Genomic DNA, 230686 nt, shown 5'->3' on the forward strand with positions numbered 1-230686 from the left:
GGTAACGCAAGAAAGTCTTGCATGACCTTAGGCTATCTTTTTAAGTAATAGAGGTAACGCAAGAACGTCATGCACATCCTTTTCTCGCCTTATAATTTTTAACAGAAAAGCAAAAATGTGTTTGTATTACATGGTTTTATTTCTGGTGAAACTGTTAGTGAATACCTTTATAACATTGATTTAAGAATGATGATGTGTGTTGAAGCCAATTTTCATTATCGAAGATGGCTTTATTTTTGGTTAGTAAAAAAAATTAAAGGATTTTTTCCCGCTTAAAGAGAAAGTGTATCCAGAACCAAATATATTAAAGGTGTTTATGGAGGATATCTTATGGAAAAAATCGCTTTCGTCACAGGAGCAGATCGTGGGTTAGGCTTTTCGTTAACACGCTGGCTGTTAGAGAATGAGTACAGAGTATTTGCAGGACGATATAACAAGGAGTGGAATCTTTTAGATGAATTAAAAACAGAATATCCTGAAAAAATTGAGTTGGTTACATTGGATGTTGGTAATGATGAAAGTGTAAAAGCAGCTGCAGTTTTTATAGAGGAACGGACGTCTTATCTAGATGTAATTATTAATAATGCAGGTATTATTGATCAGGCAAAAGATGCAACGATATTGGAGGAACAAGATTTCGAGGTTATGAAGCAATTGTTTAATGTAAATTCACTTGGTGCGCTGAGAGTTGTTAATCAACTTGTGGATTTATTGTTAAAAGGGAATACAAAACTAGTCGTAAATATTTCTTCCGAGGCAGGAAGTATTGCAAAAAACCATAGAACGAATTGGTATGGTTATTGCATGTCAAAGGCAGCGTTGAATATGCAGTCTGCTATTTTACATAAGCATTTGGTGTCTTTAGGTGGCCAAGTATTAGTATTTCATCCGGGCTGGATGCAAACGTATATGGAAGGCTTTTTTTATAAGGAAGCTACTTATCCACCAGAAGTTGCGGCGGATAAAATAATGAAACTCGTTCAAGATCATAAACGATTTATGGCGGAAGAGCCCGCATTTATTGATCTTGAAGGAGAAGTTTGGCCATGGTAAGAAGAATTCAATTGTAAAATATAGTAAACTAATAATATATAACAAAATAAATTTATGATTTTCTAGAAAAAGAATGGGAGCGAATACATTTGGAGAAACAGCTGAATGTCGGTTTAATTGGGTATGGATTTGCAGGAAGAGCTTTTCACGCACCTGTTATCACTTCAGTACCAGGATTAAATTTAAGAAAAGTTGTGGAAAGACGCAGTGATTTTTCTAAAAAACGATATCCGTGGGTTGAAATAGTTCGCTCTGCGGATGATCTATATAGGGATCCAGAAATTGATTTAGTCGTCGTAACGACTCCAAGTACAAATCATGTTGAATTTGTGCGTGATGCTCTTAACGCCGATAAGCATGTCGTCGTAGAAAAGCCATTTACTGCTACGGCTGAAGAAGCAGATGAATTGATTGAACTTGCTAAAGAAAAAAATAAGGTTTTAAGTGTATTTCACAATCGTCGCTGGGATGGTGACTTCATGACCATTCGTGAAATCCTTCAAAATGGATTAATTGGTGAAGTGAAGGAATGCGAATTCCATTGGGATAGTTTTAATCCCATCGCAGCATCCACTAATTGGAGGGAAAAATCTGGTCTAGGTACTGGAGTATTGTATGATTTGGGAGTTCACTTAATTGATCAAGCAGTTTGTCTTTTTGGTATCCCAAACATGATTTCTGCTGATGTTCATATTCAACGTGAAGGCGCTGCCGCACATGATTATTTCGATTTGACCCTTTTCTATGATCGTCATCTGAAAGTTTCGTTGAAATCGTCAAGAATGGTCCGCACGAGAGGCCCACGATATACCCTGCATGGAGATAAAGGATCATTTATTAAATACGGATTAGATCCCCAAGAACAGGCATTAATTGACGGACATACACCAGCGAATAGTAGAGATTGGGGAAAAGAACCCGAGGAATTATGGGGATCCATTGATACGACAGTAGGTGGATTGAATGTTAAAGGTACTATAGAAACAATTCCTGGTGCCTATCAGGATTACTATCAAAATATTTATGAGCATATTACGGGAGTATCCGATCTTGTTGTTAAACCAGAGGAAGCACGAATGAATATTCGTCTAATAGAGCTTGCACTTGAAAGCCATAAGGAAGGTAAAGTAATACCAATACGCTTATAAAAAAAACAAAGTGAGTTGAGAGATATGTTTCCATTTAAAATAGCACTTAACACTTCAACATTATTTCCTTTTAAGCTCAATGTCATCCAGCAAATTGAGATAGCTGCGGAAGCAGGATATGAGGGGATCGAGCTCTGGATGAAAGATATCGAAGCTTATATTGCGAGTGGTGGAACGGTTCAAGATATTAAGTCTGCCTTAGAGAAAGCGAATATAGAATTTATTAACGCGATTGCATTTTTTAAATGGGCTGACGTGGACATTGATACTAGAAAAGCAGCTTTTGAACAGGCTGAAAAGGAAATGCAACTTCTAGAGTCATTAGGATGTAAATACATAGCTGCTCCTCCATTTGGTGATGTTGAAGAGACTAGTCTAGATGAGATGGCAAGTTATTTTGTACATTTAGTACAAATCGGACGGCAAGTTGGAGTCGAGCCGATTCTTGAATTTTGGGGAAAGGCTAAAAAGCTTTCAACATTGGATGAAGCCCGTTACGTATTAGATCAGAGCAATGTTTCTAATGGCAAAATGTTATTAGATCCATTTCATATGTATGTTGGTGGTAGTGATTTTACTGGACTGGAAAACTTAAAAGGAGATCAAATCGGCGTTTTTCATATTAATGATTGTCCAAGTCATCCTGTGAAAGAGGAACTAACTGATCAGGATCGCGTTTTTCCAGGAGAAGGAGATTCGCCTACTAGCGAAATTGCAAAAATATTAAATAATATACAATATGATGGATACTTGTCCTTGGAATTATTCATCGAGGATTTTCAAGGAAAAACAGTTGCTGAAGTTGCCAAGTATGGTCTAAATTCTGTAAGAAATTCTTACTCGGTCATGGAATAAAGTAATAAGGCGGCATTATTTTTTTGCTATGTCGCCTTTTGAATTAATTATCAAAACGAGGAGGATTAGACGATTGAAGAAATGGTTAATAATTGGAATTCCCCTCATTTTAGTCCTTGTAGGTTCCGCTATTTATATAACAAAATTTTATCCTGGAAAAGAAGTTAAAGTTGTGAAAGAACACTCAACGAGTAATGAAGAACAGCCGGTAGCTGAAGTTGATGTGGAAGTGGATGAAAATGAAAACATAGCATTAACAAATGAAGCGATTAAAGAAACGCACGATAGATTAAACAGTCTTGTTGGATGGGGAAAAGCTGAAAAATTCAGCTTTAAATCTAATAAGGAGAAATTAGATTCTTTATATAATGACATTGAATTAATTATTATTTATGCAAAAACAGACACAGTGAAATCCGATATGCAAAATGCTTTAGATGCACTTGAAAAGGCAATGAAAAATGAAGATATTAATGGTTTGATTGTCGTTCATCGCATTGTTCATGATTTAGATGGATATTTAAATGATAACCCGTTAGATGGAAAAGTGTGGGGATACACTGAGACTGTGAGTGGTAATGCAAAGAAGGCGTTAAAATATATTCAATGATACTTATAAAATAAGATGAGCTTTTTTCGATATTTTTCTGTTATAGATTGGAATAGAGAGAGAAGCTCATGATGAGGTCCTTTCTTTTTTGTAGTACGAGTTTAATCGAGTGGAAATCAATCGAGACTTATTTTCATAATTTCGTCTCGATTGCGCATGAATCTGGATATTACAATTGCTTTTTACGTAGTTCTGTCTCGAACGAGCATGAATCGAGACAAAACTTTTATCTTTTGCATCATTCAGTCTCGATTGCCTGGGAACGCGATAGTTATTAGTGCAATATCGTATAAGTATGTATTGGGTGAGTTTTACACAAATTTGCTCAAATAGCACCTACACCACTCCAGACCTTTTTCTATTTACCGGAACTCGTAACATTCGACAAAAAATTGAACATTTTGTTACATACGTTGCATTTGTGTCATGGTTTTTATATAATGAAAAAGTTCCTAATTGATGCGGGTGTAGTTTAGTGGTAAAACTACAGCCTTCCAAGCTGTTGTCGTGGGTTCGATTCCCATCACCCGCTCCATACATACCAAGCGCAGTGACTTGTTCTTAAATTGAACGGGGTGCTGCGTTTTTTACTGTAATCTTTCCTTCACCTCCATTGATTTGAATGAACATTTCAGATAAGGAAGCGAGGAGTTTTTTTGCTGAATCGTCATTAATTGAAGATGGTAAGTAAACGATTTGAACGGCATTCGTTGTATTATTTGTTACAGCAGTTCGGGTTGAATCTACGAAAGGACTTCCAAAAGGACCTTCGTTATCAGAGGAAATAAGCAAATTTTCAAGCTGATTTTGTCTTCCGTTTAGACCTTCATACATTTCATCTTTTTGTCCAATGCGAAGTACGATATCCCCAAATATTTTATCCTTATCGTAGATGCCGATCGGAACTCTATATTTTAATGAAAAAAAGTTATTTATATCAGCAGCCGAGTTCATACTAGGAAGAAATTGTTGTTTCTTTACTCGTCTATACAATGCTTCCGCTGAGTGTCTATAGCGATTCGGGTCTTTACCAAGTCGTTTGAAAATCGTGCGCCATTCTTTTATTTCTTCATAGTCATTGATGTTCAAATCTTCTAGATCAAAAAATAAAGATTCTTGGAATAATTGTAGTCTTCCTTTTAACATTTGCGGAGATTCTTCTACTATGATGTTCTCATAATCGATAATACCAATTTTTAATTCAGGCAATGCAACACATAATTGTGAGTCTAAATGAATTTCCAACCTTTCCACCTCCAAAAAGCATTAAAAATAGTTTACCATAGAAATATCCATAAAATCTTAATCGGCAAATCGTCGTTTATATAAAATAAATGCTCTTTTAAAGTTGTATGTTGATTAACTCTCCATCCACTCGCATTCAGAGGGCATAACCAACTCTCTCGCAGGGGTTAACCTTGACCCGTTAATCAACACAATAGCTAAATCAACGATTATCTTAAACTAAGCCAAAAATAAAAAGAAAGGAGGAACTATAGTGGATTATCGTCAACTGAAGAAAGATATAATTGCATATAGTAAAAGCATCGGCATTGATAAAATTGGATTTGCTAGTTCCGATCCTTTTATTGAGATGAAAAATTTACTGATTCGACAACAAGAGCTCGGATATCAATCCGGTTTTGAAGAAAAAGATATTGATAAGCGAACGGATCCGAGTCTTATTTTTGATGGTCCGCGTTCTATTATAGCTATTGCTCTTGCATACCCATCAAGAATGAAAGATGCACCGATAGGCAAGAAAGGTGAAAGAAGGGGAATCTTTTGCCGCGCCTCATGGGGGATCGATTACCACATTTTAGTTCGTGAAAAGCTTGAACAATTAGCTTCATATATCGATAGTAGGATTCCGGATGCACGATATAAATTGATGGTGGATACAGGGGAGTTAGTGGATCGAGCGGTTGCTGAACGAGCTGGTATTGGTTGGAGTGGAAAAAACTGTTCCATTATTACTCCAGAATTTGGATCGTATGTATATCTTGGGGAAATGATTACGAATCTTCCTTTTGAACCGGATGAACCTTTACACGACCAATGTGGAGAATGTAGATTGTGTATCGATGTTTGTCCAACAGGAGCGCTCGTCCAACCCGGTCAGTTAAATGCGCAGAAATGTATCGCTTTTCAAACCCAAACAAAAGGATTATTGGCAGATGAGTTTAGGGATAAACTTGGTAATCGTATTTATGGTTGTGATACATGCCAGACGATTTGCCCGAAAAATAAAGGAATGGATTATCATGTCCATCCTGAAATGGAGCCGAGTCCTGAGATTGCCAAACCGCTACTACAACCGCTTCTTTCCATATCAAATCGAGATTTTAAAGAACAGTTTGGGGGAATTTCAGGTTCATGGCGCGGTAAGAAACCAATCCAACGAAATGCTATTGTTGCTCTGGCTCATTTTAAAGAAAAGTCAGCAGTAAAAGAATTAATTGAAGTCATGAAGGAAGATATTCGCCCTGTTATGAGGGGAACAGCCGCATGGGCATTAGGAAAAGTTGGAGGATCAGAAGCGAAAGAAGCATTGTTGGAAGCTGAAAAAGAAGAACAGGATGAAGAAGTATTGCAGGAAATTAAAAAAGGTCTAGATTTTTTTACTATTAAAGATGAAGTGTAATGACTTCATCTTTTTTTATACTTTTAACCGACTTCTCACGCATATATATCGGTGAGGAGGTGCGTCTCTTGAAAAAGCAATTGGCTGCAAAACTGGAGGAACGTTCTGAACAGTTTGTTCAGAGGAGAAAAATAGAAGATGAAAAAATCGTAAAGAAACAACAATTAATGCAGAAAAGAAAAGCCGAAATTGTAAAAGTAATGGCAACTGGAAAAATTGAATCGAGGGAGAGAACCGATGATCACGAACAAATATATTATCATGTGCATTTAAAATATTTTATTCGTCAAGGTGGGCATTTCTATCTTGAAGAAGAGATTGAAAATCGAAAGGCATCGATTTTTAAAGGAGCGGTTTTCGAAGATGTAGAGATCCCAGTCAATTATCCAAAAGAGGAAGAAGAGGCCCCATTGTTGAGGGAGCGTGGCTATGAACAAAGAGCGCCTTATTATTATGATCGTTTGAGAGCAGTTCAATATGCCGAGAGATGGTGGAATGACTATAATCCAGCATATAAAAAATTTGAAGTGGATTGTACTAATTTTATATCCCAATGCCTTCATACAGGTGGTGCTCCTATGCGAGGGTACCCTAATCCTTCGAAAGGATGGTGGCATCAATATCGGAGCTGGAGCTATAGCTGGGCAGTTGCTAATTCACTCAAGAGGCATCTTCAAACATCTACAGTTGGTCTTAGGGCGCGTGAGGTAAGAGATCCAATGCAACTTAAGTTAGGGGATGTCATTTGTTATGATTTTCAAGGGGATGGGCGGTTTGATCACAACACAATCGTAACCGGTAAAGATGCAGCCGGGATGCCGCTAGTCAATGCCCACACTTATAATAGTAGAATGCGGTACTGGGCGTATGAAGATTCCTCGGCATATACACCTAATATTAAGTACAAGATGTTTACAATTGTAGATGATGCATAGGATTTTATTGTATAATGGCACGGTATAGTAAACTAAAATCAGAAGAGTTCTTTTGAATAAAAAAAGGAAAGCGCATAGAAGGAGTTCAATCTTCGTCTGATTTTTGTTTTTGCCTCCAGCGGATGCCTCGGATTTTTGAATTGGAATTTTAGTTCTGAATATGGGCGCCTTTCCGCATGGGTTATAGATTAAGGGGTGAATTTAAGTGCCAATTCATGTTGTATTATTTCAACCAGAAATTCCTGCCAATACGGGAAATATTGCAAGAACTTGTGCTGCTACCGGAACGAAGCTTCATTTAATTAGACCACTTGGATTTTCAACCGATGATAAAATGCTAAAAAGGGCTGGTCTGGATTACTGGGAGTTCGTAGATATTACGTATTATGATTCTTTAGAAGAATTTTTTGAGAAGAATCGTGAAGGTGAACATTATTTATTAACCAAATATGGTACAAAACCACATACTAGTTTTAATTATAGTGATCCAAATACACATTATTATTTTATTTTCGGGCGTGAAACGAAAGGATTACCGAAGGAGTTTATCGATGAACACAGGGAAACATGTTTGCGGATTCCTATGAATGATCATGTGCGTTCCTTAAATCTATCTAACACCGCAGCGATCCTTATTTATGAAGCTCTTCGTCAACAAGGATATCCAGATCTTCTTTGATAAATAAAAGTCCCCATTTTTGAATGGGGACTTTTCAATTTATACCTGCATTTCTTCATATGCTATATATTCTAGAGCTAAATCACAAATTTCATTTATATCTTCTTTATAAATAGTCTCCTTAAAAACATTTTTCGTTGGGTTAAGTACGCTTTCAACTAAAAATTCTCTTGGTGACTCTGATCGAAATTCTGAAAGAAGAAATTCCAAATAATTTAGTTTTGCTTCACCAATATTTTCGGATCTTAAATGGGAAACGATGATGTCTAACTGATTCATTATTTTTTCTTTAATATCATCTTTCGAGTATGAGTTTTTATTTTTCTCAAATGTTAGGCATTTATCAGAAAAAAATGGTGCTTTTTCGTTTTGATGAGCACTGAGTACTTGAATACGGTCTAAAGCAAAACGGATTGTCTTCTCAAAATCGTATTCTTTTTTTGAACCTAGCATCCTTACATGCATTGTTTGTTGTATAATTCCAAAGAAAATCACAGAATAATCCATTGAAAAGCGTATAGCATCTGTTCCAAATAATTCCGCTATTCTACTTGCAGTCCATTTGAGTTCGTTCATATGTCGATGACGCATATATGTTTTTAACTCTTCATCTTTTGAAGAAAATACAGATTCATAAAGGGCCAGTAAACTTTGCTCCCTGTTCATTTTCATCCGTACTAATACTTGTTGAATAAAAACCTCAGGATCATTTTTAGGTTTTCCAAGAGATATTTCTTGTCGTAAATAGCTCGTTTCATCTCCTACTTGATCAAGAATGGCCATTAAACATGCATTTTTTGAAGTAAAATGATTATAAAAAGTACCCTTGGCAATTCGAGCATCATCTAATATATCTTGAATTGAAGTCGTTTGAAATCCTTTTTCTATAAATAAACGATGTGCTACATCTAGTATTTGCTTTTTTCTGGGATTCATATTCTCACCTTTTTGTACCGGTAGTCTATTTTTTATATTAGCTTCAAATCAGGGTTAAATCAACTTTTTTTAAATATAATTATTTTTTTATTGATTTTTATAGACTGCGGGTATAAAATGTGAAAGGCGAGTATAAGGAAGAAAAAATACAGATATTAATTGTATGACTGGAGGAGTGAATTTTGGATATACAATCCATACAAAAAAAGCCACCTTATGGTGCGATTGGTATTCTTTTTTTGGGAGCCTTCGTATCATTTTTAACGAATACGTTGATAAATATTGCACTGCCATCAATAAAAGAAGAATTTGATATAAGCATGTCAACCGTTCAATGGTTATCAACAGGATATATGCTTATAAATGGAATTCTCATTCCTGCGAGTGCCTTTTTTATTCAAAGAATTTCCAACAGAAAATTATTAATTGCCGCACTCAGCTTATTTACGTTAGGAACTTTACTTGCAAGTGTTGCTCCGTCTTTTGGCGTTTTATTAGCTGGAAGAATGGTCCAAGCTTCAGGCTCTGCTATTATGATGCCGTTATTAATGAATGTCATGTTAACAGCTTTTCCTGTTGAAAAAAGAGGAACAGCAATGGGATTTTTTGGTCTTGTAATGATTACCGCTCCTGCTATTGGACCGACATTGTCAGGATATATTATTGAACATTACAGCTGGAGAACGTTGTTTGATGTAGTTCTGCCATTCGCTTTAATATGTTTAATCCTAGCTATTTTTAAAATGAAAAATATTACACCATTGAAAAATGTTCATCTTGATATATTGTCGCTAATATTGTCAAGTATCGCTTTCGGTAGTCTTTTATACGGCTTTAGTTCAGCTGGAGATAAAGGCTGGGGAGATCCGATCGTATATGGAACTATCTCACTTGGCTCCGTGGCATTAATTCTTTTTATTGTGCGCCAGTTGTTTATGAACGAACCAATGCTCGAGTTTCGGATTTATAAACACCGAATGTTTGCATTGTCTTCAGCTATTTCGATTGTCGTTTCTGTTTCAATGTTTTCAGGAATGATTTTAACACCAATGTATGTGCAAATAGTAAGAGGAATTTCACCAATGGATTCAGGACTTTTAATGTTGCCTGGGGCGTTAGTGATGGGAATTATGTCGCCAATCACTGGAAAGCTTTTCGATAAATATGGTGCTAAGGTTCTTGCACTTGTAGGTTTAACGATTATGATTGTCACTACGTATTTATTTACAGATTTGACATTGGAAACTTCTTATTTACATCTTATTTTGTTATATACATTCCGTATGTTTGGTATGTCTATGGTAATGATGCCAGTTATGACAAATGGAATGAACCAGCTTCCAATGCAAATGAATCCTCATGGTACTGCAATGAATAATACTCTTCAGCAAGTATCTGGGGCGATTGGAACAGCCTTTATGGTTACTCTTATGAATAAGCGAACAGAAAGTTCAGCAAAGGAATTAGCTGCTAATGCAATGGCAAAAATGGATGCAAATGCTGCTCAACCATCAGCTGAAGCTGCAGCGGAAATGAAGCAACATATTATGCATCAAGCAATGTTGGACGGAATTACACATGCATTCCTAATCTCTACTTTCATCGCATTAGTTGCCTTAATTTTAGCGTTCTTTATTAAAAGGGTTAAACCACCTGTACAATCAATGCAAGATAATAAATCAGTCGTTCAGTCCAAACGTGTAGCTACTGAATAAAACCATAAAAAAAGCACACTGAAACTGCCATCATGATGGCAGTTTCAGTGCGTTAACAACGAAAACATTATGTAGTATTTTACTCAGATTAGTTGAAACGTCAATTATGATGCGGACAAGGCAAAAAAATAATTAGATAATAAGCTAGGACCATCGAGTGGTTTTCCTTATTTGGGAAATTCGTGGACTGCCCAAAAAGAGCTAAAACATTGTTCTTCACGATGGTCATGAAAATGAGAAGATGACCAATTGGATTTGGCAAGGTCCAGTATTGGGTAGTACTTTTTTGTGAAAAAGCTCATATAAATAACCAAAAGGAGATTCGAATAATCTCCTTTTGGCTACAGTTTGAAATTACCATCATAAGTGCAATTTTTTGTTTAGACTAGTAACCACTTGCCCCTTTACCTATGATAACTCAAAACCGACTAGTTCTGTTGGATCCGTCGTGCTTCTTTATCACAAGCGCCGACCTTATTTCTTATTTACTCCCGGCTTATCTTCATAACCTGCTGTAAAGATAGCAGATAAAAATGCAATAATAACTCCGATGACCAAGATTGTTTTCATAGTATATGTAAGCCTCCTTTTAATCCTAACGCGATTATGAAATTATTATAGCCCATTTTTATTATAATGTGAATGAATCATGTTTTTTATTACCTGAAATATGACGAGTTCGTGAAGTAAGTTATGGAGCTCTTCGGGAATTAATCATCTTTAGTTGTCCATAAGCATACAATGGAATAATCATCTCTCATCAACAGGGAGGTCCTTTATGGATATTTTAAAAAAGATTGAACAATACCGTTCGCAAGAGGAAAGTTTGAAATGGGAAGGGACGTTTGCCGACTACTTGTTATTGCTTAAAGAGAAATCGTGGGTCGCCCAGTCCGCCCACTCCCGAATATATAATATGATCAAAGATGCAGGGGTCGAGGTAATAAACGATCGAAAAGTGTATCAATTCTTTTGCCATCAATTATTTGGACTTGAAGAGGCATTGGAAAAACTTGTAGAGGAATATTTTCATCCTTCTGCGAAACGCCTTGATGTCCGAAAAAGAATCCTTCTATTGATGGGACCAGTCAGTGGAGGAAAATCGACACTTGTTACGATGCTAAAACGAGGACTGGAGGCATACACGAGGACAGATGAGGGAGCGGTTTTTGCAATAAAGGGATGCCCTATGCACGAAGATCCATTACATTTGATTCCACTTCATTTACGAGATGATTTTTATGAAGAATACGGAATAAGGATCGAAGGAAATCTTTCACCATTAAATACAATGAGGCTAGAGGAAGAGTATGGTGGCCGAATAGAGGATGTACTCGTAGAGCGCGTTTTCTTTACTGAGGATAAGCGTGTAGGAATTGGAACGTTTAGCCCCTCTGATCCCAAATCCCAAGATATTGCAGATTTGACAGGTAGTATAGATTTTTCTACGATTGCGGAATATGGTTCTGAATCAGATCCAAGAGCCTATCGATTTGATGGGGAATTGAATAAGGCAAACCGAGGATTAATGGAATTCCAAGAAATGTTAAAATGTGATGAAAAATTTCTATGGCATTTGCTTTCTTTGACTCAAGAAGGAAATTTTAAAGCAGGAAGATTCGCTTTAATATCCGCGGATGAACTCATCGTTGCCCACACGAACGAAACGGAATATCGTTCTTTCATTTCCAATAAAAAGAATGAAGCTTTACATTCACGGATTATTGTTATGCCTGTTCCATATAACTTAAAAGTTTCTCAGGAAGAACGGATATATGAAAAAATGATTAAAGAAAGTGATGTCGCTGATGTCCATATTGCTCCACACACACTTAGAGTAGCAGCGATGTTTACAATTTTAACAAGGTTAAAAGATTCAAAAAGAAGTGATGTGGATTTATTAAAGAAAATGCGTCTTTACGATGGAGAAATGGTAGAAGGTTATAATGTAGCGGATGTTAATGAAATGAAAAAGGAGTTTCAAGAAGAAGGAATGAGTGGTATAGATCCGCGCTACGTCATCAATCGGATATCGTCCACTATCATTAGAAAAGGTATCACAAGCATCAATGCATTAGATGTGCTTAGATCGTTAAAAGAAGGTCTAGATCAGCATCCATCCATTACACAAGAATTGAGAGAGAAGTATTTAAATTTTATCTCACTTGCTCGAAAAGAATACGATGAAATGGCAAAAAAGGAAGTTCAAAAAGCATTTGTTTATTCATATGAAGAATCCGCTAAAACGCTTATGGATAATTATCTTGATAATGTTGAGTCTTTCTGTAATAAAACAAAGATGCGTGATCCATTAACAGGTGAAGAAATCAATCCAGATGAAAAGTTAATGAGATCAATTGAAGAGCAGATTGGCATATCGGAAAATGCGAAGAAAGCATTCAGGGAAGAAATCTTGATTCGTATTTCAGCATTAGCAAGAAAAGGAAAAAGATTTGATTACAGATCGCATGCGAGACTAAGAGAAGCGATACAGAAAAAACTATTTGCAGATCTGAAGGATGTCGTGAAGATAACTACATCCGCTAAAACTCCAGATGAGCAGCAATTAAAGAAAATAAATGAAGTAGTCGCTCGATTAATCGATGAACATGGATACAATTCCACTTCGGCCAATGATTTATTGCGATATGTAGGAAGCTTATTGAATCGTTGATATAGTATACTTGCCTTCTTAGCAGACAATTTGCTGTTGAGAAGGCTTTTAATTAGGAATGAATTGCAGGCAATACCTATCAACTTGTGAACTATATGAGTTTACCTCAAACCTTATAAGTATAATAACCAAATTCTTCTTTTTTGTTTCCCAAATTAAGTGCCTCCCGTATTACAGCTCAAATGAGTCTTTAATAGATCAATCAAAATCCTCATCATACTTCTGTCGTTGTCTAAAACGATAGCCCTTTTCTAATAAGCTTGTCCTTTTCTAAAACACTTTGTAAATTATTTTGTTTTTTTGCATATGATAGAGTAATTACAACAAGCATTCATTAGAAAAGGGCGAATGAAGATGGCAGTCGAGATAATATATGTAAAAATTCATTTTTGGTGACTAAAAAATATAAGTTTTTTTCAAAAGATTTATTTTTAAGAGGGAGGGTGTAGAGATGTCAGAGCAAGTGCATCACCAGTTCGTTGTATCACAGGAAGATTGGTCCCTCCACCGGAAAGGCCATGATGACCAACAGCGCCATCAAGAAAAAGTCCAAGAGGCAATTCGAAATAATTTGCCTGATTTAATTACAGAAGAAAGTATTATTATGTCCGATGGACGGGACGTTGTAAAAATTCCTATTAGATCTTTGGATGAGTATAAAATTCGTTATAATTATGATAAAAATAAGCATGTCGGGCAAGGAGACGGTGACAGCAAAATAGGAGATGTCGTCGCAAGAGAGGGGCCAGACCAAAAAGGTCCTGGGAAAGGTCAAGGAGCAGGGGATCAAGCCGGAGAAGATTATTACGAAGCAGAAGTCTCGATGATGGAGCTTGAGGAAGCGCTCTTTAAAGAGCTGGAACTGCCTAACCTAAAGCGAAAAGAGCTCGATACAAATCAAATTGAACATATTGAATATAATGATATTCGCAAAACTGGATTAATGGGAAATATTGATAAGAAAAGAACGATGATGTCAGCCTTTAAACGAAATGCCATGAAAGGTGAGCCCAAATTTTATCCTATATATCCAGAAGATTTAAAATTTAAAACATGGAGCGATGTACAAAAACCTGAATCAAGCGCAGTTGTACTAGCGATGATGGACACGAGTGGCTCTATGGGAATATGGGAAAAATACATGGCGCGAAGCTTCTTTTTCTGGATGACACGTTTTTTAAGAACAAAATATGAATCAGTCACAATTGAATTTATCGCCCATCATACAGAAGCTAAAGTCGTAACCGAGGAAGAATTTTTCTCGAAAGGAGAGAGTGGAGGTACGATTTGCTCCTCTGTTTATAGAAAAGCAATTGAAATAATAGGTGAAAAATATGATCCTGCACGCTACAATATTTATCCGTTTCATTTTTCTGATGGTGATAATTTAACATCAGATAATCCAAGATGCATTAAGCTCGTTAATGAACTAATGGAAATAACGAATATGTTTGGATATGGTGAAGTAAATCAATATCAGCGAAATTCCACGTTAATGTCTGCCTATAAAAATATTAAGGATGAAAAATTTTATTACTATATCTTAAAACAAAAATCAGATGTATTTCATGCTATGAAAAGTTTCTTTAAAAAAGAAGAAGAACGACAACGGGTGTAAACCGGATATATTTTCCGGTTTTTTCTTTTTTTTGGTATGTAACTCCAGCGCCCACCAACTAGAAAACTGATATGGGGGAAACTGTCAATGCCCACTTTTTATTGACCCAATGAGTAAGCATTTTTCGGCTTCTATGGTATTAAATTGGTATTGAGATTTTAGGCTAGATTATCTCCTTCTCAGCATGCTAACTATACCTAAATATTATAATTATCAGTCAAGTGCTTTCTTGACTGACAATTATAATATTTAGATAGTTTTTATAGCCGAGAAATGGATTATCGATCTTTTTTTAAGAAATAGAACACGGCAAGATGACAAAATGTAAACTGCAGTTAGCACTCTGATATTCGTTGGTTTTTCACATTTAATATTCCTTATAAAAAATATGTACTAGGTGTATATTTTAAAGAATAGTTTGTAAGCTAACTGGAAAAGACGTACAAAATTTTACTGATGATTAAGCTGGCGCCACAAGAGAGAACAATATGTGCAAAATAACGATAATTTGATAAAGTACGAGCGGTGCCTGTCACCCCTAAGGCTGTCCTCCAGTAAAGGCAGCCTTTTTACGTTATTCGAAAAAATTCGGGGAGTGATAGGCACTGTAAGAAGAATGTTGTCGTAGGAAAAAGGAACCGCCCTAAAAATCATGCTTGTAATATAAAAAGTGACAATTTTTATACAATTGTAATGAAAATTAACCAGAATATTAACATTATGCCCCTATACTCTTAAATAGGGCTCACAACAAATGGAATTGGAGGGATATTTTATAAATGATTTTAATTCCAATCGTATGTATTGTTATTTTGGTCGTCGGTTTTATAGAAACAAGGCAGCATCAAAGAAATGTTAATGCTCTCCCTATACGAATAAATGTGAATGGTATTCGAGGAAAATCAACCGTTACTAGATTAATAACGGGAATTCTTGTAGAAGAAGGGTTAAGAACGGTAGGGAAAACAACGGGTACGTCTGCCAGAATGATCTATTGGAATACGGATGAGGAAAAGCCAATCAAGCGCCGTCCAGAAGGTCCAAATATCCGTGAACAAAAAATGGTCGTCAAAGAAGCTGCTCAATTAAAGGCAGAAGCATTAGTAAGTGAGTGTATGGCCGTAAATCCAGACTACCAAATTGTCTTTCAGAAGAAAATGCTTCAAGCTAACATTGGTGTGATTGTGAATGTATTGGAAGATCATATGGATGTAATGGGGCCAACTCTAGATGAGATTGCAGAAGCATTTACTGCAACGATTCCTTATAACGGTCAACTTATCATTGCTAAGAGTCCTTATGTGGATTATTTCACAAAAATAGCCGAAAAACGGAAATCCGAAGTAATTGTCGTCGACAATGATGATGTATCAGAGGAATTCTTAAAGCAGTTTGAATATATGATATTTCCAGAAAATGCAGCATTGGCACTAGGTGTAGCTAAAGCATTGGGAATCGATAAAAAAACGGCTATGCGTGGAATGTTGAATGCGCATCCTGATCCAGGTGCAATGAGGATCCTGCCTATGGGTGAGTATGAACGCCCATCCTATTTTGTTAATGGATTTGCTGCTAATGATCCTTCTTCAACGTTGAATATTTGGAAGCGCGTTGAAGAGCTAGGTTATCCTACGGATAACCCCATTGTCGTCATGAATTGTCGTGCTGACCGTGTCGATCGTACGGAACAGTTTGCCAGAGATGTTCTCCCATATATTGAAATGGAGAAATTAATATTAATTGGTGAGACGACAGAGCCAATTAGAAAAGCGTTTGAAGCAGGTGACATACCAGCTGAGAAAGTAGTTGATCTAGAGGAGGAAGATACAGAAACAATTATAGAAGCTCTTTCTCATGATTTTACTGGCAAGGTCATCTACGGTGTGGGAAATATCCACGGTGCGGGGGAACCCTTTATAGAAAAACTACAAGAATTCAAATTGGAACAGCATGTCAGCTAGGGGGAATTAAATGTTTGGCTCAGATTTATACATATCGCTTGTACTAGGTGTCATTTTAAGTTTGATATTTGCAGAAAAAACTGGCGTAATGCCTGCAGGATTGGTCGTACCAGGATACCTTGCTCTCGTTTTTGATCAACCAGTATTTATGTTAATGATTTTTTCTATCAGTTTATTAACTTTCCTTATTGTAAATTACGGAATATCACGTATTACGATCTTATATGGAAGAAGAAAATTTGCAGCCATGTTAGTGACAGGTATCGCCTTAAAATTAATTTTCGACTTTTTTTACCCCATCCTTCCTTTTGAAATATACGAGTTTAGGGGAATTGGAGTCATTGTACCTGGACTAATTGCTAATACGATCCAGAAGCAAGGTGTCATTTTAACCTTTACATCGACATTATTACTTAGTGGTCTGACGTTCCTCATCATGTTAGGCTACTACCTTATTTAGGAGATTTTATATGGCTAGAAAACTAACTGCACAAGAGAGAATACTAAGAAAGTTAAAACGCGATAAAAAGAAAAACCTACCTTATACCATCATTACCCTAGCGATAACGATGATCTTAATGATTGTATTTTCCGTTGCCAGTGAGCCGCCGAAAATCAAGGTGAGTAATGATAAAAATACTATTTTTACTGCTACTATGGCTGGTGATGTAATGATGGGACGGAATGTTGAGTACGTAACGAATCGGTATGGTCAGGATTATTTATTTCGATATGTAAAACCATATTTGGAGTCGTCAGACTATGTTGTGAGTAATTTTGAGCATCCCGTTGTTCTACAGGATGGCTACACGAAAGCTGAAAAGTACATTCATTTAAAAACATCTAAGGAGTCCGTCGAGACATTAAAGAACCTTAATTTCAGTGCTGTCACCATTGCAAATAATCATTTAAAGGATTATGGAAAAAGAGGATTGGTAGACACGCTTAATACTTTTAAAGAAGTCGGCCTTGATGCAGTAGGTGCAGGATTGGATCTTGAGGATTCAAAAAAAATATCGTATCAAACAAAGAATAATGTTAAAGTGGCGCTCCTTGGGTTCACCGATTCTTTTACGAAAGGAGCCCGAGCGTTAGAGCTCCGGTCAGGGGTGCTAGCGGCTGATCCTGAAATATTTTTGCCACTCATTAATGAAGCGAAAATGAATGCTGATTTAGTAATCGTGAATGTCCACTGGGGCCAAGAATATGATAACGAAGCCCATCCAAGACAAAAGGAGATAGCTAAAGCCATGGTCGATGCCGGGGCTGACATTATAGTAGGTCATCATCCACATGTTCTTTCATCTGTAGAAGTGTATAAAAATAGTGTCATTTTCTATAGTTTAGGAAACTTTGTGTTTGACCAAGGTTGGACGAGAACGAGAGATAGCGCAATTGTCCAATATAAGCTTCATTCTAATGGCAAAGCAAAAATTGAAGTTACACCATTAAGAATTCGGGAAGCAACACCTAAACCCATTGGGAAATTAGGTTACTTCCATGCCCAAAAAATATTTCGCACGTTAACGAAGGATACGCCAAACAAGGACGAATGGAAAATTGAAAATGGGAAGTTGACTTATGAATTAGATCATTCAAATGTCCTAAAAGAGGTTGCGACTAGTGGAAAATAAGCTATTATTCTCCATTTTGTTCATCGTCGTGTGCGTTTTAACTTTTATGTTATTTAAGAACAATGATATTCAGCTTCAGCCAACCGATGACAATGTGAAGTTTGAAGTTGAGCCTGAGACTCCATTAGAAAGTTCCGTAGGGTATGGGGTGAGTTCTTCTCACCCACTAGCGGTGAAAGTAGGGATGGACATTCTTGAAAATGGTGGAAATGCAGTGGATGCTGCCATCGCCGTATCGTATGCCCTTGGTGTTGTTGAGCCGTATGGTTCAGGTATTGGCGGTGGAGGTGAAATGCTGATTCTGCCGGCAAGCGGGAAAAAGCCGATTCTTTATGAGTATCGTGAAAAGGTGCCGATGTCGGGTACAATCCCTAATGGATATGTTGGAATCCCTGGATTTGTTAAAGGGATGGAAGTTATTCATGATGATTTAGGTTCAGTAAAGATGGCTGATTTGATTCAGCCCTCTATTCATCTCGCCGAAAAGGGGTTTAAAGTGAATCGCCATTTGACAGAGCGCTTAGAGGGTGCTAGTAGCAGAATGCCAATCAACAACCTGACACACTTATTTCCAAATGGTGAAGCGATTAAACCAAATGAAGTATTAAAACAAACAGATTTAGCAGAAGCCTTAAAAATACTTAAAAAAAATGGGGCAGAATCCTTTTATAAAGGAAAACTCGCTAAGAAATTATTACAAGCGGTGCAGCCTTTTACCGCTTATGATTTGGAAAGTTACTCAATTGCGATATCTAGACCTGCTATCGGTAAATTTAAAGATTTTGACGTCATTTCTGCTCCCGCACCTCTTTCTGGTGCTACGTTAATTCAATCTTTACAAATGACAGAAATGCTAAATCTTGCTTCTCTTGAAGTTAATTCTGCTGATTATATTCATCTGTTAGGAGAAATATCGAAGCGAGCTTATTTTGACCGATTAAAAAATATTGCAGATCCAAGTTACTTTCAGCCTCCAGAGAACCTTACGAGTAAGGAATATACTAAAAACCTTGTAAAGGATATTTCTTTGGACAAGCTCTCTGAGAATTACCGGATCAACGACTCGGTTGCAGACGAAGAGGATTACGATAATACTACTCACTTTGTCGTCATAGATAAACAAGGAATGGTTGTGTCTACTACAAACACGCTAGGTAACTTCTTTGGTTCGGGTAAATATGTAGGAGGATTTTTCCTAAACAATCAGTTGAGCAACTTTAGTCAATCACCGAATCTACCAAATAGTCCTGCTCCAGGTAAAAGACCAAGAAGTTTTACGAGCCCGACAATCTTGAAAAATCAGGATATGATTATTGGCATTGGTACTCCAGGAGGAAAACGCATTCCTATGGTGCTTACACAAGTGATCATCCGCCATCTTTTACTAGGAGAATCAGTTCAAGAAGCGATCGATGCACCAAGGTTTTATGTTGAAGATAACGTTATATATACGGAAGAGCCTCTTTCTGAAAATATTAGTAAAGAACTACGTTCAAGAGGATATAAAGTAATAATTAAAAAATCGCCTTCCTTTTACGGAGGAGTACAAGCTCTCATTATTGATCGAAAAAAGGAAGAAATATATGGAGGCGCAGACCAGCGGAGAAGTGGTTACTGGCAAGTAGCAGAATAATAAAAGATGGAGTGAAGAAGAATGAAAAAAATAATGCAAGCAGTTATGCCTTTTGTATTCCTATTTACAGCACTATTCGCCATGTCCAATTTTAAACATAAAGAAGTCCTTACATCACTCGAGTCACAGAAAATAGTCGAGTTTTTTAAAAACAAGGGGGCTACTAGTAATCTACCAATTGAATAATCAAAAAAGGTCCTTTTGAAAAGGGCCTTTTTCTATACTTAGAAAATTAATAATATGAAACGATGTGGAGAACGATATAAAGACAGTTTTCGTCTAGCTCCAGGCGCCTTCCGCTTTTGTACATATATAATAAAAATATTCGAAATTCGAGGTTTTCGCCCATAATATGGTAAAATATTCATGTAATTACCATAAAAAGGGGAGGAAACGAGAATTTTGAAAACGAAATCCATTTTTTTGATGACTATCATGATTATTATAGTCGTTTTCAATGGAGTAAAGGAAAGTCAGGCAGCCACGGAAAATTCTTTATTAATCGAAGCAAATAAATATATAGGAGTTCCGTATTTATATGGTGGGGAAAATCCTCAAGGCTTTGATAGTTCAGGATTTGTAAAATATATATTTGGACAAACATATAATCAAGTCATGCCACGTACGGCACAAAAACAATATAGTGTGGGAACAGCGGTAGCAAGAAACTCACTTATGCCAGGGGATCTCGTTTTTTTCGGAAGTAGTGCTACTAATATCACTCACGTAGCGTTCTATCTAGGAAATGACCAGCTTATCCATGCGACAGTTTCACAAGGTGTAAGTATTACAAGCTTCGAAAAAAGTGCGTATTGGAGCGCAAATTATGTAGGTGCCAAGCGTATATCCAAATTACCTGCAGAAACGATAGATAATATTATTGTAAAAGAAGCACTAAAGTACGAAGGCTCTCCATACCTTTATGGCGGGACGACACCTAAAGGATTCGATAGCTCAGGATTTACGCAATATGTCATTAATCAAACGTTAGGATTTAAGCTTCCTCGTACTGCACAACAACAATTTGCCATGGGAACAGAGGTAGCTAGGAAGTCACTAGAGCCAGGAGATTTAGTCTTTTTTGGCAGCAGCACTAGTAATATCACACATGTCGCAATCTATAAAGGGAATGACGAGCTTATCCATGCGACAGTTTCACAAGGTGTAACGATTACGAGCTTTGAAAAAAGTGCATACTGGAGCTCTAATTTTGTTGGAGCAAAACGTATAACTGGAGCGCCAGTTATTGATGCAAATAATCCACTTGTAAAAGAAGCTCTAAAATATCAAGGAGTTCCTTATGTATTCGGAGGCGAGAATCCCGGAGAAGGATTTGATTGCTCAGCCTTTGTCCGCTATGTGCATTTAAAAGCGTTAGGAATTTACTTGCCTAGGTCTACAGACCAACAATGGCAAGTTGGTAAAAAGATAGAATTGGCAGATATTCAGCCTGGAGATGTCATTTTCTTCAGCGATACGTACAGGGATGGAATCTCTCATAATGGCATTTATATTGGTGGTAACCAGTTTATCCATGCGACAAGAGGTGATGCAGTGACCATTTCCTATTTAAGCAGTGAATATTGGCAATCTAAATTTACAGGAGTACGTAGGTTTTCCGGATTAACATTACCAAAAGAAAACCCACTTGTTGCCGAAGGAACGAAATATATCGGAGAAGTACCCTATGTAAATGGTGGAACAAATCCAGACACAGGATTTGATGTATCTGGCTTTGTTCAATATGTATTCAAACAAGCAGCAAATGTGGATATCCCACGCTGGGGAGACCAACAAATGTTAATTGGTGAAAGCGTAGAAAGAAGCGATCTGCAACCGGGTGATATCGTATTTTTTAAACTAACAACGATTAACCCAGCCATCTATATCGGCAACGACCAAGTTGTTCATGTAACGGTGTCAGACGGAGTAAGAATCACCAACATCAAAACAAATACTACTTGGAGCTCTAAATACCTTGGAGTTAAAAGGATAGTTAAATAGATTATTAGGGTGGTGCCTGGCACCACCCTAATTTTGTTCGACAATAATCATAAAGTGATAGGCACCGCGCGAATTAGTTATATCCCTGGATATCTTTCCTATTTTTCAAATCAATATTCTAATGTCTTCTATTTATAAAAGAATCAACCCCGATATCTTGGTTCTTCACGACCTTCTTCAGTAATAGCGACAGTAATTTTTTTTTGTGTACGTTTAAACCCATGTATTATATGGTATTTCATAGTAACTAGCTCTTTTTTGTATTGTAGCTCTGATTTGGTTTGGTTTTTTCATTACACATGCCAACAAAATTAATCTACTTATTTACGAGTAAGGAGCTAGTTTCGTTCATGATAGATTCTTGTCCTTCTCCCTACTGTAAGTCATCATCGACTAAAAGCCGCCACGTTCTGTGGCGACGTCGACGGACCCACATCCTGTTGGCCTGAACGTCATGGGCAAAGGGTTTCCACTTTTCTTGTTTAACGCTTTAAAGCATGTATTTTAATTTTCTGTATATTTGAAATCTTATTGACTATAGGACAAAAGCAGTGTAACATAACGATAATTATTGCCAATATTTTATGAAAATAGGCAATGAGCATAATAGATAGTTATTTTGCTAATAAGCAAAAAACTTTATTGAGGGGGAAATAGAATGAAGGGTAGCTTAAATAAGCTTGCTATTTTGCTATTCGGTGCCATGTTAATGCTTGCAGCTTGTGGTGGGACAAGCTCAAATGCACCAAAAGAAGAAGAGCAAAAGCCAAGTGGTAGTAATCAGGAAGAAAATCAAAAAGAAGAACCTGCAAAAAAATATAAAATTGGGGTTACTCAAATTGTTGAACATGATTCATTAAATGCGGCATTTGACGGATTCAAAAAGGCTTTGGAAGATGCTGGGCTAGAAGTTGAATATGATGTGCAAAATGCTCAAGGAGATCCTAATAATAATCCTACTATTGCAACAAATCTTGTAAATGCAGGAGTGGATTTGATCTTTGCTAACTCCACACCAAGTGCACAATCTGTTGCCAGCGAAACACAAGATATTCCGATTGTATTCACTTCCGTAACGGATGCAGTTGGGGCAGAATTAGTTGAATCAATGGAAAAGCCAGGTGGGAATGTTACAGGAACAATTGACAATCATCCAGATGCGATTCCAAATACGATGAAATTTCTAAAAGAACAGCTCAATGCTAAAAAAGTTGGAATGGTGTTTAACTCTGGTGAACAAAATTCAAGAGCACAAGTAGATACTGCTAAAAAAGCAGCTGAGGAACTTGGTATTAAAGTTGAAGAGGCTTCTGTTTCAACTTCAGCTGAAGTTAAACAAGCGACTGAATCATTACTTGGGAAAGTTGATTCACTTTACATCATTACAGATAATACAGTTGTATCTGCATTAGAATCTGTTGTTGATGTAGCAAACAACAATAAATTGCCATTAATGGTAGGGGAATTTGATTCAGTTAGAAATGGCGGTCTTGGCGCATATGGTTTTGAATATTTCGATATCGGTTATGAAGCTGGTCAAATGGCAGTAAAAATATTAAAAGATGGTGTAAAACCTGCTGATATACCTGCACAAGTACCACAAAACCTTAAACTCGTTATGAACAAAGAAACAGCAGAAACAATTGGATTAGAAATTAAGGACGAATGGAAAGCTGAATTAGAATAGATAGGAGATGATTCTAATATGTTTGCAGCAATGTTTGGCTCCGTAGAGCAAGGAATCATCTATGCAATTATGGCACTTGGAGTGTATCTTACATTCCGAGTGCTTGATTTTCCAGACCTAACGGTTGATGGAAGCTTTGTTACTGGTGCTAGTACCGCAGCTACTATGATTGTTTTCGGGTTTCATCCTATTATTGCAACAGCATCAGCTCTTGTAGTTGGATTCTTAGCGGGATGTATTACAGGGCTTTTGCATACAAAAGGGAAAATCAATCCATTATTATCAGGTATTTTAATGATGATTGCTTTATATTCCATTAACTTAAGAATAATGGGATTAACGACAGAAAATTCAGTAGGACGCCCTAATATTTCGTTAATGAAACTAGATACTGTCTTTACAAAGTTTCACCAATTTTGGGGATCGCTCGGTATTGATCCATTTTTAAATCAGATTTTAACAAAATTAGGGGTTAAGTTTTTACCTACTACTTGGGGTATCTTTTTCCTCATGGTTGTTGTGACTTTGTTGATTAAATTTGTTGCTGACTGGTTTTTACAAACAGAAGTGGGACTCGCCATTCGGGCAACCGGAGATAATAGAAGGATGATCCGTAGTTTTTCCGCCAATACCGATAATTTTATTATTCTTGGGTTGGGGATATCGAATGCTTTAGTTGCTTTTTCAGGAGCATTGATCGCTCAGTATTCTAAGTTCTCGGATATTGGTATGGGAATTGGAATGATCATCATTGGACTCGCTTCCGTCATTATTGGCGAAGCAATTTTCGGTACGAAAACGATTGTGAGGACAACATTGGCTGTCGTGGCTGGTGCTATTATTTACCGTATTGTTTTAGGGCTTGCACTTCGAATTGATTTGCTTGATACCGGAGATATGAAACTTATTACAGCTATTATTGTTATTTTAGCTCTAATCGTTCCGCAATTGTTTGAAAAAAGCAGAGAAAAAAAGAGAAAAGCGAAGCGTCATGCAGAGAGGTTAGCATCTCTTTCCAAACTTGAAAAAGGGGAGGGGAAGCTCAATGCTGAAGCTAGAACAGATTAATAAAATATTTAACGAAGCAACACTTGATGAAAAAATAGCACTAGATCAAATAAATCTTGAACTGAAGTCAGGTGACTTCGTTACAGTAATAGGAAGCAATGGTGCTGGAAAATCCACTTTAATGAATATGATCTCTGGAGCTCTTATTCCGGATTTCGGAAATGTACTCATTGATGAAAAAAATGTTACAAAGCTTCCGGAGTTTAAAAGATCTCAGTTTATTGGTAGGGTATTTCAGGACCCAATGGCTGGAACGGCTCCTAATATGACAATTGAAGAAAACCTTGCGATGGCTTATTCAAGAAACAAAAAAAGAGGTCTTCGAAAAGGTGTAGATAAAAAGAGACGTGAATTTTTTCGTGAATCACTGGAATCCCTTCATTTGAATCTGGAAAACCGCCTCAATGCGAAAGTAGGATTGCTTTCAGGTGGGGAAAGACAAGCGTTGTCCTTATTAATGGCTACATTTACCAAGCCTTCCATTTTGTTGTTGGATGAGCATACGGCAGCACTAGATCCATCCAGAGCGGAATTGATCACGAATTTAACGAAGCAACTTGTCGAAAAAGACAAATTGACGACGTTAATGGTCACTCACAATATGCAACAAGCACTTGATCTTGGAAATCGCCTGATTATGATGGATAAAGGTCAAATTATTTTGGAAGTTAATTCTGATAAGAAGCACGAACTGACAATCGATAAACTAATGGCAGAATTTCAGCGCATTCGTGGAGAAAAGATGACAGATGATAAAGCATTACTAACGATATAATGAAAAAGAGGCTATTCATAAATTGAATAACCTCTTTTTTAATGGAGTTTTTAAGTATAAAAGATATTCAATTTCCATATGGACTGAAATATTAGGAAAATTGAGTTGTACAAAGTAAATCTGTACTAAAATGAGAAGAAAGCAAAGTTTCAGACCGGATCATGCTTGATATAGATTAAAAGGTAGCTTTCAGTCTCTATAATTCAATTTTTATTAATGTGGTAAGAACACTAGTTGGTAAAGGAATAACACCGCAAAAATATAAACGAGTGGGTGAACAACTTTCCATTTTCCTGTCACTATTTTTAAAATAGGGTAAGAAATAAAGCCTAATGCAATTCCAGTTGCAATACTCGAAGTAAGAGGCATGCTTAAAATAATCAAAAATGCTGGAAACGCCTCATCTAACTCGCCCCATTCAATTTTCGCAATAGCTCCCATCATCAAACTTCCAACAATTATTAAAGCGGGAGAAGTAATTGCTGGTATACCAGATACCGCACTTACAAGAGGACCGAAAAAAGCTGCTATGATAAACAAGATAGAAACTGTTACAGTCGTTAGACCCGTTCTACCACCTGCTGCAACCCCCGCCGTAGATTCAACGTAGGCACTTGTAGGACTTGTACCGAACATGGATCCGACGGATGTTGCGACAGAATCAGCTAGGAGAGCTTGACGGACACGTGGCATCGTATTACCTTTCATTAATCCAGCTTGTTCCGCCACTCCAATCATAGTACCTGTTGTATCAAAAATGGTAACGAGTAAAAATGAAAAGACAACCGCATATAAACTATGTTGAACTACATCCACTATTGCCGAAATTGGATTCGCAACTAATAAGCCTTCTGGAAGTGTTGGCTTGTCTAAAATCGATTGCTCGAATGAAAGTTGTCCAGTAAAATAGGCGATAAGCCCCGTAACTATCATTCCAAGAAACAATGCTCCGGGTACTCTTAAAGCCATAAGTATTAACGTTACAGCTAGACCAATTAGAGTCAAAATCACACCAAAAGAATGAAGGTCGCCAAGTGCCACAAGATTTGATGGGTGGGCAACAATCATTCCGCTCATTCTCATCCCAATGAAAGCAATAAATAATCCAATTCCAGCGGTAATTCCGTGCTTAAGATTCTCAGGAATTGCTTCAATCAATATTTTACGAAAAGGTGTTAGAGATAAAATGATAAAAATAATGCCAGCAACAAAAACAGCTGCAAACGCAGTTTGATAACTAATATTATGAGTACCAACGACAGAGTAGGCAAAATAAGCGTTAAGCCCCATTCCAGGTGCAATCGCAATTGGATAATTAGCGGCTAATGCCATCCACAATGTGCCGATTACCGTAGCAATGATAGTAGCTGAAAATACTTGTTCAAATGGGACTCCTGCATCTTTAAGAATGATTGGATTAACTATAATAATATAGGCCATTGTTAAAAATGTCGTTAGTCCTGCTATTAATTCAGTTGGAACATTCGTATTATTTTCCTTTAATTTAAACATATGAAAACCTCCAAAAAACGAACAATTATTAATCCATTATGTATAATATTCGTTTTTAGTTAATTTAGCAAGTTATTTTTATTATTTCCTTAAAATTCTATATTAAATATACTTATTGATCGTTTTCTGTAATAGCTAAATAAATGGTGCGTAAGCTTGGAAAAAGGATATGTTTTTTATTTGAAAAATGAAAAATAAAAAGTATCCCTTCATAGCGACGGAGGGATACTTGTAAGTCTATAAATAATTAAGATAAAAATCTTTTGCGAATTTCGGTAGGTGGGAGCAAACAACTTTCATTTTTTCCAAACCATCGATAACGGTATTTGGCAAAAACATGATAAAACAAATTGCGAACCGGGGCTGGAATGAATATAAAAAGATAAAGCCATTTCAAGGGAGATTTCAATTTTTTACATATTCGCAATGCGGCCGTAGTTTTCAAATAAGCATGATCATTATCAAGTAATACGAGGCTATTTACATTTAATGGAACTCTATGCTTTTTTAACAACGATTGTCCATATTCACTTTGCAATGAAGCATATTGAAAATAACCGTCAGGATCTCGCTTAATAATAAACTGAACGCTAGAATTGCAAAAATTACACTCGCCGTCAAATAAAATAACCGTAGACATGGCCATTCCCCCTCTTACTACCTTCATTATTTACCATTTAACATAAAAAAATCAACATAAAAAACCTTCTGTTTAGGAAGGCTTATTTTGTTACATAAATAAATTTAAGATATAGTAGATAGCTGCGGCTAACAATCCAGTAATGGGGAGAGTAATAAACCAAGTTATGATCATTCTTTGTGCTGTGTCCCATTTAACGCCACGAATTCTATGAGCAGACCCAACACCTAGGATCGATGACGTGATAACATGAGTTGTACTGACAGGCAAATGAATATACGTAGCACCGAAAATAATAAGTGCAGAGCTTAAGTCGGCAGCAACTCCATTTACTGGGCGAATTTTCATAATTTTTCCGCCAACCGTTTTAATAATTTTCCAACCGCCCACGGATGTACCTAGTCCCATCGCCAAAGCACAGGAGAATTGTACCCAAAAGGGGATATCCGTAGTCGTATGATGATTACTCGCAATTAGAGCCATCGTAATAATACCCATCGATTTTTGGGCATCGTTCGTCCCGTGGGTATAAGATTGTAAAGCTGCTGTAGCGATTTGAATATACCGAAATCCTTTATTCGTTTTTGTTAAGCTCAAATTTTTAAATTCCATTTTAAATATTGTATAGATGATAAAACCTACAGCAAAAGCTATTAGCGGTGAAAAAATGAGTGCTTGGATGATTTTTAAAAAACCTGCATATTTTATTGAGCTGAGACCTGCTGCTGCGATTGCTGCTCCCGCTATAGATCCAATTAAAGCATGTGACGAACTGCTAGGAATGCCGTAATACCATGTAATTAAATTCCAAGCAATTGCAGAAATGAGTGCTGCTAAAATAACAGTTGTACCATTAGCTAATGTAAAAGGATCGACAATATCTTTCGTTATCGTTTGTGCGACCCCTGTGAACGTCAATGCACCTACAAAGTTCATCACCGCGGCCAATATAATCGCATGGCGTGGCTTTAAAGCTTTCGTAGAAACGGAAGTCGCAATAGCATTTGCCGTATCATGGAAACCATTAATGAAATCAAATGCAAGGGCGGCAATGACTATGATAATTGTGATGATAAGTATTGAATCTATTCCCATTTGATAGGACTCCCTTATGCATTTTTCATGACGATACTTTCAAGGGTATTGGCAACTCCTTGGCAGCTGTCTGTTGTTTTTTCAAGGTTTTCGTAGATCTCTTTGTATTTAATTAATCGAATAGGATCTGTTTCTACCGTGAAAAGATGCTTAATGCATTCTCTAAGTACATCGTCGCATTTGGATTCGTAATCTTTGATTTTGATAGCATGCGGACGAACTTCAGGCAATTTTTTGCTAAAAATTAACCCGATGCAAACTTCAATTTCTTCAACACATTTCTTTATGGATTCGACAAACTTATACATATATTCGTCTGCATGAACAATGGAATACATTTCAAATAAAGCGGCACAATTTTCCATTCCATCGAGTACATCGTCCATAATCATCGATAATGTAAGTAAATCTTCTCGTTCAATAGGAGTAATAAATGAATTATTTAATTCTTTAATAATCTCATGAACGTAAGTATCTCCGATTGTCTCATACTCTTTCATTTTTTCAGCAAAAATTTTAGTGTCTTCTTTATTTGTTAACTTAAAATCGGCAAAATAAATGGAGCTTTCTTTTAAGTTGGCAGCAATTTTTTCAAGTAAAATCGCAAATTTATCTTTTTTTCTTTTAAAGACCATTTTTAGCCCTCCTAGCAATAATTTAAACCTATATTATTTTATCGCAAAATATCTAAAGATAAAAGTTTTTGTCGTTTTTACCCTAAAATACTTTATAGAAAATTTTCAAAAATAGGCGGGTTATCTAAAAATGGTGCAGTGACCTGGACTTTTTTCTGTAAAAAAGGATGTATAAATTCAAGTTTACGGGCATGGAGTGCCTGCCTTGTGAATTTAGAGCTCCCACCGTAAAGTTCATCACCAGCCAGGGGGTGTCCGATAAAAGATAAATGTACTCGAATTTGATGGGTTCTCCCAGTTTCCAAGGAGCATTCAATTAATGATAACTTGTCCTTTGGAAAAGTATTAATTACTTTATAATGAGTGATAGCATGTTGACCAGTCTTTGAAACTCTTCGTCGAGTTGGATGATGGCGATCCCTACCGATAGGTTCTGTAATCTTTCCATTTTTACTCCTAATAATACCATCAGCTAGCGCCCAATATGTCCGTTTTATTTCTCTGTCTGTGAGCATTCTGTCGAGGACTACTTGACTAAAAATATTCTTTGCAAAAAGAATTGCTCCGGAAGTATTTTTATCGAGACGGTGAACATGGCGTGGATTTTGAGCGTCATATACATTTTGCAAATGATATGATACCGCATTTGCAAGAGTATTCGTTTCGCTATCATTTGGATGAGTCGCCATATCAGCTGGTTTATTCACTACTATTAAAAAGTCATCTTCGTAAAGAATATCCAATGAATAAGGGTATGGAGCAATACCTTCGCCTTCTTCGCGTAAAGAAATGAAAAGTTCATCGCCATCATTTAACGTAATGTTCCAGTTTGTGATTTTCCCATTTAATGTGATTGCCTTGTCCATTCTTAGATTGTGAATCAACTTTTTTGGAACCCTCCATTGGTTACGCAATAAATCTTCTATATTCCTTCCTTTCCATTGTTCAGGAATCGTTATTCGCATCTTAATTTTTATCCCTTCTCAAAAAAGTTTCTTGAAATTCCCAAGCTTTTCAGCCGCCATTCTATGTTATTCTAATAGAAAATATAGAAATGCAAAAGGTAGGGTCTTTAGTATGAAAGTAGTAGTAGCAGCGACTGAAAAGCAGGAGGAAAAACTGGAGGAACTAATACAATACTTCTATACTTCCATCTTCCCACAATATTTTGATGACGATGAGATATCTGAGTTTTTAAATTTAAAAATACTACAAGTACCTAAAGAAAAGGATGAACGACTATTTACGTTAGATGGTGCATTTCGTGCTATCTGTAGCATTGAGGTCATCATTTTGATTTTAGAGTCAAATATTGATAAAGATTTCTCAGATTTATTCAATAAAAATGCTGAAATTCTAATAGAATCAGGTTTATTTTTTCCTTTTTCATATAGCAATTTTACTTCTCGAAATAGAAGTGAAGCAAATGTTATCGTTAGTATGTATTCAAACGCAACAAATCAATTATTAATGTGATGGCTTGTTGATGATTATTGTTGATCATGCAACTGATTGAATAAGTGTAGAAAACAATATACGTGTTTAACATAACCAAAAAAGGCTGTCCGAAACTAATATTACCATGTAGACAGCCTTTTCAAAGCTTATTGAATAATTTTTTTGAAAAAGACTTCAAATTCCTCTTTAGTATGCAATCCTACTATTCTTGCTTCCTCTTTTCCATCTTTGAAATAGATAAGTGTAGGTGTGTATTCAATATTATATTGCTTGTATCCTTCCTTAAATTCTAAAAGATTATATTGCATTACCGATATATTCATTTCTTCTACGACATGGTTAAGAATCGGAGTAGTCTGCATGCAGAAGGAACATTCTGGGCTATAAAAGTAAATGACCACATCTTCGCCTTTTTCAAGCTTGTTATTAAGATCAGCAGGCAAAATGATATTTTGATAAAGTGGATCTTCAAGCTGTTCAATCGTCAAAGGGTGGAGGTCAGGTTTTTCATAAATATTGCCAGCAACTTTCTCGCTTTGTTGCATTTTAGTGGAGACAGATAAAGCGGCAAATAAGGCAATAATGATGACTAAAAAGATTAGAACTTTTTTCATTGTTTATTCCTCCTTGTTCGTTTTATCACAAAGATACTTGAAAGGAAAATCATGATAAACGCTGTTAATGCAAGAAAAGGAATTGTGATAAATCCAAGCCAATTTATATATTGGGTTGTACATGGTATGATACCGCAAGCGGGAGCTGTATCTGCAATAGAAGGTATTTTTTGAATCATATAAAGATATAGAGAAGCAAGCATGCCAATACCGGACAAAGCGGCTGAATATAAAGCTGCATGATAATCCTTTCTTACAGTCGCAATTCCAAGGATAAGTACGATAGGATACATAAAAATTCGAATATACCAGCATATGTCACATGGGGTATATTTACGTATTTCTGAAAAATACAAACTACCCAATAAAGCAGTAACTGAAACAGCAAATGCAAAAAACATCAAAGTCTCCCTAGCATCACTTTTATTAGCCATTTTCTCTCAACCCCCACCAGAACTGTACTATAATAATTATAGTTCTCAGAATTTATAAATGTAAAATTTCCTTCCGAAAAGTCACAAATTTGTAATTTTTACAAAAGTAAATAGTATAGTCAGAAGTAGACTAGCAAACATATTGTTTTTTTTTATACGAAAAGTCTTAATCGATTCGCCTTTTGAATACGTCGTGATTCCTTAAAATTTAGATGAAATCGAAAAATTGACTCAAAGGAAGGAACCAATCCTGTAGGCTTGTACGTCGAATGAATAGGCGCTATCGCTTTTCTATGTTTGTGCTAGGTGCTCAGGTTAAAAAACTGCTATTAAAGTAGTTAAAGGACGAACTTTCTTGTATAAAGAGCATGACCTTGTCACCCCCTATTCAGTAAGTTTCGCTTTCCTTTTCCTACTAAAGTTGTAGGGAGATTTACGCCATAATGAGAATAAAGTCTACAGCGAATTTTTTGTATACTATATAGAGAGTATCAGGAGGGATTTTAGATGCAGCGTGAAAAATATGAAAAGAACTCCCATTTACGTGTACTTAAAGAAATTGCTGAATTATTAAATGAAGGAACTGAAATTTCTCCTTTATTATCAGATGTTTTAAAGAAACTGTTAGAAGTTACGGGAGTAACCACAGGATGGATATTTTTAATCGGACCTGATGGTCGTCATACAGTTGCATCCGCAGAGCATTTACCTCTTGCGCTTTCTAAAAATAATTGTGAACCACTTAGACGAGGTGGTTGTTGGTGTATTGAAGGTTTTCGCAACGGAAGCTTGACGAAGGCTTCAAATATTATTGAATGTAGACGGCTTGAAAAAGCTTCTATATTAAATAAGGAAGAAACAGAAGGAATTGCGTTTCATGCAACGATACCCCTTACATCAGGGGATGAAGTATTCGGGTTATTAAATGTAGCAGCTCCTGAAAAGAAGGAGTTTAGTCGTGATGAGCTAGCGTTACTTGAATCGATTGCATTGCAAATTGGTTCAGCTATTAAAAGGGTACGATTAACAAAAAAAGCACAAGAAGTTGCCCTGATTGAAGAAAGAAATCGTCTCGCTCGTGATTTGCACGACTCGGTCAATCAGTTATTATTTTCCCTCACCTTAACTGCAAGAGGGGGAGTTGAGATGACAGAAGATGTAGAAACAAAACATACATTTCAACATATGCAAGAGCTTGCTCAGGAAGCTTTGACAGAAATGAGGGCATTGATATGGCAGCTTAGGCCAAGTGGCTTGGAAAAGGGGCTCATTCAAGCCATTAAAGGTTATGGAGAAATGCTAGGACTTCATGTTCATACAAAGTTATCAGGATTGCTAGCCTTACCATCTCTTGTTGAAGAAGCTTTATGGAGGATCAGTCAGGAGGCTCTAAATAATTCTAAAAGACATTCTGATCAAGAAGAAGTATTTGTATCGATAAAGGTATCGAAATGTGAAGTGCAGCTTACAATTAGTGATTTCGGATGTGGTTTTATTTATGAAAAAGAAAAAGTACTCCCTTCCTTTGGAATTGAAGGTATGAGGGAACGCGCGGAAGCTCTTAATGGCCGTTTTGTTTTAAAGAGTGAGCTTGGTGTTGGAACTAGTATAGACGTAGTATTGCCGTATTAGGGGGAGAAAAAGAATGACGGTTCAAGTGTTGATTGCGGATGATCATCATGTCGTAAGGCGGGGGCTTGTTTTTTTCCTGCAAACTCAAAAGGATATCCAAATAGTGGGAGAAGCGAAAAATGGAAAAGAAGCAGTGGAAATGGCTGTTCAATTGCATCCAGATGTTGTATTGATGGATCTTGTTATGCCCATTATGGATGGAATAGAAGCGACAGGTAAAATAAAAGAAATATGCCCTGATATAGAAATCATGATCTTAACAAGCTTTTCTGATCAAGATCATGTAATCCCTGCTATTGAAGCAGGGGCTTCTGGATATCAGCTAAAGGATATTGAGCCTGATGAACTCGCATCCGCCATTAGAAAGCTTGCTAATGGAGAAAATACACTTCATCCTAAAGCAACGAATTTATTGATGACACGTATGAACCGGAAAAATCCCGCTAACGATCGGATTGCCTCATTAACGCAAAGGGAAAGAGAAGTTCTGACAGAAATTGCGAAAGGAAAAAGCAATAAAGAGATAGGGGCACAGTTGAAAATAACCGAAAAAACAGTTAAGACACATGTTTCTAATATATTTATGAAATTACAAGTGGCAGATCGGACTCAAGCTGCTTTGTTTGCAGTGAAAAATGGATTTGTAGAGCAATAAAGCAGTTAGAAGTGAAGGAGCGAAAAGAATGGATCGAATATTAGTGATTAATGGAGGAATGCCAAAAGGCGGAAGAACTGAGCTTTTGACTCGTTATATTGCACGTAAATATGATGTTGATTATATCGATATAAGTGACGCGAACCTTCCCTTTTTAACTGGTGAAGAAGAACAGTGGCGATTGCCATCTGTCATAAATTTTAAAGAAAAAGTTCGTTTCTCATCTGGAATAATATTAATTTCACCCGAATACCATGGCGGGATGACGGGTGCTTTAAAAAATACATTAGACTTTCTGACTAGTGATGAACTTGAATATAAGCCTGTTGCATTAATTGCGACAGCAGGTGGGGGTAAAGGCGGTATTAATTGCTTAAACAATATGCGCACAGTTATGCGTGGTTTTTATGCCAATGTCATTCCGAAGCAAATTGTACTTGATCCGGAATGCTTTAACTATGATGATGCATCCCTTTGGGACGAACCGGCACAATTAGTTAATGATTTGGTAAAAGAATTACAAATGTTTATTAAAATCACATCAGAAGTAGCGTCAAAGATGTAACTCGGTATCCTATTTAGGACACCGAGTTTTTTTTCGTTGCAAAGAGCTTAAAATCAAAGGCTTTGAAGATGGTAGTCGATACTTCAGGAGCTTATGCTCTTCTATATCGATAGTACTGGATTTTCATTACTTGAATGAACTTCTGTAACACTATTTGCATGATCCAAATAGCGAAGCAATGAGTATAAATTACGCTCAATCACTGTATAATCACTAGAGAATTGATAAGCATGCAAAAAACGTTCAATCCTCTTAGAAAGCATGTTGTCTTTTGTTCTTACCATCAAAACAATCAAATTGTCCCACTCTGATCTGTGTGTGTAGTATAAAGCACGATCATAGTCTAAAATGTCCAAAATGAAACCCTCCTTTTTGGAGTTACCTTTATTATTTGCTTGAAGGAAAGATGTTAGTGGTGTAAATGTTGACATTTTGTATGAATTTTTTACATACATTGTGGATAAAAGGGGGGATTGAAAATGAATGCCGATTCAAAAGCATTAGAATATGCCATTAGTGAAATTACCGAAATTGCAAGCGGAATGGGTTTGGATTTTTACCCAATGCGTTATGAAATATGCCCTGCAGATATTATATATACATTCGGAGCTTATGGAATGCCAACCCGTTTTTCTCATTGGAGTTTTGGAAAGCAATTCTTCAAGATGAAGCTACATTATGATTTAGGGCTAAGTAAGATTTATGAGCTCGTCATAAATTCCAACCCTTGTTATGCATTTCTTCTTGATTCTAATTCCCTTATTCAAAATAAATTGATTGTCGCACACGTTCTTGCTCATTGTGATTTTTTTAAAAATAATGTTCGTTTTCGTAATACAAAGAGGGATATGGTAGAAAGCATGGCTGCAACGGCTGAACGGGTGAGACAATATGAAATTGAACATGGAAAAGAAGAAGTAGAGAGCTTTTTAGATGCCGTCCTTGCTATTGAAGAGCATCTTGATCCTTCTATATTAAGACCGTCTTTAGATTGGTCATTGGATGATGAGGAGGAATGGGAGGATGAAAACACCCCTTCAACGGAATATGATGATTTATGGTCGATAGACAATAGAATGGAAAAGAATAGAGAACGTAAAAAAAAGAAAAAGCCATTTCCTCCAAAACCAGAAAAAGACATTATGCTTTTTATCGAGCAATACAGCCGAGAGCTTTCAGATTGGCAAAGGGATATCATGACAATGATTCGAGAAGAGATGTTATATTTTTGGCCACAGCTGGAAACGAAAATTATGAACGAAGGCTGGGCATCTTATTGGCATCAACGAATTTTAAGGGAAATGGATCTTTCAAGTGACGAATCCATCGAATTTGCAAAGCTAAATGCAGGTGTTGTTCAACCATCAAAAACAAATATTAATCCATATTATCTTGGACTTAAAATATTTGAGGACATTGAGGAACGTTGGAATAATCCGGATGAAGAATTGATAAGGGATGGGGTAGAACCGAATTCAGGTCGTGAAAAAATATTCGAAGTAAGAGAAATTGAATCCGATATTTCTTTTCTACGCAATTACCTAACAAAAGATCTTGTTTTAAAAGAGGATATGTATTTATTCCAAAAGCAAGGTCGTGATTATAAAATTATCGACAAAGAATGGACCGAAGTTCGTGATCAGCTTGTGAACATGAGGGTAAACGGCGGATTCCCATATATAACGGTTAATCACGGGGATTATATGAAAAATGGGGAGCTTTATTTAAAGCATTGGTTTGAAGGTATCGAACTTGATTTAAAATATTTGGAGAAAGTACTGCCTTACATTTATCAATTATGGGGAAGAGCAGTTCACCTTGAAAGTACAGTGGAAAATAGACCAATGTTATTTAGTTTCGACGGAAGAAATATGCAAAGAAAGTTTATCTAAGACGAAGAATAATGCATACCAATTCTCAGGTGTGCATTATTCTTTTTTTGATTTTCGATAGGCGTTGATTGAAGTTTTCAACCCTGCATACACACCAACAGCTGCATTCCCATAAAAAAAGCCCATGAAAACCGCACCCCAAAAATTGTATTTATGAGCGATAAAGATAGAAAAAATAAGGCCGAGGATCGTCGCAATTGTCGGTACTAAAAAACGAGGAACCCTTAAAAAGATCTTGATTATTTGTGTAACTATTACTACTAATGGGACAGCAATGACAGCGTCCCAAAAATTTGTATGAATAATTGGAAAATGCTCCATCTACACCAACACCTTAACCGTTTTTATTAGCATTTCCTAATAAATAGAAAATGATGAATGAAAAAAAGGAGCATCATTAGACGCTCCTCCCACGGTTCGAACCTTAGTACAAGAATGCAGTACCGACGATAATAAGTAGAATGAACAGAACGACGATCAATGCAAAATTCATTCTGACGCGGTGATGATGGTGAATGTGGCTCATATTATGGCACCTCCTTAAAGGTTCTAACTTATGTTATGGAACATGTGAACAATCTGTATGGGACAACGTGTAATTTTTGAAAAAATGGCTAATGAACAATAATCTAAACCTCAGAAAAAAGTCGGATAACGCAATATAGTTACTTTATACTAGTTCATAAATAGAAGTTAGGACAATAGACTGATGTTTATTTCTGAAAAGTTAGTATAGTATGAAAAGTACACCAAGTTAATATTTTCACATTTCTAATACTTTCATTAAAAGAAATGAGGGATGTAAGGTGAGAATTTTTATTAAGGCATTTTGGATGTTTGCAGTCGTATTAATGATTAGCTTCAACATGACTACTAGTAGCGAAGCAACAGGTACCACAAAACCAAAGACAAATTTTGGGCAAATTGAAAGAATGGATGTAATTACAGATGTATTACCTGAAGGAGAAAAGGTAGTTGCTGTCGCTGTTCAGTACAAGAAGGAAATCAGTAATGACTCACTTTCCACTTTATCGTATGAAGTGAACGCGCTTCATGGCGAGAATACTGCAAAAAGAACCATTACAAAAGTTTACGCAAATACCTCTCCTGAACTTAGCTCTCAAGGAAAAGATGGAAAGTTCGTTATTATTGAGTTAAGTAAAGAGGATCCAATTGCTGGTACATTATTTTACGATTTCAGGACTGGAATTAATACAAGGCTATCCCTTGAATATACGATTACTCAAGAAAAAAATATAGAGACTGTGATTGGAAATAATGTTCCAACCACACCAAATATTATCGTAAATTCGGGTGAGATCAATTTAATCGTTGATGATTTTTCTGAAGAAGTTATTTCAGATAACAAAGGGAACTTTTTAAATTATCGTCTTTTCGAACCTGAAAATACGGAAGGAAAGCAACCTCTCGTTTTATTCTTGCATGGAGCGGGTGAAAGAGGAGTAAGTAACGATGTACAGCTTTTAGCAAATAGAGGGGCGATAAGTTGGGCAGCTCCTGATCAGCAAGCAAAAAATTCTGCTTATGTTGCAGCACCACAGGCAGCGATTGGTAACAGTTGGACTAGTCAGACTAACATGAACCTTTTATTAGATCTTATAGAAACATTAAAAAATGAATACCCTATTGATCCGGATCGAATTTATATCACTGGCATTTCAATGGGGGGTATGGGGACATGGGCACTCATACAGAGCCATCCTGAGCTATTTGCAGCTGCCATTCCTGTTTGTGGGACAGGGAATGTAAATCAGGCAAAAAATTTAGTGAATCTACCGATTTGGGTGACACATTCTGCTGATGATACAACTGTTCCAGTAAGCGGTTCAAGAAATATGATTAATGCAATTGCAGCAGCTGGCGGTAAAGTCGTTAGAGCTGAGTATGCTGGTAATTTAAGTCGAGAAGCTGCTAATGCAGCGGCTCAACAATTAGTAAATACTGCAATGGAAAATGGCAGCCACACTCTTTATTCAGAATTTATTAGAGGAACCACTCCTATTAATGGTCATTTTGCATGGGTTCCAACATATGAAAATGACGTCATGAAAAATTGGCTTTTCTCCTATGTGAGAGGGCATTAAGAAAAGCGCAAGAGCCTTACTCATGGTCGTTCCTTATTTGACCTTTGACTTATCGTAGGAAATGGCAAGAAGTTTGCTAGTCGACAAGCGCTGAACATGGACAGCAAATTTCTAAATTATTAATATAGCCTAAAAAATGCTACCCCGGATGCTTTTCCAGGGTAGCTATTTCATGAGGACTTCAACTTCACGATACATATCAAAACAACAACTCCAAAAGAAACATAGCCCGCAATTCTTACAGGATGCCTTTTGTCTTTATCAAATGATTCGAAGACCCTCGTAGTAATATCCAGAAAAAGCAAAGTGGCTATTCCAATAAAAAGCCCCATCCAAATTGATTTACCAGAATGATTGAATAAATCCAGTAGTTTTGAAATAAAAATAATCCATACGAAACCTAGCAAACCATTTAATATTGCTGAATAAACCATTAATAACCATCTCATCTTTAGCATACCTCCATACAATATCATACCATCATTTGATGAATTTCAAGCGATTCAAAACAGAATTCACGATCAAATTGGAGTATTCATTAGTTTCATCGTAAAACAATGTCGGATTCACAATCAAATTGGAAAATCAATTGATTTCGTTCGAATCGCTGCTGAAGTCACAAGTAAATTGGAAAATCCAACTATTTAATTGCGATTCATTGGGATTTCATAATAATTTTGGAATCGGTAGACAAGTTGGATAAAGAAGGAATTTATAAATTATTATAGAATATTGTTGAAAGAAAATTTTTAAGAAAGGCTGGTGAGGATTATGGAAGTTATCGATTTACATTGTGATGTTCTATATAAAATTTGGGAGAGTAAGGGCACATTAAGGTTTAAAGATTCACCTGAACTGGATACGAATAAGGAACGTATGTTAAAGGGACAGGTAAAGGTTCAATGCTTTGCTATTTTTATTCCGCCCGAACTAAAAAGTGAGGAACAATTTCAAGCTGCCCTTGACCAAATAGATTATTTTTATTCTCATGTATTGGAAAATAATCCTGACATCGTTCATATTCGAAATTGGGAAGATATTACTTATTTAAAAACAGATGAAATTGGTGCGATCCTTACACTTGAGGGTGTTGATTGTATCGGAAATGATTTGCATAAATTAAGTATATTATTTCATTTGGGAGTTCGATCTGTCGGCTTGACATGGAACTTTGCCAATCTCGCTGCAGATGGGGTTTGGGAACCACGAGGAGCTGGACTAACATCATTTGGAAAAGAGATTGTAAAATTTAATAATAAGCATAAAGTGTTTACAGACGTTTCTCATTTAAGTGAAAAAGGTTTTTGGGATGTAATGGAGATTGCTGATTTTCCAATTGCAAGTCACTCCAATTCGAAAACAATTTGTAATCATCCTAGAAACTTATCTGACGAGCAGGCAAAAACATTATTTCAAAAAGATGGATTGATCCATGTTGTCTATCATCCGCCATTTGTAACACATAATGAGACTGCTTATATTTCCGATTTGATTCGTCATATTGATCATTTTTGTTACCTTGGCGGGGTAAGGCAAATTGGATTTGGATCAGATTTTGACGGAATAGAAACACATATTGTTGATTTGGAAAATGCGTCCAAACATCAAAATTTAATAAATGAACTGCTAAAATATTATTCAGATGATCAAGTAAGAGGGTTTGCGGGAGAAAATTTTCTTCGGCATCTTCCAATGTAATTCAAAAAAAATCCAGATTTTAAAGTAAAAATCTGGATTTTTCTACTAGATAAATTGAATATAAATGGGGGAATCTGTGGACTACGTTTCCGTCTGGATCGAGCGCCTATCGTCGTACTTTCACTGCGATAAGACTAATAATCTGGTGCTACATCGATGTACAGAAGTCTCCACTTTTGATTTATTCTTTATCTTCCAGTGCTGCTTTTAGTGCAACTGCCAAGCTATTGCCAATCGTTTCCTCACTGGAATATTTTTTAAGTAATTGCCGTTCTTCTTTTTTACTGACAGCTTCTTTCCTTTGCCCCGCCTTTTCTACAAGATTACATCCGCGACATTGAAAATATGCTCCAGCTTTCCCTGAATGAATTTCCATTTTCTTATGGAATTTAGGACATCTTCAAATCGATATCTTTGGATCCTTGCGTTTCCAAAAATTACATTCTCTATTTGAACATATGAGAATTCCATGACGAGCAGTTAAAAAACAAATTGTTAAATTACACATTGAGGGCATATCTGTTTCCAATTTAGGAGTAGAATATGGAATATATCATACGTCTATTTACAATGGATCAAGCTTTATTCAAATATAGAAACAACATTTACTCCTAAAAAGTTAAATGAAATTTTTAGAGATAATAAAAGATTAAAACAAGAAGTTTAAATTCTTAAGCGAGCAATGTCTATTATGACCGCTAAATAAAAGTGTCCAAACATTTTCTCCCTAAAACTATGGTATATTAGACTGTACATAGTTGGTAAAGGAGTTCGGAAAAATGGCAAAAAGTTTAGTAATTGCTGAGAAACCTTCTGTTGCACGAGATATAGCAAATGTATTGAAGTGTACGAAAAAAGGATATGGATTTCTAGAAGGCGACAAATATATCGTTACTTGGGCGCTAGGACATTTAGTAACTTTAGCAGATCCTGAGGTATATGATATTAAATATAAAACATGGAATCTAGAAGACCTCCCCATGCTTCCAGAACGTATGAAATTAGTTATCATGAAACAAACCGGAAAGCAGTTTAATGCTGCAAAAACACAGTTAAATCGCGGTGATGTGAATGAAATAATCATAGCTACTGATGCAGGGAGAGAAGGAGAATTAGTTGCACGTTGGATAATTGAAAAAGCAAAAGTTCATAAGCCTATCAAACGTCTGTGGATTTCCTCTGTAACAGATAAAGCTATTAAAGATGGATTCAATAACTTAAAGCCTGGTAAAGCTTATGAAAACTTATATGCTTCAGCAGTAGCACGTTCGGAGGCAGACTGGTATATAGGTTTAAATGCAACTCGTGCCTTAACAACAAGATTTAATGCACAATTAAACTGTGGACGTGTGCAAACACCAACAGTTGCAATGGTTGCCGCACGTGAAGATGAAATAATGAATTTCGAACCTCAAACATATTATGGCATTGAAGCTCAAACAGATGGACTTAAATTAACGTGGCAAGATGCGAATGGGAATAGTCGTAGCTTTAATAAAGAAAAAATAGATGCAATCGTAAAATCACTTGGACGTAAAGAGGCGACTGTTGTTTCTGTTGACCGTAAAGCAAAGAAAACATTCTCACCTGCACTATATGATTTAACAGAGTTACAACGTGATGCCAACAAAATCTTTGGTTATTCAGCCAAAGAAACACTAAATATCATGCAAAAACTTTACGAGCAACATAAAGTGCTAACATATCCTCGTACAGACTCACGTTATTTATCTTCAGACATTGTTAGTACGCTTCCAGAGCGTTTAAAAGCGTGTGGGGTAAGCGAATATCGTTCACTTGCTTATAAAGTATTAGCAAAGCCAATAAAAGCAACAAAAGCCTTTGTAGATGATAATAAAGTAAGTGATCACCATGCCATCATTCCAACTGAAGGTTATGTAAATTTCTCAGCATTTACAGATAAAGAACGTAAAATATATGACCTTGTCGTAAAACGTTTCTTAGCTGTTTTATTCCCGGCTTTTGAATACGAGCAATTAACAGTTCAAGTAAAAATCGGTAATGAAAAATTCATTGCTAAAGGAAAATCAGTAATTAATGCTGGTTGGAAAGAAGTGTACGAAAACCGTTTCGATGATGAAGAATCAATGGATGATATAAAAGAGCAGTTATTACCTCGTCTTGAAAAAGATGATGTTTTAACAACAAAGTTAATCGCTCAAACATCAGGCCAAACAAAGCCTCCTGCACGATTTACAGAGGCAACTTTACTGTCGGCAATGGAAAATCCTACGAAGTACATGGAAACAAATAATAAGGAACTTCTTGATACGTTAAAATCAACTGGTGGACTTGGTACAGTTGCAACTCGTGCTGATATTATTGATAAATTATTCAATTCATTCCTTATTGAAAAACGTGGTGGAAAAGAAATCTATATCACTTCTAAAGGTCGTCAACTACTAGATTTAGTACCAGAAGAATTAAAATCGCCAGCGACGACTGCTGAGTGGGAACAAAAACTTGAGCTGATTGCTAAAGGTAAACTTAAAAAAGATGTGTTTATTAATGAAATGAAAGAACATACAAAAGAAATCGTTGCTGAAATCAAAGCAAGTGATAAAAAATACAAGCACGACAACATTTCTACAAAATCCTGCCCTGATTGTGGAAAACCAATGCTTGAAGTAAACGGTAAGAAAGGCAAAATGCTCGTCTGTCAAGATCGTGAATGTGGTCATAAAAAGAATGTCTCACGCGTAACTAACGCACGCTGCCCTCAATGTAAAAAGAAAATGGAACTACGTGGTGAAGGTAAAGGTCAAATCTTCGCTTGTAAATGTGGTTATCGTGAAAAACTATCTGCTTTTGAAGCGAGACGTAAAAAAGAAGGTAGTGGAAAAGCGGATAAGCGTAGTGTACAAAAATACATGAAGCAACAACAAAAAGAAGACGAACCAATAAATAATGCTTTAGCAGAAGCGTTGAAAGGAATAAAAATAGATTCTTAATTAAAATGAGCTGCCAGTTCTTATGAACTGCCAGCTCATTTTTTATTTTTTAAAACGAATGGCGATAAAAAAATTGTACATTTAATTTCTTATGAATCTAATCAGGTTAATATGATGTTCTAACATATATAAATCTTATTAATTCAACTGATTCCCAATAATGAACAAAAAGATTTTATTGATGCAAAGAATGACATATCTGATCAAAAGAATTTCTTCATAATTCCAAGATATTAATCTAGGGTCATAATCCTCAGGCATTTTTATATCAATTAGATGCCCAAGAGCCCATGTAACGATATATTTGGGAGCTTCAATAAAATGCTTTTGTTTATTTGTACAACCAAGAACTCGAGCTAAATCACACGCTACACTTGGCTTTTCTGCTAGAACTAGTGACTTCATAAGATGTATTACATCTTTCATACATTTAACATGGATAGATATCATTATAATGAAAAGTCATGAATGAGTAAAAAAACCATTTTTTTTATAAAACGTCCATACACATTTGCTATTTCTGAATAGACTATTGTGCAAGAGTGATTTCACTCACTTATTCCGAATCAGGAGGTGAGGCAGAATGGGCTTCGGATATGGAGGTTGCGGTTGCGGCTATGGCGGTTATGGCTATGGAGGCTATGGCTACGGAGGTTGTGGCATTGGTGCTTTCGCGTTGATCGTAGTATTGTTTATCCTTTTGATCATAGTAGGAGCAGCTTGGTTCTAAATGAAATCCTGATAAAACGCCATAATGGAGAATGGGAAAATAAGGGCGGAGGGATGCAATATTCCCTCCGCTAAATTTTAATCTTTCGTGCCTGTCCATCGATGTCGCCACAGGACGTGGCAGTTAAGGTAGACCTTCTGTATTGGCCAATGACTTGTAATAAAGGAAACACAACGGAGCTGAAAAAGCGTGCTCAAACTGGTGGGACAAGCATATATTCACTATCCCATGAAGTTGTTCTTAATAACGTCATTGGTTGGAGGGTATTTGACCTTAAGTATTCGAGCTATTAGTTAGATAGAACGGGTCGATGTGGGCTTTGTGGAAGGAAGGGACAAGAAGTATTCTTTTAATAATCGATTTAGATAGACTGGAATGATCCTTTTTTCGATTTCCACAACTTTTCGAAATTTATCATTTCCTTGTAAAGTATAAAAACCAGAAAAGTTTATTCTTCTTCTCTGGCTTTATTACTCTTATTAGCAGGTGGTAGTTTAATCGTAAATGTTGTCCACTCATCGTCAGAAGTGCAATATAATTGTCCATCATGTTTTTCTATAATTTCTTTACAAACGTATAATCCGAGTCCAGTCCCTGTTTTTTTAGTCGTAACAAAAGGTTCAAAAATACTATTTAATAATGGCTCAGGTATTTTGGGGCCAGTATTCGACGTTTCTAAAATGATGGATTGATCTTCGGTCATAAAACCTTTTATTTTTATGACCGAGGAAGTCATTTGTTCGGTTAACACATCGATTGCATTAAAAATAATATTAATTAAAACTTGTCTTATTTCTTCTATGTATCCGTTAACATATAAATGATCTTCAAGTTCCCTTTCTAATTCCACATTAGCTTCAAGGAGCCGAGGATAGATAAAGGACGCAATCTGATCGAGTAACTCATTTAATGAAAATAATGTAACCTCTTGATTAAGCACTTCTTTTCTCGATAACATCAAAAATTGAGTAATTCTAAATTTTAATTGCTCAAGTTCATTTAAGATAATATCCATATATGGAAGTTCAGGATTTTCGGAACGTAACAATTGAACAAAACCATGAATCGTCGTTAATGGATTTCTAAATTCATGAACAAAGCTTGATGTCATCTGACCTAATAGTGTTAGTCTTTCTTCGTGATTATCTTTGTTTAAATGTTTAGAATCTTCAACTTGTTGATCCTTTATTGCTGTAAAAAATTTCGTTGCGAAAAATAAAAATCGATCACTTATTTCAGATAGTTTTAAATAAACAGGGTGAATATTTTCCCAACAAGAGTCATATTGCAAAATTTCGATAAGTATTTCATTCTTGACGATGTTGGCATTATAAATAAAATAGCTGATTTTTGATGTTTCATATATCTTCAAAGATTCAGCGTTCTTAGAAGTAATTTTGTTAAAATATTGATCTAGTTCATTCTTTTCTAATGAAAAAGCACGTAGTATAACCTCAAATAAAAACTGGCCACTTAAAATAGTTTTTTCATAATCATTTTCAGTTGGTAAGATGATTTTCTTTTGCCAACGGGCAAAAATACTTTCTTTCCTTGATTCAATAAATGAAACAATATCTAATTTCAACTGATCCATCACTTCACCTCAATTATATTATACCAGTGAATTCCTAAAAATCTATCAAATGGCAAAAATGTATATATTTAGTTTATTTACCAAAACTATAAAGTTTTTAAATGAAAGAATTGTTTGTCATCTCCTTTTATTATCGTCTATTTACAGAAATAGTAAAGAATCTTTTGATTTAATATTTTTTATTCTATAATAATTCGAAAAATAGGACTTTTCCACTGAATATAAGCCGCGAAAATATACCCATATATTTAATCGAAAATCTAGTCTATAATAATAAGTATTAAATAGTGTTTTTTCTTTATTTGTCATTTATTTTACCAAAATTCAGACAAAGTCTGTGCGTTTTATTTGACTATAACATCGAGAGCCGTTTGCGCCTTACTATAGATTATTGCTTCAAAACATTAAATATGATAATGGGGTGAAGTAAATGAATGGCGAAACTGTTAAAAAGAAAATGATTCATCCGCTTGTTAGAAAATGTATGCAACATCTAGATGTCATCGAAGCGAACGACAAAACGAAACAAATAGTGTATATGTATTTAAAAGCTTTGGACGATGAAATAGATAAATTAAAAAAAGAAACCTAAATGTATAGTAAAACGTAAATAGTCTTAGAAACACCATTTCAGTCATGGTGTTATCTAAGACTTTTTTTGTGTACCCAGGTAAATATTAGTTTTTATAGGTCATTATTGAATTTTGGCTGTCACTTTCTTGACAGGCTCATCGTGATTCCTTTATCTCAGTCAAAGGCCAAACAAGGAACGTCGACAAAACCGGCACGTCCTGTGCCAAAGTCGACGGACCCACATCCTGTGGGCCTGTACGTCGATGGACAGGCGCTTGCGCTTTTCTTTGTCCAGCTTCAGCGCCTATCGACTAGCAAACTTCTTGTCCTTTTCCCTACGATAAGTCAACATCGATTCGCCTTGACAGGCTCATCGTGTTTCCTTTATCTCAGTCAAAGACCCTGAAGTTTGTACGTCGATGGACAGGCGCTTGCGCTTTTCTGAAGAAAAATCGAACTTTTTCTCAGAATTAGTCATAAAAAAACGTATATTATATAATAGTTGCAGAGCTAGAAAGTGAGGACTTTTTGATGAAATATATCATTTTAGCAAAAGAAGCGATTAAGAAATTTTGGAAAAGAGCTCACCTTAACCAAATTATTATTTTGCTTTTATCATTATCCATATTATTTGTGCTTGCTTATTTTGCTTATTTAGCGAGTGCAGCGAATGTCGAATCATTAAAACAAGGCCTTTCTCAATCTACCGTCATTTATGATAAAGATGGGGACGAGGCAAGTAAAATATCAGCTAATCGGATTGAAGGAGTATCGATTGACAAAGTTCCTGCCCATTTACAGAATGCCATCATTGCCATTGAAGATCACCGCTTCAAAGAGCATAAGGGATTTGATGTAAAAGGAATCATGAGGGCCGTTTTCCTCAATCTAAAATCAGGACGAATAAGTGCAGGGGGAAGTACGATTACTCAGCAATTAACTAAAGTCGCACTGTTATCTCCTGAACGTACATTCAAGCGGAAATTGGAGGAAGTATTTTTAGCGGTTGAAATAGAGAAGACATTTTCTAAAGATGAGATTTTAGAAATGTATATGAATCAAGTGTATTTCGGAAGCGGTGCTTGGGGAGTACAAAACGCATCAAGGAAATATTTTGGTAAAGACGTAGAAAATATAACAATAAGTGAAGCAGCGATGCTTGCAGGGATTATTAATCGGCCTACTGCATTGAGTCCTTATCAAAATTATGAAGGTGCAATTAATCGAAGAGATGTCGTGCTAGGACAAATGGAAAAGTATAACATGATCTCCGAACAGCAATATAAAGACGCGGTCGCAGAAAAAATAGTTCTTAACGATAAAGGCGGCGACCCATTAAAAGGGAAATATCCTTATTATGTAGATGCAGTCATTAATGAAGCCATTAATTTATATGGATATACTCAAGATGAACTCTTAACAAGAGGTTATAAAATATATACGGAAATGGACCAAAATCTCCAATCCTCCCTTGAAAAAGTATACCAAAATGACTCACTTTTCCCTGTAAGCAACGATGGAACATTGGCACAAAGCGGTGCAGTTTTACTTGAACCAAGTTCGGGAGGGTTAAGAGCACTCGTGGGCGGAAGAGGAGAGCATACATTTCGTGCTTATAACCGTGCTACACAATTAACAGCACAACCGGGTTCAGTAATGAAACCTTTAGCTGTTTATACACCTGCATTGGAGGCTGGTTATACTCTGCAGGCTAAGTTAAAAGATGAAGCAGATCTATCATTTGATGGTTACCAGCCAAAAAACTATAACCATCAATATCTTGGAGAAGTTCCAATGTATGAAGCAGTTGAGGAGTCATTAAATGTTCCGGCAGTATGGCTATTGAATGAGATTGGTCTTAATAAAGGAATAGATTCTGTTCAGCGATTTGGTCTTCCTCTTCAGGAAGATGATAAATATTTGAGTATGGCTCTTGGAGGAACGAAAACTGGATATTCTCCAAAACAAATGGCTGAAGCTTATGCCGTATTTGCAAACGGTGGACAAAGAGTACAAAGCCATATTATTACTAAAATAGTTGGACCTACTGGGAATGTAGAAGTAGAAGTTAAACCTAAGAAAACACGAGTTACGGACCGTAAGACAACAGAACAAATGACTTCTATGTTATTAAATGTTGTCGAATCGGGAACAGGGAGAAATGCCCAAATAAATGGGTATACGATCGCAGGTAAAACTGGATCAACCCAGCTCCCTTTTAAAGACATCACGGAAGGAACGAAGGATCAATGGTTTGTAGGGTACACTCCTAATTTAGTGGGCGCAGTATGGTTAGGATATGATATTACGGATCGCACTCATTATTTGAAAGGTAAAAGTGGAGACACAGTAGTACCTATTTTCCGTGCTATAATGAGCGGGGCACTTCCTAATGTTGAAAAAATGAGCTTTGAAACTAAATCGATAAATGAGAACTTGAAGCAGCAACAAGAGAATAAATCGTTTAAAGAAAAGTTTGATGACTTCGATGAAAAAATGACGAAAGAAGCGGAGAAGTGGAAGCAAAAGCTCGAAAAAGGAAAAGGAAATCTTAAGAAATTTGAAGAAAAACTCAAGGATATATATAGGAAATATAGACATTAAGGGGCGATTATTTGTCCCTTATTTTTTTTCATAAAAGTATCAATTTCTTGTTAGTATCTTGCTCTTACGCCTATCGACTAGCAAACATTTTGTTCTTTTCTTTTGGGTAAGTCAACTTCAATTCGCATTGCAGGCTCATTGTGTTTCCTTTATCTCAAGGCTTAAGCCGAAGAAGGAACATAAACTAAAAGCTGCCACGACCTGTGGGCCTGAACTTCAATGGGCTCGCCGCTTTTTACTTTTCTTATTAGATGAAAACTTTGAAGAATTATGAGAAAATAAGAATTGTGTAAAACGAGTATTAGGAGGATATACATAATGGAATATCGTATTGAGAGAGATACAATAGGCGAAATAAAAGTCCCTCAAGATAAGTATTGGGGTGCACAGACACAAAGAAGTAAAGAAAATTTTAAAATTGGCGACGAGAAAATGCCAATCGAGATCATTAGAGCGTTTGCGCAATTAAAGAAAGCAGCGGCTATTTCAAATAATAAGCTTGGAAAATTATCCGATGCAAAAACAGCTGCTATTACAAAAGCATGCGATGAAGTGTTAGAAGGTAAATTTAATGATCATTTTCCACTTGTTGTCTGGCAAACTGGAAGTGGCACACAATCGAACATGAACGTGAATGAAGTAGTGGCAAGACGTGGGAATGAGCTTTTAAAAGAACAAGGCTCTGAAGAAAAAATTCATCCAAACGACGATATCAATATGTCACAAAGTTCAAATGATACATTTCCAACGGCAATGCATGTAGCTGCATACGAAGATATTTACAGTCGTTTATTACCGGCACTAAGCCAATTGAAAGCAACGCTACTAAATAAAGAAGAGGCCTATATGAATATCATCAAAATTGGCCGCACACATCTGCAAGATGCTACACCGATTACTCTTGGACAAGAAATTAGCGGTTGGCGTGCAATGCTAGAAAAATGTGAAAAAATGATTAAAGAAAGTGCAGAACATTTACTGAACTTAGCGATTGGTGGAACAGCTGTAGGTACAGGAATCAATGCAGATCCTAGGTTTGGCGATATGGTGGCAGCTCAACTTGGAGAACAAACTGGTTATTCCTTTGTTTCTTCTGACAATAAATATCATGCGCTAACAAGCCATGATGAAATCGTGTATGTTCATGGTGCTTTAAAAGGACTAGCTGCTGATTTAACAAAAATAGCTAATGATGTTCGCTGGTTGGCTAGTGGTCCTAGAAGTGGAATTGGCGAAATTACGATTCCTGCTAATGAGCCTGGAAGCTCCATCATGCCTGGAAAAGTCAATCCGACACAAAGTGAGGCACTGACAATGGTGGCAGTTCAAGTGTTTGGAAATGATGGTGCAATTGGTTTTGCTGCTAGCCAAGGTAACTTTGAACTTAATGTTTACAAGCCAGTGATTATTTATAATTTCTTGCAATCTGTGCATTTACTTGCGGACGGAATGATTTCATTCGATGTTAATTGTGTAGAAGGACTTGAGCCAAATGTAGAGGTAATCGAAGAAAACGTAAACCGCTCATTAATGCTTGTAACTGCATTGAATCCATATATTGGATACGAAAAAGCGGCAGAAATTGCAAAACTAGCATTTAAAGAAGGCACAACATTAAAAGAAGCAGCTATCAAAACTGGCTATGTAACAGAAGAACAGTATGACGAATGGATTGTGCCAAGTAAAATGGTGAACCTTTAATAATCTCATAAAAAAGAAACTGCCCCCGGTATTACACCGAGGGCTTTTCCATTTTTATAAAATTGTAATGTGTTAGCGAGAAAAACCGCCAAGCTGTTGCTCAGCCATTTGCACTAAACGTTTCGTAATCTCTCCACCAACAGATCCGTTAGCACGAGAAGTTGTATCCGCGCCAAGGTTTACTCCAAACTCAGTTGCGATTTCGTATTTCATTTGATCGATTGCTTGCTGTGAACCCTGAACTAAAATTTGGTTGGAGTTGTTGTTAGCCATTTTGTGTCATCTCCTTGTTGTGAAATATAGTATTGGTTGGGCTAGCCGGAATTGCACCGGCGCACAATGTCTGTGCCAACTTTGGTTAACCCAATAGTTTAAGCGCTTTTGTATTTTGTATTATGTTTTTTTTACATTAAAATATGCGCTAACGTATCAGGGAAATTTCACCAAATATTCTAGTTGTACGTAAATGTAGTATGTTTCTTTTACACAGAAAAACCCCTACCTTTTTCAGGTAGGGGTTTGATTCATATATTTTAGCGAATTCTTTGTTCAGTAGTAATATCAAAGAAATGAGCTTTGTTCATATCAAATGCAAGATCCATTTTTTGGCCTGGCTCTACAATCGTTCTAGAGTCAATTCTAGAAACGAATTCTTGGTTTCCAACTTTTGAATAAAGCATTGTTTCAGCACCTAAAAGCTCTGCAACTTCGATAGTAACATTTATTTTAGTACCTTGTGAAGCTTCGATGAATGCTGGCTCGTCATGAATATCTTCTGGACGTACACCAAGTACGAGTTCCTTTCCAACATAACCTTGTTCACGAAGCATTTTCAATTTACCTTCTGGAACAGAGACTTTAACTTTATTCTCAAGTGTGAAGCCGTCAGCTTCTAGTTTACCATGGAAGAAGTTCATTGCAGGTGAACCAATAAAGCCACCAACAAAAATATTATCAGGATTATCATAAATTTCTTTTGGACTTCCAACTTGTTGGATAATTCCATCTTTCATAACAACGATACGGCTAGCCATTGTCATCGCTTCTGTTTGGTCATGCGTTACGTAAATAGTAGTTGTTTGTAGTCTTTGGTGAAGTTTTGCAATTTCTGCACGCATTTGTACACGAAGCTTAGCATCAAGGTTAGAAAGCGGCTCGTCCATCAAGAATACTTTTGCGTCACGAACGATCGCACGTCCAAGAGCAACACGTTGGCGCTGACCACCGGAAAGAGCTTTCGGTTTACGATCTAAGAAGTTTTCAAGACCAAGGATTTTGGCAGCTTCGTTAACACGTTGTTCAATTTCTTTTTTCGGCATTTTACGAAGTTTCAATCCGAATGCCATGTTATCATAAACACTCATATGTGGATAAAGAGCGTAGTTTTGGAATACCATCGCGATATCGCGGTCTTTTGGAGCAACATCGTTTACTCGCTTATCATCAATGTAGAAATCACCTTGTGAAATTTCTTCCAATCCAGCGATCATACGAAGTGTTGTAGATTTACCACAACCTGAAGGACCAACGAAAACGATGAATTCTTTGTCTTTAACGTGAAGGTTGAAGTCTTCAACAGCTGTAACTTTGTTGTCATACACTTTATAAATATTATCTAAACGTAGTTCTGCCATGTTATTTCCCCCTAAAAAGTATTGTTATTAATTCATAGTTTACAGAATCCGCTTTCATGAGACTATGGACAGGGTGCACAAAAAAAAGAAACGATTTTTAGGCAAGCTGCATATTATTTTTCGTCAATATGCAAACATGCTAAATAAGCAAAAAATGCCCCGTGAAATGTTTTAATGTCGATTCCTGTTTTTTCAATAAACTTATCAATACGGTATTGCAGGCTATTTCGATGCATGAATAGCTGCTTTGCTGTCAGCGTGGCATTTGACTGATTTTCAATATACGCTTTAATCGTTTCGGCTAATTCCATATCATCTTTTAATAAGGTATGTACATCAGCAAACATGATATTTTTTTCAGATTTCGGAATCATTTGATATAAGTAGAGCGGCATCAGTTTTTCTCTAGTAAAAATTCTTTCCTCCGGGTGTTCAGATTGGGACAATTCTAGCATTGATTGTTCTAGGGTAAATAACGATTTCAACGAATCGTTTGTTTCTTGAAAGCGACCGATGAAAAAATGAATTTTAAAGAAAAAATCACTCTCAAATGCTTGAATAGCGGAAAAAAGTTCTTCTTCGGTAATAGATACATTACTTTGCTCTTCTATAATAACCCCTTCGTTATTACTAAAAGGAACAATCAATACTTCATTTGAAAATAAACTTTTCACTGCTTCTTCCCATTCATCAAATTGAAATACATCACGAATATTTTTAATAGAAAAGTGAATAAATCTAATATAGTTTGTATGTGTAGTTGGAAGTGGGCCATTACTAATTAAATAATTACGCCACTCTTTGGCAAAAGTAGAAATGGTAGGCTCACTCTTAACATCATTTTCAATTGGAAATAATAAATGTAATAAAGATCTTTCTTTTTCGGAAAGATCAGATTTGGGTATACCTATATAATTTTCATCGCTTTTTAACCAAATATATCCTAGATCGTTATTTGGTTCACTAGCAGAAATAGCATTTGGATACAATTGTAATAATCGATTGAACATAATGTCGCCTCTTTATATAAAAATAAGAAAGTATAAGATTTTTACTAATCTATATTATTGAACTTTGGCTTTCTTTGTCCAGCTACAGCGCCTATCGATTAGCAAACTTCTTGTCCTTTTCCTTTGCGTAAGTCAACATCGATTCGCCTTGCAGGCTCATCGTGTTTCCTTTATCAAAGGCCAAGCAAGGAACGTCGACTAAAATAGGCACGTCCTTGTGCCATCGTCGACGGACCCACATCCTGTGGGCCTGTACGTCGATGATCAAGGCACCTCCGCTTTTATTTCATAATAGGGAAGGGCTGACATGATGCCAGCCCGCTAAATTTCTTTCGGTTCGTCTTCAGGAAAAAAATCGATGGCTTCTTCAATGTTTGTGTAATCAGATCTCATATGAACAGAGCCCCCGGACATCCCTTCATTAATCATTCTGTCCACATCAACATATAATTGGTCTCGTCCTTCATGTTGTGTATCAGGTAAAAATTGATGATCTTTTTTATCTTGACTCATTTTTCATCAGCCTCCTTTAGAATAGTTTGGAGGCAAGATGTATGGTACATTCATTTTATTGGTTGGTAAATATGTGTAATATTATTTTGTCACCGCTGATTATCATATATATGATAAATCATTAAATCATGTATTTGTTTTTCCAATGATAAAATATATTGCTCATCTGGTGATATTGATTGCCATTCAATTTTTCCGTTAGGATGATAGATCCCATTGAATTTTTGTTGTCGAAAATAAAATGAGAAAAGCCATCCAGGAAGCAGTTTTTCTTTATAAAGTGATTGAATCTGGAAATGTTGAAGCATGTAAATCACCTCATTGTTTATTTTAACAGAAAAGTGGATGGCCAATAAAGACTTTGTCAAAAAATTCACTTATTTGACTAAAAATAAGAATCCTTTTGTACACTGGAATCGTAAAAGCTATAATATGTTTTATCAATTTTATATTGCACTAACCGAGATTCATGAAAGGATGATATAGATGCAAAACGGATTGTGGTTAATTTTATTTATGGTAATCATTGGAGCAGTAATTGGTGGTTTTACCAATTTTATAGCTATTCGAATGTTGTTTCGTCCATACAAAACATTTTTTATCGGAAAATGGCAACTTCCATTTACTCCTGGGTTGATACCTAAGCGTCAAAATGAACTTGCTGCACAAATCGGAAAATTAGTTGTCGGTCATTTAGTAACTCCGGAAAGCATTCAAAAAAAGCTTTCAGAAGAAAAATTTAAACATGATACGGAAACTTGGTTCTCAGGTAAAATTAAAAGCTTTTTGGAAAAAGGATTGACGTTGGAGCAGCTTTTAGAACAATTTCATATTAAGAATCCAAGTGAAAAAATACATTCCTTTATCGATACAAAAATAGAAAAAAAATATGGAGTCTTGAAAGATAATTTTTGGCAAAAAGAAATTCAAGAGATATTACCAAATGAATGGAAAGCCAGTGTACATGGTAAAATTCCTGCAACTGCAGATCGAATCATTCAAAAAACAATTGAATACTTTTCCAGCCCTGAAGGAAAAGACAAAATAAAGACATTGATTGAAGACTTTTTGAAGGATCGTGGGAGACTTTGGAATATGATTCAAATGTTTTTTGGCAACGACTCTTTAGCCGAAAAAGTCCAACCTGAAATTATCAAATTTTTAAATAGCCCCGGAACAAAATCAATGTTAGTAAATGTTATTGAATCAGAATGGAATAAAGTGCAAAATAATCAGTTGGGTGAATTGTTGAACCAATTAGAAGATGAGAAAATACTATTTTATTTAAAAAAGTTTGTAAAGGATACAGTCCAACTAGAAAACTTCTTTAAAAGGGAAATTGCGGAACTCATTTTACCTTTTAGAGATACGATTGAAGAGTCATTTGTTCCACGCATATTGGAATCAGCGGGGATTTATTTAGCACAACGATCAGGTGAAATTATTGAAAGATTTCAAGTGGAGGATATTATTCGGGAACAAATCGAATCGTTTTCCTTGCCTCGGCTTGAGGAACTTGTCATTTCAATTGCCAAAAAAGAATTAGTCATGATCACATATTTGGGCGCGCTTCTTGGAGGAGCCATTGGCCTAATTCAAGGAATTATTGTTTTATTAACTTCGTAATATGATAATATGGCAGAAAGGAGGAATGACCTTTATGGCTACAAATTTGTTTGATTATGCCTATGATCTTGAGAAAGCTTTGCGGAACAGTAATGAGTTCATCCATTTAAAGATGATGTACACCGAGGTCGAAAATGATGAAATTGCAAAATCGATGTTTGATGCTTTTCGAAATATTCAAATGAATCTTCAGCAAAAGCAAATGGAAGGGCGAGATATTACAGAGACAGAAATAATGGAAGCCCAGGAAATTGCCAATCAGGTCCAAGGAAATGAAAAAGTGACGAGGTTGATGGAAGCTGAACAACAGTTGAGTATGTCAATAAATGAATTAAACAAAATCATTATGAAACCACTTGATGAATTATACGGTTTTATCAATCAATAAGGAAAAATATGCCGCCTTCTAATGAAGGCGGTTTTCTATTTTTATAAGTGATGTGTTCTATCCCAAAACATTTTACATAAATATAAAATAGGATTGTTATATCTTGCACGATGAGGGGGGACATCATGGTTTATAAAATGCTTGTATTAAATATTGACGGTACATTATTACAGGATAATGGCCGCATAAATAAAATGACCCGTGAAGCAATCGAATTTGCACAATCAAAAGATATAAAAGTAGTATTGGCTACTTCAAAAAATTTTTCAGCAGCAAAAAGGGTAGCGAAATCATTAAAAGTTGATAGTCATATTGTTTCACATCAAGGTGGATTTATAGCTAAGGAATTAAACAAGCCTGTTTATGTAAATAAAATTCACGAGAAACTGACGAGTGAAATAACAACATTTCTTGAATCATTTTCTTGTCAAATAAAGCTTGTTCATGAAAAATTTTCAATTGGAAATAAAGTAAAGCTGCCGGATAATATACTAGCAAAGGTTGTGTTCCAAAGAGCGAACCGCTTTACCTATTCTGAACAATACGTTGATCAACTAAGTGAAAAACTAATTGAAAATCCTGTTTCACCACCAAAAATTGAAGCCATTTTTGATAACACTGCACATGTAGCTGATGCTATAAAAGCAATGGAAGAAATGTACGATGAGGTTGTATGCATTAAAACAGATGAAAAAAAGCTCGATATTGTTGCAACAGGTGTTTCAAAATTGAATGGAGTTAAATATTTATGTGAACAATATGGTGTAAACAGACAAGAGGTTGTAGCGATTGGAGCGGGGTTCGATGATCTACCTTTAATTAAATGGGCAGGACTTGGGGTAGCTATGGGAAATGCACCTGATATCGTTCGATCGGCAGCGAATTGGAACACTAGGACGAATAATGATAATGGTGTGGCCTATATGGTAAAAGAACACTTCCGTAAACAATACAAACTAGAATTCTTGAAAAAAATAAACGTTTTAAAATAATAGTTTCTACATGAGCTCTCTTTGTGAGGGCTTTTTCTATTTGTTTTTTTAATCGTATGGGCGCTTGCTTTTCACTTGCGGCACGCGACTCTTCTGTGCTGGACACGACTGTAAGGTCGCGCCTTTGGCCCCAATCTACATTGTTTAAAAAACAACAATGAGTTTTAACAAAACCCTCTTTTTCGTATAAAGCTTGTCCTTTCTTATACATGTCTTATGATGTATAATAATAGGAACGTACATTCGATAAAAGAGGGAGGGCTATTGATGGATGGAATACGTTTTATTCATACGGCAGATTTACATTTGGATAGTCCTTTTTTAGGCTTAAAGCATTTGCCAAAAGAACTTTTTACCCTAGTTCAAGAAAGCACCTTTACTGCATTTGAAAAGGTAATTGACACAGCCATTGAAGAAGAAGTTGATTTTATTGTGATCGTTGGGGACTTGTATGACGGAGAAGACCGAAGCATAAAAGCACAAGCGAGATTACGTAAACAAATGGAAAGGCTGAAAGAAAAGGATATAAATGCTTATATTTTGCACGGGAATCACGACCATTTACAAGGAAGCTGGATAACTATAGATATGCCAGACAATGTATTTATTTTCGGTAAAGATTATGAAATGATTCCTTTCACGTCAAAACGTGGTGACAAAGTCCATTTATATGGATTTAGCTACGGAGAGCGTCATATTGTTGAAAGGAAAATTTTAGGATATCAAAAAATAGGTCATGCTGATTTTCATATCGGTCTTCTTCACGGACATTGTGAAGGTGGAAGTACCACACACCAACCTTATGCTCCATTTACGATTCAAGAAATGCTGCAAAAGGATATGGATTATTGGGCTTTAGGTCATATACATACGAGGCAAGTTTTACATGAAGCTCCATTTATTGTTTACCCTGGAAATATTCAAGGTAGACATAAAAATGAAGACGGTAGTAAAGGGTGTTATCATGTTTCTCTTTCAAAGAGTGGATTAGGCGAACTCACCTTTATTGAAACAGCCGCTATTCAATGGGAATCCGTCAATATATACTGTAATGAAAATATTACTCTTTCTGAGTTGTATAGCAAATGTATGGAAGAAATGGAATCGACGATGCAAGCTAATCAACAATCCACCATGATCGAAATTCAACTTCAAGGCCCATTATCTAATGAAATTAATCAAGCAATAGACAATGGCGAATTTTTAGAAATGCTCCAAGATGGAATTGATTTTCATGAAATATTTGTTTGGCCTTTTGCGTTACATAAGCATGTTATCGTAAGTCATAATCTTCAAGATTCTTTTATAAAAAATCTTGATATAACAGTTGAGGATATGGAGAAAGAGGGGGCGTTTGAACAATCCATTTCAAGTTTATTTTCTCACATATATGGAAGGCGATATTTAATAAACCTTGAGGAAGAAGAGAAAAAAGTCCTGTATAAAGCAGCTAAAGACTTAATCTTAGCGAGCATAGCAGCTGGTGAAGGGAGGGGAAGGGATTGAAGATAAAGAGTCTTCACATATTTGGATATGGAAAATTCATTGATTTTTATATCGATGATTTTTCTAATATGCAAATAATTTATGGTGAAAATGAAGCAGGTAAATCGACAATCATGTCTTTTATCCATAGCATCCTTTTTGGTTTCCCGTCTAGGCAACAATCCAATTTAAGATATGAACCTAAAAACCACTCTGCATATGGCGGCAGACTTACTTTAGAAACTATAGAACATGGGGATGTCATCATTGAAAGGCTGAAAGGAAAATCAGCTGGAAACGTCACTATTTTTTTGAAAAATGGAATAACTGGAGGAGAAGAACTTCTTTCTGAATTGCTTAGCGGAATGAATAGATCTTTGTATGAAAGTATTTTTTCATTTAATCTTCAAGGGATTCAAGAAGTACATAAATTAAAAGGAGACGAGATTAACCGTTATTTAGTAGCTTCTGGCACAATGGGGACGGATATATTACTAAATATAGAGCAATCATTTCAAAAAGAGCTAGATCAACTTTTTAAACCGAACGGGAGAAAACCGAAACTTAATGAAATGATTTCTTTATTGCGAGAAAACGAAAAAGATTTACAAAAGGCAAAGCAAAAAAATGACGAATATGGATCATTACTTATTAAAAGAGAAGCTACTGAGGAACAATTGATACTTCTTCAAAATGATTTACAAATATTAAATGATGAACTACAAAAAGTAAATGAATTAGTTGAAAAGTGGGAGAAAGTAAAAGAATATGACCGTATTCAACGTCATATTGTGGAAATCGGGATTGTTCATTTTCCGACTGATGGATTAAAGCGATATGAAAATACTTCTGAAAAAAGGATTGAGATTTCCAGTCGATTAAAGACTTTACAAGAAAAAATAGAAAATATTGATTATCGAATCGAGCAAAATACACCATTAACATCGTTTCAATCGATAATGGAAAGAGCAGAAAAAGTGATTATGGAGTGGCCGATATACGAGCAGCTCCAGACTGAGATCATTAGCCTAAAAAGGGAAATATTAAGTTATACAGATCAAGTGGAAAGAATATGCCGAGATATAAATTTTAAAAACGAGTCTCATTCTACAATATTCAACTTAAATCTTGGACTTGATATGAAAGGTAATATAAAAGAAACCCTACATGACCAAGTTACGTTAATGACTAAGCTAGATTCCGTTCAAATTCAAATAGATAGTACACATAGCGAAATTGAGAAGGTTGAGGCTGCGTGTGAATTAATTGAACAGAACATGTTGTCCGAAAAAGATTTTAAGAAATTGGAAAAAGAAAAGGAGAATTGGAAAAATCCTAATCAATTAGTTGAGGAAAAGAATAATCTTGAGAAGACTATTAAAAAGAATAAAAGTGACGCTAAAGGTACGAAGAAAGCATTTCTTTTTAATGCATTATTTTTGCTTGGAGCGATTGGATTTATTATATGGGCAATTCTTGCATCGGAGTGGATGATTGCTGTTTTTGCTGGATTAGTTCTTGTATATGTTTTAACAAACTTAAAAACTTTCTTAAATCGACTACATTTTACAAAATCAGATAATGTAAAGCTGCAAGCACGCCTTCAAACAATTTCAGAGATAATGATGGCCAATAGTCGAGATAATAATCCCATTCAACTTTATGATGAGCAATTAAATTATAGAAACCAGTTACAAAACTATGATCATCAATTGGATCAAAAATTAAAACATATGGATCAACTGCAAAGGCAAAAAATTGAAACATCCAACCTCATTCAAAGAAATCAGATACAGATTAATAACATAAAAGAGGAATTGGGATTATCCGTTCATTTTAATGATACTCGTCTTGATGAAGCTTTTGACTTAATAGTGGAACTCGTAAAAATAATAAAAGCTTCTCAAAAAATAGAGGAAGAATTAAATCTGAAAGTACAGAAACAGGAACAATGGATGGAGGATCTCCATGAAATTTCTCATTCTGCAGGATTGGAATTTTCGGAAACAGGAGAAGCGATATTTCGACTAAAGCAATTATTACAAGTTGAACGAGAAAAAAAGCTCGTTCAAAAAGATCTTTTTATTAAACTGAATGAGCTTAAAGAAGAAAGTGGCCAATTGCAATTAGAACTACAAGAATATAATTCCTTAAAAGATCAATTGTTTAAGATAACCGATACTAACAACGAGGAAGAATTCCGACAACAAGCAAGTCAATTCAATAAACTTGAAAAACTAAATGAACGTTTTGAGATTCTACAAGCGCAATTGGGGAATAGTTTACTGAAGCATGCAGAAGCTTATCAATCTGACATGGATTTGAAAAGAAGAAAGAATGAATTAATGAATTTAATAGATGATAAATCTTCATTATTAAATAAACTTAGAAATGAATATGCATCTCTCCGTCATGAAATACAGGTTTTAGAGGAGGGCGGGACCTATACTGAGAAGCTGCATCAGTTTTATTTACTAAAATCATCATTTAATGAGGAAGCAAAAATATGGGCTAAATATACAGTTGCCAAAACCATTTTACAAAAAACGATGGACAAGTATATAGGGGAGAGGTTCCCTATAGTTGTATCAAAAGCACAAGAATATATGGCGTTTTTAACCGATGATGAGTATAGCAGACTTTATTTTCTTGATGATGAAGGGATCGTTATTGATCGAGCTGACGGACAACGCTTCACACCCGCTGAACTCAGTCAAGGAACGAGTGAACAGTTATATACTTCATTGAGATTAGCTCTAGTACAAGTGCTTTATGAGGATTATCCATTTCCAATTATTATCGATGACGGATTTGTCAATTTCGATACACGTCGAACAGGGAAAGTACTTGGTCTAATTGAAACGATTAGTAAAACTACTCAAGTAGTATTATTTACATGCCACGAGCATATTAGAAATCGTTTTTCAGAAAGTAACGTCAAAACTTTGCCGCAAGAGCGGGATGTTTTACAAACTTTAAAGTGATAAAGACCTTACTAAACTGATATGGTATAATTTCTGTAGTATTTAACTTATTTCAACAAAAGTCCTAATTTCAATATAATGGTTGGAAGAATGATAGATAAAATTTTAATATGCAGAACTCGTTCAAATCTTCGCTGAAATAAGTTAAAGCCTCCGGTAGATGACTCAGTTTTTTTAAATGATTATCGAGGCAAACTCGATAAAAACCTGGGTGCAATCACCGAGGCGTAATTGATTGGAGAATCGGGGTGTTTTTTAATGGTAAAAGAACTATTACAACATGATGTAGGGGAACAAGTAGATTTGTTTTTACTGATTAAAAGTGTGACAAAAGGAATTGCAAGCAATGGTAAACCTTTTCTAACTGTTATCCTTCAAGACCGTTCTGGTGATATTGAAGCGAAGCTCTGGGATACGTCCGATGAAGAAGTGAAAATGTATCAGCCAGAAACCATCGTACGAGTAGCGGGAGAAGTACATAATTACCGTGGAAGGCTACAGTTAAAAATAAGGCAAATAAGACCGACAACCCATCATGATGGTGTTCGACTCTCGGATTTATTAGAAAAAGCACCTATCAGTAAAGATGAAATTTCGAGTAAAGTGACACAATATATTTTTGAAATGAAAAATCCTAATATCCAAAGGGTTACAAGACATTTATTAAAAAAACATATGGATGGATTTTTAGAATATCCGGCAGCAACAAAAAATCATCATGAGTTTGTATCTGGTTTAGGGTTCCATGTAGTTTCTATGCTGGATTTGGCCAAAGCCATATCGGAGTTATATCCATCATTAGATCGAGATTTATTATATTCAGGTATTATTCTTCATGATCTTGGAAAGGTCATTGAATTATCGGGACCTGTTTCAGCTACTTATACAGTTGAAGGAAATTTACTCGGGCATATTACGATCATCGTAAATGAAATCGGTAAGGCCGCAGAGGAACTCGGTATCCAAGGTGAAGAAGTAGTAGTCTTACAACATATTGTTTTAAGTCATCATGGCAAGCTTGAATGGGGAAGCCCGAAACAACCAATGATTAAAGAAGCGGAAATTTTACATTTAATCGATAATCTTGATGCCAAAATGAATATGCTTGATCGCTCTCTACAGCGTGTAAAACCAGGCGAATTTTCAGAAAAAATATTCCCATTGGATAACCGTTCGTTTTATAAACCAACTTTCCATTCATAATGCCTTCTATGAGGGCATTTTTTTTATTGAACGCTCATATAGTGTAGCAAGTGGACAAGCACCTGAAAGGAGCGATTATATTGTCTTTGCCAATTTGGGTATACTTTGTGATCTTAGGAATCTTTACAAGCGCATTTATGGCGATCAAAACAGCAAAAGAGGATAAGGAGATGGAAACAGAATGGATTGAGAAAGAAGGGCAAGTATACATTGACAGAATGGAAAAGGAAAAAGTACAGAGAGGCAAGGTAACCGTTTCAGAGGAATAAACAACGTGTAATTACTTATTATTTAGATAATGGAATTTCTGATGAATATTTTATTTAGACACTGTAGAGGTAAGGGTCTGTATATTCACTGGTCAGGGTCTCAAGGGGTTACTGGGGTCCTTAAGCTTCGCCGATTTCACTGGCTCAAGGTCTCAAAGGAGTAATTGAAGCCTTAGGCCAGACTGATTTTGCATCTGAACGGCCTCAATCCGGTTATTGGGGTCTTAAGCTCTGCCGATTTCACTGGCTTTGCGCCTCAAAGGAGAGTTATTGAAGCCTTAAGCAATATTGATTTAGCATCTGAACGACCTCAATCCGGTTATTGAGGTCTTAAGCTCCGCCGATTTCACTGGCTCAAGGTCTCAAAGGAGTTATTGAAGCCCTAAGCCATACTGATTTAGCATCTGAACGACCTCAATCCGGCTATTGAGGTCTTAAGCTCCGGCTCCGCCGATTTTACTGGCTCATGTCTAAAAGGAGTTATTGAAGCCTTAAGCCACACTGATTTTACATCTAAACGACCTCAATCCGGTTTTTGGGGTCTTAAGCTCCGTCGATTTCACTGGCTCAAGGTCTCAAAGAAGTTATTGAAGCCTTGAGCCTCACTGATTTTGCATCTGAACGGCCTCAATCCGGTTATTGAGGTCTTAAGTTCCGCCGATTTCACTGGCTCAAGGTCTCAAAGGAGTAATTGAAGCCTTAGGCCACACTAATTTAGCATCTGAACGGTCTCAATCCGGTTATTGAGGTCTTAAGCTCCGCCGATTTCACTGGCTCAAGGTCTCAAAGGAGTTATTGAAGCCTTAGACCAGACTAATTTTGCATCTGAACGGTCTCAATCCGGTTATTGGGGTCTTAAGCTCTGCAGATTCTACCCGCTTTAGGGTCTTAAAGGAGTGATTAAGGCTCTAAGCTCCTCCGATTTTATACTATGAGGCTCTCTATCTAGCTATTGAGTTCGAAAAAGTTGATAATTTCACATTATTGCAGATCTATCCTACTTAGTTTTCTATGCATGAAGGTCCCGAAGCAAAAAAAAAAGCTGCGCATCGCAGCTCTTTACTTTTTATCAGTATCTTTGTTTGTGTCTTCTGTTTGATCCTCAGCTTTTGGTTCTTCGTAGTTAAGAATTGGATCAAATGTTGTTTTTAAATCTTTGTCCTCAACTTTTAGGTTAGCTTTTTTAAGTTCTTCTTTCATTGTCTTTTGAACTAGTTCAGCATCAACCTTTGAAAGTTTTAAATCATACTCATACTTGTCTTTTACTTTGTCAAACGGTTCTTTTTCTTTTATATCAGTTACTTCTAAAAGATGCCATCCGAATTGTGTTTGTAAAGGTGCGCTAATTTCATCTTTTTTCAATTTGAAAGCTTCATCTTTAAAATCTTGGTCCATGCTCGGATCATCATAAGCGATGTAGCCAAGGTCTCCACCTTTTTCAGCTGTTCCATCTTCTGAATATTCCTTCGCAAGTGCCGCAAAGTCTTCACCTTTATCCAATTTTCCTTTTATCTCTTTAATCGTTTTTTCATCTTTTACGATAATATGACGTACTTTTCTTTCTGGTTTTTCATTATCGTAAAATTCTTTTACTTCTTTATCCGTTACTTTTATATCCTTTGTAGCCGCTTTTTCTTGAAGGAGATTAAATTTCACAGCTTCACGGAATTCATCCTCGTCTTTAAAACCGTTTTGAGCAAGAAGCATTGAAAACTGAGGGCCAACTTGTGCCTTTATTTCGTCCATTTTCTTATCTACATCTTTATCAGTTACTTTATATTCCTTTGAAAGGACCTTGTCCAAAACAAGCTGTTGTAAAACCTGTTCTCCTACTTTTTCTTTCATAGCCACATAAAGTTCATCTTTTGTAACATTTCCTGCTTTCGATTTCACTACTGCTTCGCCACCATTACCACCGCATGCAGTAAGACCAACGACTCCTGCAGCTAAAGTAAGGGATAATACCCATTTTTTCATTTCAGACACTCCCTATATTTATGTCAATTATTGTTGAAAGCCACAAAACATACTATATCATAAAATATCAAATAAAAAAAACTCTTTTCAGGACAATTCACCAAAAAATAGGCTTTTGATTCAACCAAGACAAATATGGAGGGCATATGCTATAGCGAAAGAGTAAAGGAGGTATCAATATGAGCTTTGGTAATTTCTCAGGTTTTGCGTTCGTTATAGTACTTTTCATATTGTTAATCATTGTAGGTGCCGCTTATATATAGATGAAAAATCTGCAATATATGGGCTAATATCCTGACACCTAACATTAATTTTGAATAGGATGAAAAGAAACGTCCTGGAGGGGGTGTAAATAGTGAGTGGAGGAATAGGATACGGAGGCGGAGCTGGTTTTGCATTAATCGTGGTATTGTTTATCTTGTTAATAATCGTAGGAGCATCATGGTTTTATTAAAATGGATGCATTAGGCTTAAAGGGCCATACAACATAAAAAGGCGGATTCCAAAGTGAATCTGCCTTTTTATCTTGATTCATCCTGCCTAGCCTCCAACGCTTATCGACAAACAAGCTTTCCTCGATAAGTTCGCATGGAGTAAGACCACCGCGTTCTGTAGCAAAAATCGACGGAATACGTCGATAATAAAGGAACTTCCGCTTTTCTATGTGTATAAAATTTCAATATATGAAGAAAACAATAAAATAGTAATTAAGATATTGATCGTACGAAATACTTTTGGTTGACGTTCTTCAGGGATTTCTCGCTGAATACAAAGCGAGTTGGTTAGATTATTAAAAATGTATAATATGAAAATAGCAAATACAACAAAGATGGAGATCAATGTTCATCCTTCCTTTCATCTCCCATATAGTAAAAGGATAGCAAATTCAGTTGAAAAAAGATAGATTAAGATTTATGATTGTCCATGATTTATTGCATAAATCTTATTCCTTTACTAATATTTCATAACCATCTTCATTCTCCTCAATCATTGCACCTTTAGGAGACGAAAGTAATGACTTTGCGTATATCATGTCAATTGAACAAAGACCGACATGATAAGCAAGCAAGATGGTTAAGTAATGAACATATTCCGGAAATAAGAACATAGCTAGTACTAATATCGAGTTAATAATAAAAAAAGGAAAAAATAACGAGGTGGCAAACCTTCTTTTTGATGTAAGGTTACGAATCGTTATATGAACAATTGGTAAAATATAAAAATAAAAATCTAAGTCAATTTTCAAATGTTTATAATGTTTGAGTAAAGGAATTACATGAAATAGTTTATGCACAGGATATAATAAAATAAAAATGCACGCAAATACAATAAAATAATTATCGTTTAACGGATTAACTGCAATAGACTGCATTAATACATAAGCAAACACAAAAACAAGCAACGTAATAAAGCTCGATATGATAAATAGACGATAGAATTCGTATTTTTTATTTACATTATATGATTTCCAACAATGCATGAATGATAACCTCCAAATAAATTTGACATCCAAGCAGATTCAACTACATACTTTACGATGAATTATGCAGAATAGCAATAGGTAATTTTCATTTTTTATATTTATATCTATTGGAGGATTATAGGAATAAACAGCGAATACACTGATAGATAGACCAATTTTATAGAGGAGTTTTGTGTATGGATAAATTACTGGCAAAAATAGAATGCCTAGAATTTCATCAAAAATTATTGCTGGGAATGATCCGATCGGAAGGACATGAATTTGACCGGTTAATTATAGAGAAAAATCTTGATGAGAAAGAAGTAAGGGAATTTTATAAATTATGTGAAGATGTGAGCAATGATATGGAAGCACAAAAAGCGGACAAATTTGTTTTTTATGCACCGCTTTTTAAAGAATTTGTTATGAAACTTAACCCTAAGTTAGAGCCGGGCGAAGTAATTCATGCTTGTTTGCAACAAAATATTTACTTCGATCTTATGAAAATACTTAAGAAAAATTTATAATTAATTTTGTTGCGAAAGTGAATATTCGGAAAAATATGTTTGCAGATACAATGTAAGATTACTTTATACGACTGTTTTCATATTACTTTTTTTCATCTTGCCATTTTCCTCAATAAATTGAGTTTCTATATTGTGAAATGATTTCTCGAAAATTTCCATGAAATCATCCCCATAAATATTACGAATAATTGCCATAAGCTCAATGATATCTGGAAACTTGCCATATAACTCTCGAAGAGGAAGTGCTCCTTGATAAACGGAGTTATTTTTTGGCTCATATGCTTCCATTAATTGTAATAACAGACTTTCTCCTTGATTTGTAAGCTTGATGTAAGTATTCCTCTTGTCGCTTTCTTTTTTTGAAAACTCTAGTAATCCACGATCTTCCAGCTTTTTGGAGAAATTGAAAGCAGTAGAAACATGCATTACCCCAAATTTAGCGACATCAGATATGGAAGCCCCATTTAAATGATAGGCAATCCATAAAATATGGTGTTCATTAATATTTAAATTGTATGGTTTAATCCAACTTTGCCAATCTTTTTCAATTGATTTCCATAGTGCTTTGCTTAATTGAGCCATTCTTTGGCTAAAAAGTAACGATTCAATTAGTGAATAATGTTTACCTTCCATTCTTTTTCCCCGCCCTGTTTTTTGTTGTGTTATCTTTTTTTATTTGGTGACTTTGTAAATATGCACGTTGATTTCCACTCTAGGCGCTTGTTATCTACAGGCGTCAAAGACTCCTCATTTCTTGACGTACTTATAATTTTTTTCTAGGTTGTATTGTCTAGCTGAAGGTGCCTTCTGCTTTTTCATTCGCAGGAGTCTCGATCGTTCCGCTCTATTCAACTTAGGAAAAATCAACAATGTGGATTAACTAAGTCCATTTTGTTGAATAATCAAAAAATTTCACTTTTTTGATTCCACGTGGTTTGTATTGAAATAAAAATAGCTTTTTAATTATTATGCCAATAAAGTAAAAATTAATAAAGATGTAAATTAACAAAAAATTTATGAGGGGTTGCCTTGCAGTGACTGGCAACCTCCTCATAATGTTAAACTGTTGCTTTTTCTTCTTGTATTTTTTGTTCTAATTGTGCAATGGTGTTTTGGATTTCACGCATTTCTTCTTGCATTGCTGTGATATTGGGCTCGATTTCTCTTTGCCATTCTTCGACGGCCATTTTTACATCGCCTGCAAGCTCTTTAATGATTTCTTTTCCTTCTTTTGAAACTTTCGCAACAGAATTTTTAATATCTATCGCATCTTCTTTTAAGTCTTGGGCAATTCTGACCCATTCGCCTTTAGATTCTTTTAGTTGATTGCGAAATTCCTTTCCAGAGCTAGGAGCAGTTAATAAAGCTGTTGCAGCGCCGACAACACTACCGAGCAAGACTCCATATGCAAGTGCTTTTGTGTTCAAAACAATCACCTCAACCATTATTTGTTATTATTTTAACCTTTTTTCCAAAAAGATAAAAATTCCAGGAATCAAGATGATGTAACAGAATACGTCCATGGTTAACAATGAATTTCTATGCCAAATGGTTAGGTTTAAAATTTTTTAGGAAAATGTCTTTCAATATAAATTTACTTTCCCCGAGGCTACTCATGTAAACACTTTTTTTCGCATAGGATGGAATAAGACAGGCGATTGAGGTGATTACATTGAAAGGAGTCTCGACTTTTTTTATAGTTATAGGATTTATTTTTTTAATAGGGATGTTTTATTATTTCTCTGCATATCAACGACCAGGAATCTTCCCTCCTAAAAGGATTTTAAAAAATCGCTCATTCTCATTAGGGGGTGCTGGACTCATATTTCTATTTATCGGTATATTAATCATTATATTGGGAAAATGAAATAGAACCTGGAGGATGTATCCAGGTTCTTAGCTTTTATTAGGCTGCGTTGGCTAAATTAGATCTTTTAAGAATCGAGCTCGCAATAGGATACAGAATGAATAGTATGATTGCGTTAATAATCATTGCAGGAACAACTCCAGATCCAAATAAAACTAAAAACGGTCCAGGCAATTCAAATAGGATTGCTGCAGATCCAAGGAATACAACCCCTGAAACAACGGTACAAAGTGCAGATAAAATAGTTACTCCAATAATATTAGGAATTCTTTTAACAATTAAAACGTATAAGCCAAAAAAGACAAATGCTGTAATTGGTTTATCTATTAAGTTAGGGATTTGCCCCATAGGGAATCCAGTTGTTAATGCTGTTAGGATTCCAGTACCAATACCCAATAGTAAAACGTTCTTCTTCTCAGGAAATAACACAATCCCTAAAAACATTAATGGTAGCGCCATGTCAGGTTTTATACCTGCTATAGGGGGCATAACAAAGTGTAGTACGGTACCGATTCCCATCAGTAGCGCTAGAATTACAAGTACTCTTGTATTCATGAATAAATCTCTCCTCTTCTAAACTATTCTCTTCTCATTTTCCTTTCCTAGACATGCACTTTTGCTGCTAGCGAAAGATTAAGAATATTGTAGCATAATAGTCCTAGAGAAAGAAGAAGTATTTTTTATAAGATCAGAAAGTATAAAATTATTTAAGGTCTATATTTTTGAACTAAGGCTTTCGTTGTCAAGGTCCATGCGCCATCGGCTCGAGCTCAAATAACCTGATCCACTAAAAGTCAAGAGCGACTTTTGTTGGATCAGGTTATTTGGTTGTCGGCGATTACGGGCGCCTTGCGCTTTTTTTGAAAATAAGATTTGTTAACCAAGCACGTTGATTTTCGTTTCATTCGCTCGCATATCGCGGACGGATCGGAGGCCTCCTCGTGCCTTCTGCTCCAAACCACTTAGTGGAAAAATTAACAATATGCTTTAGCAAGGCAAAAAAATAACTCCCACATAAGGGGAGTTATTTTGAAATATGCTTGTGAATAGATTGTGCGATGGATTGAAGATCGTCCCCGGTATAATCTGCCTGATGACTAATGTATTTTGTTCCAAATCCGTCATTTTCATCGTATCGAGGAATGAGGTGCAAATGGTAATGGAAAACAGCTTGACCAGCAAAGGCTCCATTATTATTTAATAAATTCAATCCGACAGGCTGAAATTCTTCCTGAATGGCTCGAGCAATTTCTGGCACAACCTTAAATAACTTACTTGCAGTTTCCTCTGGTAAATCGTATACATTTTCATTATGTATTTTCGGAATGACTAAAGTATGTCCTTTTGTAATTTGGCTGATATCAAGAAAAGCCAATACATCTTCATTTTCAAATACTTTTGCTGATGGTATTTCACCATTAACAATTTTACAAAAAATACAATCGCTCATTTGTTTCACCTTCCTAAGGATAATACGGATATTTTAGCATACCCCGTCCGGAAAGTGAAAACGTGCAGGATTTAATAAAAATCCTGCACGTTGAAGGGATTAGCGGGTTACTTGGAAAGGTTTCTTCTTTACATCATTTCGTTTTAATGAAATGATTTTATTAAAGAAATATCCGATTTTTCAAAGCCCAACGCAATCATCTCCCTTGTCAATAGTGTCAAGTTTGATAAGCATGGTCAATGTTCATCGTGGCTTTCCGCTTCTACTGCAGATAAGTGTCTTCGACAACCACCCCAGCTTCGCTTAGTCCCGCTCCTTCGATATTATATTGTCCATATTTTAAATCGAGAATACAGGTAAAAATAACCATAAAAGTAGTATGTCTCTCGAGTTTTCTTTTGGTACAATAATGATACTGTAGTGATTAATAAGAAAGGGCGTTTTTCATGTCTTTACTTGAAGTGAAGAATTTAACTGGTGGATATACGAAAAATCCTGTTTTAAAAGATGTATCATTTTCAGTTGATGCTGGACAAATGATCGGTTTAATTGGTTTGAATGGAGCAGGTAAAAGTACTTCGATCAAACATATAATTGGATTAATGGAAGAACGATCAGGTTCCATTACGATTAATGGATTATCATTAAAGGGACAACCTGAAGAATATCGGAAACAATTTTCGTTTGTTCCTGAAACTCCGATATTATACGAAGAGCTAACATTGGAGGAACATTTAAAATTATCTGCGATGGCATATGGACTTTCTGAAAAAGAATATGAAGAGCGTATAGATCGACTATTAAAAGAATTTCGTCTTGATAAAAAAATCAAATGGTTTCCAGCTCACTTTTCCAAAGGGATGAAACAAAAAGTCATGATTATGTGCGCGTTTTTAATCGAGCCGTCCTTATACATCATTGATGAACCTTTTGTCGGACTTGATCCTTTAGGAATTCAATCCCTACTTGATTTAATGAATAGCATGAGAGAGAAGGGGGCAGGAATTTTAATGTCCACTCATATATTGGCGACAGCAGAACGCTATTGCGACGGATTTATTATTTTACATAATGGTGAAGTTCGAGCAAAAGGGACCTTACAGGAATTGCAAAAGGAATTTTCAATGCCAAATGCTACATTAGATGATATTTATATACAGCTGACAAAGGAAGAGATGTCATGAAGCATATTTATGAGTTATGGCGGGAGAGATTTCAAACTTATTTGAAAGAGCTTCGGCGCTATCTGAAATATATGTTCAATGACCATTTGCTATTTGTACTCATTTTTGGTGGGGGAGCAGCGATTTACTATTACTCAGGGTGGGTAAAAACATTAACTTCAGGATTTCCTGTAGGAATCGTAATGGCGTTTATATTGGGGATTGTATTGACGGTAAGCCCAATCTCAACTCTTCTGAAGGAAGCAGATCTCGTATTTTTACTTCCTCTTGAGACAAAGCTCGGGCCGTATTTTAGAAAAGGGATGAGCGTAAGCTTTATTAGTCAAACATATATTATTTTACTGATTCTTGCAGCTTGTATGCCGATGTATGTTCAAGTAACGGGAAATGGTTTTCAGATGTTTTTTTACATGCTGCTCTTAGCCCTAGGCTTAAAATTATGGAATCTTATGATTCATTGGCAAATGTTAAAAATAAGAGATTCTTATGCGCAAATTTACAATTGGATCATTCGCTATATTTTTAATGCTCTTTTGTTTTATTTCTTTATTGAAAAAGCATCGTTTTGGTTTTTCGGAGTCGTTTTATTAATCATGGCTGTTTTTACAATTTATGTAAGGGAAGCTACTAAAGATAAAACGATTAAGTGGGAAATATTAATTGAAAAAGAACAGGGAAGAATGCAGGCATTTTACCAGGCAGCGAACATGTTCACAGACGTTCCACATTTAAGAGGTAGAGTGAATAGAAGGAGATGGTTGGATCCAATCTTTTCCGTGATTCCTTACGGCAGTGAACATACATATCGTTTTTTATTTTCAAGGACGCTTTTAAGAATGAGTGAATTTTCTGGATTGATAATAAGACTTTCTCTAATTTCAATTTTTATCATTCTTTTTAGTGGGAATTTCTATTTGTCCGTTATCATTTCTTTGCTTTTTCTTTATTTAACCGGATTTCAATTATTTCCGTTACTTCGCAAACATGAATTGAAGATATGGACGAGCCTATATCCGGTTGAGCAGTCTCAAAAAAGAAAAGCTTTTTTAGCACTATTATTACAAATCTTACTTGCCCAAGCGGTATTATTTGGAATTTGTGCGTTTATCAGTGCGGGGTTGCGTAATGGGATCATAGTGTTAGTAATCTCAATTATTTTTACGTTTGTATTTGCAAAACTTTATGCACCGGGTAGAGTTATGAAATTGGAGAAATATTATTAGAGGTTACGTGTATTAAAAAGCGAGTGTACAAAAAGCATGTCTTACCTTGGATAATAAATATTGGTCGAACATAAACCGGGACTAAAATCATTGATTTTAGTCCCGGTAGTTCGTAAATATAGAAAAATGTTTGCTTTTTTATGGTCTCAATTTAGCATGCATTGGGATAGAGCCAGTCGTTAATATCATTTCTGTCTCGATAAAAGTTTTATAAAGCATTCTACATTATTTAGTTGTTTTGCGCACGTAATGCTGCCAATCCTAATGTTTTTGCTGCTGCAAGCATCGCTTTTTCATTAATATCAAATTTTGGATGATGATGAGGATAGCCTTGCTCGACACCATCTGGTCTTGCTCCTGTGAAAAAGAATGTCCCTTTCACAATTTGCAAATAATAGGCAAAGTCTTCGCCGCCCATTTCTGGTTTTGTTTCTTCAATTAAAGTATTTTCAGGTACTTCTTTTGCCACATCAACAAGGAAGTCTGTTTCAGCATCGTGATTAACAACAGCTGGATATCCTCGATAATAGTTAAACTCATAATCGCAATTAGCCGCAATACAAGTACCTTTTACTATTCTCTCAATCTCTTTTTCAATCATATCTCTTACATCTTCGTTAAACGTACGAACCGTGCCTCCAAGTTTTGCTTGATCTGCTATTACGTTGAAAGCATTGTCGGATACAAAAGATCCTACGGATACAACCGCTGATTCAATTGGAGATACTCTGCGACTTACGATTTGCTGTAGGTTCATGACGAGCTGAGATCCAATTACAATTGCATCTTTCGTTTTATGAGGCTGTGCACCGTGACCTCCGTATCCTTTAATGGTAATTTCAAACCGATCTGCTGCAGCCATTATCGGTCCTTTTCGGTAACGAATATTCCCATAAGGACCATCTGCCCAAAGATGGGTACCAAAAATGACATCAACGCCATCTAAACAGCCATCTTCAATCATAGGTTTAGCACCGCCTGGAGCAAATTCTTCCGCATGTTGGTGGATCATCACATATTCTCCAGAAAGTTCTTCTTTCATTTCATTCAAAACCCTTGCCAATATTAATAACGTAGCAGTATGTCCATCATGACCGCACGCATGCATGACTCCAGGGACAAGTGATTTAAAAGTAAGACCTGTTTCTTCATGAATAGGTAAAGCATCGAAGTCTGCACGCAATGCTACAGTTTTTCCTGGTTTTCCACCTTTAATTTTAGCGACAACTCCATTGCCGCCAACACCGGTTTTCACTTCCACACCAAGACGATGGTAGTACTCTGCGATAAACGCAGCTGTTTTAACCTCTTTAAAGGAAAGTTCAGGATTTTGGTGCAAGTAGCGTCTAATTTTAACCATGTCATTATAGTAGTTCTCTAATCGTTCAAATAGTTTTTCCTTCATATCTACGCACACCCACTTAATAAATATTTTTAGGCTCGAAATAATTATATCAATTTTTCAGAAGAGTGTGCGAAGGAAATTAAAAAACCCGGAGATTACACTCGGTTTTTTTATCCTCAATCTGTATTCTTTTCTTCGGAAACAAAATAGGTTGAACTATATGCAGGCCCTGAAAATATATTAGTACCTTTTGATTGAAAATGGAGATTTTGATACATATTAGAATTTTTCCATGTACGAATATGCTCTTCGTCATTCCACATCGTCATTAGCAAGTACGTATCATTTGATAACGGACGAAGCAAACGAGCTGTAATAAATCCAGTTTCATTTTGAATTAATTTTACCTTGTCCGCCATTCCATAATCAAAAATCGGCCTGTTTTCATCTCTTACTGGAATAAAACTGCATGCAACGACACCTTCATTTGCAAAGTCGCCTACTGCTTCCATTAATTCATACTTTTTAGGTGATTGGAATACTGTTGATCCTGTTGTTTCATGCCAAAGCAAGCAACCTTCTACATTTTGCATTAAAACCATTTTTTCATTTGAATACTTTTCTTCTATTTTTTTCAAAAAATAATGAGTCCCCATCGCGATATAAACATACATACAACCACCTCATTCTCATTTAATAACGTTTATTTATTGTATTTAACCTATCATAAGTTTTACCCTTGAAACAGATTGGCAAACAGTCAGTAACAATATACATATGAAGATATAAAAAGGACAAATTTATGACAACAAGCGTAGTTGCCTATACTTTGAATAGGAAAAATACTATAGTTATATCGGATTACTTTATTTCTAATAATTTTTAGTTCATTCACTTTTATAATACAATACAGTTACTGAAACCTTGAAAGGTGGACAATCATGAAAAACATTGAAAATGATACTTTTTTGCGTGCTGCCAAAGGAGAGAAAACGGAACATGTTCCTGTTTGGTATATGAGACAAGCTGGTCGCTCTCAAGCTGAGTATCGCAAAATAAAAGAAAAATATTCACTATTTGAAATCACACACCAACCGGAACTTTGCGCGTATGTAACTAGGCTCCCTGTTGAAATGTATAACGTGGATGCAGCCATTCTCTATAAAGATATTATGACTCCACTCCCAGCAATAGGAGTCGATGTAGAAATAAAAAGTGGGATCGGTCCAGTCATTGATAACCCAATCCGTTCGATTAAAGATGTAGAAGCTTTGGGTGAAATTCACCCTGAAGAAGATATTCCATATGTTCTTGATACAATCAAAATTTTAACAGAAGAACAACTGACAGTTCCTTTAATTGGTTTTACCGGTGCACCTTTTACTCTCGCTAGTTATATGATTGAAGGTGGCCCTTCTAGAAACTATCATAAAACAAAAGCTTTCATGTATTCTGAACCAGAAGCTTGGTTTTTATTGATGGAAAAGCTAGGAGATATGGCTGTTACATATTTAAAAGCACAAATCAAAGCTGGTGCAAGTGCGGTACAGATCTTTGACTCTTGGGTAGGTGCGCTAAGTAGAGCTGATTATAAAAAATACATTAAACCAGTCATGACTAAAATATTTACTGAAATGAGAACAGAGAATGTTCCATTAATTATGCACGGTGTAGGGGCAAGTCATTTGGCCTTGGAATGGAATGACCTCCCACTTGATGTCGTTGGACTTGATTGGAGATTGCCGATTGCTGACGCTAGAAAAATAGGTGTTACAAAAGCAGTTCAAGGAAATTTAGACCCTGCTGTCTTAATCGCGAATTGGGAAACAGTTGAAGAACGTGCAAAAGAAATTATTGATCAAGGCATACAATCACCAGGGTTTATTTTTAACCTTGGACACGGAGTATTCCCAGAAGTCGATCCTGAAATGTTAAAGCGTCTCACTTCATTTATTCATGAATACAGTGCTGAAAAGTTAAAATAAAGATCATACGAAACGGAGTGAACGAAATGACAAAAAAGAAAATGGGACTTTTAGTAATGGCCTACGGAACTCCATACAGTGAGGAAGATATTGAACGATATTATACACATATTCGCCATGGGCGTCCGCCTGCGAAGGAAGCTCTCGAAGATTTGGAGAATCGATATAAAGCAATCGGCGGAATATCACCCCTTGCCAAAATTACACAACAGCAAGCTTTCGGACTTCAAGATCATTTAAATGAAATTCAAGATGAAATTGAATTTAAAGCATATATCGGTTTAAAACATATTGAGCCATTCATTGAGGATGCTGTGGAAAAAATGCATGAAGATGGAATTGAAGAGGCTGTTTCGTTAGTTTTGGCTCCTCATTTTTCAACGTTTAGTGTGAAATCATATAACGAGCGTGCGAAAGAAACAGCAGAAAAGCTTGGTGGTCCAGTTATTACATCTGTTGAAAGCTGGTACCAAGAACCTAAATTCATACAATTTTGGGCAGATGAGGTTAAAGAAGTATATCAAACTATGCCAGAGGACGAGCGAAATCAAGCTTGCTTAATAGTATCCGCTCATAGTCTTCCAGAAAAAATTCTTCAATTAGGAGATCCGTACCCTAAGCAATTAGAAGAAACAGCTGATTTAATCGCGAAAGAAGCGGGTATTACAGAATATGAAGTTGGCTGGCAAAGTGAAGGTAATACTCCTGATCCATGGCTAGGACCAGATGTACAAGATTTAACTAGAGAACTATTCGAGAAAAAAGGCTATAAAGCCTTTGTGTATATTCCTGTGGGATTCGTTTCAACACATCTTGAAGTTTTATATGATAATGATGTGGAATGTAAAGTAGTAACGGATGAAGTAGGTGCAGCATATTACCGACCAGCTATGCCTGATGCACAACCTAAATTCATTGACGCTCTTGTCTCCGTTATTTTAAAGCATCTCGGTAAAGAACAATAACTAGTAGAAGTAGGCGATTTTAACTTGAATGACAATAAAAAAAAGGTTGTTGTGATCGGTGGTGGAATAACTGGTTTAACGACAGCTTATTATTTGCAGAAAACAATTGATGAACGGGACCTTCCCATAGAAGTGACACTCCTGGAAGCAAGTCATAAATTAGGAGGCAAAATCCAAACGATTCATCAAGATGGTTTTGTCATTGAAAGAGGACCTGATTCATTTTTGGAGAGGAAAACGAGTGCCGCGGAGTTAGCTAGGGAAGTTGGATTAGGTGATGATCTCGTTAATAATACTGCTGGTAAATCGTATGTATTAGTAAAAGAACAGCTTCATCCTATGCCTCAAGGGGCTGTAATGGGAATTCCAACTAAAATAGGTCCATTTGTAACGACTGGGCTCTTTTCTGTACAAGGAAAAATGCGTGCAGCATGTGATTTCATTTTGCCTCGATCAAAAAAAGAAGGCGACCAATCTCTTGGTCAATTTTTCCGAAGAAGACTTGGTGATGAAGTAGTCGAAAATTTAATCGAACCGCTTCTATCAGGAATATACGCAGGAGATATTGACCAACTCAGCCTAATGTCAACATTTCCTCAGTTTTATAAGGTGGAGCAGGAGCATCGAAGTTTAATTCTTGGAATGAAGAAGACGACGCCGCAAGCGCCTAAAAATCGTTTAACAAGCAAGAATCAAGGCATTTTTCTTACATTAAAAAGTGGTTTGCAATCATTGGTTGATGCAATTGAGGAGAATTTAACTAATTGTACAATCATGAAAGGTGTACAAGTCACATCATTAGTAAAACAGTCTGATTTAAGCTATGAGCTGAAACTGAATAATAATGAAATCATCCAGGCAGACAGCGTTGTGATTGCATTGCCACATCTAGCGATTGCAGAGCTTTTACATGAAAAGGAATATTTAAGCAGTTTGAAACAAATGCCTGCCACAACGGTAGCAACTGTTGCTATGGCATTTGATGAAAAGGATGTTGAAAATTCTCTTAATGGTACTGGGTTTGTTGTTTCTAGAAATAGTGACTATACAATTACAGCTTGTACATGGACAAATAAAAAATGGCCACATACAACCCCAGAAGGAAAAGTACTATTGAGATGCTATGTAGGGCGAGCTGGGGAAGAGGCGGTAGTCGAACTTTCAGATGTGGAAATTGAGAAAATTGTTTTAGAAGATTTGAAGAAAACGATGGATATTGAAGCAAAGCCGTTATTCACAATTGTTACTCGCTTGGAAAAGTCAATGCCTCAATATACTGTTGGCCATAAAAACAGAATAGAAGAAATGAAGGATAAGCTTGGTGATGATATGCCTGGTGTTTTTGTGACAGGAGCTTCTTTTGATGGGATTGGAATTCCGGACTGTATCGACCAAGGAAAAAAAGCAGTACAGGATGTTCTTCAATATATAAAGTGAAGCAGCTAATTATGTTAGCTGTTTTTTTCTTGCTTTTAAAAAAGATATATGTTAAATTTTAAAGTACAAACTGACTGAAAATGTATTTTGGTCAATTATTGAAAGGAGGTATATATAATGTCTATTGATCGTAAGCGACTCATCATTGAAGCTGCTACAAAATCCTTTGCTATGTTCGGGTATAAAGCAACCTCGATGGATCAAGTTGCAAAAATAGCTAATGTTGGAAAAGGGACCATTTATACTTTTTTTACTAATAAAGAAGAATTGCTTAGTGAAATTGTCAACTCTTTAATAAAAGAAATGAAGGCAGCTGCAGAAGAAACCATTCAAGAAGAATTATCGTTTTTTGAAAACGTCAATTTAGCTATATACGAATTATTGAAATTTAGAAAACAACATCAATTAACGATAAAGCTTTTTCAAGAAGAACGGGAAATTGGTACCCCAGCGGTTAAAGAAATGATGGATAAAGTTGAATCAGCAATCGTGAATTATATTAAAGATAAAGTGGTAGAAGCGATTGAAAAAGGTGAGATTCGAAAATGCGATCCGGAAATTACAGCATTTATTATGCTGAAGATGTATATATCTTTAATTTTCGATTGGGAAAAATCTCATAAACCATTGGATAAAGAAAAAATTTCTGAGCTGTTCAAATTTTACTTATTTACGGGATTATCAAAGTAGATGATCCGTTTTTTTAAAAGGTGATTGACCAATTGAGAAAAATAGTCATAATGTTTTATTTTTACAAAGGAAGGATTTTTGTATGCGAAACACATTATTTTTTGCTGAAGTTAAACAAATATTTAAGAATAAGAAACTACTAATTCCCCTTATTGCTGTGATGCTCGTACCAATATTGTATAGTGGAATGTTCTTATGGGCGTTTTGGGATCCGTATGATCGTCTTAGCGATTTACCAGTAGCGGTCGTAAATAGTGACGAAGGAGCCGTTTTTGAGGATAAAGAATTGCAGTTGGGAAATGAACTTGTTGAAAAATTGATGGAGAGTAAGGATTTTGATTTCCAAGTTGTTGAAAGCAAACAAGCTTATAAAAACCTTGAAAATCAGAAATATTATATGCTCATTGAAATCCCTGAGCATTTTTCAGAAAATGCGACTACCCTTTTAGATGAACATCCTAAAAAGTTGGAATTAAAATATATACCTAATGAAAGCTATAATTTTTTATCTGCGCAAATCGGGGAAACAGCTATAAAAGAAATAAAATCAGCTGTATCAAAAGAAGTCGTAGCGACTTACTCAGAAACGATGTTTGATAAAATAAAAGAAATGGGCAACGGATTCGCACAAGCAAGTGACGGTGCAAAAGAATTATATGATGGAGCAGGAAAACTTAATAATGGCTCGATAACTCTGAAAGAAGGATTAGATGAACTAGCTGAAAAATCGATTGAGTTTAATAACGGTGTTTCTAAAGTGCAATCTGGAAGTGATGAGTTAGCTCAAGGAGCCGGAAATCTTGCAAATGGAATTACACAATTAAAAGAAGGACATGGAAAGCTCGTAGATGGAGCAGTTGCTGCAAATAAAGGCGTTCAGACATTATCGAGTGGAGCCAATACTTTAAATGCAGGTTTTAAAAATGCGGATAAAGCAATGGGGGACGTCATTTCCGGGGCAACTCAAATACAAGATAAAACAGGCTTTTTAGCGAATAAATTAGCTGAATTTCAAACAGGTGCCGGCGAAGTTGCAAAAGGTGCAAGTGATTTACATGCAGGAATCAAACAAATGCAAGAGCAACTCGTAAACATTGATAATCAGTTAGCCGACTTACCTTTACCTGATGAAATAAAGAAACAAATTGGAAACCAATTGAAAGCTAATCTTGAAGCAGGTATTGCAAAACTTGAGGCTGGAAGTAGTGCAGTCGAAAAAGGAACTGAAACATTACATTCTTCTTCAAAAGAAATTCAAAAAGGTGCAAGCACATTAGCTGAGAAAATGGGTGAATTAACAAAAGGGCAAAATCAATTAAAATCAGGATTGGATGAACTTTCCTCCGGTTCAGGAGAACTATTAAACGGAATTCAAGCATTAGAAGGAGGACAAAATCAATTATTAAGTGGAATTTCATTATTTGATGAAAAGTTAACAGAAGTTAGTGAAGGAGCAAATAAGCTTTCAAATGGGGCAACAACATTAAGTGGTGGAATGAAGGAATTAGCTTCAGGTTCTTCAAAACTTAGTGATGGAAGCAATCAATTAGCGGGCGGCACTAAAGACCTTGTAGATGGGATGAAAAAGCTTGAAGATGGATCCGCTGAGATGAAGGATAAGCTTTCGGACGCTGGAGATCAGGTAAAAGATATAAAAACAAACGATGACACGTACGATATGATGGGTGAACCGATTACAGTAGATAAAAAGGCACTCAATGAGGTACCAAACTATGGAACAGGATTTGCACCATACTTTTTATCATTAGGTCTTTTCGTTGGGGCATTATTGATTTCAATCGTTTTTCCTCTAATAGAGCCTGCGATTTTACCGAAGAATGGAATTAGTTGGTTTATTGGGAAATTTGGTGTACTTACAATAGTGGGAATCATCCAATCATTACTAGCTGATGCCATCATGTTATTTGGTCTCAAAATAGAAGTTGAAAGTGTACCTCTCTTTATTTTGACAACAATTGTTACAAGTCTAACATTTGTAGCACTAATCCAATTTTTAGTGACATTGTTTGGAGATCCTGGTCGCTTTATTGCTATCGTTATTCTCATTTTGCAACTGACGACAAGTGCTGGAACGTTCCCACTTGAGCTAATTCCTCAACAGCTGCAGCCGTTTAATGTATTTTTGCCGATGACCTATTCAGTTCAAGCATATAAAGCAGTCATTTCTAGTGGCGACTTCAGCTTTATGTGGCATAATATAGCTATCTTAAGTTTATTTGCCATTGGTTGTATGGTGATGACATTTGGATTCTTTCAATATAAACATAAAAGACAATTTTCTGTATTAAATAGTCACGCATAACAAAAGGATCTGAACATAAATGGGTGGCCAGTAGTCGTAAAACGACTATCCGGCCACCCATTTTATTTTCATTGTTTATTCGCAGCTTTAATATCTTTTATAATTTGTTTGAATGGAACATCCTCGTTTCCAGGATAATCTGCAATAATTTCTCCTTTTTTATTTAGGAGATAAAATCTTACACCGTGTATAACTTGGTCATCATTTTTGGGTTTCTTAATGATAGTTTTAAAGTTTTTTGGGCCGTAGTCCTCAATTTCCTTTTGTGAATATCCTGTCAAAAAATGCCAAGTTGAAAAATCTGCATCGAAGGCTTCACCATATTTTTTCAACGCATCTGGTGTATCAATTTCAGGATCGATGCTGAAAGAAACGAAGTGGATATCTTCTAATCCAGCATCTTTTACTTCTTGTTGAAGCTGGCTCATATTCGAGGTCATTGGTGGACAAACAGTCGTACAGTTAGTAAAAACAAAATCCGCTACCCATACTTTGCCTTTTAAATCATTAAGACCTAGTGGTTTACCATCTTGGTCTGTATAATTAAAATCTTTTATTGGGCTTCCGCTTTTAGGAGCCGAAGAACATGCACTTAATAAGAGAAGAATAGAACATAAAAAGACAAAAAATCGTTTTTTCATACACGAAAAAACCTCCTAAAAATCAATGCTTGCCTTCATTATATAATAATAGTTAAAGTTATTGGATAGTACAGTAGATTGTTCGGAAATTCTCCAAATATATGGCTAGAAAAGTGCAAACCACACGAAGCAGCTATCGCAGGATTTCGATCCAAGATTTTCGATAAAAGAACTAAGACGAGGTCGGAAAAGAGAAGGTGCTAAAACTGGAGTGATAAGCAAATGATCTATACACCTGGAAGCTGATATTCCCTTCTGGGCTAGAGGTTATTTGACTAAGAAACCTAGCGTGTCTGTTTACCTTAGACTTTATAAAGTAAGTAAATATAAAACGGCAGAAACTTATATACTTGCATAAGAAGTGAAAAAAGGAAGCGAAGGTCCGCTTCCTTTTAAGAATGTGCTTTTTTCACAGGCACAATAACCCGTTCCTTACTCATCATAAAAATAAATATGACCGCTAACAAAGCTGGAATAAGTGCCCACATAAAAGTGTGAGCAATTGAATTAGATAATGCATCCGTAATTTTCTCTAAAACAGGTGCTGGTATTTCTTTACGTGTTTCCGGGGATAAAAGCTCCCTGGAATCGCCAAAGCCTTTACCATTTCCCATCCCAGCAAATTCTTTAGTTAATGAATTCGTGAACAAATTTCTTTGAATAATTCCGTAAATCGTGATCCCTAGGGTCATTCCAAGAGAACGAAAGAATGTAAGGGATGACGTTGCGGCACCACGCTGGCGCATATCAAAATTATGAATAGCCGACATACTTAATGTTGAGAAATTGAAACCTACTCCATAGCCGGTAATGATCATAAATATAGTTACCACCAAACGAGATGTATCAGGGGTCAGTGTACCTAATAAAAATATACCGGTGATAAAAAAGATACCTGACAAAATCATGATATTACGATAACTCGTCTTAGTCGTTAATAATCCACCTGATTGACTGCCGAAAACAGACCCGAGCATCATCGGAGTTAAAATGAGCCCGGAATTTGTAGCAGTCCCGCCGAAAACTCCTTGAATATAGATTGGTATGTAAATCGTTGCGATAATGAAAGTTGCACCGTAAAAAAATGCAATCGCGTTACTCGTAGCGAATAGCCGTTTTCTAAACATTTGAAAAGAAATGATCGGTTCCGTTGCTTTTCTCTCAACAAATAAGAAGGTTATAAAGAATGCTGTGAATAAGCTAAATAATCCTATGATAATCAAGGAATCCCATGCATATTGATTCCCACCAAGTTCAAGAGCGAACATTAAACAAACAACTGCCCCTATGAGAGTAAAAGCTCCAAACCAATCAATTTTCTGTGACCTGTGTTCAAGTGATTCCTTATAAAAGAAAGAAATTAATAAAAACGAGATGATCCCAATTGGAATATTGATAAAAAATATCCAATGCCATCCGATATATTCTGAAATATATGCACCAAGAAGCGGACCGAAAAGACTTGACGTCCCAAAAACAGCTCCAAACAGTCCAGTCATTTTACCGCGTTTTTCAGCTGGAAAAATATCAAACACAATTGTAAAGGCAATTGGCATCAATGCGCCTCCACCTAAACCTTGTATTGCCCGATAAATACTTAGTTGTGTTATCGTATTTGCAGTTCCACACAGAATAGAACCAAATAAGAAAAAAACTAATCCAAAAATAAAAAAACGTTTGCGACCATACATATCCGATAATTTACCGAAGATAGGCGTTCCTGCCATAACAGTCACCAAATAGGCTGATGTCACCCATACAAATTTATCAAAACCACCTAAATCGGCAACAATCGTACCCATGGATGTCGCTACTATCGTATTATCCATTGCAGCCATTAAGATAGCTAACAATAACCCAGTTACGACCAAGCCTAACCTATTGTTCTTTTCTGCCATAATTTACTCCTCTCCAAATTCAATGAACTACAGTACAACTAGGTTAACACTATTGCCAAACAAAAAAAGATACTGATAATATTATAAACATATTTATATGTCTATTCATCAATATCCTTTAATTTTTTGGGTTGCTTTTTTGTACGGAAAACGCTTAAATTTACAATTAAATAGATTGACTCTTCAATTATTGCAAATGCAATGAAAGGAATAGATAGGTAGAGAATCCAGTCCCACATAAAAGCACCTTCCTTTACAAATCAAAATAAAGTAGTATATAAAATATACAAATTTTGGCAAGGTGTGTCAAAGACTTTTTTAAAAGTTAAGAAAATAATGCTTTTTTAATATATATTTTTGGATATGTGGATGGACTGAAGTTTGTTTGTCGTTGAGCAAACTGCTATTACTTTACCAATGGGGAGATGATGTTTTTGATTAGAGAATTAGAGAGTACGGAAGATATTGTATCTGCATTTCAAGTTATGAAACATTTAAGAACTCATCTTGATGAAGAGTCGTATATAGCGATAGTTCGGCAAGCGCAAGAAAAAGAGAATTACAGATTAGCAGCTTACTATGATCACAATGGAAAGATTGTTGCAGTTGTAGGATTTATGCCAATGATTACTCTGTATTATGGTCATTACATATGGGTGTGTGATTTAGTGACATCCCCTAAAGAAAGGTCAAAGGGGTATGGTGAACAGTTGTTATCCTATGTTCACGATTGGGCAAAAGCAAATGGTTACGAAAAAGTAGCATTATCTTCTGGCTTGCAACGTGAGGACGCACATCGTTTTTATGAAGAGAAAATGAAATATGACAAGGTCAGTTATGTATTTTTAAAAAATGTATAATCGTAATGAAGGAGATCAATGATGGAAAAATTACAAAATTATTATCGCAGCTTTGAAACAGAAATGGGATACAATCGCTTTGATAAAAACAGCTTTAAAGCTAATCAAACATTTCTACTATACATACATATGTTATTAACGACTGAAGTCGCGGAGGTTGCCGAGGAATTTAGGAGTATGTTTGATCTGTCAGAGAAATATCTATCTGAAGGATACACAGATATCGAAGCAATGGAAATGGCGAAAGAGTCCATTAGAGAAGATTTAGGTAAAGAATTAGCAGATTGCCTAGCTTATTTACTGAAACTTGCAAATCATTTTGAATATGATCTTGAAACAGAGTTATATTCGAAACTAGAGGAAATTAAGGCTACAAGGAAGAGATATTGAAACAAGGAGGGGAATAATTGGAGCTACTATGTGAATCTAATAGCATGAATGATTATTTAAAAGAGTCAGATGTAGTAGATTATTCTCATCCAGTTATCGTACAGACTCGAAAAGAGCTTTTTTATGAGAGTCTGACTGATATTGAGAAAGTAAAAATTGCATTTGAATATGTTCGAGATCAAATTCATCACTCTTGGGATATACAAAGTACTAAGGTAACTTGTCGAGCCTCAGAAGTACTAATTCATCGTGAAGGAATATGTTATGCCAAATCCAGTTTATTGGCGGCTTTGTTACGTGCGGAAAAGGTGCCCACTGGGTTTTGTTATCAAAGACTTATGATATTTGATAGCCCGGAAAAAGGTTATTCATTGCATGCATTTAATGGGGTGTTTTTATCGTCCTTAAACAAGTGGATTCGTCTTGATGCTCGTGGAAATAAGCCTGGTGTACAAGCAGAATTTTCTATCAATGAGGAAATTTTGGCTTTTCCTGTTAGGGAGTATCTGGATGAAATAGATTATCTTACAATATATGTTGAACCGAATCAACAAACAATCGCTGTATTGGAAAATAGTAAAAATGCCTTGAAAATGTATCAACACGATTTACCGTCATTTATTTGAGTGGCGGTATTTTTATTAGTATTTTTAGAATTTTCTTCCTAGACAAAAAATCGCTCTAAGAGTAACGATGAATCGTTCAATTTTCCCTCTTGAGACAAAAAGTTGTACAAGGAGTAATGATGAAGCATTTAAAGGTACTCTTTATAGGCAAATACTCCTTTTAAGGGTTACAATGCAAGTTCATTTTCTTACTACTCGTTATGGATTTTTGTCTCTGTAAGGTAGATGGCTTCAAAAATACTTTGTTTTAGAAAGGATGAGGTTTAATGGACATATCTTATTTTACTGATCTACCTGATAATGAAATCATGACAGGAATTTTGCAAATTCATGAGGGTATTTTTCAAGATTCTTCAATAATGGTTAAGAAAATGGAAAATAAACGAAACTTACTAATCCATGTAGCTTCCATAAATTCAAAAGTAGTTGGTTACAAAATTGGATACGAAATTTCGAATGAGAAATTCTACAGTTGGCTTGGTGGTGTAGATACAACCTTTAGAAATCTAGGAATTGCCACTAAGTTAATGGAGAAACAACACCAGTATCTGATAGATAAAGGATATAAAATAGTCCAAACGAAAACAAAAAACAAATGGAGGCAAATGCTGATTTTAAACATAAAAAATGGATTTAATATTATGGATACATATATTGATAAAAATGGCGAGATCAAAATTATACTTGAAAAAAATTTGTAGTCGAAGCCTTGTTTCTTGAAGTGTTGGAGGGGATTGTGAATGAAGATTTCTGAATTGAAATTTGAAGATCTTTCAGATGAACTAATGACGAAACTTCTATATAGTGACATAAATGACGACCTTAAAAAAGGCGATTGCATTATGGTTTTTGGGAGTAGTAAAGCAGTCCAATATAGGCTGCCAAAAGCATTACAGTTATACCATGAGGGCAGGGCAAATAAACTTTTATTTTCTGGTGGGGTAGCTTGGAATGGAAATTCATTTCCAGAAGCTATAATATTAAAAAATAAAGCTCTAGAGCTAGGAGTACCAGAAGAAGATATTTTGGTTGAAACGATTTCAACACATACGAAGGAAAATATTTTGGCCTCATTATTAGTATTAGATAGATATTTTGATTTACACAAAATAGAAAGACTCCTAATCGTAACAGCTAGTTATCACATGCGGAGAACATTTTTGACCTTAAAAACGTATATGCCAGATTGGATTGAATTTTCTCTTTGTCCGGCAGAAGACCAAAGTACAAAAAAGGATAATTGGTTTTTAAATGTACACGGGAGGAAGAGGGTTACGGAAGAGTCGCGAAAAATCATATCGTATATAAAAGAAGGTGCAATTGTTGACTGGACCCTTCCGGGAAAATTGATAATAAATGATCAGTAATCAATTTCTTCATAGTCTTTAGGTTGAGGTACTGGTTGCCCACTTTCTTGGTCAAAATAGTCATCTACTGATTGTTTGCGATCATTTTTAATATCGTTTTTCTTAGTTTTATTATGCTTTTTTTCTTTTTTCAAATGAATGCTCTCCTTTTTTTTATTTAAAAATATTATGCATTATTTAAGTGGAAAATATGTGAGAAAGTTGGGTTGGACTAGTAATCCCGAACCCGTCCAGTAAATCTGAAACTGCGGCCAGTAACATCGTGGTAAAGGCCAGTAAATCCGAACCCTGCCAGTAATTATGTCGTGACGGCCAGTAAATCCGAAACTATGGCCAGTATAATCGTAGTAACGGCCAGTAAATCTGAAACTGTAGCCAGTAACTTTGTCGTGACGGCCAGTAAATCTGAAACTATGGCCAGTAACATCGTAGTAACTGCCAACTAAATCCGAAACCGCGGTCAGTAACATCATGGTAGCAGCCAGTAAACCCGGAAACTGCAGTCGGTAATATTGTGTTCACGGACAGTACTCCAAAAACAATGGCTAGTAAGAAGGCTCAAAGGAACATTAGAATTAAGGAATGTCCTAAGATTAAATATAGAAAGAAAGACTTTATCGTCTAATTTATTTACCTGTCTGAAATTGCCCAAAATCATTGAATGTGAATGATTATGGTAAAATCATAATTGTACGATTTTATAAAACTTGAATTAACTATAGAAAGAAGGAAATTCGGTGATTGTTAAAACTGAAGAGGATTTACATGGCCTAAAGGAAATTGGAAAAATCGTTGCAATTATTCGTGACGAAATGATAAAAAAAACTAAACCAGGAATTACAACAAAAGAATTAGATGATTTTGCTGGAGAACTGTTTGAAAAATATGGTGCCATTTCTGGGCCAAAAGGAGAATATGATTTTCCTGGTTTTACTTGTATTAGCATAAATGAAGAAGTAGCTCATGGAATTCCAGGAAAACGTGTAATCAATGAAGGTGATTTAGTAAATATCGATGTATCGGGATCTAAGAATGGCTATTTTGCGGATACTGGTCTCTCAATTGTAGCAGGTGAGGGCGAACCATTATTGTATTCTCTTTGTGATGTTGCACAAAAAGCATTTGAAGCAGGTCTTGCAAAATTTAAAGTAGGATCTAAGTTAAACGGAATTGGAAAAGCCGTTAACAATACTGCCAAAGAACATGGTTTTACTGTCATCAAAAACTTGACAGGCCATGGAGTTGGTCGCTCTTTGCATGAATCCCCGAAGCATATTATGAATTACTATGAGCCGTGGGATAATGAACTCTTACAAGATGGAATGGTCATTGCCTTTGAACCGTTTATTTCTTCTAATGACGAAGAAGTATACGAAAAAGGGGATGGCTGGACTTATATTACCGTAAATCAAAGTTATGTTGCTCAAATTGAGCATACTGTCATCGTGACGAAAGAAGGACCTATTATCATTACTGAATAATGCGTAAAAACTTGAAGCTCCCAAAACGATATATAAAAATTGACAAAACAAAGCAGAAAGAGACAGGATGACGAGCTCTGATGTTGCTATGATTTATTCAAGGGAAGGGGGCTGCTATATGGCATGGGTTGAATCTTTACAAAAGGCAATTGATTATATAGAAGATCATTTGCTGGATGATATGACGATTGAGCAAATTGCACTACAGGCAAACTCATCGCAATTTCATTTCCACCGAACATTTTCGATTTTAACGGATATGACCGTTGGCGAATATATCAGACGGCGTAGGCTGACATTAGCCGCGCAAGAACTAATAAGAACAAATGAGAAGATCATTGATTTAGCCCTAAAATATGGCTATGACTCTCCCGAGGCTTTCTCAAAAGCTTTTCGAAGACAACATGGAATCAGCCCAACAGAAGCACGAAAAAAAATGGGAAAGCTGAAATCATATAACCGCTTGGTAATCCAAGTGAGTCTGAAAGGGGCAGAGCCAATGCAATACAAAATTGTAGAAAGAGAAAGTTTTCAAGTAGTGGGAGTAAAGGAAAGTTTTTCTTGTGAAAACGGTGAGAACTTAATCGGCATTCCAAAAATGTGGGAAAAAGTACATCAAGAAGGAATTGTGGACACACTGGTAAAAGTTAATGATGGGACACTAAAAGGGATATTAGGTGTTTGTGACCCATTATCGAACAGAGTGATAAATTATTGGGTTGCAACAGCATCTGAAAGTGAAGGTTCAAATGGCTTAGAGAACTTGACAATTCCTGCATCCAAATGGTCTGTATTTGAAGTTCATGGTCCTATGCCGGATGCCATGCAAAATGCGTGGAAAAAAATCGTCTCTGAATGGTTTCCGTCAAGCGGCTATGCACATGCCGGTACACCAGACTTAGAAGTTTATACAGATGACAATCCATCCAGCCCAGATTGCTATTCAGAAATATGGATTCCAGTAAAATAATATTTTTTCGGGACAGGGTATATGTACCTGTCCTGTTTTTTTATAAAAAAGGAATAGTTGAAGGTTCTAGAGAACTGTAATAGGAAGAGAAAGACGAAATTGAAAGGAGCAATAGATTTAACTTTATCACATTTAAATGATTAAAAAAGTAAAGGGAGGCATCTACACGAATGATGTTTATCGTGAACACTGAAGCAGCTATTTTTAAAGATGATCAATGGCTGATTATCGAAAGAAGCAAAAAAGAAGAGCACGCAGGAGGAATGTTATCCCTCATAGGCGGGAAAGTTGATCCTGAGGGAAATTCCTCAGATATCTTGGAACGAACAGTGAAACGTGAGATTTTTGAAGAAGTTGGAATTAAGGTCCAAGATCGTCTTCACTATGTTCATAGTACGTCCTTTGTTACAGATAAAGGGGAACACGTAGTAGATGTTGTTTTTCTAGCAGAATATGAAAGTGGTATAGCATTTGCTAAAAGTCCGGACGAAGTTGAATCCGTTATGTGGCTGACATATGATGAAATTATGGAGCATCCGAATTCCCCTCCATTTTTAAGAGAAAGTTTAGCACGTGCTGAACGACTGAATAAAGAATTTAGGTGAAATCAGTATGGATACTTTAAAAGGTACAAGGATTAAACTCCGCGAAATTGTTAATGAAGATTGGCAGGATATCCACGCATATGCATCCAATCCTAGCGTCTGCCGATTTCAACCATGGGGACCGAATACGGAAGAAGATACAAAAATCTTTTTGAATCAAATTCTTATGGATGCACAAGAAAATCCAAGAACAAGATATTATTTTGCGATTATAGAAAAAGAGAGTGATAGCTTGATTGGTTCGTGTGAATTAAATTTACGTGACAATACGAACAGAACAGGTGAAATATCCTATATCATTCATCCCGAATATTGGGGGAAGGGATATGCAACTGAAGCCGCAAAGCTATTGATTACATTAGGATTTACTGAATTTAATCTGCACCGAATTTTTGCTACATGTGATACACGAAATATTGGATCTGCAAAAGTTTTGGAAAAAACGGGTATGATGTTGGAAGGAAGAATGCGTGAAGATTTATTAATAAAAGATGGCTGGCGTGATTCTTACCTATATAGTATTCTCGAATATGAGTGGAAAGCTAGATAATATAGTACCTAGCTTTCCGTTTTGTTTAAAGATCTTTTCGCTTCCTTCTTCTAATAAGAAAGAAAATGACACCCACAATGATTAAAAGGAGAACGAATACAGGTAAATTTCCTATAAAAAATACTACTAGTGCTGAACAAGCAACTAAAATAAAGTTTGTGCTATCCACTAATTGTTTTTTCGTCTTTTCCCATGTATTTAAATCTTTATTGTCTATCCCTGGAATGACGACGCGAGTTTCAATCATATGGATTTGGATTGTGGAAAATGAAGTTTGATTTTCTAAGTATTTCATTCTTCCCACAAGAACCTCAATTTCCTCTTGAATTTTTGCTAAATCCGATGAGATTTTTAATAAATCCTCTGTCTTTTTTGCGTCAGCCATAAAGTCAAGAAGTCTTTTTTCAACAGCTTTTTTTGATTTAAGTCTAGATTCTAAATCTACATATTCCTCAGTTACATCTTGCCCTGTTACGTTTCGGCCTAATATTTCTGCAGCTTGTTTTTCAGCATCATTTATAAACGTTTGAAAATGTTTTTCGGGAATTCGAACGACAATTGTACCGCTGACCGTTTCATCGGTTTCACGATAAGTATTCGATTCAACAATATATCCACCGTATTCTTTTACTTTCTTTTCAATGTTAAGTTGTGCTTTCTCAAAGTTTTTAACTTTTGCCTGTAATTGTGCCTGATGGATGATCATTCTATCTTTGGTTATGTCGATATCCTTAACTTCTGCAGCTTTGTCCGCATTTTCTAACTCTTCATTTGGCATCTCCATGGCTACTTCATTTGAAAAATCTTCCCTGGACATTTCCATTTTTTGATCCGCTGCTAACGAAGAGCCAGATTTTCCACCACTACTTTTGCTTTCAGTTGAATTATTTGAGCTACATGCAGTCATAAAAAGACTCGTCAACAATAATATGATAAACCCTTTTTTCACAATATCCCCCTCCAGTCTGTTTAACATATTCGACGTTTAAACAAAAGATAAGTTGCACTTCAATTTTTAAAAGAAGGAAAAGAATTGTAAATCTCGAATGATATAGATTACACGCATAATATGGAGTTGGTAAAAATGTGTGGGATTTGTATCTAGACATGTTGAAAGGGATACAGAATTTCCAAAACATCGGAATCGCTTGCTGATAAGTGCTTTAAATGATTTGACCAGAATGTTTTTAGAATTCTGGAGAAGCAAGTTTTTTGCGTTTTTACACGAAACGTACCGTGCAGTTATGAGGGAAGAATAGTATTATGCTGTATCAAATTTAGATCGTCTTCGTTGGCTGATCGTATCTGGAAATGGGAGTGCGACTCGATAGTCTATATGGGGTTTGGTCTAATTTGGAAGGAAATAGGTGTCATTTCCATAAATGGCAATTACATTTTTGAAAAGTTGGGACTTCAGCAGGGATTCCAATGAAATTATGAAAACAGTAGCGAGTATTATAGCTGAATTTTTAAGGCTAAATTAGGAGCTTTGTAAGATAGTTCGGCTAAAAGAAAACGAGGAAGAATACATTAGGATCATAGAAATGGTTATGTGAATCTAAAGGGATAAACTGCCGCCTTATTTGGCGGCAAGTTTTTTAAAAAGGGGGCTATGAAATGGGATATGAACATCCTAAACATATTGTCGCTGTTTCTGCTTACGTCACTAATGAAAATGGTGAAGTGTTGTTAGTTAAAACGCATTCGAGATCCGATACATGGGAGTGTCCTGGGGGACAAGTAGAAGTCGGAGAACCATTGGATGATGCCGTTTGTAGAGAAGTATTGGAGGAAACAGGTATTGTGATTTGTCCGGTTGGGATTACGGGAATCTATTACAACGCAACAAGTCATATTTTGTCGATCGTTTTTAAGGCAGAGTATGTAAGTGGTACTATAAACATGCAGCCTGAAGAAATACAAGAAGCTATGTTTATTAAGATAAATGAATTAAATATTGAACAATACATAACACGTCCTCATATGAAATCTCGCACAATCGATGCTATGAATTCAAAGAACTTCATACCGTATGAAACATGGGAAGTCAGGCCATATCAATTGCTTGGTAGATTAGAGGAGAAATGATGATGAAAGCTAGATTTACGCTAGTAATTATTCTTTTGTTAATCCTATCATTTATTATAACGCCTCGTTCAATGGCTAGTTGGGCACATTCATTTGTTGTGTGGGAAGGATATGCTTATGTTATAAGTGATGAAATTGTTGAGGACATTGACAAAGAAATTGGTCATGTAACGAAATACTCCGATAAAGAAGGATCTTATTGGGGGAATTTTTCAAATACTTATCAAAAGGGAACGAAATACTTTTCCATATTTGGAACTAGTACAGATGAAGCAATTGCAGTTCAAACACCGGATGGTACATATGTAAAAGCAATCAGAGAAGGTGAGTATAGGAGTGAATGGCCTTTGCCCGGAGTTATTGCTTGTATTATCGTTCTGCTTGCTCTCATTTTAGGGATTATTATATTTAGGTGGAGAAGGGGATTAAACAAATGAATCTAATAGAAACGTATTGGGAGAAATTTTTAGAGGAAACGAATACACCGAACCAACCTTATACATCATGGCATTTTGAATTAAATGAAAAGCTGGCAAATGAATTATTGGAACTTGTTTTGGAAGGAAAGAAGAAAGCAACAGCGCCTTCCATTTATGATTTTGAAAATGAACCTTTACCAGAAGTGGGTGACTATAGCGTCATCACGAATTGGTCAGGAGAACCAAAGTGCATCATTCAAACGACATCCGTGCAAATTCTACCTTTCAAGGATGTAACGTTTGAGCTAGCGAGATTAGAAGGGGAAGATGAAAATTTAGAATCATGGCGTGAAGGACATATAAGGTACTACACACAAGTATGTAAAGCTACTAATCAAGAGTTCACATGGGAAATGCCTGTTGTCTTTGAACAATTTGAGCTGGTCTATAAATAAGGAGAGAGATCAATGTCTATAAGAGTAGTGGTTGGAGCGGGGGAATACAATAACAACCCGGGATGGATACATACGCAGCAAAATGATCTAAATTTATTGGATGTTTCGACTTGGAAGAAAAGATTCAATGAAAACTCAATAACGGCCATTGTAGCAGAACATGTTTGGGAACACCTTACATATGAAGAAGGAATATTGGCAGCTAAAATTTGTTATAAATACTTAAAGCCATTTGGTTATATACGATGTGCTGTACCTGATGGTTTTTTTCCAGATGAGACGTATCAAAAAATAGTTCAGGTCGGAGGACCAGGTCCTAAAGATCACCCAGCCGCAAGCCATAAAATTGTATATAACTATAAAACATTATCAGACATGTTCCAAGACGCTGGTTTTGAGGTTAAGTTATTGGAATTTCATGATGAGGACGGAACATTTCACTACAATCATTGGGACGGAGAACAAGGGATTATTTTTCGCTCCAAACACTATGATCCAAGAAATCAAGGGGAAAAACTTTTGTTTCCTTCATTGATAGTAGATGTCATAAAGCGTTAAAAAAACGGGTGTATTTTCCAGTGAAAAAATACTATTCTACATATTAATCTTCCATTATAGTAAAAAAGTACATTATTATTATTTTGGAGGAAAACAACTTGAAACGTGTACTCTCTTTGGTGATGGCTTTTACATTATTGGTCGTAGTTTTTCCGATTAAATCATTTGCACTAACTTCAAATGATATTGCACCTGTCCTTGAAGATACAGGTTTTACTGAGGATGAGCTAGAAACATTTTTATTGTTATCGAAGGATCTGTTTATTGAAGAAATTAAGTCAGTTCAGGAAGTTTATGATGCGTTGGGGGAACCCATCAACGGTACAAATCTTCAAAAATTACTTTCTGAATATAACTTTTCAAGTGAAAAAGATCTGGAAGAATTTTTGATTGAAAATGGGGAGCTTGAAAAAGGGCAAAAAGTTGAAGAAGTCTTCAAATATATTAACTACTTGGACTTCATTATTTCTTTTTATACAGATTTATCTACCCCTATCACAACAGAATCGCTTAATCAGTTTTTAAAAAATTATGATCTTACAATGGCGGATTTAAATGCGCTTCTTAAAGCGAACGATGATGCAATCGAAAACTATGAATCTATTGAAGAACTTGAATTTGCAGTAGTAACTTATATTGCTCAGCAGACGTTTGATCAATTAGGGATTACTGAAGATGAAATCATGAATTTATTTATTCATATAGCTAGCTTGCAAATTGATGAGACGAAAGTTGAGTCGCAATTGAAAAGCATCATGAGTCGTTTAGATGTATTTTCTAATTTTGACAGCGCGAAGGATTTATCGAAAGAACAAATCGTTGATATGGCTGAAATTATGAAAGAATTAATGGGCATTTTCCAGATTGATGCAAAATTTTATCTTTATAAAGGAGGACATAAGACTAAAGAACTTTCCTATGAAGATTTGATTTCACTTGAAACGACTAATGGTTCAGACCTGCTTATCGAATTGTATAACTATGATGGTGTGCTTTTGGCAGATTTGCTTTTGACTGCTGATTTATTCAATTCGGGTTTGATTGAACAGATTAAGGAAACTGAAAAAGCAATTGTGAAGCCAATTGAGAAAATGTTGCCTAAAAAACCTAAGACTGTGAAAGGCGCAAAAATGCCAAATACGGCTGGAAATTATGTTGAAGGTTCGGCAGTGGGACTTATACTTACTATTGGAGGATTGTTCTTAATCCGCAGACGATTTGTGAAGCAACCATGATATTAAGAAAATGGTTGTTGCTCTTTATGGGAATTTCAATGCTTGTGGCAGGGATATATCTTTTCGTAGTAAATGCCATGCCTTTAATGAGGACTTCTGAAAAAAAGGACCCGACAAAACCCCAAGTAGTGGAACTTCCTATTGTATTGGAAGAAAAAAAGCCGAAAAATGAACTGTATCCAATTCGTCCAGAAAAGGGTGAGGAATTTGGTACATTAATTATTCCGAAAATAGATGCCACTTTGCCAATATTTCAAGGGGCGGATGAGGATGAACTCGAAAAAGGTGTTGGACATTTCACAGGGAGTGTTTTACCCGGAGAAAAAGATAACTCAGTTCTTTCTGGCCATCGAGATACAGTTTTTCGAAAGCTTGGAAAAGTTGGGAAAGGTGATTTACTAATTGTTACCACATCTGCAGGTGAGTTCACGTATGAAGTAAGGAAGGTACGGATTGTCGATGCTGATGATCGAACGGTTATCGTCCCTAAACCGAGGGCTACACTAACAGTGACTACATGCTATCCATTTTACTACATTGGAGATGCCCCTCAACGATATGTACTAATTGCAGAATTAATTAAAAAGAATACAAAAGTATAGGAGCTGTCTGTCGATGGCTCCTTTTGGTTAAAATATTATTTTTTATTTTTATGAATAAATATCTGATTCATATCTTCAGTTAGCAGCGTTGCTCCTATTTTTTTACATAACTGCTCAGTTAATTCGATCAACTCGTCTAAAGATAAATCTGGATTTAATAAACCACTTTGATGTAAACGTAAAATGATGTCATTATTTTTTTTGTTTTGCATTTGTCAATCTCCTTTCTATACTATGAAATGCATTCGTTCATTTTCTTCCGACGGTTGTTGTGAAAGTTCAGCCAGCGCCCATAGTACCTCGACTGTAAGGCGCAATTTGATATGTGTTTCCGCTTCTTCAATTTTTGAATCGTTACATAGTTTCCACTCTCTATCAAAAAATCCGAACGATCCATCTATGTTTTGCTGGTCTAACAAAAAAATATGTGATTCGTCTAATAGAGGACCCTTTAACCGAAGTATCGCAGCTATCTTTACCAACGCTGAAACAACCGGAATGTCCCCATGGCGAGCATATGAAATGGCAATACCACCAATAATTTGTGCCCATTCTATTTGAAAATCAGTTTTATTCGGAGATGAAGAAAAGAATACATTGTTTGCAAACGATAATATTTCATTACGTCTCATATCAAGTAGTGATAATGGGAACTCATCTGGATGGTTAATTGGAATATCATTATTTCTCAACAAGTTCAACATATCATTTTTGGATAGGATTGATTCGCAAAACACAATACCAAGTTCGCGTAAATTTATTATTTCTACGTTTGCAGACTGGATATTTTCAAGCCAATTGCTAGATTTTTCAGCTACTTGTTTGATACGAGACATGATGGGTTCCTCCTACAGCAGAATTCATACGATTTAAGGTTGTAGCACAATAAAAGAGACCAACAAGTGTTGTATGATAACAGTTTTGAAACTCCTCCTCGGAATAAGGCTCATAATTTATAACTTGAGGAGTCCTCATGCTAGGAAGTGCCCCATTGTTCCGCCACACTTTATGAAATGCTTTTTGGGCTCCGTTCAACAATAGAGTATTCGTATAACCTATATTATTTAAATTGATAAGTAATTCTCCCATCAGGTCCCAATGCCCAATTCTCCAATAATGAATTAATAGAGACTCTACTAACTGTATTGAACGATCGAAATGTAATTTAGAGATTGGTGCAGGACGATTTCCCATATCCGTTAAATAAAATATCGTATGTGTAATTGAATAAGCGGAGTCTACGTCTATACAAAATGAGTTTTGACTACGAGCCATCACAGTATCCATATACAGCTTCTCCCAATCTGGCTCTTTCTCAAGCCAACCGGATTTCCAATATGTATAAACTAAATCAAATGCCCGATATGGGACAACCTCAATTGATTTAAAATACCCCCAACGTTCAATCATTTCTAAAGTTTGTTCATAATACTCGTTACGATACCCACCAGATCTTAGCTTAAGATAAGGAAACACAAAGGGGAAAGAGGAAATTGGTCGTTTACGAGCCATCTGGGCAAATACTGGATGCTCTAAATGAAAGCGCAGAAAATCAAACCATTTCGGAAGTATATTTTCCGTTAATGGGTGGTCCCAATGCTTTAAGTGTATATAAAGAAAACATAACTCAGAAAATGATTTAACATCCCATTCATCAAGATCTCCGCTTCTCACTGGAGAAAACCGATGTAAATTTCGATCAATCCATTCCAAGCTATTTTTCATTAAATTCATAATGACTTCTTGTTCATGGGAAAATGAGTTTCCTGGTTTGGAGAAATTCATTTTGCGCATCCCCTTTTAAAGAGTGAAAAGGGAGAATTCTCTCTTTTCACTCATTGATTTATTTTCTAAAATGAATTACTTTTCTATAGGTCGGACTACATTTCCAAGCTCAAGTTCTTCAGGCATACTTCCTCTTAATACAAAATCTTTCGTTATCAATTCCCAAGCAGCGTTAAGACCGCCCGGATTAAGGGCATGATTGGAAGAAATATTTACAAGTTGTTCCAGTGTAGCATTCGGATTTAAAACTCCGCTCTTTTTAATTGTTGCCAATAGTGGATTTTGCTCATTTGTCGGACCTGGCAAAGAAATATCATCCTTTCTAATTTTCCGTTAGTTGACGAATTGCCTCGTTAGAAAATTACTTATCTATAGGTCGGACTACATGTCCAAGCTCAAGTTCTTCAGGCATACTTCCTTTGTAAACAAAATCTTTAGTTACTAGTTCCCAAGCAGCATTAAGACCACCCGGATTAATAGCATGATTGGCAGAAATATTAACCAATTGTTCTAGTGTAGCATTCGGATTTAAAACCCCGCTCTTTTTAATTGTTGCCAATAGTGGGTTTTGCTCATTTGTTGGACCTGGCATTGAATTCACCCCTTTTTGGTATTTTTGATGAAACTAACTAAAGAGTATGTATTACGAAAAACGGTTAGAACAAGCTGTTGCTTTTTGTATAAAAAATAGGACCATAGTAATCAGTTAAGAAATATTACTCTTTGAAGAAGGGTTTTTATCATTGGCAATGGAATGATAAACAATAAACCTTAAAAGTAGGTGAATACTATTTGCCAATTAAAAACAAAGATAATCCCTCTTTCGATAGAAACACTTCCTGATGCTAGCTATCTAGTTGTGCACTATATGTACTCTAATCAATGGACTGAAAAAAATAGAGAAGAATGTTTATACAATCTAAAGAAGTTATTGCAATTCAAAAATGCAAACTTTTTAATGGTGAAAAGTGGTGATTCCCCTGCTGGATTCATTACTCTGAACTGGGGGTTTTCAACAACGAAAGGAAAACCAATATTACTTATACAGGATCTTTTTGTTATGCCGAGCTTCAGAAGAAAAGGGATTGCTAAGATGTTAATCAACGAATCTATTCTTTTGGCGAATGAAAAAGATGCAAATCGTTTGCAGCTAAATACAGGCACAAGTAATAATAATGCCCGATCATTGTATCGGTCGATGGGATTTGAGTGGTTTTCGGATAAAGAAATTTATATGTTGTTTTTATAGGGGTGATGAAATGACTCAAGCAAAAGATTATTATGAAAATTCAACAGATAAGGATAGTATCCGTAGTATTTATCGAACTGGACAAAATCTTGAATGGAAGTATGATGTGATGAACAAATATGCCATTCATGAACAGTCTTTTGAAGAATGGGCTATCAAGAAACTTCAATTGGTAGGCAATGAAAAAATTTTAGATGTTGGTGCTGGGAACGGAAGATTTTCTCTCCCTATCGCAGCTAAGCTAAAAAATAATGGTGGATTTATAATGGCAGGTGATCTATCTACTGGAGTATTGGAAGAATCTTATATAATCGCAAATAAAGATGATTTGCCAATGGTTCATTTGAGATTAGATGCTGAAGATCTTCCATTTTTATCTAATGAGTTTGATGTAGTAATGGCGAATCATATGCTCTACCATGTTAGTAATATTTCCAATACATTAACAGAGATCCGAAGAGTATTAAAAAGTAGAGGGATATTTCTTGCCACGACTAATAGTGAAAAAGGGATGCCTGAACTATTTTCTTTGCATCTACAAACGATGCGTGAATTAGGGATCGGCTTTGACCATAGCAAAAATCATTTAACATTCTCCATGGAGAATGGTGAACATATGTTAAGGAGCTTTTTTAATAAAGTTGATAAGCATAGTTTTGATGCTGGCTTTGAAGTAGATGATCCAGAACCAGTTTTACAATATTACATGGCGACCCAGTTGTATCAAGGGCCATTTAATGATGAAAGTATTAATTCTGATATTAGAAAACTAATTCAATCGACTTTTTATCATTTTACTGAAAAAGCTTTGAGGCTAGCTGGAGGAAAATTAAGAATATCAAAACCAGTTTGTGCATTTATCTGCCAGTACGATTGAAAGGAGCCCGTACTTTGAGTGAATGGAAAGAGTTGAATGATGAATCAAAATCAAGATGGAATGAAAATGCGGAATTTTGGGACGATTATATGGGAGATGAAAGCAACCAATTTCACCGTGAAATCATTAGACCTCATACAGAAAATTTATTGGATGTAAAAACGGGTCAAAGGATCTTGGATATTGCTTGTGGGAATGGAAATTTTTCAAGAAGACTTGTAGATTTAGGAGCAAATGTTGTTGCTGTCGATTATAGCTCTAAAATGATTGAACGAGCTAAACTACGTTCGGTAAGTAAAATTAATCAATTACAATATAAAGTTTGCGATGTAACAAACGAAGAATCATTACTAGAACTTGGTATACAAACATTCGATAGCGCTGTTGCCAATATGGCATTAATCGATATTGCTGATATTCAGCCTCTAATGAGAGCTTTAAAAATATTACTTAAAGAGAATGGTATCTTTGTTTTTTCCGTAACGCATCCTTGCTTTCAATCTCCAAATATGAGAAATGTACATGAAATAGAAGATAATAATAGTAACGTACAATCAAAGACTAGCATTCAGATATTCAACTATCTTACTCCACAACCATATAAGGCGATCGGTATTAAAGGACAACCAACCTCACATTATATGTTTCATCGGTCATTATCCTATTATTTAAATCTTGCGTTTCAACATCATTTTGTCCTTGACGGAATAATAGAACCAAGCTTCCGAAAAGAACTTGAAACAAATCAGTTTGATTGGTTTGAAATTCCACCGGTAATTATTTTACGTTTAAGAAAACAACGGCTTGAATGAAAGGAGTGTAAAATTTGGGTTCTAGAGTGATGCATCTCATTATTACAAATGAAATAGCTAAAAAAATATCAATCATGGATAAAGATTTATTTTTATTAGGAGGGATAGCGCCTGATGCTGTAACTCCGAAAGAAATATCTCATTTTTTCACTGGGGATTTACAAGATTTTTCAAGAAGTATTGATTATGAAACATTTTTACATAAATATAGCTTATATCATCCGTCAAGTTATATTTTAGGCTATTATAGTCATTTAATAGCAGACGATTTATGGTTAAAAGGATTTTTTATACCTTGGTTGAAAAATAGAATTGAACATAATCAAAATATGGTTAATCTATATCATAATGATTTTAGATTACTAAATGGTAAATTATTGCATTATTACGGAGTTGATGAAGAAATAATAGATTGGAAGAAAAGTGATTCTGTCATTGATCTTGAAGAAGTGACAAAACAAAATGTAATAGAATTATTACCCTTGATTGCTGAAGATATGGACTATCATGATAATGTGCTTAATCAACAGTTAAATGTGTTTTCCTTTGAGCAAATAGTTGGCTATATTGAAACTTCCGTTGAAAAATCGATCATGCTTATCCATTCAAAGTTATCAGAAAGTATTAAGCAAATGTAGGTTTTTTCCCCAACTAAAAGGAAAATTGAAACTAATATTTCAATTAATACGTACTTCATTTATAAAGTTGAAAGGGTGATTCCTACATGAACAATATTATAGACAACTATATTCAAATATTCGAACAGCTGAGAAAGGAAATGAAATGGAAAGTATCTGACAAAAAGATTTTAATGATGATTGCTTCCCTTTATGCGATGAACAAAAAGGATTTTCAAATTGAAAGGTTTTTAAAAATTGCCGATGAAATTAAAGATCGTTCAGGATATTTTTCGTATATGAGATCTGAATCAAGATATACAGCAGCTGCAATCCTTGATGTAAATTATGATGACCCAGAAACTAAAGTTTCTTCATTATTTGAGATTTACGAGGATATGATTAAAGAAAAATTTAGTAGGGGTATTTTTACTTATATTGCGGCTTCAGTATTGTTGAAGATAACGGTTGACTTGGATTATCACTCGCTTATCGTTAAAGGAAAAGAGACTTATAATGCCATGAAGAAAGAACATCCTTTCCTAACTTCATCTGAGGATTATCCGCTTGCAGTTTTACTTGCTTCGGAAAATAGGGAAAATGTTATTCAACGTAGTGAGTACTTTTATGATCAACTCAATCAGAATGGATTTTATAAAGGGAATAATTTACAATTCATAAGTCACATTCTTTCATTGAACAATGAAGAGTCAGAGAAAGATTTATTAAACAGGACAGTATATGTCTTTGATTCCTTTAAGGAAAAAGGGATAAAGCCAAAAGCAACGTATTATCCGACAATGGGTATGCTAGCTTTGTTGCCTAATGAAGAGTTAGATATGGAAATCATTACGGATGTTTATGATCGGTTTAATCAAGAAAAACATTTCAAATGGCAAAAAGATATTAACCTCATCCTTGCTGTGAGTTTCTATGTAAAAGATAAGTTGAAACAACCGAATTTGACTGAAACAAGTCTATATACGACGATGGAAACGATATTGCAGGCTCAACAAGCTGCAATGGCAGGATCCGTAGCAGCTGCAGCAGCGGCCTCTAGTAATCATTAAAAAATATTATTGAAAAGGATTGTGAACTTGATGTATGAATTAAAAACAAAAGAAACGGATAACAGTGTTATCGAGTTTATTGAAAATGTGGATAATCCAAAAAAACGTGAAGATGCTTATAAGTTATTAGACATTTTTACGGAAACGACAGGATATAAGGCGAAAATGTGGGGGCCCAGTATTATTGGATTTGGCTCCTATCACTATAAGTATGAAACGGGACATGAGGGGGATGCACCTCTAGTCGGTTTTTCACCTCGAAAAGCAAAAACCAGTTTATATTTTGCCACAGGTGATCCTCAAAGAGAGGAATTATTAAAGGATTTTGGAAAACACACCTCAGGAAAAGCATGTGTGTATATTAACAAAGTAGCAGATATCGATGTAGAGGTGTTAAAAGGTTTAATTAACCAATCCGTAACATTCTTACAAGAAAGGTATCCAAGCTAATATTGGAACTAATCATTTTAGAGGTGTAAAGTGTGATAGTTAAAGGGTTAAATCATTTATTATTTTCGGTTTCCAATTTGGAGGCATCGATTATATTCTATCAAAATGTTTTTGATGCAAAGCTCCTTGTTAAGGGGAGAAGTACGGCTTATTTTGATCTGAATGGGATTTGGCTAGCTCTAAATGAAGAGAAAGATATTTCTCGTAGTGAAATAAAACAATCATACACTCATATTGCTTTTTCAATAGAAGAGTCTGATTTCGATTGCGTATATGAAAAACTGACACTTTTACGAGTAAATATTCTCCAAGGCCGAACAAGAGATGAAAAGGATAAAAAATCTATATACTTTACTGACCCGGATGGACATAAGTTTGAGTTTCATACAGGTACATTGGAAGAACGTTTGAATTATTATAAACAAGATAAAGATCATATGGAATTTTTTAGTTAGCTAGGAGGCATCAATATGTCAGTAGACTTTTATTGTGATGAGGTGTTAAGCGGGAAAACATCTGTTAGAAAAGTAATGGAAACTGAAAATGTACTTGCCTTCTATCATACAAAACCATTTTATCGTGTCCATATTGTGGCAATTCCCAAAAAACATATTCCATCCTTATTATCTCTTGAAGAAAGTGATAATGAGTTATTTCTAGAACTTTTTTCTGTCATAAAACAGGTAGCTTCCAAAGTTAATTCAGAAAATAGGGCTTGTAAAGTCATCACTAACTTGGGGGATTATCAGGAATCTAAGCATCTTCATTGGCATATCGTATCGGGAGATCCTATTAGATAGTTAATCAATTTAGGAGGGAAAGATGACATTTTATAAAAAAGATATCACTTTTGATGAACTTGATTCATGTGCAAATTTATATACATACGTATTTAACCAAGCTCCCTGGTTTGATCAATGGACGTTAGAAAGTGCAAAGGAACGTTTGCTGGATATTATTCAACATCGTCAATATTGGGGTGTTGGCTTATTTGATCATGATAATCAACTAATAGGATTTTTAATGGGAATCTCTGAAACTTGGTGGGATGGTAAACATTTTCAAGTAATTGAAATGTGCGTGAAAACAGAAGAACAGGGAAAAGGAGTAGGTTCTAACTTATTGTCTACTCTTGAAGATTACTGCAAGGAGAACGGAATAAAGCGTTTGTATCTGTTGACTGGTGAAGGAGGACAAGCTGAGGCTTTTTATGTAAAAAATGGTTTTTACATCAACCCAAGAATGATCATGATGTCAAAAGTGTTAGGAGAATAAGAATGGATACTAAGTCAGCAGTTACAATGCGTTTAGGAGAAATGTCATTTCAATTAAAAGAAACACATGATTTTAATTGGCTTCAACATATGGGAAATGTATTTGCTGTTTTTGATCAGCAAGACTCAGGTAATCTATGTTTTGGTATTGAAAAAGATGGTCTAAAAAAATTTGTGAAATACGCTGGTGCTAAAACAATGGATTATGAAGGAGATCCCAAAGAGGCAATCGATAGGTTAAAAAAATCGGTGGAGATTTATGAAGAATTGGCTCATCCGCATCTTGTTAATTTGGAGAGACATTTTCAAGTTGATCAAGGATATGTGTTAGTTTTCGAATGGTTTCCAGGAGAATGTCTCCATTCACACTGGTCATTTCCCCCTCCTGCAAAATATGAAGATCCAGAGTCGCCATTTTATCGGTTTAAACACCTTCCTTTGCCATTTAAATTAGATTCCTTACAAATAATATATGAGTTGCACGTGTATGCTGAAAGGAAACATTTTGTTGCTGTCGATTTTTATGATGGAAGTATAATGCATGATTTTCATAATAATGCCACGAAGATTTGTGATATAGATTTATATAAGAAAAAGCCTTTTACGAACACAATGGGGAGACTTTGGGGTTCTACAAGATTTATGTCACCGGAAGAATTTGAACTTGGTGCGGTAATAGATGAGAGAACGAATGTTTTTAACATGGGAGCGGTTGCTTTTTGTTTAGTAGGTGGTGAATTAGATCGTTCTTTTGAAAAATGGGAAGCAAGTAAAGAACTGTATGAAGTAGCTTCATGTGCGGTTGAAAAGGATCGAAATAAGAGATTTGGATCGGTGGAAGAATTTTTACATGCTTGGAATAAGGCTTTAAAGAGATAAGGAGCGTCAATGATGTTATTTCAAAATGATAAATTAGTAGTGCGACCTTTAACATTTGAAGACCATCTTTTATTGGCAAAATGGCTATCAGATCCAATTGTTCTTAAGTACTACGAAGGTCGCGATAATCCTTTTAGTGAGGAAAGGGTATTAGAGAAGTTTTATGGAGAAAATGATGAAACTCAACGTTGTATCATTGAATATGAAGAAGTTCCAATTGGTTATATTCAATATTATCAATTAGAAGATGAAGATAAAAAGGAGTACGGATATTTTGATACAGTGATAATGTATGGCATGGATCAATTTATTGGTGAACCAGATTATTGGAACCGTGGCATTGGTCAACTTCTAGTCCGTTCAATGGTACAGTTTTTGGTTGAGGCAAAACAAGCTGAAAAGATTGTAATGGATCCGCAAACGTGGAATGAGAGAGCGATTCATTGCTACGAAAAATGTGGGTTTAAGAAAATGCAACTTCTGCCAAAACATGAACTCCATGAAGGTGAATATCGAGATTGCTGGTTGATTGAATTTAATCCATATTAAGTGGAGGATAAGCTTATAGATGGATTAGCGTCTTAGTATTATATCGATAAAAGAATATGAAATGAAAAAAAGCCCCTTATGATCATTTAATGATCATAAGGGGTTCGTCTTTCAATAGATTGAAAGTATACATTTTTAGTGGCTTTTGTTTATTTAATAGTACGTTATCTAGCTTTCGGCAAGCAAACATAATGTCCGTTAAATTCAGGAAACGACCTAGGAACGTGGGCCTGTAAGTTGTTGTTACATTAGTACTTTTACAAACTATTTGATCTCGCTGCATTTTTCACACTTTGTACCATAGCATTCATGCTGTTCAGTGATTTTTTCACCGCATTCAGTACATTTTTTTGCGGGAAGGTTTTTAAAAAATTCAATGACGTTTTCAAGCACGTTTTTCACTCTCCTTGATGTTTGTTACAGTACTGAAAAATATTATATTTATTGTATTATAACAGTTTTGATAGTGTCAATCTTTTTGTTATACAAGAAAAAATAAAGTATAGTAATATTAGTTGGATTAAAGGAGTTGTGTATATGGAGATAACAGTGATAGGCCATTGGGGTGGATATCCGAAAGCTGGAGAAGCGAGTTCAGGATATTTGTTGACGCACAACGGATTTAAGCTTCTTATCGATTGTGGCAGTGCTGTATTATCACAGCTGCAAATGTACATAAAACCAGAAGAATTAGATGCTGTTATTATTTCGCATTACCATGCTGACCATATTGCAGATATAGGTGTTCTTCATCATGCACTGTTAATTAGTAAATATGTAAGTGGTTATAACCGCAACTTGCCTATTTATGGTCATTCAAACGATCAGGAGAGTTTTACTGCTTTAACGTACAAAGATATTACCTCGGGAATTGCATACAACAAAGATGTTGATCTACATATTGGACCATTCCAAATTGAATTTTTACAAACGAAACATCCTGTTGCATGTTTCGCTATGAGAATAACATGTGAAGGAAAAACGCTCGTTTATACGGCAGATACATCGTATTTTGAAGAATTGGTGGAGTTTTCAAAGAACGCTGACGTATTGCTCGCAGAGTCAAATTTTTATAAGGGAATGGATGGAGCATCTGCTGGTCATATGACGAGTGAAGAAGCCGGTAAACTTGCTCATAAGGCGAATGTGGAAAAATTAGTACTTACCCATTTACCGCACTTTGGTGAATTAAACCAACTTACAGAAGAAGCAGCAGAGAATTTCAAAGGAAAAATAGTCTTGGCATCTAAAGGATTGAACATGTCCCTTTAGTGCCAGTCCCTTTGGGGACAGGTTTAAAGGGGACTGTCCCCCAAAAAAATGAGGAGGAAAAGTGATGAAGTTTATTGATAATCAAGGGATTACGGATCCACGAATTAATTTGGCGATAGAAGAATATGCATTGAAGAATTTGGATGTAAATGAATCATATTTATTATTTTATATTAATGAGCCTTCGATTATTATTGGTAAAAATCAAAATACAGTTGAGGAAATTAATACTGAATACGTAGAGAATAATGGTATTCATGTCGTTCGTAGGCTATCTGGTGGCGGTGCAGTTTATCATGATTTAGGAAATTTGAATTTCAGCTTTATTACGAAAGATGAAGGAAATAGTTTCCTAAACTTTAAAAAGTTTACCGAGCCAGTTGTTAAAGCATTAAATAAATTAGGTGTTCATGCAGAGTTAAAAGGACGTAACGATATTCTCGTTGGAGAAAGAAAAATTTCAGGAAATGCGCAGTTCTCTACTAGGGGGAGAATGTTCAGCCATGGTACTTTAATGTTTGATTCTGAAATAGAGAATGTTGTATCTGCATTAAAAGTTCGTAAAGACAAAATAGAATCAAAAGGGATAAAATCCATCCGTAGCAGGGTTGCCAATATTTCTGAGTTTTTAGATGGAAAAATGACGATAGAACAATTTAAAGAGGAATTACTTCGATCCATTTTTGAGGGTGTGGACCCAATTCCGGAATATAAACTTACAGAAGATGATTGGAAACAAATTCATGAAATATCAAAGGTTCACTATGCAAATTGGGATTGGAATTATGGAAGATCACCTCATTTCAACATTCAGCATTCACATCGTTTCCCTGTTGGGCTTATTGAATTCCGACTTGATGTTGATAAGGGGCAGATTCAAGAATGTAAGATCTTTGGAGACTTCTTTGGTGTTGGCGATGTAAAAGACATTGAAAATATCCTGACAGGTGTCCGTTACGAAAGATCGGAAATCGCTAAAGCATTAGAAGAAGTGGATATTAAACATTATTTTGGTAATGTTGAAAAAGAAGATATTATTAATTTAATTTACTAATTGGGTTAAAGGATGGGAAAGTCAATTTATAGACAACTCCATCCTTTTTGCATTCCTATTGGACTATATGCGTATATATTTTAAAAAATACGCTTTTAAGTGAGGGAATAACTTGGATACTTTAAAGTTAGATATTAACCAATACATTGCTGTAGTCACATTATATCGTCCAGAATCATTGAATGCGTTAAATTATGATATGCTAGTAGAATTATCTTCTATAGTTGATTTTTTAAAAAACTCTCCTGAATCTCGATTGGTAATCTTTCGCGGAGAAGGAGAAAGAGCTTTTAGCGTGGGAGCTGACTTAAAAGAGCGGAAAAAACTTACAGAACAAGAAGTTCTGCGATATGTAAATAAAATAGGAGAAGTATTTTTGGCTATTGAAAACCTTCCGCAACCGACAATTGCCACAATCAATGGCTATGCTTTTGGAGGGGGATTGGAATTAGCTTTGGCTTGTGACTTTCGATTTGCTAGTAGTCATGCAATGCTCGGGCTAACTGAAACAAGCCTCGCCATTATTCCAGGAGCCGGAGGAACACAACGTCTGCCACGATTAATAGGCGAAACGAAAGCGTTAGAATTGATCTTAACTGCAAAAAAAATGACCGCTTTTGAAGCGGAAGCATATGGAATCGTATTAAAAACGATTGAGAAAGAACGATTCATGGAAGAAGTAATAGCTTTTGCAAAAAAAATTTTAGAAAATGGTCCAATAGCTGTCCAACAAGCAAAATATGCGATCAAAGCGGGTATGAAGACAGATCTTCGCTCGGGGTTAGAAATTGAGAGAATGGCCTATGAAGCTACAATCCCTACAGAAGATCGAAAAGAAGCTTTAAAGGCTTTTTCGGAAAAAAGAAAACCGATTTTTAAAGGCAAATAACATGTAATAAATATTAATGTCTTTTCAATCGGACATCGACAGCGATATTCGCATGCTTGCTGTCCTTTTAAAGGCCTCAAAATGGACAGTAAATGCAGGCATCCTAAGAACGCTGTCCCTTTGAACATTTTAAACGGACAAAAAATACATTTTGCGTGTAGTTACATGTATTTTGAAAGCTTTAATCGGACAGTAAAAGAGGTAATTATTTGGTCATAGGCACAGTGAAAACTCAAAATCAGGCACAAATGTGATTTTTCAATGAGCAAGTCCAATCGAATGCATCAATTAGATATGACAATCAACTTTCACTCAAAATGTATCATTTTTAACAAGATCAAGGATCATGAATCTCCTATTCTTGCCGAAAGTATGAATCTTTCTTATAATTGTAAAAATAATCATAGTAATTAAGGGGGATTTAGAGGATGGAAGCTTCGGTGCCAAAAGTGAAATATACAGAATTTCGCCGAGGGCTTCAAGAAGGGATGAGCATCGCGATTGGTTACACTCCCATTGCATTGACGTTTGGCTTGCTCGCAAAAACAACTGGACTGACATTATTTGAAACAGTCTTTATGAGTTTGGTTTTATATGCGGGAGCATCTCAATATATTGCGCTTAACATGTTTGCGCTCGGAACGGGTGCTGCAGAAATGATCTTAACTACTTTTATTGTAAATATAAGACATTTCCTTATGTCTGCCGCACTCAATGAAAAAGTGGAAGAAGAAGTCCCTTGGAAAAAAGCTGTTTATGCCTTTGGTGTGACGGATGAAACATTCTCTGTTGCTGCCACAAAAACTGAAACAGTTAGGACTGGCTATTTATTTGGCCTCAATTTAATAGCATATATGAGTTGGGTTATTTTCTCAGGTGTAGGTTTTGGAATAGGTGCTGGCCTTCCTCAAGTCTTACAAGAAAGCATGGCTATTGCTCTTTACTCAATGTTTATCGGTTTATTAGTGCCTTCGTTGAAAAAAAGTGTTAAAGTAGCTTGTCTTGCGCTCCTTGCTGCAGTTTTTAACAGTATTTTCGTTTTTTCTGAAATGATGAGTAAAGGCTGGGCAATTGTAGTCGCGACCCTTTTATCTGCTATTTTAGTGGAAACGGTAGAAACCATGAAAAGAAGGGGGCGTGGTGAAGGATGAGCAGTTCGATTATCGTTTTAACGATTATCGGAATGGGTTTAGTCACATATATTCCAAGGATGGTCCCTTTTGTTATGTTTAGGGGGAAGGAGCTACCACCCTTTATACAAGGAGTTTTAAAAAATGTTCCGTACGCGACTCTCGGTGCTTTAATATTCCCTGCTGTTTTCTTTATTCAGGAAGGCGATATTTTATTTGGTGTCGTTGGAATGGCTGCTGCTTTTTTGATAGCATTTTTAGGTGCAAATGTAATTGCAGTCGTTCTTGGATCTATCGCAATACTTAGTGCTTATTCTTGGTTTTTTTAGATTATAAGAGCAAATAATATGCCGCTTGATTAATTCAAGGGGCGTTTACTTATTTTATCTATTTTCAGAAAAAACAAATTTTAATCCCAAATTAAGCCTGTCTAGAAAGAAAGTCTTAGAAGAGTGAATGCTATAATAGTTACTAACAAAATATATGGTATTCATCATAAAAAATAAGTAATACAAGAATAAGAAAAAAATCATTCAATTAGTTCTAATTAAAGATTTTTTTCTTACATATAATAAAAGATGGACAGGGGGGATATTTCATTGATTAGGAAATGGGCAATGCGAGCGATTATCGCCTATCTATTATTTGGTATCGCCATATTTTTGTATTTATTTTATTGGGCTGATACTTCTATACCTGAGGCGTTAAAAGGGACAAGCGCTGATCCAGCTACTTTTTTAAATGGAAGAGAGCTCGAATTAAGTGAAGAGTACTCCAGAATCCGTAATTTAATGTTTTTTTTAGCAACACCATATGAGTGGCTATTTTATTATTTAGTATTAATTTTGGGTCTCTCAGCAATTTTTGAAAATTCAGCGAAGCACATTTCAAAATTTTTCGTAGTACGGAATGCCATTTACTTATTTTGGTTGTCCTTCGCATCATTGGTTGTCATGTTTCCATTGAGTTTTTTATCATATACGATTTCGAAATCGTATAATATTTCGACACAAGTTTTCTCGGCGTGGATGAAAGATAAATTGATTGATTTTTGGGTACAATACGCAACCATGCTTGTTGTAGTAACCGTCTTATATGCATTAATGAGGAAATTTAAAAGGCGTTGGTGGCTAGCAGCATGGGTAGTTTCAATTCCATTTTCGATTATTATGATGTTCATCCAACCGGTCGTAATTGATCCCCTATACAATGATTTTTACCCATTAAAAGATAAGCAGCTGGAAGCCAAAATATTAGCTATTGCAAAAGAAGCTAATATTCCGGCTAATCATGTGTATGAAGTGGATATGTCGACGAAAACAAATTCATTGAATGCATATGTTACAGGGGTCGGCTCAAATTCACGAATAGTATTATGGGATACAACTTTAGAAAGGCTTTCAGATGATGAAATACTTTTTATTATGGCGCACGAAATGGGGCATTACGTAGAAAAACATATTTATAAAGGAATAGCTGGATACTTGCTTCTTTCCTTTGTAGGTTTGTGGCTGACAGCAAAATTGCTGGATAAGTGGATATCAAAAAGAGGAAAGGACTGGAAGGTAGAGAAATTAACCAATATCGGATCGCTACCAGCATTTCTTTTAATTACATCCATCCTTTTATTTGTAGCGAGTCCTCTCACAAATTGGGTTTCACGATACCAAGAAACGAGAGCCGATACGTATGCTATAAAAATGACACATGATAAAGAAGCAGGAATTAAAACTTTTCAAAGCCTGACAAAATCAGGATTAAGTCAAGTGAATCCTCCTCTTTTAGTGAAAATATTCCGTTATGAACATCCAACCATGCTGGAAAGAATAAATAGGATTGAAGACTATAAAATTGATGATACTTCTAGTGAAGATTAGAAATGTGTAATGCCTCTGAAGAGAGGAAGGAAGGGAAATCGCATTCGCAACAACTTTCTGACTCACAGCGGTTATCGACAAAGTAAATGCTATGTAATCCTGTTTAATGATCAGATTATTGACCTTAAGAGGCCAGGGACAACTCTAAGTGGGCATCTTGTAGGATGAGGACAAGAAGTTTTCCAGTTCATAAGCGAAACTAGATAATTCAATCTAGGTTAGAACAAAAAAATCCCCCTTTAATTGAAGGGGGATTTAACATTCTACTGGCCCAAAAGCTCAACTAATTCTTTCGAGAGTTTTGTAAAAGTTTTTTTATCGTGTAGATCAAGCGCACGGTCAATTTCCTCGCGAAGCTGTTTCTCACGTCTTTGCAATAGGAGACCGTTTAGGAAAAAATCTGCATACCATTCCATAGCTTCTGTTTCATTTTTATTCTGGGTCATCGTATACTCTTTAAGCAATTCTTGATAAGATTTCCTCTTTTCCATCGATGATCACCCCTGAAACTTTTTTTAATTATACACGGAATGGGCGGAAAAATCAACAGAAGAGTGTTAATTTTCAGATGAGTAATTCAAGTGTAAATATACAAAAAATGTATATATTATTTTCTGATTTTTTTAAAAAGTAGTGACATTTTAACTATATTATGATATGGTAATATTGTCACAATTTAGAGAGAGGAGTAGAAAAATGTTAAAGCAAGAAATATTAAAGGAAGAGTATGAAATCAATCCTTATACGATGATGATTAAACCGTATTTTAAGGATAGTAAATTTTACTCGGAGATTATTGAAGAGGACGAACGTTTAATAATTCCGGAAAAACCACTAGATATTGTTAAGCGAAGCTGTGAGTATTTCGGCTCATCTTTCGATGGCTCGTGTAATATGGTAATACTAAAAATTCATACACTTATATAAAATCTATGTTATCAATAGTTAGTCTTTTATCCATGTAACTAAAGTGTATTTCTTCAACTATTGAATTTACTAAATTTTTCTTTTCCGCTCCTTCTAAGAAATACCAGTTCTTCCTTATCTCCATTAACACTTGCATAATCTCTTCCTTGTTAATTTTTTCGTTTTCAGTATTATTTATTGTGGATTTAATTAGTTTTTTAATTTTCTCCTCTTCCTTATTTGCTTCGTTCATACGTTCTTTAAAATCTTGATAAGTCATGATTTCATCTGACCACGCATACTGCCAATTCTTTTTTCGGCGTTCTACCTTTTCTAATTCCTTTTCTAGCGCCCTGATATCAACTTCGTGGGTATTGTTTAATATTTTTACGCATTTCTCTGAGGCTTGCCTAAATGATTCTTCGTAATCAAACTGTTCGATATTATCTAGAAATGCCTCTTCTAGCTTTGTCTCTGAGACTGTCTTTGAACCAATACATTGACCAGTTCTTTTTCTACCGCATCTGTAATTCATATATTTTTTCGAGTTATACGACGTGAAATATCCGACCAAAGAATCTCCACAATTCTTGCATTTAATTTTACCGGAAAATATATATCTGCTACTGACTCTTCTAGGTTCTGTAGTTCTACGTGAGCTGATAATTTTTTGTACAAGTTCAAATTGTCCTTTTGTTATAATAGAATCGTGGGTGTCCTCAACGATAAAATCTTGCCAACGAAATGAACCTATGTAAAGAGGATTTTTAAGAATGTCCATTACTGGTTTATCATTCCATTTGTTTCCGTCGCGCGTAGTAATATTACGGTTGTTCAAATAAGTGCATACTTGAGGGCCACTATGCCCATCGGTATATAAATTATAAATCAACCTTACTGTAGTTGCTTCTTTTTCGTTAATATATAATTTACTTTCCTTTAGGTTAAGATCGTAACCAAAAGGGCGAAAATTTAAAGGGTACTTTCCTTGTCTAGCTTTTTCCGCGAATCCGAGGCTAATACGTTCACCCAGGTTTTCTCTTTCCCATTGTGCAAGCGCAGCTACAATAGTTATGAACATTCTTCCCATAGCTGTAGTGGTATCGTACACTTCTGTAGCAGATTTAAATTTACAATTGTGTTTATCAAACGTTTCTAATAACTTGTATAAATCAAAGACTGAACGAGTTAGCCTATCCAAACGATACACGAGTACACAATCGATCTTATCATCTTTAATATCCTTAATCATACGCTTTAAATTTATTCTGTTCGTGTTCTTTGCTGATATCCCTTCATCAATATAGAAGTCAGAAATTTGCCAATCCTGGGATATGCAAAATGATTGCAAACGGCGTCTTTGGGCAGAAATGGAATAACCTTCTTTGGCTTGCTCTTCAGTACTTACTCTTATATAGATAGCGGTTCTCATTTTGAAATTCCTTCCTTTAAAAAATTTGGCGGGTGATCAGCCCGCCGTGTTGTTTTAAATTACTAGCTAGAAATTCAAAATAACTTTTTTTAATTTCCCAATAATAATTATATTTTTGTTATGTTCCGGAACATAAGTAATAGGAGCATACTTAGAGTTTTCCGATTGTAAAATGATAGAATTGTCGCTCTTATAAACTCTTTTTAGTACTGATTCTCCATCAATTACTACAGCTGCAATTTCTCCATTTTCTACATCATTTTGTTCTCTTATCAGTAGTAGATCCCCATCAAAAATTCTAGCTCCACTCATGCTATCTCCTTTTGCTCGAAGATAGAAGTAATTTCCACCGTTTAGCCAATCCTTTGGCGTAGCTTCATATGCCTCTGGAGTGTCATAAATAACCAAACCATTTCCACAGCTGATATTTCCATAAACAGGCAAAGTTTCAATATCAACCGTCTCTCCAACATCTTCTACATCTAAAAAGTATGTAATTGGAAGATTAAACATTTCCGACATAATCGTTATCTTATCCATTAAAGGACGATTTGCTCCTCTTTCCCAAGCAGAAACGGCAGTAGGTGCTACATTTAATTTGTTCGCTAATTCTGCTTGTGTTAGGCGATGTTCTTTTCTTAAATGCTTTATTTTTTCAGCGAACTTCATTTTTTTCACCTCCTTTTTATCTATTTATAGTATACAGATAAACTGTAGTAAAGTACAGTGTTTCTGTATATTATTTTTGTGGGTATGAAAATATTACAGAAAATCTGTATTTTCGACTTGCAACTACAGAATTTCTGTAGTAACATGGTATTCAACGAGGAGGTGAACTTAATGAGATACACCCTAGAGCAAGCAAGGATATTAGGAGGGTTGACTCAAGTGCAAATGGCTGAAAGGCTCGGTATGTCTGAAAAAACATATATTCAATATGAAAAATACAGAAAAGTTTTTCGGATGGATGATGCTTTTCGATTTATCAGAATCACGAAAGTTCCTGCGAACAGTATAATTTTTTTTGAGGGTCAACTACAGAATATCTGTAGTCAGGAGGTGTTGGCATGAAACAGCCGAGCGAAGCTACTAAGCTAAAAATTGCAGAGTTTTTCTTAAAAACATCTATCCCTCGTATTTTAGCCGAGGGACGCAAAAATAAACAGTTAAAGGAGGTATCAGCAAAATGACCGCGTTAATTTTGAGGGGAGGTGAAAGTATGTTGAAATCACGTAAAGAGAGACGAGATGAAGCACGAAAGAATAAAGAACAGTTCATACCACAATATAACGGTGCTTCTCCAAAATCTTATGAAGAATACTATGGTGTTGGCTATGAAATATTTAATAATAAATTCGTGAAAATCAAGGAGGTGAGTAAGTAATGATCATCAAGGCAAGAGATTGGAATGTTTTAAGTAAAAGTGAAAAATCACTACTTGTCTTCGGTGCTTTTATGAACAGCCTAGGTAACAACATTCGCAGGGAACTAAAAAAGGCCTCATCAGCTGCCACTGAATGAGGACCAAAACTAAACATTCTTACAAAGATTATAACACGAAGGGAGATATTTATTAAATGGTACAAAAAAGAATTGATTTACCATTGTCAAAACTAGCGAATGGCGCTATTCAAGAAAAGCTAGATTACGAGTTAAAGAAAGTATTTGACAATATCCATGATAAAAATACAAAAGCTCAGGACAAGCGAACAATCACCATCAAACTAGAATTCAAACCTGATGAAAACCGCCAAACGGTTGCAGTAACAAGTAATTTTACAACTAGTCTTGCCAATGTTGAAGGGGTATCGACAACGGTATTAACTGGTAGGGATTTACACACAGGAAATGTTGAAGCGAAGGAACTTAGATCAAATGTTCCTGGACAAACCTACTTCGATGAAGATTTAACAACAAGGACAGATGTTGGCGTTCCTGTTGATGTGATTGAACAAGAGTTAAATAGAAAAAAAGTTATAAATCTACAAGCGGAGAGAGGTTGATTTGAATGATAAAGGAAGCTATTAAATATTTAACTGAATTGGGAATAAATCCTGCTGACAGAGTTATTGATTTAAATGATTACGAGGGGAATAAACGTACTTTTATTTTGAACGATGAAGGAATGCCTAAAGAAATAAAACCTTTAAACAATCGTGCACTAGAACCTCTTCATATTAATACTCTGACAGGATTGGTTAATTATATCAAAGCCAATATTGAACGTTTTGGATATCAATTATTTCTACAAGTTTATGATGAAAAAACCGTTTCATTAAAAGGGACTCTCCAATATGACGGGGGACGCGAAACATTAGTTATAGCAAATGCAATTACTCCTAAGTTTAGCTATGGACATTACCTTGACTCTGAGGAACTAATCATTGCTTTTCAATCGAAATTCACCAAAACAGCAGATCGTGATTTATTGCTAAAAGTTGTAGGTAATGTCAAAGAAGAGAACGTTCGCCAAACAGGGGACAATGGAGTTTCGCAAGCAGTAACGATTAAGACGGGAATTGCTTCCGCTGATGATGTGCTTGTTCCAAACCCTGTTACATTGGCACCTTATCGAACGTTTTTGGAAGTTGAACAACCTTCAAGCGATTTCATTTTCCGTATGAAAAACGGTCCATCTGGCGCGATATATGAAGCGGACGGTGGCGCTTGGAGAAATCAAGCAATCGTAAACGTTCGTGAGTATTTAGCTGCAGAATTAGCTGATGAAATTGAAACCGGAAGAATTACGGTAATCGCTTAACAGGGGGGACGACATGATTAAAATTAACAAGCTTGAAATAGAAAATGTAAAGCGTGTAAAGGCGGTCAAAATCGAGCCTACGTCAAGCGGACTAACAATTGTAGGCGGTAATAATAATCAAGGGAAAACTAGTGTTTTGGATGCAATCGCTTGGGGGTTAGGTGGTAACAAATACCGCCCTAGCAAAGCAGAGAGGGAAGGTAGTGTTATCCCTCCATATTTACACATTGTTTTGTCTAACGGGTTGGTCGTTGAGCGTAAAGGAAAAAACAGTGAATTGAAAGTCATTGATCCAAATGGAGAAAAAGCAGGGCAACAGTTGCTGAATGGCTTTGTCGAAGAATTAGCCATCGACTTACCCAAGTTCATGAACTCTACTAGCAAGGAAAAGGCTAATATATTACTCCGTATTATCGGCGTTGGGGACAAGCTTCATGAACTAGAAAGAAAAGAACAAGAAATCTACAATCAACGTCGTACGATAGGTCAGATTGCTGATCAGAAATCAAAGTTCGCAAAGGAACAACCGTACTTTACGGATGCACCAAAAGAACTGATTTCTGCATCTGATCTAATTAAGCAACAACAAGATATTTTAGCAAGAAATGGTGAAAATCAAAGGAAGCGCCAAAACCTTAATCAGATTCAATCGTTGTACGCTAGTCAAGGGCAAGAAATTCAAAGGTTAGAAGCTCAACTAAATCAAGCCAAGGCAGCTTACGCAAAAACAGGTGAAGATTTAGCGATTGCTCAAAAAGATGCCCTGGATCTAGTTGACGAATCCACAGAAGCACTAGAAGCGAATATCCAACAGATTGACGAGATTAATAGGAAAGTTCGAGCAAATCTCGATAAAGATAAAGCTGAAACGGATGCTAATGATTACAGAACGCAATACGAAAAACTAACAACTGCTATTGATGATGTGCGCAAGCAAAAATCAGAATTACTGGACAGTGCAGATTTACCTCTTGAGGGTTTGTCAGTTGAAGAAGGGGATCTCATTTATAAGGGACAAAAGTGGGACAACATGAGTGGAGCCGATCAATTACAAGTATCTACTGCTATTGTCCGTAAATTGAAACCTAACTGCGGATTTATCCTATTAGACAAATTGGAACAGATGGATATGGATACCTTAAATGAGTTCGGCAAATGGCTAGAACAGGAAGGACTACAAGCGATAGCCACAAGAGTTAGCACTGGTGAGGAGTGCAGTATTATCATCGAGGACGGTTATGTTGCTGGCCAGGAGCAAGTTCAATTGCAAGAGAATGTGCCAAAAGCACCTGAAACAAAAACATGGAAAGCTGGTGAATTTTAAGAATGGAAGTCATTAGCGGAAAAATCGAAAAGGCTAAGAAAGTAGTTTTATATGGTCCAGAAGGAATAGGGAAGTCTTCTTTAGCAGCACAATTCCCGAAACCTATTTTCATAGATACAGAGGGTTCAACAACTGAATTAAATGTTGATCGCTTGCCTAAACCCACAAGTTGGGCCATGCTCCAGCAACAAGTTGATTGGGTTAAGCAGCAAGTTGGCAGATTCCAAACATTAGTCATCGACACAATCGATTGGGCGGAAATGCAGTGTGCTGAATCTGTTTGTGCCCAACATGGTAAGAAGGGCGTTGAGGATTTTGGTTATGGAAATGGTTACGTCTATGTAAAAGAAGAGTTAGGACGTTTTCTCAATAAATTAAGTGACGTGGTTGATGTAGGAATCAATGTCGTTCTGACGGCACATTCGCAAATCGTCAAATTCGAACAGCCTGACGAAATGGGCGCTTATGACCGTTACCAATTAAAACTAGGTAAAAAGACAAGCTCCCAGACAGCTCCTTTGGTCAAGGAATGGGCAGATATGGTCTTATTCATTAACTATAAGACTTATAGTGTTGCGGTGGACGATAAAGGCAAGAAGCATAAGGCACAAGGTGGAGTTCGTACTATTTTCGCAACACATCATCCGGCTTGGGATGCTAAAAATCGTCATGGGTTACCAGATGAATTTCCGTTGGACTATGCAAATATCGCTCATATTTTTGCCAATGTACCAAATCATCAAACGGCACCTGTGCAACAATCTGAGCCAGTAGTTCAGCAACAACAAGAACCTATTCAGCAAACTCAACCGATAGTAGAGCCAACGCAACCAGTTCAGCAACAGCCTATGCAAAACGCTCCTACAAGTACAGTGGAGTTAAACCCAGCAATTCCGCAATCTCTACGAGATTTAATGATACAAAGTAACGTTTCAGAAGAAGAAATACAAGTTGTTGTTAGTAGAAAAGGATATTACCCAATGGAAACACCAATTAACAATTATGATCCAAGTTTTATAGACGGTGTATTAGTTGGAGCATGGCCGCAAGTTTTCGGCATGGTACAAGAATTCAGAAAAACTCTACCATTTAAAAATATCATATAGGAGGAACAACAGATGAATCAAGAACGAGAATTAGGTTGGGATGATGAGATAGAAAAGGATGGTGGCGATTTTATATTGCTGCCGGAAGGAGACTACCATTTTACAGTAAAGAAATTTGAACGTGGTAGATTTGCGGGTAGTACTAAAATGCCCGCTTGTAATCAAGCGAAATTGGAATTAACGGTCCATTCTCCTGAACATGGTGAAGTGACTATTTTCCACACCTTACTTCTTCATACCAAAACGGAAGGTTTTTTATCAAACTTTTTCACCGGAATTGGTCAAAAGAAAAAAGGCGAAAAGTTACGCATGAACTGGAACACAGTCATTGGTTCCAAAGGAAAATTAAAGTTAAAAATTAATAAGTTCATTGGTCGAGATAACGAAGAACGCTCAAACAACGAAGTGCAGACGTTTTATCCATATGAGGAAGCTTTCCAACAAGGACAAGGCTATCAGCAGCAACAACCTTATCAACAACCAGTTCAGCAACAACAACCAATGCAACAAACGCCATTCCCAACTACACAGCAACAAGGCGGATTTACAGCAGGGCAATTTTAGGAGGTAGCTATGAAACTTAGAGGTTATCAACAGGATGCCAGGGAATCCATCCAGTCGGAGTGGGAAAATGGCGTAAAGAAAACATTGCTTGTACTTCCAACTGGTTGCGGTAAAACGATTGTGTTTAGCAAGGTAATTGAGGACAGAGTAATCAAGGGCGAGCGCGTTCTCGTCCTTGCCCATAGGGGCGAACTTCTGGAACAAGCAGCAGACAAATTGGAGAAAAGCACTGGATTAAAATGCGCGACCGAAAAAGCTGAACAAACTTCAATAGGTAGTTGGTTTCGTGTAGTGGTTGGAAGTGTACAAACGATGATGCGAGAGAAGCGACTCGAGCGATTCGATAAAGATTTCTTCGACACGATTATTATCGATGAAGCACATCATTGTATTTCAGATAGCTATCAACGTGTTTTAAATTACTTTGATACTGCAAATGTATTAGGTGTTACTGCTACACCAGACAGAGGTGATATGCGGAATCTAGGTTCCTATTTTGAATCACTTGCATACGAATACACATTGCCTAAAGCTATAAAAAGTGGCTATCTAAGCCCGATCAAGGCACTAACAATTCCACTTAAATTAGATTTATCAGGAGTTGGCCAACAAGCAGGGGATTTTAAGACAAGTGATTTAGGAACAGCTCTGGATCCTTACCTTGAATCAATCGCCGAAGAAATGAGAAAAGTGGCTAGTGATAGAAAAATCGTTGTCTTTCTTCCACTGGTAAAGACAAGCCAAAAGTTCACGGAAATATTAAACCAAAAAGGTTTTAGGGCAGCAGAGGTCAACGGTGAGAGTAAAGACCGCGCTGAAATATTAGAAGATTTCGAGAATGATAAATATAACGTATTATGCAATTCTATGCTTCTTACTGAAGGTTGGGATTGTCCATCAGTTGATTGTGTTGTCGTTTTAAGACCTACAAAAGTAAGAAGCTTATACAGCCAAATGGTTGGGCGTGGTACCCGATTATTTAAAGGTAAAACTGAATTATTGTTACTGGATTTTCTTTGGCATACAGATCGACATGAGTTATGTCATCCTGCACATTTGATTGCGTCGAATGAAGAAGTGGCACAGGCAATGACCAAACAAATTGAAGAAGCTGGAATACCACTCGATTTAGAAAAGGTGGAAAAACAAGCAGAAGAGGATGTAGTTGCTCAACGTGAAGAAGCCCTTGCTAAACAACTAGCAGAAATGAAGCGCCGCAAACGTAAACTTGTGGATCCGTTGCAATTTGAAATGAGTATCCAAGCTGAGGACCTTTCAAGTTATGTTCCATCCTTCGGTTGGGAAATGGGACCACCGAGCGAAAATCAAGTGAAAACTTTAGAAAAGCTCGGTATTCTACCTGATCAGATTGAAAACGCGGGTAAAGCTACTAAACTATTAGAGCGTTTAGAAAGACGACGTGATGAAGGTTTAACCACACCGAAGCAGATACGTTTTCTTGAGGGTAGAGGGTTCGAGCATGTAGGAACATGGCCGTTTGAAAACGCGAAAAGATTGATAGATAGAATTGCTGCAAACGGATGGAGAATACCGACTGGTATCATTCCAAGTGAATATCGCGGGGAGTAGGCGGTGAAAAATTGAAACAGTTAGATTTATTTCGAGAGATTATTGTAGATAACTTCGCGGGCGGTGGTGGAGCATCTACTGGAATTGAGATGGCAACAGGCTTGAATGTTGATATAGCAATCAACCATGATCCAGCTGCTATCGCCATGCATAAAGCAAATCATCCTGATACGGAGCATTATCTTGAATCTGTCTGGGATATAGATCCAGTCGAAGTGGTCAAAGGTCGAAAAGTTGGACTGTGTTGGTTTTCACCTGATTGCACTCACTTTAGTAAAGCGAAGGGTGGAAAACCCAAGAAAAAGGAAATTAGAGGGCTTGCGTGGGTTGCAGTTAGATGGGCCGCTACTGTAAAGCCAAGAGTTATCATCCTAGAAAATGTTGAAGAGTTTAAGACCTGGGGACCTTTACTGGAAAACGGACAGCCGGATCCAAATAAAAAAGGCAAGACATTTAATTCTTTTGTAAAAGCACTCAAAAGACAAGGGTATGAAGTTAAGTTCAAGGAGTTAAAGGCTTGTGATTATGGGGCTCCTACTACTAGAAAAAGATTCTTCATGATTGCTAGATGTGATGGAAAACCGATTGTATGGCCGAAAGCAACACATGGTGAGTCGGATGAAGTAAATGTTCAGTTAGGGCTTAAAAAACCTTACAGAACAGCAGGAGAAATAATTGATTGGTCTTTAGATTGTCCAAGTATTTTCACTAGAAAAAGACCTTTAGCGGAAAACACAATGCGAAGGATCGCAAGAGGAATTCAAAAATTTGTACTAGAAAATCCGTCACCTTTTATAGTGCGGATTGGACAGACCGGATATGGTGGCGATCGATTGCAATATACCCTAGATCAACCATTAACAACAATTGTCACTAAAGCAGAGCATTGTCTTGTCACACCTTTTATTTCAACGTACTACACCGAAACTACCAAAAACGGAATGAGAGGACAGTCAACAGAAGAACCACTTCATACAATTAGCACTGCAAATAGATTTGGTCTAGTTGCAGCGTTCCTTGCTAAAAACTATGGAGGTAATTATAAGGGACCAGGTATCAACCTAAATGAGCCATTACACACAATAACAGTAAAAGATCATCACTCCTTAGTACAAGCGTTTTTATTGAAATATTACGGTTCAGATACAGGTCAGTCTTTAAATGATCCTTTGCACACCATTACAACAAAGGACAGGTTTGGCCTAGTCACTTTAAAAGGACAAGATTACAAGATTGTAGATATTGGTATGAGGATGCTTCAACCTAGAGAACTATTCAATGCTCAAGGATTCCCTTCTGATTACATTATCGACAAGGATTTCGAAGGGAAAATATATCCAAAAACCGCACAAGTGGCAAGGGTAGGAAATAGTGTTCCTCCTCCATTTGCAGAAGCATTAGTAAGAGCAAATTTGCCAGAAATGTGTGTAGGGAATACCAGATACGCCGTTGGTGTATAGAGTCACATTTCGAAAATATATTACAACAGTCGCAAGAGGAAGTTGGTGAAAGTGTTTGGAAAACAAGCTGGATTTACTATCTTTATTAGAATATATCGATCCCTCAATTTTGGACTATCAGGAATGGCTAAATGTCGGAATGGCATTAAGACAAGAAGGTTATACAGCAAGTGATTGGGACGATTGGAGTAAACGGGATGGTGGACGTTATCATCCCGGTGAATGCTTCAAAAAATGGACTACATTCGAAGGCAGTGGTATTACTGGTGCCACTATTACACAGATGGCAAAGGATAACGGATGGGAATCTCGTTCTCAATGGGAAGATCGTGAATTAGATTGGAACGACGAGATTTCTGTAAATGAAGATTATGTCGTTATCGATAAGAACTGGATTGAAGGTAAAGAAATAAGCGAACCCGTGATGTGGAATCCAGTCAGGGAATTAACTAGGTACTTGGAAACTTTGTTCGAAGCTTCCGAAAACGTGGGCTACGTTACAGATACTTGGCAAAACGAAGAAGGAAAGCATTTGCCAACAAAAGGTGCATATGATCGATCTGCTGGCGAGCTTATTCAATTGTTAAACCAGTCCGGTGGTGACATAGGAGGAGTTATTGGTGACTATAACCCAGAAGCTGGGGCTTGGATCCGATTTAATCCATTGGATGGTAAGGGTGTCAAAAACGAGAATGTCACGGAATATAAATACGCTTTAGTTGAATCTGACACGATGGATTTGGAAAAGCAAAACGCAATTTTGCGAGAACTTGAATTGCCAATTGCGGCATTAGTTTACAGTGGCAAAAAGAGTATTCACGCCATCGTGAAAATTAATGCAGCGAACTATGAAGAATACCGTAAACGTGTTGATTATCTATATAACGTCTGTAAAAAGAACGGTCTGAACATTGACAATCAGAATAGAAATCCCTCGAGGCTTTCTCGTATGCCTGGTATCGAACGAAATGGTAAGAAACAATTCTTAATCGATACAAACATTGGCAAAAGCACTTGGGATGAATGGCACGATTGGATTGAAGATGTGAATGATGATTTACCCGATCCGGAAAGTTTAACAGATTTTTGGGACAACATGCCGCAACTGGCTCCACCATTAATAGAAGGAGTTTTACGACAAGGCCATAAAATGTTGATGGCTGGTCCATCGAAAGCCGGGAAGTCATTTGCACTCATTGAACTTTCCATAGGGATTGCAGAAGGCAAGCAATGGCTTGGCTGGAATTGTACGAAAGGAAAAGTGCTATACGTCAATTTGGAACTTGACCGCGCTTCATGTCTCCATCGTTTTAAAGACGTGTATCAAGCTCTCGGTTGGCAGTCTAACAATCTATCAAATATCGATATTTGGAATCTACGCGGAAAATCAGTACCAATGGACAAGCTCGCTCCTAAGTTAATCAGAAGGGCAGCTAAAAAGAATTACATCGCAGTTATTATTGACCCGATTTATAAGGTCCTTACAGGGGACGAAAACAGCGCCGATCAGATGGCACACTTCACTAACCAATTTGACAAGGTATGTACGGAATTAGGTTCAAGCGTCATTTACTGTCACCATCATTCAAAAGGTTCGCAAGGTAATAAAAAATCCATGGACCGTGCCAGCGGCTCTGGAGTATTTGCCAGGGATCCAGACGCTTTAATTGATTTAGTAGAGTTAGAGCCTACAGATGCACTAATGAAGCAGGAAGAGAACAAAGTGGCATGTTCCATTTATCGAAACTACTTAGAAAATCATAACTTTGATTATTTAGATGAACATGTATCGCAGGACGATTTGTTGAGCGCAACAACCATGGAGAATCATGCTAAGAGGGCAATACCGGAACAATTAACAATAGTTAAGGAGAAAGTTGATAAAGCAATCAACAAAGTAAGAATCAGATCAGCTTGGCGTGTAGAAGGAACATTGCGAGAGTATCCGAAATTTGACGCGGTGAACATGTGGTTTACCTATCCAATTCATATGGTGGATGAAATCGGTAGTCTAAAAGACATCGAACCAGAAGGTGAGCAACCGCCTTGGAAGAAGAATTTCACTAAGAAAAAAAGCTCTGAGGAACGCAAAAAGGAACAACAGGATGCTCTCGAGGTTGCTTATGAAGCATGTGGGATTGATGAACAAGTTACTGTAAAAGCTTTAGCAGAATACATGGGAATATCAGAAAAAACAGTTAGAAGAAGGATTAAAGAACACGCTGATTTTTGGATTGACGAGGGAGAAGTTGGGAGAAAAACGTAGATAAGGACAAGGACAAACTCGATAAATGTCCTTATTTCCTTTAAAGACAAACTCGAGGATTGTCCTTACTGTCCGAATCTGACAAACTCGATAAAACTTCGACTTTGACTCTAATAGGGACATACTCGATAAAATACCGACTTTGACCCGAGGGACAGACAGCCTATATTACTACGTAATATAAAAGGTGTCCCTTTCCCTCAAGGTCAAGGGGGTAAGTAGTCGTGCGTAAGCTATCGCACGACGACATACTTCCCCTATCCTTGACGAAAGCAAAATTTCAAAATCAAAAAACATAAATGTAAAAAAATGGAGGATTAGAAAATGACCGTAGAATTCTTCATGCCGATGAAAAAAGTTCCAACGACGACCCATCAACAAAAGCAAGTATCGGTCGTAAATGGAAAGCCTGTCTTTTATGAACCGGAAGATTTAAAGGCAGCAAGAGCAAAGTTAATGGCTCATCTGGGACAACATGTTCCAACTGAAAAATTTACAGGTCCAGTTAGATTAATCGTCAAATGGTGCTTCCCGATTACTGGTGATCGTCAAGACGGCCAATATAAGCACACTCGACCTGATACGGATAATCTTCAAAAATTATTAAAAGATTGCATGTCTGATTGTGGTTTTTGGAAGGATGATGCATTAGTAGCCTCAGAGATCGTAGAAAAGTTTTGGGCCAACGTTCCAGGTATCTATATACGAATCGAGGCGATTTGATGGACTATAAAGCTTTTTTTGCTGAGGTAGTAGATTGGATAAATCAGAGTAACCAAAAAGCCATGAAACACGGAATCGACAGCATGGAATTTTGGCGGTGGGTCACTCAATCCACTGGCGAGATATGTAATAAGTACAGTAACAATCCTTTAGTAGTAAAACAAATGTCGATGCTTTACCAGTGGCTAGAAGAAGTATATGAGAACGGAAAGGTGAATGTTAAATGAATCAAGATGTCATTGATCGTGAACAAATGATTTTTCAAATCATGTTGAATACGAAGTTTACCGAAAAAGCCCTTGAAAAAATGACAGATAAAGAATTAGAAGAATTATACAGGTTAAAGGTTGAAAAGCGACATTAATTCAATCAAAGGGGAGGAATTGAAGAAGTGAGTACTGCAACTGTTTTGAAAGATGGAGTAATGTATCCGAAAATCACTAAGGAATTGTATATCAAGCATAAAAAAGCTGGAGAATCCGATAGCCGAATCATGCGCAGATACGGAATGTACAATCAATCTTTGTCAGATTGGAAACAATTAAATTTTACGGATGATGAAATTCAAAACTTGAAAATTAAAGGCAAGGGTGGACGACCGCCAGTAAAGAAAGACAAGCCTCAAGGTAAACCAGTTCATACTTTTGATAAGGAATTGAAACAAGCCCTTGCAGAGTTAAAAGAATTGAAAAAGGTAAATGAACATCTTTCCGATGAGTTAAAAGATGTAAAGCTGAAAGGCAATGAACTCAAGAAAGAAAACGAAGACTTGGCTTCAAGGGTCGCATTTATGAATGTGGAGGATAATTCAGAGTTAGAAAATTTAAAGGCTGCCTGTTCGGATTTGGAGAATGAAACTAATTCCTTACAACGAAAGCTAATTGAAAAAGATTACGAAATTACTAATCTTGATTATGCCTTTGAATCACTTAATCAAAGAATGGATGCACATGTAAAAGAAAACAAGGCATTAAAGGAGTTGGTAAGGTTATGGATATGAATGAGTATCAAATCGGTACGCGGAGAACCTCCCCTAAATTGGGGAGGAATGTCCTCGATTATCTTGTGAATTTTTCAATGGGATTATCAGGCGAAAGTGGCGAGATAACGGATCACATCAAGAAAGTCGTATTTCAAGGTCACGATCTAGATCCAGAAGCTATGGCTTATGAATTGGGCGATATTATGTACTATGTCGCAAGATTCGCAGACGTACTGGGGTATCAATTATCTGATATTACAGAGATGAATCAAGAAAAATTATTTAAACGTTATCCTGATGGATTTTCGAAAGAAGCTAGTAGGAATCGGAAGGAGTAATTGAATTGAAATATAAAGGCATCTGCCATAAATGCTTAAAAATGGTGCGAATCGGTGAAGGGGAGCATAAGCGTGTGAATGGGAATTGGAGGACGGAGCATAATGTCTGTGAGGAGGCTACTACATGCCCATCCAAGAACTAAAGCAAATAATTGCAACGCAAAAATCGGTCTCAACTTCACGCCTGGAGGAAATAGCAAGACGAATAGATTTGCTTTATATAAATCAGGGTAAAACTATCAGAAATCAACGTAACACATTAAATCAACTCAATTCGAGACTTCAACGCCTTGAAGTTAAAGCTGATCGTCGTAAACAGGCTATGCAAGATTATGAGAATTTGAAAATGCACCACAGAAATTTGGAGAGGGAGTTTAATATTTTGAGAGGGAAATATGAACAGAAGTCGTAAAGGGAGGTCAATCATTTGAAACTTTCAGATAAACACGTCGAGCTGATCGCCAAGACGACATTAGAGTTTTGGGAGAAAGAAAAAGAGAATCAGGAGAAAAGAAAATATGATAGGCGTTTGCGTAATATTAAACTTCTCCTTCGGAACTATCGATCATTTGTAAAACATACTTCAGATATAAAATTAGATATTCAAATCATCGACGAACGCCTTGAACTTGAATATCTAGATTCCGATGAATTTAAATTACAATCAATAAAACAAAGTAAAGAGAAGACTTTAGCAATGATCCAGTTTATCAATAAAATGCTTGCAGTTTTTAAAGTCATGTGTGAACAATCAGGAAAGCCTGAAGATGTTCGAAGATATGATGTTATCTATTACATGTATATTTCAGAGGATAAAATGACAGCTGAAGAAATTAGTGCAATGCATAATGTTGCAGTTCGGACGATATTCCTTGATATCGAAAAAGCGAGTAAAGACTTGTCAGTATTAGTTTTTGGGATTGATGGAGTGAGATTTTATAAGTGATTTACATTGCAAAAAGAGTGCAGTGTTTATGCAGTTATAAGGTGATATAATGATAGTGTGAAATAATTATGAAAAGCGCCTTGTCTATTTAGATGAGGCGCTTTTATCATTAACTGACAGATCCACTACAGTCTTGCATTATCTTTCCAGTTATCAGACAATGAACCTATGTAAATCATAGGGGGTAACTGGATGAAGAAATTAATAATATTTTTCATAGCCATAATTTTTATATTAATGGCTTGCTCAAATGAAAGTTTAAATGAAAGTCCTGATGAACCTTCAAAAGATGAGCCAGTTATAGGAATGTTAGATGATAATGACTTTGAATTTAGTGAAGAAGTAGAAAAATTACATGAAGAAGCCATGGAATCTCAAAAGGATTTATACTTAACAATGTTAAATAATTTACTAGCTGAATTTGATGAGGAATATGAAAACTTTGAAACTGAAGTTGGGGTTAAATTATATGAGGTCATCATTAGTACGCCAGGTGGAATAGATGTAGCCAAAAAAATGAAAGAAAAGATTATCGAAAACGTACCAGAAGATAATCAAGATGTATATGATTTATTTTATGATAGAATTGTCAGTCTTGAAGAGACTTTTTCTGATATAGAATGGAGCGATTAAATGAATACTGTTTCTTGTGACAACTGCCATAAAAATTTTACTATTAAACCGCAAGAGAAGAAACACGGAAAAGGAATTACAGAAACTTATTTCACCTGTCCACATTGTGATGCAAGGTACACAGCTTTCGTTACTAATGCTGATATTAGAAAAAGGCAACGAGAGATACGGCAGCTGCATGAGTCAGTTCAACAGCATGTGAAAGACTTCGCTGATGGACGAATAAACGAGCAAGATTATAAACAGACGATCGGTAAGATTAATGAAAAGATAAACAAAAAGAAAGCAGAGCTTGAACCGATGATGAAGGAAATGAAGAATAAAGTTGCGAGGTGATAACTGTGGATCAAGGGAAAAAGGAAGATTTAAAAGAAAGTATAAAGGATACTGCCGCTGATATCATACTTGATGTTGGAAGTGAAGCTGCCGCAGAAGTTGTTAAAGAAACTGTAACAGGTTTACTGAAAGAAGTATTGGTTGATACGGGAGCCTCAATGATTCCTGGAATCTCTGGAGCAATATCCGGATATAAACGTGCACGATTTGAGCGAAACATTAAACAATTCACCAATGAGCTATCTTTAAAAGTTGAAGATCTCCGCATAAATTTAGAACAGAAAACAGCAGAACAGAAAGAGCAGTTGGACCAGCTATTGGCATATATATTGGATTATGTAATTGATGAGCAGCAAGAAGAAAAAATAGAGTTTATGGTTAATGGTTTTGTACAAATGACAGAGCATGAAAATATAACGGAAGATTTTGTTTTAACGTATTATGACGTTTTGAAAGAGTTACGGCTGGTTGATATTTCAGTGTTAAGGTTAATGTACACTTCCTTTTATATGTTTGATCAAGCTAATCGGGAAACCTATATCGATGTAATGGAAAAGCACGGAATAAGCTTGGAACAATATGAGTCTGTTAGGCGGAATTTACATAGAAGAGGTCTTCTTACTACGAAAACAGACTTAAACATTAATGATGATTTGGATCAGATACACAAGACTTTTAAGGAATTATTCGCATATCTAAAAAAGCTAACAAACCCAAGGTTCAAAGGATCTTTGCCGACATTGAGAGAACCGAAATTTAAATCTAAAGATAATCTACAAATATCTAAGTTCGGGCGTGAATTTGTGCATTTTTTCTTGAATATGGATAACGATGAGATGACGGGACAATAGGTGTCCTGTTTTTTTATGGTTCAAAAAGGAGTGGTCATAAATTGAACCAAGAGTTGTTTATTGTTGCATTACTTAACCTTGCAAAAGAAATTGCAGAAAAACCTAAAAACACTTCTTCCGAAGAGGCTTTTTTAGAACAAGTAGACATTTTTATAACTGAATTGGAGAAAAAAATTATGTAGTACCCACTCACTTAGTTGGGTGCTTTTTCTATTAGGAGGATGTTCAGTGGTATACGAATATGAAAAAGTTTCACCACCAGAATCACCAGTAAAGATAGTTGAAACTCCATTGTTAACTATTGAATTAGAAAATGAAACAGCAGTACCTAAAGTTTTCTACAAAGGTGAAGAGATTACTAGAAAAATTAGAATTGCTTTTGGTTGGGAAACCAAAAAGGCTGATGAAGAATCTGGAGGAATAATGTATGACATTAATTTTGCCGAAATAGTGGATGAAATACCAATCCAAAAGGGATACGGATTAAGGCGAGGTAAGTTTGCCTTTGATAAGAATGAACCAACAACAACTCTACGATAAATACAAACGAAACCAAGAATCAAAGAAGTTCTATAACAGTGATGCATGGATTACATGTAGAGAGAATGTATTGATTAGAGACGACTATCTCTGCCATGAGTGTTTGAAGGATCCTGAAAACCCACTTACTCCAGCCGATATGGTCCATCACATTAAACCTTTAGAAGAGTATCCTGGACTTGCATTAGATGAGGATAACCTTACCAGTCTTTGTAATTCATGTCATAACAAAGAGCATCCGGAGAAGGGTGGAGGGAAGAGAAGAAAAAAACGAAACTTGAACGTTGTAGAATTTGATGCTAATCCGGAAATAACATAGCCCCCCTACCTTGAAAATAGAAATGTTTTATATTTCCAGACCGGGGAGGCCCTTCGTTTGCACCGCAGATAAAAAATTCATGAAAGGGGGGTAACCTGAAAAATGGCAGTTCCTACAAAAAAAATGTTGATAGAATATCTCGGAGAAAATTATGAGGAATCGGACGAACAACTTATCCAATTGTATATCGAGACTCACCAATTTTACAGGCGATTGCAAAAAGAAATCAAGAAATCAGAATTGATGTATGAATACACAAATAAAGCCGGGGCTTCAAATATGGTTAAAAACCCCCTTTCAATTGAACTAACGAAAACTGTACAAACACTGAATAACCTGCTGAAGTCATTAGGTCTGACGCCTGCTCAAAGAAAGAAAGTAGTGAGTGGAGAGAATGACGACGACTTCGACGATTTCTGAAAGTGTAAAAAAAGCAAAGCAAAGTTTCAGTTTTATTACTTGGCGAAAAGAGCAGGTTAAAAAAGGGAATATCCTTGAAAAGCCATCCGATATGCTATTAACAACTTGGTATGCGGAACAGGCTGTAAAAGGAAAAATAAAGGTCAGTAAAAAGAATAAATTAGCAGCTAGAAGGCATTTAAGGGATTTAAAAAGACAAGGAACAGATGATTTCCCTTGGATATTTGTTGAAGAAAAAGGTCATCGCCCCATCCGTTTTATTGAAAAGTTTTGCAAACCTTCAAAGGGTGACTTTGATCAATTAACAGCACAACCTTGGCAGCATTTTGTTATTGGTTCTCTCTATGGATGGGTTCATAAAGATACTGGTGTGAGGCGCTTTCGTGAGGGCCTTATTTTTGTTGGACGAAAAAATGGTAAATCTACTTTAGTCAGTGGATTGACCTTATATTCATTTAGTAAAGATGGAGAAAACGGTGCTGACGTTTATCTTTTAGCTAATACAAGAAAGCAAGCCGGCATCATTTTTGATGAAGCGAAAGCGATGGTTAAAAAATCGCCGAAGCTTCGTAAGAATTATCGATCCACACGAGATGCAATTTTCTATGATAAATCCATTTCCAAAATTGAGCCACGAGCATCTGACAGTGAAAATCTAGATGGTTTGAATACACATCTTGGTATTTTTGATGAAATCCACGAATTTAAAGATTATAAATTGATCAACGTTATTAAAAAGTCTCGTGGATCCCGCAAACAGCCGTTAATTTTATACATTACAACTGCTGGCTATCAACTAGACGGTCCATTAGTAAACTACTACGAACAAGCAAGCGACGTCCTGGATGAAGTATTTCCTGACGAGCGTACTTTTTATTATATCGCTGAACTTGATGACGAAAAGGAATTTGAAAAACCAGAAGAGTGGATTAAGGCTAACCCGAATATGGGTGTTTCTCTCGATTTAGACATCCTAAAAGAAGATTGGGATAAAGACAAACGTACACCTGAGGAACGTTCAGATTTTATTACAAAGCAGTTTAATTTCTTTGTGAATGCTAATAACCAATCATTCTTGGATTACAATACATTAAAGAAAAACAATAAGGTCATTGACCTTGAAACTTTAAGGGGGAGACCATGTATCGGTGGGTACGACTTATCAGACTCAGAGGATCACTCTAGTGCATGTTTAGAATTCCTACTTGATACGGGAGAAGTTTTTGTTTTATCTCATACGTTTGTACCAGAGAAAAAAGTAGAGGCAAATAATGAGAATATCCCTTATCGCGATTATGAAAAACAAGGATGGCTTACGGTTGTGCCAGGTGAATACGTAAAAAAGGAATACATCGAAAATTGGTTTCTTGATCAATCAAAGCTCTATATCATTCAAAAAGTAACCTATGACCCTGCAAAAGCCTTTAGGTTAAACAAAGCATTAGAAACACACGGATTTGAAACAGAAGTAGTAAGGCAGGGAGCTTTAACATTAGGACCTGCTGTGGACGATGTAAAGGAGTTGTTTATCGATGGCAAAGTTATTTTTAGTTATCGAACAAATGTTAATGAAAAACCAATGGTCAACAAGCTTTTCCGTTGGTATGTAAATAATGTCAAAATGAAACCAGACAGAAATAAGAATATGTTGCCTCAAAAACAAGGTCGCTACCGTAAAATAGACGGTTTTGCGGCTTTTTTAAATGCTCATACAGAGGTTATGAAATTGATGGTTGAGCCGGTTGGTAATGGTAATGTTGAATTTATTTCAATAAATGATTTATAGAAAAGGAGAATGATAGTAATGAATATGGAACAACTTGAAACATATGCAAAAGCACAGCTAAAAAATAATAAACCTATAAATTTATTAATAGCCATGCCGGGATTTCCTGAGCCTGAACTAATTACTAACCCACCAGCAAATATTGAGAAAAAATTAGAATACTATAAAGCTACTTATAATCATGATGATTTAACGCACAGGCATGCTCTAGGTATACAAATAATAGCTTTTGCAATTTAGTAATAATAACACATATCGAAAGGTGGTGATACATTGAAATGGTATCAACGAATAAGGATGGCGGTTAAAGGTGCTGCTTCCGGATGGAAAGGAAAAACTTTCGATTTTGGCAGTTGGTTTGGTCGAACGTTTTGGGGCATCGATAATACCAAATTAGCCACCAATGAAACGATATTTAGCGTTATTAGCCGTAAAGCTAACACATTGTCATCTTTACCACTTAAATTATATAAAGATTTTGATGTGGTCCATAATCAAGCTTCTGATGTGTTAACAAGTGAGCCGAATCCAAACATGACGAGTTTTGACTTTATTAATAAGTTAGAAGTCTCACGAAATGAAACAGGTAATGGTTATGCTGTCATTGGTCGGGACATTCGGATGCAACCTGAGTCATTGACGCCAATCGATCCGTCATACGTAACGCCGTTTATAAATACTGACGATCAAGAATTGTGGTATGAGATCCGTGGTGATACTACCTATTATTTTCATAATATGAATATTTTTCACGTTAAACACATTACAGGAGCTTCACGGTGGAAAGGGATTAATCCCATTGAAGTATTAAAAAACACTCTTGAATATGATAAATCAGTTCAAGAATTTAGTCTTTCTGAAATGCAAAAGAAGGATAGCTTTACTCTTGAATATGGTGCAAATGTGGACAAGGATAAAAAGCAAGAAGTTGTTGACAATTTCAGGAGATTTTACAACGAAAATGGCGGCATACTTTTTAAAGAACCAGGTGTCACAATTGATCCAATTGAGAAAAAGTATTTTGCTTCTGATACTTTAAAATCTGAAAAAATTACACGGTCGAGAGTGGCCAATGTTTTTAATGTTCCTGTTGCTTTTTTAAACGAAACAGAAGGACAAAGTATGTCTTCCACAGAACAAATGATGATCCAGTATGTGCAAATGGACTTGTTGCCCACAGTCAGGCAATACGAGCAAGAAGCCAATCGAAAATTGCTCACTAAGGATCAAAGAAGAGCTGGTCATTATTTTAAGTTTAACTTAGGTGGTTTGTTACGAGGTGATACTGCTGCACGTTCCCAATTTTATCACAACATGCTACGAGATGGCGCAATGAGCCGAGACGAGGTCCGTATGTTAGAAGATTTGCCTCCACGTGGCGGCATGGCTGCTGAATTGTGGATTAGTGGTGATATGTATCCTTTAGAAATGGATCCGAATGATCGAAAGGGGGTGAAGGTTAGTGAAACAAAAAGCGAATAAATTTTTCGAAATGAAGTTTTCCGCTGACGGAAAGTCGGGGGATATTTTTATTTATGGAGAGATTACCAAATACGCATGGGAAGATTATGGGGAAAAATCAGCCAAGATTTTTAAGCAAGAGCTTGATGATCTGGGAGATGTGGAAACCATTAATTTATATGTTAATTCTCCAGGTGGTAGTGTATTTGAAGGAATCGCCATCCACAATATGCTTAAACGCCACAGCGCTCGCGTGATCGCATATGTAGATGCCTTGGCGGCTTCGATTGCAAGTGTGATCATTATGGCAGCTGATGAAATCCGCATGTATGAAAATTCCATGTTGATGATTCATAATCCTTGGACCTTTGCAATTGGCAATGCTGCTGATTTACGAAAAGAAGCAGACGATTTAGATCGTATTGGGGAATCTGCCATCCGTTCTTATTTAACTAAGGCGGGAGACAAACTCCAAGAAGATAAACTTCGTGAAATGCTCGACGCTGAAACTTGGTTGTCTGCTGATGAAGCATATGAATATGGTCTTTGTGATGTTGTGGAAGGCGCTAACGAAATGGCAGCTTCAATAAGCGCTGATTTATTTGCTAAGTACAAGAATGTCCCTAAGCAATTATTTGAAAAAGTCAATCAAAGTATATCAGCCACAGAAATGGCTTTAAGACAAAAAATTGCAGAAGAAGCCAAAGCTAATTCTGCTTATTTAAATACCATTCTAGGAGGAATATGAAAATATGAAAACACTGTATGAATTGAAACAAAATTTAGCTACTATTGGTCAGCAATTACAAAAAGTAGAGGGAGAACTTGCTCAAAAAGCTATTGACCCTTCTGCATCAATGGAAGATATTCAAACTCTCCAAAAATCTAAAGAGGATCTAAAGGCTCGTTTTGATGTAATTAAGGAGCAGCATGATTCTATGGAAGCAGAGCAGAAAGCCAAGTTTAATCAAAATCAAATTGCACAGCAACGTGCTGGATTTGATGGATTGAACCAAGAAGAAAAAATGGTAAAAGCAAAAGCGGAATTTATCCGTGCGTCTATCCAAGGACGTCAAGTTAGTGAAGAAGTAAAACAGTTGATTGCCATTCCAACTGGAGATCCATCTGGTGGAGATAAGTTCCTTCCAACAAATATGCAAAAGGAATTGGTCCATGAGCCATTCGCAAAGAATCAATTACGTAACTTGGCAAGAGTAACGAAAATTAAAGGTTTGGAAATCCCTAAGATTGCCTACTCAATCGATGATGATGATTTCATCACGGATAAAGAAACGGCAAAGGAAATGAAATTGACAGGGGATACCGTTACTTTTGGTCGAAATAAATTTAAGGTAAAAGTGAAAATTCCTGATACTGTCATCCACGGTTCAGACATTGAACTTGTAACTTTCGTAGATAATGCATTACGTTCTGGTTTAGCTGCAAAAGAGAAGAAAGACGCTTTAGCTGAGACTCCAAAAACTGGTCTTGGACATATGTCTTTCTATAACGGAACAGACATCAAACGTGTGAAAGGTGATAATCTGCATAAGGCAATTAAAGCGGCAATAGCTGATTTACATGAGGATTTTAGAGACAATGCAAAAATTCTTATGTCTTATACAGATTACATGGAAATCATTGAGTTCTTGTCAAACGGCACTACGAACTTCTATGATGCCCCACCAGAAAAAGTACTTGGAAAACCTGTTGAATTTGCAGACGGTGCAGTTAAGCCAGTTGTTGGTGACTTCAATTTCTTTGGAATTAACTACGATGGAATGACTTTTGACACTGACAAAGATGTAGATTCTGGGGATTATTTGTTTGTATTAACAGCTTGGTACGATCAAAAACGTTCTCTCAACTCTGCATTCAGAATTGCTACTGTTGATACACCCTAATACGCCTGTAAATCTCAAGGCGAGTTCCAAGACTGATGAAGAAATTACATTGTCCTGGGACTAGCCTTGAGCTCAGGGCTTTAAAGGAGGTATGAAGTTGACGACTTATAATGTCTATCGAGATGGAACAAAAGTAAAATCCGGTCTAACAGAAAATGCATTTACCGATTCAGAATTGACGCCTAACACGGAATATTCGTACCAAGTCAGTGCAGAAAATAGTTTTGGGGAAAGCGAACTGTCTGATCCAATTAAAGTGATGACAAATTATAGCGATCCAACAGCTGTTGATATATCACCAAAAAACAATAATTTAGACGTTGATGCTATTCGTAATTTATCTGCAACAGTCACACCATCTACGGCGAAACAAACCGTCAATTGGACAAGCTCTGACACAAATATCGTTACAGTGGACGTCAATGGTAAGGTGACTGGAATTTCTGCAGGAACTGCTACCATTACAGCAACATCAACTGAAAATGCAAGTATAAAGGGAACTGCAACGGTAAATGTGAATGAACCATAAGAGGGTGATTGTTAATGAAGGATGACCTTTTAACTTTATGCAAGCGTCAATTAAGATTTGAAATTGATGAATCTGATCAGGATGAAGATCTTAATTTTTTAATTGAATCTACAAAAGAAGAATTAATAAAATCTGGTGTTGAAGACGACGAGTCTAAAATGTATAAAAGGCTCGTCGTTTTAATGGTCCAAAAAGCATACGAGGGTGAAGAAACACCTAAGAATCTTGATAAAAGCATACAAGCCCTGATTTTAAAACTGAAAAGTTGGTGATTGTATGCCAATAAATAATAGAAATTCAAGGAAATATATTAAAAGATTAACCTTTCAAAAGAAAGAAAAGACGAAAGATAAGGAAGGTAACACTGTTACAGACTGGGTAGATAAATTCACTGTTTGGGGATCTATTAAAGGTTTAAGAGGTCGAGATTTTATCGATGCTGGGGCACAAGCGGTGAAAATATCTACACGTATTTATATTCGATATCGTCCAGGAGTGACTAGTGATATGAGGATTAAGTATGGCAAAAGGATTTTTGACATTGTCAATCCAAATAACATCGAGGAAAGAAATATCGAATATGAGATATTAGCAAACGAGGTGAACCTCAATGGCTAAACTAGAAATATCTGGTCTAGATGATAATATTTTTATGTTCGAACAGCTGGGAGAAAAGGCTTCGAAAGTTGAAAACAAGGCGTTAAAAGCTGGCGGTGAGGTTATCAAGAAATACCAAATCGAGAATGTCAATCGAAGTAAAAAAGATCAAGAGCATATGCAAGACAATATTACTGTTGGAAGACCGAAAGAAACAGATGAGGGTAAAGTTGTCATTGTGGGCCCAAACCAAAAAGTTGCTTATCGAGCATTGTTTTTGGAGTATGGTACATCGAAAATGGCAGCGAGACCGTTTATTGATAAGAGCGCTGATCAAGGGGAAGCTGAAGCAGTAAGTGCTATGGAAAAAGTGTTTTTAGGAGCGTTGAAGAAATGAGCATTACCGATAGTTTTGACGCTAAAGCGGAACTTCTACGTACTCTTGAATCTAACGCTTTTCTTTCAAAAGAAGTTACTGGAGATTTTCATAATAAAGTTGCTTCAGAAGTAGATCCCTTCCCCAGGATTGTGTATCAAGAAATATCGAATAGTGATTCCGATTTTGCCGATAACCAAGCAGCTTCATCCGTTGTGGCATTCCAGATTAGTATATATTGTGATGAAGAGACCATATCAAAGGAAACCAAAATAGCCAAAGAAGTTGATAAAGTCTTAAAGTCTATCGGCTACAAACGCTATGACTCTATTGATCTGTTTGAAGAGGATACAAGAAGACATCACAAAGCAATGAGATATAGGAAAAAGGTTTTTACTTGAGCGCTCTTAACAGAGTGCTTTTTTAATTTTATATTTTACAGGAGGTTTTAAAATGTCAAAAGTATTACACGGTTTAGACATGTTCCACATTGCAGAATTAACAGAGGATACAACGACGAGTGTGGACTATGAAACACCCGAACCGCTTCTTGGAGCAGTCAATGTAAATGTTCAACCTAACACAGAATCAAATACGTTTTATGCTGATAATGGAGCCTACGCGGTTCTCAACAGTCTAGGAGATATTGATGTTGATGTGGAGGTTGCTGATTTACCTTTTGCTATGCAAAAGACAATTTATGGCCATACAGAAGAAAATGAAGTTCAATTTGCTAGTAAAGATGATATTTCCATTGACCTTGCTTTAGGTTTTCGAGCAAAGACTTCAACTGGAGGTTACCGTTTTTATTGGCTTCTGAAAGGAAAAGCAGAATTAATCCCAATTGAGCATCAAACAGATGAAGGGAACACCACGCCACAAACCGCAAAAATTAAATTGAAGTTTATGCCACTGCAGCATAATGGAAGATGGAAAGCTCAAGCAGAATCTTCAGAACAGTTAGATGCTGCTAAATGGTTTAAAGATGTAGTTTATAAAGGGGATATTTTAACATCTACTCCCTAACGAACCCTCGACTATATCCCTAATAAATAAAACTGACACTAGTGTTGTTTTAGAATGGGAAGATTAAAACGAGGGTTCGAGTTTGAGAGATTCTAACGAGTCTCTCTTTTTTAATTTAATAATCAGGAGGATTTTGAATGAAGCCAATTACGATCACTCTAAAAATTGAAGGTAAAGAAAAACGTTTTGTCAGTCCATCTTTTATTCCAGGGAGTCTTTTTAGACGCGCTGCAGATATAACTGAAATGATTGAGGGGGGAACTCTTGATCACGAAGGACTTGATGCTCCATTAGCTTTTGTATCAGATGTTTTTGAAAACCAGTTTACCATTGATGAATTTGAAGATGGTATTGATTCAAGAGTCCTAATTAAAACGGTATACGCTGTTTGTAATTTTGTAATCGGAAATATTGAGGAAGCTAGTACTCTATTAGGAATTGCAGAAGAGGATACAAGTGAAGAGGGAAAGTGACGCTGAGTGAAGCTGTTCGTGAAATGTACAACGCCCTTATGGATATTGGCTTCACTCAAAATCAAATTGATGAAATGGATATTGTGTATCACTTGAAACTCCTAGCACAACGAAAGAAAGAAAAACAAAAGCCAAAGAATGATGTGTTGTATATAGATCAAGTCCTTGGATAGAGAGGCGGTGAGAAGATGGCCAAGGATATTAAAGTAAAACTGTATTCCAATTCAAAGCAGTTTAATAACGAAATGTCCTCTATTACAAGGCAAATGAAGGTTGTTAAATCAGAGTTTGAAGCTAATAAAACTAGTGTTGACAATTGGGGTAATCATTTAAAGCAATCAGAAGCGAAAGTAAAATTCCTGAATCAGACCCTAGATTTGCAAAAACGTCGAGTAAACGAACTCAGAAAAGCCTATAATGACTCAGCTGCAACTAAAGGGAAAGATGCGAAGGAAACCCAAAATCTAGCTGTCCGATTAAACAATGCCAACGCTGCATTAAACAAGACGAAAAATCAACTTACTCAGACTACAACAAAAATGAACCAGTTGCATGCTGCTACTCAGCGAAACGCAATGACTATGAAGCAGTTTGGCGAACACATGAACAATGCGGGCATGAAAATGCGATCTGTGGGAATGGGTGTTGGTATTGTTACTGGTGTGGCTTTTGCGGGTTTAACAAGAGAAATTAAAAAGGCTTACGATGCTACAGTCAGCTTTGATGCAGGAATGTCCAAAGTACAAGCAATTAGTGGTGCAACTGCCGGAGAGCTAAAAAAGTTAGATGGACAAGCTCAGGAGTTAGGTAGAACTACGATGTTTACTGCCACACAAGCAACTGAGGGGATGGAAAAACTAGCCTTAGCTGGATGGAAACCAAAAGCAATTATGGAAGCAATGCCAGGAATGCTTGATTTAGCAGCAGCTGGAGCGCTTGAGTTATCTACGGCTGCAGATATTACTAGTGATACAATGCAAGCTTTTCAGATATCAGCTAATAAAGCGGGACATGCAGCTGATGTATTTGCATATGCTCAAGCCAACGCTAACACCAACGTGGAGCAGATGGGCGAAGCAATGAAGTACATTGCGCCAACAGCTAACTCGCTTGGATGGTCGTTGGAAGAAGCTTCTGCAATTGTTATGAAATTAGCGGACAACGGCCTGAAAGGTTCGATGGCAACTCAAGCATTTGGATCTTCGTTAGTCAGATTGGCATCTCCTACTCCAAAAGCTACAAAATTAATGAAAAAGTTAGGAATGGAATTCTTTGATGCAAATAATAAAATGAAATCCATGCCTGAAGTTGTGGCTGAAATGGAAAAAGGACTTAAAGGTCTTTCTGATAAACAAAAAGCTGCAGCAATGGATACTTTAGTTGGGAAAAATGCTTTTAAGCAGTGGCAGATCGTCTTAAAAGAAGGTTCTGGGACTTTAAAAGATTTGACAGTAAAACTGGAAAATGCCGATGGTGCTGCTAAGAAAATGGCAGAGACTATGATGGATAACACTCGTGGTAAGGTCATTCAATTTAAGTCTGCAATCGAGGGTTTACAAATAAGTTTAACTAGACACCTCACGCCTTCATTAAATAAATTGGTTGATCAAGCCACAGAGATTGTAAGGGGCTTTACGGATTTAGACGAAGCAACACAAGGCACTATTGCAAAAACTATTGCAATGACAACTGCTGTAATAGGAGTAACTTCAGCAGTAGGTCTTTTAACTGCAGGGATAGGAGCTTTATTAGCATTTACTGGCCCAGTAGGTTTAGCTATTGTAGGAGGTACTGCGTTATTAGGAGCTCTAGGTGTAGCTTTATACGCTGCTGAAACTCATACTAAAAATCTTGCAAAGGCACAAGAAAAGGCTAAAGAAGAAGCTGTTCGATACGGTGACGGGTTATCAGAAGGCACTAAAAAAGGAGTAAAAGGATACGTTGATCTTTACGAAGGCGCTAAGCTAAAAATGCTTGAGCTGAAAAACATGTCTGGAGAAGAGGCGGAAAAGACAAAAGGAGAAATAGTCAAAGCGTTCCAAGACATGGGAAGTCAAGTAGTTTCCGTATTAGAGGCACAAAAAGAAAAAATAGCTAATACTATTTATGACATATACGGGGTTGCGGGAGATGCCCATTTAAGTGAAGCAGAAAAAATAAGCAAAAAAGCGATCGAATTAGTCGATAAAGATATTGCCAAATTTAAAAAAGCTTCTGAGACTGTAGCCAAAATTACAGCTGAATATGGCAGCGATATGACCAAAATGCCGCCTAAAATTGCTAAGTCTTATCAAGAGTCCCTAGATATAATGAACGAAGGTTCAAGGGCATTTGCAGCGACTCAAGAGGAAATGCGACAAATTCAGAAAAACCTTTCTGAGCGCGATGGAAAGATAATGGCTCAAGAAGCTGAAGGTTATCTGAAACGTATTGGAGAGAATTACCGAAAGCAAGTTGAATCTGCTAATGAGTTTTACAATACTAGAAAAACTGATCTAGATAAACATTTAGCACTATACCCTGAATTTCAAAACGAATATGACAAGCTAATGTTAGGTTTGCAGGCAAAAACTGATCAGATGATTTACGAAGCTAACTCAAGCTTTAACAAATCGACAAAGATTTTAGAAAGTAATCTTGATGACCGCGGAAAGTTGATAGATATTGCTACCAGAAAAGAGCTTGAAAGAGAAAAAGAAAAAGTTCTCGGAAAACTTGGCGCTCATTATGAAATTGACGAGGCGGATGAAAACTATTACAAACGCTGGAAGGAAAGAAACGATAAATATTTAATAGATTTAGATGCTAATACTAAGGCTTCAGCCCAACAGTTTGAGAAACAATTGATTGAATTCAAAAAGGCAAATGGCGAATCCGAAGAAGAAGCTCGCCGTAGTGCTAAGAAGATTGTTGAAGGTAGCATAGCAGAATTAGAAAAAGGTGACGATAAAGCTAAAGTTGCTGGTAAGAAAAAAGGCGATGCCCATAAAAAAGGCATTGAAGAAACCAAAGAGGGCAACAAAAAAGCCGGATCTGACATCACTAAATCCACTGATCAAGCATTGTCCCAAAACAAAGAATCTGCTAACAAACACGGTAAAGAAAAAGGAGATAAACACAAGCAAGGCTTAGAATCGACTAAAGGTGCTAACCAGATTGCTGCTTATGCTTTAAGTGGAGGAGTATCTACCACTTTAGGAAAAACAACAGATGGCGGTGGAGGTAGCAAAGCAGGATTACTGTTTAAACAAGGTATAAGCAGTCAATCCAGTGCAGTAAGTGCATCAGCAAAAAATGTAGCTTCTTCAGGAGAGTCAGGGCTTCGTTCCGTAAAAACATCAAGTGCTGGAAGTGATTTTGTAGCTGGCTTTAAATGGGCTATTTCTAATGGAAACGGGTCCGTTTGGAAAGTAGCATGGTCACTAGGTAAATCTGCTTTAAGTGCACTAAAACAATCTATTGATTCCCATTCTCCTTCAAAAGAGACAGAAAAAGAAGGTAAGAACTATGCTGAAGGTATGGCAGTTGGGATTAATAAAAACTCTAAGAAAGTCTCAGCAAGCGCGAAGGCAATGGCGGCAGCTGCTCAAAAGGCAACTTCTGAAAAAATAAATAATCTTCAAGTAAAATTTGATACAAAGAAAATTGGCGCCTCTACTTATATAGCTGAGCTAAAGAAGATTCAAAAGACCCATAAATTAACGGGTGATCAGGCACGAAAAATTCAAAAAGAGATTTATAAAGCCAATCAGGTCTTACGTAAAGAGGCAGAAGCTAATCAAAAATCGGTAGATAAGATAAACAAAGGAGTTCAATCTGCCAATTCTGCTTATTTTAAAAAGGTAAAATCTATAAATGACAAGCTTAAGAAGGACATAAAGAAAGTCCAGGATGATTATAAGAAGGAGCTCGCAAACAGAGCTGAAAGTATCTATAATCAAACAGGCCTGTTTTCTGAAGTAAAAACCGAAAAAGTTGACGGGAATAAACTTCTTGGTAATATAAAAGATCAAAATAAACAGTTCAAACAGTGGCAATCTGATCTTGATAAAATACAGAAGTCCGGTGTATCTCAAAAGTTTGTTGATGAATTAAGATCTATGGGTGTGGGAGCCGCTGATGAAATAACTGCGATTGCCAATTTGCCAAAATCCAAGCTTAAAGAGTATGTCGCTGCTTGGAAAGAAAAACATGAGCTTGCCAACAAAGAAGCCGAAACCCAAATGGCAAAAGCCAAAGAAATCATGGAAAAGCAGATTAAGAATCTCAATGATGCTGCCAAAAAGGAACTGGATCAAGCTAAAACTGATTGGGTTAATCAAATCAAAAAGTTCGGCGATGAAGTTAAAAAGCTAGGAGATTTTAAAAATTCCGGTAAGGTTCTTGGCAAACAAACGGTTTCAGGATTAGTAAAAGGTTTAGGGAGTATGAAAGGCCCTTTAGAAAAAGAAGCAAAAGCTTTAGCGAAAACCATTGAAAAAACTGTCAAAGAAACTCTTAAAATAAAATCTCCGTCTCGATTGATGGAGAAAGATGTAGCTCCATTTGTTCCTCTTGGTTTAGCAAAAGGGATTAAAGCCAATTTAAGACCTGTCTTGACAGCTGCTAAAGAAATGGCGAAGTCTGCTATTCCTGATTTTTCTGATCAAGCATTTGCTATTAATGCAGCTGCCCATGAGATTAAAGCTAATAAAGACATGTTTGTTGTTGTACATCAATTCAAGAGTGGAAGCCTTGAACAAAAAGTCGAGGGATTGGAAAGAACTATTGATAAGCTTACTGATTTCCTTGGTAATGTTTTGGATATGCAGCAAACGCAAATTGAGTCTATGGCGGAGAGAGATATCATAGTTGAATTGGATGGACGAGAAGTTGGAAGAGGAGTTTATCCAGAAGTGACACGCCTTCAAAAGAGATCAGATTCTCGTGTAAGGCGTACACCAAGGGGTGCTTTTACATGATTTTTAATGGAGTTGAGAAAAGTTACTTAACTGTATTGAGGGGTAAAAAAAGACCACCTATTACTAAAATAGAACACGAATATCGTCAAAAAACAAAAACAGGTGCAAGGATCAAAAAAACTAGATTAGAGGTTTTGGAGATTGATGTACCTGTTTTAGTAATTCCTCCAAAAGGAATGACCTTGGAGCAAGTGAAAGAAGATTTATCCGGATGGTTATTTCATAAAGATGACAAACAACTAAAGTTTAAAGATAATCCACAGCGCTTTTATAATGCTAGATTGCAGGACATTGATTTGGAAGACAAACAAGGATATGCGGATGGAAATATCATTTTCGTTTGTCAGGATCCCTTTCGGCAATCGTTACCGAAATCCTTAAACCTTACCACCACCAACCAAACATTTACGATTGGAGGCCAAACTGAAACGCCATGGACAAGCCGAACAAGGTTCACTGTACCACAGTCTAGTTTTACTCTTGAAAATAATAAGGGTGGCAAGATTATCTTAAGCTATAACTTCATTGCTGGAGACGTCTTAGAAATTGATTATGATAAACGGGATGTAAAGTTAAACGGTAAGGATTTGGCAGTGGCTATTGGTTTAAGTACAGTGTGGTTTGAGTTACCAGTTGGTCAAATACAATTGAAAGCAAGTCATGCGACTGAGTTGATGTATAGCGAAAGATATTATTGAGGAGGGATTTATGATGAGTGAAGAAAGTAGACCCGATGGATTTGTACACATTGAAGAATCAAGAAATGACCAACTAAATCGAATCGAAAAGAAACTGGACAGCATCCTGTACACTTTGGAGAATGAGGAGCTGTCCACTTCTGTTGGAACAGAGGTTGAGGAAATTACTGTAACCTCAAATATTTCTATAAATGAAAATGAGTTTAATCAATTACTAGAGAACGCACCTCACGGATTCGTTACAGATGATCCATTACCACTTAAACCGTGTAACGCTTCCAAGGAATTCGACGATAATCAATTTTAGATAAAAAATTTACAATATCTTTTCTGCCTTGATAAGTCGGTACACCTCTAGAATTTTGGGCCATTAGTATTAATGGCATTCCTGGAAAATGACTAGAAAAATCTGTTCTAGCTTCATCAATTAAGTGTGATGAGTTTAAAATATGGCTCTTAACAATAACAATTGCAAAAGTAACACCTTGTTCTTTAATAACAGCACCATCAAATGTCATGAATTACACCCCCTCCCTTTAGTCCTAATTCGACAGGAGGGGCTTTAATCCTTCAAGAAAGGAGGAAACCAATGTCAGAGATTTACATTTTCAGTCAAGACGATGTTTTGATCACAACCTTAACAGAATCGACAGGGCTTATTAGCGCACCGTTTAGAGATGAACTAAACAGTGTTGCTAGTGAGCCTTTTGTATTTATTGTGGATGCTGATGTCGAAAGATCAAAGTTTGTGAAAGAAGAAAATCGTGTCGTTTTTCAAGATAAAGACGGCTATTTCCGTGAAATGGTTATTAAAGAATTAGACGACATCGACAATACGGATGGCCCACAAACATCAGCAACGTGTCTCCCAGCATGGCTGGATGAGTTGAGCGAGAACTTCGTTCTGGACAAACGTTATACGGATAAAGAAGCACAATTAGCTTTAAACGATGCCTTATCAGGAACACGTTACATTGGTGAGGTTAGAGCGATTATGGGCGTAGGATCCACAAACTTTTATCGACTTTCCAGTGCAGATTGTATTTGGAAAATCCTCGATGTATGGGGCGGAGAATTTAAAGATACTGTCGAATTTGTCGGAAATAAAATCACTGTTCGTAAAATCATCATTGACCAGCGTCTTGGAGTGGACAGAGGCGCTCGTTTCGAAATTGACCACAACATCGATGAAATACAACGCACCATTTTAAGCTATCCAAAGACAGCCATGTACGGTTGGGGTGCAAGTCTAGAGATAACAGATGAGGATGGTAACGCAACAGGTGGACATACACGTTATATCGACTTCGGAGATGTAGAGTGGAAAGTTTCTAAAGGTGACCCAGTTGACAAACCACTCGGGCAAAAGTGGGTAGGAGATCCGGATGCACTTTTAATGTATGGAAGAAAGCATAATGGAGAATTGAAGCATCGTTTTGGTGAGTTTTCTAACCAAGACTATGAGGATCCCAAGGAATTACTATGGGCTACTTGGAATGCTCTCCAAGTAGCGAAAAAGCCTGAAGTTAATTATAGATTAAAAGTAGACCAATTGGACAAAGACGCTTCATTAGGTGACACAGCAAGAGCCATTGACAGACAGTTTGCTAGACCCATAGAAATACAGACGCGTGTCATTGCGATTGAATACGATTTGCTAGATATTGATGGTACGGCAGTTGTTGAAATGGGTCAGTTTTTAAGTTTAGATGATGACAGACTCGATAGGCTGATAGATGACGTGGAAGGCTTAAAAGGTAGGCAAAGAGAGCCTGTTACGGATGATAGCTTTCCAGATATCGTGCCAAAGATTCCGACTAATTTTAAGGCAGAAGCTAATTTTAAAACGATCATGTTGTCATGGGATTATGATGCTACATCATTTATTGCTGCTTACGAGATTTACGGGAGCCAAGTGCAGGGTTTTATACCTGACTCTCAACATCTATTGTGGAGAGGGAAAGCAGGGGGATGTGGTCATGCTGCCGAAACAGACCAGCGATGGTACTACCGAATGCGGGCAATTAATACTCGTGGTACAGCTTCCGGATTTACAAATGAAATATCTGCAGATACTCAACGTATACTGACTCCTGATATTTTGTTTGGCGAGGACTTTGCAGCTGAATTAAGGGAATTGAGTAAGGTTGCGCAATTATTAGCTGACGGATCAATTGACGGTGACTTAGAGATGGTCGACGGGCTTTTACAAATCAGAGCACTTGCCGTGGGTGCGGCGGCTATTGCCTATGGTGCTATCGAGAGATTCCACTTGCAAGAGGGTATCATTGGCTTTGCCCAAATCGAAAAAGCTGTTATCACTGATGAATTAATTTCACCACTGGCAAAAATAGACTTTGCTAAAATTGTAAATGTTGAAATCGTCAATGCCATGATCAGAGGACAACTAGATGCCGCAAAAATAAAAGTTGGAGCAGGTACTTCTTTCGAGAGTGGATATGATCCAACTAAGATGATTATTGGTGGCGCTAATCTGATACCACACACCACATTCACGCACACTACAGGATGGGCGACTTGGGGAAGCAGAGGGAGGATTTCAGCTTCCTCTATTAGGCGAGAATTGCTATTAAATCTCGTTGATACGCCGCTGAACGACCGTGACGCATTCGGAGTATATGGTTCTAGCGCCGGACTTTACGGATTCCGGGTTATTGGCGGTCGGGAGTATACCGTTTCGTTTTACGTAAGAGTGAACAGGATAACGAGCTTTGACTATATGTATCTAATCCACGACGACGGCGGTGCAAATATGCTGATCCCTTCTCTTATATTGTCTAGGTTCCCGGTGGTAAATCTAGAGGGGTACAACTATTACAAGGTACAGTTTACTTTCGTCGCAGACAGAAGCGACAACAATGCCAGGCTTCTGATCGGCACGAGGGCAGAGGGAGCGATGAACGGCACAACGGTCTATCCGTACTTTTATATCAAGGAATTGAAATTGGAGGAGGGCAACCGCGCAACCGGGTGGGCACCAAAAGAGCAAGACGTTAGAGACGATTTACGATTGACAGCGCCACTACCGACGGCATTGCAGATGGATAGCTCGGGTATTACAGCATCCACTCCTACATCGGATAAGTACGCCCGACTAGATCACAGGGGATTGTTCATCAATAAGGGTGCGGTTCAGATACAGAGGGATGACGGCGCGCTTTTTGTTGTAGACGGAAAGCCACAATTCGCACTGGCCGTTCAAGCCAAGCCGTTTTACAACATGGCTGATGTAAGTTTCGATGGTATGAATTACGTAACCACAGCCACCACCATGAAAACACTAGAAATTATATACATTTCACACGACGGTCGATATTTAAGTATAAACACAGGCGCGAGCCTGAGATATGACTCCTCCGCCGCTTCTATATCATGCGCTTACCAAATAAGAGAATTTGGAGGAAATAGCGGCATAGTTGCGTCTGGAACCGTTACAGTTTACAGGGACAGAGAAACGGAATTCAGCACCATAAGAATCGATTTAGGCGTACCAACTTACGGAGCTAGAAATTTCTATTTAGAAGTAAGAAGGGCTAGCGGCACAGCAAGCAGCTGGTTACAATTTAGAACTTTAAGGATGTGGCAGAGTGGATAATAGTTTAACAAGAGCATATTTAGTTGTAGATGAAGATGGAGAAGTAATCGAGTCGCAGTGGGGCACATCAATAATTCCTACACGGCCATACGATTACTTTTTTATTTATTATGAACACCTACAAGGAGAGTACGATTTACCAACAGTGGATAAGTGTCGAGAGTGGCAAGAACAGACATTTAATGAGAGAGGTGAGTTGATACCAATCGTAGCCAAGTAGGGATTTTTTTATTTTACCAATAAAGGGTAACGGACGGTCGTATATAGCCTCGCCGTCTTTAACTATGGAAACAGACGGCTAGAGACAATATTAACAGATAACTCTGAGGTAAAATAGTAATTGCTCCCCTAATCGATGGAGGTGGTCAAGAATGTCAAATAATGTAGAAATGGTTATAATGTGCAGACATGATAAAACTTATTCTGATTATATTTTATTAAGTGAACCTCAAAAAATATCGTGGGTATGTACGAAGTGTGGAGAAAAAGGTACTGAAAAATATCTAGTAACCAATAAAAATATAAAATTTTGAAAAAGCTTGTCTATTAAACACCAAATGGGAGATACTCTATTTGTAAATAAATACAAATAGGGAGGTTGAGAAGATGATTGATTTAGGTCTTTCGGAACAATTGATGTATTCCACTGTTAGGATAGAGACTTTCTTAAACACGGGTGGGATAGGAACAGGAACTGGGTTCTTTTTTAGGTTTAAAGAACAAGGTGATAGCTATATCCCAGCAATTGTAACGAATAAGCATGTGATTGATGGCGGGGTTCGAGGAAGGTTTATTTTAACCGAGGCTGATGAAAATGGTAATCCTTTAAATACTGAACATTTACCAATTGAGTTAGATAATTTCCAGCAAAGATGGTTGTATCATCCTGATCCTCAAATTGATTTATGTATAATGCCTATAGCTCCCATTTTACACCTAGCAGAGTTACAAGGAAGGAAGCCTTTTTTTATATCACTCGATAAAAGCCTAATACCAACTATTGAAAATCTCGATGAATTAAGAGCTATTGAAAATATAGTCATGATTGGCTATCCTAATGGGATATGGGATCGGGAAAATAACTTACCTATAATGCGAAGGGGTATTACTGCAACTCATCCAAAATTTGATTATAACGGGACTCCCCAACTTCTTATTGATGCAGCTTGTTTCCCTGGTTCAAGCGGATCACCTGTTTTGATTTATGACGAAGGTGGATATACTGATAAAAAAGGTAATACTTATATGGGTGCAAATCGAGTGATATTATTAGGTATCCTTTTCGCAGGGCCACAACACACTGCGCAAGGAGATATTAGAGTAGTTGATATCCCAATAACGCAGAGAGAAATTGTATTATCAACTATACCGAATAATTTAGGTTACGTTATCAAATCGAATAAACTATTGGATTTTGATGAATTATTACCGGATCAATAATAATTTCATACTAGACGAAAGAAAAGCATCTCAAATGAGGTGCTTTTTATTTTGGATAAAGAGAAATTGAGAGGACTGTTTATCAGTCCTTATTTTTATTATGAAAAACAGGAGAGTGGGATATGTTTGACAATCTATCAAGTTTATTTCAAAAAATGGTGGTAAATAAGAGTCTTGTTCTAGGGACAATCACAGGCGTAGTTGGTACTTTTGTAAATGTAATATTAGGAGCGAAAGGATTTATCTTGCTGCATGCGTATATAGCGGCAGTTCTAGCAATTATCGTGGCTCTTGATTATACCGTAGGTGTTCGTGTGGCCAAGAAAAATAATAAATACGAAAGTAATATCGGGATCGATGCCGTGATAAGAGACGGTATTATTTTTGCGATTGTGGCAGTTGGATGGATAATCGATCAGCTGTTAAATACTGGTGCATTTGTATTTGCAATTTTAGCATTTTCGTTTATCTACCACAATCTACAATCGTTTGCTGCCAATATATATGTATTAGGATGGGATAAGTATTTCCCAATGTGGCTATTCAGGATTCTTGAATCTGAAATTAAAGCAAAAATTAAAAAATATAGTGCCGAATGAGAGTGACGAATAATCGTTGCTCTTTTATTTTTATAAAAAACTTTTAGGAGGAATAAAATCAATGGCATACAAATTTGAAAAGTTACCTCAGTTAATAGACAGCCGTGGAAAATTAGCAAAGAAAGGCTCATATTCAAAACGCAAAACAAGCCTATCAAATTGTATTAGAGCATGGCATCATAGTTTGACGTTAAAGCATTTGGGCGGATCAGACGCTGCTAGTTTCGCAAACTTCCATGTAAATACAAACGGCTGGCCAGGGATTGGGTACCACCTTGTCATCGAACCAAAGAATATTATTCAGACAGCAAAAGGTCCTCGTGCCAGAATTGTTTATGCGAATGATGTGTCTTTATTAACTTACAACGTTGGGAACAGCAACGACTTCGCTGTAGGTGTTTGTGTTGCAGGTGATTATCGTTATGATGTGCTGGACGATGCAACAAAAGCATCTATTAACGAGTTACACGCTGCATTGGTTGCGGACAAAATTGGAAAAGCTGATAAGTCTCATCACGAGTTCCCTGGCTACTCTTGGAAAGAGTGTTGTGTGTTTGATTACAACAAAGCTTTTAAATTCCTTGATCATACTCCAGTTGAAAAAGAGTTACCTGATGTGTATATAGTGCAGCAAGGTGACACGTTATGGGGTATCGCCAACAATGATGACAGAGTGACGGTTGAGGATCTGATTCGATGGAATAATATTAAGGATCCTTCAAAGCTCCAGATTGGCCAGAAGCTCTCTATGAAGGGACCACAATCTACTAAACCAGAACAACCTAAAAACGATAAACAACCAGCACCGGTTACTCCAAAAGTCTTGTGGGTTGGTGTTATTAAAGTCGACACTCTTAACGCGAGAAAGGGTGCCGGAACAAATAACCCAGTTGTAACACAATATAAAAAGGGAAGAGAAGTAACAGTCTACGAAGAATTGAAAAACGGTTGGCTTTATATTGGTAATGGTCAATATGTATCCAATGTCGGTGGCAAATATGTCGATAAGAAAAAGGACACCGTCAATTCATTAGCAGGTAGGAGAGTTGAGTCTATTGTAGCAAAGGTAAATTATTATAACGGCCCTAGATGGACGAATGCTAGTGGATACTTTACTAAAGGACAAGGTTGGACCATAGTAGACTTGATTCAAACGGAAGGTTCTCCGCAGTATAAAGTCAAAAACAGTAAAGGGGATATATATTACATTACTGCGCGAAAGGATTTAGTAACAGTTAAGTAAGATTCATTAATATGGATATACTAAAAAGGAGAAGGTTATCCCCATTTCCTTCTCCTTTCTCCAAAGCCCGCTTAATTGCGGGTTTATTTTATGGTGAATCGGGAATATTAAAATCAAAATAAGAAATACTAGTGATAGCCCTCTTTATGATATTTTGCACACCCTCCTTTTTAGGAGGGATTTTTTTTGAAAATAGAATTTGTTATTACTAATGTAACTGGCCCGCAATAAACGGGCCGTTTTTATTTTTACGGAGGCTATCGCTGTGAGCATAGTTGAGCCACTTTGAATGAATTCGGAATCGGATTCTCTCTTTTTAATCTACTCCTTTCCTTTGGGTTTTAATCCCCCTTTGAGTTAATTCTATTCATAATTCATCTTTTGTTGCATTTCCATTTGAAAAAAAGCCCGCTTCATTTGCAGGCCTTATCTTTTTTAACTATTCAAGTTCATCATATGGTCTATACTTTTTTCTTAATTCCTCTTGTTCTGCTTTTCTTTCCAAAACACTTTCTTTTAAAAAGACTTTAGGTTGATCTTTAGCTGGTGTTAATTTTCCATCCCGAACCATATGACCAATTCTTGATTTTGATATACCTAATAGTTCAGCTGCTTCAACTGTAGATAACAAATTTTCATTCAAGAACTTTAGTAAATCCTTGGTTGATTCAAATTGATATTTCAATTTTTATCCCCTTTCTTAAAAATAAGTAAAACTAACTTAATTACATAAAGTAAAATTGTTAGACCAAAAATAACCATCATGATAAAGTCAATTATCGTAGGGGCTTTGAAATCAACATAAACATACATGATCACAATGCCAATTACTAATACCATTATGTTACTGTAACCAAATTTTTTAAGCATATTTTAGAGTGGATGTGTTATAATTTTTAGAAGGGGAATTTCTTCCCCTCTGTCTTACTTGCGACGTTTCTTCTTAGCCGGAGAGCGTCGCTTTTGTTTTTTTCGCTCTTTTGATATATCGTGAAGGTCTTTCAATCCTGATGCTGTAGCTTTGAAAGCTCCTGCCGCAAGAGCGATTATTGCTAACGTCTTTTCTACATCCACTTGTTCACCCCCTTTCTTTAATTTAATTATACTATACCTATTTAAAAAAGTAAATAGATATTAACTTATTTTTTATATTATTTTGCATTTATTTGTAGATTTTTCACTTGCATAACAAACGCACGTTCGCATATAATAATCACAAACAAACGTTCGGGGTGATTGTTATGAAAGGTATCATAAATCGCGCAAACGGTACAGATCAAAGACTTGAATTAATTTACATGAACAACGATAACCAAATATCACAGCGAATTATCAAAGTTCTTGCGGTTACTGATCAATCTATCAAAGCTTATTGCTACACTAAACAACAATTCCGTACATTTAAATTAGAAAATATCCTTTCTGTTGCACCATTTAGAAGTAGGAGGAGTGCGTGATGGATTTCAAAGATATCAAAGATAGAGGTATGAAAAAATGGCATGGTTTCATAATGCCCGAACATATCGGAGAACTTCATGGTATGTATGAAGACTATGAGAAAGAAAAGAAGCCGATATTGGACGAATTTCAACTTAGAGAAATTGACGAAAAGTTAGCAACCGCACAAGAGTATAATTTGTCAGTAATATTTGAGTTGTGGATAGAAGGTTTTTTCGAAGAATCAGAGGCGCGAATACATAATATAGACAACTTAAATAAGATTATCTGGATAACAGAGTGGAATGGAGATTTACAAAAACTAAATTACGATTCTATTATTGGCGTGGAGTTTGTAGAATAAAGAAGGTATTTTGTACCATATGTCGAATTGGAGATATGGAAGGTATGCTCGTGAATTGAAAATGGAATAAAAAATGTTGAAGCAGGAGGGAAGATCTGTAAATTTGATAAATTTTTAAAGTTGTTGAATTATTACTTTTTTTGTATTATTATATAAAATATGGAAATAGAGAGGAGATAGAAAATGAAAAAAACAAGAATGATTTTATTAAGTTTTGCTTTTATTTTTGCAGCTTTTGTATTTACTCCAACAAAGTCAGAGGCTTCATCAATTGTTAATTGGAGTGAATGGAGACCGGTACCAAAAGCGGGTGCTACTTGTGAAGCTAGGGTAGGTACTGATGCATATACATATTATAAAGGTGCAACAACAGTAGATTATCAGTTACAGGCTAGAGGGAAATGTAATAGAATATATTACAAAGCAAGCATTGCAGCTAAAGGCACTCAAACTGGATATTTTTCTACTAATACACCAATAAAGTCGATTAATATTAGTTCATTCACTGTAGGAGCTGGAAGCTATGGGTTAAGTATGGATGCTGAATTATTTGCTGATTCTGCAATGACTAATTTTGCTGGGTGGGCTATAACAAGTATATTTGTATATAGATAATAAAACTAATTTAAAAACTATTTTCATAAGAGCTACCCAAAATATTAAGTATAAATCTAGCGATTAAAACAAAAGTTTAGGTGTTCTAGCAGAAAAAGAATAACTCCTTAAAGTTAATAGCAATACAAGAAAAAGTCCTATCTTACAAAAAGGCTGTATATCTTTTGTGGCTGGTGTGAATAGGTCAATAAATGTAATAAAAAGTCGCCTTCTCATATGAGAAGGGCTTTTTTTTATGGTGTAAGCTAACTAAAGATATCAAACACAATCATCCAACCAATTGTAAAGAGTTGGGTTAGTTGAATAATAACTATTCATATCCTCATTAGCATTCTCATCCCACGTTTGTTCCATTGTTTGCATATATAAGTGGTCTAATTTTCTATCCAATACTCCATTAAAATAGCCAGTTATAGATTTAATTTCCTTCTTTTTAGTAGTGAGAAAGGTAGTGCGTATGGCGCTAATAGCGGTATCAAGAAGAGAGATTTGGTCAAAAGAATTTTTAATATGTTTCGTTTGAGCCAAGTATATTCCGTACATTTTAGATGCGGTTTTTCTATCATCAATGAAATATCCTACTGTTTTTATGAAAGACGAATACGGCTTACTGTAATGAGTATCACCATCTGTCTCTTGTGCCGTATACGTATTAATAGAATTAATAGATTTATTGCTTAAAGAATAAGCTGTTTGTTTTTCTGATTTTCCTTGTTGAACGTTGCTACCATGCTGTGTTTCGTCACACTCACGCTTGGACATTTGCGCCTGGACATCAAGGTCATAAGAAGGTTGAATCTGATAAATATTAGCCCCTTGTCCACCTTTGATAGGTCTTGTGGTATTTACCTTTTGAATAGCTTCCATATCAATGAGGGACTTGATTGCACGCTGAACAGTCTTAATAGACATGCTGATCCCGTTTGCGATTGTTTCCAATTTCAAATGAGCAGCACCAACAAATTTTACGGCATACTTACTAATGAACCAAAGTACTTTAAATTCAGTGGATGTTGTTTTATCACGGAATCCATTAACATGGTGATTCAATTCCTCCACGTTATCAAATGTTGCATAATTTGCTAAGTGCCCAAAATGATAATTATTTTCCATTTAAATGTCTCCTATTCGGAAACAAAAAAGCAACGGCCTGTGTAAGCAAACCGTTGCTAAATAAACCCTATGACTATAAAATAGACATAAGGGTACAGCAAGTGTTTGCCTGGGTTAGCAGGCGGACGGTATAAGAGTGTTGGTAGCACTACTTATACACGCTGTGCTCTTTTGTTTTTTATTGATTGTATTTATATGATCTTCACATGTATACAAGCAATTACATAGTAAACTACTTGGGGGGTTATTTAGTATTTCCATATCTTTCGATGGGAGGAAACAAGGCACCAAAATGCTCATCATGGTAACCCACAAACCGCCTATAATGATTGACCCCTATACCTCAATATATTTTATTCCAACTACATCACCGACCAACCCACAATGCATATGGATATCACATGATCATATTATTTCACATCAAAAAGGAAGTAATAACAATACGATCATACATTTTAATAATGATCAAAGCTTTGAAATTCCCATTTCAATTACTTCTTTTATGAATCAGCTATCTAGGACTGCTCGCCTTCGAATTAGGTTTCAACAAAATATTGAAAGAATGGAAATGTATCCAAAGCGTTCCACAAGATCCTACACTGATCAAGCGGCCGAATTTAATAATACATACAGAACTAAAAAGAAAAAATAAATTCATTTCAAGCTTGTTGAGAAGCTATTGCCTCTTAACAAGCTTTTTCCATTTAATTTAAAAAATCTTTTTAAAAATCCATTCCTTTTTAGCCAACGATGTTCTTGAAGTATACAAATTTCAATAGAGATACTCAGTAAATATTAACTATAGGGCATGAAACTAAGCTATTTATCTAATAATCATATTTTAGCAGGTTACTATTTTTTCAAAAAAAATGTTGACAATTGTAAACGATTGCAATATTATTTTTGTAGAGAAAACGTTTTCGTAAAACGTTTTCTCAAAGAGTGATATTATTGTAGGTGAAGATTGTGAAAAGATGGACCATTAAAGACATAGCGAAAAAAGCCGGTGTTTCCATTACCACTGTTTCGCGAGTGTTGAATCAAAAAGAGGAGGGAATGTCCCAAAAGACACGTGAAAAGGTACTTAAAGTAATGGAGGAAGTAGACTTCCAGCCTAACCAATTTGCTCGTGGTCTCGTAACGAAGCGATCGAAAACATTTGGATTAATTGTTCCAAATATCTCTAATCCGTATTTTCCTGAATTATGTCGAGGGGTGGAAGATGAAGCGAATGAAAGAGAATATAGCTTAATCATCTGTAATTCTGATGATCGTTCTGATAAAGAAAAGCGATATTTACGACTATTAGAAGAACAACAGGTAGATGGTATCATTTTTTCGGCAAAAGATTATTTGGATCCATCGGATGAAGAGCAATTGTCACGTGCAAAAATTCCTTTTGTTCTCATTGATAGGGGAAAAAACGAAAAAAAACATTCCGGTGTCTTTTTAGATAATTATAAAGGTGGATATTTAGCAGGAAAACATTTAATAGAACTAGGACATAGAAAGATAGCATGCATTATAGGACCAAGGTCCATTTCTTTGTCTAATGAACGTTTAGAAGGTTTCAAAAGAGCACTGTCTGAATCAGGTGTTGAACTTTTGCCATCACATATTATTGAAGGGAATTTTCAGATGGAAATGGCATACCATAAGTCCAAAGACCTTCTTATGAAAAAAGAAGTAACAGCAATATTTGCCTTCAATGATGTAATGGCATTCGGTGTTTACCGTATGGCGCACGAGCTTGGTATTCATATACCAACTGAATTATCCATCGTAGGCTTTGACGATATACCGCTAGTATCCGCGTTAATACCTAAACTCACTACAGTTCGTCAGGATACTTATCAAATGGGGCGGGAGGCTGTAAAGCTTTTAATCCAAAAATTTGAAAATACGGAAACCAAATCTGTTATGTTTAATCCGACTCTGGTAGTACGTGAAAGTAGTACATCACCAAATCTATTACTATAACCCATCATAATAAATCATCAAGAATGTAGATTAACTAGAGGAGTGAATTCGATGAAAAAAATACCAGTAATTATTGATTGTGATCCAGGAATTGACGATGTAATGGCATTATTACTAGCTTTTTCTCGAGATGATCTGGATATTAAGTTAATTACAACTGAACCTGGAAATCAAACTCAAGATAAAACAATCTACAATGCTAGAGCTTTCACTAGCTACATGAAACAAAATATTGAAATTGCGAGAGGGTTGGATGATCCTTTCTTCCGTGAACTTGAGGTTGCTGATGATGTTCATGGGGAAAGTGGGTTAGGTGAAGTCGTACTACCTGAGCCAGGTTTACTTGAAAGTGATAGAACAGCTATCAATGCTTTAAAAGATGTTTTAACTGAAAGTGAGGAACCAATCGTACTAATCGCGACTGGACCACTTACAAATATCGGAGCATTGCTACTTGCCCATCCAGAAGTAAAAGAAAAAATCAGCTATATTTCCTATATGGGTGGTGCAGCAGTCGCTGGGAATATGAGCCCATTTGCGGAGTTTAACGTATATGTGGATCCTCATGCAGCTGATATCGTATTTCGTTCAGGAATTCCTATTATCATGAGCGGACTTGATGTTACGCATAAAGCATATGTCAACATGGCGGAATTGGAAAAAATCGAGAGCATGAATACAGATTTATCCCAAAAGATTGGTTCTATGCTTCGTTTTTATATTCACAATGCAAAAAATAATGATTTCCAAGAAACTGATTTTGAAAATGGTATTCGTTTGCATGATCTTTGTGCTGTTTCTTATGTAGTTACTCCAGAACTTTTCGAAGGAGAAGATTGCTTTGTAGCGGTTGAAACAGAAGGACGTCATACTGCTGGTGCAACTGTTGTCGATTACTCGCATCGTTCAGGAAAACCTCATAATGTAAAAGTATTGCACTCAGTAAACCGTGAAGCTTTTGTAAATCAATTTATGGAAGCGATTGAAAAAATGAGCCGTCAAATCGGTCAATAATTAAAAAAGGTGGGAAACCAAGATGAAACGTAGTTTTAAAGATGATTTTAATATGATGTCTATGCTTCTAATTCCAATTGGTGTAGCAGTAAACATTGTCGGTTTTCAAATTGCAAACGTTTTAAGGCTCCCAATTTTTCTTGATACAATCGGAACTATTTTAATCGGGGTTGTTGCTGGTCCTTGGGTTGCATTACTTGCTGGATTAATTACAAATCTAATCAATGGTATTTTCAATCCTACGTATTTTCCGTATGCGATTACATCGATGGCGATTGGTGTTGGAGTAGGGTTATTGTCTAAATCCGGTATGTTTAAAAATATTCCTAAAACAATTGTTTCCGGTATTGTTATTACGTTTATAGCTGTTATCGTGTCAGCTCCAATTACGGTTCTTGTATTCGGTGGAGCTACTGGAAGTACATCATCCCTTCTTACAGCTACACTCCTTGCTTCAGGACAAAAAATTTGGGGTGCCGTATTTGCTTCATCCTTTATCTTTGAAATTGCTGACAAAATCGTATCTGCACTTATTGTATATTTTATTGTAAGAAAAATGTCTGACCGCTATCTATCAAAAATGAATTACGGGACTCTATACATGAAACGTGGAGGCCATAAATAATTGTTTCATCAACTCTTTCCGTTCTATTGAGCGGAAAGAGCTACTTTTTCTGAGGAGGGTTCACAGTGCAGAAAAATATCATCCAGCAGCTTCATCCAATGACTAAATTCTTCTTTGCATTGTTTGTATCAGCTGCCGTTCTTATTATTCCCGGGTATATATTCTCATTTCTAGTTTTTCCAATTTTACTTCTTATCGCTGCTGCTGCAGGTATTGCGAAAGAATTTTTTGGAACTGTCATGAAAGCTTTGTTATTTTTACTTATCATCGTTTTCTTAATGCAGCTCTTTTTCTATCCAGGTGATCATGTGATTGGACAATGGGGAATATTCAAGTGGACTGAGGAAGGCTTGAATTATGGACTAACGCTTACTTCTCGTATCCTTGCCATGGGATCTGCATTCATATTATTTTTCCGTTTGACAGAAGTACGTGACTTTGTAAAGTCGCTTGAAGACGCGGGCCTACCTCCAATGGGAGCTTATGTTGTATTATCAACATTACAAATTATTCCTGAAATGCGACGCCATGCGAACACAATTATGGATGCCCAAAAAACACGTGGTGTCGAAACGGAAGGGTCAATGTTGACTAGAGCGAAAGCATTTATCCCAACCTTAACTCCTCTCATTTTATCATCTATATCAAGTACTGAAGAACGAGCAATTACTCTAGAATCGAGAGCGTTTTCTGCTCCAACAAAGAAGACAAGTTTGCATAAGCTGACAAAAAGTACAGCTGATCGAATTCTACCATTCGTCTACATTATTATTTTAGTCGGAATGGTATTATGGAGGATACTCGCATGAATTCTATCATTGAAATGAAAAATGTCTCATACCGTTATCCGGTCAGCGATGATTGGATAATCAAAAATGCATCATTAACAATTGAAAAGGGAAAATTTACAGCTATTATTGGTAATAATGGTTCTGGTAAAACGACACTTTGTAATATTATACGTGGATTTATTCCGCATTTTTACAAAGGAGAGCTTGAAGGAGAAGTCATTGTAGACGGTAAAAATATTGTGGACTACCAATTAGGTCAATTAGGTGAAAAAATTGGGTATGTCTTTCAAAATCCTTTCATCCAAGTATCAGGAGTAAAAGATACCGTTTTTGACGAAGTAGCTTATGGGCTCGAAAATTTAGGTGTAGAAGTAAATGAAATTATAGACCGAGTAAATGAAATATTAAAGCTTGTTAAAATCGAGCATTTACGAGATAAACATCCGATGGGGCTTTCAGGTGGCCAACGTCAACGTGTTGCTCTTGCTTCAATCATCGTAATGAATCCCGATATCCTTGTCATTGACGAGCCAACATCTCAGCTAGACCCAATTGGAACGGAGCATGTATTTGATATCATTCGTCTCATGAAAGAAAAGGGAAAAACAATTATTCTTGTAGAACATAAAATGGACTTAATTGCTGAATATGCAGACGATCTTATTGTCCTTAATGAAGGTGAAATTGTTTTACAAGGTCCGACGCGAGAAGTTTTTGCGGATCCACGATATGGAGAATATAATATTCAATATCCTCATGTAACCGAGGTCGCTCTAAATTTACAAAAAAACGGTGTTAAGTTAAATTACGTCCCAATTCGCGACGAAGAATTACCCGAAAGCATTAGTTGGGAAAGTGTAGGGGAGAGTGCTCATGACTGAACTTCATTTGAAAAACGTTAGTTTCGCTTATCCCGATGGAACAAAAGCATTAGAAAATTTGACGCTTACTATTCCTGCTGGCCAACGTCTTGCTATTATTGGGCAAAATGGGGCTGGAAAAACAACTGCAGTAAAATTGATGAACGGTCTTTTAAAGCCAACTGAAGGTGCGGTATATGTTGGGGATTGGAATACAAAAGATTATACAACAGCTCAAGTATCCCGTAAGGTTGGCTATGTTTTTCAAAATCCGGACGATCAAATTTTCCATAATGATGTGGAATCAGAAGTCCAGTTTGGGCCTAAAAATATGGGCTTTGATCCAGAACGTGTATCGATGCTAACAGATTGGGCGATGGAATTATGCGGAATTAGTCATGTTTCTCACGAAAATCCTTATAATCTTCCATATTCCGTACGTAAATTTGTTACCATTGCTTCCGTTTTGGCAATGGATTCCGATGTGATTATTTTGGATGAGCCGACAGCTGGACAGGATCGGGTCGGCTTAGATTTATTAAGTAAGCTCCTAGATGAATTGGAGAAAAAAGGAAAGACGGTTATTACGATTACGCACGATATGGAATTTGTCACGGATTACTTTTCTCGAATTGTTGTAATGGCAAATCGTAGGATTATTGCAGATGATGATTCAGGACATATTTTTTATAATCATGCGATATTAGAAGAAAGTATGCTGAAACCACCTGCAGTTGCTAAAATGGCCAACTTATTGGGCTTGGAGAAAGGTATCTTGACGAAAGGCCAATTATTATCCGTATTAAAGAAAAGAGATTTTACGAGAGGACGATAACGGGCATGGATATTTCAATAGTCGGCAGCATTAATATAGATCTTGTATATCGTGTTCCTTATGTTGTAAATAATGGTGAAACGCTTCACAGTGCCTCCCATAGTGTTCATTTCGGTGGAAAAGGTGCCAACCAAGCTGTAGCAGCAAGCCAGTTGGGAGCAAATGTTCATTTTATTGGAAAAGTAGGTGAAGATGATTTCGGGGGACAAGCGATAAACAATTTAAAAAATAAAGGCGTTTATATTGATTCCGTTCAAAAGGAAGGAGCGACTGGGCAAGCGATTATCCAAGTGACAGATGCTGGTGATAATGCGATCGTTTTGTTTCCTGGTGCAAACTTTTTAGTTACACCTAAACAAATTGAACAGGAAGCTGATATCATATCTTCAAGCAAGGCACTCCTTCTTCAGCTTGAAGTTCCGCTTGATGCAGTTGAAAAGGCGGTGGAAATTGCAGCCCAACATGGGATAATGGTTATCCTAAACCCGGCTCCTTCACAAAAATTGTCCGATTCTTTATTAAAGAATATTACATTTTTAACTCCGAATGAAACAGAACTTGCGCAGTTGACTAGTATTGAAACGAGAACGGAAGAAAATATTCGCTCCGCATGTAGTTTATTGCTCGATAAAGGGGTCGGAACGGTAGTCGTGACACTTGGATCTAAAGGCTCTTTTTATATGAATCGTGAAGAAAGTGGCTGGGTTCAAGCGTTAAGCGTTGATCCAGTAGATACAACTGGAGCGGGAGATGCATTTAATGGAGCTTTGGCAGTAGGACTATGCAGAGGAGATTCGCTTCGAAGTTCGATTGAGTTTGCCACGAAAGTTGCCGCTTATGTAGTTACTCAAATGGGTGCACAACCACTTATCCCAGATTCAATTTTGGAATAAATTATATTCGTAGCTCTTCGTATTCGGTGCGAAGCAGCTACGCTTTTTTTTCCAAGTGTATATTTTTATACCTCTCAAATAAGTAATAACGGAGCAACTCTTCTGTTCTATTTCTAAGCCTAGGATTAAAGTAATTATGCTCCTCTTCGTAACCTTTATAGATGAACATATACATTGTAAAGGCATCATCTGATTTAAGACGCTCCACCTTGATATTATTCTTATGCAAATACCGTTTTACTTCAGCAAGATCTTTTTGAATGGCTTTCATTGTTTCTTCAATTAGTTCTAAATAAGGTTTCTTTAATTTAAAGGAGCTTGTATTAACTACAATTAAATCCCGGTTCAATATAGTGAGCAACATAGGTAGGTAGATGGCCTGCTCAATAATATCCCGGTCACTCGTTGGAATTCTCGTCATTGTAAAATCCTCCCTTTAATTACAGAACATACGTTCCCTTTTATAATACTAAGAAAAAAAGTGTATATCAAGTTGTAAAAATTAAAATGGGCTCAAAAAAATTTTCTCCTTTATAAGCAGGAAAAATACTTAGGGCGTCGAAATATTGTACAATATAATGTATTCAACAAGAAGGGGCGATAAAAGATGAAATCGAAACAAGGGATTAAACCAGAAGATCTATATCAATTAAAATCAGTGGCTGATCCACAAGTATCACCTAATGGAACAGACGTTGTATACGTCGGAACGCATATTGAAGAAAAGAAGAAAGACTATGTATCTAACTTATTTTACATAAACTTGAATGATAAAATTCCACAACAATGGACTTTTGGTGAAGATAAAACGAATTCACCTGTTTGGTCTCCAGATGGCAGCAAAATCGCGTTTGTGTCAACGAGAAATGGGAAGCCGCAAATTTTTGTTCTTTCTAAAATAGGTGGAGAAGCGGAACAAGTAACCGATTGTAGAAACGGTGCGACATCACCCGTATGGTCTCCGTGTGGAAAGAAAATTGCCTTCTCTGTGAAACTTGGTAAAGACGAAACCATTAACGAAACAGCTGAAAAAGACAAGAAAGAAGAAAAAGAACTAAAACCACTTGAAATAGATAAAATGAAACATAAATCGGATGCAGGCGGATTTCTTGATATGGAGCAATTTTCTCAAATTGCAATCGTCAATCTAGAATCTGGGGAATTGGAAGTAATAACGGAAGGAAAACATAATTTCCAGCTTGGCACATGGTCTTCAAACGGAAAATATCTTTCTTACACTGCAGACTTAACAGAGGATCTTGATTTTTCTTTCATGAGTGATATTTACTTATTGGATTTAGAAACGAAGGATGCTCGCAAGCTAACGGAAGGAACGGGAATGTTCTACCAAACATCATGGTCTCCGAACAGCCGCTACATAGCTTATGTTGGAAGTGAAAGAGAATTTGAAAATGCTACACATGCAAAGCTATGGATTTATGATGTGGAAAATGACAATAAGACATGTGTAACGAGTGATTTTGACGCACCTGTCGGTGATTTTGTCGTAGGTGATTTCCTTCAAGGTGTTGTTGCTCCGCGTGTCCAATGGTTGGAAGATAGTGAAAGCTTTTACTTCCAAGTGACAGATCAAGGAAATACAGCCATTTATTTTGGAAATATTTCTGGAGAATTATATCCAGCTATTAATGATGATCAATATGTATATGGTTTTTCACTTGATAAGAAAAATGACAAAGCGGTAGTCGCAATCAGCACTAATACAAATCCTGGCGATTTATTTTACGTAAATTTAAATACGGGCGAAAAAGAACAGCTTACTAATGTAAATGAAGAGTTTTTAAAGACGAGAGAATTATCTGTTCCAGAAGCCATTGAATTTGAAGGGGCAGACGGCTGGAAAGTAAGCGGCTGGATAATGAAGCCAGTTGGATATGAAGAAGGACAAAAATATCCGCTTATTCTTGAAATCCATGGCGGTCCGCATGCCATGTATGCCAACACGTATTTTAACGAATTCCAAATTCTTGCTGCTCAAGGCTTTGCGGTTCTATACACGAATCCTCGGGGAAGCCACGGATATGGCCAGAAATTTGTTGATGCGGTCCGCGGCGATTATGGCGGCAATGATTATAATGACTTGATGGCGGCTGTCGACTATACATTAGAGCAGTATGATTTTATTGATCAAGATCGCCTCGCTGTAACAGGTGGAAGCTATGGCGGCTTCATGACAAACTGGATCGTCGGCCATACAAATCGCTTTAAAGCAGCTGTTACTCAGCGTTCCATCTGTAACTGGATTAGCTTTTACGGAGTAAGTGATATTGGTTACTACTTTACAGACTGGCAAATTCTCGCTGGATTAGACGATATAGAAAAGCTTTGGAATCATTCACCACTTAAATATGTGGACAATGTAGAGACACCACTTTTAATTTTACACGGTGAAAAAGACTATCGCTGTCCAATTGAACAGGCAGAGCAATTGTTTATTGCCTTAAAACATCGTAAAAAAGAAACAAAATTTGTTCGCTTCCCTGAATCCAATCACGAGCTTTCAAGGAGCGGAAAACCAACGTTAAGAATCAACAGACTAGAATATATTAGGGACTGGTTTGTGGAATATCTATAAGAGTAAAATGGGTTGGCTTAAGAAGTGAGAGTGCTTCTTAGGCCAATTTTTTGTTTTGGTTATATTAAAGCTCATTTTTGATTGGAGCGGAAATCAATATATACATTGAAGTGAGTTACTCTACAAACAAAAACAAAAATGCATATACAAAAGAAAACAAAAAAATGGTACATTAATATCAGAAGATTTTAAAAAGTAGACACTAAGAAATGGAGGGAGAATGCATTGTTCAACATTAGTGACGTTCGTTGTGAGTACAAGAAAAATCCTATTGGAATTGATGTCGTCAGGCCAAGAATTAGCTGGAAATTAGAATCTGATCATAGGGGTGTAGTTCAGTCATCCTATCAAATTCAAGTTGCAGAGGACCAAGATTTTGTTAGACAGGTTTGGGATTCTGAGGAAGTGAAATCCGATCAGAGTATCCATATTGAAATCAAGGACGTACAAGTTACACCTCGTACGCGTTACTATTATCGTGTACAAGCTTGGAATCAGCATGGGGAAGGAACTGGTTGGTCAGAAACATCTTTTTGGGAAACAGGATTACTAAATAAGAACGAATGGTCTGCTGAATGGATTAGCTCACCAAGTGATTTGGAATTAATGGATGGAACTCAAAGTCCAATTTTACATCGAAACTTTAGCTTAAATGCACCAGTATCATCGGCGCGTATTTATGCAACCGCATTAGGAATCTATAATCTACAATTAAATGGAGAAAAAATAGGGGATGCTTATTTTACCCCGGGTTGGACGAATTATAATGAAAGGCTACAATATCAAACATATGATGTTACTGCCTTGCTTCGTTCAGGAAACAATGACATCGAAGCTATGATAGGAAACGGTTGGTATAAAGGGGAACTTGCTTGGTCTGGAGCACATTCTCATTATGGGAACCGTCTTGCATTTCTTTTTCAAATGCACGTTGTATTAAATGATGGGACGGAAATAATTATTCGTTCAGACAATCAATGGCAGGCAGCGGCAAGTCCAATCCTCATGTCAGAGATTTATCATGGTGAAACTTACGATGCTCGACTAGAACAGAAGGAAAAGACTTGGAAGCAAGTCGAAGTTATTTCCTATACAAAAGATATTCTTGTTGCCCAAGAAAACGATCATGTTCGCAAAATCGAAGAAATTAAACCAATTGCACTGAGTACAACTCCAAAAGATGAAGTTGTACTTGATATGGGGCAAAATATGGTAGGCTGGCTTCGATTTTCTGTACAAGGAGACGCTGGTCAAGAGGTAAAGTTAATCCACGCTGAAGTACTGAATAAAGACGGAAACTTCTATATGGATAATATCCGTACAGCTAAACAGACGAATCAATATATTTTAAAGGGCGGAGAAAAAGAGATATTTGAACCTCATTTTACGTTTCAAGGATTCCGTTATGTTCAGTTGATTGGATTTACCGCGGATCAACTCCATTTAGATAACTTCACGGGAGTTGTCCTTCATTCTGATATGGAGCCAACGGGCAGCTTTGAATGTTCTGACCCAATGATTAATCAGCTGCAACATAATATTTTATGGGGATTAAAAGGAAACTTCCTTGATGTGCCAACGGATTGTCCGCAACGTGACGAAAGGCTTGGATGGACAGGAGATGCGCAAATGTTCATCAGAACGTCCACATTTTTAATGAATGTTGTCCCATTTTTTACGAAATGGTTAAGAGATTTAGAGAGCGATCAAGCTGAAGATGGTGGAGTTCCTTTCGTCGTACCAAATGTTCTTGGAAAAGAAGGGATGGGAGAATTTCCGCCTCCATTTAGTTCAGCTGCTTGGGGAGATGCGACTGTCATTTGTCCGTGGACTATTTATCTCGTATATGGTGACGAGAGATTACTAGAAGAACAGTATGAAAGTATGAAAGCATGGGTTGAGTATATTCGCAGGCAAGGAGAAAACGAATTTCTATGGAATACAGGCTTCCATTTCGGAGATTGGCTTGCTCTTGATTCAAAGCCGGATAGTTATGTTGGTGCTACTGATCGGGACTATATCGCAACTGCTTTTTATGCATATTCTACATCCTTGCTTCAAAAAACAGCCACGATTCTTGAAAAGGTTAAGGATGCAGAAAAATATGCTGAGCTTCACTCTAATATTGTAAAGGCTTTTAATGAGGAGTTTGTAACACCTGCTGGTCGTCTTTCAGTTCCAACACAAACAGCTCAATTACTAGCTTTAATGTTTGAATTAGTAGAAGGAAGAGCAAAGGACCGTGCAGTTGAGAAGTTAATGGAATTATTGAAAGAGAGTAATTTCCATCTGACTACTGGTTTTGTCGGAACGCCTTACTTAAACCATGTATTAAGTGAGAACGGTCAAAATGAAGCTGCATATAAACTGTTATTCCAAAAGGATTATCCATCTTGGTTGTACCAAGTAACAAAAGGTGCCACCACGATTTGGGAGCATTGGGATGGAATAAAAGAAGACGGCAGTTTTTGGAGTGCTGATATGAACTCCTTTAACCATTATGCTTATGGAGCAATAGGAGATTGGTTGTACCGTAAAGTAGTAGGAATTGATATGGATGAACAACACCCTGCTTACAAGAAGAGCATCATAAAGCCGCTTCCAGGTAAAGGATTAACGTATGCTAAAGGAAAGCTTGAAACGATGTATGGAACGATAGCATCGAGTTGGACTAAGCGTGACGACGGCACAATGGAATTTGAAGTGACGATTCCAACTAATACATCAGCTGAAATTATTCTTCCTAATGCTTCACGTAAACAAATCCTAGAGAGTAATTATCCTTTAAAGCAATCTAATGAGCTTTCAGTAACTGATTGTAATAATGAGGTAAAAGTTTTAGTGGGCTCAGGGAGTTATCGATTTACGTATTAGTAAATAAAAAATAAATAGTGGCCAGTAAAACCAATTGTACGGCTAGTAAATTGGATTGAATGGCCAGTAAACTGAAGTGAGCGGCCAGTAAACTGAAGTAGATGGCTTGTAATCCAAAGTACGCGGCCAGTAAATTGAAAAACCAGGAAAAACAGATAGAGAATCCTATATGCTCTATCTGTTTTTTACAGAAGACATAAGAAAATTTTAAAATTTTAAAGGACTTTAAAGATTTGTAGAAAATTAATATAATATGGAGATTTTTATTTTTAATTAAGTTGGAGGTAAAGCGATGAGAAAAGTTAAAGTCGGTGTAATCGGCTGCGGTATGATCAGTGCAATATATCTTAAAAATTGCACTCAGGTTTTTAATAATGTTTTAGACGTTGTTGCAGTTGCGGACTTAGTTCCGGAGTTAGCAGCAAAACGTGCAGAGGAGTTTAATGTTCCTACTTCATGTTCAGTAGAAGAATTGTTGGCGAATCCTGAAGTAGAGATTGTCCTAAATTTAACGGCTCCGGTAGCTCATGCATCTGTGAATTTGCAAGCGCTTAACGCAGGGAAACATGTATATACAGAAAAGCCGTTTGCCCTTAATCGTGAAGATGCTGATGAGGTTCTGAATCTAGCAGAATCAAAAGGTTTACTTGTAGGCTGTGCGCCTGACACATTTTTAGGAGCGAGTATTCAAACTTGTCTAAAGCTAATTGAAGATGGAGAAATTGGGCAACCGTATGCAGCAAATGCATCTATTATTATGGGAAATGCAGCGGACGGTATGCACCCTAATTTTCAAAACTTCCTAAAGCTCGGTGGGGATCCCATTATGGATATGGGGCCGTACTATTTAACAGCGCTAGTAGCAATGCTGGGACCTGTAAAGAGAGTAACAGGTTCTGCACAAAAACTTCATGAAGAAGTTACGATTACGAATGAAAAGTCACCACGCTTCGGAGAAACATTCCCTGTTGAAGCACCAACAAATGTGGCAGCAACTTTAGATTTTCATAGTGGCGTAGTAGCAAATGTTCAAGCAACTAAAGAAAGTTTTGGATATCGCCCAAGACTAGAAATATTTGGAACGAAAGGTAATTTGACCGTGCCAGATCCGAACTTTTTTGGACCTATCCAAGGATTTATCGGGGATATAACGATTCAATATCCAAATTTTGAAACAAAAACAATTCCGCTTACCCACGGTTTTAATGAAGATAGTAGGGGGATCGGAGTTGCCGATATGGCTTATGCCATACAATCAGGTAGAAAACATCGGGCAAGTGGTCAATTAGCCAGACATATATTGGATATTTCCTTAGGTATTTTCGAAGCATCAGAGAGCGAAAAACACGTTCATATTCAATCAACAATTGACCGTCCTGCTGCATTACCACTCGGTCTTAAAGATAATTTGCTAGATAAATAAAATAGTATATTAAAAACTTTGGAAGGAAGGTTTATTGTATGAAAAAGTTTCCTATAGGCGTTCAACCATACACCATTCGTGAGGCTATGAGTAAAGATTATATAGGGTCTATTAAAAAGGTTGCAGAAATTGGTTATAAAGGAATTGAACTTGGTTTGCCGCCGGAAGGTATGACAATTCAAGAGCAAAAATCACTTTTAGATGGTTTAGGCCTAAAGGTTATCGGTACACATGCTGGATTCGATACATTGGATTTTGAAGTAGATAAAATTGCGGATTATCTTGAAGAAATGAATGCCGAAAAATTTGTTGCGATATCTATGATTTTCAAATCCAAAGAAGATGTATTGGAAAAAGCGAAAAAAATGAATGAGGTCGGAGAACGGTTCCGTCAACGTGGAGTTACGTTCCTATACCATAATCACCATTGGGAATTCTTTAAAGTAGATGGGGAATACGTCTTAGATATTTTACTGCGTGAAACAGACCCAGAGCTTGTGCAAACTGAATTAGATACATATTGGATTAGAAGAGGAGGGGAAGATCCAGTTCAATACCTTCGAAATGTAAAAAATCGTGCCCCACTTCTTCATATTAAGGATATGAAAGCAGGCGGAGAGGATATTTCTAAAGGGTTTGGCGAAGGTATTTTAGATTTAAAAGAACTTTTTGCTCAAGGAGTGAAGGAACCATTTGCAGAAATTGGTGAAGGGATACTTGATTTCAAAGAGATCGCCAATGTAGCGGAGGAAATCGGCACGAAATGGTTAATCGTTGAGCAAGATGAGAGTGATAGAGATCCATTTGAAAGCTTGAAAATAAGTTACGATAATCTTATAAAACTTGGTTTAGTTGAATAGGCAGGTAATCCAAATAACTTAAAGGCCTTGTTAAATTCACTGTGATTTTTCCATTGTTTGAGCGGAAGGCTCGTGACTCCTAGGAGAAAAACGGGTCAAATGAGACCCCGGAGGCACACGGTGGTGAGGAGTCTCCATAGCCGCCCGGCACACTGGAGCGAAAATCAACTTACAAGTTTAACAGAGCTACTTTAAAAAGGGGTATATTTATGTCTACTAAATATGTAAAAAATGAAGGTGGACCTACACTTGGATATTCAACAGAATCTGGAGTAGGGATAATTGAAATAGATGGAAAATATTTTAAAGATTTAAATAAAGATGGAAAACTTGATAAATATGAAGATTGGCGTCTTTCGCCTGAAGAACGGGCACAAGATTTGGCTTCCAAAATGTCGATTGAACAAATCGCGGGATTAATGCTATATAGTAGCCATCAGGCCATTCCAGCATCAAAAGGCTTTTTCCCTGGAACATTTGATGGTAAACCATTTGATGAAAGCGGTGCGGAACCTTCTGATTTATCTGATCAACAAAAGGATTTTCTCATTAACGATGATTTACGTCACGTATTGATTACGACAGTGGAAAGTCCTGAAGTTGCAGCTAAATGGAATAATAATGCTCAAGCTCTTGTAGAAGGGATTGGACTAGGAATCCCAATCAATAATAGCTCGGATCCACGGCATGCTTCAGTTGCAAGTGCTGAATTTAATGCTGGTGCCGGTGGTGCTATTTCGATGTGGCCTGAAACACTTGGACTTGCTGCAACATTCGATCCAGAGATTGTAAAAGAATTTGGAGAAATCGCTTCGAAGGAATATCGTGCTCTTGGAATCGCAACAGCATTATCCCCGCAAATTGATCTTGCCACAGATCCAAGATGGATGAGATTCAATGGAACGTTTGGGGAGGATCCAAAACTTACTACGGATTTGGCACGTTCATATGTTGATGGCTTCCAAACATCAGATGGAGAAAATGAAATTAAGGATGGATGGGGCTACGATAGTGTAAACGCGATGGTTAAACATTGGCCTGGCGGGGGATCTGGCGAAGCTGGCAGAGATGCTCACTGGGGCTACGGGAAATACGCGGTTTATCCAGGAGATAATTTCAATGAACATTTAATTCCGTTCACAGAAGGCGCCTTCAAATTATCTGGTAAAACAAAGATGGCATCAGCTGTTATGCCTTACTACACGATTTCATATAATCAAGACGAGGAAAACAATGAAAATGTTGGGAATTCATATAATAAATACATCATTCAAACTCTACTTCGTCAAAAATACGGTTATGATGGCGTTGTTTGTACAGATTGGATGATAACAGCAGATGAACCTGAGTCGGTAGATATTTTTGCCGGAAAGTCTTGGGGTGTAGAACACTTAAGTGTGGCAGAACGCCATTATAAAGTATTAATGGCTGGTGTTGATCAGTTTGGTGGGAATAATGAAGCAGGACCTATTATTGAAGCATATCAAATGGGAGTAGAAGAATACGGCGAGGAGTATATGCGAAAGCGTTTTGAAGAGTCGGCTGTTCGACTTCTATTAAATATTTTTAGATTAGGACTCTTTGAAAATCCGTATTTAGTTTCTGAAAAAAGTGCAGAGATAGTTGGTAATGCTAATTTCATGAAAAAGGGATATGAAGCACAACTAAAATCCCTTGTTTTATTAAAAAATCAAGAAAATTTGTTACCAATTCAAAAAGGGAAGACTGTTTATATTCCTCAGAGATATATCGCTGAGGGCAGAAGCTGGTTTGGACATGTCATACCTGAAAGATTGGAATATCCAATAAATATAGATATCGTAAAAAATTATTATAATGTTACGGATAATCCTGATGAAGCAGACTTTGCGATTGTTGCAATCTCAAATCCAGAAGGAGCTGGCTTCAGTAGGGAGGATTTAGAAGCAGGAGAAACTGGTTATGTTCCAATTAGCTTGCAATACAAGCCTTATAAAGCGGAGCATGCAAGAGAACAAAGTATTACAGGTGATTCGCGAGAGGTTCTTGACAGAAATTACCGTAATAAGATGTTCATTCCACCAAATACGACAGACCTTGATTTGGTCTTAGAGACGAAGAAAGCAATGAAAGGAAAACCAGTCATTGTCTCGATTCTACTTTCAAAACCTGCTGTAGTTGAAGAATTTGAAAAAGATGTAAATGCGATTATTTCGAATTTTGGTGTTCAGGATCAAGCGTTACTAGACATCATCAGTGGAAAAAGTGAACCCTCAGGACTTCTTCCTATGCAAATGCCAGCAAACATGAAAACGGTTGAAGAACAATTTGAAGATGTTCCACATGATATGGAATGCCATATCGATTCTGAAGGAAACACATATGATTTTGCTTTCGGACTTAACTGGCAAGGAGTTATACATGATAATCGAACGGAAAGATATAAAAAGGCAAAACTAGAAAAGTAGGATTAGAGTAGGAGGATTAGAATGGCACTTATCCAATTAAGCTTTAAATCAAAAGCTCTGTTAATGCAAACATCCGTAAATATAATATTGCCGATGGGTATGAATCGCATCGACTTTGAAACGATGAATGACTTAAGCTATGAACATAAAAAGTTCCCAGTTCTCTATTTATTGCATGGTGCAACAGATGATCATTCATGCTGGCTTCGTCTTTCATCTATCGAACGTTATGCTGAAGATAAGGGAATCGCTGTTGTCATGCCAAATGCCGATATGAGCGCCTATAGTGATATGGTACATGGGCATAAATATTGGACATATATTAGCGAAGAGCTTCCTCAATTTATTCAAGCTGCATTTCCAATATCAGATAGGAGAGAGGATACGTTTGCGGCAGGTTTATCAATGGGTGGCTATGGAGCATTCAAGCTAGCACTAAGACATCCAGAGCGATTTGCCGCTGCAGCTTCCTTATCAGGGGCAGTGGATTTAGTCGGTTCTCTTAAAAAAGGGGAAAGAGGCTTATTTGATAATGTATTTGGCGATCCTGAAAAAGTAGATAATAGTGAAAATGATATTTTCTTTTTAACTAAAAGATTGTCTGAAAGTACCGGATTAAAGCCTAAACTATTTCTTGCATGTGGGACGGAAGATTTTCTGTACGAGGATAATGTGAAATTTAGAGATTACGCAGCTGAACTAGATGTTGAACTAACATACGAAGAAGGTCCCGGTGGACATGAATGGCAATATTGGGATACAAATATTCAGAGAGTATTAGACTGGCTACCTCTAAATATTAACAAGGTTCTATCATAAATTTAGTAAATGAGGCAGCTTTAATGGCTGCCTCATTTACCAATGATAATTTGGATTGAGGATGATAATAATTATGAAAAAATTAAAAGTAGGAATGATAGGACTTGGAGAAGTAGCACAAATCATTCATTTGCCAATCTTGCAAGCGCTGTCGCATAAATATGAACTAAGTGCCTTTTGTGATATATCCGAATCATTACTAACAAAACTCGGAGCAAAATATCAAGTTAATAATCTATATACAGATGCAATCGAGTTAACGAAACAAGAGGATCTTGATTTAGTATTTGTCCTCAATAGTGATGAATACCATACCGATTGTGTAGTATCCGCTGCAGAAAATAAGAAGCATGTATTTGTTGAAAAGCCGATGTGCTTAAATATGGAAGATGCTGATAAGATTATCGAAGCACGTAATAAAAATGGTATTCAAGTGATGGTTGGTTATATGCGTCGATTCGCACCAGCATTCATTCAAGGTGTAGAAGAAGTAAAGAAATTAGACAAAATCAATTATGCTAGAGTACGAGATATAATAGGACAAAATCATTTATTTATAGAACAATCCCATGATGTACTTCGTTTTAATGATATAAGTGATGAAGCTACGAAAGATCGTGCAGCAAGAGCTAAAAAAATGGTTCATACTGCGGTTGGGAATGTTCCAAATGAAATCCAAAGTGCTTATCGACTATTGTGTGGTCTAAGCAGTCATGATTTATCTGCAATGAGAGAATTGATTGGATTTCCTATTCGTGTAGTATCAGCAACACAATGGAATGGTGGAAGTTTTTTAAGTGCTATTTTTGAATATGATGGTTTTTGTACGACCTTTGAAACAGGTGTAGATCGACTAAGAAGATTTGATGCTCATTTAGAGGTCTATTCAGATACGAAACAAATCAAAATTCAATACAATACACCATATATTCGTCAATTGCCTACTACTCTCTCCATTAAAGAAACAGTTGGTGAAGAATTGGAAGAAAAAATAATTAGACCTACATTCAAAGATGCTTATACAGAAGAACTAGAATATTTGTATGATGTTGTCATACATGGGAAAACACCAAAAACAACACCAGAAGATTTTAAAGAAGATCTCAAGCTTTTCAAAATGATTGTAGATGAACTTGTAAAAACGAAAAACAATTAATAATGAGTATTTACAAACAATCCGAATGACGAAGGATTGTTTTCTTTTTTTCAAAAATGATTATTCTAGTCAATATTGGTAAATCTGTAATAAAGGTGGAGCATTATTTCTATTTATTGTGCTATAATTTACATGATTTTGATAGAGGGTACTCTTTATCCTTTCGAATGAATTGGGGAATGTCCATGGATTTATACACTATTAAAGAATGGTTTACATTAGAAAATGTAGTCGATTTAATTGATAAATACCGCTCGTTTGGCCCACTTCCAGGTATACTATTACCTTTATTAGAGGCCTTCCTTCCATTTTTACCTCTATTTCTTTTTGTTATGGCTAACGCTAATGCTTTTGGTTTAGGATGGGGCTTCTTCTTATCATGGTTAGGAGCTTCACTTGGTGCACTTTTTGTTTTTTTACTTGTGCGTAGATATGGAAATTCTCGAGTATTTCATTTTTTGCAAAAAAATAAAAAAGTCCAAAGCTTAACGGAATGGTTAGAAAGACGAGGGTTTGGCCCCTTATTTTTATTATTATGTTTTCCTTTTACACCGTCCGCAATTGTCAATATTGTTGCTGGACTCTCGAAAATCAATATATATCAATACATGCTGGCTGTTTTTGCTGGAAAAGCTGTTATGATCTTTATATTAAGCTTTATTGGGTATGATATTGTTTCTTTGATAAAACAGCCAATTCGTACGGGGATCGTCTTAATCATCATTTTCATTCTATGGTATGTTGGAAAGCATATTGAAAGTAGAATGAAGAATAAAGTCCATACGCGAGGATGAAAAGTTGCCTTATATCAGGTGGCTTTTTTTATTTTTTGACAAAAATGATATATGCAGAATTTCTGATTTAGATTAGTATCCGAATAGTCGAAGCATGCATTTTTGATTTTTGGGAATATACGTTCGATATGGTATAATAGTTACAGATTGTACATATAAAGGGGTTGAGAAAATTGTCGCTTCGTTTCGTCATTGGTCGGTCGGGAACAGGGAAGACAGCTTTGTTCCTAGATGAAATAAAAGAAAAACTGATGAAACAGCCTGATGGTCACCCTGTTCTCTATATAGTTCCGGAGCAAATGACGTTTTTATCGGAATATCGTTTAGTGAATACTCCTGGTTTATCGGGAATGATTCGGACACAGGTGTTTAGTTTTACACGTTTAGCATGGAGAATTCTCCAAGAGACTGGAGGCGCGAGTAGAAATCATATTTCCAGTGTTGGATTAAACATGTTAATTCGAAAAATCATCGAGGATCATAAAGATGATTTGAAGCTTTTTAAAAAAGCAGCTGATAAAAAAGGGTTTATTGAGCATGTTGAAAGATTGCTTACAGAATTTAAGCATTATTGCATTACACCTGATGATCTCCATAACACACAGAATGAGCTTTCTTTTAAATCATCTACTAGAGCCCTTGCAGACAAGTTGCATGATCTTGAACTAATTTATCATAAATTTGAACAAACACTCGTTGGAAAATACACTAATTCAAATGATTATTTGAATTTACTAGCTGATTCCATAAAAAATTCCAGTTATTTAAAAGATGCTGAAATTTATATAGATGGATTTCATAATTTTACTCCACAAGAAAAAAGAGTTATTGAACAACTGATGACCTACTGTAGAAGGGTATCTATTGCTCTCGTTTTGGATCGTCCATATAAACATGGTCTGAAGCCTGAAGATTTGGATTTATTCAGAATAACCGGAGAAACGTATTCGGATTTATTTGAAATGGCCAGAGACGCCGGTATTTTGCTTGAAGAGGATGTGTTTCTAGCTGAAACGCCAAGATTTCAAGATGAAGGATTGCAGTATTTACAAGCGAGGTTCGAAAAACGTCCTATCAAATCATATCAACATGTCCCAGCGATTGAAATTAGAGCAGCTGCAAATAGACGGGCTGAGGTGGAAAGCATCGCTCGAGAAATTCGAAGACTCATTAAAGAGGATGGATATCGTTACAATGATATTGCCATCTTAATGCGAAATGGACATGAATATCACGAGATAATGGAAACGGTATTTCACGATTACGATATTCCTTTCTTTCTTGATCAAAAAAGATCGATGTTGAATCATCCACTAATCGAACTTGTACGAAGTGTACTAGATATCATTAGTTCCAATTGGAGATATGAGCCTGTATTTCGTGCGATAAAAACAGATTTACTCTTTCCATTAGGCTCTGATTTAAAGATGTTAAGAGAACAGATGGATAGGCTCGAAAATTATATTCTTTCTCAAGGAATAAAGGGTGATAGGTGGATTGAAAAGAAACCTTGGCGCTACAAGCGTTTCTTCGGACTTGAACATGAAGGTTCGCCACAAACGGATGCTGAAAAGCAAATAGAAGCAGAAATAAATGAATCTCGAAACCTAGTTGTATTTCCCATTTTACGATTATCTCGAAGGATAAAAAAAGCTAAAAATGTTCGTGAACTGTGTGAAGCCGTGTATTTAACTTTGGAGGAATTAGATATTCCCAATAAGCTAGCAGAAAAAAGTAATATTGCTGAAGAAAAAGGGCAATTGGTCTTGGCCAGGGAATATGATCAAGCTTGGAATGCAGTCATAGATATACTCGATCAATTGGTAGAAGTAATGGGCGAGCAGCAGATTTCGATTGAAACGTTCATTGATATTCTCGATTCTGGATTAGAAGCAGCGAAATTTTCATTGATCCCACCTGCAATTGATCAGGTCTTTGTTGCAGATTTGGAGATATCTCGACTTTCTAATATTAAATCCTCCTTTGTCGTTGGATTAAATGATGGTGTCCTTCCAGCAAAGCAATCAGAAGATGGTGCATTGTCAGATGGAGATCGGAGTGAATTAAAAGCTATTGGGTTACAGCTTGCACCTGATGGTAAGAAGAAGTTGTTAGATGAAGATTTTGTAGCTTATAGAGCTTTTACAGTTCAAGAGGAGCGTCTGTATTTATCTTATCCACTTGCAGATAATGAGGGGAAGGGGTTACTGCCTTCACCTTATATTAAAAGAATGAAAGAAATTTTTCCGGAAATAGAAGAAATCGCAGAAGTAAATGATCCTAGTGAGCTTTTAATGGACGAGCAATTAAAGTATGTATCACATCCGAATACAGCGATTGCCTATTTAACTTCACAATTGCAATTAAAAGCACATGGATATCTTATCGCTGATTTTTGGTGGGATGTTTATAATTTTTATTTGGAACATCCTAAACAGAAGCAAAAAGCGTTGAAGATTCTTTCAAGTTTATTTTATAAAAATGAAACGAAGACACTTTCTGAAATAACGAGTAAAGAATTGTATGGAGATGAAATGCTTGCTAGTGTTTCAAGAATGGAGCTTTTTCACGGATGTCCATTTTCTCACTTTACTTCACACGGTCTGCGCTTGCGCGAAAGGGAGATTTATAAGCTTGATGCGCCCCATATTGGAGATTTATTCCATGCTGCACTTAAGTGGATTTCAGAGGAAGTCTTGCAAAAGGGCCTTACATGGTCAAGCCTAACGAAAGAACAATGCGAATGGCTTGCTAGAATGGCAATAGAACAATTTGCTCCTAAACTACAAAATCAAATTCTTCTAAGCTCAAATCGGCATTTTTATATAAAGAGGAAACTAGAGCAAATAATCGGAAGGGCTTCTTACGTCTTAAGCAGACACGCCAAAGTAAGTGGATTTACACCCATTGGACTTGAACTGGATTTTGGACCGTTTAATGAATTGCCTCCCCTAGCATTTACGTTGAAAAGCGGTGCTAAAATGCAACTTCAAGGTCGAATCGATCGAGTCGATAAAGCGGAAAATGAAGATGGGGTTTATTTACGAGTTATTGATTATAAATCGAGTTCGAGGGCTTTAGATTTGAATGAAGTATATCATGGTCTTGCCTTACAAATGCTTACTTATTTAGATATTATCATTACACATTCAAGTAAGTTAATAGGTACAGAAGCGACACCTGCTGGGGTTTTATATTTTCATGTCCACAATCCAATGATTAATAATGAAAAATTATTGACATTAGAAGATATTGAAAATGAAATTTTAAAGGAATTTAAAATGAAAGGTCTTTTACTTGGCGATTCCAATATCATTCGTCTTATGGACAATACTTTAGAAACAGGATCTTCAAACATTATCTCAGCGAGCATCAATAAAGATGGAAGTTTGTCGGCAAATTCGCAAAAAAGTTCTGCAAGTGTAGAGGATTTTAAAATATTAAGACATTATGTCCGTAATCTATATCAAGAATCAGGAAATAGGATTATTTCAGGAGATATCCATATTGATCCTTATAAACTAGGGGACAGAACTCCTTGCCAATTTTGTTCATATAAATCAGTATGCCAGTTTGATCAATCATTAGAGAATAATGGTTACCGCAACATTTCACAGCAAAACTCTCTTGATGTACTTGCAAAAATTAGAGAGGAGGTTGTTAGTTTTGAAGACAGTCATTCCAATTAAGCCAGAGCATGTAACATGGACAGATGATCAATGGAAAGCGATTATGGCCAAAGATCAAGATATTTTAGTTGCAGCAGCTGCAGGCTCTGGAAAAACAGCTGTTCTTGTAGAACGGATTATTCAAAAAATATTAGCTGTCGAGGATCCCCTAAATATTGACGAATTACTTGTCGTAACTTTTACAAATGCGTCTGCCGCTGAGATGAGACATCGGATTGGCGAAGCGCTTGAAAAGGCCATAGATGAAGATCCTTTATCAACCCATTTACGAAGACAGCTCAGTTTATTGAACAGTGCTTCCATCTCAACTCTGCACTCCTTTTGTCTCGATGTTGTCCGAAAATATTATTATATGATAGACATTGATCCAGGTTTTCGAATTGCTGATCAAACGGAGGCTGATCTTCTCCGGGATGAAGTGATAGATGAACTTTTCGAAAATGAATACGGAAAACAAGGGAATGAGTCATTTTATCGGTTTGTCGATACATTTTCAAACGATCGACATGATGGAGCGGTTCAAGAGCTTGTTCTTAAGCTGTATGATTTTTCCCGTTCCCATCCGAATCCATTTATGTGGCTCGATCAAATCGTAGAAATGTATGACGTAACAGAAAACACTAAAATTGAAAACCTTCCTTTTATTGATATTTTAAAATTTGATATTCAACTTCAATTATCTGGGGCAAAAGAATTGCTTCAGCAAGCGTTAGAAATATCAAAGACTCCAGGAGGACCCGCTCCACGCGCAGAAAATTATTTAAGCGATCTTTCTATAATAGAGAGGATGGAGGATTCAGCAGTAAAAGGGTGGGATTTTCTATATGAGACGATGAAAGACTGGAGCTTTTCTAGGGCGAAAACATGTAGAGGCGATGAATATGATCCTGCATTAATAAAAGAGGCAGATGATTTAAGAAAAACTGCACGGGGAATGTTGGACAAACTTTCAGCAGATTTATTCTCTAAATCCCCCGAAAAGTTCCTAAAAGATATGCAGGAAATGAAACAAGTTCTTGCTACTTTAGTTGAGGTAGTTAAACAGTTTTCACATGTTTTTGAGAAAGAAAAAGCAGATAGAGGATTAGTCGATTTCTCAGACCTTGAACATTTATGTCTGCAGGTTTTAATCGATCGAAAAGAAGGCACGAACGATATCATCCCGTCTGAAATCTCTCATAACTATCGAAATCAGTTTAGAGAAGTGCTTGTCGATGAATATCAAGATACAAATATGGTTCAAGAAACCATTATTAATTTAGTATCAGCAGATGGTGAGTCCGATGGGAATCTTTTTATGGTTGGTGATGTTAAGCAATCGATCTATCTTTTTCGTCTCGCTGAACCGATTTTATTTCTCGGAAAATACTTGCGTTTTACAAGTGAAGGAGAAAATACAGGTCTCCGAATAGACCTTTCCCGTAACTTTCGCAGTCGAGCAGAAGTCTTAGATGGTGTTAACTTTATTTTTAAGCAAATAATGGGTACTAAGGTCGGTGAAATTGAATATAATCGAGATGCCGAGTTAGTGAAGGGATCGGGATATCCAAATGAAGAAGATTTTCCTATAGAAATTGGTATCATCGATCAATCCGATAAAGATTTATTGCAAGAAGAAGTGAGCGAAGACGCTTTTGACCTTAATGAGTTAGAACAGACGAAGCTTGAAGCGCGCTATATGGCGGAAAAAATTAGACGGATGATTGATGAGGAAAATCCAATTTATGAGTTAAAAACAAAGAATGTGCGGCCAATTCGCTATAAGGACGTTGTAATCCTAGTACGTTCTCTTAGTTGGGCTCCAGATATAATGGAAGAATTCAAGCTTGCAGGGATTCCGGCACATGTTAATTTGTCTACTGGATATTTTGAAGCAACTGAAGTATCAATTATGATGTCTTTACTGAAGATTATTGATAATCCTGATCAAGATATCCCATTTGCAGCGGTTCTTAGGTCCCCGATTATTGGTTTATCAGAAGAGGAATTAGCCCATATACGCTTACAATCAAGGAGAGGAAGCTACTACGGAGCAGTCAAAACATTTATCGCAAATATGCCTGATCATGACTTTAGTTATGCATGGGAGCAGGTTTCTCACTTTATTAATCAACTTCATGAATGGCGAACAATGGCGAGAAGCGGCGCATTATCAGAATTGATATGGCAATTGTATCGTGATACCGGATTTTATGAATTTGTCGGTGGTCTTCCGGGGGGAAAACAAAGACAAGCGAATTTACGAGCCTTTTACGACCGTGCTCGTCAATATGAAAACACATCATTTAGAGGATTATTTCGTTTTTTACGCTTTATTGAAAGAATGCGTGAAAGAGGAAATGATTTAGGGGCTGCAAGAGCACTTGGAGAACAGGAAGATGTTGTTCGAATTATGACGATTCACTCTAGTAAAGGACTGGAGTTTCCGGTAGTTTTTGTAGCAGGAATCGGCAGGCAGTTTAATATGAAGGACTTAATCAGTGGTTATATGTTTGATAAAGAATTCGGATTTGCGTGTAAATATGTTAATCCGGAAAAGCGTATTTCCTATTCTTCACTTCCGCAGCTCGCTTTAAGAAGAAAGAAAAAAATGGAGATGCTTTCCGAAGAAATGCGTGTCCTATATGTTGCATTGACGAGGGCAAAAGAAAAACTCTTTTTAGTAGGGTCAGTAAAAAATATCGAAAAAGAAATGAAAAAATGGATGAAAGCGGCAAGCCAATCAGAGTGGCTACTATCAGACCATGATCGTGCACAAGCGAATTCCTATCTCGATTGGATTGGTTTAGCACTTGTCAGGCATCGAGATGGAGATAATATTCTAGAGGTAAGTGAAATGAAGGTGGCTAAAGAAATATTGGAGCACCCATCACGCTGGAAAGTTTCAGTTTTATCTCAAAATCAATTTGATGAAGACATAAAAAACCAACAACACATCGATTATGATTGGCAGGAATCTGTTAAAAAAGGAAATATAATCGAAAGTGAATCGGAGAATAAACAAGAGGTTTTTTCACGACTTTCATGGGAATATGCCTATCCTCAATCAACCAAAAGGATGTCAAAACAATCTGTATCCGAGATTAAAAGAATGTTTGAAATGAGAGATGAAGCAAGTGGAACACAGATCATTCAAAAAAATGTACCTCAGCAATACGATCGACCAAAATTTATGATTGAACGTGGAGTCCTTTCACCTGCAGAACGGGGAACCGCGATGCATACGGTTATGCAGCATATTCCGCTAGATGAGCAGCCGACATTATTTTCAGTGGAAATGTTATTAGAGGACTTAATCGAAAAAGAAATCATTACAATAGAACAAGCAGAGGTTGTTTCATGTGACCAAATTGTTCATTTTTTTGAAAGCGAGATTGGACAAAGAATGATTTCAGCTAAAAAGGTTCATCGTGAAGTTCCCTTTACTTTGGGTCTCCCCGCACAAGAAGTCTATTCAGATTGGGATGGTTTTGATGAAAACGTCCTTGTTCAAGGTATTATTGATTGTATTATTGAAGAAAAAGATGGGGTCATTCTACTAGATTATAAAACTGATGTCATTCAAGGTAGATTTCCAAACGGATTTCAACAGGCAAAAAGAATACTTTCTAGACGTTATGAAACACAATTGAGTCTTTATGGACGAGCCATTATTGAAATATGGGATAAACCAGTCATAGGAAAGTATTTATATTTCTTTGATGGTGGAGAATTTTTGAAGTTATAATTCTTAGTATAGGATAAAAAAGGCTGGACCATAAATTGGACCAGCCTTTAATTATTACCAATCGTTGGTTGATCTATTAAGTTTGAATCAATAGTAGGATTTACACTAAAACCGTTAAGCGTAACGACAATCCCACCGACATTACCTGCACCTGATCCTTCAAATGTCTTGGTAGCACTTTTCGGAGAAATGACAGCGACATCTCCAAAATGAACAACCCCTCCAGTAACGTTAATAATTTGAGTTGCTCCTATTAAAGCCGGCATATAATCAGTCCCTTCGCACCTCTACTTTTGTTCTAGGACGGATCGCTTGACCAGATAGCTGCCGTATATGGTCTATCCTTGATTCTGCATGGACGTTTTCGGTATTTCCAATATGCACAACTCCTGACGCAGATATCCCTTTTATCCAGATCCTTCCTACACTTATATTTGGCTTTTCGTGATATTTTCTAATATAAGGCGGAGGAATTAGGAATGTTGGGATGGGAATAGGCTCTGAAAAAATTCGCGGATGGTAGTTTGCTTCCTTACCAAAGTATATTTCTTGTTGTCGTTGGACTGCAAGAGCCTGCGAAAATGGACGTAATTGTACAGTATCACCTATTTCCAATACTCCGTTTGAAAGAATGCTATAAACAAGTATATGCTGAACAACGGAATTTCGTCCCCACATTTGTTTTACCCCACAGAAAGTGGGACGAATGGTCCGATGATTAAAGATTCAGCAGGTGTGTCAAATGTAGAGGCAAGTTGAATTGTGTTCGCATCACCCACTAAAAGTAAAGAGGAAGTCGTTATCCCGATTACATGTATTTCGCCTACGTTTAATTCCCGATTTATGACATTGAGCTCCATGATGATTATTTTCCTTCCTTTCTATCTCGAGGCATTTGTGCAATGAAGGTGTGTACACCATTATTAATATCAGCAATGATTGTTCTGTACATTTTTTCAAAAAGCTGTTCACTCGTTATATCTTCATTTGTTCTAGTACTAAAAAAATGAAGATAATGTTCGGCACGCGTTGGCAATTGTTTACGTATATCTTCTTTTATTAAATTGAAGTAGGATTCCTCCAACTGAATACCAATTTGGTTTTCTGATTCGTGAATAATCTTATCTAGCTGTTGATCAACATATTGATTCAATTTTTCAAGGAGTTCTGTTTTCATTTGCTGATCTTCTTCTGGCGCTTTTTCATTCCTCATACTAGGTACGGCGGAAAAATCTTCAATATTATTTAGATCTGCTGGATTTAGCCCGATATTTAATGTGCCATCCAATTTTTCCACTTTTAATTGATCGAATTTGTATTCAAGCCTCTCTACTGTTATTGAAGGTTTTTCTTTTAATTTTTGAACGTCCGCGGATAATTGTGCCATGGTTGTTTGCAGCTGATTGATTTCCTGTTGTTGCCAAGCGACATATTCATTTAATTGTTTAAGATATAATTTTAAATCCATGTCATCTCCGCCTTATTAATTTATAGTGGTACCAGGATCGGGTGCTCTACTGCTTCACCAAGCGCCTCTGTTTTTGCTTCTGCAATAGCAGAAGGGGCAGCACCTGTAAAACCTCCCGTATTAAATAAATTGGAAGCTTCTGTAATAATTCCTGTTGTTCCGATTTGTAAGACAGAGGAGTTTGTCATTCCTCCAATTTTTAACATGTGGATATTAATTGATTGTTGAACATTGATAATCAGTGTTGGTCCCTCCCATTGGAAGAATCCTAGTCTTGCATAAAGCCATCGAATAGCATACTTCCTATTGTTAGGTCTAATTCTTATAAAGTAAATCCTATTCCTTGATCGATTACATCTGCATCAAACGTGTTAGTAGATGATAATTCATTAATGACTTTTACTTGATCGGCCGTATTAAATGATCCCGCTCCTGCAAAAACTTTTGTGGATGATATAGGGTGGATTTGGAATACATCTCCTATGTTAAAGACACCTGAAGAAGCAATATTAACAACTTGAACGGCTCCTACAAAAGCTGGCATCGCCGTTCACATCCTTTATAAATAAAAATATTTTATCCAATTAGTAATAATTCATCACTGTATCTTATGAAAAAGCAAAAGGATTTGTGATTAAATCGCCTAGCGGTTAAAATGTAAAAGAATGAAATCGATACTATGAGGATAAAAAAGGGACGTGGGGGAGAAAGGATTTATGCAAAGTTTTACACCAATCCGCCCAGAAGAGCGGATTCATTCACTTGATGTGTTGAGAGGTTTTTCGTTACTTGGAATTTTACTAGTTAACATGATTAGCTTTCATTCTCCTTTCGGATATTATAATCCGTATGAATGGTGGCAATATGATGACGCAACGGTATATATGTGGCTGGATATATTCGTTCAAGCGAGCTTTTATCCGATTTTTGCCATGATGTTTGGTTATGGAATGGTCATTATGCAAGATCGCATAAAGAAGAAAGGCTTTTCCTTTTGGAAAATTAGCGTTAGACGATTAATTGTTTTGTTATTGTTTGGAATCCTTCACGCTTTTTTAATTTGGTACGGTGACATTTTAATAACATATGCGACGATGGGACTCATTTTATTGTTATTTTTAAGATTGTCAGGACCAATGTTAATGGGACTTGGGGTTGCCCTGTACCTATTACCACAGCTCTTTTTAAGTGGTTTAATCATGCTTGCAACTTTATTTGGTTCAGATTCGCTTTCTGATTACATCGATATTGTGAATCTTCAACAGTCGGCAGAAATATATGCAAATGGAACGTTTTGGGAAATCACGATGCAACGTATCTCGGATTGGTCAATGAATAATGGACCGGGCGGATTTTTTCTATATCTGTTTATGATACTGCCTTTAATGATGATTGGTGCAGGAGCAGCTAAAATGGAATGGCTGCAAAAGGCTAACGATCAAAGGAAAAAATGGATGATCATTCTTTTGACAAGTTTGCCTATAGCGCTTTTTGTAAAATTACTGCCATTTTTAATTGGACCAACCATCAGCATTCAAAGTATCCAAGACATGATTGGAGGACCATTGTTAGGAATAGCATATGTAGCTATCATTGTGCTACTTATGTCGTACAGACCTTTTGTAAAATTATTAAAACCATTTGCCTCTGCGGGCAGGATGTCTATTACCATTTACTTATCTCAGTCCATTATAGGGACCTTAATATTTTATAATTATGGATTAGGGCTATACGGTCAAGTTTCTATGGCTACAGGAACTTTACTTGCGCTAGCCATTTACGTTATACAAGTAATCCTTGCGGAAATATGGCTATCGAAGTTTAGATATGGACCAGTAGAAAAATTGTGGAGACTACTAACTTACGGAAGACAAAAGAAAGGACGGGGTGGGAAAAATGAAATTCATATCGTTTAAGCTGAAAGATGAAGTTCGTTTTGGTGTAGTGGATGATGAAAATTCGAGTGTTTGGGACATTATTTCCATTTCCAAAGATAGTGGATTATCATGCCCATCATCCTTAATCGAAGGGATTGAAGAAGGGGAGCAGTTCTTAATAAATATTGAAAAGTTATTGAAATGGGGAAAAAATACGGAAAATGAATCGTATTTACTACCTTTTTCTGACATCACATGGCTGGCTCCGATTCCAAAACCGTCAAAAAATATAATGTGTGTCGGTAAAAACTATCGTGAACACGCTATTGAAATGGGAAGTGAAGCTGATATTCCAGAACATGTTATGGTGTTTACTAAGGCCCCAACAACAGTGATCGGACATAATGATCCAATCGATGCTCACGTAGATATTACAGACCAATTAGACTATGAAGGTGAATTAGCAGTCATCATTGGCAAAAAAGGAAAGAAAATTTCACAACAAGATGCACTGGACTACGTATTTGGCTATACTATTTTGAACGATGTAACGGCAAGGGATATCCAACAACGCCATAAGCAATTTTTCATTGGAAAAAGTCTCGACTCCTCATGCCCAATGGGTCCATGGATTGTCCATAAAGATACAATTAGCAATCCAAACCATTTAAATATAACAACAAAGGTTAATGGAGAAATTCGTCAGAATTCAAATACTGAACATTTTATTTTTCCTGTTGAAGAAGTCATATCCGTCTTATCACAAGGGATGACGCTCGAGCCTGGGGATATTATTGCCACCGGAACACCAGCTGGAGTAGGAAAAGGCTTTAAACCGCCAAGATTTTTAAAACATGGGGATGTAATTGAGATTGAAGTAGAGGGTATAGGTAAATTGAACAATATTGTGAAATAGTTCATCTATACTGTGGAGTTCAAGAAAAATATGGTAAGATTAGAGAAAATATGCTATCTCACAATAAATGAAGGAGGAAAGTATATATGTTTGATAACACACACGCACATATTACGACTTGGGCAATTGCAATTATTTTATTTATAGTTGCCGTAATGTTACATAAAGCTGGAAATAAAAAAGCGACAAAAATTGTACAAATGATATTGAGAGTTTTTTATTTACTAATAATTACTACAGGAGTCATATTATTTGTAAGACATAGTAGTTTCGATCCTGCCTTATATGGAATGAAGTTTCTTTTCGGATTGATTGTTATAGCGATGATGGAAATGATTCTGGTTCGCTTAAAGCGCGATAAAAATACTGGGATATTCTGGTTGCTATTGATTGTTTCGTTCTTAATAACATTTTATTTAGGTGCAAGACTCCCGCTAAATTGGAATTGGTTTGCTTAATAAAGAGTCGTATTAAGAAAATGTAAAAACCTTTGTATTTGGTTTTTACATTTTTCTTTTGGGTTTGAAAAAGTAATATTGTTAATAAAGATTGTTATGTCTAGTTCCGGCGCCAAGTGAGCAGCATACTTCATCTCCTTTTACTTATAAATCAACAACAGTTCGACTTACAGGCTCATTGTGTTAAGGCTTAGTCATGAAGTTTGTTCACTTGCGCTTTTCTAGATGACTTTCAAGCAATTGTTCATTAAAATAAAGTTAAAGATAATGACTAAAAATGTCGAAATGAGATAGCGGTGGTGAAGGGCAATTTGATTAAATCATATACCTATACATATAAAGACAAAAATGATTTGCTCGATTTTATGAACACGCAAAATTTCGCTAGTAATGAACTATATGTCATAAAAGCTTCTTTACCAGATTGGAAAAGTACAGAAATCAATCAATTAAAAAGATTTCTATTAAATTTTTTGCCGAATTCCGTGTTTATAACAGTCCATTCTTTTAATAAAGAAGAAGCTTCATTGACATTTAATCGCTATGGATCTATTACTGAATCGTTCAATCAGAATAAAGAAAATCATATAGAAAATGACTCAGCAATGGCTGACATGCTTAATATTACAACGAACCAATATATCAACCTTTCAAAAAAATATAATGAAATAAAAGAATACTTTTTTTCTATTGTTGAAAATATGCCTGATATCATCTTTACAACGGATTTAAATGGGTGTTTTACAAGTGTGAATACTGCATTTAAGGATACATTTGGACTAGGAATAGAGGAGTTAAAAGGTGAATCTGCACTTACATACGTTTCTTCAAAAGATGTACCGATTAAACGATATTTCATAAAAGCAGTTCGTGGAATCACTGTCCAATTTGAACTAAATCTTATTGTTAAAACAGGTGATTTAGCTACTTTTATCATGCATATGATTCCAATCAATGTTCAGGACAAGACGGTAGAAATCTTTGTTATTGGGCGCAATATTACTAAACAACGAAAAATCGAAAAAAAGATGGAGAGAATCGCGTATTACGATGCAGATACAAAGCTCCCAAATCGTATGAAATTCGATGAGATTCTTCAAAAAAGAATTAAAAAGGCAAAAAAAGCAAATAGTGAATTTTTAATTATATTTCTAGATTTAGATCGATTTAAAACGATAAATGATATGCTTGGTCACAAGTCTGGAGATAAAGTATTAAAGATAGTCGCAAAAAGAATATTTTCAGTGATTCCAAAAGGCACATATTTAGGTAGATTTAGTGGTGATAAATTTTCTATTATCATGCCAGATGGAACTGACCCTGAGGCAGTGATGCAAATTGGACAAGAATTATTACAATCCATTCAAATGCCGTTACACTTTGAGAATCAGGAACTGTATGTATCAGCAAGTATCGGGATTAGTACTTATCCTTCGGACGGCAGTGATAATGTTGAACTGATGAAAAATGCAGATGCAGCATTAAATCACGCTAAACAACAAGGTGGAAGTTCGATTGTATTTTTCGCTGGTGAAATGAATAAAGAAACGTGGCAGCGAATTGAGATTGAACGTAGTTTAAGGAAGGCGCTTGAAAATAATGAGCTTTATATAGCCTATCAGCCTATTATTAATACTAAGACAGGTAAACTTTCTACTTGTGAAGCGTTGCTTAGATGGGATCATCCGGAATATGGATTAATCCCGCCAATTCAATTTATACCGATTGCAGAAGAAATCGGATTAATTCACACATTCGGCAATTGGGTTTTGAACAATGCTTGTAAACAAATTAAAGAATGGCAAGAAAAAGGAATAGAACATTTAAGTGTTTCAGTTAATGTTTCTGCTTTTCAATTCCAGAATAAACATTTTATTGAAGAGGTTAAAAAGGCACTTGATTACTCAGGACTAGAAGCAAAATTTTTACATTTAGAATTGACTGAAAGTGCGATGCTCAATCATACGATGGAAGCCATCAATACGATGCAAATTCTAAATGAATTAGGCGTGAATATATCGATCGACGACTTCGGAACCGGATATTCATCATTAAGCTATTTAAAACAATTGCCTATTCATCGATTGAAAATAGATCGTTCCTTTATCAATCATTTTAAAACTGACTCCAGGGAGTATGCCATTGTAAATGCTATTATGACGATGGGGCATGGTTTAGGTTTAAAAGTAGTGGCTGAAGGAGTCGAAACGAAAGAACAACTAACCTTATTAAAAAAATTAAAATGCGATTATATACAAGGGTACTTTGTCGAAAAACCAATGTCGCCAAAAAAGTTCGAAGAATGGTATTATAGTACGGATTTATTGTCAAAGCTATATTAATCTACGTTTTTAAAGTTGTCAGGAGGCAATAACATTGTTTAAAAAAGCTTTATGCTTAATTTTAACTACTCTTTTTCTATTTTTTGCTACAAATGTTCATGCTAATGAACAAAAATCGTGGGAAGATGAAATTATATATTCTTTAATGGTCGATCGATTTAATAATGGCGATAATAATAATGATTTTGATGTCAATTTGACAGACCCAAAAAGTTTCCAAGGCGGAGATTTTAAGGGGATTAAGGACAAATTGGATTACTTGCAAGAGATGGGGTTTACGGCTTTGCAGCTATCACCCATTTTTGATAATGAAGATGGTGGATATCATGGTGAGTGGATTAAGGACTACTATAATACAGACGAACATTTTGGCACTGTCGAAGAATTTAAACAATTAGTTGATGATGTTCATGAGAAAAAAATGCATATCATATTGGAATTCCCTATTCAAAAACAAATGGATGCTCAGGAAGTAATTGATATTGCAAACTGGTGGATTACAGAAACTCAAATTGATGGGTTTAAAATGACAAATATTAATGAAAAACCTCTGCAATTTTGGAAAGAGGTTACTTCTGAAATATCGAACGTTAAGAATAACTTTTATTTATCCGGTTCCGCTAGCAATATTAGTGAAAAAGAAATGAACGAATATAGCCAAGTTGGTTTTACTAGTATTTCGGATGTCTCGTTCGTGAGACCACTAAGGGATGCATTTTCAAAACCGGACGTTTCAACAGCAACATTGATTAATTCGTTGGATCGTAACACTTCCGGATTAAGAGAAGCCTTCTTTGATAACCAGAATACCGATAGATTCACAAGAGAAATGGTAAATAATAATACTTATCCTGTTACAAGATGGAAAATCGCTCTTTCCTTTTTATATACACAACCTGAAATTCCAGTTGTTTATTATGCGACAGAAATTGCAGTGAATGGTGGGGAATCGCCAGAAAACACTCCAATGATGAATTTCAGAACAGAAAAGGAAATAATTGATTATATTGCTGATTTGGGTAGAGTCCGAAATCATCAAAAGGCATTGACAAAAGGTACGATGGAATTATTGTATGAAAAAGACGGTATGACCGTATTTAAACGTCAATATCATTCGGAAACCGTAGTAGTAGCTATTAATAATACTAGTACCGATCGAAGTGCGGTCATCTCTGAAGACCAACTTGAAAAAAATAAAGAATTACGTGGATTGCTTGGAACAGATCTTGTCCGAGTTGATAATAATGGAAATTATCATATTGTGTTGGAACGTGAATCTGCAGAAATTTATAAGCTGACAGAAAAAAGCGGGTACAACATACCATTCATTTTATCGATTTTTGTCGTATTTGCGCTATTTATTCTCTTTATGTATATAACATGGAAACGTGGAAAGAAAATGAATCCACAGGAATAAATGAAAGAAGCGGTCCAAAAAATCAGGTCACTGACCATTGGTAGCCGCCTTTTATTTTTATTTTTGGTGGTGCGTTAAACGGTGTTTGTTGATTTACGCTCCAGGCGCTTCGCTTTCCGCGGGCGTGCAGGAGCGGCTCTGAAGCGCCCGTGTGGTCTCACGTGGCTCGTACTCCCGCAGGAGTCTTCGCGCCTTTTGCTCCAATCAACAGTGGTAGAAAATCAGTAATCACCTTTAACTCGTCCAAAGAAAAAAAGGTATAGTTCCTCATAATCTTGTAGGAATTATACCTTTTTGCTTTATACATACTCCTATTGGGTCATTTAATTTGAGTTAGCGATTCGTTTCCACTTTAAATTATTTAACCATTAATCACTTCACCTCCATTAATATGGAGCATTTGGCCAGTGACATAACTGGAATCATCGGATGCAAGATAAACATATCCAGGGCCTAGTTCAGAAGGCTGTCCAGGACGACCTAATGGTTGGGTCCCACCAAATTTACTGACCTTTTCAGCATCAAACGTAGCTGGAATAAGTGGTGTCCAAATGGGGCCAGGTGCCACTCCGTTGACTCGAATCCGTTGTGCTGTAAGGGATTTGGATAGCGATCTTGTAAAAGAAACGATCGCACCTTTTGTAGCTGAATAGTCCAATAATTCAGGGCTTCCCGCATAGGCTGTGATAGAGGCGGTATTAATGATCGAACTCCCTGCTTGTAAATGGGGGAGAGCAGCTTTTGTCAAAAAGAAATATGCGTAAATATTCGTACGGAATGTTTTTTCAAGTTGAGCTTCTGTAATGTCTATGAGACTTTTTTGAGGATGTTGTTCAGCGGCATTGTTAACGAGAATATCAATTTTTCCAAATTCTTCGATTACTTGCTGGACTACATGAATACAATGCTGCTCTTGACCAAGATCTCCACGAATTAATTTACATTTTCGACCATCATGTTCTATAAGAGTTTTCGTATTCTCTGCATCTTGATCTTCCTCCAAGTAACAAATAGCAATATCCGCGCCTTCTTTGGCGAAATGCAGGGCGACAGACTTTCCGATACCGCTATCACCACCAGTAACAATAGCAACTTTGCCTTCTAATTTTCCACTTCCTTTATAAGAAAGTTTAATGGATTCGGGTTCAGGGTTCATTAGCGTTTCCAAACCGGGCTGCTGTACTTGTTTTTGCTTTGGCATCGTTTGCTTTTCATTATTCATGTAATCACTCCTATTGATGAAAAATAAAGAACGGATATATCATTGATATACCCGTCCGCTCTTTTTTTATTCTTATCTATAATTTACAAATTGTACTTCAATCGAGAGTTCCGCTGAACGAATCATACTAATGATTTTTTGCAAATCATCTCGATTTTTACCAGTGACCCTTATTTGATCGTCTTGAACTTGGCTTTTTACTTTTACACCGCTATTTTTAATGAGGTTGTTAATTTTTTTTGCATTTTCTTTGTCGATGCCTTGAACGATTTTAGCACGTTGACGTACTGTACCACCAAAGGCATTTTCCATTTTTCCATAATCAAGGTTTTTAACTGGAACTTCACGTCGAATTAATTTTCCGATCAATACATCTTTTAGTTGCGACATTTTAAATTCATCATCGGAAATAAGGACAAGCTCTTCGTTTTCCAGTTTAATGTCACTTTTACTTCCTTTAAAATCATAGCGATTTTGGATTTCTTTTAGAGCAATAATAATGGCATTATTTACTTCTGACAACTCAACTTTAGAAACAATATCGAATGAATTTTCTTTAGACATTTTCTACCTCCGTTGCACCATTTTCCCTCATTATAGTTGATTTACAACGTTCCAACAAGGGAATAGAAAACGTCTAAATGCTAGATTATAGATGATCTGTTTTTTTCGAATATTTGAGTTTGCCTTCTTGAATGTTTTTTTCCCTTAATAGGTTCTTTTCCTCTCGGGCAGCTTGATTGTCTCGAGGTTTTTTATCATTATCAGATGTATTGTAGCGCACCATCTATTCTCCTTTCAAAGTGGGGATATATATTAGTATCTCCCACTCTTTAAGGAAAATATTAGGTTTGTTTTTCATTTAAGAAAAAAATGGCTAATGTTCCCGGACCAGCATGAGCTGCAATGACAGAACCAATAATATTTATATAAAAGTTCTTTGTTCCAAATCGTTCTTCTATCATCTTTTTCACTTCAAGAGCTGTTTCCTCGTCGTCACCGTGGCTTATCCCTATCGTTTGGCTACTCAAGTCTGCTCCACGCTCTTCCATAACGTCGAGAATTCTCTTAAAGAGCTTTTTCTTTCCCCGAATTTTTTCAATCGGAACGAGTTTACCTTCATCAACATGCAATAAAGGCTTAATGTTCAGTAAACCCCCTAGAAAAGCAGATGCTCTAGAAAGTCGACCACCTCTAGCAAGGAAATCCAAATCTTCTACAGTAAATAAATGTTCCGTATGTTGGCACTGGAATGTTATGTTCTTAATCAATTCTTCTTTTGTGATGCCGTTTTTAATTTGATCTACAGCAGATATAACAGCTAATCCATAACCAAGAGATGCACATTTGGAATCAATGATTGTTAAGTCTAAATTAGGGTATTCTTCTAGTACTTGCTCACGAATCATGACAGCAGTTTGATACGTCCCGGAAAGCTCAGACGAAAAAGCAATATAAAGCCCAGATTCACCTGATTTAGCTAAATTTGTAAACGATTCTTCAAATAATTGTGGGGAAGCCTGCGATGTTTTCGGCATTTTTCCTGCACGTATTTCTTCATAAACCTTAATTGGTTGGATGGTTAGTAAATCTTTGTACTCATCGTCATCTATATGTACTTGAAGCGGTATTAGATCAATGTCATTTTCTTGAAAAAAAGATAACGGTAAGTCGGATGCACTATCCGCAAATAGTTTTATTGACATAAAATTCACCTCTCGTGGGAAAATAATGAAAAATTTCTTTGACATATATATTATTCAGAAAATTATTCCATATTTTAAGTGTAACGACTTTATAGGAAAAGTACAATCTTCTATATCATTATTGTAGGAAAAAAGGAGTGAGAGGATCGTGGAGAAAAAGCAATTTTCTTTTAGGACTCATATAAAAATTTTCGTTACGGTTTTAGTAGGAGCTTTTTTAAATGGCGTTGCACTAAATTATTTTTTAATTCCAGCAGGAGTTTACGCAAGTGGAATAACTGGTGCAGCGCAACTTGTTTCTAATATTTTATCGGATTTTACTCCTGTTCATATATCAACTGGGATTCTCATATTGTTGTTCAATCTTCCAGTTGTAATTTTAGGTTGGCTAAAAGTGGGAAAATCCTTCACATTATATAGTTTTATTTCAGTTTTATTTATGAGTATTTTTTTAGAGATCCTTCCGGTCATAGAGAAAACAAATGATATTTTGCTCTATGCTGTATTCGGAGGTGTGATAGCCGCAGTCGGAATCGGAATTACTTTAAGGGTAGGTGCTTCGACAGGGGGATTAGACATCATTGCGATGGTACTTTCACGGATGAAAGATAAACCAGTAGGAATTTATTTCTTTATCATAAACGCGATCATTATTGCAACGGCAGGTGCTATATACGGTTGGGACAAAGCGCTTTATACACTTGTTTCATTATATGCTTCTACTAGGGTTATTGATGGGATACATACGCGGCATCAGAAATTGACTGCTATGATTGTAACGAAAAAATCGGAGGAGTTAAAAGAAGCAATCCATGCTCGAATGGTAAGGGGAATAACGATGGTGCCCGCCAAGGGAGCTTTTTCAAATGAACAAAAAGAAATGATGATGATTGTCATTACGCGTTATGAATTATACGAGCTTGAACTAATTGTAAAAAAAGTGGATCCCAAGGCATTTACGAACATCGTTCAAACGACTGCTGTATTTGGCTTTTTTAGAAAAGATTAAAAATAAAAGCGTAAGCGACTGTCCATCGGCTTCGTCACAAAGACTTTCAATAATGGAAATGGGAAGTCCGATATATTCTATTATCCTTAAATTCCAAAGTAAGAAAAAAACGGGAGAATAAACGCTCCCGTTTTTGATCGTTATTTTAATCGATCAAGTACCTTTTGAAAATCACGAAGCTGCTCTTGCTCGGCGAACGTCGAATTGGCATAGGCAGAGGAAAGGGCGTTCTTCGCGACTTGTAAGGCACTTTCCTTTTCTTCAGTGGAACCTCCTGTTAGGAAGAGTTCTTCTGCGTGTTCAACAAAATCCCTAGCTTCTTGGAATAATCTGTTTCCCACTGCTTACTACCTCCTAGAGATTCCTCATTTTATTTTCCGCTTCTTCCAAGGTGGATCGGTAAGGAAAACGTTCCGCATGTTTTTCTATCGAATTTTTACCATGTATGATAAAACGCTTCGATTTACTCTTTTTACCCACACGTATCACCCCTATTGAGAAATGGAAAGGAACGTTTAATACGTTCTAAATTATTGTTTGTTAAAAGATTGTGAAAAACACGTGAAAGTTATGGTAGTTAAATGCTGTTTTTTGAATATCCACAAATAGAAGTGCTAAAATGAAATGAGATAAATATATGGAAAGGGGATAGCATCATGATAGAAATACAAAAAGAACAGATAAATGATATTCCGTTATTACATGTCGTAAAAAGCGGAAATGAAAAAAAGATGCTACCGCTTATATTTTTTGTCCATGGATTCACGTCGGCAAAAGAGCATAATCTTCATTTCGCTTATCTTTTATCAGAATTAGGCTTTCGGGTAGTACTACCTGAAGCAATGTTTCATGGTGAAAGAAACAATAGTAAAAGTAACGAAGAAATCATGTTTCATTTTTGGGATATCGTAATCAATACAATTGGTGAATTAGAAGTGATAAAGGATGATTTTATTAGAAGGGGATTAGCTGAAGCTGACAAAATAGGATTAGTAGGAACTTCTATGGGTGGGATTATCACATTAGGTGCGCTTACTCAATACGAGTGGATAAAGGCTGCCGTATCTCTTATGGGAAGTCCCCATTATGTGGCATTTGCACGAGCGCAAATAGAACACCTTAAAAAAGCTAATCCAAGTTTGTCTTTTTCAGAAGATGAATTAGATGAAATGTATGCGAGTTTGCAGAAATATGATTTAAGTAAGCAACCAGAAAAACTTAATGGAAGACCACTTATGTTTTGGCACGGAAAAAAAGATCCAGTAGTTCCGTTCCAGCCTACATATACTTTTTATCAAAATATCAAGAAGGAATATGAAAAAAATCCATCTTGTCTAAAATTGATTATAGATGAAGAGGCAGATCATAAAGTGAGCAGGGAAGGTTTATTGGAAACAGTGGCGTGGTTTGAAAAATACTTACTGTAGTTACTCTAATGTTTAATAATTATTAGAAAAACATTGTTAAGGAAAATGAGTCTTTTCAGTTTGTTTTTTTTCCATGTTTGGTATGATAGTAAGAGAAGCTATTTTTCGTAAAGGAGTGTGTTTAAAATGGATGAGGCTTTGAAAGAAAATATTTATGGCGCTCTTGAGCAAGTGATTGACCCAGAATTGGGTATTGACATAGTAAATCTTGGTCTAGTATATGATGTAGATCTTAATGACGATGGCGTTGCGAAAGTTACGATGACACTCACTTCAATGGGTTGTCCACTTGCGCCAATTATTGTTGATCAGGTACAAGCTGCACTAGCAGATATTCCTGAAGTAAAACAAACTGAAGTTGACATTGTTTGGAGTCCACCATGGACAAAAGACAAAATGTCACGATATGCTAAAATTGCACTTGGCGTAACATGATAAAGGAACGCCGTTATTAGAGCGCACATTTGGGAAAACATACAGCGGAATGCTCCTTATCATAGTGAGTTATTCCGCTATTTGTATTTTTTCGCGAAAAATACATATAACTTTTATTCTACATACAAATGTTTTTAGAGTAGGGGGATGAAATCTATGGACTTAAGTAAAATGACAATGACAATGCAAGAAGCATTTGCAGAAGCTCAGCAAACTGCCATAAGGCTCAATCATCCGGAAATTGATGTTGTCCACATTTGGAAAGCATTATCAGATCGATATGATAGTCTCCTTAATAATATATATGAGCATTTGGGCTTAGTTAAAAGTGCATTACAACTTAAAATAAATGAGATTCTTGATAAAAAACCTCAAGTAACAGGTTCGGGCGTAAAAGGCGGGCAATATTTAAGCAGTGATGTGCAAAATCTTATGAACCAAGCTGAAAAAGTAAAGGCATCTTTTGAAGATGAATATTTATCAGTAGAACATTTTGCACTTGCCTTAATGGACCTGAATAGAAATGAGCTTACCCTATTTCTAGATCAACATGGAATTACAAAACATCATTTACGTATCGAAATTGAAAAAATGAGAGGGGGACAGCGAGTGGTTTCACAAAATCCAGAAGCAACATATGAAGCGTTGAAAAAATACGGTAGGGATTTAGTAGCTGAAGTTAAGTCCGGTAAATTAGATCCCGTTATTGGCCGTGATAATGAAATTAGAAACGTCATTCGTATCTTGTCTCGAAAAACAAAAAACAATCCGGTATTAATAGGGGAACCAGGTGTTGGAAAAACCGCTATTGTTGAAGGACTAGCTCAGAGAATTGTAAGAAAAGATGTGCCGGAAGGATTAAAAGATAAAACCATTTTTTCCTTAGATATGGGAGCTCTTATAGCAGGTGCAAAATTTCGAGGCGAATTTGAAGAAAGGCTAAAAGCGGTTTTACAAGAAATAAAGAAGAGCGAAGGAAAAATACTACTCTTTATCGATGAAATACATACAATTGTTGGTGCAGGAAAAACTGAGGGTTCAATGGATGCAGGAAATATGTTAAAACCGATGCTTGCTCGAGGGGAACTGCATTGTATTGGTGCCACCACACTTGATGAATATCGGTTTTATATTGAAAAGGATCCCGCACTTGAAAGACGTTTCCAAAAAGTACTAGTTCCGGAACCGGTTGTAGAAGATACGATCTCAATTTTGCGCGGATTAAAAGAACGATTTGAAATTCACCATGGTGTTAATATTCATGACAGAGCGCTTGTTGCAGCTGCAACGTTATCTGATCGTTATATTACGGATCGATTTTTGCCTGATAAGGCGATTGATCTTGTTGATGAAGCTTGTGCAAATATTCGTGTCGAGATTGACTCTATGCCAAGTGAACTTGATGAAATAACGAGAAGAGTAATGCAGTTTGAAATTGAAGAAGCTGCTCTTCGAAAAGAAGATGATGAAGCGAGTAAAGAAAGGCTAGGAATTCTTCAAAAAGAATTGGCTGATTTAAAAGAAAAAGCGAACGAAATGAGAGCAAGATGGCAGTCAGAGAAAGATGAAATTTTACAAATAAAAGAGAAACGAGAAGAACTGGAGAAACTGCGTAGGGAATTGGAAGATGCGGAAAATGAATATGACTTAAATCGCGCAGCTGAACTTCGCCACGGAAAAATACCGTCAGTCGAAAAAGAATTGAAGGCTTTAGAGGAAAATGTACAAAAGCATCAGGAAGATGAACATCGCTTAGTAAAAGAAGAAGTGACAGAAGATGAAATTGCCGATATTGTTTCACGCTGGACAGGCATTCCAGTTACGAAGCTTGTAGAAGGGGAGCGGGAAAAGCTATTAAGGCTGGAAAGCATATTGCATAAGCGGGTGATTGGCCAAGATGAGGCAGTTGAACTCGTAAGCAATGCTGTCATACGTGCACGAGCGGGGATTAAAGATCCGAACAGACCAATTGGTTCTTTTATTTTCCTAGGACCAACTGGTGTTGGGAAAACAGAACTTGCAAAGGCACTAGCAGAAACATTATTCGATAGTGAAGAACATATGATACGAATTGACATGTCCGAGTATATGGAAAAACATGCTGTATCAAGACTTATTGGTGCTCCCCCAGGATATGTAGGCTATGAAGAAGGTGGACAGCTTACAGAAGCTGTTAGACGAAAACCATATTCTGTCATTTTGCTTGATGAAATTGAAAAAGCTCATCCAGAAGTATTTAATATTTTACTTCAAGTACTTGATGATGGAAGAATTACAGATTCACAAGGAAGACGAATTGATTTTAAAAATACCGTTATCATAATGACCTCAAATATTGGTTCCGCATTTTTATTAGAACGTGAAAAAAATGAGGAGAATATCGATGAAAAAACGAAAGACCTCGTCATGAGTCAATTGAGGGGTGCATTTAAGCCGGAGTTTTTAAATAGAGTGGATGATATCATTCTGTTTAAACCACTCACTTTAGAAAACATTAAAGGGATAGTAGGAAAATTAGCTGAGGAATTACAACTTCGCTTGCGTGAACAAAGTATTCAATTAGTGATTTCTGATCAAGCAAAAGAGTTTGTCGCTCAAGCAGCTTTCGATCCAGTATATGGCGCTCGTCCATTAAAAAGATATTTACAAAGCCAAATAGAAACAAGGCTAGCAAAGGAAATTATAGCGGGTCATGTTCGTCCATATGATTCCATAATAATTGATGTAGAAAATGAAGATCTGATAGTTACTGTTCAGAAATAACAAAAATGGGAAAGGAGCAACTTACTCCTTTCCCATTTTAATGCTCCTCTGCAGATGCAGGAGTTGGAAGAATTGTTGTAATAACAAGTACTAATATATAGGCACCAATCCCTAAAATGGATGCTGTTTTAAAATCATACTCAGCGGCTAACATCGATCCCGCTACGTAAGTTAACATATGGACAAGAATAAAAGTCCAAATAAATCCCCATACAAATTTCATAAAATTCACCCCATTTCAAAATGAAATGTATGTAAAAGATATTTTACTTCATGGATATACCTTTAAAATCATACCATACATAACAGTAATGTAAAAGTGATAATTATGTGATCTAGGTAATACATCTAACTGTTTGCATAGGATGTAAGTAAGGGATACTCAGAAAGGAGATGGACGCTTTGAAGTCAGCTATAGTTTTTGGTGCGAGACAGTCTCTTGGATATGAGCTTTGTGTTCAATTACTTGAGAAAGGCTATAAAGTATATGCGAAGGATTTTGCCCAATGGCAGAATGAAGAGCAAGAAGAAAAATGGCTATTTATTGGTAGAAATGCCAATTTACAATACGAACATTTGGAAGACTTCTTGGAAACAAAACAAAGTGAGTCTATTCACTATTTTTTTATTCCGCTTCTTGATTTTTATACAAGGGACTTTCCGGAAATCTACGAGCGTTTTAATCAAATATTAAAAATCATAGGGAAAGATGACTCTTTGTTTACAACACAATTTATCATAATTCACCCATCAGCCATTCAAGTTAGAAAGTCAAATTTTTATTCAGAAATAGAAAGTTTTATAAAGGGAATACAGGAAAAAGGTATAAAGGTAACGGAATATTGTGTGCCTGTTAATAAACAAGATCATTTCCTTTTATTTACGTCTAATTCGCAAGAGAGTTGGAACGAGATGAAATTGACATTGTCATCAACTTCCATTGCAAGTGAAATCATTGAGTATCTAGAAAAGAATATGTTTACAACAAAAACATAAGGGCTGTCGGTCGACGTACAGGCCTACTTAATGTGGGTCATTCTGAAGTGCTTTTTTCCCCTGTAACTGTTCGTGCTAGACGGTATTTCACTTAAATAAGTTATCCGAAGTGTTCTTGATTTAAGAATCACTAAATAAACAAAATAAATAGTTGTAATGATTATACCCATCAGAAATTTAGTGTTAGTCTAAAATATAAGTAATCCAAAGGAAGGTAGATAAATGGACAAGTGTTGGTTTAATACATAAAATGGGAATAAGCCCAACGAAATTAATCCAATCCCGATTTACAAGAAATTGCTCCGATGATATAATTAGTACCAAGTCTTAATATATGATAATAATTTTATGTTGAATGAAGGTAGGGATCAGCTACATGAATGCTGGGATAATCGGGGTTGGAAAATATGTTCCTGAGAAAGTCTTAACAAATAAAGACTTAGAAAAAATGGTGGATACATCAGATGAATGGATCAGGACACGGACAGGCATCGAAGAAAGAAGAATTGCGACCGATGATATGGATACAGCTGATATGGCGTTTGTAGCTGCTCAAAAAGCAATGAATGATGCAGGAATTTCTCCTGAAGATATTGATATGATTTTAGTTGCAACCGTTACTCCAGATCAGCCATTTCCAACTGTAGCGTGCACACTGCAGGCAAAGTTGGGATGTACGAAAGCTTCTGCGATGGATCTAAGCGCTGCATGTGCAGGTTTTATGTATGGAATTGCAACAGCGAAGCAATTTATTGATAATGGAGCTTTTAAACATATTTTAGTAGTTGGTGCAGAAAAACTTTCTAAAATTACTGATTGGAATGACCGGAACACAGCAGTACTGTTTGGAGATGGTGCAGGTGCTGTTGTGATGGGGCCAGTTTCAGATGGAAGAGGAGTTCTTGCATTTGAATTGGGTGCAGATGGTACAGGTGGAAACTATCTTTACCAAGAACAATTTATTATGATGAATGGAAGAGAAGTTTTTAAGTTTGCTGTAAGACAAATGGGTGAATCATCCGTAAACGTAATCGAAAAGGCAGGTCTATCAAAGGACGATGTTGACTTTTTAATCCCACATCAAGCGAATATACGAATAATGGAAGCTGCAAGACAGAGATTAGATCTACCTGAAGAAAAAATGTCAAAAACAATCCATAAATATGGAAATACATCATCCGCTTCAATTCCAATGGCACTAGCCGATGAATTGGAAGCTGGAAAAATTAAAGATGATGATATCATTGTAATGGTTGGCTTTGGCGGTGGACTAACTTGGGGTGCAGTTGCCATAAAATGGGGACGTTAAATACATCGTTTAAAAACCTTCTTTGTTTATTTAAAGGAGCTGATATTGAATGAAAAAAAGAGTTGTAGTTACTGGAATTGGGGCTGTGTCTCCTGTAGGAAATGATGCTATTGAATCATGGCAAAATGTAATCGCAGGTAAATCTGGAATTGGTCCACTAACAAGATTGGATCCTGATCAATATTCTGCGAAGGTTGCAGCAGAAGTAAAAGATTTTGATATAGAAAAATATGTCGAAAGAAAAGAAGCTCGTAAAATGGATCGTTTTACCCATTATGGGCTAGCAGCTGCGCTTATGGCTGTTGAAGATGCTAAGTTGAAAATTGACGAAAGCAATGCTGAAAGAATCGGAGTATGGGTTGGTTCTGGTATTGGTGGAATGGAAACATTTGAATCGCAATTTGAAACATTCCAGAAAAGAGGATATCGTCGAGTAAGTCCATTCTTTGTACCGATGATGATACCGGATATGGCTACAGGGCAAATTTCAATCTACCTTGGAGCAAAAGGGGTCAATTCTTGTACGGTTACGGCTTGTGCAACGGGTACAAACTCAATTGGTGATGCTTTTAAAGTTATTCAGCGTGGCGACGCTGATGCTATGATTGCTGGAGGGGCAGAAGCACCGATTACACAAATGTCGGTAGCTGGTTTTTGTGCAAATACAGCATTATCAACAAATCCAGATCCTCAAACAGCAAGCAGACCATTCGACCTGAACCGTGACGGTTTTGTTATTGGTGAAGGAGCTGGGATTGTTGTCCTAGAAGAATTAGAGCACGCGTTAAGTCGCGGTGCCCATATTTATGCAGAAATCGTAGGGTATGGTTCAACTGGGGATGCACATCATATTACGGCACCTGCTCCAGGTGGAGAAGGTGGCGTTCGCGCAATGAGAATAGCTCTCCAAGATGGAGGTCTTGCTCCTGAGGATATTGATTACATCAATGCTCACGGTACTAGCACTCCGTATAACGATAAATATGAAACAATGGCTATTAAAGAAGTTTTTGGTGAACATGCATTCAAATTAGCAGTGAGCTCAACAAAATCGATGACAGGACACCTTCTAGGAGCAGCGGGTGGTGTTGAAGCTATTTTCTCAGTGTTGGCTATACAAGAAGGAATCCTTCCACCAACGATGAATTACGAAACACCAGATCCAGAATGTGATCTCGATTATGTTGCAAATGAAGCAAGAAAAGCTAATGTTAAGGCTGTTTTAAGTAACTCACTTGGTTTCGGTGGACATAACGCTACAATTGCTTTTAAAAAATATGAATAATTAGAAAAGCGGAAGCGCCTTGCCAGCCGCAGAGTTCCATTTAAAATTTCTTAATAAAAGTAAAGAACACGATCAAATGATCGTGTTCTTTTTTAATATGATCTTAAAAACTATGTACCTCCCTCTTGCATGTTTAATAACATAACAATAGGAGGCGGTTATGATGGGGGTAATTGAAACTGATAAGTGGCTGGAGAATTACTTTAATCAGCCTTGGGAGTTAAGTAGGTTGGTAAAACCAGAAGTTCGTGACCCTGAGGATTTTTATGAATACTTAACAAAGTTTGGTATGTACAAACCTTCACGAAATGCATTTTATATTTTAAATAAATTAAAAGAAGAAAAAGTTTGGGAGAAAATAAACAATATATACTTAAATTATCGGAAAAAATGGAAAGGTCCTGCTGTAGATATTTATATTTTTCCTATCCAACAGCAAACTTCCTTGTTTCGCCGTAGAAATAACGGTCGATCGGGATTGGCTTTTCATAATAAATTATTATTATTTATATCTGAAGGCCTCAATGAAAAGGAGCTTGAAGCTCTTTTTGTTCATGAATATCATCATGCAGCACGATTGAGCATGATTAAAAAGAAGGAAAGTGATTATACATTATTGGATTCAATCTTGTTTGAAGGTTTTGCTGAATTAGCTGTTCTCAATAGTTGTGGAAAGGCTTATTTAGCACCTTGGACAAAGCTGTATACAAAGGAAAGACTAAGAAATGATTTCAAGCGTAGATATGAACCTAACTTTTATCTAACGAGAAAAGATCGTGAACATGATGATCTATTATTTGGAAGGAGAGGCGTCCCATTTATGTTAGGTTACGCTGTTGGATACGAAATAGCAAAAGGGTATGTAAGGAGAAACAAAATAACGATTCACGATACATTTGCAATCCAATCCGAAAAGGTTCTTTCAACTAATGAATTTTTGGAACCTTCCAGCTAACAGCCTTCAAATATGGAGGCTTTTCTTAATCTAAAGGTATATTTTATTAAATCAGGCATTCGGTGATCATCCTAAACTATGCTTTTGTACTTTTCTAATCATGTCTCAGTAGGATTTTACATATATTCAGAATAGGGACGGGCTAAGGAAAATGATAGGATGTGGCAAGCTATGTTGTTTAGAGGGTTTATGCTGCTTCTCGGTTTTGGCTTTGCTGTATCGGGTGGTGTTAGCCTAATTGGTTATTTAAATTTAGTCACAATGGGAAACACCTTCATTGACTATCTCGTTTTTATTGCTAAAAGGCCAGAGTGTTACTTATTACCGGTTGGTATTTTGATGATTACTGGGACTATTTTTTATAATGATGAGAAAAAAAGTAATGACTATGATTAAGAAGAATAATTTAACTTCACCCTGCCTATACTGATTGACAAAAGGTGATGAAGTGAGGGATAAGGATGCTATATCTTCATGATGTTTGGGTTAATTGGTTTGAAGGGGAGGAAAACGGCTATAATGTTTGCCATTTTCATGAATGGCGTAGGGGAGAAGATGTCATCGAACTCCTTGATCAAGTACCGCTATTGTTGATAGAGCCGGTCCTCTTCCATTACATAGAAAATAATATGGCGGAGCTGCCACAGACATTATTAAATGACGTTTATAAAAAAGCATATTTAAGAAAAAATCACGAGCGTATTCAATTAGATTATTGTTTTGTCATAACAGATGGGAAAGGAATATTGGCAGTTGATACAATCGGGTATTCAATACCACTTCGAAAAAGTAGATTAATTCCCCGTCAAGAACAGTTAGTGTATGAAATGACGATGAAAAATGAACCGTTTCCTTATAAATTTGATAAAGAAAATTTGAGCAAGGAGCACCATATCTTGTCGCCCGAACCAAAATTAATGTACGGTTTGACGAGGAAGGAAAGACAATTAAAGCACCTTATGTTTATGGCGTTAGATCAACTCTTTTCATCAAAAAATACGCCGGAAATCCGTTATTGGTATACTGAGTGGGCTCCTAGTAAATATCAGGAAATTCAAACGATGGATTTTGATGAGGTATGGAATTGTCTTTATGACGAAACAAAGGTTGGCTGGTCGGAAAAACACTTAATGCTTTGTGAAAATCTAATAAAAGGTCAACCATTCTTTGAAAAGCTATGGGACATGGAATGTGATTCAAAAGTAAATTAGTTTAGGAAAATGAAAGAGCCGATCTCAAAAATTAGATCAGCTCTTTTGCGCTATTTATTTTCTTTTTCTGCCCAAGCCCATTGCATTTTCCATTTTCTTCAACATCTTGTTTGCTTTTTTTGCTGCTTTTTCAGCACCAGCATCGAGAATGTCATCAAGTTCCTTTGAATCAAGTAATTCCTTATAGCGTTCTTGGATAGGTGATAAGGCCTTAATAACAACGGCTGCTAGATCCGCTTTAAATTCCCCGTAACCTTTTCCTTCATAATCTTGTTCAAGTTCCGAGATCGGTTTATTTTCTAAAATGGAGTAAATTGAAAGTAAGTTAGATACTCCAGGTTTGTTCTCTTTATCAAATTTAACAATTCCTTCAGAATCCGTAACAGCACTCTTAATCTTTTTCTCAATTTGATTAGGCTCGTCTAATAGTGTAATAAAAGCCTTTTGATTCGAATCGGATTTGCTCATTTTTTTCGTTGGTTCTTGCAAGGACATGATTCTTGCTCCAACTTTTGGAATCCTGACTTCAGGAATCGTGAAAATATTATTGTATCGATTATTAAAACGTTCAGCTAAGTCTCTCGTAAGCTCCAAATGTTGTTTCTGATCTTCCCCAACTGGAACGAGGTCCGCCGAGTATAGTAAGATATCTGCAGCCATTAGTGGTGGATAAGTTAAAAGTCCGGCTGAAACAGCATCTTTCCCAGATGATTTATCTTTAAATTGTGTCATTCTCTCTAATTCGCCAATATATGCGGTACATTGAAGCATCCAAGCCGCCTGTGAGTGAGCAGGAACTTCTGATTGAATAAAGAGAGTTGCTTTTTCAGGATCTAGCCCAGCAGCAACATATAGTGCAGCTAATCTTTTAATATTCTTTCTTAATTCCAAACGATCTTGTGGGACAGTTATTGCGTGTTGGTCGACAACACAAAAATAACAATCATAATCATGTTGTAGTTCAATAAACTGCTTAATGGCACCTATGTAGTTTCCAAGTGTTATTACACCACTTGGCTGGATACCAGAAAATATTGTTTTCATGTAAAAGCCTCCTTAATATTAGAAAAGCGTAAGCACCTTGCTCATCGATGTTGCCACAGTACGGTTGCGATTTTAGTCGACGTTCACTTTTCAGCATTTGACTGGATAAAGGAAACACGACGAGGTTGGAAAAGCGAAGGCGCCTGCAGCTAGACAAGACGATTCCGTAACAAAAACGAAAAGGAAGAGACGTTTGCTAGTCGATAAGCGCTGTAGCAAGTCAGCGAAAACTAGTTAAAAAAATAATAGCCCTTTAGAAATAAAAAGCCATCCGTCCTAAAATAGGATGAATGCTAATAAGTAGCACGATAGATATGAAAAATCCATGAATTTATTATAACCTCACAAAATATGACAATCAAGCCAGGTCGAAAGAATCAACTTTATATTTACTCAAAGATCATACAATAAAACAATATCAATTCATGATAATCCTTGCTAAAATGGAATTGGACAAAGAAACTTATATAATGACAAGAACCGCAAAGGGAGAGAGATAAGTTGAAATGGTTTAAGGTCATAACAGTTGCGGGACTTGCAGCTTCGTTAATATGGCAGCTTCAAACAGAAGGTGCATCTGCAGAAGAGATAGAAAAGGTAAAAATCCACGAAGCTAGGCAGGTATCTATTCAGAAAAAGGTTTTACCAGATAGTCTTCCTCGTTTTGTTTTTAATTCAGGTCGTCATTTTGAATATCCTGATGCTGTTAGAGGTATATATGTAACCGGTCATTCGGCTGGTGGAAGTAGATTTAATGAATTAGTTAAATTAGTAGACTCCACAGATCTGAATGCTATGGTGATTGATGTTAAAGATGATTGGGGACAAATTACATATAAACTTCCTGATGATTCTCCATTTGCTCATTTAGGTCAAAATTATATACAAGAGCCTAATGAAATGTTGGATGTATTGGAAGAAAAACAAATATATCCGATTGCTAGAATTGTAGTATTTAAAGATTCTACATTACCCAAAACGAGACCAGATTTATCTTTTATGGATGGGAAGAAAATATGGGTAAATGGTAGAGGAGAATCGTTTGTTAACCCATTTTTAAAAGAAGTATGGGATTATAATGTTGATATTGCCATTGAAGCTGCAAAACTAGGTTTTCAAGAAATTCAATTTGATTACGTCCGTTTTCCAGAAGGGTTCGAAAGACGGGATAGTCAGTTGAAATATGGACTAGGGGACTACAAAGATTCAAAGGAAGACAATGTTCAGAAACGTGTTCATGCTGTGACAGATTTTGTAGCGTATGCGAAAGAGAAATTAGCACCATATGGAGTAAAAGTATCTGTTGACATTTTTGGTTATACAGCAACATTGCCAGAAGCTCCGGGTATTGGACAAAACTTCTCTAAAATATCGGAAAATGTAGATGTTATTTCATCAATGATCTATCCAAGTCATTGGACATCATATTTTGGCATTGCCAAGCCTGATTTAGAGCCATATAAGCTAGTTAAGGAATATGCAAAATTGGAAAAGGCTAAGCTAAATGAATTAAAGAATCCTCCTATATCCCGTCCTTGGATTCAAGATTTTACGGCGTCTTATTTAGGTGCCGGAAATTATCAAGTATATAGAAAAGAACAAGTGGAGGCACAAATTAAAGCTCTTTACGATGAAGGCATAAAAGAATATTTACTTTGGAATGCAGGAAATAATTATTCACCGAATGTAGATTATACACTTGATAAAAAATAGTGCCGAAAATTTTTCGGCATTTTTTTTTCCTTTTTAGGAAACGATATTTATGGAACCAAGTGAATTTCCTTTTAAAAGCTGATCTGCGTTAGTCCATTCACTTACGTTTTTAACATGCTAAACAATTTGAAAGGAATGGGTAAAAAAATTGCAAATTCTTGTTTAATTTTCGTTCGGTGGTGGTATAAAAAAATGGAATGAAAAAGGACTATAACAGCAGTACATATTTCATAGTAACAGATTTAGAAATTCCTTAAATAATCTATTCATTCTGCTTGGAATAGTGTATAATACATTCGTAAGGGTGTTTCTATATTTGGAGTGATAATAGTTTCAAATCGTTGAAATATTGAAACATAACTTCTAAATTCTGTTATATAAGGGCACTTTATAAAGAATTTAATTCTTAAAAAAGGAGTGTGATTTGTATTATGGTAACATTGTACACATCACCTAGTTGCACATCTTGTAGAAAAGCAAGAATTTGGCTTGAGGAACAAAGCATTCCATATAAAGAGAGAAACATTTTCTCCGAACCACTAAGCTTAGATGAAATAAAAGAAATATTAAGAATGACAGAAGATGGTACAGATGAGATCATCTCAACTCGTTCGAAAATTTTTCAAAAGCTAAATATCGATTTGGATTCTCTTCCACTTCAGCAATTATATGATTTAATCCAAAAAAATCCTGGACTTTTAAGAAGACCGATTATTTTGGATGAAAAACGACTACAAGTCGGATATAACGAAGATGAAATTAGACGATTCCTTCCACGGAAGGTGCGAACATATCAGTTGCGAGAAGCACAGAAAATGGTAAATTAAGCCTTTTGAACATAGATTTATTATGATAAAGTGGCTGTTCCTATAAGCCGGTTAGGCAAAGGGACAGCCCTTTTTCTTTAATGATGAAGAGCATCATATATGTCTAGCACCAGTGTCTGTCGCCTAGCGAACTACCGTAACTTCTCTCTACGATAAGCCAACATCGATTCGTCTTGTAGGACACATCGTGTTTCCTTTGTCTCAGTCGAAGTTCCTGTAGTTCGTGCGTCGATGGTCCAGGCGCTTCCTCTTTTCTTACAAAAATTTAGAAAATTGGCTTGATTTTAATGGGTATGTTAGATAAAATAATCGAAACGTAAATAATAACTGTGTTAGGCATTTGACTATTTTATAATTGGGAATATCTTTTGTTTCCAATTTGACGACACTTATCATAAAATATAAGTACAAGGAGAAAAAACACTAAGTACTTTGAGTACGGGATGATGATCCCTTCAACACCCAATTATAGAAGGGAGAGTTAATGTATGGAAATTGAGCGTATTAACGAACACACAGTAAAGTTTTACATTTCATATGTTGATATAGAAGAGCGTGGCTTTGATCGAGAAGAAATTTGGTACAATCGTGAAAGAGGCGAAGAATTATTTTGGGAAATGATGGACGAAATTCATCAAGAAGATGATTTTGTTCCGGACGGACCTCTTTGGATCCAAATTCAGGCATTGGATAAAGGGCTAGAAGTGATTGTTACTAAGGCACAGCTGTCAAAAGATGGGCAAAAATTGGAGCTTCCGATTATGTCAGATAAAGGTGATATGCACGTTGATGAAAAAATAGAAGAATTTTTAGATCAACATTTTCAGATTAAGCACTATGATGAAAAAGCTGATGATGTGACTGAACTAGAATTCGTTCTATTGTTTAAGGATTTCGAGGATATTTTGTCACTTACCAAAGTACAGGATCTAGCCGAAATAGAAACGAAACTTTATTCTTATGAAGATAGGTATTATTTGTACGTTAAATTCCACGAAGATCTTTTTGATGAAGACCAAATTGACGATGCTCTGAGTGTTCTCCTTGAATATGGCATAGAAAGTAATTACACTATTTATCGTATTGCCGAATATGGTAAAAACATTATTGATCAAGATGTTTTTGGAACACTTCGACAATATTTTCAATAAAAAGACCGATTTCATTATGGAATCGGTCTTTTTTTGTTAGATTATTATTCAATGGTTACATAGTATTAGCTGCTTTAGTACAAAAGATGCAATTAATAAATATCAAACCATCCATCTGATAACGATATTATTATTTTATGTGTATCCTTATCCGCTTTACATTTGTCTGTTTATTTTACATAGATGTTAATAAAGGATTTTGACAAACTGTGTAGAAGGTATATAGTAAGAAAGGAAGTGGTGTATTGCTATCAGCGTTAAATAAAGAAGGAAAACACATTACCCTCATTCAATCTTTTTTTAACAAAGATCTTATTGGAAGATTGCGTAGTGACGATTATTTTTGCCCTTTATGTAAGGAGCGTCTTATTTTTAAAGCAGGTAATATCCGTATTCCCCATTTTTCGCATCGGCGAGATTCCGCTTGTACTACATTTGAAACAGAGCCTGAGAGTCTCCAGCATCTTCAAGGTAAGAAATATTTATTTCATTTTTTCTCAAACCAAGGGTTAAACGTTTCTTTAGAGTATTATTTGCCCGACATCAAACAGCGTGCTGATTTATTCGTACAAAATCAATCACAATCTTTTGCTATAGAATATCAATGTTCGCCTCTACCTAAAAGCTTATTAGAAAAACGAACGAAAGGATACAAAAGCAAAGGTATTATCCCAATATGGATTATTGGTGGGAAACCTTTCCAAAAAAGTCAAAAGGGCGTTTTTCATTTATCTGAATTTCATTGGTCAATGATTAGTGAGAGACAATATATTGGTCTAAATCTTTTAAGTTTTGATTCGGAAAGTTCTAGATTTTACTTGTTATCAAACATTACCTCAATATCTCCTAAAATAGTATCGGCCACCTTATTATCACGTTCTATAACCACCGCTACGCTCCCATTAAAGTTTCCATATATTAATAAAAATAATAATCATACATTATGGTTGCAACACAAAAGAAAGTGGCTTCAACATAAGGTTCAATATGGAAATCTAGTACATGATCACTTTTTAAAAGCAATTTATTCCTCCGGACATAATCCATTTCTACTCCCACCATTATGCGGGCTTCCAGTTCAACATATGGAATGCTTTTATTCTTATCCACTTGAATGGCAGTTTATGATTTATTTAGAATGTTTTCGTAAACTACAAGTTGGCAGTCGCATCTCTTTAAAATATGTTAATCAAAAGGTACAAGCTTGGATAAAAGAAGGATTAATCGTACCAAGAACCTTTCCTTTAGAGCAAAATATCAGTTGGAGAAATGCTGTCGAAAAATATTTTTCTCTATTAACAGAAATGGAATATTTTTCGAATTTAGGCGAAGACTTATTTGAGATGGCGAAGCAAGTCAAAACTCCAAGTTCCACCGAAGAAGCAATACATTGGGAGGAAACGATCTTTAATAGATTAAACGATAAAAGCTCATGTAACGAGGAAATGGATGAATCTTGTTTCTTTTTTGGTACAGCTCAAGTGCCTATCGCCTAGCAAAATTTTTGTTTCCTTTCTTACGATAAGTCAATATTAATTTGTTTTATAGGTCTTGTCGTGTTTCCTATATCCTTAGTCGTTGTCCACGTAGTCCGTAAGTCGATGAACAATCGCTTGCGCTTTTCTTCAAACAACTAGCAGGATTAACCAAAATTAAGTAGAATAGGTAATAGGTAAAAAAACTTTCGTTAAGCGAAAGAAGTAGAGTTCAATATGAATGGAGGATGGCAATGGCCAACGAAACAGCTGTAAAAACACTTTCTTCACGTGCTGAAATACAAGAGGAAATGACGTGGAGATTAGAAGATATTTTTTCGTCAGATGATTCTTGGGAAAAAGAATTTGATGATATAAAAGAATTGTTAAAAAATGCTGGAGAATTTAAAGGGAAACTAAGTGAAAGCGCGGAGCAATTATTTGAAGCTCTAGAATTCCAATCTAAAGTTTCAGAGCGGATGGGGAGACTCTATACATATGCACATATGCGCTATGATCAAGATACTGGTAATTCTCATTATCAAGGTTTTAATGCACGTGCGGAAAGCCTGTATTCCATTTTAGCGAGTGAATTTTCTTATATTGTACCTGAAATTTTAGATATGGATGAAAGTAAAATTTCTCAGTTTTTAGAGGAAAATAATGACCTGCATTTATACAAAAAAGCTTTGGAAGAAATTAATCTGCAAAGGGGTCATGTATTATCAGCTGAACAAGAGGCATTACTTGCTCAAGCATCTGAAGTTTTAGGCGCTTCCAGTACTACATTTGGAATGTTGAATAATGCAGATTTGGAGTTTCCCGTCATTAAAGATGAGGATGGACAAGAAGTTCAAATCTCACACGGAAATTATATTCGCTTTTTAGAAAGCTCCGATCGAAGAGTTCGTGAGGAATCATTTAAAAAAGTGTATGAAACATACGGCAAGTTCAGTAATACATTCTCTAGTACATTGAGTGGTGCTGTAAAGAAAGATAATTTTTATGCGAAAGCTAGAAATTATCAATCTGCAAGACATGCTGCTCTAGCTGCAAATAATATTCCTGAAAGTGTATATGATAATTTAGTTGATACAATTAATAAGAACTTACATTTATTGCATCGTTACGTAAAACTTCGTAAAAAAGTACTTGGTGTCGATCAATTGCATATGTACGATCTTTATACGCCATTAGTAAAAGATGTAAAAATGGATATTCCTTACGAGGAAGCAAAGAATTTGGTAGTTGATGGACTCGCACCACTTGGAGAAGAATATGCCAATATTCTTAAGGAAGGTTTTGAAAATCGCTGGGTCGATGTTTTTGAAAATAAAGGAAAACGGAGCGGTGCCTATTCATCAGGTGCATATGGAACAAACCCATATATTCTTATGAATTGGCAAGATAATGTGAATAATTTATTTACACTTGCTCATGAATTTGGTCATAGTGTGCACAGTTACTATACAAGAAAGTCACAGCCATATCCATATGGTGATTATTCCATTTTTGTAGCTGAGGTAGCTTCTACATGTAATGAAGCTTTGCTCGGTGACTATATGTTAAAACGTACAGATGACAAGAAAGAACAATTGTATTTGCTTAACCATTACTTGGAAGGCTTCCGTGGGACTGTTTTCCGCCAAACAATGTTTGCAGAATTTGAGCACTTAATTCACCAAAAAGCTCAATATGGAGAAGCTTTGACAGCAGATATGTTGACGAAAGAATATTATGCATTAAATAAGAAATACTTTGGTGAAGAGGATATTCTTATTGATGAAGAAATTGGATTAGAATGGTCGAGAATCCCTCATTTCTATTACAATTACTACGTGTATCAATATGCGACAGGCTTTAGTGCGGCCGCTGCATTATCAAGTCAAATTCTTGAAGAAGGAGAACCTGCAGTTTCACGATATATCGATTTCTTAAAGGCAGGTAGCTCCGATTATCCAATTGAAGTATTGAAAAAAGCAGGGGTTGATATGACAACTGCTGCACCAATTGAAGCTGCTTGTAAAGTATTCGAAGAAAAGCTTGCCGAAATGGAGCAATTATTATCTGAATAAAACACAAATAAGTAGCTGCTCTCTATTTTTAGGGAGCAGCTTTTACTTATTGTTTTGGAAATTATATCAATTTGGAACTTAGAGGTAGTCCCCATCTAGGTCCAGCGCTTCCACTATCAAACTTTTCCTTTTTCCCTATGATAAGTCAACCCCAAAGTTTGTACGTTGTGGCCAGGTGCTTACTTCTTAGCTCTTAAAACCACGAAATTTGTTTCTGCCGTTTAAAAAGTTCAACAACAAAAGCAATGAGAAAAAAAGTAAAGGAGAAGTAATATAAATCGGAATTAGGTTCATCAAACCGAGGATATTAAAGCAAAAACAGAAAACAATAAATGCGATCAATACACAAATAATAATTTTTCTCAATCCCCGTCTCCTTCCTCCTAGTATTTATTAACTTATATGCAAGAAACCCATTTGTCATACTATTTAAAGAAAAATACTGAAGATAAAAACTTATTGCAACACAACAAAGTAAATGCCAGGCAAGAGCCTGGCATTTGGTCAAAATGTCTATATATTGGAATAAATGCTTTTTCCTGTTCAGTTTCGTATCAAACTTATACTACGATAAGTCACAAAGTCGAAAAAGGGAGCGTCAAGGAGGGAGACTCTTAAGCTTTTCAAACTATAGGCCACCTGAAGTATATTTCCAAAAGTGCCCGTTTTTTGCTTGTATTTTTTGTACCTTTTGTTGGAGTTGCAATTTTTTTAGTTGCTTTTCAATTTGTTGTACAGGTACATCGTAAATCATGGCGAGATCTTTTGATGCCATGATTGGATTAGTCGACAAAAAAAGTTCAAGTGGGGGCTTTTCAGCTGGTTTTGGAAACCGCTCGAGCATTTCTGTTAAAAGTTGGACATAAATATCGTATGAATATAGGCCGGTAATTTTTAATCCTTCGTCTTCAATATTCTCGTTAAAAAATACCATTGCTGGCATTTCATTAACTTCCATTTCGGAGGAAATTTTCAAGTCACATTGAAACGCTTTTGCAGAACTTTGTGAATAAACATCACGAATAAATTCTTCTAAATCTAATCCGACATGTTGTGCGCACCTTTGGATGACATTGATATCTGTAATATCAGCATTTTCCACAAAAAGTAATTCCTGAAGCCTTCGAATAAATCGTATCCCGGCTTTTTTTCCTTGTAGCTCAGCTGCTTTAATGCTGATGGCAGCTAAATGAGGTGTGTAGCAATGTTGTTGATCTTCTTTTTTTAAATGTTGATTATTTTTCTTTTTATCTAATTTTCCACCTTTTTGATTCCAGATTGCAAGATTTCCACATAAAACGTATTTCATAGTAAAATAATCGCCGTATTCAATCTGTAGCTTGTTGATAATAGGTGAAAGGGACCAGCATTCCGCACAAAAAGGATCGACAAACAAATAAATTTCCATAGGCTTATTGTCCAAATAATGCGAGTTTGTATTTTTTGCTGACCGTTTTGTATTCAAGACCATTCACCTGTTGCTATAGGTATTATGTCATCATGCCTTACGACATGGTTTGTAATTTTTAAACGTTTATTAGCACCAAGTGCGTCATACGGCTTAACACGTTTCCTAACCATATGAATCGCTCCTTTTTCTAAAATTGTATGTTTATTGTAACAACGAGTACGTAATAACTCAAACAAATAGCACTACATATGGAAACTTTAAATAAAAAAACTGCCCAAGACTGGACAGTAAACATCTATTATAACCTAGTACTTAACTATAGAATGTATCAGTAACTTTCCTGACATAGTTTTGTGTTTCTTTAAATGGTGGAATACCGCCATATTTATCAACATTGCCTGGCCCTGCATTATAGGCCGCTAGTGCTAGTACAAGATTACCATCATACTTGTCTAACATATTTCGCAAATACTTACTTCCACCCATCACATTTTGTAACGGATCAAAAATATCGTTAACTCCTAGCCCCTTTGCGGTTTGTGGCATGAGTTGCATTAATCCAGAAGCGCCTGCGTGACTGACAGCGGTGGAATTAAAATTTGATTCATGCTTAATGATCGATTTTATTAATTTGGCAGGAAGGTTATACACTTCAGATGCTTTTTGAATAATAGCCTCTAAATTATCAGGAATTGTAGCATTATCTTTTTCAGTTGCATTTATTTCTGAAGCTATCTGGATAGCATTTTTACCGAAAAAAACAGGTAGCTTGTTCAATTGCATATTATATACAGCACCTAAAGTATTCTTATCAATTGATTGTTGTGAAGAATTATTAATATTATTCATTAATGTATGTTGTAGTAATTGGGCAAAAGAATGATCTTCTTCATTTAGTGAACTATCATTTCTTTCTCCTGAGAATCCTTTTAATAACTGTATATCAAGAACCGTTTTTAATTGGCCAAGTATATTCATAGCTATGATTCCTTCTTTCCTTGTATTACTTTAAAAAGCCTGCTTATTTTATTATCGGCATATCGAATCTTAATGTTTAACTTTTCTAGTAGTTCATTAAAAAATTGTTCGCCTTTATCTCGATCAATTGTTTCATATTCTAATTCAAAGTCTTCTTTTCCTAAATAGAAACTATGGTCAAATACAAGAAGTCCATTTTTATATTCCGTTTCCGCTCGATCCGTCTGAAGGGTCCCATAAAGAAAAAATTCATCAATTGGGAATTTCATTTTATGTAATTCGTCTTTTACTTCACCACTTGGAAAAACGGAATGGTTCATTAACATATTAGCTTCTGTTTGATTTATAACATCATTTATTTCCAAAAGTCCAATATCAGCGGGCTTTTTTAATGTTAACTCATATTGTTCCTGTTTTTCTCTAATACGTAAAGCGGAACCTAATTTCTTTAATGCAAAATCTTTTGTATCAAAATAGTGATTCTTTTGGGAAAAAAACTGTTTTTTTGAAATATGAAAGGTTCTTAAAAGAAGTTGGAATTCTTCCTCAGTAACAATGTTTTTAAATTCAATTTCGATATTTCTAGACAATTTAGGTCTTCCTTCCATATATAACTAATCTTATTATTACCTTAATAGGGATTGATTTCAATTATTGCAGTCAGTCAAACTTTAAGAAATTATTGTTTATGCTAAAATAAAGAGGTAATTCTTTCTAGAAATTTACCGCTTTGTTAATGCTCATTGTTTGACTTTACTTATTTTTTAATTAGAGCTGAAGTCAACTTACAAATTTTGCAATGGTAGATGAATCATTTTTACGTAAAAAAACAAGGCGCTTGCGCTTTTCGAAATTGCTATTATTAAGAGGTGACGATCTAGTGAACCACTGGGAACAATTTTTAGCTCCATATAAACAAGCGATAGATGAACTGAAAATAAAATTAAAAGGCATGAGAAGCCAATTTGAACAGCAACATATACATTCTCCAATTGAGTTCGTAACCGGACGTGTAAAGCCAATTGCAAGTATATTGGATAAAGCACAACAAAAGAATATACCATTGGATAAAATTGAAACTGAAATGCAAGATATTGCTGGATTAAGAATGATGTGTCAATTTGTTGATGATATTGAAACGGTTGTCAAGCTACTGAGAAAGCGGAATGATTTTCGAATTATTGAAGAACGAAATTACATATCAAATAAAAAACCAAGCGGCTATCGTTCTTATCATGTTGTCATTGAATATCCAGTCCAAACCATTCTCGGTGAGAAAAAAATATTAGCCGAAATCCAAATACGTACACTTGCGATGAATTTTTGGGCGACGATAGAGCACTCTCTTAATTATAAATACAAAGGACAATTCCCTGAAGAGATTAATAAAAGGCTACAAGGTGCAGCGGAAGCAGCTTTTCGTTTAGATGAAATGATGTCGCAAATTAAAGAGGAAATTCAAGAAGCACAAGTATATTTTACGAAAAATAAAGAGGCAGTAAAAAAGTTGGACAAGAAAACTGACTATCGTTAATGGAGAATTCATATTTGCATGAAAGGATGAGAATAGTGAAATTTGCGATTACATCGAAAGGAAATCCAACATCCAATGCATTAATGCATAAAATGAGAATGTATTTGCAGGATTTTGAAATGGTATACGATGAAGAACAGCCGGATATCGTAATATCCGTTGGCGGGGACGGAACTTTGTTATATGCGTTTCATCGTTATAGTTCAAGATTGGATAAAACGGCTTTCGTAGGGGTACATACAGGACATCTTGGCTTTTACGCTGATTGGGTTCCAAGCGAGATCGAAAAACTTGTCATTGCCATTGCGAAAACTCCATATCAAATTGTAGAATACCCTTTGTTAGAAGTGTTAATTCGGTACCGGCACGGAGGGAAAGAAACTCGTTATTTAGGATTAAATGAATCTACCGTTAAAAGTATTGTTGGTACACTTGTCATGGATGTAGAAATACGTGGGGATCACTTTGAGCGTTTTCGTGGAGACGGTTTATGCGTCTCTACACCATCTGGAAGTACGGCATATAATAAAGCTTTAGGTGGGGCAATTATCCATCCATCTCTTCATTCCATTCAGCTTGCTGAGATGGCATCCATTAATAATAAAGTATTCCGAACGGTTGGATCACCTCTCATTTTGCCGGAACATCACACTTTAGTTCTAAAACCAGTTAAAACATTTGATTTCCATGTAACTGTCGATCATTTAACAGTCATGCATCGTGATGTAAAATCTATTCAATTCCGGGTGGCAGAAGAAAAAATTCGTTTTGCGCGATTCCGTCCTTTCCCATTTTGGAAAAGAGTTCACGATTCATTTATTTCAGACGGTGATTAATAATATGAATCATTACTCGTTAAAATGGACGATTGAAAAAACGGATGCCGGGCAAATCATTAAAGAATTTTTAAATGCACAAGGAATTTCAAGAAGAGCTTTAACGGATATCAAATTTACAGGTGGCTCGATAAAAGTAAATGGGCAAGAACAAAATGTCCGGTATCTTTTAAAGGAATATGATGTAGTAGTCATCGATTTTCCTCCAGAAGAAATAAACGAAAAAATGAAAGGGGAAAATATTCCTCTTTCTATTTGTTACGAGGACCGTGACATTATTGTTCTTGAAAAACCTGCATATATGAGTACCATTCCTTCACGGGAGCATCCAACAGGAAGTCTCGCGAATGCACTCGTTTACTATTATGAACAAACAGGAAATTCATCAGCTATTCATATTGTGACGCGATTGGACCGAAATACATCTGGTTTAGTGTTAATCGCAAAACATCGGCATGCACATCATTTATTAAGTATGCAGCAGCAAAGAGGAAAGATTCGACGATACTATGAGGCTTTTGCAGAAAATGCTTTTGACGTGATGAAAGGATGTGTCGATGCCCCGATTGGACGAAAACCTTCCAGTATAATCGAAAGGGAAGTGAGGAAGGATGGACAAAAGGCGGTTACTCATTTTGAAGTAATTCGTACTTATCATGACTTTTCTCATATAAGACTTGATCTTGAGACAGGAAGGACTCATCAAATTCGGGTGCATATGGCTTATTTAGGGCATCCCTTGCTTGGCGATGATTTATATGGTGGTAATGAAAAAGTCATTCAACGCCAAGCACTCCATTGTAAAGAATTACACTTCGAACACCCAATAAAAGGAAGTAAACTTTCATTTACAGCTTCGCTTCCATTGGATATGGAAACGATCATTAAGAAGGAAAACGAGTAAATTTTTCAGTTACTAGCGGCATGGATGAAGGTACAGAAACAGTTATTATTTCAGGATAGCGCAAAGCCGTCAGTTTTCCACCAAAGACGGCTCCTGTATCGATATTTATCGTATTACCAACTAATCGAGGCTCCTCGACAGGTGTATGTCCATATACGATGAATGGCTTCCCTTTATAGATTTTCGCCCAATCTCTACGTACAGGCATTCCGTTAGGGAGTGTTTCTCCAGTTACATCCCCATATAAAACAAAGGACTTAACACTTTTATTGTGCTTGCCAATATAATCAGCCCTTATTCCTGCATGAGCGATTACCAGTTTTTCATTATCAAGCACATAATAAAGAGGAGAGCCTTCATATAAATCCATAAACATTTTTTTATATTGATGTTGTTCTTTTTGAGAAAGAACATTTAATTCAGCTACAGTAGTCTCTAATCCATGGGCGATTTGCACGTTCCTTCCAAGAAAATAACGATATAATTTATTGCAATGGTTTCCCGGAACATAATATGCCCCATTATATTTCCAAAGCTTCCAAACGATTTCAATCATTTTTAAAGAATCTGGTCCTCTGTCCGTAATATCACCAACAAAGGCTAATTTTCTATTCTTGTTGATAGGAATTTCACTTTTCCATGAATAGTCCATTTTTTCTGTTAAGGTGACAAATTCATCGTAACAACCATGGATATCTCCAATAATATCAATGTACAATCTATTCACCCTATTTCATCATTATTTTATTTTTTTTAGCTTTGTAATTGTTGCCACATCGTGCAAGCTCCTGCGCGAAAAACGGGTAACGGTAGACTCCACAGGTGCGACTGATCTGAGGAGGCTACCAATCCTTGCCTAGATGTAGTCGCCTAGGTTTTTTGTACCCGCGGAAAACAGAGCACATGAAACGGAAATCTACGTACATATTTATGATAGCCATTTGAAAAAAATCGAATATTGTATTCTTTTCTTTTCATTTTGTAGCGACAAATCTAAACAGATTTGTTAGGATAGTGTAGACAAAAGGGAAGGAGGAGTCAATTATGGACAATACTTTAGAAACAAATGCCCAAATGAATGAAGAACTTCTCATTAAAACAATAGAAGAAGATAACATTGTTGGATTTCGAGAGGAGTTCATGACTCTTCACCCGTATGATCAAGCACAATTTTTTTTCAAATTAACTCCCGATGTTCGTATAAAAGTTTATTATTTTTTATCTCCAAAAGAGCTAGCTATCTTTTTCGAGATGCTAGAAATAGAGGATCATGAGTATAAAGGTATTTTAGCGGAAATGGATCCTAAATATGCGGCAGATATGCTTGCTAATATGTTTACCGACAATGCTGTTGACGTATTAAACAATTTGGATAAGGATCAAACTGCCAGCTATCTATCCATTATGGACCATTCAGCAGCTCAAGAAATAAAAGGTTTGCTTCATTACGAGGAATATACTGCTGGAAGTATTATGACCACTGAATATATTGCTATTTCGGCAAATCAAACGGTCCGTTCAGCAATGTATATTTTAAAGAAAGAAGCTCCAAAAGCGGAAACCATATATTATGTTTATGTGGTAGACGAAGATGAAAGGCTTGTCGGTGTAATTTCCCTTCGTGATTTAATCATTAGCAGTGATGATACAATGATTTCGGAAATTATGTTTGATCGAATTGTTGCCATTTCTGTTAGCGCGGATCAGGAAGAAGCCGCTAAGCAAATGAGGGACTATGATTTACTTGCATTACCTGTTGTCGATTTTCAAAATCATCTGCTTGGAATTATTACAGTTGACGATATTATCGACGTTATTGATGAAGAAGCCTCAGATGACTATTCAAAGCTAGCAGGGGTTTCTGATATGGATACAATTGATAAAAATCCATTTGCTGCAGCAAAAAAAAGGTTACCATGGTTAATCATTTTATTGTTTTTAGGAATGTTTACCGCTAGTCTCATTGGAAGATTTGAAGACACTTTGAGCAAAGTTCCTATCGTAGCTGTTTTCATACCCCTTATTGCTGGAATGGCAGGGAATACAGGAACACAAGCGTTAGCGGTCGCAGTTCGAGGAATAGCTACTGGAGAACTGGCTGAAATAAGTAAAATAAAACTTATCTTAAGGGAATCAGGTACTGGGTTAATTACGGGAACTATTTGTGGAGTGTTGGTTGCTTTCATTGTATTTGTATGGAAAGGGGAGCTCCTACTGGGTTTTCTTGTAGGAATCTCTATTCTTGCATCACTATTTGTTGCTACATTGGCAGGATCACTTGTTCCATTAGTTATGCATAAATTTAAAATCGATCCCGCTGTTGCGTCTGGGCCATTCATCACAACAATGAATGATATTACATCCATCCTAATTTATTTTGGTTTGGCAACGATGTTTATGAGTTATTTAATTCATTAACTTGTTCTTTTGTACGGAATATGTAAAGAAAGTTGGAACCCATCTATGGGACAGGAATCATCGTTATTATCTCTAGTCATTGTATTAGTAGTTGCATTTTTTACACCACTTGTATTACATCGGCTTCGTCTTACATTTATGCCGGTAGTCATAGCAGAAATAATAATGGGTTTAATCATAGGAAAGAGTGGCTTGAATCTTATACATGATGGATCTTGGTTAAGCATTCTTTCAACATTAGGCTTTATTTTTCTCATGTTTTTAAGTGGATTAGAAATTGATTTCTCAGCATTTAAAGCTAGTAAAAAGAAAATAGTTTTGCCGAATGGAAAACTAGAGCCCAATCGTTTTATCGTTTCTACGATCATTTTTCTCGGCATTTTTATTTTATCGATTGTCTTGTCTTTTATTTTTGTTAAAATCGGCTTGATTGATAATATTTTCCTTATGACATTGATCATTTCTACCATTTCTCTTGGAGTCGTAGTACCAACTTTAAAAGAAGCAAACATAATGAAAACGGGAATTGGCCAAATTATTTTGCTTGTAGCAGTTATTGCCGATCTTGTTACGTTAATATTACTTGCTATCTTTGTTTCCGTTTCAGGGAATAGCCAAGGGAATATGTGGTTATTATTCATCCTATTCGCTGCTGGAGTCATATTATATCTTATTGGAAGACGTTTCAAAAATCGTGCAATTATAGAGAGATTATCAGCAGGAACTGTCCAAATTGGAACGAGAGCCATCTTTACATTGATTATCGTTTTAGTCGCATTATCTGAATCAGTTGGGGCTGAAAATATTCTGGGTGCTTTTTTAGCAGGAACTCTCGTTTCGTTATTGAACCCTAAACAAGAAATCGTCCATCAATTGGATTCATTTGGGTACGGTTTTTTAATTCCTATTTTCTTTGTAATGGTAGGAGTTGACCTTGATTTATGGTCTCTATTAAGTGATAAAAATATGCTAGTTTTAATTCCGTTATTATTAATAGCCTTATTAGTTTCTAAAATCATTCCAGTTTTAATATTGAGAAGATGGTATGATGCCAAAACAGTTATCGCTTCTGCCTTTTTACTTACATCAACTTTGTCTCTTGTCATTGCCGCAGCTAAAATTGCAGAGCGAATTGAAGTGATTACACCTGAAATGAGTGGGACATTAATATTAGTCGCAGTTATTTCATGTATCGTAACACCAATTTTCTTTAGAAAGTGGTTTCCTAAAGAAAATGGATACGATCGGAAGCTTACGGTAGGTCTCATTGGTGCAAATCAACTGACCCTTCCTGTATCCAAGGAATTAAATGCGGAACAATTTATTTGCACCGTTTATCATAAAAAAAGGGATAAAACGGATATGCAAAATTATGAATCCGCATTTAATATTGTCGAAGTCCATGATTATGAAAATCTCGAGCTTGAAAAGGTGGGAGCCTTCGATTCAGATATCCTATTTATTTCTACTGGAGATGAAAAACTGAATGCTGTCTTGGCATATGAGGGAAAAGAACGTGGAATTGAAAGAGTAATTGCAAGAATTGAGACACCGGATTTAGTAAAGGAATTAAAAGAAAATGACATTGAAGTATTTTCTACCATTTTGTCTACTACGGCATTATTAAAAGCTCTATTAGAGTCACCAAACGTTGCACAAATCATGACGAATGGAGAAACCGCATTATATGATATTGAAATGCTAAACAGTCAGTATGCGTATATGACGTTACGCGAATTCCCATTTATGGGCGATGTAATCATCGTTAGGATATTTAGAGGGAAAGATTCACTCGTTCCGCACGGAGACACAGAACTTCAAATGGAAGATCGTCTGATTGTGACTGGATCGAAGGAGTATGTAGATCACTTGACGAGGGAACTTCAGTATTCTCGTTAACAAGGATTTTTTAAGTATTCTACCACACCCCTTATCTTGTACGTTGTTAGTCAAGAGGATAACAATTTTCCAATATCTAGTTTTAGCGCCTATCGACTAGCAAACTTCTTGTCCTTTTCTCTTTTGTTGTAAACATCGACTCGTCCTACGTCGTGTTTCCTTTATCTCAGTCAAAGGACCTGAAGTTTGTACGTCGATAGACAGGCGCTTATACTTTTCCTTTACAATTTTGAAAGTTGTCGTGTATATTAGGACTAGGTACTAATAACTTGTAAAACTTTTTAGTTTAATAAAAGGGGATGATTTCATGAATCTTTCTTTAAATGGAAAAACATATGTCGTAATGGGTGTAGCTAATAAACGTAGTATTGCCTGGGGAATAGCTCGTTCTCTACATAACGCTGGTGCAAAATTAATTTTTACATATGCTGGAGAGCGTCTTGAAAAAAGTGTTCGTGAACTTGCTGATTCATTAGAGGGAGAACAATCTCTCGTATTACCTTGTGATATTACAAATGATGGAGAGATTGAACAATGCTTTAGTCAAATAAAAGACGCTGTCGGTCCAATCCACGGTATCGCGCATTGTATTGCATTTGCTAATAAAGAGGAATTAAGTGGAGACTATTTAAATGTAACGAGAGATGGTTTTTTACTAGCTCACAATATTAGTGCTTACTCACTTACAGCTGTTGCGAAAGCCGTTCAAAAGCTAGACATCATGTCTGAAGGCGGCAGCATTGTTACATTGACGTATCTTGGTGGGGAACGCGTCGTTGCAAACTATAATGTAATGGGCGTTGCAAAAGCTTCTCTTGATGCAAGCGTTAAATATTTGGCTAGTGATCTTGGAAAACATGGAATTAGAGTCAACTCCATTTCTGCAGGTCCTATTCGAACTTTATCTGCAAAAGGAATCAGTGACTTCAATAGTATCTTAAAAGACATTGAAGAAAGAGCACCACTTCGCAGAACAACAACGCCAGAAGAAGTTGGAGATACTGCATTGTTCCTATTTAGCGAACTTTCTCGTGGTATTACTGGCGAAAACATTCACGTAGATTCAGGATTTAATATTTTAGCGATTTAATATTAAGCAGTTGTCACTATTGGTGTGACAGCTGCTTTGTTGTTTTTTAGAAGGTGCTTTTTGACTAGTATTTTGATGTTGCTAGCGCTAGCGTGCGGACGCTACTGCTCTGTGCTTAACACGCCGGTGGTTTCCCCATTTTTCCCTCGGAAGTCTCTTCCTTTTCCGCTCCAATCAACGTATTTGAAAAACCTAAACTGAGTTTAGCAAAATGATTGAACATTCACTTGTCGGCAACCGATAGCATACAAGTTAAAGAGCCTCCTATAGAATGCTACTCTCTACACACTTCTTCTTCAAGAGCCCTTCTGCTTTTAGTATTTTTGGAAACCTTAGGCTTTTGTTTGCATACATATAAAACGAAGTAAGAAGAACGGGGGTGCTCCTACATGGAGAATAAGAATGAAGGAAACAAAGAGGAGCCATTATTATATATTCATCAGCCAAAATTTCAAAAACCAGGAAGAAAAATGCAAGATCATTACTTATCAGAAGATTTAACAGAGGATTTACAATTAGATGGAATAATACTTCAAGACGGGAATAAAAAGCAGTTGTTTACTCTTCCGCCTTTAGACAGTGAAAAGATAATAGAAGTAATTCAAGATAATGTAGATGAAAAACAAGAAGGACAACAAGAAGGACAACAAGAAGGACAACGAGAAGAACAACAAGAAGAACAAGAGGTAGAAAAGAAGCGTATCTCTGCAGCAGATTATTTTCGACGAAATCCTTCAACATCAAAAAGAAAGAATTGGAATTTCACACCAGTACAACCTTTTAAAGATATGTCCATTAAAGAAAAGCTGCAATATTTATCAGGATTTCCAAGTAGTCAACAACCTTATCCATGTGAATTCATTACAGAAAATCAGCGATATAGTGGTACTTTATCAAAATACGAAAATGATCTAATTATTGTCAAAAACCTTCAAGGAGACAATGATGAGGTGAATGTAAAAGACATACAGGCTATAAGAATAAAAATATGAATAAAAAATAAAATGGGGCACTTTGTATGCCCCATTTCATTATTCTTATTCGCAAACGCCAAGATCAACATCTGCAATACATTGCACTGCGCAGAAGCAGTGTAAGTCGACTGTAATACAGCTATTGCTTCTGGCCCAATTGTTTACCGAACAAAGAGCTTCATAGCTAAGTGTTCCATTAGGGAATAAATTTACAACCGTTTGGTCTTTTAAAGGAATTAGTACTCGTAATGTGGCACAGCAATTATCGAATATGTCTTCGACTCTAAAAAATACTGAAACACATTTTCCACCTGTACCTTTAAATAATCCTTTAAATAATTCTCCGTTTTTATTAGTTAAAGTAAAAACACGAGTATCCGAACGTTGGCGGGCTGGAAGTGCTAATTCTCCTAGAGGTTCAACAAAACAATTGGATGTGCAAGTGAAGCATTCTTCCTCCACTGCTTCATCTTGAATATCCTTAATGGCGCGGACAACTTGACATACACAGTTTTGCTGACATCCGCAACCAGAAGTGGAAGTGGAATTGGTTTCAAGCACTTCACTTGATTCCATCTCTTCAAAACTCATGGATGATATCCTCCTTATCTTTAAAATGATTCATTTACACTACTAACATATTAGGTAGTAGTCAAATGAGTTACGGACAGTCGCCCCATTTTGGGAAAATAGGCAGGTTAGGAGCTGAGGAAATGGATATTTCTTGGATTAAATTCGTATTGGTGAGTCTAGCTATATTTCGTATAACAAGACTGATTGTTTTTGACCAAATTACCGCATTTATTAGGGCTCCATTTTTAATGGAATTTGAGGAGACAAATAATTTAGGGGAAAAAGAATCTTACTTAGTACCTCGTGAAGGAGGATTACGAGGTTGGATTGGAAATCTAATAAGTTGTTATTGGTGTACAGGAATATGGACGTCCGTAGCCGTTGTATTTTTTCAATGGAAATTTCCAGTAATTATGGATCCAATCATCCTTATTTTTGGATTAGCAGGTATGGCAGCCATTATTGAAACGATAGTCCAAAATCTTTTACCGGACTAATTAGGCCTTTTTAAAAACATATTTACTGTTCATTTCATAAAATATAGAGGTTAGATTCAAAAAAATTAGGAAGTGATCTATATATGCAAATACCACCTAGAAGGCCAAAGCCCATTTCACCAACTAGACCGCAGAAATCTGGTTGTGGCTGCGGTAAACCGATAAAAAAACCAAGAGGTTATTAAAATGAATGACAATGGCAAAAAGGGATGACTCTTAAATAGGGTCATCCCTGTTTCATTATATTAAGGCAGTTTAATTATCTCAGTTTTAGTTATAGTAATTGCATGGGTTTTCTAAAAACATCCCATTATCATTCATAATTTATCAAATGTAGTGAAAAATAATGAAAACTTTACTTTATTTTCTGCGAAAGAGTGTAGGTCCAACATTCTATGCTTAAACTGGGAGGAGTCCATGGTCAAAAAAGTGCTAGTATCCGCATTAGTATGTGTAATAGTCATAATGGGCGGATGTTCTAACCAACCAAATGAAAAAAAGAGCAACGTATCTCTAATCAAGAAGACACAGCCTGCTCCTATTGAAATTAATTTTAAACAAAAGCATAATTCCATCGCTTTCCAAGTTAGAGAAGAAGTGAAAAAGATCGATGAAATTTATGATGTAGCCGTTATTGAAGGTGATCATCAAATACTTGTGTCATATAAAGTGAAGCATCTCCAACGATTTCGAATGAAAAAAATCGAGAAGAATTTGACAAAGTTATTGAATAAACAATTTCCTAACCATACATTCATCGTTTCCAGTGATTATAAAATTTTTCTAGAAGCCATTCGCTTGAAAGAAGACTTAGAATACGGCAATTTATCCAATAAAGTTGCAAAAAAGCGTTTAAATAAAATCATTAAATTAAAAAAGGAAATGACATAAAATGGCTCAAAAAAATAAAACAAAAACCCCTGAACAAATTAAATATGATCAAATGCAAAAAAAGCATGAACTTAAAAGACCGATATTAAAGAATTGTATTCGTGCTTTTTTCGTCGGAGGAACGATTTGTTTAATTGGCCAAGGTATTACTTATCTATATATTTATTACTTTGATTTTACAGAAAAAACAGCAGGAAACCCAACTGTAGCAACGATGGTTTTTATAGCAATGCTATTAACGGGATTCGGAATTTACGATAGACTAGGACAATTTGGAGGAGCCGGTAGTGCTGTGCCTGTCACAGGTTTTGGTAATGCGGTTATTTCTTCAGCTATTGAGCATCGCACGGAAGGATTTGTATTAGGAGTAGGAGGAAATATGTTTAAACTTGCTGGATCTGTTATTGTTTTTGGGGTTTTTTCAGCATTTGTAGTGGCTCTTGTTAAAACCTTCATCACCCAGTGGGGGGGATTCTAATGCTTCAAGGCTCGCAAACATGGGTTTTTCAAAATCAGCCTGTCATACTTTCAACAGGAGTCGTAGGAGGCCCTTTTGAAAAAAACTGTCGCGTAGCGAATGATTTTGATAAATTTCATGATGATTTATGGATGGGCCAAGATTCTTACGAAAAAGCCCAACGTGTATTACTGGAAGATGCTGTGCAAATTGCGCTTCGGAAAAAGGGATTAAAAGAAGATGCAGTTCAATTTTTTCTGGCCGGAGATTTAATCAACCAAATTACGCCTACCAGTTTTGCAGCCAGAACAAATCAAGTTCCTCATTTAGGGTTATTCAGTGCATGTGCTGTGTCTACACAAGGGCTTGCACTTGCTGCCATGATCATAAATAATGGCGGAGCAAAGCATATTCTTACAGGAGCTGCAAGTCATAATGCTTCTGCCGAGAAGCAGTTTCGTTATCCAACTGAATATGGTGGACAAAAGCCTCCTACAGCACAATGGACAGCGACAGGTGCTGGAGTTGCATTAGTGGGAACAAATGAAAATATTCAAAACCCTCATCCCCGTGTAGTTGCTTCTACAATAGGAAAAGTAGTCGATCTTGGGCTTTCAGATCCGTTTAATATGGGAGGAGCAATGGCGCCTGCGGCAGTAGATACGATACAACGCCATTTTTTTGATTTAAAAAGAGATCCTTCGTATTACGATTTGATTATAACTGGCGATCTTGCAGAAATTGGAAGAAATACTGCGTTGGAGTTATTCAGAGAAAAGGGTTTGGCAATAGAGGAAGAAATATTTCAAGATTGTGGTTTACTTCTTTACAGTCCTGAGCAAGAAGTTTTTGCTGGTGCGAGTGGTCCTGGGTGTTCTGCCACTGTTATGTACGGACATTTGCTTAATCAAATGGCTGAAGGGGTTTACAGGCGTATATTAGTTGTAGCGACAGGTGCTTTACTTTCACCGTTATCATTTCAGCAAAAAGAAACAATACCTTGCATTGCCCATGCAGTAGCCATTGAATTTAGTTAGATAAGGAGTGAAGAATATGCTTGCTATGTTTTTTTGGGCATTTGTGATTGGTGGATTAATCTGTGTTATCGGTCAATTGATGTTTGATGCAGCTAAATTAACACCGGCACACACTTTAAGTATTTTAGTCAGCGTAGGAGCTGTTTTGGCTGGCTTTGGCCTTTATGAACCTCTTATTGATTTTGCGGGAGCAGGAGCAACGATTCCAATCACAAGTTTTGGAAACTCACTTGTTAACGGTGCCATGGTGGAAGCTGAAAAACATGGGATTGTAGGAGTCATGACGGGGATGTTCGAAGTAACATCTTCAGGAATTTCAGCTGCTATTGTTTTCGGTTTTATCGGATCTCTTTTATTTAAGCCGAAAGGATAATTTTGGACGTTTTTTTGTATTGACACCCATTTGCCCATACAGAATATACTTTTATCACATAAATTATTAGGGATAAAACAGAAATGAGGTGAAAGTCTATGTTTGGATATGGAGGTTACGGCGGTTTTGGAGGTTACGGTGGCGGCTGCTGTGGATATGGGGGTTACGGCGGAGGCTTCTGCGGCGGAAATGCATTTGTTTTGATTGTTGTATTGTTCATCTTGCTAATCATTGTAGGAGCAAGCTTTTGCTTCTAAAACGTAAGGAAGATGGAATGCACCCAAATATGTGTATTCCGTCTTTTTTTCTTTCCCATTTCACTTATTGCGCATGAGCTTCATATCATATAAAGATGAAAGGGAGGGAGCGGCTAGCAATGGAAAATCAATTTTTTAAAAACATTGAAAAGAAAACGGGCGTTAATATGAATGACATCTTTGAATTAGCTAATTCTCTGCAAAATGCTAATTTCAAAGATGAAAAAACCGTACGTAGAATCATAAAAAGAGTATCCGAATTGGCAAATAAACCAGTTCCGAAAGAACTAGAAGATAAAATGGTTCAAACCATTATTCAAGATGGCAATAAGCTAGACCTAAGTGCGATTAGTAAAATGATGAATAAATAATAATGTAACATACTGCTCATTTAATGGGCAGTTATTTTTTGTAAGATAAGAAAGTATATACTTTTATAAGGTCGATATTATTAAACTAAGGCTTTCGTTGTCTAACTCCAGGCGCCATCACCTCGAGGTCAAATAACAGATCCACTAAAAGTCATAGTGCGACTATTGGTGGATCAGAACA

At 36.3% G+C, this 230686-nt stretch carries 250 protein-coding genes, 1 tRNA gene and 2 pseudogenes; 184 read left to right on the plus strand and 69 right to left on the minus strand.

Annotated elements, in window-relative coordinates:
* The first annotated feature begins 330 nt into the window (after positions 1-330).
* From KHA93_RS02205 to KHA93_RS02225, 5 genes are all read left to right on the plus strand, one after another.
* Positions 331-1053 (plus strand): SDR family NAD(P)-dependent oxidoreductase, encoded by a 723-nt coding sequence (locus KHA93_RS02205; RefSeq protein WP_213109213.1) that lies wholly within the window; start codon positions 331-333, stop codon positions 1051-1053.
* A gap of 89 nt (positions 1054-1142) precedes the next feature.
* On the plus strand, positions 1143-2201 hold the full coding sequence (locus KHA93_RS02210; RefSeq protein ID WP_213109214.1) for an oxidoreductase: 1059 nt from the start codon (positions 1143-1145) through the stop codon (positions 2199-2201).
* A 24-nt stretch (positions 2202-2225) separates the two neighbouring features.
* Complete coding sequence (locus KHA93_RS02215; protein WP_213109215.1) at positions 2226-3056, plus strand: sugar phosphate isomerase/epimerase family protein; 831 nt, start codon at positions 2226-2228, stop codon at positions 3054-3056.
* A 73-nt stretch (positions 3057-3129) separates the two neighbouring features.
* Positions 3130-3666 (plus strand): hypothetical protein, encoded by a 537-nt coding sequence (locus KHA93_RS02220; RefSeq protein ID WP_213109216.1) that lies wholly within the window; start codon positions 3130-3132, stop codon positions 3664-3666.
* 461 nt (positions 3667-4127) lie between these two features.
* Positions 4128-4201, plus strand: a tRNA-Gly gene (locus KHA93_RS02225).
* 26 nt (positions 4202-4227) lie between these two features.
* Here the strand turns inward: KHA93_RS02225 and KHA93_RS02230 are convergent.
* A complete protein-coding gene (locus KHA93_RS02230) occupies positions 4228-4911 on the minus strand; it encodes a B3/B4 domain-containing protein (RefSeq protein WP_213109217.1) in 684 nt (227 codons plus the stop codon).
* 253 nt (positions 4912-5164) lie between these two features.
* On the opposite strand from KHA93_RS02230, the gene queG reads away from it, so the two are divergent.
* The 3 genes from queG to trmL all read left to right on the plus strand — a co-directional run bounded on the left by queG (position 5165) and on the right by trmL (position 7924).
* Entirely contained in the window at positions 5165-6310 is a 1146-nt protein-coding gene (queG, locus tag KHA93_RS02235) for a tRNA epoxyqueuosine(34) reductase QueG (RefSeq protein ID WP_213109218.1), read from the plus strand.
* Between the two features lie 68 nt (positions 6311-6378).
* On the plus strand, positions 6379-7245 hold the full coding sequence (locus KHA93_RS02240) for an amidase domain-containing protein (RefSeq protein ID WP_213109219.1): 867 nt from the start codon (positions 6379-6381) through the stop codon (positions 7243-7245).
* A 205-nt stretch (positions 7246-7450) separates the two neighbouring features.
* On the plus strand, positions 7451-7924 hold the full coding sequence (gene trmL, locus KHA93_RS02245; protein ID WP_213109220.1) for a tRNA (uridine(34)/cytosine(34)/5-carboxymethylaminomethyluridine(34)-2'-O)-methyltransferase TrmL: 474 nt from the start codon (positions 7451-7453) through the stop codon (positions 7922-7924).
* Positions 7925-7963: 39 nt separating this feature from the next.
* On the opposite strand, the gene KHA93_RS02250 is transcribed toward trmL, so the two are convergent.
* Positions 7964-8860 carry a TetR/AcrR family transcriptional regulator gene (locus KHA93_RS02250; RefSeq protein WP_213109221.1) on the minus strand — a complete coding sequence of 299 codons (897 nt, stop codon included), beginning with the start codon at positions 8858-8860 and terminating at the stop codon, positions 7964-7966.
* Between the two features lie 182 nt (positions 8861-9042).
* On the opposite strand from KHA93_RS02250, the gene KHA93_RS02255 reads away from it, so the two are divergent.
* From KHA93_RS02255 to KHA93_RS02310, 12 genes are all read left to right on the plus strand, one after another.
* Positions 9043-10575 carry a DHA2 family efflux MFS transporter permease subunit gene (locus tag KHA93_RS02255; protein ID WP_233711021.1) on the plus strand — a complete coding sequence of 511 codons (1533 nt, stop codon included), beginning with the start codon at positions 9043-9045 and terminating at the stop codon, positions 10573-10575.
* A gap of 778 nt (positions 10576-11353) precedes the next feature.
* Positions 11354-13249, plus strand: coding sequence for a PrkA family serine protein kinase (locus tag KHA93_RS02260; protein WP_213109222.1), 1896 nt, complete (start codon positions 11354-11356; stop codon positions 13247-13249).
* A 451-nt stretch (positions 13250-13700) separates the two neighbouring features.
* Complete coding sequence (gene yhbH, locus KHA93_RS02265; protein ID WP_213109223.1) at positions 13701-14867, plus strand: sporulation protein YhbH; 1167 nt, start codon at positions 13701-13703, stop codon at positions 14865-14867.
* 779 nt (positions 14868-15646) lie between these two features.
* The gene (gene pgsB, locus KHA93_RS02270) at positions 15647-16828 is read left to right on the plus strand and encodes a poly-gamma-glutamate synthase PgsB (protein ID WP_213109224.1); all 1182 of its coding nucleotides are present in this window, start codon (positions 15647-15649) and stop codon (positions 16826-16828) included.
* 10 nt (positions 16829-16838) lie between these two features.
* The gene (pgsC, locus tag KHA93_RS02275) at positions 16839-17288 is read left to right on the plus strand and encodes a poly-gamma-glutamate biosynthesis protein PgsC (protein WP_213109225.1); all 450 of its coding nucleotides are present in this window, start codon (positions 16839-16841) and stop codon (positions 17286-17288) included.
* A gap of 10 nt (positions 17289-17298) precedes the next feature.
* Positions 17299-18462, plus strand: a complete 1164-nt coding sequence (locus tag KHA93_RS02280) for a CapA family protein (protein ID WP_213109226.1) — start codon at positions 17299-17301, stop codon at positions 18460-18462.
* Positions 18452-20095: a gamma-glutamyltransferase gene (gene ggt, locus KHA93_RS02285; RefSeq protein ID WP_213109227.1), complete on the plus strand. Its 1644-nt coding sequence runs from the start codon at positions 18452-18454 to the stop codon at positions 20093-20095. The genes KHA93_RS02280 and ggt overlap by 11 nt, the downstream gene beginning before the upstream one ends.
* A gap of 21 nt (positions 20096-20116) precedes the next feature.
* The gene (locus KHA93_RS02290) at positions 20117-20281 is read left to right on the plus strand and encodes a hypothetical protein (RefSeq protein ID WP_213109228.1); all 165 of its coding nucleotides are present in this window, start codon (positions 20117-20119) and stop codon (positions 20279-20281) included.
* 240 nt (positions 20282-20521) lie between these two features.
* The gene (locus tag KHA93_RS02295; protein ID WP_213109229.1) at positions 20522-22099 is read left to right on the plus strand and encodes a C40 family peptidase; all 1578 of its coding nucleotides are present in this window, start codon (positions 20522-20524) and stop codon (positions 22097-22099) included.
* A gap of 658 nt (positions 22100-22757) precedes the next feature.
* Complete coding sequence (locus KHA93_RS02300; protein ID WP_213109230.1) at positions 22758-23786, plus strand: ABC transporter substrate-binding protein; 1029 nt, start codon at positions 22758-22760, stop codon at positions 23784-23786.
* Between the two features lie 18 nt (positions 23787-23804).
* A complete protein-coding gene (locus KHA93_RS02305) occupies positions 23805-24854 on the plus strand; it encodes an ABC transporter permease (protein ID WP_213109231.1) in 1050 nt (349 codons plus the stop codon).
* Entirely contained in the window at positions 24832-25629 is a 798-nt protein-coding gene (locus KHA93_RS02310; protein WP_213109232.1) for an ABC transporter ATP-binding protein, read from the plus strand. The genes KHA93_RS02305 and KHA93_RS02310 overlap by 23 nt, the downstream gene beginning before the upstream one ends.
* Positions 25630-25842: 213 nt before the next feature.
* On the opposite strand, the gene KHA93_RS02315 is transcribed toward KHA93_RS02310, so the two are convergent.
* The 5 genes from KHA93_RS02315 to KHA93_RS02335 all read right to left on the minus strand — a co-directional run bounded on the left by KHA93_RS02315 (position 25843) and on the right by KHA93_RS02335 (position 30476).
* A complete protein-coding gene (locus KHA93_RS02315; RefSeq protein WP_213109233.1) occupies positions 25843-27141 on the minus strand; it encodes an NCS2 family permease in 1299 nt (432 codons plus the stop codon).
* A gap of 247 nt (positions 27142-27388) precedes the next feature.
* Positions 27389-27781, minus strand: coding sequence for a thiol-disulfide oxidoreductase DCC family protein (locus KHA93_RS02320; protein WP_213109234.1), 393 nt, complete (start codon positions 27779-27781; stop codon positions 27389-27391).
* A gap of 90 nt (positions 27782-27871) precedes the next feature.
* A complete protein-coding gene (locus KHA93_RS02325) occupies positions 27872-28870 on the minus strand; it encodes an inorganic phosphate transporter (protein ID WP_213112740.1) in 999 nt (332 codons plus the stop codon).
* Positions 28871-28890: 20 nt separating this feature from the next.
* Entirely contained in the window at positions 28891-29511 is a 621-nt protein-coding gene (locus KHA93_RS02330; protein ID WP_213109235.1) for a DUF47 domain-containing protein, read from the minus strand.
* A 92-nt stretch (positions 29512-29603) separates the two neighbouring features.
* Positions 29604-30476 carry an RluA family pseudouridine synthase gene (locus KHA93_RS02335; RefSeq protein ID WP_213109236.1) on the minus strand — a complete coding sequence of 291 codons (873 nt, stop codon included), beginning with the start codon at positions 30474-30476 and terminating at the stop codon, positions 29604-29606.
* A 112-nt stretch (positions 30477-30588) separates the two neighbouring features.
* On the opposite strand from KHA93_RS02335, the gene KHA93_RS02340 reads away from it, so the two are divergent.
* Complete coding sequence (locus KHA93_RS02340) at positions 30589-30987, plus strand: DUF5365 family protein (RefSeq protein WP_213109237.1); 399 nt, start codon at positions 30589-30591, stop codon at positions 30985-30987.
* A gap of 128 nt (positions 30988-31115) precedes the next feature.
* Here the strand turns inward: KHA93_RS02340 and KHA93_RS02345 are convergent, their stop codons facing one another.
* Both KHA93_RS02345 and KHA93_RS02350 read right to left on the minus strand, forming a co-directional pair.
* Positions 31116-31583: a thioredoxin family protein gene (locus tag KHA93_RS02345; protein WP_213109238.1), complete on the minus strand. Its 468-nt coding sequence runs from the start codon at positions 31581-31583 to the stop codon at positions 31116-31118.
* Positions 31580-32017 (minus strand): disulfide oxidoreductase, encoded by a 438-nt coding sequence (locus KHA93_RS02350; RefSeq protein WP_213109239.1) that lies wholly within the window; start codon positions 32015-32017, stop codon positions 31580-31582. Before KHA93_RS02350 ends, KHA93_RS02345 begins: the two co-directional genes overlap by 4 nt.
* A 507-nt stretch (positions 32018-32524) precedes the next feature.
* Between KHA93_RS02350 and KHA93_RS02355 the strand changes: the two genes are divergently transcribed.
* The 3 genes from KHA93_RS02355 to KHA93_RS02365 are packed head-to-tail and all read left to right on the plus strand — an operon-like array spanning position 32525 to position 34869.
* Entirely contained in the window at positions 32525-33649 is a 1125-nt protein-coding gene (locus tag KHA93_RS02355) for a GAF domain-containing sensor histidine kinase (RefSeq protein ID WP_213109240.1), read from the plus strand.
* Positions 33650-33662: 13 nt separating this feature from the next.
* The gene (locus KHA93_RS02360) at positions 33663-34304 is read left to right on the plus strand and encodes a response regulator (RefSeq protein ID WP_213109241.1); all 642 of its coding nucleotides are present in this window, start codon (positions 33663-33665) and stop codon (positions 34302-34304) included.
* A gap of 28 nt (positions 34305-34332) precedes the next feature.
* Positions 34333-34869, plus strand: coding sequence for an NADPH-dependent FMN reductase (locus KHA93_RS02365; protein ID WP_213109242.1), 537 nt, complete (start codon positions 34333-34335; stop codon positions 34867-34869).
* Between the two features lie 101 nt (positions 34870-34970).
* Here the strand turns inward: KHA93_RS02365 and KHA93_RS02370 are convergent, their stop codons facing one another.
* Complete coding sequence (locus KHA93_RS02370; protein WP_213109243.1) at positions 34971-35225, minus strand: YhdB family protein; 255 nt, start codon at positions 35223-35225, stop codon at positions 34971-34973.
* Positions 35226-35348: 123 nt separating this feature from the next.
* Here KHA93_RS02370 and KHA93_RS02375 point away from each other — a divergent pair, with 123 nt between their 5' ends.
* Positions 35349-36761, plus strand: a complete 1413-nt coding sequence (locus tag KHA93_RS02375) for a SpoVR family protein (protein WP_213109244.1) — start codon at positions 35349-35351, stop codon at positions 36759-36761.
* A 36-nt stretch (positions 36762-36797) separates the two neighbouring features.
* Here the strand turns inward: KHA93_RS02375 and KHA93_RS02380 are convergent, their stop codons facing one another.
* A complete protein-coding gene (locus tag KHA93_RS02380) occupies positions 36798-37082 on the minus strand; it encodes a hypothetical protein (protein ID WP_213109245.1) in 285 nt (94 codons plus the stop codon).
* A gap of 103 nt (positions 37083-37185) precedes the next feature.
* Positions 37186-37287: a YjcZ family sporulation protein gene (locus KHA93_RS02385; protein WP_213109246.1), complete on the minus strand. Its 102-nt coding sequence runs from the start codon at positions 37285-37287 to the stop codon at positions 37186-37188.
* Between the two features lie 280 nt (positions 37288-37567).
* Here KHA93_RS02385 and KHA93_RS02390 point away from each other — a divergent pair, with 280 nt between their 5' ends.
* Positions 37568-38866, plus strand: coding sequence for a prolyl oligopeptidase family serine peptidase (locus tag KHA93_RS02390; RefSeq protein ID WP_213109247.1), 1299 nt, complete (start codon positions 37568-37570; stop codon positions 38864-38866).
* Between the two features lie 170 nt (positions 38867-39036).
* Here KHA93_RS02390 and KHA93_RS02395 read toward each other — a convergent pair whose 3' ends face one another.
* Positions 39037-39315, minus strand: coding sequence for a hypothetical protein (locus KHA93_RS02395; RefSeq protein WP_213109248.1), 279 nt, complete (start codon positions 39313-39315; stop codon positions 39037-39039).
* 310 nt (positions 39316-39625) lie between these two features.
* Between KHA93_RS02395 and KHA93_RS02400 the strand changes: the two genes are divergently transcribed.
* Positions 39626-40564, plus strand: a complete 939-nt coding sequence (locus KHA93_RS02400; RefSeq protein WP_490710551.1) for a dipeptidase — start codon at positions 39626-39628, stop codon at positions 40562-40564.
* A gap of 181 nt (positions 40565-40745) precedes the next feature.
* Here the strand turns inward: KHA93_RS02400 and KHA93_RS02405 are convergent.
* Positions 40746-41027 (minus strand): annotated as a pseudogene (locus KHA93_RS02405) (DNA topoisomerase III); the annotation flags it as partial.
* A 316-nt stretch (positions 41028-41343) separates the two neighbouring features.
* On the opposite strand from KHA93_RS02405, the gene KHA93_RS02410 reads away from it, so the two are divergent.
* A complete protein-coding gene (locus KHA93_RS02410; protein ID WP_213109251.1) occupies positions 41344-43536 on the plus strand; it encodes a DNA topoisomerase III in 2193 nt (730 codons plus the stop codon).
* A 201-nt stretch (positions 43537-43737) separates the two neighbouring features.
* Here KHA93_RS02410 and KHA93_RS02415 read toward each other — a convergent pair.
* A pseudogene (locus tag KHA93_RS02415) lies at positions 43738-43941 on the minus strand (hypothetical protein); the annotation flags it as partial.
* Positions 43942-44119: 178 nt separating this feature from the next.
* On the opposite strand from KHA93_RS02415, the gene KHA93_RS02420 reads away from it, so the two are divergent.
* A complete protein-coding gene (locus tag KHA93_RS02420) occupies positions 44120-44266 on the plus strand; it encodes a YjcZ family sporulation protein (protein ID WP_213109252.1) in 147 nt (48 codons plus the stop codon).
* 448 nt (positions 44267-44714) lie between these two features.
* On the opposite strand, the gene KHA93_RS02425 is transcribed toward KHA93_RS02420, so the two are convergent.
* Positions 44715-45860 carry a sensor histidine kinase gene (locus tag KHA93_RS02425; protein ID WP_213109253.1) on the minus strand — a complete coding sequence of 382 codons (1146 nt, stop codon included), beginning with the start codon at positions 45858-45860 and terminating at the stop codon, positions 44715-44717.
* Between the two features lie 430 nt (positions 45861-46290).
* Between KHA93_RS02425 and KHA93_RS02430 the strand changes: the two genes are divergently transcribed.
* From KHA93_RS02430 to fumC, 3 genes are all read left to right on the plus strand, one after another.
* A complete protein-coding gene (locus KHA93_RS02430; RefSeq protein ID WP_213109254.1) occupies positions 46291-46452 on the plus strand; it encodes a hypothetical protein in 162 nt (53 codons plus the stop codon).
* A gap of 512 nt (positions 46453-46964) precedes the next feature.
* Positions 46965-49037, plus strand: a complete 2073-nt coding sequence (locus KHA93_RS02435) for a transglycosylase domain-containing protein (protein ID WP_213109255.1) — start codon at positions 46965-46967, stop codon at positions 49035-49037.
* A 318-nt stretch (positions 49038-49355) separates the two neighbouring features.
* Positions 49356-50738, plus strand: a complete 1383-nt coding sequence (fumC, locus tag KHA93_RS02440) for a class II fumarate hydratase (protein ID WP_213109256.1) — start codon at positions 49356-49358, stop codon at positions 50736-50738.
* Between the two features lie 72 nt (positions 50739-50810).
* Here fumC and KHA93_RS02445 read toward each other — a convergent pair whose 3' ends face one another.
* From KHA93_RS02445 to KHA93_RS02465, 5 genes are all read right to left on the minus strand, one after another.
* Positions 50811-51011, minus strand: coding sequence for an alpha/beta-type small acid-soluble spore protein (locus tag KHA93_RS02445; protein ID WP_213109257.1), 201 nt, complete (start codon positions 51009-51011; stop codon positions 50811-50813).
* 260 nt (positions 51012-51271) lie between these two features.
* Positions 51272-52372: an ABC transporter ATP-binding protein gene (locus tag KHA93_RS02450; RefSeq protein ID WP_213109258.1), complete on the minus strand. Its 1101-nt coding sequence runs from the start codon at positions 52370-52372 to the stop codon at positions 51272-51274.
* A 113-nt stretch (positions 52373-52485) separates the two neighbouring features.
* Positions 52486-53382 (minus strand): PucR family transcriptional regulator, encoded by an 897-nt coding sequence (locus KHA93_RS02455; protein WP_213109259.1) that lies wholly within the window; start codon positions 53380-53382, stop codon positions 52486-52488.
* 321 nt (positions 53383-53703) lie between these two features.
* Positions 53704-53895, minus strand: a complete 192-nt coding sequence (locus KHA93_RS02460) for a hypothetical protein (RefSeq protein ID WP_213109260.1) — start codon at positions 53893-53895, stop codon at positions 53704-53706.
* Between the two features lie 89 nt (positions 53896-53984).
* Positions 53985-54203 carry a DUF5342 family protein gene (locus KHA93_RS02465; protein WP_213109261.1) on the minus strand — a complete coding sequence of 73 codons (219 nt, stop codon included), beginning with the start codon at positions 54201-54203 and terminating at the stop codon, positions 53985-53987.
* Between the two features lie 178 nt (positions 54204-54381).
* On the opposite strand from KHA93_RS02465, the gene KHA93_RS02470 reads away from it, so the two are divergent.
* The 7 genes from KHA93_RS02470 (at position 54382) to KHA93_RS02500 (ending at position 62842) form a co-directional block, all read left to right on the plus strand.
* Positions 54382-55521: a DUF445 domain-containing protein gene (locus tag KHA93_RS02470; RefSeq protein WP_213109262.1), complete on the plus strand. Its 1140-nt coding sequence runs from the start codon at positions 54382-54384 to the stop codon at positions 55519-55521.
* A 34-nt stretch (positions 55522-55555) separates the two neighbouring features.
* Entirely contained in the window at positions 55556-55909 is a 354-nt protein-coding gene (locus KHA93_RS02475) for a YlbF/YmcA family competence regulator (protein WP_213109263.1), read from the plus strand.
* A 125-nt stretch (positions 55910-56034) separates the two neighbouring features.
* Complete coding sequence (locus tag KHA93_RS02480) at positions 56035-56901, plus strand: Cof-type HAD-IIB family hydrolase (protein WP_213109264.1); 867 nt, start codon at positions 56035-56037, stop codon at positions 56899-56901.
* Positions 56902-57168: 267 nt separating this feature from the next.
* Positions 57169-58407: a metallophosphoesterase family protein gene (locus tag KHA93_RS02485; protein WP_213109265.1), complete on the plus strand. Its 1239-nt coding sequence runs from the start codon at positions 57169-57171 to the stop codon at positions 58405-58407.
* Positions 58404-61370 (plus strand): ATP-binding protein, encoded by a 2967-nt coding sequence (locus KHA93_RS02490; protein WP_213109266.1) that lies wholly within the window; start codon positions 58404-58406, stop codon positions 61368-61370. The genes KHA93_RS02485 and KHA93_RS02490 overlap by 4 nt, the downstream gene beginning before the upstream one ends.
* A 258-nt stretch (positions 61371-61628) precedes the next feature.
* The gene (gene yhaM / locus KHA93_RS02495) at positions 61629-62573 is read left to right on the plus strand and encodes a 3'-5' exoribonuclease YhaM (protein ID WP_213109267.1); all 945 of its coding nucleotides are present in this window, start codon (positions 61629-61631) and stop codon (positions 62571-62573) included.
* Positions 62574-62653: 80 nt separating this feature from the next.
* The gene (locus KHA93_RS02500; protein ID WP_213109268.1) at positions 62654-62842 is read left to right on the plus strand and encodes a sporulation YhaL family protein; all 189 of its coding nucleotides are present in this window, start codon (positions 62654-62656) and stop codon (positions 62840-62842) included.
* Between the two features lie 1059 nt (positions 62843-63901).
* On the opposite strand, the gene KHA93_RS02505 is transcribed toward KHA93_RS02500, so the two are convergent.
* A complete protein-coding gene (locus KHA93_RS02505; RefSeq protein WP_213109269.1) occupies positions 63902-64819 on the minus strand; it encodes a peptidylprolyl isomerase in 918 nt (305 codons plus the stop codon).
* 179 nt (positions 64820-64998) lie between these two features.
* On the opposite strand from KHA93_RS02505, the gene KHA93_RS02510 reads away from it, so the two are divergent.
* Entirely contained in the window at positions 64999-65082 is an 84-nt protein-coding gene (locus tag KHA93_RS02510; RefSeq protein WP_213112741.1) for a YjcZ family sporulation protein, read from the plus strand.
* Between the two features lie 92 nt (positions 65083-65174).
* Positions 65175-65273: a YjcZ family sporulation protein gene (locus KHA93_RS02515; RefSeq protein ID WP_213109270.1), complete on the plus strand. Its 99-nt coding sequence runs from the start codon at positions 65175-65177 to the stop codon at positions 65271-65273.
* A gap of 206 nt (positions 65274-65479) precedes the next feature.
* Here KHA93_RS02515 and KHA93_RS23055 read toward each other — a convergent pair whose 3' ends face one another.
* Together KHA93_RS23055 and KHA93_RS02520 are read right to left on the minus strand one after the other, a co-directional pair.
* Positions 65480-65659 (minus strand): hypothetical protein, encoded by a 180-nt coding sequence (locus KHA93_RS23055; RefSeq protein ID WP_233711023.1) that lies wholly within the window; start codon positions 65657-65659, stop codon positions 65480-65482.
* A 103-nt stretch (positions 65660-65762) separates the two neighbouring features.
* Positions 65763-66299 (minus strand): DUF3267 domain-containing protein, encoded by a 537-nt coding sequence (locus KHA93_RS02520; protein WP_213109271.1) that lies wholly within the window; start codon positions 66297-66299, stop codon positions 65763-65765.
* 179 nt (positions 66300-66478) lie between these two features.
* Between KHA93_RS02520 and KHA93_RS02525 the strand changes: the two genes are divergently transcribed.
* Positions 66479-66808, plus strand: coding sequence for a DUF1878 family protein (locus KHA93_RS02525; RefSeq protein ID WP_213109272.1), 330 nt, complete (start codon positions 66479-66481; stop codon positions 66806-66808).
* A gap of 63 nt (positions 66809-66871) precedes the next feature.
* Here KHA93_RS02525 and KHA93_RS02530 read toward each other — a convergent pair whose 3' ends face one another.
* Both KHA93_RS02530 and KHA93_RS02535 read right to left on the minus strand, forming a co-directional pair.
* Positions 66872-67441 (minus strand): HTH-type transcriptional regulator Hpr, encoded by a 570-nt coding sequence (locus KHA93_RS02530; RefSeq protein WP_213109273.1) that lies wholly within the window; start codon positions 67439-67441, stop codon positions 66872-66874.
* Between the two features lie 425 nt (positions 67442-67866).
* Positions 67867-68253, minus strand: a complete 387-nt coding sequence (locus tag KHA93_RS02535; RefSeq protein WP_213109274.1) for a YtxH domain-containing protein — start codon at positions 68251-68253, stop codon at positions 67867-67869.
* A gap of 218 nt (positions 68254-68471) precedes the next feature.
* On the opposite strand from KHA93_RS02535, the gene yhzF reads away from it, so the two are divergent.
* Positions 68472-68675 carry a membrane protein YhzF gene (gene yhzF / locus KHA93_RS23930; protein WP_490710547.1) on the plus strand — a complete coding sequence of 68 codons (204 nt, stop codon included), beginning with the start codon at positions 68472-68474 and terminating at the stop codon, positions 68673-68675.
* Positions 68676-68714: 39 nt separating this feature from the next.
* On the opposite strand, the gene KHA93_RS02540 is transcribed toward yhzF, so the two are convergent.
* Both KHA93_RS02540 and KHA93_RS02545 read right to left on the minus strand, forming a co-directional pair.
* Entirely contained in the window at positions 68715-69230 is a 516-nt protein-coding gene (locus tag KHA93_RS02540) for a tryptophan transporter (RefSeq protein ID WP_213109275.1), read from the minus strand.
* 469 nt (positions 69231-69699) lie between these two features.
* Entirely contained in the window at positions 69700-70125 is a 426-nt protein-coding gene (locus tag KHA93_RS02545; protein WP_213109276.1) for an HIT family protein, read from the minus strand.
* Between the two features lie 446 nt (positions 70126-70571).
* On the opposite strand from KHA93_RS02545, the gene KHA93_RS02550 reads away from it, so the two are divergent.
* Together KHA93_RS02550 and KHA93_RS02555 are read left to right on the plus strand one after the other, a co-directional pair.
* Positions 70572-71309, plus strand: a complete 738-nt coding sequence (locus KHA93_RS02550; RefSeq protein WP_213109277.1) for an ABC transporter ATP-binding protein — start codon at positions 70572-70574, stop codon at positions 71307-71309.
* Positions 71306-72532: an ABC transporter permease gene (locus KHA93_RS02555; RefSeq protein WP_213109278.1), complete on the plus strand. Its 1227-nt coding sequence runs from the start codon at positions 71306-71308 to the stop codon at positions 72530-72532. Before KHA93_RS02550 ends, KHA93_RS02555 begins: the two co-directional genes overlap by 4 nt.
* 229 nt (positions 72533-72761) lie before the next feature.
* Here the strand turns inward: KHA93_RS02555 and KHA93_RS02560 are convergent, their stop codons facing one another.
* Both KHA93_RS02560 and KHA93_RS02565 read right to left on the minus strand, forming a co-directional pair.
* Entirely contained in the window at positions 72762-73937 is a 1176-nt protein-coding gene (locus KHA93_RS02560) for a M20 family metallopeptidase (protein WP_213109279.1), read from the minus strand.
* 116 nt (positions 73938-74053) lie between these two features.
* Positions 74054-74551, minus strand: a complete 498-nt coding sequence (locus KHA93_RS02565) for an antibiotic biosynthesis monooxygenase family protein (RefSeq protein ID WP_213109280.1) — start codon at positions 74549-74551, stop codon at positions 74054-74056.
* A gap of 267 nt (positions 74552-74818) precedes the next feature.
* Between KHA93_RS02565 and hemE the strand changes: the two genes are divergently transcribed.
* From hemE to KHA93_RS02590, 5 genes are all read left to right on the plus strand, one after another.
* A complete protein-coding gene (gene hemE, locus KHA93_RS02570; RefSeq protein WP_213109281.1) occupies positions 74819-75862 on the plus strand; it encodes a uroporphyrinogen decarboxylase in 1044 nt (347 codons plus the stop codon).
* Positions 75863-75888: 26 nt separating this feature from the next.
* Entirely contained in the window at positions 75889-76827 is a 939-nt protein-coding gene (gene hemH, locus KHA93_RS02575; protein ID WP_213109282.1) for a ferrochelatase, read from the plus strand.
* Between the two features lie 24 nt (positions 76828-76851).
* The gene (hemY, locus tag KHA93_RS02580; RefSeq protein ID WP_213109283.1) at positions 76852-78264 is read left to right on the plus strand and encodes a protoporphyrinogen oxidase; all 1413 of its coding nucleotides are present in this window, start codon (positions 76852-76854) and stop codon (positions 78262-78264) included.
* Between the two features lie 117 nt (positions 78265-78381).
* A complete protein-coding gene (locus KHA93_RS02585; protein WP_213109284.1) occupies positions 78382-78954 on the plus strand; it encodes a TetR/AcrR family transcriptional regulator in 573 nt (190 codons plus the stop codon).
* An 82-nt stretch (positions 78955-79036) separates the two neighbouring features.
* Complete coding sequence (locus tag KHA93_RS02590) at positions 79037-81277, plus strand: YhgE/Pip domain-containing protein (RefSeq protein ID WP_213109285.1); 2241 nt, start codon at positions 79037-79039, stop codon at positions 81275-81277.
* Between the two features lie 68 nt (positions 81278-81345).
* Here the strand turns inward: KHA93_RS02590 and KHA93_RS02595 are convergent, their stop codons facing one another.
* The 3 genes from KHA93_RS02595 to KHA93_RS02605 form a co-directional block, all read right to left on the minus strand.
* A complete protein-coding gene (locus KHA93_RS02595) occupies positions 81346-81918 on the minus strand; it encodes an SCO family protein (protein WP_213109286.1) in 573 nt (190 codons plus the stop codon).
* 392 nt (positions 81919-82310) lie between these two features.
* A complete protein-coding gene (locus KHA93_RS02600; RefSeq protein WP_213109287.1) occupies positions 82311-83816 on the minus strand; it encodes an MDR family MFS transporter in 1506 nt (501 codons plus the stop codon).
* Positions 83817-83917: 101 nt separating this feature from the next.
* Positions 83918-84055, minus strand: coding sequence for a hypothetical protein (locus KHA93_RS02605; RefSeq protein ID WP_213109288.1), 138 nt, complete (start codon positions 84053-84055; stop codon positions 83918-83920).
* A gap of 189 nt (positions 84056-84244) precedes the next feature.
* On the opposite strand from KHA93_RS02605, the gene KHA93_RS02610 reads away from it, so the two are divergent.
* The 5 genes from KHA93_RS02610 to KHA93_RS02630 all read left to right on the plus strand — a co-directional run bounded on the left by KHA93_RS02610 (position 84245) and on the right by KHA93_RS02630 (position 87059).
* Complete coding sequence (locus tag KHA93_RS02610) at positions 84245-84676, plus strand: GNAT family N-acetyltransferase (protein WP_213112742.1); 432 nt, start codon at positions 84245-84247, stop codon at positions 84674-84676.
* Between the two features lie 18 nt (positions 84677-84694).
* On the plus strand, positions 84695-85066 hold the full coding sequence (locus KHA93_RS02615) for a nucleoside triphosphate pyrophosphohydrolase family protein (protein ID WP_233711024.1): 372 nt from the start codon (positions 84695-84697) through the stop codon (positions 85064-85066).
* A gap of 17 nt (positions 85067-85083) precedes the next feature.
* A complete protein-coding gene (locus tag KHA93_RS02620; protein ID WP_213109289.1) occupies positions 85084-85692 on the plus strand; it encodes a transglutaminase-like domain-containing protein in 609 nt (202 codons plus the stop codon).
* Positions 85693-85958: 266 nt separating this feature from the next.
* Positions 85959-86393, plus strand: a complete 435-nt coding sequence (locus KHA93_RS02625) for a GNAT family N-acetyltransferase (RefSeq protein ID WP_213109290.1) — start codon at positions 85959-85961, stop codon at positions 86391-86393.
* Between the two features lie 39 nt (positions 86394-86432).
* A complete protein-coding gene (locus KHA93_RS02630; RefSeq protein WP_213109291.1) occupies positions 86433-87059 on the plus strand; it encodes a YdcF family protein in 627 nt (208 codons plus the stop codon).
* Here the strand turns inward: KHA93_RS02630 and KHA93_RS02635 are convergent.
* Positions 87053-87193 carry a hypothetical protein gene (locus tag KHA93_RS02635; protein ID WP_213109292.1) on the minus strand — a complete coding sequence of 47 codons (141 nt, stop codon included), beginning with the start codon at positions 87191-87193 and terminating at the stop codon, positions 87053-87055. The genes KHA93_RS02630 and KHA93_RS02635 overlap by 7 nt on opposite strands.
* Before the next feature lie 603 nt (positions 87194-87796).
* Here KHA93_RS02635 and map point away from each other — a divergent pair.
* The 4 genes from map (at position 87797) to KHA93_RS02655 (ending at position 90665) form a co-directional block, all read left to right on the plus strand.
* Positions 87797-88540, plus strand: coding sequence for a type I methionyl aminopeptidase (gene map, locus KHA93_RS02640; protein WP_213109293.1), 744 nt, complete (start codon positions 87797-87799; stop codon positions 88538-88540).
* A 118-nt stretch (positions 88541-88658) separates the two neighbouring features.
* The gene (locus tag KHA93_RS02645; RefSeq protein WP_213109294.1) at positions 88659-89510 is read left to right on the plus strand and encodes an AraC family transcriptional regulator; all 852 of its coding nucleotides are present in this window, start codon (positions 88659-88661) and stop codon (positions 89508-89510) included.
* Between the two features lie 173 nt (positions 89511-89683).
* Complete coding sequence (locus KHA93_RS02650) at positions 89684-90115, plus strand: NUDIX hydrolase (RefSeq protein ID WP_213112744.1); 432 nt, start codon at positions 89684-89686, stop codon at positions 90113-90115.
* Positions 90116-90122: 7 nt separating this feature from the next.
* Positions 90123-90665, plus strand: coding sequence for a GNAT family N-acetyltransferase (locus KHA93_RS02655; RefSeq protein ID WP_213109295.1), 543 nt, complete (start codon positions 90123-90125; stop codon positions 90663-90665).
* A gap of 25 nt (positions 90666-90690) precedes the next feature.
* Here KHA93_RS02655 and KHA93_RS02660 read toward each other — a convergent pair whose 3' ends face one another.
* On the minus strand, positions 90691-91614 hold the full coding sequence (locus tag KHA93_RS02660; protein WP_349772248.1) for a DUF4349 domain-containing protein: 924 nt from the start codon (positions 91612-91614) through the stop codon (positions 90691-90693).
* A 668-nt stretch (positions 91615-92282) separates the two neighbouring features.
* Between KHA93_RS02660 and KHA93_RS02665 the strand changes: the two genes are divergently transcribed.
* The 6 genes from KHA93_RS02665 (at position 92283) to KHA93_RS02690 (ending at position 96022) form a co-directional block, all read left to right on the plus strand.
* A complete protein-coding gene (locus KHA93_RS02665) occupies positions 92283-92753 on the plus strand; it encodes an NUDIX hydrolase (protein ID WP_213109297.1) in 471 nt (156 codons plus the stop codon).
* A 2-nt stretch (positions 92754-92755) separates the two neighbouring features.
* On the plus strand, positions 92756-93190 hold the full coding sequence (locus KHA93_RS02670) for a hypothetical protein (RefSeq protein WP_213109298.1): 435 nt from the start codon (positions 92756-92758) through the stop codon (positions 93188-93190).
* Positions 93187-93627, plus strand: coding sequence for an ASCH domain-containing protein (locus tag KHA93_RS02675; protein ID WP_213109299.1), 441 nt, complete (start codon positions 93187-93189; stop codon positions 93625-93627). Before KHA93_RS02670 ends, KHA93_RS02675 begins: the two co-directional genes overlap by 4 nt.
* Before the next feature lie 12 nt (positions 93628-93639).
* Entirely contained in the window at positions 93640-94185 is a 546-nt protein-coding gene (locus tag KHA93_RS02680) for a class I SAM-dependent methyltransferase (RefSeq protein ID WP_213109300.1), read from the plus strand.
* 98 nt (positions 94186-94283) lie between these two features.
* A complete protein-coding gene (locus KHA93_RS02685; protein WP_213109301.1) occupies positions 94284-95420 on the plus strand; it encodes a processed acidic surface protein in 1137 nt (378 codons plus the stop codon).
* Complete coding sequence (locus tag KHA93_RS02690) at positions 95420-96022, plus strand: class D sortase (protein ID WP_349772340.1); 603 nt, start codon at positions 95420-95422, stop codon at positions 96020-96022. Before KHA93_RS02685 ends, KHA93_RS02690 begins: the two co-directional genes overlap by 1 nt.
* Positions 96023-96057: 35 nt before the next feature.
* Here KHA93_RS02690 and KHA93_RS02695 read toward each other — a convergent pair whose 3' ends face one another.
* The 5 genes from KHA93_RS02695 to KHA93_RS02715 form a co-directional block, all read right to left on the minus strand.
* Positions 96058-96234 carry a hypothetical protein gene (locus KHA93_RS02695; RefSeq protein ID WP_213109302.1) on the minus strand — a complete coding sequence of 59 codons (177 nt, stop codon included), beginning with the start codon at positions 96232-96234 and terminating at the stop codon, positions 96058-96060.
* A gap of 15 nt (positions 96235-96249) precedes the next feature.
* Positions 96250-96858, minus strand: coding sequence for a hypothetical protein (locus KHA93_RS02700; RefSeq protein WP_213109303.1), 609 nt, complete (start codon positions 96856-96858; stop codon positions 96250-96252).
* Positions 96833-97807, minus strand: a complete 975-nt coding sequence (locus KHA93_RS02705) for a DUF6895 family protein (protein ID WP_213109304.1) — start codon at positions 97805-97807, stop codon at positions 96833-96835. The genes KHA93_RS02700 and KHA93_RS02705 overlap by 26 nt, the downstream gene beginning before the upstream one ends.
* Positions 97808-97882: 75 nt before the next feature.
* Complete coding sequence (locus KHA93_RS02710; protein ID WP_213109305.1) at positions 97883-98113, minus strand: hypothetical protein; 231 nt, start codon at positions 98111-98113, stop codon at positions 97883-97885.
* Between the two features lie 55 nt (positions 98114-98168).
* Positions 98169-98399, minus strand: coding sequence for a hypothetical protein (locus KHA93_RS02715; RefSeq protein ID WP_213109306.1), 231 nt, complete (start codon positions 98397-98399; stop codon positions 98169-98171).
* 189 nt (positions 98400-98588) lie between these two features.
* Here KHA93_RS02715 and KHA93_RS02720 point away from each other — a divergent pair, with 189 nt between their 5' ends.
* From KHA93_RS02720 to KHA93_RS02770, 11 genes are all read left to right on the plus strand, one after another.
* Positions 98589-99056 carry a GNAT family N-acetyltransferase gene (locus tag KHA93_RS02720; RefSeq protein WP_213109307.1) on the plus strand — a complete coding sequence of 156 codons (468 nt, stop codon included), beginning with the start codon at positions 98589-98591 and terminating at the stop codon, positions 99054-99056.
* 10 nt (positions 99057-99066) lie between these two features.
* Positions 99067-99933 (plus strand): class I SAM-dependent methyltransferase, encoded by an 867-nt coding sequence (locus tag KHA93_RS02725; RefSeq protein ID WP_213109308.1) that lies wholly within the window; start codon positions 99067-99069, stop codon positions 99931-99933.
* A gap of 14 nt (positions 99934-99947) precedes the next feature.
* The gene (locus KHA93_RS02730) at positions 99948-100745 is read left to right on the plus strand and encodes a class I SAM-dependent methyltransferase (protein ID WP_213109309.1); all 798 of its coding nucleotides are present in this window, start codon (positions 99948-99950) and stop codon (positions 100743-100745) included.
* 14 nt (positions 100746-100759) lie between these two features.
* Positions 100760-101383: a hydrolase gene (locus KHA93_RS02735; RefSeq protein WP_213109310.1), complete on the plus strand. Its 624-nt coding sequence runs from the start codon at positions 100760-100762 to the stop codon at positions 101381-101383.
* Between the two features lie 86 nt (positions 101384-101469).
* Positions 101470-102432: a DUF4003 family protein gene (locus tag KHA93_RS02740; protein WP_213109311.1), complete on the plus strand. Its 963-nt coding sequence runs from the start codon at positions 101470-101472 to the stop codon at positions 102430-102432.
* A gap of 30 nt (positions 102433-102462) precedes the next feature.
* The gene (locus tag KHA93_RS02745) at positions 102463-102882 is read left to right on the plus strand and encodes a DUF1801 domain-containing protein (protein WP_213109312.1); all 420 of its coding nucleotides are present in this window, start codon (positions 102463-102465) and stop codon (positions 102880-102882) included.
* Positions 102883-102917: 35 nt separating this feature from the next.
* Positions 102918-103337, plus strand: a complete 420-nt coding sequence (gene fosM / locus KHA93_RS02750; RefSeq protein ID WP_432806336.1) for a FosM family fosfomycin resistance protein — start codon at positions 102918-102920, stop codon at positions 103335-103337.
* A gap of 15 nt (positions 103338-103352) precedes the next feature.
* Complete coding sequence (locus KHA93_RS02755) at positions 103353-103682, plus strand: HIT domain-containing protein (protein WP_213109314.1); 330 nt, start codon at positions 103353-103355, stop codon at positions 103680-103682.
* Positions 103683-103704: 22 nt separating this feature from the next.
* A complete protein-coding gene (locus KHA93_RS02760; protein WP_213109315.1) occupies positions 103705-104157 on the plus strand; it encodes a GNAT family N-acetyltransferase in 453 nt (150 codons plus the stop codon).
* Positions 104158-104159: 2 nt separating this feature from the next.
* Positions 104160-105035 (plus strand): protein kinase domain-containing protein, encoded by an 876-nt coding sequence (locus tag KHA93_RS02765; protein WP_213109316.1) that lies wholly within the window; start codon positions 104160-104162, stop codon positions 105033-105035.
* Positions 105036-105047: 12 nt separating this feature from the next.
* Positions 105048-105584, plus strand: a complete 537-nt coding sequence (locus KHA93_RS02770; protein WP_213112746.1) for a GNAT family N-acetyltransferase — start codon at positions 105048-105050, stop codon at positions 105582-105584.
* A 264-nt stretch (positions 105585-105848) separates the two neighbouring features.
* Here the strand turns inward: KHA93_RS02770 and yhfH are convergent, their stop codons facing one another.
* A complete protein-coding gene (gene yhfH, locus KHA93_RS02775) occupies positions 105849-105977 on the minus strand; it encodes a protein YhfH (protein WP_213109317.1) in 129 nt (42 codons plus the stop codon).
* Between the two features lie 144 nt (positions 105978-106121).
* On the opposite strand from yhfH, the gene KHA93_RS02780 reads away from it, so the two are divergent.
* The 6 genes from KHA93_RS02780 to KHA93_RS02805 all read left to right on the plus strand — a co-directional run bounded on the left by KHA93_RS02780 (position 106122) and on the right by KHA93_RS02805 (position 111806).
* A complete protein-coding gene (locus KHA93_RS02780) occupies positions 106122-106856 on the plus strand; it encodes an MBL fold metallo-hydrolase (RefSeq protein ID WP_213109318.1) in 735 nt (244 codons plus the stop codon).
* Positions 106857-106920: 64 nt separating this feature from the next.
* Complete coding sequence (gene lplA / locus KHA93_RS02785; protein WP_213109319.1) at positions 106921-107910, plus strand: lipoate--protein ligase; 990 nt, start codon at positions 106921-106923, stop codon at positions 107908-107910.
* Positions 107911-108022: 112 nt separating this feature from the next.
* Entirely contained in the window at positions 108023-108799 is a 777-nt protein-coding gene (locus KHA93_RS02790) for an enoyl-CoA hydratase-related protein (RefSeq protein WP_213109320.1), read from the plus strand.
* Positions 108800-109227: 428 nt separating this feature from the next.
* Positions 109228-109950, plus strand: a complete 723-nt coding sequence (locus KHA93_RS02795) for an AzlC family ABC transporter permease (protein ID WP_213109321.1) — start codon at positions 109228-109230, stop codon at positions 109948-109950.
* Positions 109947-110258 carry an AzlD domain-containing protein gene (locus KHA93_RS02800; protein ID WP_213109322.1) on the plus strand — a complete coding sequence of 104 codons (312 nt, stop codon included), beginning with the start codon at positions 109947-109949 and terminating at the stop codon, positions 110256-110258. Before KHA93_RS02795 ends, KHA93_RS02800 begins: the two co-directional genes overlap by 4 nt.
* A gap of 270 nt (positions 110259-110528) precedes the next feature.
* Positions 110529-111806: a M48 family metallopeptidase gene (locus KHA93_RS02805; RefSeq protein ID WP_213109323.1), complete on the plus strand. Its 1278-nt coding sequence runs from the start codon at positions 110529-110531 to the stop codon at positions 111804-111806.
* Positions 111807-112069: 263 nt separating this feature from the next.
* On the opposite strand, the gene KHA93_RS02810 is transcribed toward KHA93_RS02805, so the two are convergent.
* Positions 112070-112297 (minus strand): IDEAL domain-containing protein, encoded by a 228-nt coding sequence (locus KHA93_RS02810; protein WP_213109324.1) that lies wholly within the window; start codon positions 112295-112297, stop codon positions 112070-112072.
* 205 nt (positions 112298-112502) lie between these two features.
* On the opposite strand from KHA93_RS02810, the gene KHA93_RS02815 reads away from it, so the two are divergent.
* The gene (locus tag KHA93_RS02815) at positions 112503-112733 is read left to right on the plus strand and encodes a competence protein ComK (RefSeq protein WP_213109325.1); all 231 of its coding nucleotides are present in this window, start codon (positions 112503-112505) and stop codon (positions 112731-112733) included.
* Here KHA93_RS02815 and KHA93_RS02820 read toward each other — a convergent pair.
* Together KHA93_RS02820 and KHA93_RS02825 are read right to left on the minus strand one after the other, a co-directional pair.
* The gene (locus KHA93_RS02820) at positions 112726-114144 is read right to left on the minus strand and encodes a recombinase family protein (protein WP_213109326.1); all 1419 of its coding nucleotides are present in this window, start codon (positions 114142-114144) and stop codon (positions 112726-112728) included. The genes KHA93_RS02815 and KHA93_RS02820 overlap by 8 nt on opposite strands.
* Before the next feature lie 66 nt (positions 114145-114210).
* Positions 114211-114813, minus strand: a complete 603-nt coding sequence (locus tag KHA93_RS02825; protein WP_213109327.1) for a LexA family protein — start codon at positions 114811-114813, stop codon at positions 114211-114213.
* Between the two features lie 171 nt (positions 114814-114984).
* Between KHA93_RS02825 and KHA93_RS02830 the strand changes: the two genes are divergently transcribed.
* The 42 genes from KHA93_RS02830 to KHA93_RS03030 all read left to right on the plus strand — a co-directional run bounded on the left by KHA93_RS02830 (position 114985) and on the right by KHA93_RS03030 (position 145421).
* Positions 114985-115215 (plus strand): helix-turn-helix transcriptional regulator, encoded by a 231-nt coding sequence (locus KHA93_RS02830; RefSeq protein WP_213109328.1) that lies wholly within the window; start codon positions 114985-114987, stop codon positions 115213-115215.
* A complete protein-coding gene (locus KHA93_RS23455; protein ID WP_267916851.1) occupies positions 115212-115334 on the plus strand; it encodes a hypothetical protein in 123 nt (40 codons plus the stop codon). The genes KHA93_RS02830 and KHA93_RS23455 overlap by 4 nt, the downstream gene beginning before the upstream one ends.
* 29 nt (positions 115335-115363) lie before the next feature.
* A complete protein-coding gene (locus KHA93_RS02835) occupies positions 115364-115528 on the plus strand; it encodes a hypothetical protein (protein ID WP_213109329.1) in 165 nt (54 codons plus the stop codon).
* Positions 115528-115665 (plus strand): hypothetical protein, encoded by a 138-nt coding sequence (locus KHA93_RS02840; RefSeq protein WP_213109330.1) that lies wholly within the window; start codon positions 115528-115530, stop codon positions 115663-115665. The genes KHA93_RS02835 and KHA93_RS02840 overlap by 1 nt, the downstream gene beginning before the upstream one ends.
* Positions 115666-115721: 56 nt before the next feature.
* The gene (locus KHA93_RS02845) at positions 115722-116147 is read left to right on the plus strand and encodes a replication terminator protein (RefSeq protein WP_213109331.1); all 426 of its coding nucleotides are present in this window, start codon (positions 115722-115724) and stop codon (positions 116145-116147) included.
* A gap of 5 nt (positions 116148-116152) precedes the next feature.
* Complete coding sequence (locus KHA93_RS02850; RefSeq protein ID WP_233711026.1) at positions 116153-116905, plus strand: hypothetical protein; 753 nt, start codon at positions 116153-116155, stop codon at positions 116903-116905.
* 13 nt (positions 116906-116918) lie between these two features.
* Complete coding sequence (locus tag KHA93_RS02855; RefSeq protein ID WP_213109332.1) at positions 116919-118229, plus strand: AAA family ATPase; 1311 nt, start codon at positions 116919-116921, stop codon at positions 118227-118229.
* 2 nt (positions 118230-118231) lie between these two features.
* Complete coding sequence (locus KHA93_RS02860) at positions 118232-119335, plus strand: ATP-binding protein (protein WP_213109333.1); 1104 nt, start codon at positions 118232-118234, stop codon at positions 119333-119335.
* Between the two features lie 12 nt (positions 119336-119347).
* Positions 119348-119899 carry a hypothetical protein gene (locus KHA93_RS02865; RefSeq protein ID WP_213109334.1) on the plus strand — a complete coding sequence of 184 codons (552 nt, stop codon included), beginning with the start codon at positions 119348-119350 and terminating at the stop codon, positions 119897-119899.
* Positions 119900-119908: 9 nt separating this feature from the next.
* Positions 119909-121489, plus strand: coding sequence for a DEAD/DEAH box helicase (locus KHA93_RS02870; protein WP_213109335.1), 1581 nt, complete (start codon positions 119909-119911; stop codon positions 121487-121489).
* A gap of 11 nt (positions 121490-121500) precedes the next feature.
* Entirely contained in the window at positions 121501-122949 is a 1449-nt protein-coding gene (locus tag KHA93_RS02875; RefSeq protein WP_213109336.1) for a DNA cytosine methyltransferase, read from the plus strand.
* A gap of 55 nt (positions 122950-123004) precedes the next feature.
* Complete coding sequence (locus KHA93_RS02880) at positions 123005-125215, plus strand: AAA family ATPase (RefSeq protein WP_213109337.1); 2211 nt, start codon at positions 123005-123007, stop codon at positions 125213-125215.
* A 324-nt stretch (positions 125216-125539) separates the two neighbouring features.
* Positions 125540-125938: a RusA family crossover junction endodeoxyribonuclease gene (locus KHA93_RS02885; RefSeq protein WP_213109338.1), complete on the plus strand. Its 399-nt coding sequence runs from the start codon at positions 125540-125542 to the stop codon at positions 125936-125938.
* On the plus strand, positions 125938-126165 hold the full coding sequence (locus KHA93_RS02890) for a hypothetical protein (RefSeq protein WP_213109339.1): 228 nt from the start codon (positions 125938-125940) through the stop codon (positions 126163-126165). Before KHA93_RS02885 ends, KHA93_RS02890 begins: the two co-directional genes overlap by 1 nt.
* Positions 126162-126302 (plus strand): BH0509 family protein, encoded by a 141-nt coding sequence (locus KHA93_RS02895; protein WP_213109340.1) that lies wholly within the window; start codon positions 126162-126164, stop codon positions 126300-126302. Before KHA93_RS02890 ends, KHA93_RS02895 begins: the two co-directional genes overlap by 4 nt.
* A gap of 27 nt (positions 126303-126329) precedes the next feature.
* Positions 126330-126938: a hypothetical protein gene (locus KHA93_RS02900; protein ID WP_213109341.1), complete on the plus strand. Its 609-nt coding sequence runs from the start codon at positions 126330-126332 to the stop codon at positions 126936-126938.
* Between the two features lie 65 nt (positions 126939-127003).
* A complete protein-coding gene (locus tag KHA93_RS02905) occupies positions 127004-127258 on the plus strand; it encodes a nucleoside triphosphate pyrophosphohydrolase family protein (RefSeq protein ID WP_213109342.1) in 255 nt (84 codons plus the stop codon).
* 124 nt (positions 127259-127382) lie between these two features.
* Positions 127383-127670 (plus strand): hypothetical protein, encoded by a 288-nt coding sequence (locus KHA93_RS02910; RefSeq protein WP_213109343.1) that lies wholly within the window; start codon positions 127383-127385, stop codon positions 127668-127670.
* A gap of 15 nt (positions 127671-127685) precedes the next feature.
* A complete protein-coding gene (locus tag KHA93_RS02915) occupies positions 127686-128204 on the plus strand; it encodes a hypothetical protein (RefSeq protein WP_213109344.1) in 519 nt (172 codons plus the stop codon).
* A gap of 192 nt (positions 128205-128396) precedes the next feature.
* A complete protein-coding gene (locus KHA93_RS02920; protein ID WP_213109345.1) occupies positions 128397-128837 on the plus strand; it encodes a hypothetical protein in 441 nt (146 codons plus the stop codon).
* Positions 128838-129173 (plus strand): hypothetical protein, encoded by a 336-nt coding sequence (locus KHA93_RS02925; protein WP_213109346.1) that lies wholly within the window; start codon positions 128838-128840, stop codon positions 129171-129173. It abuts the gene before it with no gap.
* Positions 129170-130024 (plus strand): hypothetical protein, encoded by an 855-nt coding sequence (locus KHA93_RS02930; protein WP_213109347.1) that lies wholly within the window; start codon positions 129170-129172, stop codon positions 130022-130024. Before KHA93_RS02925 ends, KHA93_RS02930 begins: the two co-directional genes overlap by 4 nt.
* A 41-nt stretch (positions 130025-130065) precedes the next feature.
* Complete coding sequence (locus KHA93_RS02935) at positions 130066-130206, plus strand: hypothetical protein (protein ID WP_213109348.1); 141 nt, start codon at positions 130066-130068, stop codon at positions 130204-130206.
* 46 nt (positions 130207-130252) lie between these two features.
* Positions 130253-130564, plus strand: coding sequence for a hypothetical protein (locus tag KHA93_RS02940; RefSeq protein ID WP_213109349.1), 312 nt, complete (start codon positions 130253-130255; stop codon positions 130562-130564).
* Positions 130539-130883 (plus strand): HNH endonuclease, encoded by a 345-nt coding sequence (locus KHA93_RS02945; RefSeq protein ID WP_213109350.1) that lies wholly within the window; start codon positions 130539-130541, stop codon positions 130881-130883. The genes KHA93_RS02940 and KHA93_RS02945 overlap by 26 nt, the downstream gene beginning before the upstream one ends.
* A gap of 102 nt (positions 130884-130985) precedes the next feature.
* Positions 130986-131303 (plus strand): phage terminase small subunit P27 family, encoded by a 318-nt coding sequence (locus tag KHA93_RS02950; protein ID WP_213109351.1) that lies wholly within the window; start codon positions 130986-130988, stop codon positions 131301-131303.
* On the plus strand, positions 131278-133089 hold the full coding sequence (locus KHA93_RS02955) for a terminase large subunit (protein ID WP_213109352.1): 1812 nt from the start codon (positions 131278-131280) through the stop codon (positions 133087-133089). The genes KHA93_RS02950 and KHA93_RS02955 overlap by 26 nt, the downstream gene beginning before the upstream one ends.
* 18 nt (positions 133090-133107) lie before the next feature.
* Entirely contained in the window at positions 133108-133329 is a 222-nt protein-coding gene (locus KHA93_RS02960) for a hypothetical protein (RefSeq protein ID WP_213109353.1), read from the plus strand.
* Positions 133330-133386: 57 nt separating this feature from the next.
* A complete protein-coding gene (locus KHA93_RS02965; RefSeq protein ID WP_213112747.1) occupies positions 133387-134571 on the plus strand; it encodes a phage portal protein in 1185 nt (394 codons plus the stop codon).
* 10 nt (positions 134572-134581) lie between these two features.
* Positions 134582-135298 carry a head maturation protease, ClpP-related gene (locus KHA93_RS02970; protein ID WP_213112748.1) on the plus strand — a complete coding sequence of 239 codons (717 nt, stop codon included), beginning with the start codon at positions 134582-134584 and terminating at the stop codon, positions 135296-135298.
* A gap of 4 nt (positions 135299-135302) precedes the next feature.
* Positions 135303-136454: a phage major capsid protein gene (locus KHA93_RS02975; RefSeq protein ID WP_213109354.1), complete on the plus strand. Its 1152-nt coding sequence runs from the start codon at positions 135303-135305 to the stop codon at positions 136452-136454.
* A gap of 97 nt (positions 136455-136551) precedes the next feature.
* Positions 136552-136983, plus strand: coding sequence for an Ig-like domain-containing protein (locus KHA93_RS02980; RefSeq protein ID WP_213109355.1), 432 nt, complete (start codon positions 136552-136554; stop codon positions 136981-136983).
* A gap of 14 nt (positions 136984-136997) precedes the next feature.
* A complete protein-coding gene (locus KHA93_RS02985; RefSeq protein WP_213109356.1) occupies positions 136998-137255 on the plus strand; it encodes a head-tail connector protein in 258 nt (85 codons plus the stop codon).
* Positions 137256-137259: 4 nt separating this feature from the next.
* Positions 137260-137601, plus strand: a complete 342-nt coding sequence (locus tag KHA93_RS02990) for a phage head closure protein (RefSeq protein ID WP_213109357.1) — start codon at positions 137260-137262, stop codon at positions 137599-137601.
* Positions 137594-137977: an HK97-gp10 family putative phage morphogenesis protein gene (locus tag KHA93_RS02995; RefSeq protein WP_213109358.1), complete on the plus strand. Its 384-nt coding sequence runs from the start codon at positions 137594-137596 to the stop codon at positions 137975-137977. The genes KHA93_RS02990 and KHA93_RS02995 overlap by 8 nt, the downstream gene beginning before the upstream one ends.
* Positions 137974-138357 (plus strand): DUF3168 domain-containing protein, encoded by a 384-nt coding sequence (locus KHA93_RS03000; RefSeq protein WP_213109359.1) that lies wholly within the window; start codon positions 137974-137976, stop codon positions 138355-138357. The genes KHA93_RS02995 and KHA93_RS03000 overlap by 4 nt, the downstream gene beginning before the upstream one ends.
* 52 nt (positions 138358-138409) lie before the next feature.
* A complete protein-coding gene (locus tag KHA93_RS03005) occupies positions 138410-138982 on the plus strand; it encodes a major tail protein (protein WP_213109360.1) in 573 nt (190 codons plus the stop codon).
* Between the two features lie 137 nt (positions 138983-139119).
* Entirely contained in the window at positions 139120-139455 is a 336-nt protein-coding gene (gene gpG / locus KHA93_RS03010) for a phage tail assembly chaperone G (protein WP_213109361.1), read from the plus strand.
* Positions 139452-139628 (plus strand): hypothetical protein, encoded by a 177-nt coding sequence (locus KHA93_RS03015; protein WP_213113101.1) that lies wholly within the window; start codon positions 139452-139454, stop codon positions 139626-139628. Before gpG ends, KHA93_RS03015 begins: the two co-directional genes overlap by 4 nt.
* A 15-nt stretch (positions 139629-139643) precedes the next feature.
* Complete coding sequence (locus tag KHA93_RS03020; protein WP_213109362.1) at positions 139644-144416, plus strand: phage tail tape measure protein; 4773 nt, start codon at positions 139644-139646, stop codon at positions 144414-144416.
* Positions 144413-145114 (plus strand): distal tail protein Dit, encoded by a 702-nt coding sequence (locus KHA93_RS03025; RefSeq protein WP_213109363.1) that lies wholly within the window; start codon positions 144413-144415, stop codon positions 145112-145114. Before KHA93_RS03020 ends, KHA93_RS03025 begins: the two co-directional genes overlap by 4 nt.
* Positions 145115-145124: 10 nt before the next feature.
* A complete protein-coding gene (locus tag KHA93_RS03030) occupies positions 145125-145421 on the plus strand; it encodes a hypothetical protein (RefSeq protein ID WP_213109364.1) in 297 nt (98 codons plus the stop codon).
* Here KHA93_RS03030 and KHA93_RS03035 read toward each other — a convergent pair.
* Entirely contained in the window at positions 145375-145632 is a 258-nt protein-coding gene (locus KHA93_RS03035; RefSeq protein WP_213109365.1) for a hypothetical protein, read from the minus strand. The two genes, KHA93_RS03030 and KHA93_RS03035, sit on opposite strands and share 47 nt — an antisense overlap.
* A gap of 71 nt (positions 145633-145703) precedes the next feature.
* On the opposite strand from KHA93_RS03035, the gene KHA93_RS03040 reads away from it, so the two are divergent.
* From KHA93_RS03040 to KHA93_RS03055, 4 genes are all read left to right on the plus strand, one after another.
* Positions 145704-148730 (plus strand): phage tail spike protein, encoded by a 3027-nt coding sequence (locus KHA93_RS03040; RefSeq protein ID WP_213109366.1) that lies wholly within the window; start codon positions 145704-145706, stop codon positions 148728-148730.
* Positions 148731-149336: 606 nt separating this feature from the next.
* Positions 149337-150170, plus strand: a complete 834-nt coding sequence (locus tag KHA93_RS03045) for a S1 family peptidase (protein WP_213109367.1) — start codon at positions 149337-149339, stop codon at positions 150168-150170.
* A 122-nt stretch (positions 150171-150292) separates the two neighbouring features.
* Entirely contained in the window at positions 150293-150769 is a 477-nt protein-coding gene (locus KHA93_RS03050) for a phage holin family protein (RefSeq protein WP_213109368.1), read from the plus strand.
* A 61-nt stretch (positions 150770-150830) separates the two neighbouring features.
* Entirely contained in the window at positions 150831-152012 is a 1182-nt protein-coding gene (locus KHA93_RS03055) for a LysM peptidoglycan-binding domain-containing protein (protein WP_213109369.1), read from the plus strand.
* 439 nt (positions 152013-152451) lie between these two features.
* Here KHA93_RS03055 and KHA93_RS03060 read toward each other — a convergent pair whose 3' ends face one another.
* Positions 152452-152697, minus strand: coding sequence for a helix-turn-helix domain-containing protein (locus KHA93_RS03060; RefSeq protein ID WP_213109370.1), 246 nt, complete (start codon positions 152695-152697; stop codon positions 152452-152454).
* Positions 152698-152936: 239 nt separating this feature from the next.
* On the minus strand, positions 152937-153086 hold the full coding sequence (locus KHA93_RS03065) for a hypothetical protein (RefSeq protein ID WP_213109371.1): 150 nt from the start codon (positions 153084-153086) through the stop codon (positions 152937-152939).
* A gap of 167 nt (positions 153087-153253) precedes the next feature.
* Here KHA93_RS03065 and KHA93_RS03070 point away from each other — a divergent pair, with 167 nt between their 5' ends.
* From KHA93_RS03070 to KHA93_RS03080, 3 genes are all read left to right on the plus strand, one after another.
* On the plus strand, positions 153254-153469 hold the full coding sequence (locus KHA93_RS03070; RefSeq protein WP_213109372.1) for a hypothetical protein: 216 nt from the start codon (positions 153254-153256) through the stop codon (positions 153467-153469).
* On the plus strand, positions 153469-153813 hold the full coding sequence (locus tag KHA93_RS03075) for a YolD-like family protein (RefSeq protein WP_213109373.1): 345 nt from the start codon (positions 153469-153471) through the stop codon (positions 153811-153813). The genes KHA93_RS03070 and KHA93_RS03075 overlap by 1 nt, the downstream gene beginning before the upstream one ends.
* Positions 153814-153996: 183 nt before the next feature.
* Complete coding sequence (locus KHA93_RS03080) at positions 153997-154428, plus strand: hypothetical protein (protein WP_213109374.1); 432 nt, start codon at positions 153997-153999, stop codon at positions 154426-154428.
* 258 nt (positions 154429-154686) lie between these two features.
* Here KHA93_RS03080 and KHA93_RS03085 read toward each other — a convergent pair whose 3' ends face one another.
* Positions 154687-155541: a helix-turn-helix domain-containing protein gene (locus KHA93_RS03085; protein ID WP_213109375.1), complete on the minus strand. Its 855-nt coding sequence runs from the start codon at positions 155539-155541 to the stop codon at positions 154687-154689.
* Between the two features lie 259 nt (positions 155542-155800).
* Here KHA93_RS03085 and KHA93_RS23795 point away from each other — a divergent pair, with 259 nt between their 5' ends.
* The 8 genes from KHA93_RS23795 to rbsK all read left to right on the plus strand — a co-directional run bounded on the left by KHA93_RS23795 (position 155801) and on the right by rbsK (position 162539).
* Entirely contained in the window at positions 155801-156193 is a 393-nt protein-coding gene (locus KHA93_RS23795; protein WP_432806337.1) for a competence protein ComK, read from the plus strand.
* A gap of 305 nt (positions 156194-156498) precedes the next feature.
* On the plus strand, positions 156499-157521 hold the full coding sequence (locus KHA93_RS03095) for a LacI family DNA-binding transcriptional regulator (RefSeq protein ID WP_213109377.1): 1023 nt from the start codon (positions 156499-156501) through the stop codon (positions 157519-157521).
* A gap of 51 nt (positions 157522-157572) precedes the next feature.
* The gene (locus KHA93_RS03100) at positions 157573-158535 is read left to right on the plus strand and encodes a nucleoside hydrolase (protein WP_213109378.1); all 963 of its coding nucleotides are present in this window, start codon (positions 157573-157575) and stop codon (positions 158533-158535) included.
* A gap of 22 nt (positions 158536-158557) precedes the next feature.
* Entirely contained in the window at positions 158558-159160 is a 603-nt protein-coding gene (locus KHA93_RS03105; protein ID WP_213109379.1) for an ECF transporter S component, read from the plus strand.
* Between the two features lie 65 nt (positions 159161-159225).
* Positions 159226-159969, plus strand: coding sequence for an energy-coupling factor transporter transmembrane component T family protein (locus tag KHA93_RS03110; RefSeq protein ID WP_349772249.1), 744 nt, complete (start codon positions 159226-159228; stop codon positions 159967-159969).
* Positions 159966-160832: an energy-coupling factor ABC transporter ATP-binding protein gene (locus tag KHA93_RS03115; protein WP_213109380.1), complete on the plus strand. Its 867-nt coding sequence runs from the start codon at positions 159966-159968 to the stop codon at positions 160830-160832. Before KHA93_RS03110 ends, KHA93_RS03115 begins: the two co-directional genes overlap by 4 nt.
* The gene (locus tag KHA93_RS03120; protein WP_213109381.1) at positions 160825-161646 is read left to right on the plus strand and encodes an energy-coupling factor ABC transporter ATP-binding protein; all 822 of its coding nucleotides are present in this window, start codon (positions 160825-160827) and stop codon (positions 161644-161646) included. The genes KHA93_RS03115 and KHA93_RS03120 overlap by 8 nt, the downstream gene beginning before the upstream one ends.
* Before the next feature lie 5 nt (positions 161647-161651).
* Complete coding sequence (gene rbsK / locus KHA93_RS03125; RefSeq protein WP_213109382.1) at positions 161652-162539, plus strand: ribokinase; 888 nt, start codon at positions 161652-161654, stop codon at positions 162537-162539.
* Between the two features lie 37 nt (positions 162540-162576).
* Here rbsK and KHA93_RS03130 read toward each other — a convergent pair whose 3' ends face one another.
* Entirely contained in the window at positions 162577-162960 is a 384-nt protein-coding gene (locus tag KHA93_RS03130; RefSeq protein WP_213109383.1) for a YhjD family protein, read from the minus strand.
* 186 nt (positions 162961-163146) lie between these two features.
* Here KHA93_RS03130 and KHA93_RS03135 point away from each other — a divergent pair, with 186 nt between their 5' ends.
* The 10 genes from KHA93_RS03135 (at position 163147) to addA (ending at position 182924) form a co-directional block, all read left to right on the plus strand.
* Positions 163147-165135: a S9 family peptidase gene (locus KHA93_RS03135; protein ID WP_213109384.1), complete on the plus strand. Its 1989-nt coding sequence runs from the start codon at positions 163147-163149 to the stop codon at positions 165133-165135.
* Between the two features lie 225 nt (positions 165136-165360).
* Positions 165361-168009 carry a family 78 glycoside hydrolase catalytic domain gene (locus KHA93_RS03140; RefSeq protein WP_213109385.1) on the plus strand — a complete coding sequence of 883 codons (2649 nt, stop codon included), beginning with the start codon at positions 165361-165363 and terminating at the stop codon, positions 168007-168009.
* Between the two features lie 292 nt (positions 168010-168301).
* Positions 168302-169432: a Gfo/Idh/MocA family protein gene (locus KHA93_RS03145; protein WP_213109386.1), complete on the plus strand. Its 1131-nt coding sequence runs from the start codon at positions 168302-168304 to the stop codon at positions 169430-169432.
* 38 nt (positions 169433-169470) lie between these two features.
* Entirely contained in the window at positions 169471-170292 is an 822-nt protein-coding gene (locus KHA93_RS03150; RefSeq protein ID WP_213109387.1) for a sugar phosphate isomerase/epimerase family protein, read from the plus strand.
* A 209-nt stretch (positions 170293-170501) separates the two neighbouring features.
* Entirely contained in the window at positions 170502-172739 is a 2238-nt protein-coding gene (locus tag KHA93_RS03155) for a glycoside hydrolase family 3 protein (RefSeq protein ID WP_213109388.1), read from the plus strand.
* Positions 172740-172760: 21 nt separating this feature from the next.
* On the plus strand, positions 172761-173558 hold the full coding sequence (locus KHA93_RS03160; protein ID WP_213109389.1) for an alpha/beta hydrolase: 798 nt from the start codon (positions 172761-172763) through the stop codon (positions 173556-173558).
* 73 nt (positions 173559-173631) lie between these two features.
* A complete protein-coding gene (locus KHA93_RS03165; RefSeq protein ID WP_233711028.1) occupies positions 173632-174714 on the plus strand; it encodes a Gfo/Idh/MocA family protein in 1083 nt (360 codons plus the stop codon).
* Positions 174715-174899: 185 nt separating this feature from the next.
* On the plus strand, positions 174900-175508 hold the full coding sequence (locus tag KHA93_RS03170; RefSeq protein WP_213112751.1) for a TVP38/TMEM64 family protein: 609 nt from the start codon (positions 174900-174902) through the stop codon (positions 175506-175508).
* Between the two features lie 173 nt (positions 175509-175681).
* Positions 175682-179197, plus strand: a complete 3516-nt coding sequence (gene addB / locus KHA93_RS03175) for a helicase-exonuclease AddAB subunit AddB (protein ID WP_213109390.1) — start codon at positions 175682-175684, stop codon at positions 179195-179197.
* On the plus strand, positions 179175-182924 hold the full coding sequence (gene addA, locus KHA93_RS03180; protein ID WP_213109391.1) for a helicase-exonuclease AddAB subunit AddA: 3750 nt from the start codon (positions 179175-179177) through the stop codon (positions 182922-182924). Before addB ends, addA begins: the two co-directional genes overlap by 23 nt.
* Positions 182925-182971: 47 nt before the next feature.
* Here addA and KHA93_RS03185 read toward each other — a convergent pair whose 3' ends face one another.
* From KHA93_RS03185 to KHA93_RS03210, 6 genes are all read right to left on the minus strand, one after another.
* A complete protein-coding gene (locus KHA93_RS03185; RefSeq protein WP_213109392.1) occupies positions 182972-183190 on the minus strand; it encodes a spore germination protein in 219 nt (72 codons plus the stop codon).
* Between the two features lie 4 nt (positions 183191-183194).
* Entirely contained in the window at positions 183195-183602 is a 408-nt protein-coding gene (locus KHA93_RS03190) for a spore germination protein GerPE (protein WP_213109393.1), read from the minus strand.
* 5 nt (positions 183603-183607) lie between these two features.
* The gene (locus KHA93_RS03195) at positions 183608-183784 is read right to left on the minus strand and encodes a spore gernimation protein GerPD (protein ID WP_213109394.1); all 177 of its coding nucleotides are present in this window, start codon (positions 183782-183784) and stop codon (positions 183608-183610) included.
* Positions 183785-183789: 5 nt separating this feature from the next.
* Positions 183790-184392, minus strand: a complete 603-nt coding sequence (gerPC, locus tag KHA93_RS03200) for a spore germination protein GerPC (RefSeq protein WP_213109395.1) — start codon at positions 184390-184392, stop codon at positions 183790-183792.
* 20 nt (positions 184393-184412) lie between these two features.
* On the minus strand, positions 184413-184634 hold the full coding sequence (locus KHA93_RS03205) for a spore germination protein GerPB (protein ID WP_213112752.1): 222 nt from the start codon (positions 184632-184634) through the stop codon (positions 184413-184415).
* A gap of 80 nt (positions 184635-184714) precedes the next feature.
* Positions 184715-184936, minus strand: coding sequence for a spore germination protein (locus tag KHA93_RS03210; protein WP_213109396.1), 222 nt, complete (start codon positions 184934-184936; stop codon positions 184715-184717).
* A 172-nt stretch (positions 184937-185108) separates the two neighbouring features.
* Here KHA93_RS03210 and KHA93_RS03215 point away from each other — a divergent pair, with 172 nt between their 5' ends.
* From KHA93_RS03215 to KHA93_RS03235, 5 genes are all read left to right on the plus strand, one after another.
* A complete protein-coding gene (locus KHA93_RS03215; protein WP_213109397.1) occupies positions 185109-186308 on the plus strand; it encodes a DUF418 domain-containing protein in 1200 nt (399 codons plus the stop codon).
* Entirely contained in the window at positions 186289-187185 is an 897-nt protein-coding gene (locus KHA93_RS03220) for a fumarylacetoacetate hydrolase family protein (RefSeq protein WP_213109398.1), read from the plus strand. The genes KHA93_RS03215 and KHA93_RS03220 overlap by 20 nt, the downstream gene beginning before the upstream one ends.
* A gap of 86 nt (positions 187186-187271) precedes the next feature.
* Positions 187272-187643 carry a YisL family protein gene (locus KHA93_RS03225; RefSeq protein ID WP_213109399.1) on the plus strand — a complete coding sequence of 124 codons (372 nt, stop codon included), beginning with the start codon at positions 187272-187274 and terminating at the stop codon, positions 187641-187643.
* Between the two features lie 311 nt (positions 187644-187954).
* Positions 187955-189985: a sensor domain-containing protein gene (locus KHA93_RS03230; RefSeq protein WP_213109400.1), complete on the plus strand. Its 2031-nt coding sequence runs from the start codon at positions 187955-187957 to the stop codon at positions 189983-189985.
* 34 nt (positions 189986-190019) lie between these two features.
* Positions 190020-191402: an alpha-amylase family glycosyl hydrolase gene (locus KHA93_RS03235; RefSeq protein WP_213109401.1), complete on the plus strand. Its 1383-nt coding sequence runs from the start codon at positions 190020-190022 to the stop codon at positions 191400-191402.
* 361 nt (positions 191403-191763) lie between these two features.
* Here KHA93_RS03235 and KHA93_RS03240 read toward each other — a convergent pair whose 3' ends face one another.
* From KHA93_RS03240 to KHA93_RS03255, 4 genes are all read right to left on the minus strand, one after another.
* A complete protein-coding gene (locus KHA93_RS03240; RefSeq protein WP_213109402.1) occupies positions 191764-192624 on the minus strand; it encodes an SDR family oxidoreductase in 861 nt (286 codons plus the stop codon).
* Between the two features lie 72 nt (positions 192625-192696).
* Positions 192697-193188, minus strand: coding sequence for a YajQ family cyclic di-GMP-binding protein (locus KHA93_RS03245; protein ID WP_213109403.1), 492 nt, complete (start codon positions 193186-193188; stop codon positions 192697-192699).
* An 85-nt stretch (positions 193189-193273) separates the two neighbouring features.
* Positions 193274-193411: a DUF3941 domain-containing protein gene (locus KHA93_RS03250; protein ID WP_213109404.1), complete on the minus strand. Its 138-nt coding sequence runs from the start codon at positions 193409-193411 to the stop codon at positions 193274-193276.
* 58 nt (positions 193412-193469) lie between these two features.
* Entirely contained in the window at positions 193470-194330 is an 861-nt protein-coding gene (locus tag KHA93_RS03255; RefSeq protein WP_213109405.1) for a DegV family protein, read from the minus strand.
* Positions 194331-194478: 148 nt separating this feature from the next.
* Between KHA93_RS03255 and KHA93_RS03260 the strand changes: the two genes are divergently transcribed.
* Positions 194479-195339, plus strand: a complete 861-nt coding sequence (locus KHA93_RS03260) for a YitT family protein (RefSeq protein WP_349772250.1) — start codon at positions 194479-194481, stop codon at positions 195337-195339.
* 140 nt (positions 195340-195479) lie between these two features.
* Here KHA93_RS03260 and KHA93_RS03265 read toward each other — a convergent pair whose 3' ends face one another.
* Positions 195480-195680 (minus strand): DUF3813 domain-containing protein, encoded by a 201-nt coding sequence (locus tag KHA93_RS03265; protein ID WP_213109406.1) that lies wholly within the window; start codon positions 195678-195680, stop codon positions 195480-195482.
* A gap of 13 nt (positions 195681-195693) precedes the next feature.
* Positions 195694-195819: a hypothetical protein gene (locus KHA93_RS23465; RefSeq protein WP_307414808.1), complete on the minus strand. Its 126-nt coding sequence runs from the start codon at positions 195817-195819 to the stop codon at positions 195694-195696.
* A gap of 176 nt (positions 195820-195995) precedes the next feature.
* Between KHA93_RS23465 and yjfP the strand changes: the two genes are divergently transcribed.
* The 3 genes from yjfP (at position 195996) to clpB (ending at position 199964) form a co-directional block, all read left to right on the plus strand.
* Positions 195996-196766 carry an esterase gene (gene yjfP / locus KHA93_RS03270; RefSeq protein ID WP_213109407.1) on the plus strand — a complete coding sequence of 257 codons (771 nt, stop codon included), beginning with the start codon at positions 195996-195998 and terminating at the stop codon, positions 196764-196766.
* Between the two features lie 126 nt (positions 196767-196892).
* Positions 196893-197201 (plus strand): metal-sulfur cluster assembly factor, encoded by a 309-nt coding sequence (locus KHA93_RS03275; RefSeq protein WP_213109408.1) that lies wholly within the window; start codon positions 196893-196895, stop codon positions 197199-197201.
* A 156-nt stretch (positions 197202-197357) separates the two neighbouring features.
* The gene (gene clpB / locus KHA93_RS03280) at positions 197358-199964 is read left to right on the plus strand and encodes an ATP-dependent chaperone ClpB (protein WP_213109409.1); all 2607 of its coding nucleotides are present in this window, start codon (positions 197358-197360) and stop codon (positions 199962-199964) included.
* 37 nt (positions 199965-200001) lie between these two features.
* Here clpB and KHA93_RS03285 read toward each other — a convergent pair whose 3' ends face one another.
* A complete protein-coding gene (locus KHA93_RS03285) occupies positions 200002-200187 on the minus strand; it encodes a YjzD family protein (protein WP_213109410.1) in 186 nt (61 codons plus the stop codon).
* A 179-nt stretch (positions 200188-200366) separates the two neighbouring features.
* Here KHA93_RS03285 and KHA93_RS03290 point away from each other — a divergent pair, with 179 nt between their 5' ends.
* The 6 genes from KHA93_RS03290 to KHA93_RS03315 all read left to right on the plus strand — a co-directional run bounded on the left by KHA93_RS03290 (position 200367) and on the right by KHA93_RS03315 (position 205720).
* Positions 200367-200960: a hypothetical protein gene (locus KHA93_RS03290; RefSeq protein ID WP_213109411.1), complete on the plus strand. Its 594-nt coding sequence runs from the start codon at positions 200367-200369 to the stop codon at positions 200958-200960.
* Between the two features lie 376 nt (positions 200961-201336).
* Positions 201337-202269, plus strand: coding sequence for a beta-ketoacyl-ACP synthase III (locus KHA93_RS03295; protein WP_213109412.1), 933 nt, complete (start codon positions 201337-201339; stop codon positions 202267-202269).
* Between the two features lie 49 nt (positions 202270-202318).
* Entirely contained in the window at positions 202319-203554 is a 1236-nt protein-coding gene (fabF, locus tag KHA93_RS03300; RefSeq protein ID WP_213109413.1) for a beta-ketoacyl-ACP synthase II, read from the plus strand.
* Positions 203555-203714: 160 nt separating this feature from the next.
* A complete protein-coding gene (locus tag KHA93_RS03305) occupies positions 203715-204509 on the plus strand; it encodes a DUF2268 domain-containing putative Zn-dependent protease (RefSeq protein WP_213109414.1) in 795 nt (264 codons plus the stop codon).
* Between the two features lie 171 nt (positions 204510-204680).
* Complete coding sequence (locus tag KHA93_RS03310) at positions 204681-204905, plus strand: YuzI family membrane protein (RefSeq protein ID WP_213109415.1); 225 nt, start codon at positions 204681-204683, stop codon at positions 204903-204905.
* A gap of 65 nt (positions 204906-204970) precedes the next feature.
* Positions 204971-205720, plus strand: a complete 750-nt coding sequence (locus tag KHA93_RS03315) for a YjbA family protein (RefSeq protein WP_213109416.1) — start codon at positions 204971-204973, stop codon at positions 205718-205720.
* Between the two features lie 54 nt (positions 205721-205774).
* Here the strand turns inward: KHA93_RS03315 and trpS are convergent, their stop codons facing one another.
* Positions 205775-206764, minus strand: coding sequence for a tryptophan--tRNA ligase (trpS, locus tag KHA93_RS03320; RefSeq protein ID WP_213109417.1), 990 nt, complete (start codon positions 206762-206764; stop codon positions 205775-205777).
* A 501-nt stretch (positions 206765-207265) separates the two neighbouring features.
* Between trpS and KHA93_RS03325 the strand changes: the two genes are divergently transcribed.
* The 5 genes from KHA93_RS03325 to pepF all read left to right on the plus strand — a co-directional run bounded on the left by KHA93_RS03325 (position 207266) and on the right by pepF (position 214005).
* Positions 207266-208477, plus strand: a complete 1212-nt coding sequence (locus KHA93_RS03325; RefSeq protein WP_233711029.1) for a putative glycoside hydrolase — start codon at positions 207266-207268, stop codon at positions 208475-208477.
* 431 nt (positions 208478-208908) lie between these two features.
* Positions 208909-209304 carry a transcriptional regulator SpxA gene (gene spxA, locus KHA93_RS03330; RefSeq protein WP_213109418.1) on the plus strand — a complete coding sequence of 132 codons (396 nt, stop codon included), beginning with the start codon at positions 208909-208911 and terminating at the stop codon, positions 209302-209304.
* 488 nt (positions 209305-209792) lie between these two features.
* Positions 209793-210455 (plus strand): adaptor protein MecA, encoded by a 663-nt coding sequence (gene mecA, locus KHA93_RS03335; protein WP_213109419.1) that lies wholly within the window; start codon positions 209793-209795, stop codon positions 210453-210455.
* 245 nt (positions 210456-210700) lie between these two features.
* On the plus strand, positions 210701-211951 hold the full coding sequence (locus tag KHA93_RS03340) for a competence protein CoiA (protein WP_213109420.1): 1251 nt from the start codon (positions 210701-210703) through the stop codon (positions 211949-211951).
* A gap of 233 nt (positions 211952-212184) precedes the next feature.
* A complete protein-coding gene (pepF, locus tag KHA93_RS03345; RefSeq protein WP_213109421.1) occupies positions 212185-214005 on the plus strand; it encodes an oligoendopeptidase F in 1821 nt (606 codons plus the stop codon).
* Positions 214006-214191: 186 nt separating this feature from the next.
* Here pepF and KHA93_RS23935 read toward each other — a convergent pair whose 3' ends face one another.
* From KHA93_RS23935 to KHA93_RS03360, 4 genes are all read right to left on the minus strand, one after another.
* Positions 214192-214371 (minus strand): hypothetical protein, encoded by a 180-nt coding sequence (locus tag KHA93_RS23935; RefSeq protein ID WP_233711030.1) that lies wholly within the window; start codon positions 214369-214371, stop codon positions 214192-214194.
* 262 nt (positions 214372-214633) lie between these two features.
* A complete protein-coding gene (locus KHA93_RS03350) occupies positions 214634-215470 on the minus strand; it encodes a ClpXP adapter SpxH family protein (RefSeq protein ID WP_349772251.1) in 837 nt (278 codons plus the stop codon).
* A 258-nt stretch (positions 215471-215728) separates the two neighbouring features.
* Positions 215729-216394: a lytic transglycosylase domain-containing protein gene (locus KHA93_RS03355; RefSeq protein ID WP_213109423.1), complete on the minus strand. Its 666-nt coding sequence runs from the start codon at positions 216392-216394 to the stop codon at positions 215729-215731.
* A gap of 2 nt (positions 216395-216396) precedes the next feature.
* Entirely contained in the window at positions 216397-216984 is a 588-nt protein-coding gene (locus KHA93_RS03360; RefSeq protein WP_213109424.1) for a CYTH domain-containing protein, read from the minus strand.
* 290 nt (positions 216985-217274) lie between these two features.
* Here KHA93_RS03360 and yjbM point away from each other — a divergent pair, with 290 nt between their 5' ends.
* From yjbM to KHA93_RS03375, 3 genes are read left to right on the plus strand one after another with little or no spacing between them, the layout of a single operon-like run.
* Positions 217275-217928, plus strand: a complete 654-nt coding sequence (gene yjbM / locus KHA93_RS03365) for a GTP diphosphokinase (RefSeq protein WP_213109425.1) — start codon at positions 217275-217277, stop codon at positions 217926-217928.
* Between the two features lie 35 nt (positions 217929-217963).
* The gene (locus KHA93_RS03370) at positions 217964-218764 is read left to right on the plus strand and encodes an NAD kinase (protein WP_213112755.1); all 801 of its coding nucleotides are present in this window, start codon (positions 217964-217966) and stop codon (positions 218762-218764) included.
* Positions 218757-219668 (plus strand): RluA family pseudouridine synthase, encoded by a 912-nt coding sequence (locus KHA93_RS03375; RefSeq protein ID WP_349772252.1) that lies wholly within the window; start codon positions 218757-218759, stop codon positions 219666-219668. Before KHA93_RS03370 ends, KHA93_RS03375 begins: the two co-directional genes overlap by 8 nt.
* Here the strand turns inward: KHA93_RS03375 and prpE are convergent.
* On the minus strand, positions 219649-220386 hold the full coding sequence (prpE, locus tag KHA93_RS03380; protein WP_213109426.1) for a bis(5'-nucleosyl)-tetraphosphatase PrpE: 738 nt from the start codon (positions 220384-220386) through the stop codon (positions 219649-219651). The two genes, KHA93_RS03375 and prpE, sit on opposite strands and share 20 nt — an antisense overlap.
* Positions 220387-220742: 356 nt before the next feature.
* On the opposite strand from prpE, the gene mgtE reads away from it, so the two are divergent.
* The 4 genes from mgtE to KHA93_RS03400 all read left to right on the plus strand — a co-directional run bounded on the left by mgtE (position 220743) and on the right by KHA93_RS03400 (position 226067).
* Positions 220743-222086 carry a magnesium transporter gene (mgtE, locus tag KHA93_RS03385; protein WP_432806338.1) on the plus strand — a complete coding sequence of 448 codons (1344 nt, stop codon included), beginning with the start codon at positions 220743-220745 and terminating at the stop codon, positions 222084-222086.
* A 45-nt stretch (positions 222087-222131) separates the two neighbouring features.
* Positions 222132-223985, plus strand: coding sequence for a monovalent cation:proton antiporter family protein (locus KHA93_RS03390; RefSeq protein ID WP_213109428.1), 1854 nt, complete (start codon positions 222132-222134; stop codon positions 223983-223985).
* A gap of 307 nt (positions 223986-224292) precedes the next feature.
* Positions 224293-225075, plus strand: coding sequence for an enoyl-ACP reductase FabI (gene fabI / locus KHA93_RS03395; protein WP_213109429.1), 783 nt, complete (start codon positions 224293-224295; stop codon positions 225073-225075).
* A 389-nt stretch (positions 225076-225464) separates the two neighbouring features.
* On the plus strand, positions 225465-226067 hold the full coding sequence (locus KHA93_RS03400) for a CotO family spore coat protein (RefSeq protein WP_213109430.1): 603 nt from the start codon (positions 225465-225467) through the stop codon (positions 226065-226067).
* 45 nt (positions 226068-226112) lie between these two features.
* Here the strand turns inward: KHA93_RS03400 and KHA93_RS03405 are convergent, their stop codons facing one another.
* Positions 226113-226640 (minus strand): CotY/CotZ family spore coat protein, encoded by a 528-nt coding sequence (locus KHA93_RS03405; protein WP_213109431.1) that lies wholly within the window; start codon positions 226638-226640, stop codon positions 226113-226115.
* A gap of 122 nt (positions 226641-226762) precedes the next feature.
* Between KHA93_RS03405 and KHA93_RS03410 the strand changes: the two genes are divergently transcribed.
* The 7 genes from KHA93_RS03410 (at position 226763) to spoVIF (ending at position 230505) form a co-directional block, all read left to right on the plus strand.
* Positions 226763-227119, plus strand: a complete 357-nt coding sequence (locus tag KHA93_RS03410; protein ID WP_213109432.1) for a DUF1360 domain-containing protein — start codon at positions 226763-226765, stop codon at positions 227117-227119.
* 417 nt (positions 227120-227536) lie between these two features.
* Positions 227537-228010, plus strand: coding sequence for a sporulation protein (locus KHA93_RS03415; protein WP_213109433.1), 474 nt, complete (start codon positions 227537-227539; stop codon positions 228008-228010).
* Between the two features lies 1 nt (position 228011).
* Entirely contained in the window at positions 228012-228488 is a 477-nt protein-coding gene (gene spoVAC, locus KHA93_RS03420; protein WP_213109434.1) for a stage V sporulation protein AC, read from the plus strand.
* Positions 228488-229504, plus strand: a complete 1017-nt coding sequence (gene spoVAD, locus KHA93_RS03425; RefSeq protein ID WP_213109435.1) for a stage V sporulation protein AD — start codon at positions 228488-228490, stop codon at positions 229502-229504. Before spoVAC ends, spoVAD begins: the two co-directional genes overlap by 1 nt.
* Before the next feature lie 16 nt (positions 229505-229520).
* On the plus strand, positions 229521-229877 hold the full coding sequence (gene spoVAE / locus KHA93_RS03430; RefSeq protein WP_213109436.1) for a stage V sporulation protein AE: 357 nt from the start codon (positions 229521-229523) through the stop codon (positions 229875-229877).
* Positions 229878-229975: 98 nt separating this feature from the next.
* A complete protein-coding gene (locus tag KHA93_RS03435; RefSeq protein WP_213109437.1) occupies positions 229976-230134 on the plus strand; it encodes a YjcZ family sporulation protein in 159 nt (52 codons plus the stop codon).
* Positions 230135-230253: 119 nt separating this feature from the next.
* Positions 230254-230505 carry a sporulation-specific transcription regulator SpoVIF gene (spoVIF, locus tag KHA93_RS03440; RefSeq protein ID WP_213109438.1) on the plus strand — a complete coding sequence of 84 codons (252 nt, stop codon included), beginning with the start codon at positions 230254-230256 and terminating at the stop codon, positions 230503-230505.
* Positions 230506-230686 lie beyond the last annotated feature (181 nt).

The sequence above is a fragment of the Lederbergia citrisecunda genome, from assembly GCF_018343695.1.
Classification (GTDB): Bacteria; Bacillota; Bacilli; order Bacillales; family Bacillaceae_C; genus Lederbergia; species Lederbergia citrisecunda.

What these genes read in the sequence shown, in the direction of transcription:
- KHA93_RS02315 (WP_213109233.1), bottom strand. Translation starts at nt 27,141, where the DNA reads ATGTTTAAATTAAAGGAAAATAATACGAATGTTCCAACTGAATTAATA.
- KHA93_RS03400 (WP_213109430.1), top strand. Translation starts at nt 225,465, where the DNA reads ATGGAGAATAAGAATGAAGGAAACAAAGAGGAGCCATTATTATATATT.
- KHA93_RS02655 (WP_213109295.1), top strand. Translation starts at nt 90,123, where the DNA reads ATGGATACTTTAAAAGGTACAAGGATTAAACTCCGCGAAATTGTTAAT.
- KHA93_RS02545 (WP_213109276.1), bottom strand. Translation starts at nt 70,125, where the DNA reads ATGAGCGATTGTATTTTTTGTAAAATTGTTAATGGTGAAATACCATCA.
- KHA93_RS02705 (WP_213109304.1), bottom strand. Translation starts at nt 97,807, where the DNA reads ATGAATTTCTCCAAACCAGGAAACTCATTTTCCCATGAACAAGAAGTC.
- KHA93_RS02630 (WP_213109291.1), top strand. Translation starts at nt 86,433, where the DNA reads ATGAAGATTTCTGAATTGAAATTTGAAGATCTTTCAGATGAACTAATG.
- KHA93_RS02600 (WP_213109287.1), bottom strand. Translation starts at nt 83,816, where the DNA reads ATGGCAGAAAAGAACAATAGGTTAGGCTTGGTCGTAACTGGGTTATTG.
- KHA93_RS02330 (WP_213109235.1), bottom strand. Translation starts at nt 29,511, where the DNA reads ATGGTCTTTAAAAGAAAAAAAGATAAATTTGCGATTTTACTTGAAAAA.
- KHA93_RS02260 (WP_213109222.1), top strand. Translation starts at nt 11,354, where the DNA reads ATGGATATTTTAAAAAAGATTGAACAATACCGTTCGCAAGAGGAAAGT.
- KHA93_RS02450 (WP_213109258.1), bottom strand. Translation starts at nt 52,372, where the DNA reads ATGGCAGAACTACGTTTAGATAATATTTATAAAGTGTATGACAACAAA.
- KHA93_RS02820 (WP_213109326.1), bottom strand. Translation starts at nt 114,144, where the DNA reads ATGAGAACCGCTATCTATATAAGAGTAAGTACTGAAGAGCAAGCCAAA.
- KHA93_RS02385 (WP_213109246.1), bottom strand. Translation starts at nt 37,287, where the DNA reads ATGAGCCACATTCACCATCATCACCGCGTCAGAATGAATTTTGCATTG.
- lplA (WP_213109319.1), top strand. Translation starts at nt 106,921, where the DNA reads ATGAAGTTTATTGATAATCAAGGGATTACGGATCCACGAATTAATTTG.
- fumC (WP_213109256.1), top strand. Translation starts at nt 49,356, where the DNA reads ATGGAATATCGTATTGAGAGAGATACAATAGGCGAAATAAAAGTCCCT.
- KHA93_RS02380 (WP_213109245.1), bottom strand. Translation starts at nt 37,082, where the DNA reads ATGGAGCATTTTCCAATTATTCATACAAATTTTTGGGACGCTGTCATT.
- KHA93_RS02885 (WP_213109338.1), top strand. Translation starts at nt 125,540, where the DNA reads ATGACCGTAGAATTCTTCATGCCGATGAAAAAAGTTCCAACGACGACC.
- KHA93_RS03250 (WP_213109404.1), bottom strand. Translation starts at nt 193,411, where the DNA reads ATGGTGCGCTACAATACATCTGATAATGATAAAAAACCTCGAGACAAT.
- KHA93_RS02970 (WP_213112748.1), top strand. Translation starts at nt 134,582, where the DNA reads ATGAAGTTTTCCGCTGACGGAAAGTCGGGGGATATTTTTATTTATGGA.
- KHA93_RS02995 (WP_213109358.1), top strand. Translation starts at nt 137,594, where the DNA reads ATGGCTAAACTAGAAATATCTGGTCTAGATGATAATATTTTTATGTTC.
- KHA93_RS03040 (WP_213109366.1), top strand. Translation starts at nt 145,704, where the DNA reads ATGTCAGAGATTTACATTTTCAGTCAAGACGATGTTTTGATCACAACC.
- KHA93_RS03240 (WP_213109402.1), bottom strand. Translation starts at nt 192,624, where the DNA reads ATGAATAATGAAAAGCAAACGATGCCAAAGCAAAAACAAGTACAGCAG.
- KHA93_RS02205 (WP_213109213.1), top strand. Translation starts at nt 331, where the DNA reads ATGGAAAAAATCGCTTTCGTCACAGGAGCAGATCGTGGGTTAGGCTTT.
- KHA93_RS02555 (WP_213109278.1), top strand. Translation starts at nt 71,306, where the DNA reads ATGAAGCATATTTATGAGTTATGGCGGGAGAGATTTCAAACTTATTTG.
- KHA93_RS03130 (WP_213109383.1), bottom strand. Translation starts at nt 162,960, where the DNA reads ATGACGAGAATTCCAACGAGTGACCGGGATATTATTGAGCAGGCCATC.
- KHA93_RS02840 (WP_213109330.1), top strand. Translation starts at nt 115,528, where the DNA reads ATGATCATCAAGGCAAGAGATTGGAATGTTTTAAGTAAAAGTGAAAAA.
- KHA93_RS03055 (WP_213109369.1), top strand. Translation starts at nt 150,831, where the DNA reads ATGGCATACAAATTTGAAAAGTTACCTCAGTTAATAGACAGCCGTGGA.
- KHA93_RS02215 (WP_213109215.1), top strand. Translation starts at nt 2,226, where the DNA reads ATGTTTCCATTTAAAATAGCACTTAACACTTCAACATTATTTCCTTTT.
- spoVAE (WP_213109436.1), top strand. Translation starts at nt 229,521, where the DNA reads ATGCTTGCTATGTTTTTTTGGGCATTTGTGATTGGTGGATTAATCTGT.
- KHA93_RS02855 (WP_213109332.1), top strand. Translation starts at nt 116,919, where the DNA reads ATGATTAAAATTAACAAGCTTGAAATAGAAAATGTAAAGCGTGTAAAG.
- KHA93_RS03045 (WP_213109367.1), top strand. Translation starts at nt 149,337, where the DNA reads ATGATTGATTTAGGTCTTTCGGAACAATTGATGTATTCCACTGTTAGG.
- KHA93_RS03020 (WP_213109362.1), top strand. Translation starts at nt 139,644, where the DNA reads ATGGCCAAGGATATTAAAGTAAAACTGTATTCCAATTCAAAGCAGTTT.
- KHA93_RS02565 (WP_213109280.1), bottom strand. Translation starts at nt 74,551, where the DNA reads ATGTATGTTTATATCGCGATGGGGACTCATTATTTTTTGAAAAAAATA.
- KHA93_RS02725 (WP_213109308.1), top strand. Translation starts at nt 99,067, where the DNA reads ATGACTCAAGCAAAAGATTATTATGAAAATTCAACAGATAAGGATAGT.
- KHA93_RS02460 (WP_213109260.1), bottom strand. Translation starts at nt 53,895, where the DNA reads ATGAGTCAAGATAAAAAAGATCATCAATTTTTACCTGATACACAACAT.
- KHA93_RS03050 (WP_213109368.1), top strand. Translation starts at nt 150,293, where the DNA reads ATGTTTGACAATCTATCAAGTTTATTTCAAAAAATGGTGGTAAATAAG.
- KHA93_RS02585 (WP_213109284.1), top strand. Translation starts at nt 78,382, where the DNA reads ATGTCTATTGATCGTAAGCGACTCATCATTGAAGCTGCTACAAAATCC.
- KHA93_RS03295 (WP_213109412.1), top strand. Translation starts at nt 201,337, where the DNA reads ATGAATGCTGGGATAATCGGGGTTGGAAAATATGTTCCTGAGAAAGTC.
- KHA93_RS02480 (WP_213109264.1), top strand. Translation starts at nt 56,035, where the DNA reads ATGGTTTATAAAATGCTTGTATTAAATATTGACGGTACATTATTACAG.
- KHA93_RS02765 (WP_213109316.1), top strand. Translation starts at nt 104,160, where the DNA reads ATGGATACTAAGTCAGCAGTTACAATGCGTTTAGGAGAAATGTCATTT.
- spxA (WP_213109418.1), top strand. Translation starts at nt 208,909, where the DNA reads ATGGTAACATTGTACACATCACCTAGTTGCACATCTTGTAGAAAAGCA.
- gerPC (WP_213109395.1), bottom strand. Translation starts at nt 184,392, where the DNA reads ATGGATTTAAAATTATATCTTAAACAATTAAATGAATATGTCGCTTGG.
- KHA93_RS02835 (WP_213109329.1), top strand. Translation starts at nt 115,364, where the DNA reads ATGTTGAAATCACGTAAAGAGAGACGAGATGAAGCACGAAAGAATAAA.
- KHA93_RS02280 (WP_213109226.1), top strand. Translation starts at nt 17,299, where the DNA reads ATGGCTAGAAAACTAACTGCACAAGAGAGAATACTAAGAAAGTTAAAA.
- KHA93_RS02925 (WP_213109346.1), top strand. Translation starts at nt 128,838, where the DNA reads ATGAATACTGTTTCTTGTGACAACTGCCATAAAAATTTTACTATTAAA.
- KHA93_RS02850 (WP_233711026.1), top strand. Translation starts at nt 116,153, where the DNA reads ATGATAAAGGAAGCTATTAAATATTTAACTGAATTGGGAATAAATCCT.
- KHA93_RS02645 (WP_213109294.1), top strand. Translation starts at nt 88,659, where the DNA reads ATGGCATGGGTTGAATCTTTACAAAAGGCAATTGATTATATAGAAGAT.
- KHA93_RS02760 (WP_213109315.1), top strand. Translation starts at nt 103,705, where the DNA reads ATGACATTTTATAAAAAAGATATCACTTTTGATGAACTTGATTCATGT.
- gpG (WP_213109361.1), top strand. Translation starts at nt 139,120, where the DNA reads ATGAAGCCAATTACGATCACTCTAAAAATTGAAGGTAAAGAAAAACGT.
- rbsK (WP_213109382.1), top strand. Translation starts at nt 161,652, where the DNA reads ATGGATATTTCAATAGTCGGCAGCATTAATATAGATCTTGTATATCGT.
- KHA93_RS02920 (WP_213109345.1), top strand. Translation starts at nt 128,397, where the DNA reads ATGAAGAAATTAATAATATTTTTCATAGCCATAATTTTTATATTAATG.
- KHA93_RS03165 (WP_233711028.1), top strand. Translation starts at nt 173,632, where the DNA reads ATGAAAAAATTAAAAGTAGGAATGATAGGACTTGGAGAAGTAGCACAA.
- fabI (WP_213109429.1), top strand. Translation starts at nt 224,293, where the DNA reads ATGAATCTTTCTTTAAATGGAAAAACATATGTCGTAATGGGTGTAGCT.
- KHA93_RS03075 (WP_213109373.1), top strand. Translation starts at nt 153,469, where the DNA reads ATGGATTTCAAAGATATCAAAGATAGAGGTATGAAAAAATGGCATGGT.
- KHA93_RS02550 (WP_213109277.1), top strand. Translation starts at nt 70,572, where the DNA reads ATGTCTTTACTTGAAGTGAAGAATTTAACTGGTGGATATACGAAAAAT.
- KHA93_RS03080 (WP_213109374.1), top strand. Translation starts at nt 153,997, where the DNA reads ATGAAAAAAACAAGAATGATTTTATTAAGTTTTGCTTTTATTTTTGCA.
- KHA93_RS23455 (WP_267916851.1), top strand. Translation starts at nt 115,212, where the DNA reads ATGAAACAGCCGAGCGAAGCTACTAAGCTAAAAATTGCAGAGTTTTTC.
- KHA93_RS03195 (WP_213109394.1), bottom strand. Translation starts at nt 183,784, where the DNA reads ATGGAGCTCAATGTCATAAATCGGGAATTAAACGTAGGCGAAATACAT.
- KHA93_RS03405 (WP_213109431.1), bottom strand. Translation starts at nt 226,640, where the DNA reads ATGAGTTTTGAAGAGATGGAATCAAGTGAAGTGCTTGAAACCAATTCC.
- KHA93_RS02955 (WP_213109352.1), top strand. Translation starts at nt 131,278, where the DNA reads ATGACGACGACTTCGACGATTTCTGAAAGTGTAAAAAAAGCAAAGCAA.
- spoVIF (WP_213109438.1), top strand. Translation starts at nt 230,254, where the DNA reads ATGGAAAATCAATTTTTTAAAAACATTGAAAAGAAAACGGGCGTTAAT.
- KHA93_RS02420 (WP_213109252.1), top strand. Translation starts at nt 44,120, where the DNA reads ATGGGCTTCGGATATGGAGGTTGCGGTTGCGGCTATGGCGGTTATGGC.
- KHA93_RS03005 (WP_213109360.1), top strand. Translation starts at nt 138,410, where the DNA reads ATGTCAAAAGTATTACACGGTTTAGACATGTTCCACATTGCAGAATTA.
- KHA93_RS02715 (WP_213109306.1), bottom strand. Translation starts at nt 98,399, where the DNA reads ATGCCAGGTCCAACAAATGAGCAAAACCCACTATTGGCAACAATTAAA.
- KHA93_RS02410 (WP_213109251.1), top strand. Translation starts at nt 41,344, where the DNA reads ATGGCAAAAAGTTTAGTAATTGCTGAGAAACCTTCTGTTGCACGAGAT.
- KHA93_RS02865 (WP_213109334.1), top strand. Translation starts at nt 119,348, where the DNA reads ATGAATCAAGAACGAGAATTAGGTTGGGATGATGAGATAGAAAAGGAT.
- KHA93_RS02700 (WP_213109303.1), bottom strand. Translation starts at nt 96,858, where the DNA reads ATGTCTCGTATCAAACAAGTAGCTGAAAAATCTAGCAATTGGCTTGAA.
- KHA93_RS02395 (WP_213109248.1), bottom strand. Translation starts at nt 39,315, where the DNA reads ATGAGATGGTTATTAATGGTTTATTCAGCAATATTAAATGGTTTGCTA.
- KHA93_RS03275 (WP_213109408.1), top strand. Translation starts at nt 196,893, where the DNA reads ATGGATGAGGCTTTGAAAGAAAATATTTATGGCGCTCTTGAGCAAGTG.
- KHA93_RS03155 (WP_213109388.1), top strand. Translation starts at nt 170,502, where the DNA reads ATGTCTACTAAATATGTAAAAAATGAAGGTGGACCTACACTTGGATAT.
- yhaM (WP_213109267.1), top strand. Translation starts at nt 61,629, where the DNA reads ATGGTAAAAGAACTATTACAACATGATGTAGGGGAACAAGTAGATTTG.
- hemH (WP_213109282.1), top strand. Translation starts at nt 75,889, where the DNA reads ATGACAAAAAAGAAAATGGGACTTTTAGTAATGGCCTACGGAACTCCA.
- KHA93_RS03160 (WP_213109389.1), top strand. Translation starts at nt 172,761, where the DNA reads ATGGCACTTATCCAATTAAGCTTTAAATCAAAAGCTCTGTTAATGCAA.
- KHA93_RS02650 (WP_213112744.1), top strand. Translation starts at nt 89,684, where the DNA reads ATGTTTATCGTGAACACTGAAGCAGCTATTTTTAAAGATGATCAATGG.
- KHA93_RS02860 (WP_213109333.1), top strand. Translation starts at nt 118,232, where the DNA reads ATGGAAGTCATTAGCGGAAAAATCGAAAAGGCTAAGAAAGTAGTTTTA.
- KHA93_RS02295 (WP_213109229.1), top strand. Translation starts at nt 20,522, where the DNA reads ATGACTATCATGATTATTATAGTCGTTTTCAATGGAGTAAAGGAAAGT.
- KHA93_RS02320 (WP_213109234.1), bottom strand. Translation starts at nt 27,781, where the DNA reads ATGTCTACGGTTATTTTATTTGACGGCGAGTGTAATTTTTGCAATTCT.
- KHA93_RS02610 (WP_213112742.1), top strand. Translation starts at nt 84,245, where the DNA reads ATGTTTTTGATTAGAGAATTAGAGAGTACGGAAGATATTGTATCTGCA.
- KHA93_RS02985 (WP_213109356.1), top strand. Translation starts at nt 136,998, where the DNA reads ATGAAGGATGACCTTTTAACTTTATGCAAGCGTCAATTAAGATTTGAA.
- KHA93_RS02595 (WP_213109286.1), bottom strand. Translation starts at nt 81,918, where the DNA reads ATGAAAAAACGATTTTTTGTCTTTTTATGTTCTATTCTTCTCTTATTA.
- KHA93_RS02670 (WP_213109298.1), top strand. Translation starts at nt 92,756, where the DNA reads ATGAAAGCTAGATTTACGCTAGTAATTATTCTTTTGTTAATCCTATCA.
- KHA93_RS02305 (WP_213109231.1), top strand. Translation starts at nt 23,805, where the DNA reads ATGTTTGCAGCAATGTTTGGCTCCGTAGAGCAAGGAATCATCTATGCA.
- KHA93_RS02535 (WP_213109274.1), bottom strand. Translation starts at nt 68,253, where the DNA reads ATGGTTGAGGTGATTGTTTTGAACACAAAAGCACTTGCATATGGAGTC.
- KHA93_RS03030 (WP_213109364.1), top strand. Translation starts at nt 145,125, where the DNA reads ATGATGAGTGAAGAAAGTAGACCCGATGGATTTGTACACATTGAAGAA.
- KHA93_RS02945 (WP_213109350.1), top strand. Translation starts at nt 130,539, where the DNA reads ATGAACCAACAACAACTCTACGATAAATACAAACGAAACCAAGAATCA.
- KHA93_RS02510 (WP_213112741.1), top strand. Translation starts at nt 64,999, where the DNA reads ATGAGCTTTGGTAATTTCTCAGGTTTTGCGTTCGTTATAGTACTTTTC.
- KHA93_RS02365 (WP_213109242.1), top strand. Translation starts at nt 34,333, where the DNA reads ATGGATCGAATATTAGTGATTAATGGAGGAATGCCAAAAGGCGGAAGA.
- KHA93_RS02910 (WP_213109343.1), top strand. Translation starts at nt 127,383, where the DNA reads ATGCCCATCCAAGAACTAAAGCAAATAATTGCAACGCAAAAATCGGTC.
- KHA93_RS03245 (WP_213109403.1), bottom strand. Translation starts at nt 193,188, where the DNA reads ATGTCTAAAGAAAATTCATTCGATATTGTTTCTAAAGTTGAGTTGTCA.
- clpB (WP_213109409.1), top strand. Translation starts at nt 197,358, where the DNA reads ATGGACTTAAGTAAAATGACAATGACAATGCAAGAAGCATTTGCAGAA.
- pepF (WP_213109421.1), top strand. Translation starts at nt 212,185, where the DNA reads ATGGCCAACGAAACAGCTGTAAAAACACTTTCTTCACGTGCTGAAATA.
- KHA93_RS02590 (WP_213109285.1), top strand. Translation starts at nt 79,037, where the DNA reads ATGCGAAACACATTATTTTTTGCTGAAGTTAAACAAATATTTAAGAAT.
- KHA93_RS03285 (WP_213109410.1), bottom strand. Translation starts at nt 200,187, where the DNA reads ATGAAATTTGTATGGGGATTTATTTGGACTTTTATTCTTGTCCATATG.
- KHA93_RS02815 (WP_213109325.1), top strand. Translation starts at nt 112,503, where the DNA reads ATGTTAAAGCAAGAAATATTAAAGGAAGAGTATGAAATCAATCCTTAT.
- KHA93_RS03310 (WP_213109415.1), top strand. Translation starts at nt 204,681, where the DNA reads ATGTTGTTTAGAGGGTTTATGCTGCTTCTCGGTTTTGGCTTTGCTGTA.
- KHA93_RS02990 (WP_213109357.1), top strand. Translation starts at nt 137,260, where the DNA reads ATGCCAATAAATAATAGAAATTCAAGGAAATATATTAAAAGATTAACC.
- KHA93_RS03145 (WP_213109386.1), top strand. Translation starts at nt 168,302, where the DNA reads ATGAGAAAAGTTAAAGTCGGTGTAATCGGCTGCGGTATGATCAGTGCA.
- spoVAC (WP_213109434.1), top strand. Translation starts at nt 228,012, where the DNA reads ATGGCTCAAAAAAATAAAACAAAAACCCCTGAACAAATTAAATATGAT.
- KHA93_RS02770 (WP_213112746.1), top strand. Translation starts at nt 105,048, where the DNA reads ATGTTATTTCAAAATGATAAATTAGTAGTGCGACCTTTAACATTTGAA.
- KHA93_RS03315 (WP_213109416.1), top strand. Translation starts at nt 204,971, where the DNA reads ATGCTATATCTTCATGATGTTTGGGTTAATTGGTTTGAAGGGGAGGAA.
- KHA93_RS03210 (WP_213109396.1), bottom strand. Translation starts at nt 184,936, where the DNA reads ATGCCAGCTTTTGTAGGAGCCGTTCAAGTTGTTAATATTGCTTCTTCA.
- KHA93_RS03070 (WP_213109372.1), top strand. Translation starts at nt 153,254, where the DNA reads ATGAAAGGTATCATAAATCGCGCAAACGGTACAGATCAAAGACTTGAA.
- KHA93_RS03410 (WP_213109432.1), top strand. Translation starts at nt 226,763, where the DNA reads ATGGATATTTCTTGGATTAAATTCGTATTGGTGAGTCTAGCTATATTT.
- KHA93_RS02675 (WP_213109299.1), top strand. Translation starts at nt 93,187, where the DNA reads ATGAATCTAATAGAAACGTATTGGGAGAAATTTTTAGAGGAAACGAAT.
- KHA93_RS02950 (WP_213109351.1), top strand. Translation starts at nt 130,986, where the DNA reads ATGGCAGTTCCTACAAAAAAAATGTTGATAGAATATCTCGGAGAAAAT.
- KHA93_RS02520 (WP_213109271.1), bottom strand. Translation starts at nt 66,299, where the DNA reads ATGCATTGTTGGAAATCATATAATGTAAATAAAAAATACGAATTCTAT.
- KHA93_RS03435 (WP_213109437.1), top strand. Translation starts at nt 229,976, where the DNA reads ATGTTTGGATATGGAGGTTACGGCGGTTTTGGAGGTTACGGTGGCGGC.
- KHA93_RS02740 (WP_213109311.1), top strand. Translation starts at nt 101,470, where the DNA reads ATGAACAATATTATAGACAACTATATTCAAATATTCGAACAGCTGAGA.
- KHA93_RS02360 (WP_213109241.1), top strand. Translation starts at nt 33,663, where the DNA reads ATGACGGTTCAAGTGTTGATTGCGGATGATCATCATGTCGTAAGGCGG.
- KHA93_RS03185 (WP_213109392.1), bottom strand. Translation starts at nt 183,190, where the DNA reads ATGCCGGCTTTAATAGGAGCAACTCAAATTATTAACGTTACTGGAGGG.
- KHA93_RS03355 (WP_213109423.1), bottom strand. Translation starts at nt 216,394, where the DNA reads ATGAATATACTTGGCCAATTAAAAACGGTTCTTGATATACAGTTATTA.
- KHA93_RS03150 (WP_213109387.1), top strand. Translation starts at nt 169,471, where the DNA reads ATGAAAAAGTTTCCTATAGGCGTTCAACCATACACCATTCGTGAGGCT.
- KHA93_RS02345 (WP_213109238.1), bottom strand. Translation starts at nt 31,583, where the DNA reads ATGAAAAAAGTTCTAATCTTTTTAGTCATCATTATTGCCTTATTTGCC.
- trpS (WP_213109417.1), bottom strand. Translation starts at nt 206,764, where the DNA reads ATGAAAACAATATTTTCTGGTATCCAGCCAAGTGGTGTAATAACACTT.
- KHA93_RS02795 (WP_213109321.1), top strand. Translation starts at nt 109,228, where the DNA reads ATGGAAGCTTCGGTGCCAAAAGTGAAATATACAGAATTTCGCCGAGGG.
- KHA93_RS02525 (WP_213109272.1), top strand. Translation starts at nt 66,479, where the DNA reads ATGGATAAATTACTGGCAAAAATAGAATGCCTAGAATTTCATCAAAAA.
- KHA93_RS03135 (WP_213109384.1), top strand. Translation starts at nt 163,147, where the DNA reads ATGAAATCGAAACAAGGGATTAAACCAGAAGATCTATATCAATTAAAA.
- KHA93_RS02355 (WP_213109240.1), top strand. Translation starts at nt 32,525, where the DNA reads ATGCAGCGTGAAAAATATGAAAAGAACTCCCATTTACGTGTACTTAAA.
- KHA93_RS02665 (WP_213109297.1), top strand. Translation starts at nt 92,283, where the DNA reads ATGGGATATGAACATCCTAAACATATTGTCGCTGTTTCTGCTTACGTC.
- KHA93_RS03000 (WP_213109359.1), top strand. Translation starts at nt 137,974, where the DNA reads ATGAGCATTACCGATAGTTTTGACGCTAAAGCGGAACTTCTACGTACT.
- KHA93_RS02465 (WP_213109261.1), bottom strand. Translation starts at nt 54,203, where the DNA reads ATGCTTCAACATTTCCAGATTCAATCACTTTATAAAGAAAAACTGCTT.
- KHA93_RS03115 (WP_213109380.1), top strand. Translation starts at nt 159,966, where the DNA reads ATGAATTCTATCATTGAAATGAAAAATGTCTCATACCGTTATCCGGTC.
- KHA93_RS02825 (WP_213109327.1), bottom strand. Translation starts at nt 114,813, where the DNA reads ATGAAGTTCGCTGAAAAAATAAAGCATTTAAGAAAAGAACATCGCCTA.
- KHA93_RS02340 (WP_213109237.1), top strand. Translation starts at nt 30,589, where the DNA reads ATGAAAGTAGTAGTAGCAGCGACTGAAAAGCAGGAGGAAAAACTGGAG.
- KHA93_RS02745 (WP_213109312.1), top strand. Translation starts at nt 102,463, where the DNA reads ATGTATGAATTAAAAACAAAAGAAACGGATAACAGTGTTATCGAGTTT.
- hemE (WP_213109281.1), top strand. Translation starts at nt 74,819, where the DNA reads ATGAAAAACATTGAAAATGATACTTTTTTGCGTGCTGCCAAAGGAGAG.
- yjfP (WP_213109407.1), top strand. Translation starts at nt 195,996, where the DNA reads ATGATAGAAATACAAAAAGAACAGATAAATGATATTCCGTTATTACAT.
- KHA93_RS02530 (WP_213109273.1), bottom strand. Translation starts at nt 67,441, where the DNA reads ATGGAAGGTAAACATTATTCACTAATTGAATCGTTACTTTTTAGCCAA.
- KHA93_RS02870 (WP_213109335.1), top strand. Translation starts at nt 119,909, where the DNA reads ATGAAACTTAGAGGTTATCAACAGGATGCCAGGGAATCCATCCAGTCG.
- KHA93_RS02605 (WP_213109288.1), bottom strand. Translation starts at nt 84,055, where the DNA reads ATGTGGGACTGGATTCTCTACCTATCTATTCCTTTCATTGCATTTGCA.
- fabF (WP_213109413.1), top strand. Translation starts at nt 202,319, where the DNA reads ATGAAAAAAAGAGTTGTAGTTACTGGAATTGGGGCTGTGTCTCCTGTA.
- KHA93_RS03305 (WP_213109414.1), top strand. Translation starts at nt 203,715, where the DNA reads ATGATGGGGGTAATTGAAACTGATAAGTGGCTGGAGAATTACTTTAAT.
- KHA93_RS02470 (WP_213109262.1), top strand. Translation starts at nt 54,382, where the DNA reads ATGCAAAACGGATTGTGGTTAATTTTATTTATGGTAATCATTGGAGCA.
- KHA93_RS03035 (WP_213109365.1), bottom strand. Translation starts at nt 145,632, where the DNA reads ATGACATTTGATGGTGCTGTTATTAAAGAACAAGGTGTTACTTTTGCA.
- KHA93_RS02290 (WP_213109228.1), top strand. Translation starts at nt 20,117, where the DNA reads ATGAAAAAAATAATGCAAGCAGTTATGCCTTTTGTATTCCTATTTACA.
- KHA93_RS02375 (WP_213109244.1), top strand. Translation starts at nt 35,349, where the DNA reads ATGAATGCCGATTCAAAAGCATTAGAATATGCCATTAGTGAAATTACC.
- KHA93_RS03220 (WP_213109398.1), top strand. Translation starts at nt 186,289, where the DNA reads ATGAAATTCATATCGTTTAAGCTGAAAGATGAAGTTCGTTTTGGTGTA.
- KHA93_RS02695 (WP_213109302.1), bottom strand. Translation starts at nt 96,234, where the DNA reads ATGCAAAACAAAAAAAATAATGACATCATTTTACGTTTACATCAAAGT.
- KHA93_RS02300 (WP_213109230.1), top strand. Translation starts at nt 22,758, where the DNA reads ATGAAGGGTAGCTTAAATAAGCTTGCTATTTTGCTATTCGGTGCCATG.
- KHA93_RS03215 (WP_213109397.1), top strand. Translation starts at nt 185,109, where the DNA reads ATGCAAAGTTTTACACCAATCCGCCCAGAAGAGCGGATTCATTCACTT.
- KHA93_RS02425 (WP_213109253.1), bottom strand. Translation starts at nt 45,860, where the DNA reads ATGGATCAGTTGAAATTAGATATTGTTTCATTTATTGAATCAAGGAAA.
- KHA93_RS02560 (WP_213109279.1), bottom strand. Translation starts at nt 73,937, where the DNA reads ATGAAGGAAAAACTATTTGAACGATTAGAGAACTACTATAATGACATG.
- KHA93_RS02780 (WP_213109318.1), top strand. Translation starts at nt 106,122, where the DNA reads ATGGAGATAACAGTGATAGGCCATTGGGGTGGATATCCGAAAGCTGGA.
- KHA93_RS03390 (WP_213109428.1), top strand. Translation starts at nt 222,132, where the DNA reads ATGGGACAGGAATCATCGTTATTATCTCTAGTCATTGTATTAGTAGTT.
- mecA (WP_213109419.1), top strand. Translation starts at nt 209,793, where the DNA reads ATGGAAATTGAGCGTATTAACGAACACACAGTAAAGTTTTACATTTCA.
- KHA93_RS02680 (WP_213109300.1), top strand. Translation starts at nt 93,640, where the DNA reads ATGTCTATAAGAGTAGTGGTTGGAGCGGGGGAATACAATAACAACCCG.
- KHA93_RS03190 (WP_213109393.1), bottom strand. Translation starts at nt 183,602, where the DNA reads ATGTGGGGACGAAATTCCGTTGTTCAGCATATACTTGTTTATAGCATT.
- KHA93_RS02540 (WP_213109275.1), bottom strand. Translation starts at nt 69,230, where the DNA reads ATGAATACAAGAGTACTTGTAATTCTAGCGCTACTGATGGGAATCGGT.
- KHA93_RS02800 (WP_213109322.1), top strand. Translation starts at nt 109,947, where the DNA reads ATGAGCAGTTCGATTATCGTTTTAACGATTATCGGAATGGGTTTAGTC.
- KHA93_RS02455 (WP_213109259.1), bottom strand. Translation starts at nt 53,382, where the DNA reads ATGTTCAATCGATTATTACAATTGTATCCAAATGCTATTTCTGCTAGT.
- KHA93_RS02505 (WP_213109269.1), bottom strand. Translation starts at nt 64,819, where the DNA reads ATGAAAAAATGGGTATTATCCCTTACTTTAGCTGCAGGAGTCGTTGGT.
- KHA93_RS03085 (WP_213109375.1), bottom strand. Translation starts at nt 155,541, where the DNA reads ATGGAAAATAATTATCATTTTGGGCACTTAGCAAATTATGCAACATTT.
- KHA93_RS03225 (WP_213109399.1), top strand. Translation starts at nt 187,272, where the DNA reads ATGTTTGATAACACACACGCACATATTACGACTTGGGCAATTGCAATT.
- KHA93_RS02965 (WP_213112747.1), top strand. Translation starts at nt 133,387, where the DNA reads ATGGCGGTTAAAGGTGCTGCTTCCGGATGGAAAGGAAAAACTTTCGAT.
- KHA93_RS02445 (WP_213109257.1), bottom strand. Translation starts at nt 51,011, where the DNA reads ATGGCTAACAACAACTCCAACCAAATTTTAGTTCAGGGTTCACAGCAA.
- KHA93_RS02335 (WP_213109236.1), bottom strand. Translation starts at nt 30,476, where the DNA reads ATGCGAATAACGATTCCTGAACAATGGAAAGGAAGGAATATAGAAGAT.
- KHA93_RS03170 (WP_213112751.1), top strand. Translation starts at nt 174,900, where the DNA reads ATGGATTTATACACTATTAAAGAATGGTTTACATTAGAAAATGTAGTC.
- yhbH (WP_213109223.1), top strand. Translation starts at nt 13,701, where the DNA reads ATGTCAGAGCAAGTGCATCACCAGTTCGTTGTATCACAGGAAGATTGG.
- KHA93_RS02845 (WP_213109331.1), top strand. Translation starts at nt 115,722, where the DNA reads ATGGTACAAAAAAGAATTGATTTACCATTGTCAAAACTAGCGAATGGC.
- KHA93_RS03100 (WP_213109378.1), top strand. Translation starts at nt 157,573, where the DNA reads ATGAAAAAAATACCAGTAATTATTGATTGTGATCCAGGAATTGACGAT.
- KHA93_RS02975 (WP_213109354.1), top strand. Translation starts at nt 135,303, where the DNA reads ATGAAAACACTGTATGAATTGAAACAAAATTTAGCTACTATTGGTCAG.
- KHA93_RS02830 (WP_213109328.1), top strand. Translation starts at nt 114,985, where the DNA reads ATGAGATACACCCTAGAGCAAGCAAGGATATTAGGAGGGTTGACTCAA.
- KHA93_RS02485 (WP_213109265.1), top strand. Translation starts at nt 57,169, where the DNA reads ATGGATGGAATACGTTTTATTCATACGGCAGATTTACATTTGGATAGT.
- KHA93_RS02960 (WP_213109353.1), top strand. Translation starts at nt 133,108, where the DNA reads ATGAATATGGAACAACTTGAAACATATGCAAAAGCACAGCTAAAAAAT.
- KHA93_RS02895 (WP_213109340.1), top strand. Translation starts at nt 126,162, where the DNA reads ATGAATCAAGATGTCATTGATCGTGAACAAATGATTTTTCAAATCATG.
- KHA93_RS03415 (WP_213109433.1), top strand. Translation starts at nt 227,537, where the DNA reads ATGGTCAAAAAAGTGCTAGTATCCGCATTAGTATGTGTAATAGTCATA.
- KHA93_RS02430 (WP_213109254.1), top strand. Translation starts at nt 46,291, where the DNA reads ATGAATGGCGAAACTGTTAAAAAGAAAATGATTCATCCGCTTGTTAGA.
- KHA93_RS03255 (WP_213109405.1), bottom strand. Translation starts at nt 194,330, where the DNA reads ATGTCAATAAAACTATTTGCGGATAGTGCATCCGACTTACCGTTATCT.
- KHA93_RS02475 (WP_213109263.1), top strand. Translation starts at nt 55,556, where the DNA reads ATGGCTACAAATTTGTTTGATTATGCCTATGATCTTGAGAAAGCTTTG.
- KHA93_RS02755 (WP_213109314.1), top strand. Translation starts at nt 103,353, where the DNA reads ATGTCAGTAGACTTTTATTGTGATGAGGTGTTAAGCGGGAAAACATCT.
- KHA93_RS03105 (WP_213109379.1), top strand. Translation starts at nt 158,558, where the DNA reads ATGAAACGTAGTTTTAAAGATGATTTTAATATGATGTCTATGCTTCTA.
- KHA93_RS02250 (WP_213109221.1), bottom strand. Translation starts at nt 8,860, where the DNA reads ATGAATCCCAGAAAAAAGCAAATACTAGATGTAGCACATCGTTTATTT.
- pgsC (WP_213109225.1), top strand. Translation starts at nt 16,839, where the DNA reads ATGTTTGGCTCAGATTTATACATATCGCTTGTACTAGGTGTCATTTTA.
- KHA93_RS03120 (WP_213109381.1), top strand. Translation starts at nt 160,825, where the DNA reads ATGACTGAACTTCATTTGAAAAACGTTAGTTTCGCTTATCCCGATGGA.
- KHA93_RS02350 (WP_213109239.1), bottom strand. Translation starts at nt 32,017, where the DNA reads ATGGCTAATAAAAGTGATGCTAGGGAGACTTTGATGTTTTTTGCATTT.
- pgsB (WP_213109224.1), top strand. Translation starts at nt 15,647, where the DNA reads ATGATTTTAATTCCAATCGTATGTATTGTTATTTTGGTCGTCGGTTTT.
- mgtE (WP_432806338.1), top strand. Translation starts at nt 220,743, where the DNA reads ATGAATGAAGAACTTCTCATTAAAACAATAGAAGAAGATAACATTGTT.
- spoVAD (WP_213109435.1), top strand. Translation starts at nt 228,488, where the DNA reads ATGCTTCAAGGCTCGCAAACATGGGTTTTTCAAAATCAGCCTGTCATA.
- KHA93_RS02310 (WP_213109232.1), top strand. Translation starts at nt 24,832, where the DNA reads ATGCTGAAGCTAGAACAGATTAATAAAATATTTAACGAAGCAACACTT.
- KHA93_RS02890 (WP_213109339.1), top strand. Translation starts at nt 125,938, where the DNA reads ATGGACTATAAAGCTTTTTTTGCTGAGGTAGTAGATTGGATAAATCAG.
- KHA93_RS02810 (WP_213109324.1), bottom strand. Translation starts at nt 112,297, where the DNA reads ATGGAAAAGAGGAAATCTTATCAAGAATTGCTTAAAGAGTATACGATG.
- KHA93_RS02615 (WP_233711024.1), top strand. Translation starts at nt 84,695, where the DNA reads ATGATGGAAAAATTACAAAATTATTATCGCAGCTTTGAAACAGAAATG.
- KHA93_RS03025 (WP_213109363.1), top strand. Translation starts at nt 144,413, where the DNA reads ATGATTTTTAATGGAGTTGAGAAAAGTTACTTAACTGTATTGAGGGGT.
- KHA93_RS02435 (WP_213109255.1), top strand. Translation starts at nt 46,965, where the DNA reads ATGAAATATATCATTTTAGCAAAAGAAGCGATTAAGAAATTTTGGAAA.
- KHA93_RS02625 (WP_213109290.1), top strand. Translation starts at nt 85,959, where the DNA reads ATGGACATATCTTATTTTACTGATCTACCTGATAATGAAATCATGACA.